The sequence below is a fragment of the Vibrio sinaloensis genome (assembly GCF_023195835.1).
GTDB classification, from domain to species: Bacteria; Pseudomonadota; Gammaproteobacteria; order Enterobacterales; family Vibrionaceae; genus Vibrio; species Vibrio sinaloensis_C.
Genome location: NZ_CP096200.1, coordinates 173,015 through 403,700, shown reverse-complemented (window position 1 = coordinate 403,700; position 230,686 = coordinate 173,015). Strand labels below are relative to the sequence as shown.

Below are 230,686 nucleotides of genomic sequence, written 5' to 3'. Positions count from 1 at the left end.
ACTAACAGTGAGACGTCGCACATCATGATTTTGCGTTTACTAAAATTCTCAGCGCTATTTTCGACACTTTCTCTCTCATTGGCAGTTAACGCTGCCCCAACCATCATTCCAGACCCACCGACTTTGGGTGCGAAGGGCTATATTCTGATCGACTATCATACCGGTGAGGTTTTAGTCGAGAAGAACGCCGATACTAAGCTTAACCCGGCCAGTTTAACTAAATTGATGACGGCCTATGTGGCAGGTCAGGAGGTTAACCGAGGTAACATTTCACTCGATGATCAGGTGCGCATTAGCCGCAACGCCTGGGCGAAAAACTTTCCTGACTCGTCCAAGATGTTTATTGAAGTCGGCACCGACGTAAAATTGATGGATCTCTACCGAGGCTTGATTGTTCAGTCGGGTAACGATGCCAGCGTCGCGATTGCAGAGCATGTCGCGGGTAGCGAAGGGGCATTTGTCGGTTTGATGAATAGTTGGGCAAAAAATTTAGGGCTCAACAATACCAACTACGCCAACCCACATGGTTTGGATAGTGATGAGCTCTACTCAACGCCGCGAGATATCGCCTTGTTAAGTCAGGCGATCATTCGAGATTTGCCTGATATCTACCCGCTCTACAGCGAAACTTCGTACACCTACAACGGGATTACTCAGTACAACCGTAACGGCCTGTTGCGCGATAGAAGCATGAATGTCGACGGGATGAAAACCGGATACACCAGTGGCGCCGGATACAGTCTAGCCACCTCGGCAACCCAGGGTGAAATGCGATTGATCTCGGTAGTCATGGGAGCGAGCAGCACCAAGAGCCGAGAGTCGGAGAGTAAGCAGTTGCTCAGCTATGGTTTTCGCTTCTTTGATACGGTTTCCCCATCTAGTGTTGATGATACCTTAGCTGAAGCTCGGGTGTGGATGGGCAAACAAGATACCTTGCCAGTGGGGGTCGCCGACCCTGTGTTGCTCACCATAGCCAAGGGCGACAGTGACAAAATCAGCGCCGAACTCGAGTATTCCAGTGAGCTGGTTGCACCGATTGGCAAAGGCGACGTAGTAGGCCGCGTGATTTATCGCTTGGAAGATAAAACCGTTGCCAGCGTCGACCTCGTTGCTCAGCAGGATGTTGAAGAAGCGGGCGTGTTTAAGAAAATCATTGACTGGTTCAAACGCCTAATTTCCGGTTGGTTGTAAATGTGAATCGCGGATGCCAAGTGCATCCGCTTTTTCTACTTAGTGATCAACGAGAATTCGTTGATTTCGTCATCACTCATTTCGTGGATGCCATCATAAGGCGCGGCGTGTAAGGTGTAGTAATAGAATTCGCGGCCTTTCTCGGCCAGCATCTGATTAAAATAAACCAATTGATCGTGGTGTGCTGGATCGTTGCGAGGTAAGTCTGCCGCAGTTACCCCCTCGATACAACACCAAGAGTGTACGCCAACTTTCGCACCCGGCTCGACGTTGCGTTTTACACCCGCAACAAACAGATCAACACCGCCCGAGTAGGCGAATCCATCGCGCGGAATGACAGTATTCAGCCCAGATTGACGCAGTAGACGACCAGTATGCATGTTGATTTCGTCATTTAGAGAACCGTATACGGATTGAATCACAATCGTATCGACTTGTGGTTGCTGCTTGACCAACTTGCTGAGCTGCAGGTAGGTGTTGGTGCCCAGTTCTCCAGCGAGCAGTGCTTGGTTCCCTTGGACCGTAAACTCACTAGTACCTGCTGAAACAAGCGACTCGTTCATGCTCAACTGAAATGGTTCGCTGGGGGAACCATTCAGGCGCATTTGACCTTGGTACAAAAAGTTGTCCCCTTGTTCGGTTACCCTCACTTGTGATGACACCCAGATATCTTCGCTGCGTCCAAATAGTTGGCGTGGGTCTTGGTCTAGTGGGGCATTTTGCAACATTAACACGCTTGCCCCAGGGCCGGTCTCAAAGTCAAAGTCTATCCATAATAGCCCTTGTTCAAAGCGCACAAACAGCGCTCCCTCGCTAATATCGACCAGTTGTAGAGGATAACGTTGACCTCGATAGTCAAACCACACCGACTGCTGTTGGTGCTTGAAAGTGTCCAAATAATCAGAGAGCTGACTGGTCGGTAGGTTGACAAAATCAGGTGTTGTTTCGGCCAATGTTTGTGATGAAAACAGGCTCAGAGCAAAAAGCAGCGCAATTCTTTTCATAATCTCATCCTCGTTGTTGATGTCAGCAGTGTAACGTGGCGAGAAAAACATCTCTGTCATCACTTGTTGGCAAGATTGTCATGATTTGTCACTGTGGCTGGCAAGTGCCCCCGTTTGTGTTTTCTCACCGCTTGATGAAGCAACATTCACCATGAGTCCCAACATTGCTATGACTTTGATTTACCGCTCTCTGACACTCTAGCAATGAAAATACCGACAATTCATCCAACAAATTAAATAGGGGGATGAACATGGAATTTACTGATAAAGACAGAGAGGCCTTATACCAAACTTGGATGTCGCAGAAATCAAAAATGCGCTTAACGCAAATGGAGTTTGCCAAAAAGCTCGGAATGAGCCAATTAGCGTTTTCTCAATTGCTGCGTGGTGAAAAACCAATAACCATGTCGTTCGCCAGCCAGTTTTGCCGTCTGTTGCGTCTTGAGCCTAAAGACGTGTTTCCTTCTTTCAAAGAGGCTGAGCAACATGGCCCTAAAGTGGTCTACCTACAAAGCCGAATGACGGTCGATGGTGAAATTCAAAATGCCTACATTGAAGGTAATCAAGTGGTGGTTGAGTATGCGCATACTGTCATTCCTTCTTAAATGCCCTCCATTAAATCGGTGCTAATGGTTACGAAACCACGACATTCGGTGCTATCCTACCGAGCTCCATTCAGGGTTAAAAGAACACCGTCATGCTTGAAAAAGAAAACCTCCTTAAACTCGCACGTATGCAGATGCCGTTTGGTAAATATGCGGGTCGAGTGCTTATCGACCTACCCGAAGAATACTTGCTTTGGTTTGATAAAAAGGGATTTCCTAACGGCGAACTTGGCGATCTGCTCAAGCTATGTTTAGCGTTAAAAATCGAAGGGCTTGATAGTGTGGTTAAGCCTTTAAAGCGAATGTAGCTATCCCAACATGTTCAATCATAAGTAAAAGGCATACGATGAAAGTAGATCTCAATACGCTTAGGCATCATCAATTGGTCGAAGATGGGCAACTTGATGGATGCTACATACATCAGCCTGCTCAGGGCAGTCAGCCCGATGATAAGGCAGTATTAGCAGAGCGCCAAGAGTTAGAAAAAATGGGTTATAAGGTCGTGCAGGTTAAACCTAAAGGCGGAAGCACAACGTTCGCCGAGGCGATGCAGCAATTGGCGAAAAAAGCGGCTCATCAAACCCAATAATCAACGACAGTAAACCATCCTATTGTCTATCAGCTTTTCAGAGCACTTTTTTACGAGTTTAAAGCATAAGTTTGGATCATTCAGGCCGCATGTCCAGCTTGATTAAACTCCATCTGGTAGGGATTGCGTTGCTCCAACCATTGGTAAAACTCCTGAGGGTCAAATGCGGACATAGATTAAATCTCCTTGAGTTTCAATGCCACGATAAACGCAGAGCCACTACTTAATAAAAATAGCACCAGTACCGCGGTGATATCCCATTGTGCAACGGCCGCGCTCACTAGGCCGTATATCAATAGGAGAAAACCAATGACCGTATTACTCACCGACACGTAGTCGGTACGCTGATTGCCGTCGGCCATGTCGACCAGGTAAGTTTTTCGCCCCAAACGAACCCCTTGATGTGTCACCGCGAGAAAAAAGTACATCAAAAGGTAAACGGCTAAGCTCCCCTTAGATGACAAGTTTGGTTCAATGATTGTTTGAAAGAGTACTGTGAACAGAAAAATAATGGCGGACAGCGCCGCGGTGAGCAACAACACATAGCGACTACTGCGATCGGCGAGTAGCCCCCAGAACAGACCACTGACCAAGTTAGCTAATCCTGTCAGTATCACAAATAGCACAGCACCGCTTACATCAATATGAGGCGTAGCAAGTAACACAATAAAGGGAGCGGCGAGACCAGAACTCATCAATAGCGCACGTATCACGACAAAGCGTTGGAATTGAGTATCGCTGCGCAAAAGACTGAGATTGCTTATTGCGATTCTAAATCCGTTGCCAGCACCTTCAGTGGCGCCGCCATATTCAACAATCAGCGCAAAACAGATGGCAGCGATCAGCCAGCAAAGGCTAGCAATGACCAACATGGCAACCATAAAGTTAATCGACTCATACTCCGACACCAGTATGCCGCCACTGATCAGTATTGTAATGACGCCCGACAGACTGGCGCTTAGACCATTTAGGCGACCGCGCCGAGCTTTAGGAATGGTTTTTCCGAGTACATCTTTGTTCGCAATAGAGCAGAGCCCTCGGCTAAGAGAGAAAACAATCAGCAACGCGACAATCGTCCAACCCAGTGTCGCGCCATCTAGTTGAATAGCGGAAACCGCCATTAAAGCAACAGCCGCCCCCTGCAAGAGTGACCCGATGACATAAAACTGCTTGCGCTGCTGAAGTTGGCGGACGATTCCACCTAATAGCAGTTGCGGGATCAGAGAGCCAGATTCACGAATAGGAACCAAGAGCGCGGTGAAAAAAGCGGGAGCGCCAGCGGAGGTAAGTAGCCAAGGGAGCACGACTTTGCTACTGGTGAATGAGTCTGCTAGCTTGGTGCTTAACTGAGCGATGAGGATTTTAAAGAAATTGCCCGGAACTTCTCGACAAGCAGAGTCGGAGATTCCAGTACATGCCCGCGCATCTTCCTCGTTTGAGAGCCTTTGGTAGAGTGTCGTACTGTTGAGTTTCATTGGTATCCTCCAACTTCATGTGTACGAGTGTTGGTCGAAATAAGTTCATTAACGCTATCAATCATCAACTTAAGATCTTGTTTAAGTTGCCACCCAGCGCAGCGTTGTTGAATCGACGGGAGTATTCCTATTCCGAAGATTTAGTAACTTTAAAATGCCATTACTTTGGGCTTGGCAAATGTACATTTCCATTTCGCTGTTTTTGCTCTGGAACTCAGTCTGCTACACTGAGAGATTCATTCTCAACCTTGGTGTCTACGAATGAAATTTAATCTTCCTGCCCAGCACAAAACCGCGATAGGCGCGGATCGACGAGTGGGTTTCGAGTTAGAGTTTACGGGCTTAACTCTTGAAGCTACTGCTCAGCTCGTACAATCCACGTTTGGCGGCAACGTTGAACACAGTACCGCAGCGGAGTTCCTAGTTCACACTGATTCGTTCGGTAAATTTACCATTGAGCTCGACTGGAGCTACCTCAAGCGCAAAGCGAGCGAAGCGAAGCAGCAAGACGACGGTCATGAATGGGTCGAGTTACTTCAGCAAGGCGCTTCAAACATTGTCCCGCTAGAAATTGTCTGCCCGCCTGTATCGATAATGCAACTTTCTCAGCTCGATCAACTGATACCCTGCTTGCGTCAAGCGGGGGCGCAGGGAACCGATAGCTCAGTGCTTGCCGCCTTTGGTGTGCATATAAACCCGGAGCTACCTAACCTCGATGTTTCAACCATTGAGCGTTTCATAAAAGCCTTTGCTTTATTGCAATGGTGGTTGGTTGAAGCACATCAGGTCGATGTGACTCGAAAGTTAAGCCCCTACGTGAACTTGTATCCCGAAGACTACATTTACCAACTTGTGAGTCAGTCATACCCAGATCTTGATGCGCTCACGGATCACTATCTTGAGCACAATCCGACCCGAAATCGCGCCCTCGATTTGCTGCCGCTGCTTACTGAAATCAACCGTCAGCGGGTGCTAACGAAGGTCGATGACCAGCTTATCAACCCTCGTCCTACTTTCCATTACCGCTTGCCAGATTGCCAGATTGAAGACGAAAACTGGAGTCTTGCCAATAGCTGGAACCTTTGGTGTGTGGTTGAGCGGCTAGCTGCTGACCCTCAGGCTATAGACCAGTTGTCGAATAAGTTTATTGAGATGACGCGACCTTTGATAGGTGTAAATCGAGACGCATGGTGCAAGGAGGTATCACAATGGCTCGTCGACCGCGAGTGGGTGTAACGGGGAACGCAAGTCGATGGTCACCATCTTGGTGGTGCACAAAAATGGCCTTGCTACTGGCGGGTGCCGAACCCGTTCGTCTGAGTGTTCGGCATCCATGGTCAGGTGAGGCATTTGATGCGCTAATCATTGGAGGCGGGGATGATATTGACCCTGAGCACTACGGTGGCGATATTAACCAAAAAGTGAAACTCGACCCAGAACGCGACAAGTTGGAAATACGGTGGATAGAGTGGGCTTTAGAGCAGCGTGTTCCACTACTGGGTATTTGTCGAGGAGCACAACTGATTAATGTCGTTAAGGGAGGCACTCTCTACTCTGATATTCGCCACATGCGCAAACTCACTTATAATCGACCAGGACTATTACCCACCAAACAAGTGAAGCTACACAGCGCATCGCATTTAGCTAGCCTATGCCGTAAGAAGCATCTGCGTGTTAACAGTCTTCACCATCAGGCCATTAAGCAACTGGGAATTGGGCTGAAGGTTGTCGGCCAAGATCTTGATCTCCTAACTCAAGCTGTCGAAAGCTCAGAAGGTGAACTGATTATTGGTGTTCAATGGCACCCTGAATATTTGTTCTACTTACCTGCACAGTTCGCCATATTTCGCTGGCTAAAGCAGGCCAGTGAATGATTACGAGTTATCTACTGCTGTTTGGTTCTGCTTTTTTAGCAGCAACCATATTGCCGTTTTATTCCGAAGTCCTCTTATTCATCTTACTTCAGGAGGGCGGCGAACCCTGGAAGTTGATCGCAGTTGCGACCTTGGGCAATACCTTAGGCGCAGTCGTGAACTGGTTTTTGGGACGTGGCTTACTCCATTTTAAGAACCGACGGTGGTTCTACTTCAATGACAGCCAAATCAATAAAGCACAACGTTGGTTTCAGCGATATGGTGTTTGGAGTCTATTGCTAGCCTGGCTTCCGATCGGTGGAGATGCGTTGACCCTTATCGCTGGCATCTTCAAGGTCAGGCTATTGCCATTTCTACTCTTAGTTGGGTTCGGCAAGTGCTTGCGTTATATCGCAGTAGTATATCTAGCAGGTTGGTTGACTTAGATCTCTGCGAATCAACAACGAGGTAATTTCCTCTAGTGGTGATATTAGTTGATGACGACTAGTCCATTACCACTAACATCGTTGCACCAAATAACATAAGATACACGGCCTTTATTCAGCTTCGAGCCACTGAAAGTAATGACAGATAAATCTCAGCCAGCAACATTTGCCTACCTTGGTCTTATTCCTAACTTAATCGAACGATTAGAAGCGTTAGATTACCTGCAACCGACGCCAATTCAATCTCAAGCTATTCCTCTTTTGCTTAATGGCAAAGATATGGTGGGTGGGGCCAATACGGGCTCTGGCAAAACTGCTGCGTTTTCGCTGCCTATTCTGCAAAAGATCCTTCAGCAAGGTGGATCCAACGATCGTCGTGGCAACTATGTCTCTCACTTAATTTTAGTGCCGACTCGTGAGCTAGCCTCTCAGGTGGCATACAAGGTTAAATCCTACTCGTATCATGTTAGAGATAAGGTTAAAACAGTTGCGGTATTTGGTGGCGTATCGGCGAACCCCCAAATGCTGGCGTTGCGTGGTGGGTGTGACATCATTGTCGCTACACCGGGTCGATTGCTCGATCTCGTTTCTAACAACGCCATCAAGTTGGACCAAGTGAAAACCTTAGTTCTTGATGAGGCGGATCGTATGTTGAGCCTCGGATTTACCGACGAACTGAATAGGATTGTTGAACTTCTACCCGAGAAGAAACAGACGCTGTTATTCTCAGCAACCTTTCCCGAAAAAGTCACGACATTAGTCGATCACTTACTCCATGATCCTGTAGAAGTTCAACTACAGAGTGCTGAAGCAAGTACCTTGGTGCAGCGCGTGTTTAGCGTCAACAAAGGCGAGAAAACCGCGGTACTGGCGCACTTGATTAAAAAGCATAAGTGGCGACAGACGCTGATTTTTGTCAATGCTAAGAATGCTTGTAATCATCTTGCGCAAAAACTATCAAAACGCGGGATCACGGCAGAAGTGTTCCATGGTGATAAAGGTCAAGGTGCTCGTACTCGTGTCCTTGATGGATTTAAGTCTGGAGAAATCCAAGTTCTTATTGCTACCGATATCGCCGCCCGTGGCCTTGATATCGAAAAGCTCCCGGTCGTGATTAACTTTGATTTGCCTCGTAGCCCGGCTGACTATATGCACCGCATCGGACGCAGTGGCCGCGCAGGAGAAGTAGGGCTGGGGTTATCGCTTATTGATTACGATGATTACCATCATTTCAAAGTGATCGAAAAGAAAAATAAGTTCCAGCTTGAACGTGAGCAAGTCGCAGGGTTTGAAGTGGAAGATGACCAAAGTGAAGCTTACTTTGCGCCCATGAAGCCGCGTGCAAAGCCTGCTGGAACAGGAAAAAAGAAGAAAAAGCGTAACCAATAGGTGACGTTGGTTGTGAATCGCCTCATTTTTTGACTTTTATGGAAGGCGAAGCGAGCTTGTTATTCGCTCTCTGAATCGCAAAAAAAGAGCCGGACTGCGTGCGTTAAGTTAGGCTCTTTTTAAGAGAGAACTATCTACGCGGCGAGCGTCCACCACGAGGTGAGCGTTTGTTAAATGCAGACGCGGCTTTAGCTTGCGACTTAAGAATAGAATCCACCGTAAGCGGCATCGGCTCTTTAGGTTCAAGACCGTGAGGAAAGGTTCGTGCTCTTGGCGGTAAGTCATATTCCTCAGCACTCGCGCGAGGCATACGCTTAAATCGATACAGGTAAAAATTCTCTAGCTTTTCTCTCGCCCATTCGGTTTTCTTTAAATACTTTACGCTACTCGCAATCGACGGTTTGGTGTGAAAACAGTTAAAGCGCATCGCGGTATCGAGAATGTCCCAACCATAAAAATCCACCAACTCTTGCAACATAGTTTCTAGCTTGAGTCCATGCAGAGGGTTATTTTGTTGCAGTTCGATTCTTTCTTCGTCAGTCATCATTTTCGCGGCCTCACTCGTTGATGGGCGGAGTTTAGCAAAGTATAGAGTGTAGAGATATCTATACTCATGTTAAAGCAGTTGGAACCGTTTATGGATAGCGCTGACTATAGCAACCCCAAGCGTGATGACAAAGCTGGCCTATATCGCCCTAGAGGAGAGCCATCAGCAAGGTAGCCCAGAAGAGCGGGGGTTAAGTCTTGCGTTTTGCTTGGCGAGGTTTCCTACATTTGAAGTAAGCCATCAATTACTAGTAATCTAGCAAGCTCACTGACTGACTTCTGTCCAAAACTGAGCCAGAGAGTGAGACAAACGTTGTGCAATACGCCTCACCTCTCGCTCTTAACAGTCAGCCTCGAGAACGTGCTTTGTAACACTAGACGGCTGATCTCCTATTCATCGTTACTGTTTGGGACTAATGACCACACACGCGGTATGTCGTTGCTTACCAAAGCCGATGACCTGAGACAAGACCGCTTTGCCGACGGTTACGTGCGCCGAACCTAACGCATCCAGCTCAGATTCCGCATGGGGATCATGAATAAAAAAGAACTGCTCGCTCATGCCGCTTAACACAACCCAGTGCGGCTCTTTGCTGCCGTTAAAGCGATAGGTGCTAATAAGCAGCAGTACGCTTGCGCCTTCGTCAACCCAACGTTCTAATTGGATTAGTGATGGCGGAGAATCAATAATATCGACTTGTTGCTCCGCCAGTTGCTGGCAAAAGTCTTGATGAACAATTTCAATGACTTGCTTCTTGTTCTCATCTCGCACACTGTCAATAAACGGTGTGGATTGAGATTGGCTCCACAGCTCAACATCATAACCTCGTCTTGCAGCGGCCAGTGCCAAACCATGACCACTGCATCCCCCGTGACCAGAAGCCATGAAAATCGTCGTCGCCTCGCGCCAAAGTTGCAGCTCTGCACTGCGCGTCAGAGGTTGATCTTTATCGAAATGAGCGAACGCCATAAGTAGTGACGCGGCACCACAGGTAAAGGGGGTGGTTTGAACGTAAAGTGGCATATTTAACAACGTCTTAGGTCCATAATGACTCAAGCGTTTTTGCATCTTTAGTCCATCACATAAATCGTCGTAATAATGGATCAGCAGCTTGAGGGTTTTATAGCCCAATTTCTTGTATAAATTTATCGCGCCTATATTGTCTTCTCGCACTTCTAGTCGTATTGTTGTGAAGCCTTTTTCGACGGCAGCGCGCTCACACATTTCGATCAACGATTGTGCAATATTTCGTCCCCGGTACTGCGACATCACCGCGATAGAATAGAGTCTCGACAGTTGTGTTCCTTGGTGAAACAAAACTAATGCATAGCCAACCACCTGCTCATCGCACTGTGCTACGAACAAAGAAGAATGTTCAGATTGGATAAACCTTTTCATCTGCCGTGGTGAAATTCTATCACTGGAGAAAAGTGATTTTTCCAACTGATTTAACGCACTGAGATCTGTGATTTTCGATTGACGAAAAATCATGCGATACCTTATAAAAACGAAAACTAACAGGTACTCATCATACCTTGAATATAAAGGAACAAGATAGATGGCAAACCTACTAATTGTTGCCGATCAAACCAGTGATTGGCAGCAATACTTTCCGTCCGAACAAGTGGTGAGCGTAGCGCAATACCTCGACAGAGATTGGCAAACGAGCCAACGCAACGTTCAAGTTGTGAACCTGTGTCGTGATTACAGTTATATGAGCAGTGGCTACTACTGTTCTTTGATGGCTGAGGCCCGTCGTCACCGTGTGATCCCGACGGTTACAGCCATTAATGACATTTCTCAACCCATGTTGATGTCGTCAAATTATCTTAAACTCAGCAAGTTACCCAGTGATTTGACGACTTTGGACTGCAAGATCTTTTTTGGCCGCACGCAACAAAAGGGGCTAGAGAAGCTTGCCCGTCATCTTTTTGAGCAGTTTATGATTCCGATCATCGAACTCAAGATGACCAAACACCAAGCGCAGTGGCAAATCGAATCAGTGACTGCCTTTCCGTTCCAAGAACTCCGTGAACAAGAAGAAAACTTCTTTATCGAGTCGCTTGAGCTGTTCTCAGATAAGGTCTGGCGTAAACCAAAGCAGGTAAAAAAGTACCGCTATGATCTGGCAATGCTGGTCGATGAAGAAGAGAAAATGCCGCCGTCGGATGCCTCGGCATTGAAGCGCTTTAGGCGAGCTGCGGGTCGTTTGGGGATGAACTTAGAGACGATTGGCAAAGACGACATTTCACGTCTGGGCGAGTTTGATGGTTTGTTTATCCGTGCGACCACCAACATCAGCAACTTCACATACCGTTTTGCGAAGACTGCGGAAAAGCTCGGCTTGGTGGTGATGGATGACTCTGAGTCGATCATGAAGTGCACCAACAAGGTGTTTTTGACTGAGCTGTTGAAAAACAACAAAGTCCCTGCGCCTACGAGCGTGATTTTGAATCGCTTTGACCCAGATTGGCAAGATGACTTGCTGAGCGAGCTCAACTTCCCGATGGTGCTTAAGATTCCTGATGGCGCCTTTTCTCGTGGTGTGGTGAAAGTCAAAAATCAAGAAGAACTCGAGCGCGAAGCGGCGGGACTGTTTGAGAAAAGTGCACTGATTTTAGCTCAAGCGTTTATGCCTACCGACTTTGACTGGCGTATTGGTGTTTTGAATCACCAAGCGATTTTTGCCTGCAAATACATGATGAGTCGCGGTCACTGGCAGATCTACCAACATCATAATAGCGGTCGTGTTTCATCGGGTAGCTTTGAGACACTCGACCTTAAACAGGTGCCAAAGAATGTCGTTGATGTTGCCGTCAAAGCGGCCAATTTGATTGGTAATGGTTTATATGGTGTCGACTTGAAAGAGATCGACGGTCAAGTTTACGTGATTGAAGTTAATGACAACCCAAGTATTGACCATCATGTTGAAGATGCTTTCCTCGGCGATCTTCTCTATGACCGCCTGATGACGGAGTTTTTGCGTCGTATTCAAATGCGCGGCTTTTAACCCTCTCTTACTTCACTTCACAGGCCGTTACTCCACGTAACGGCCTGGTTTAATGACCAATCTAATCTTTTCCGGCTGGGCTATTGTTTTAAATCGGATTTAGGCCTCGCTTTTTAAGCTCGTTATCAACTAGGTTACTAAAAGCATACTGATTGTATTCAATCTCTAGGTAACTAAAATATACCGTAAGACGCTCGCCATTAGGTGCCCACTCATACACCTAAATCGCCGTGCGGATTCAATAACTCTGAGTGACGTTTTTATTGTCAGTGCTGATAAGTTACGTTACTTCTCAAAATGACGCGGAGCTGTATGAAAGCAAAAGTTGAAGTTGACCCAAAAGGGCGTAAGAGCGTTGTTGATGCGTGTACCGAGCCTTGTGCGATCGAAAAAGGCATGAGGATTTTGGGCTCCAAATGGAAGGGCTCCATCATCTACCATCTGAAAGATGGCCCTGTGAGATTCAATGATCTTTCCAGAATGTTGGGAGGTGCAAGCAAGAAGATGGTTGACCAGCGTCTAAAAGAGCTGGAAAGTGAAAACATGGTGATACGCCGTGTGCTCAATGAAAAACCGCTGGCAGTCAGTTACGAACTCACCGAGTTTGGGCGCAGTGCGTTAACGATTCTCGATGAATTGAGAAAATGGTCAGAAAGCAACAATGTGCAACTCAAATAATGAATGTTCCGCTTAAATAGCGTGAGTAACCTTCATCGCTTCCCTTTTATAACGTAGCAAGGCAACCTAAACGGTTGCCTTGTCGCATTTCGAACTGGAGGTTCAGTAGTCTAGTGTGCCACGGATAGGGTAGTGATTTTCTGGGTTACGAATCCATGCCAAACCTCGGGTCAGGGCACCGAGCTCAGGTCTGACAAACGGGTTATTGGATAGGTCAACCACGTGCAGATTGCTGTGTTCATTGACCACAAACAACCCCGGCTCTGCAAAGTTATGGTCGGTTTCAGCTTCGGAGCGTGGTAGTGATATGTAGAGCCCCAGAGTCTTCATTTGTTGCTCAGTAAGACCATAGGCGATTGGAAAACTGATATCGAGCTTTTCTAGGTGTTGCTCCAATTGTTGCTTCGAGTCACCAGAGACAGCCAGAATATCAACGCCCGCCTCACTAAAGGCCTGTTTATAGGTCTCAATTTCATTGAGGTACTTGGTGCAAAGTGGGCAATGTTTACCACGATAGACAAATACTGCTTGCCATGTTGCATCACCTTGAGGTTGACCTAGCTTGACTTTGGTTCCATCAAGCTTTGTTGCCTCTAATGTAGGAAAAGCGTCACCCGCTTTGAGTTTTTGTGAGTATGTCATCTTGGCTCCTGGGATTGAGGTCACAACGAGTTAGAAAAAGATAAGCAACTAAGAAACAAGTTGCAACCGGTATGCTTTTAGTAACCTAGCTTTAATTTGCCTGAGCCATTAATTCAGCTAAGATCTGTTTGTAGCCTTCTACGGGATGCGCGCCAGAAACGCCATGTTCTCTATTGAAAATCACCGTTGGCACACTCGATACGCCCATTTTTTGCCACTGTTTCTCTGTACTACGGATTGAGCTGCGTCGCTGCGCATCATTTAGCCAGCGCATTCCTTCTTCAGGGTCAAGGCCTACTGAGATGAGCTCTTGCTTGAGCATTTCACGGTCAGAGACGTCTTTTTGCTCACTGAAAAATGCGATAAATAAACGTATTTTTAGTTCAGTCTGCTTGCCCAAACTCTTGGCGTAATCAAGAAGGACGTGCGCATCAAACGTATTCACCATTTTCATGTCATCAAAGTAGTTAAACTTGAAGCCATGCTCCGCACCAATACTGGCGATACGAATACGCGCGTTCTTACTTTCCTCTGCGCTACTGCCGTATTTACGAGCAACGTGCTCTCGAAGGTTTTCACCTTCAGCAGGCATATCAGGGTTCAATTCAAAAGGCTGCCACTCAATATCGATGCGATCTTCAATGCCAAGCTGTTTGATAGCCTCTTTTAAATGGTTGTATCCGATGATGCACCACGGACAGACAACATCACTAATAATGTCGAGCTTAATGGTATTATTCATATAAGTTACCTACTCAAAGCACTGTGCTAACGCGGCAAACAGTGCTTCGATTTGCGTTTGCTATCTTTGACTGAGTTTAACGTTCGCTAGGATGCGTCCAAGCAAACTTCTGGAATGGCGCATCCGGCTGAGTGTGTGCCAATGCGTTAGTGAAGTTTGAGATAAGCTTAGCAGATAAGCCAGTCAGCACTTCCAGCGCTTGACGTTTAGTAAATCCAGCGTCGAAGAATGCTTGCAGTTTTTCATCACCGATATGACCACGGTTATCAAGCAGTGCCTTGGTAAAATCATGCAGTACTTGTAGCTTCGGATCAGGAATGGCGGTGCCTTCACGCAATGCTTCAATCACGTCATCTGGCATTTTGCCGGCCTTCATCATCCATGTATGACCAGGAACACAGTAGTGACAGTTATTTTCAAAGTTTGCAGTCATAAACACCACTTGTTGCTCCAATGGACTGAACGTTGTGTTCTTCATAAACAGGTCGAAAGCTGTGTTGTATGCTTCGTAGGTTGCCGGCGCTTCGGCGAGAACGGCGTGCAGGTTTGGTAACATACCGAAGCCTTTTATTGACTGAGCGACCAGTTCTTTAGACTCATCAGGGGCCGTTTCTGCATTGTAGTAAGTAAATTCAGTGCTCATGACTACCTCCTTAGAAGTGTTCGCCTAGGTGCGCTTCAAAGCGAGCAAAGTCGTTCTCAATGTCTGCGTTTTTCATTACGTCATAGCAAGCAAATGTTGGCAGTGCAGTCATGCCAAAGAAGCGGAAGTTTGCGTGCATGTGGAACATCAAATCATCCACACCGCGACCTTGGAATAAGTATTCGCTATCATCATTAAATGACTCTTCTGGCGCATTGAATGTGAAAGAAAGCATGTATTTGGTATTGGTACGAGTGCCGCCTGTCCCATAATTTTTCTTTGGTTCTTCTGGCGTTCTGCCATCAAAGGCACAGAGCGCACCACCCATCCCCGCTGTGAATACTTCATCCATGTATTTCTTGAAAGACCATGGGATGGTCATCCAGTTGACAGGTGACTGTAGGATAACTCGATCTGCCCATTCAAAGTTCGCCAGTTGCTCGTCAACGACGATGTCATCTTGCATTGTCACTACGCGAACTTCGTGGCCCTTTGATTCTAACTGGGTGCGAGCTTTTTCAACTAAAGCCGCATTGAGTTTGCCTTCAGAAAATGGAGATGGTTCGTGTGCGTTAATGATTAGAACGTTACTCATGATATTAACCCTTCAATATTTGGATGTTTACCGAGCGAATAGTGATTTCGCTGTGTTGCGGTTTATTATGGTTACCTACATTTCGAGTGCAATTAGTTAACTTTTAGTAACCACCATGAAGAACGGTTGAAATGTTCTTAAGTGTTTGTTTAATCGAGTTTTAATTTTTTAGATTGGAGTGGGAATATGAATGGGTAGGTGATGAAAGGTTACCAAAAGTATACTAATTGAAAATATTGGTGGGGTTACCATACTGAACAGAACATGCGGCTTAGCGCAGTGATTTTGTAAAGGACGTAACTTTATGGATTTAGCCAAGAAACATCCATTATGGCGCAAACCCAAGCATCATCTGGATGCGGAGAGCAGCAGTGATCATGTGCACTGGATTGAGCTTTTTTACGATTTGGCTCATGTGGTATCGATTTTCGTGCTGGGAAATTACTTAAGTCATCACCTTGGCTTTAGTGGATTCGCCGTATTTGCGATGTTATTTATCGTGATTTGGTTTGCATGGTTTGACATCAGCCTTTTTAACTCGATTTATGTCAGCACTGATGTACAACACCGTTACATTATGGCTGCGCAGATTGTCACCATTATGATTATGTCATCCGCTATCGTGCATATTGGTGGCGCAGGGTGGATGTACTTTGCGCTAGGTTATGCGCTCAATCGAGCGATAATCTCGCTGCTCTATTTTAGGGCCAAAACGGTAGAAGAAAGTGAAAGATGCCTACCAAGTCATATGTCTAGAAGCTTTGCTATTGCTTCAGTCATCTTTTTAATCAGCGCGTTCCTGTCTGCGCCATACAGTTATATGGCCTTTGCAGTAGGCATGCTGGTTTTAGCCGCGTTGTATGTCGCTCCGAGATTGGGTGCACTGAACAATAAGCGCTTCTTACCACGCTTTGGACATATGGCTGAGCGCTTTGCACTGCTTTTATTGATTGTTGCAGGTGAAGGCTTCTTTAAGCTTGTTATCACCCTTGCGGAAAAAGGCATTGATGATGTGGTTGGCGACGTATTTGTTAACTACGCGTTTGGCGGCCTATCAATTTTCGTATTGTGCTGGATATATTTTGACTTTGTAGGCAATGGTAAGCCGCGCGACAACGCGCCTAACACATTCATTAAGTGGACGGTCTCTCATCTGCTTTTGATGCTGTCTGCGGTCACGATAGGCGTCGCATTGTCAGCAGAGGTCAAAATAGGTTTTATGGATCAATACCCGTTCAAATATGCATTGATAGGCTGTTTGGGCTTAGCAACTTACCTGTATTGCTTACTTAAGATTCAAAATGTTATCGAGCTTCGTACCGCCCACCGATTTGCTACTGCGAACGTTCGCTACTTTGGCATCACGCTTTGCTTCGTGACCTTGGTTATCGTGCCATTTGTTCCTTCAATCGTGGCTAACCTTCTATGGGGAGCGGCCTTGTTCTCTCAGATCCTGATCCCGGTGAGAACCGCATTTAAGACTCTGACTCGAGAGGCGAACCAAGCACTCGATTGAGCGTTTTCGTCTTCAAGGTAGTTCGGCTAAATGTTTCAATGGATTGCTACTATGTATCGCCCCAAAGTACCGGAACACATTACCAGCTTTCAACTAGCAGTATTGGTTCTATCTGTATTTGTTGTTGCTTCCCTTGCAATTGAACTTGTCTTTAACCTGCCACCTGACGTCCTGCAAATTCTTATCTATGTTGATACATTTATTTGTGCGATTTTCTTTATTGATTTTGTTCAGCAGTACCGAGCGGCGCCGTCCAAGCTTGAGTATATGAAGTGGGGTTGGCTTGATCTGATTTCTTGCATTCCATTGATGGAGATGAATCAGTTTGCACGTTTAATTCGCGTTTTTCGTTTGGTGCGTGCGATCAAGTCTATCTCTATGATTTCTCATGCAATCAATGAAAACAAGGCTTCGACGTCACTGCATTTCATGGTGGTGACTTCGCTAATGATGATGCTGTTTGGTTCGATTTACATCCTTTATCTCGAGAAGGATATGCCGGGGGCCAACATCCATACCGCCGGTGATGCGTTTTGGTGGACGTTCGTCACTATCACTACGGTTGGCTACGGTGACTTTTTCCCGGTCACATTGGAAGGTCGCATCGTTGCCATAATATTAATTACAACCGGTGTTGGTATGTTTGGTAGTTTTACCGCGGTTTTAGCCTCATGGATTATGGACGCTTCTGACGAGCGAAAGATGGAAGTTCAGATTCTAGAAGAGGTGGATACTCTCAAAGCAGAGCTTCGGGAGATGAAAGCACTGCTAAAACAGCAAGCGGAAAGAGATGACTAGTCTGCTATGAGAGCAGAAACTCTCCCAATTTGTGTTCGGTCAGTTTCATTCCAACCACGACTGAACTATTAAGTCAGTTCACGCAGGGTGAGCTGTAGAAATTTTCGTGTCGCCTCACTTTGTGCCTTCTCAATCGCCAGTTTATAAAACGTGATGGCTTGAGAATTCTGTCCTAATTTCCTCAGAACATGCGCTCGCGCTGCGTACCAAGGTTGATAATCTTCCAGCTCGGGCTTTAGCTCGTCCAACTTGTTGAGAGCAAGATCTGGGTGACCAGCCTCTGCAACGACTGCCGCCCAGTTTAAAGCGACAACTGGAGTTGGTTCGAACTGCCACAGAGATTGATAGAGCAAACACATCTGATGCCAATCCGGGCTGGGCTTTTGCATATGACAATCCGCAATCGCAGCTTTGATCTGGAATGGGCCGGGTTGTCTTTTCTCTATGGCATTAGCAAGCAAGTCGTGAGCTTCATCGATTGTTGTTTGATCCCAAAGTGTCGTGTTTTGTGCTTCGATTGGTACCATAGCGCCATCGGCACTGATGCGAGCAGAGCTTCTGGCATTGGTCAGTAGCATCAAAGCCAGTGCCGCTTCGATTTCAGGATCATTCGGGCGAAGCTGATTGAGCAGTCTGGCCAAAAAGATGCCCTCTTGGCATAACGAACGCGGGCAGTCCGTTTCCATCAGGTAACCTGTGGTAAATATCAAATAAATCGTGGTTAATACGGTGTCCAGTCTGTCATGCCACCTCTCTTCATTGGGTACAGAGAAACTCACCCCTTTCGCTTTTAGCTTTACTCTGGCGCGATACAATCGTTGTCCCATTGTTTGTTCGTTATCCAAGAAGGCGGCGGCAATTTCCTTGGTGGTTAAATTGCAGACGGTGCGAAGGGTTAAGGCGATACGCGACTTTTCTTCCAAGGCAGGGTGACAACAGCTAAAGATAAGGCGTAAACGTTCATCTGGAATGGTGTCGTCTTGGTGATATGACTCATCAAAGGCGAGAAAATCGACCAGTTCCTCGGCTTTACGTTGCTCTCGTTTTGCTGTGCGAAAATGGTCGATGCCCTTGTTTAGACCGACTCTCAACAGCCAAGCAGTGGGATTGTGAGGTAGGCCGGATCGCGTCCAGTGCTTAAACGCTGCGATCGAGGCCTCCTGCAATGCATCCTCGGCCAATTGAAAGTCGTCAAGTCGAGAAATAAGCCCAGCCAAAAGCCGCCCTCTGTCTTTGTTTAACACATCATTAATCGCATGACTGACAGCGATGGCTTTTGAAGAGGCGTTATTCATCGGTTAACCTGCTTGGTCGTAATCCAACAATGGACGAACTTCAATGGTACCAAACTTAGCTATTGGAATGATTTCTGCGCAACGCAATGCAGCATCCAAATCGGGAACATCAACGATGTAGTATCCGCCCAAGTGTTCACGAGTTTCCGCAAAGGGGCCGTCCATCGTTTCCACCTTCCCGGATCTAACCCGAAGCGAAGTGGCCGTTTCAATGGTCTGCAACCCTTCACCGCCAACCAGTACGCCATCTTTTTCGAAAGTCTCTGTGGTCGCGGCAAAATCCTTCATCATCTGGTCGAATTCGGGGGTACCAAATGCTGGCTCTTGATCCGGTGCAGCGTAAAGCAAAAGCATGTATTTCATGGTCAGTTTCCTTCTGTTTTGTGGTTTCATAGTCAAGGACGTTTTTGCTTTGCCATTTTCGACATCAACGAAAAAAGTTTTTTGCCTTGCGAATCTACAATAGAACAGAGGATAAGCGCTTATCAATGATCAGATAGGTTTTAGGTGCTCGATAGCGGTATCGAGCACCTCAGTGATTATGATTGATATTGGTGAGTATTAAGGTCGATACATTGCTTTTCGCTACGTGTATCAAGGCGTCCACTTATTCTTGTCAGTACAAGCGCCACAATTACGATCAAGGCGCCTATCCATGGGGTATGCATCAAGCCCATTTGCGACACAATCATACCGCCGCCCCAAGATCCGAGAGCAATACCCACGTTAAACGCCGCAATATTTAGACCAGAGGCGACGTCTACCGCATCGGGGGTGAACTTTTCAGCGAGATTGACCACGTAGACTTGCAATCCAGGCACGTTGCCGAATGCAAAAGCGCCCCAAACCAAGATGGTCAACACCGCTGCGATGGGGTTAACCGCTGTAAAGTTAAACACAACCAAAATGGTAGCAAGTCCGGCAAAAATAATCGTTAGCGCTTTTATCGGCCCCATCGTATCAGCCATCTTTCCGCCCCAAATATTACCAATGGCTACAGAGACACCATATACCAGCATGATTAGGCTGATAGCATTGGCGTTAAATCCAGTCTCTTGTTGCAAAATGGGTGCGAGGAAAGTGAACGCAGTAAAGGTACCGCCGTAGCCGAGCGCAGTGATTGCATAAACTAACAGTAATCTAGGTTGAGTGAGCACTTTTAGCTGCGATGAAAGCTTAGCCGCGGCGGGTTGTTTTAGGTTGCTTGGCACTAAGAAGGCGCTGCCAATCAACGCAATGAGCCCCAACAAAGCAACAACGAGAAACGTTGATTGCCAGCCAAAGGTTTGGCCGATATAAGTGCCAAGCGGCACGCCGGTGACGAGTGCCACGGTTAATCCAGTGAACATAATCGCAATTGCGCTTGCGGCTTTCTCTTTGGTAACCAGGCCAGTGGCAATGGTCGAGCCGATAGAGAAAAACACACCATGGGCCAAACCAGTCAGAATTCGAGCAACAACAAGGGTGTTGTAACCTGGTGCTTGCCATGCCAGTAAGTTACCTACCACAAATAGCGACATAACCGTAATGAGAACGTGTTTACGGTTCCATTTTCCTGTTAGTGCGGTTAACACAGGTGCGCCGACGGCAACACCAAGGGCGTACAGGCTCACCAATAATCCAGCTGATGGTAGTGAGACGTTTAGGTCCGAAGCCATGGTCGGGATCAATCCCACGATCACAAACTCTGTGGTTCCAATAGCAAAGGCGCTGAGCGTCAATGCGAGAAGTGCTAGTGGCATATCATGTACTCTCTTTTGTTAGGTTCTAGTCCACAGCGGCGAATGTGTTGGTTAAATAGTCGCGCCGCTGTGAGTTGATGCGGGGATTTTGCGTGTAAATTCTGTTGCAAAAAATAGGTTATTTAACAAATGATATTTGTTATAAATGCAATAATTGAGGCGGGCAGTGAAGTAAGCGGTAGGTGAAAATGCGGACGAAATCGGATGATCTAGAAATTCTACTGGCTGTGGTCGATTGTGGCGGTTTTACGGCCGCGGCAGAGAACTTAGATCTACAGGTGGCGCGAGTGTCACGGGCAGTGAGCAAGGTGGAAAGCCAGCTTGGGGTGACGATATTAAACCGCACCACGCGACGAATCGAACTGACCGATGAGGGCCGACAATTTGTTGAGTCGGTTCGAATTGGCTTGATGCAGCTACAGCAAGCCGAAGATGACATTATCTCTCGCGGCGAACTACCTAAAGGGCGTTTGCGCGTAGATGCCGCTAGTCCATTTGTGTTTCATCAGCTCGTCCCGCTCGTGCAGCCGTTTAATCAAGCGTATCCGGATATTGAGTTGGAGTTAACCTCCAATGAAGGTTATGTCGATTTGCTAGAGAAGAAGACCGATATCGCAATTCGAATTGGCACATTAAATGATTCAACCTTGCATGCAAGGCCGCTCGGCAGAAGCTTGCTATACATTGTGGCTTCACCTGACTATCTCGCAAAGCGTGGCTTTCCAAATAAAAGCAGTGATCTCGCTCATCACGATACGATCGGATTTTCAATGCCAAAGACACTCAACGAGTGGCCTCTCAGGGGATTTGAACGCCTGACACCAACGCTGGTCTCAAGTAATGGCGAGACGGTGCGACAACTCGCACTGATGGGCAATGGGATAGCCTGTTTATCCGGGTTTATGGTGAAGAAAGACATAGCTGAGGGCAGATTAATTGCGTTGCTTGAAAGCGAAAAGATCAGCCCCTCCAACCGAGAGCAAATCAATGCGGTCTACTACAAGTCCTCTACTGTTGCCATGAGAATTTCGGCCTTCATCGACTTCATTCAACCGAAATTAGACCTGTAAATCATTAAAAGCGAGGCCCTACTGACCTCGCTTATAAGATTTCTACTCGATGTTTGGACAAACCGATGAATGTCATTGATAAAACGACATTCAAAGCACCTGAGAGGTTTTGTTTTTAGGTCAAGTTCTATGACTTGTTATTTATCGTCATTTCCATGCTCTACTCGAGTAACCAGTAATTGGTCCACCTTGTAGTCATCGATGTCAACCACCTCAAATTTGTAGCCAGAAAAGGTGACCGAGTCAGTGCGACGCGGGATTTTTTTCAACATAAACATCATAAAACCGGCTATGGTTTCGTAGTTTTGTGAGTGCGGTAACTCGTCTATTTGAAGCGTTCGCATCACATCGGTGATCGGTGTGACGCCATCGACCAACCAAGAGTGTTCATCACGGGCGACAATTTGCTCTTCACCTTCAGCCAACACCCAACTACCCATCACGGCGCTTTGTAAATCATTAAATGTGACAACGCCAAGCACGAGCGCATATTCGTTCATCACCACTGCGAAGTCGACTCGCTGGGTTTTAAAGTAGTCCAAGGCTTCGGATAAGCTCAAAGTGTCCGGGATGATCGGGCAAGTTTGCACCACACTGCTGCTTTTTAGATCCAGCGTCTGTTCATTGATTAACCGGATCAAGAGCTCGGTTGAATTGACATAGCCTTTTATCGCATCGAGTTGTCCATCGCACACGAGAAACTTGTGATGCGGGTTGTCGGCGATTTTACGTTTGAGCATGGTTTCATCGTCGCTAAGTGAAAGAAAGGCGATGTCTTCACGTGGCGTCATCGCGGAAGTCACAGGGATGGATTGCATTTGAAACACGCTTTCCATCATTTGCTGCTCGTTGGAATCGAGAACGCCAGCTTCTGCGCCGGCATCCATCACCGCGTAGATATCATCACTGGTAATGTCATCATTTCGCTCTGCTGGAACGCGCAATAGGCGGAAAATCAGTGTCGCCAAGCCGTTAAAGACCAGTACGATCGGCTTGAGAACCAAAATGCACACCAATAGCGGCTTAACCAGAGTTAAAGCAACGGTTTCTGGCATTGCCATCGCAATACGTTTCGGCATCAGGTCTGCAAACAGAATAAACAAGCTGGTGACTAAGGTAAAAGAGAGCACGAAGCTCGTCTGTGCAATCCACGTGGCTGGTAGCCAGTGGCTCAGTATGGCCGCAATATAAGGGGTAAATGCAGACTCCCCGACAATACCGCCCATGATAGCTACGGCGTTGAGACCGATTTGCACCACGGTAAAGAAGTTGCCTGGGTGGGTTTGTAGGCCAAGTACTAAAGTGGCTCGGTGATCGCCATCGTCTGCAAGTTGACGCAAACGAATCTTTCTCGCAGCGGCTAAAGAGATTTCTGACATCGAAAAAAAGCAACTGATTAAGATCAGCGCCATAATCACGGAAAGGTTTTCAAGTAGACTCATCGAGGCTATCCGAATAGAAAAGTTGCGCCATTCTAGCCACAACTGAGCATGAGGTTAGCAAAACTTCCACGAAATCATTTTGTCGTGACGATAAGCCCTCTAGCGCGTTGTTTGTTCGGTCTTTTTCCGATTTTCTGATCCATTAGTGGTCGATGACTCAATCCGGTGTGTTGCATTGTGTTTAATTTGGTTTGTCGCTTGTGTTTTCCCGGTTGCAAAGCTGTTATCGCCCGCGACTTTATGCAGCTATCTGGGTTTAACAAGCACGTAGTTTGAGTTGTTAGCTTCGTAATCGGCTCGTTACTGTGAGCGCATTATCAAATCTCGACAAAAGCATCTGGATTTACTGCTTGTTGCCGCGACATTAAATTCACTCGGCTTGGATGAATATGAGAGTGAACGATTTTCGGTGCGACTTGCTGCTTGGTTAAGGCAGATAATTAGTCGCTAACTGACTAAATATCCTTACTTTTATCACAAGTGGTAACGGAGCGAATTAGAGCTCTGTCACACTCGTTATCTAAGCTATCTCTTACTATCTCGCCACTCATCCAATAACCCGACCAAGACCTATCCGGCGTGTTAGCGCGTCTGGCGTCTTACAGAGAAACAAAAGGATAACTATTACAATGACTGGCGAAATCATCAAAGTATCGAGAAACACAGAGCTGGCGCCTATCTGCGCACAATCAACGCAAACAGTCGCATTTTCTCACTACAATAACTTTTCGGCGCAACTGCCCATCGACCCGAAAACCGGGGCGCTTGTGGTGGGCGACATTCAGGATCAAGCAAGACAATGTTTAACCAATATCAAAGCGATCGTCGAAAGTATTGACCATGTGATGGATGATGTGGTCAAGGTGACGATTTTTCTTAAAAACCTTGACCATTTAGCACAGGTTGACGAGGTCTATGCCAGTTTCTTTGATAACTTGTTACCCACTCGCACTGTGATTGAGGTTGCGGCGCTACCACACGGTGATGCGTTGGTGCAGATGGATGCACTGATCTCTAACGGCGAGGGCACTTACCCTCAGGCGCCCTGTGAACTTGTGAAGCTGTCACGAAACACCGAGCGAGCGCCTATTAGCGAACTGGCGACTCAAACGGTCGCGTTTTCTCACTACAATAACATTGGCGCCCAACTACCGGTTTGCCCAGAAAAAGGCGCAGTGGTAGATGGGGGCATTAAGGCGCAAACAGCGCAGTGTCTGCGTAACATCAAACAGATCATGGAAAGTATCGATGTGCCGTTTGACGATATTGTGAAAGCCAATGTCTATGTGACCGATTTGGCCCACATGGACGCGGTTAATGAGGTCTACACCACTTTCTTCCCTGACTCGTCAATTGCTCGCACTGTAGGATACATGCCTGCGCGCTCTGTGATTCAGGTGTCACGTCTGCCAATGGGTGCGCTAGTGCAAATCGATGTCTCTATCTCACACGGAGATGGCACACCGCCGCAAGAAGTGGAAGATCGCCATGGCATTGTGATTCGCGCCAACAACACCGACCAAGCGCCAGTTTGTCCACTGTCGACCCAAACCGTGGCCTTCTCTCACTACAATCACCTGACCGGTCAGCTACCGAGAGTGGCCAATAGCGATCAAGTCGTTGAGGGCGGCGTGGCAGAGCAAGCGACGCAGTGTTTGAGCAATATTAAAGCCATCATCGAAAGTATCGGCCATAAGATGGATGACATTGTTAAAGTAAATATCCAGTTGGTTGATATGGCCGATCTTGCGGCAGTGGAGCAAGTGTATCCTGAGTTCTTTAACCATGAACTTCCAGCGCGCACTGTGATTGGTGTAAGCCAAATTGCTTTGGGTGCGAAGGTGCAAATGGATGCGGTGCTTTCTAACGCCGAGGGCACGCCGCCGCAGCGTTAATCACTGTACATCTAGACGTGAAAAGGGAGCCGTGCAGGCTCCCTTGTTGTTTATTGCCGAATGGTCTCGAAACTAAAGCGCGGTTTGCTTGGCTTGTTCAACCCAAGAGTCAAACAGATCTTGGTTGGCTTTGATCCAACCGTTAACATGCGCTTCAATATCGGCTGAGCTATTTTTGCCTTCGCTCATCATCATATTTTGTGCACTGACGTCATTGATGTTGACTTTAATGATTTCAAACAGCTTGGCCGCTGCAGGGTTGTTCTCAGCAAACTCTTTGTTAGCCACAATGCGCATCGAGTTCATTTCGAAACCGTAGTTTTTGCCGTTAGACAACGTGGTATCAACGTTTTTACGTTCGCCCGGTAGCGCAGAGAATGGCACCTCTAGCCAAACCACGTCCTCACCCGGAACCAGTACGCCACTTACCCAGTACGGAGTCCAAGTGTAATACAAGATAGACTCGCCTTTGTTGTAGCGAGAAATCGTATCGGCGATGATCGCAGCGTAGTTACCTTGGTTATGGCTGACTGTGTCGCGCAGTTGGTATGCGTCGAGCTGTTCTTCAATCACTAATTCACAACCCCAGCCTGGGTTACAACCCGTCAGATCCGCTTTGCCATCATCATTGGCGTCGAACAGTTTCGCCAGTTTAGGATCTTTAAGCTGACCGATATTAGTGATGCCATACTTCTCAGCGGTTTTCTTATCGATCAAATAACCTTGTGCGGCACCTGAGATATACTGACCTTGGCGGAAAAATTTATCATCGCCGCCTGCCATGGTGTACTTATCGGCATGAAGCGGGAACCAACCAACCGCAAGGAACGTGGCATCCCCTTTGGCAATCGAAGTATAGCCGACGTTGTAGTCGACCTCTTTCGTAGGTTGAACCTCATAGCCAAGCTCTTCAAGAGCGCGATTCACGATCAGAGTCTGGAATGTCTCTTCAGCCACAGTGGACTGAACCGGTTGCACCGTAACACCTTCACCAGGAAGCTTAGATGCAGATACGCTTGCGGAAAGGGCGAGGGTTGAAAGGGCACTTAATGTCAGTGATTTCTTCCATGAGTTGTTCATTTAAGGTTCTCCTTAAGAGTTACTTGAGGTTTGTTCTGCTTAGCAAATTGTTTGGTGATAAGAGAAATAGGGCCTGTTTGATACCAACGCAGTTTGGTGTTACCTGCATTGGCTCCGAGCTCTTGGGTAATGCGATCAAGCAGTATGGCAAGGATAACGATACCCAAACCGCCGACCGCGGCGAGCCCCATATCTAGACGTCCGATACCACGCAACACCATTTGCCCTAAGCCGCCGACGGCGATCATCGAGGCAATCACTACCATAGAGAGTGACAGCATCAGGGTTTGGTTTACCCCAGCCATAATGGTTGGCAGCGCAAGTGGAAGCTGAATGCGGTACAACATCTGTTTACTGCTTGCGCCAAACGAATGGCCTGCTTCAATCAGCTCTTCTGGCACTTGCTGAATGCCCAAGATCGTCAAACGAACCACAGGCGGTAAGGCGAAGATAATGGTGACCACGACACCAGGGACGTTACCGATACCAAACAGCATCACAATGGGGACCAAATAGACAAATGCCGGTGTCGTCTGCATCGCATCTAAGATTGGCCGAACAAATTTTGCGGCGGTATTGCTGCGAGCAAGCCAGATACCAAGCGGTAGTCCAATCAGCAAGCAGAAAAATACCGATGTCATCACCAGTGCTAAGGTGGTCATTGCTTGTGACCAAGCACCAATGAGACCAATGAAGGTCAGTGACAGCACGGTAGCAACGCCAAGGCGTAAACTAGAGAACTGCCAAGCCAATAAGAATAGTAATACCAGCATCAAAGGAGCTGGAGTCGAGACTAGCGCCGTCTCGAACGAGGTGAGAATAAAATCGATTGGAACACGAATCGCCTGAAACACAGGACGCCCATGTTCGACTAACCAGTTAAGCCCTGATTCTACCCAAGTATCCAGCGGTAACACTGCATCTTGGAAAGGGTTCATGATATCGAATGGCGCTTGCTCGACAGACTCACTGGTCAGCCAATCGTTAGCCGAAGCACTGCTGTCAGTCGTTTGGCCCCAGGGATCAGTTTGTTGTGTGGTGGTCTGAGACCACGGATCGCTATTGGTTTGCTCTGATGACATAGTGCTATTCCTTATCTAAGGTTTGCAGTAATCGAGATTTGGTGACGACACCAAAGTAATTACCCTGTTGATCGACCACAGGGACCGAGTAGGGAACGTTGGCCACGGCGCCTAAAATATCGTTGATGGGCTGATCGGGCTCTAAGGTGATGCCATCTGCGAGTAAAGCACTGGTTAAGGAGCGATTTTCTTTGTGAGCGGCACGCAGAGAATCGACAGAAACGATACCGGAATAACGGCTGCTGCGATCAATGACGATGCCATATTCGCGGTCGTTATCCATAAGGATCTGCATCGCAGAGGCAGGACCGTCGTGCTCAGACTTCTTGAAGACTGCGGCAGGTTTCTTGCGTGCAATATCTTTCGCGGTCAAAACACTGGCGACGTTGACGCCTCGGAAGAAAGCGGCCACATAGTCGTTGGCGGGTTTGTGCAAGATTTCATCTGGTGTGCCAACTTGGACAACGGCGCCGTTTTGCATAATGGCAATTCGATCGCCAATGCGCATCGCCTCATCAAGATCGTGTGAGATAAACACAATGGTTCGCTTATCATCGTTTTGCAGCCGAATCAGCTCGTCTTGCATTTCAGTGCGGATCAATGGATCCAGTGCCGAAAAGGCTTCGTCCATTAGCAAAATATCTGGGTCACAAGCCAGCGCTCGAGCCAGACCAACCCGCTGTTTCATACCACCCGAAAGCTCGTCAGGAAAGGAGTCGCAATATGCCTCTAAGCCGACTCGTTCGAGCGCGTCAAAGGCAGCTTTGCGACGGGCGTCCGGGTCGATGCCTGCAAGCTCAAGCCCAAATGAGGCATTTTCAATCACTGTCATATGCGGCATCAGCGCGAAATTTTGAAACACCATAGAGATGTTGTTGCGGCGAACTTCTCGTAGCTCTTGGTCAGTGATGTGGGCGATATCTTTGCCCTTAAGAAACACGTTACCTTTGGTGGGCTCGATGAGGCGATTGAGTAGGCGAACAAGAGTGGATTTTCCTGAGCCAGAAAGGCCCATGATGACGAATATCTCACCTTCATTGATGCTTAGAGAGACATCATTAACACCTATGGTGAGTCCGGTTTTTTCAAAAACGGCGTCTTTGTCAGCGCCTTTTTCTATCATCTCAAAAGCGCGGTCAGTGTCGTCTCCAAACACCTTATACAGTCCCTTAACTTCCAGTATGGGATCCATGTTTTTTCCTTTTTTAGAGAGTGATTATCTTAAATATTGTTTAGAACTCTAATTAAATTTCAAGAATAGATCAAGGCATGGATATCTATGTGACGGCATATGCAAGGTATGACAGGAACCATGATTGTACCTTAAGGTGCTGATTTTATTTGCTTTTTGTGTTCTTAAAAAGGGGCGGCAAATGAGTTGCACCTGCAACTGAAAACTCGCTGGATGGGTTGTGAAGAGGGGGTTTTGCTTATGGTTTAAAAATTCGTATTCGAAGTATTTTCAGCGAGGTCAGAAGCCTCGCTGAGGCGGGGTTAGTACAAGGCTGATTAGTGTTTACGTTTTGGACCATGGCGAACAAGATCTTGACCGGTCTGAAACACCTCTTCGGTCACCCAGCGACCGAGTATCAGCTGATTATTGTCGTCCAGTACGGCGACAAATCGGCGCCCGTCGGAGTTGCTGGTCGCGAGTACTACCCCTGCGGCGTTATTGAGGCCTAATGCGCCGCTTTCAACCGCGACAAGAAAGGCTTCGAGTTCTTGTAAATCGGCAATGATTCTATCGTCATTAATCATAATTTCTCTCTAACAGTGGCGTTTGCTCGAATCAATATTATTCAGAGCGATAAATTTAGCGCTACTTTACCCAGCATAGTGAATAATTGCCACCAGTGTCGGAGTGAGATGGATATCCCTTAACCATTCACGCTCGAAATTGACCATTGACGCCAGATAACGACCTTTGGTCGCAAACTTCAGCGCAGGAATTTTGCTTTAAGTAATCTTTGCTTGTTCAATCAAGCAAGGGAATTACATGATGAAAAAGCCATGGTTAGCTTCACTGATTTGTCTCTCTGCACTTAGCGCAGGTCCACTCTTCGCAGCCCCTAGTGAGGCGTTGATCGCCGACTATAATCTCGCGGCACAAGGCGATGCAGACAAAGTCACCCAAGTCTATCAACAGTTAACAGCGCAAATTGAAGCGCAAGGCACAGACGCCCTCAGTCTGGTTTATCTAGGCAGCACCCAAACGTTAATGGGTCGTGATGCTTGGATGCCTTGGAACAAAATGAAATACACTGAACAAGGGTTGGCCACCATTAGCAAAGGGTTGGATCTCCTTGCCTCTCAACCGATTGCACTGGAGAAGCAAGCGAGAATTCAAGGGTTGCCAGAGTCACTGTTAGCTCGTTCGATTGCCGCCTCTACTTTTACTTCTCTGCCAGACATGTTCAATCATTTTGAGCGCGGGTATGACCTATTCCTTGATCTACTCCATGAGCCAAGTTTTACCCAGCAACCGATTGAAGCCACCTCATGGGTCTATCTCTACGCAGTTAAAGCGGCGCTTAAGGCGGGAGATAAGGCGCAAGGCGAAGCTTGGGTCGAGCATCTACAGCGCTTGTATCCACAGCATACGGTCGTTGCTCAAGCGCAAGCCTTGTTGCGCGATGCGGCTTAGGAGTCCGTTATGATCGAATTTAATCACATCAGTAAGACCTATCGCTTAGGTGAGCAAAGGGTTAATGCCCTCACTGAAGTGGGCGGCGCGATTGAGAAAGGGGAGATGGTCGCTTTGTGTGGTCCTTCTGGCTCAGGCAAGAGTACGTTGCTCAACATCTTAGGTCTGCTTGATATGGAGTATCAAGGCAGCATCAGTTTAGCCGGTCAGGCATATCCAAAACAGGCTTTGCAGGCGGCCAAAATGCGCCGTCATCAACTTGGGTTTGTTTTTCAGAGATTTAACCTGATTCCTGTGATGACAGCCTGGGAGAATGTCGCTTATCCGTTGATGTTAAACGGTTATTCGCTGGCGGATCAAAAGCGCATGGCGCTCGATATCCTTGATAATGTCGGCTTGGCTGACTTGGCGTTTCACCGACCTGACAATCTATCCGGTGGCCAACAGCAGCGAGTTGCTATTGCAAGAGCGCTAGTACACAAGCCGCAATTAGTGATTGCTGATGAGCCGACGGCGAGTCTCGACAGCCATACCGCGTCGATTGTTATCGATATGATGAAGCAGCTAGGGCATCAATTAAACACCACGTTTATTGTTGCCACCCACGATCCGCGCATGGCGCTGCAATGTGACCGCTCGGTCGAACTGTGCGATGGTCAAATCAATCAGGAGGCAGTGAAATGGGCAAGTTGATTCCGCTGACAATACGTGTCGCGTACTTAAATCTGCATCGAAATCGCCGCCGCAGTTTGCTGTCGATATTGATTATCGCCATCGCGATATTTGCGCTTACCTCCGCTGGTGGTTTCGGTCTCTATACCTACCAATCGCTCAAAGAATCAACGGCGCGTGATACTGGCCATTTAACCATTAGCCAGCCAGGCTTTTTTGAGCAAGATGAGGAGATGCCACTGGCCAATGGATTGGCAGATGCCCCAGCCATCGTTAAGCAGTTGCTCGCCAATGAGGCGGTGCGAGGGGTTCAGCCGAGAATTGATTTCACCGGGCTGGTTTCAAATGGCAATAAATCAACGATTTTCGTCGGTATTGGGGTCAATGAGCGCGAATTTGATATGAAAGGGCCGTTTCTTGATGTTCGCCAAGGAAAGACGCTATCCAGCATCCACTCTTCGCGTTACGACCCAGCGGAGCCAGAAGTGGTGTTAGGCGTTGATCTGGCGCGAAATCTCAATGTGCAGCCAGGCGATTGGGTGACCTTACTCGCAACAACAAGCGACGGCGCACTGAACGCTTATGACTACAAAGTTCGCGGCATCTATTCGACTGGCGTCCCAGAGCTCGACAAACGTCAGTTGTATCTGCATATCGATTCGGCGCAGCAACTGCTGTCGAGTAATAAAGTCAGCACCCTGTCGGTATTTCTATTTGATACCGAACAAACGGAGCGCATGCAGCGCTGGGTAGAAGCGCAGTTGAACCAACTGACATTGGCACAAGATGTTGAGGTGACGCCATGGCAGGAAAGAGCCTTTTTCTACAATAAGGTCAAAGACTTATACGATCGAATTTTTGGCATAATGGGCGCGGTGATGGCTTTGGTGGTGTTTGTTGCGCTGTTTAATACTATGACCATGTCGGTGACTGAACGAACCCGGGAAATCGGCACCTTGTCGGCGCTGGGAACCTATCCTAGTGAAATCGTTGCCAGTTTTGTGCGTGAATCTGCGTTGCTGGCGTTGATTGGGGCGGCGTTGGGCGGTCTGCTTAGCTTAGCGACCAGCTTGCTGTTAATGGTGGTTGAGATTGAAATGCCACCACCGCCTGGAAGAACCGAGGGGTACCCGCTCAATATTTACTTCTCTCCCGAACTCCTATTAGTCACCACGCTGGGCGTGATGGCGATTTGTGTCGTTGCGGCTTGGCTATCGGCATCAAAAGGAGTGAAGAAACCCATCACGGAGGCACTGATCTATGTTTAACAAACTGTTTGCGGTACTGATTTCTTATATGGCAATGACCTCAATCGTCGCGGCGCAAGATGTCACCACTATGGTCAAAAATGCCGATCAATTTCGTCTAGATAGCCAGTCTGCCAAGGTAGTCTCTTTAGTTCGTTTGTTTGAGAACGATCAACTCGACAAAACACGCCAATACAACGTTTATACCCGTGAGAATCGCGAATCTTTGGTGATCTTCAAATCGCCAGTGGAGGCCGGGCAGAAGATGCTCATGTTGGGCGACAACTATTGGTTAGTAATGCCGAAGAGTCGTCGTCCGATACGGATTACGCCGATGCAGAAATTGCTCGGCGAGGCCTCAGTGGGCGATATCTCTACGTTAACTTGGAGCGAGGATTATCAAGCAAGCTGGGTATCGAACGAGACCATTGAGTCTGACTTGCAATCGGTAAACACCAACCGACTGCGTTTGAGTGCGAATACATCGGGTGCAAGTTACGAAGCGATAGATTTATGGTTGGACGCCAAGGATGACTTTCCGATCAAAGCCGATCTCTATTTGCGCTCTGGTAAACTCGCCAAACAGGCTTGGTTTACCCGCGGCGAGCGAGACGGACAAGCCCGCGTGACCGAAATGACCTTGTTAGATCAGATCCAACCGGCGAAAAAAACCGTGATTGAGTATCAGGCGATCACGCCACAAGCCCTCGATGACAAATACTACAACCCCGCTTACTTAGTGCGAAATGCACTTTCGGAGTTATAAATGAGTTGGCGTGCTTTGGGATTATTGGCCTTGCTGGTGAGTTGCTTTTCTCATGCCGAACTGAGCTTTGATTGGGACTACACGATAAGTTCTCAAGCGCAGGCTCATCGCGATTCGCAGTTGCTTGGGCCCAAGGCTCGCTCAAGTACTGAGCAAGTTGACGCCCTCCTCGATGTTGAAGTACAAGGCTATGATCTGACGGGGTTGTTCGCCGCTAAGGGCAATCGAATCTATAGCTCTGATTCCAGTCAATCGTTCGATGCTGAACTGATTGTTCAGGAGCTGTTTTGGCAGTCGAGTCAGCAAGTCGGCGATATGCCGATTGACCTGACGCTCGGCAAGGTGAGGTTGGATTGGGGAGTCGGTTATGGTTACCGACCGTTAGACTTATTTAAACCTTATCGTCGCAATCCGGTCGGAATTCAAGTGGAAGAGGGCGTAGGCAGCGCGATGGCGTCTTACTTTGACTCGGCTGGTGAGTGGGGCCTAGTTTACACTGATTCGAGTTGGAGCCAACAAAGCGCGACCACCCTCGAGCAGGCAGCGCAGCAGCAAGGGGTCGGCTTGCGCCGATATTGGATGCAAGGCGACAATGAATGGCAAGGCATCGCTTACTATGATGATGTGCGCCATGGTTTACTTGGCGGTTCACTAGTCACGGTAGTTGACTCAGCTTGGGCGTGGCACGCTTCCGCTGTCTATCAGCGCCGATACTTAACCTTTGTCCAGTCATCAGCGGCGCCGACCGAGTTAACCAGTGCCACATCGGGCTTTCAGGCGCTACTCGGACTAAACTGGGCCAATGCGATGGGCAACAACATTATTGTCGAGTATTGGTATGACAACCGCAGTTGGAGTAAGCAACAGTGGGATTTTGCGTTTCAACAACGCACTAAATTATCTTCAAACCCGGGCACAGCGCCAATGGCAGCTAGCTATGCTAATGGCCTAACCCACGCCAACCTCGTCCAACACAATTTGATGTTTCACTGGTCGCTGGATTCGAGTAGTTGGAGTCAGTGGTCGTGGTCGCAAAATATGCTGTGGCTCAATGACTTTTCACCGACGATTGACCTACTGTACGCACCTGAGGACAACGGCGTGATAGCGACGCAGTGGCTCAAGTACACACTGCACGACAGTGGCAAAGTGTCCTTCCTAGCAGAACTTGCGGCGCGTTTTATGACGGGAAGCAAACAGTCGCTATATGCAAACTTACCTGATAAGCGTATGATTTTTCTTAATCTAAGAGGAAAGTTTTGATGAGTGAATACGCCCCAACATGGAAAACGACGACGAAAAGTTTAGCCTACACGACGCTGTTTTGTATTGTCATCGCGTTTGTTACTCAGAGTATTTGGCCGGATCCCTATCTAGAACATTTGGTCATTAGCTTAGGCTATGGCTACAGTTCCGTGCTTTGCTCGGTCGTGATCTGCTTTTTTAATCCAACAATGCCAAGGCGTTTGACCAACATCTTTTCTGTGTTGGGTGCAATGGTGTTTGGCTCGATCAATGCCTATTATTGGCTGCGCAGTTACGATCATTTTGACGATTGGAACCACATGAAGCCAGTTATTGCACTTGGTTTTGTGTTTACCGTTACCTGTTTTTACTACTTCTATACTCATGAACAGAAGTTACTTGCACAACAAGAGCTCGAGAAGTCAAAACGCATTCAATCCGAGCAGGAAAAGACGCTATTAACTAGCCAACTTCGTCAGTTGCAAAGCCAAATTGAACCCCATTTCCTATTTAACACACTGGCTAATGTCAATGCCTTGATTGGCCAAGATCCGCAAGCGGCACAGCGTATGCTTGAAAAGCTCACCGAGCTGCTTAGAGGGACGTTAAACAATAGTCGCCAAACAGAATCCACCCTGCAAGCAGAGCTAGACTTGGTTGATGCTTATCTGGCGATTCAGAAAATTCGCCTCGGCGATCGACTCAGTTACCAAATCGACAACACCGTTGAACATTCTGTCAGCTTTGCGCCCTTGTTGTTGCAACCTTTAGTGGAAAACGCCATCTTGCATGGGGTAGAGCCTAAAGTTGACGGTGCCGAGTTGACGATAAGGGTCGAACAACAACAAGACCAACTCTTAGTTGAAGTGAATGACACTGGAGTAGGGCTTAATTCAAACCAGCCCAAGAAAGGTAATGGCGTGGGCTTGAATAATGTACGACAGAGGCTAGAGGCTTTGTATGATGGCCATGCCAAGCTCTCAATCCAACAGAATAGCAGCGGCGGAGTATGTGCCTGCCTCACTATCCCGTTACAGCAACTCAACAGTTAAAAGGATATTGAATGTTGAAGCATGAGTGGAGCGCAGTGATTGCCGATGATGAGCCCCTGCTGCGTCACCATTTGAACAAACTCTTGGCCGACCATTGGCCAGAGCTTGAGATCAAAGGGCTGGCGAAAAATGGTCAAGAAGCTCTGCTCTTGATTGAGCAACATCAACCGGACGTGGTGTTTTTGGACATCAAAATGCCACTGTTGGATGGGATGTCGGTTGCTAAGGCCTTAACCAAGCAGGGCCGCAACCAGCAAATCGTGTTTGTGACCGCTTATGATGAATACGCGCTGCAAGCGTTTGAGGCCAATGCGGTGGATTATCTGCTTAAACCGATCAGTGATCATCGTTTAGCGCAGTGCATCGACAAGCTCAAAGCGCGGCTCAAGCCACAAGCTGATTCTCAGCCTGTGGATGTGGCGGCCTTGATGCAGCAGTTGCAGCAAATCCAACGTGAACCCACACCAAACTATCTAACATGGCTAAAGGCCGCCAAAGGAGAAGATATTCACCTCATCTCGGTAGATGATGTGCGCTACTTCAAAGCAGAAGATAAATACGTGTCGCTGTTTACGCTCGAACAGGGCAAAAAAGTTGAATATTTGCTGCGAACCTCGTTAAAAGAGCTGATGCAGCAACTGGATCCGAATCAGTTTTGGCAAATTCATCGTTCGACCATAGTCAACGTGGCGGCGATTGAAAAAGTGAACAAGATCATTACTGGCAAAATGGTGGTCGTGATTGGCAGTGACAAACTGCCGGTAAGCCGAGCAATGCAAAGCCAGTTTACTAACCTGTGGTAAGGTGAAATGCGTAGGTGCCAACAATATGACCAGCTATAGGGCAATTGAAACCCATCGCAACAAATGGAGTGAGTAAGCCGCATGTCTATTCATCAAACCAATACGCTTTACTATGTGTACGATCCTATGTGCTCTTGGTGCTGGGGGTATAAGCCCGTTTGGCAGCAAATACACGACGCATTAAGTGATAAAATCGAGATTCAGTATCTGCTTGGAGGTTTAGCCCCCGACTCAGATGTGCCAATGCCAGAGTCAATGCAACAGCAAATCGCCGCTTACTGGAAGAAGATAGAAGCGTATCTCGGTACTTCGTTCAATTATGATTTTTGGACACAAAACACACCGCGAAGATCAACCTATCCCGCCTGTCGCGCCATTCTTGCCGCACGTAAACAAGGCGCAGAGAAGATGATGCTCGATGCGATTCAGCAGGCATACTACCTGCAAGCGCGCAACCCGAGCGATGCCGAGGTATTGCTCGATTTGGCCAAGCAACTCGGGATCAACTTTGAGCAGTTTGCTGAGGATTTCTCATCGCCCGAGCTCAACCAAGCGTTGCTAGAAGAAATCGAATTTGCTCGACGCATTGGAGGTAACAGCTTTCCATCTCTGTTTGTGCAAACGCCGCAAGGTTTGGTCGAACTACCTATCGATTATCAGTCGGCACAACGCACGATTAATCAGGTTGAAGCCTTGATTGCCAGATGAATGCAGTGGCCGAGGCGAAACAGCATCGCTCGGCCACACTGTTAGCGTTTTAAAGAGAGGAATCGACACGCCAGCGGTGGCAAGTCGAGAGTCATGCTTCCTTGTTGCTCGTTGACCACTAGCGTGACGGTTTGCTCGCTAAGTCTATCAGTTAAAGTATAGTGACCAGAGCTAAGCGTCCAATGGCTGATAAGCGTCTCGGGAATGGTCAAAGACACCGTTTTCCCCAATTCACTACTGAAATTGGTCGCGATAAGCACAATCTCATCTTTATCTGAACGAGCAAAAGCGTACAACTTGTGCTGTAGCTCGGCGAAATTTGCATAGTTGGCCGCGTAGAGGTCGTGGTATTCACCCGTCAGGGCTGAACTGTTTAACGTCGCATTAAGCAGCTTTTTATAGAAGCGTCGAAGTTGCTGCTCTTGCTCGCTCAAAAGTCCGCCATCGTAATGGCCATGATTGACCCAGCGTTGGTGCGCAGGCACGCCAATGTAATCAAAAATAGAGGTTCGGCTCGGCTGACCAAAACCGGCCATCTCACATGCTGCCTCGCCGACCTCTTGGCCAAAATAGATCATGGTGGGCGAGCTCGACAAACACGCCGATACAAGCATAGCAGGCAACGCTTTTTCTGCGCAGCCAGCGAACTCAGGGCTGGCAATCCGTTGCTCGTCATGATTTTCTAAAAAGTGCAGCAGGTGATGTTCAATATCTCGTCGCTGATACTCAATACGACCAATGTCGCTGGTTGAGCCTTGTCCACGAATCACCGCCTTGAGATGGTCATAAAGGTCCACTTTGTCATACAGATAGTTCATCTTCCCCAACTGAATATAGTCGCGGTAAAGTTCGGGCTGATAAACCTCTGCAATCAAGATAGCCTCAGGGTTGGCGTGCTTGATTGACGAGTTTAAATAGCTCCAAAACTCCACCGGCACCATCTCGGCCATATCAAAACGAAAACCGTCGACACCAAGCTGTAACCAATACTGCGCAATATCGCGAAATTTTAGCCACGAGTTGGGCACGCGTTTATCTTGCCAAAACTGATAATGTTCAGCGGCGCTGCGCTCACGGTAGTGCTCTGGTAGTGAGTCAAAATCTTTACTGCCGTCGGGGCGAATGCCGTAATTGATCTTAACGGTTTCGTACCAATCATCGTGATTGGGTTTGGCTAATCGTGAGCCGTTGCCCGTCCATTTGGCGGGAAACTCTTGATACGGGACTGCCAAGTCAGGATGCTGTTCTCCGCCAAGTGGAGGGTTGCTGCTGAGCGCGTCTGGAAGCGCGAACTCTTGGCCTGGGATATAGTAGAAGTTGTTGTCTCTGTGATACTCAACGCTGCAATCGTCATCGCAACCAAAATCACGTACTCCCGGCGGGTTGTTCAGCCCTTTATAAACGCGAGCAACGTGGTTAGGCACAATATCAATGATGACCTTCATACCCGCTTTATGAGTGCGTTTAACAAGCGCCTCAAACTCTTGATTGCGCTTGGCGGGATCGTCAGCAAGATCGGGGTTAACCGAATAATAGTCTTTGACTGCGTAGGGCGAGCCAGCTCGTCCTTTGACCACACTGGGGTGGTCGTTATCAATCCCATATTGGCGGTAATCGCCGACCAACGCATGGTGTGGAACGCCGGTGTACCAAATACAGGTAATGCCTAACTGGCGGATTTGCGCCAAGGCTTGATCGGTAAAGTCACTAAACTTTCCGACCCCGTTTTGCTCGATGGTTCCCCAAGGTATTTGGGCTTGTTGAGTATTGCCAAATAACCGAGTAAAAACCTGATAAATATTCTCTTTCTTCATTAACTAGCACCACTAGAAACCTTGAACAATAGCCTAGACCATGCGGGGATTAAGCAACTCATCCCCTACTGATCAGAGTAGGGGCGTAGAGAGTAAATTTGTGAAACGCTGCATAAACCCAATCACACTGGTCAATCAAGCTCATTGAGTGGTTGCCAGTTAAAGGGAGAAAAATGTTCGTAGCAGTTCACAAAACTTAACTTTCTGGAGCGGCTTGCATTCGTCATCTTGAGGCTAAATCGTATGTATTTTCATAGAGTTGTCATCACGCTGTCACAATAACTCGGCTTGGCGCAAAGTTTGACAGAGAGCCTGCGTTTTCTACGCTTAGTAGTGAGTAAACGTCAGATGAAAAGGAGAACAGAATGGCGAAATTCCAACAAGACATTCCAAATCGCGTGACCGTCTATCATGACGATATTGACCAGGAGAAAGCGCTGAAAAATGCCATGTTGCCGGAGAAGCCGCGTTATTTTAATGGCTCTCCCACTTACGAGGCAAACAGCGTCGATGAGTTTAAAGATAAACTGAGTCAAATTGGCATGTCATTGGATAACTAACCAACCCTAGTCAACAGCAAAGGCAGCGAAAACGCTGCCTTTATTGTATTTGGTGACCGATAGAGTAGGGTTGCATTGAGAATGACCGAGCCTTATTTTGGCTTCTTGTCTAACGCCGCACGGCGAATTTCTTCAACCAACACTTGAACTGCGTCATTTGATGTCTGCTGTTTTGCACACATAAGTCTTAATGAACACGTCAGAGTCGGCGACACCGGTTGGCGACTCACCAGCTGTTGCCAATCGTCAGGGAAGGCCAGTCCCGGGACAAGCGAATCACCATAGCCTGAAGCTACAACAGAAAATAGCGCGGCAGAGTCCGATACCGTGGTTTTAACTACCAGTTGCTGATCGTATTGGTCAAACAGGTCACGGATAAACAGTTCGCATCCCGAGGATAGAGCAATGATTGGCTTGTTATTCAGATGAGTTAACGCCACGTGCGTATCTTTCGAGTGTCGATAGCGAGTGATGTAATAGAACTCATCATCAAATAGCAGCTCGCTGGCCGATGGTTCCATATTGTAGGCGATGCCGATGTCTGCGAGCCCGATATTGACCCAATTCTCAACTTCTTGATCTGTACCTACCAGTAGATTTATCTCTATTTTCGGGTGGGCTTTTTGTACCGAGGCCAAGACCGGAGCGAGAATCTGCTTCGAAACACAATTGATGGCGGCAATCGTCACAGTTCCGGTTAATGCCGAGGATGAAAGCTTCAAGATATTGTCTATGGCTTCCAGAGCAATTATCGCAGATTCACTGGCAGCCATACCGATGTCAGTGAGGGATATCCCCCTTGGCAGCCTGACGACAACTGGCGCCTCTAGTGTTCTCTCCAAGGCTTTAACGGTATGACTGACCGCTGATTGTGTAACGTGCAACTGCTCTGCGGTACGGCTAATACTGCCTGTCTCGCGCAGTGACTTGAGCGTTTTGAGCATCATCACATTGATATTAGCAGTATTCATGTTGCTATGAACTTATATCATTTTATTCATATCTCAATGCTAATTACTCTAATCACAAATAGAAAGCGCCAACCTCAAAAAAGGCAATATCAAAGTCGTTGCCGTTTGTATTGAGCAGAAAAGAGTATCGAATAAGGAAGAAGATAAATGTTGAAAACCATATTGATTACAGGTGCAAATGGAAGAATAGGGCAAGCGTTGGTGAAGTATCTCGACGCGAATCGTCCGGACTATCGGCTAGTACTCGCAGACCTAACCGTGACAGAAACGCGAGGCGTTAAACTTGATGTCAGCGACTTAGCTGCGACTCGTTCGTTGTTCAAACAAAAGCAGATTGATGTTGTTGTTCACTTAGCCGGACTGGCGTGCCCAGATACGCCGTTTGAGTCTTTGCTGCCGACCAACATTGTAGGCACATACAATGTTTTTCAAAGCGCGTACGAAAGTGGCGTTGAACGAGTCGTGTTCGCCAGTAGCGCCCAAACCATAGAGGGCTACGAACTTGATGTACAGGTAAAAGAGGATATGCCGACACGTCCGAAAAACCTGTATGGGGTCAGCAAAGTGTTTGGTGAAGCTCTGGGGGCATATTATGCATACCAAAAACAGCTGGAAGTGATTGCAGTAAGAATCGGTGCGTTCGAGTATCAGCAAGATTGGCAGCGTTTGAGCGCAAGGGATTTAAGTGCATGGAGTGAACCACAAGATCTATGCTCACTGCTGGTTAACGGTTTGGAGTCGGAGTTAAAAGACGACCCATTTGTTATTGCCCACGGAATTTCCAACAATCGATTTAAGAGACTTGCGCTCAATCACACCAAGAGCGTGTTAGGTTACGACCCTAAAGCCGACGCATTCGACGTTTGGCACGCTGGCTTGACCGACACCAGTGAGGCTAAGCAATGAACTTAGGCATGATTCTGTCTCATCGTTACGAAGAGCAAGCATCGACATCAGGACGGAGAAGAAATACGCAGCATTCTCACTTTTGCTACAGCAGTTGCACACAGCTAATGTGAGATTACTCAACTAGGTGATGTTAAACGTAATGCATTTTATGGTTAGTATGATGTTACAAGGAAGGTCGCGTGGTTATCTGTCCATCTTACTTAGATAAACGACGTAACCGCACATTAAACACAGGGGTTACGACTAAGAGACTATGTTAGAAAAACAGGACAACGACAGGCTGTATCGCTTTAGCGATTTGATTGAGTTGCTTTACTTAGCACCAACTCATTCTCAAGGTTTTCAACCTTTTTTGGAGCTTTTAGTTCATGAGTTCCAACTTTGTGATGCGGTACTGCATATTCAGAATACGATGAACAAGATCACCGAGGGGGCCTGGCTCGCTGGTCCTAAGAGCGATGCACTAATCCACAGTGTTGAGAACAATATAGAAAAGGGCAATTATATTTATGACTATCTTGTTCAGGCGCCTCCTCGCCGTTTTTATACCCTATTGAACGATATTGGTCGTCGCGATCCAGAGCAGCTCTCAGAGCATGAGCTAATGGTCGAGCAATGGTTTGAACAACATGGATTTTTGGACGCGTCGTCGGCCATAATTGGTCGGCTTGAGAATCGTATCGCCATGCTTACAGTACATCGTGATAAGCACCAGCGTGTGTTCTCTGCTGATGATGTGATGATTCTTAACGAGCTTGTGCCGCATGTTCAGCGAGCTTTCACTCTCTATCAACAGTTCAAAGACGTGCGTAATGAAACGTCCAACTTAAACAGTTTGGTCGCTCAACTGCCCCATGGAGCACTACTTTATGACAGTAAAGGTGAAGTCATCTGTGTCAATCAAAAGGCGATTGAACTTGGTGAGCTCCATTCTGAATTAGAGGTGTCGCCTAAGCGTTTTTCGATTAAAAACATTTCGGTCAAACGGGATTTCATTTCGAATTTGTATAAAATGATAGAACGCGACCACACAAGCAATGAAACGTGTCGGGTTACGCACTTGAACAACAAACAGTCTCAGCTGACCATTCTTCTTGCTCCAATTGGTATTAAAAGTAACGGGCCGTTTAACGAGCATCTCAAAGAGTATGAAGTAGGAGTGATCGTTTACCTCTATGATCGGCAACATCCCATCTATGTAAACCCTGACTTTCTCAAAGCGATCTTTGGTTTAACTGAGACAGAAGGAAAAATCTGTGAGTTACTGGTCGCCGGCTACAATCGAAATGAAATTGCCACGATCTTGGAGCGGTCAGAGTACACCATCAAGGACCACTTAAAGTCTATTTTTGTCAAGACAGGTTGTCACTCGCAGACAGACTTGATTGCGACCTTACTGTCGAGCCCGATTTACTGTGCTCTCTAACGTAGACAATGCAAGCCTTGCGACTTGCATTGTTTGGCGTTCTTGATGGTTGCTTAAGGAGTTGAGCTCACTACTTGTGTATCAAACTCGATATCAACGACTTCAAATCGGTTGTCGATCGTATAGCTCTTAGCGCTGTCAAATATCGAGACATCAACGAGAATGTCAACGATGTTTACATCGCGATCGCGCTCAAACTGTTCGACTTTATCGATCAAGGTTTGCGTTCTAAGTAGAGCCGTTGGCTCTCTTGATCTCTCTAAGTCGAATAGAAAGTTGTCTTGAAGTTCGTCATCTGCCCAATACCTTACATTGAACTGAAACTCATAGACAAAGGATCCATCGTCTCCGTCGGCTGAATCGATAGAGAGTTGAAGCCAGTTCTCGTTAAGCCGTTCGACAGAGAAACTCTCACTCGTAAGTGACGGAAAGTCGACCCGTTCACCACCGAAATAGTCATAGACGTAAGAGGTCTCATCATCTGTGTTCGTCACCGAATAACGATAAGTACCTATTTTCATTTCAGCGTTCGCGCTATCGCCTTGAAAAAAGGCATCAAGAAAGATGAAACCATCTTCACTGTCGAGCTGGTGGTCGAGGTTATAGCCTTGTTGAGGAGCAAGTTCAGCATCTTTGCCAAGCTCGGTAAAGATGGAGTCGTCGACCGTGACATCCAATACCGATTCATAGCTTGCTGAATCTGGATCAAAGTATTCAATCGCAACGGATTTTATCGACTGAATCAGTTCGTCGCCTTGCTTTATTGCAGCAGGTATCGCATTAAATTGAAAGGTAAAACGGCTTTTGTCCTCACCGTCACTGGCGTAGTGCGTATTGCGCAAGTAAGTGCGAACAAAATCAATATGTTCATCGGTTGCTGAAGCGCTTATGCGCGTTTTAAATAGCTCTCTAATGTAGTTGCTATCTCGATGATTGACGCCATCTGACTCTTTCACTAGCAAAGTATCGGCCGATTCGGCTCTGGCAATACTTGGGACCCAAGCGATATTTCTACCTTTCTCGATACGTCCTGTGTAGAGCAGAGTCTCTTGAATGTCGAACAACTGAGCTTGGTAATAGAGCTCATCATCCTCCACCGGGAAGGAGAGCAAAGCTTCGTCGTCCGGTTTCTCAAACCAAGTGATTCCAGCCGAGAGCAAGGCGTCTGGGTAGGGTTGCAAACCCGTCACGACTTGATAGTCATCCACAAACAGCACCACACTCTTATCACCTTTAGTGATGGAGTAAGTGTAACGACCATCAACCAAGGATCCTTGTGGTAATTCCTTGGCAAACGCTACTTGTCCATCAAAGTCGAGATCGAGTTCGGTTCGGTCTTCGGCAGTAAAGGTAAACACGTCGCCATTGCTGTGTGACACCGAGATAGTCTGCTGGCTGTCGAAGTTGGCTTGATCAACGTCAAGTTTAACGGTGAGATGCTCGGTAATATTGCCGTCGATATCCTGATACTGATAAACACCACCGCTTAATGCTTTGTTAAACGCCAGCGCTGAGCGGATTTGTTCGACCCTTTCTGAGGGAGTGATGTCCTTCACTTCGTTTTGCCATTCCGTTGACTTGGACTGCGCGATTGCGTCGGCGTCAAAACCTTCTAACTCAGCCAGACTCGCGAGCTCTGAAATCGAGTCAATAACAGAGTGTGTTGCCACGATCAGTTCTGATTGGTCGATATCGCCACTTTGGTTACCGCTATTAAATGTCGTGAGGTGTTGACCAAGTTTGCGTGCCACCAACTGGGCGGTGTTGTGGACTTTCTCATAACTGGCGGTATCTTGAGACCCACTTTGTGCAGCGATAAAATCAGCATATAAATCAACATTATCAGATACACCCAGTTGCATGCGAAGTGTTCTTGCACTCGTTGCCAATGACTCATTCGAATAGTCTTTTGCTTGCAACGCGAGTAGGGTGGTAATAGGGCTAATGAAATCGTATTTGCCCGGAGGTGACACCAAGGTGTAAGCGTCAGTTACATAGTCATTGGTATCTAAATCATAGACATCAGGTGTGACGATGGCGATGATCGGGTATTGGTTCGCGATTTCGTCAGAGACATCTAACGAGAACTCACCATCACGTGTTGATATTGTTGATGGCTCGTTGGCATCGCACACCATGTTTGCGTTGATATCCAAACAAATCGTTGCCCCAGATAGATAGCCATCCGCAACGCGCCCTGTTAACGGAGCAGATTGGTCTTGATTACTTGGTGGTGTGCTAGAAGACTGGCCACTGCCGTCGTTACAGCCCGATAGCACCAATAAAGCCAGTGTGGTTAGTGTGAGCTTGTGCATCATTCATTCCTTTGAAGGTATTGTTCTAATGTTGATTGAGCAACGCCCAGCAGTTGAGTGAGTCAGTCTGTTGGGCATAGCTCGCATATCAGCTTATCTATCAACAAAGGTTTTTCATCCCCCACATTTGGGGGATATACAGGGCATCTAAGTTTGTTTACAACGGCAGTGTATTGGAGTCGATGTGACTAGGCATTCTTCAAAGGCGACAAGCTTTTGAACAAAGAAAAGCCCGGAGAATATCCGGGCTCAATAAGACGATGTCGTTGAATCTGAGGGTGTTGCCAGCTTAATGAGCAATATTCATCGTTAGGTTAAGGTCGAGCGACAACTTAGAGAGTTTGTCTTTGAGAATTCGGCGCGTTTTCTCAAGCTCGGCCACTTTTAACTGTTGATCGATTGGGCGCACGTCGAGTTTAACGCGCAGCTCACGTCCTACTTTGGTGACCCCTGCCAGCTCAAGCTGCGGTGATACCTGCTCAGCCAGCGCTGACACTTCTTTATCCACCGCTCGGCATATATCTTCGGCTGGCTTCATCATCAATAACTCGCGTAGGGCATCGCGCAGCATCTCAAAAGGCACCTTGATAAAGTAGAACGACATGGCGATCATCATCATTGGGTCGGCGTACACCGAGTAATGTGCCAATGGAGACAGAGTCAGCAACCATGCCGCGATAAAACCGAGAGTGACCGCAACGCTTAATAGGGTGTCCATTTGCCACTGTTTGGCTTCAGCTTCGATCAGACCAGATGAAAAACGTTTAGACTTATTAGCAATATGCCACCAAGCGTAACCACAACCCAATACATTAATCACGCCGAACAGTGTCGCGATACTGGCGTCTACTTCACGGCCGCCATTGAACACAGCAATAACCGCTGAATGCAGTGAATAGCCCACAATGGCGAGGATCACAGCCCCTTTAATCACGATAACAATTGGCTCAAGAACGGATTTACCAAAAGGAAACTCACGGCGAGAAGGGCGTTCGATAAACTTTGATACCGCGAGCGACAATAATGTTAACAGCAAACTGACTAATGAGTAGACGCCATCAAACACAATCACTAGTGAGCCAACGAGCATACCTAGAATCAAACCACCGCCAGCAAAGCCAGATGCCAGCAAAGCTGAGAAGGTTAGAATACGTTTTTCGTTTAGGCTTGTCCTAGCACACATGATGAAATCTCTACAAGAAACACCCTTATAGTGTTCTCAAAATCGGCTAATTAAACAAACACTATTGGTATGGGAAACGGGTTCAATCTGACCTTATCTATTTATTTTTATTATTTATCAATGGTTTAATGATTAATTCTGGTGTCATTTATCTTGACACTGAGTGACGCGTGGTGAAAAACAAGCCGGATTTTAGTTAGAAGTCGAAAAGATATTCGTTGAGTTTATCTGCAAGCCACGACATGCCCGGGTGCTCAGACATACCCGCGGCGGTGAACATACAGTAATCTTCTTGAGTCAAACCATAGGTATGTTTGATCACTGCCAGATCTTGTTTGCGCAGTAGGTGGCGAATCAGCGGTTCGGGTAGGACGCCCCACGCATCTTCGTTGAGAATGGTATTGAGCATGTAATCAAAGCTGGAAAATCCGATATAACGCAGTGAGAAGGGTTGCAGCTCTGGGTTGTCTTTCTCGTTAAGATAGACCATCACCGCTTGCATCGAATTACGTAAGTCATCGTCGGATACGCGGCGCAATTTGGCGAGGGGATTACTGGCACGACATACCGACATCATGCGAATTTTGCCGAGCGGCTGATAGGTGATGTGTGGATCGTCGATACGCTCATAGTCGACGCCAAAAGCGAAGTCGACTTGTGCTGTTGCCACTAAGTTGGCCAAATCCCCACTGGATGCCAACACAATATTAAACGATGTGGCTGGAAAGCGATTATTGAGTCGATGTGACAAATCTTGCCACAACTCATCTGGGAGAGAGTCGTCGCGAGCAATCCAGATTTCGGCGTTAAACTCACCCGAGACTTGGGCACAAGTTTGACGAATACGCGCGGCGGTCACCAGCAAATTTTGGCAATCTTTGTAGATGGCTTTGCCCGCTTCTGAAAGCATAAGGTTATTGCCACTGCGCACGAACAGCTCAACCGCGAGGTCTTTTTCTAACGCTTTGATTGCCATACTTAATTTAGTACGGTTGCATTCTAATTGACGAGCTGCCTCTGAAACAGAGCCCAAGTCGGCGACAGTACAAAAGGCTTCAATTTGCGATAAGTTCATCTTTTAAACAATTGGCTGAGTCTTTGGCCGATATTATATCAATCTTAGGCGGTTGTCTGTTTTCCTCACTGAAATGCTATGAATTTCATGCAGTTTTGGTACTCTTGCTCAACGCCTAATGAATGTAGTTACAGGGAGATCATGATGGCTAATAGTTGGGACGATGTCGCGCAAAGCTGGGACTCGGAAGCCTCCACACATATATACGCGGACAAAGCCTTTGAATCCTTGCTAAAGTTCGTTGATGTGAAAGGAAAGCACATCTTAGATTTTGGTTGTGGAACGGGATTGCTCAGCCAGCGATTGTCACCCATGGTAAAAGATATTGTCGCCCTTGACAGCTCCGAAGCCATGATCGAACAGCTTGACATGAAAGAGCTACCCAATGTCGAGCCCGTCGTCGATATGCTCACACGAGGTTTGGTTGCGATGCATCCGGCATTTCGCGCTCAATTCGATGTGGTCGTCGCTTCATCCGTATGTAGCTTTGTCCCCAGTTATTCTGAGGTCGCCGATATCGTTTACAGTCTGCTTAATGAGGGTGGCTACTTCGTTCATTGGGACTGGTTATCCGATGTCGATGAGCCAGGCGGCATGACCATCGCTCATACCGAACAGGTACTGACCAGTGTCGGCTTTAGTCAGGTAGAGGTATTGACGCCTTTCGAGATAGACACGCCACATGGCTCGCTCACGGTACTCATGGCGCTGGCCAAAAAATAGAGAATCACACAACAGAAAGCCCGGTTTCAACACCGGGCTTTTTTTGCGATTGAGTTTAGTTGCAGCAGTAGTTAAACGCTGCTCTACGGTTAGGTAGTAGGACTGTCGATTATCTAAAACAGACGTCTGCCCAGCGGGCTAATCCCGCTGTAACCGAGCCAAAGTAGTTACCGCTAACCACATCAATGCTCGGCAGTATTTCTTGAACTGCGCCGCGCAGAATCGGTGAGCGTGCTGAACCGCCAGTCATGAAAATCGCGTCGGGTTTCACGCCGCCTTGCTCTACCGCTTCTTTGACCAATTCTGCCATTTTCTGTTTTGGTGTCTCTATCGCTTCGATCATGTCCTCAAAGCGGATATCCACTTCGAGCTGTTCAGACAGCAGTTGAATCACACCGTGATAGTGGGCGTGATCGGAAAGCGTAATCTTGGCTTGTTCTGCTTGACGTACAAGGCGGTAGCCTAGTGTCTCATGGAATACTTCCAATAGACGGGCGAGTTTTTCAGGCTCTTGCGCTTCCTTCTTGAGCTGTTTTAGCGTCGCCAAATTTGAACGAGAGTAAAAATCCGCTTGGGCATCGACACTGTTAATTGCAATCGGGTTCCAGAATTGGATGGTTGGCATAACGATATTTGCGGTGGTTTTACTGCCAAGACCAAATGGCGTCATCAGCTTTTTAAACGCGAGGGCGATATCGAGATCGTTGCCCCCAACACGCTGACCACTGTGCGCTAACAAACTTTGTGTTCTGTCTGCTTTACCACGCCAGCTTGGTCCCATTTCGATCAGTGAGCAGTCTGTGGTACCGCCGCCTATGTCGACCACCAGTACGGTTTTGTTGTCGTTTAACGAGGCTTCGTACTCAAGACCTGCAGCGACCGGTTCAAATTGAAACTCAACGTGTTTGAAGCCTGCGCGTGTTGCTGCCTTAAGCAAGATACTTTCGGCTTGTCGATTTGCGGCTTCGCTGTCGCGGCCATGGAAATTTACCGGTCGACCGATCACGGTCTCTGTGATGGTTTGCTGCGCATCCGCTTCGGCGTTTCGTTTGATGTTATCCATCATGGCGCAAACGAGATCTTCAAAGAAGCTGACTTGAACGTCACGCAGTCCAGAAGCCCCTAAGAACGACTTTGGCGACTTAACGTAGTAACTCTCGCTGGGATCTTGCAGGTAGTGATCCAGCGCAGCTTGGCCAAACGCGACCTCTTCGGCAATAAACTCTATGCCTTCTTCTCGGTTGATGTTGATCGCGCGTCGAAGCACCTGTTCACCCACATTGTCGATGGGTTTAATATTGCGGTGTTTAAATAGATACTCAGCCACCGCTTCGCGGCCGGGCGCGGAGAGGGTAGAAGGAATGTATACGCTGTCGCCCTCGAGTTTGAGCAGCTTTGGCTCTCCTTGCTCCATCATTGCAACTGAGCAATTTGCCGTCCCGTAGTCAAAGCCAATAAACATTCGTACCTCCCACCATTGAAAAAAGGTCGGCAATGCTAACTTAATGCAAAAATGAATGCTACTTTTTGGCTTGCACTATTCAAAATCAGTCGGATAGTGTCAAAAGGCAAGACCCGGCTCATATCTGTTTCCTCTCCAGTCTTCCCGCTTTTATCCCCAAAAACTGTCCGTATTTGTCGTGGGTACTCTTCGCTATACTTCGCGCAATTTTACAAAAAGCTCTGGATTTACGCTCCAGTTCGCTAAAAGGAAAAAACATGACAGATTACGTAGTATGCGCACTGTACAAGTTTGTGCGTCTTGAAGATTATGTTGAACTTCGTGAGCCGCTCAAGGCCTTGATGGAGAAGCATGAGGTCCGTGGTACGCTCTTGCTAGCCAATGAAGGGATCAACGGTACCGTCGCCGCTCGCCGCGAAGGCATTGATGCGCTTCTTGCCTGGTTTAAACAAGACCCTCGCCTTGCAGACATTGTGTACAAAGAGTCGTTCGATGCAAACCAACCCTTTAACCGCACTAAAGTTAAGCTCAAGAAAGAGATTGTAACCTTAGGTGTGGAGGGGATTGACCCGCGTCACGTGGTCGGCACATATGTAAAGCCGACTGAGTGGAACGAGCTTATTTCTGATCCTGAAGTGTTCGTGGTCGATACACGCAATGATTATGAAATCGAAATTGGGACATTCAAAAACGCCGTTAACCCAAAAACTGAGACTTTTCGTGAGTTCCCAGAGTACGTTGCGGAAAACATGGATCCTACCAAGCACAAAAAAGTGGCGATGTTCTGCACCGGCGGGATCCGCTGTGAAAAGTCTACCGCGTATATGAAGGAACAGGGCTTTGAAGAGGTGTATCACCTAGAGGGCGGCATTCTTAAATACCTTGAAGAAGTGCCTGAAGAAGAGAGTTTGTGGCAAGGCGATTGCTATGTCTTTGATGGTCGTGTGGCGGTCAACCATCAGCTAGAAAAAAGCGGCTACGAGATGTGTAATGCCTGCCGCCTGCCGATCACTGAAGAAGACATGGCGTCAGACGCGTATGAAAAAGGCGTCAGCTGCCCTAAATGTATAGACAAGCATACCGATGAACAAAAAGCTCGCTTTCGTGAGCGTGAAAAGCAAGTCCAGCTTGCGAAGCAACGAGGTGAGACCCATGTCGGTGGTGAAGCGGATCAAGTTATCGCTCAGCGCAGACAAGAAAAGCTTGCCCGAAAAGAGCAGCAAAGAAAGTCAAAATAGTTTCGCACCGTTTTGTCGTCAATAGATACAAAGAAATGCAGTTGAAGGCTAGTTTGGATTGATATATCAAACTAGCTTCAAACTGCATCTCTCACTTGCTTATAGACAGCTTAGATGTTTAGTCAGTGAGCGCATCAAATACGATAGCGTCTTCTACCACTTCACTTTCGTACTCATCTTCGATAGCGTCTACAACAATTGCGTCGCCGATCGCTTCGTCACATTCAGCATCTTGATAAGCGCCGTCAATCACAGCGGCACCAGAGCCGATTGCTGCACCTGTTTGTGCGTCACCAGCAATCGCGCCAACAACGCCACCCACAACCGCGCCTTCTACAGCATCAGTAATGGCGTTACCCGACTCACAAAGCGCATAAGCGTTGGCGGACAAGATAACTGCGGAACAGATCAGTATTTTTTTCAACATCTTCAGCTACCTTAATTAGAAGTTTAATACTACGCCGACTTTGCCGTAAGTGTTACGCTTGTCATTCTGGTGGCTACCTTCATTACCCGCTTCAAAGTAAGGAACAAAGCCGCCTGCGATGTTGTTAAATGTTAAACGTGCTTCTACGTTGTAGACTGTGTCTTTACCGCCTTTAGCTGTGTCGACACTGTTGGCATCATTTTCATGCATACCAACTAGCTTAGTGTTGAAGTATACGTTCTCAAACTGTTTGCCTGCTGCTAGGTCAAAGCGCGTGATGTCACTTTTCTTACCACCCATCTCTTTCGCCGCTAGGTCTTTACGTAGACGCAATGAAGTATCAAACATATCCATTACGTTAGTACCTGCGGTGATACCAAACTTGTTGACATCAGAACCCATGTCGCTAACGCCGTTAGCATCAACGCGAGAGCGGTTATCAACATACTCGTACTCACCTTTTACAAAGAAGTTTTCGAAGTTGTGTGTGTAGTTAAGGTTGTACTCTTTAACTTTAGTGTCATTACGCTTAGCCGATACGCCGAAGCCCTCGTAACCAGCAAATAGTTTCACGCCAGTACCTTTGTCCTCAACCTGATCTGCTGAGAACTTGTTATCGATTTCTAGGCCGCCTGTTAGCTCAGTCGCCTGAACTGAAGCAACAGCAAAGATAGAAGATAGTGCAAGTAGAGTGATTTTCTTGTTCATTTCAATATACCTATTTCAATTGTGTCAGCGGGGGTGCTTGACTGTGGTACGAACTTTAACAACTAAAAAAACAGTGTTGAAAATAGGTAGTATTTGAATTTTTAATAGGTCAGGGCGTTTTGTCAGGGGAATGACAAATATGTCTAAAAAACGCAGTGTTATGTCACCTTGAGGTAAAAACACCCAGCATCCTATATGGGAAAAAAGATTTGAATGTGGCCGAGTACCAACAATGTTTGTTGGTTTAGATAACCAAAGCGGGAAAAACAATGGAGGCAGGTGATTTAACTTTGTTTGCAGACAAAAGAGAGCCAGCCATTACGCATAGAGTATGCGGGAGAGTACAAGCGGGCTTTCAACTCCAGAAAGCCCACAAATGATGGCTATCTAACTGACAGGTAGCTGATGATACTGAGCGATCTCATTGAGTGCTTGCGGATTGGCAATCGCGCCTAAGTTTTGCACCTCCTGACCATGTAGCACTTGTTTTGCTGCGAGTTCGACTAACTTACCTGACTTAGTCTTGGGAATGTCACTGATCGCGTAGATCTCAGCCGGAACGTGGCGAGGTGAGCATTGCTGGCGAAGTGTTTGGCGAATGGTTTGCTTAAGCTCATCATCTAGAATGTGATTGGCGGCCAACTGGACAAACAGCACCACTTTTTCATCCCCTTCAACCCGACGAGCGACGGCAATCGAGTCTTGAATCGGATTCAATCGGTTCACCTGCTGATAGATTTCCGCAGTGCCGATACGAACGCCGCCCGGGTTTAGTGTCGCATCGCTACGCCCGTAGAAGACCATACCACCGCGCGAGGTTAACTCAACGTCGTCACCATGGTGCCAAGCATTTGGGTATCTATCCCAGTAGGCGTTGTGATAGCGTTCGCCGTCATCGTGCCAAAAGCCAAGCGGCTGATTGGGGAAACTGTTGCGACAAACCAGCTCACCACGCTGATTAACAACCTCCTGACCACTGGCATCAAACACCGCGACGTCCATGCCCAGTCCCGCCCCTTGGCATTCTCCGCGATACACGGGTGAGATAGGATTGCCAATCACAAAGCAGCCACAGATGTCGGTGCCACCAGAGATCGAGGCGAGATGCACGTCGACTTTGATTGATGAATAAACAAAATCGTACTGCTCAGGATAGAGCACTGAGCCGGTAGAGCAGAGGGTTCTTAGGCTGTGCAATGAGTAGCAACTGCTTGGATTAAACTCGCTCTTTTGCAGCGCTTCAAGATACTTGGCCGAGGTGCCAAACAGGGTAACATTTGCCTCCTGCGCCAACTGCCATAGCGCATTTGGATTTGGGTACATTGGGCTGCCATCAAAAATCACTAGGGTCGCGCCGCTGGCCAGTGCTGACACGTGCCAATTCCACATCATCCAGCCACAGGTGGTGTAATAGAAGACGCGGTCTTTGGGCTGAATATCGCAGTGAAGCTGATGCTCTTTAAGATGGTTTAATACCGTACCGCCAACGGAGTGAACGATACATTTTGGCTTGCCTGTGGTCCCAGAGGAATAGAGGACAAACAGAGGATCGTTAAAGCCAATACGCTCAAAGTTGATGCCTCGAGGTAAGAAACTGGCGAGAATTGACTCCCAATCCGAGAAGGCTTCACTGTGATCTTCATGCGATAAACTCGATTGTAGATAGTTGATTTGACAGGTATTGACTAGGCTTGGCAGCGCATCGGAGATCTGACGATTTTTCTCCTCCATGTGGAAGGTTTTGCCATTAAAGTCGTAACCATTACAGCAAAACAACACTTTGGGGTGAACCTGTCCAAAGCGCTCGATGACACTTTCTACGCCAAAGTCGGGTGACGTGGAGGTCCATATCGCGCCCAAGCTGGTGGCCGCGAGCATCGCGATAACGGTTTCTGGCATATGCGGTAGGTAACCCGCGACCACATCCCCTTTCTCTACCCCGTTGTGTTTTAACCACTGCTGCATAATTGACACTTGGTCACACAAGTCTTGCCAAGAGAGCTGACGATTTTGTCCGCGCTCATTCTTGAACCAGATGGCGATGTCATCCGGGGCCTGAAACGAGTATGCGAGCAGGTTTTCAGCGTAGTTGAGCTGAGATTGAGGGAACCAGATAGTGTCTCGGCTCGGATTGAACGTGCCCCACTTGGCCAAGCCCTCGCCTAAGATGCAGTCGCCTTTGTAGCCGATGACGTCACAAAATTGCCAGATTTCTAGCCAAAAATCCTTTTTATAATCGATAGACCAGCGGTGCAAGTCCGCATAGGTTTCGATTACATCACCCTGAATATTAATGTGTTTTATGAATTGGCTTAGGTTTGATGACTCAATTCTCTCACTACTTGGCACCCAAATCGGGGCGGAGGAATTTGGCTCTGGGTTGGTCATGACATCCTCGTCTTATCATTCTCCGTTATAGCAATAAGCTTTGATGAAATAGTGGTCAAAGTCAAACTTATCCAGTGACAACAGATGGCTGAAAAATAAGAGAAAAGCTGTCAAATGTAAAAAAAATGTTACACCAAGACAAGGGGGCGGAGTGCGTCGGTTAAATTGTCAGCACTATCACATGGCGATAGGCTAAATGTGAAGGAATTGTTAACGGAGCTAGGTATGGCGCAATATCATTCAAAACCCGTCAATGAACAAGGACTGGTTGACTGGAGTGTCGAGGAAGATCGAGTATGGCGCGATTTGGTCAAACGGCAGTTGAGCCTAGTTGAAAAACGCGCGTGTAAAGAGTATCTCGCAGGTTTACGAATGCTTGATTTGCCGCTTGAGCGCGCCCCGCAAATTGTCGATATCAACAAAGTGCTGGCAAGCGCGACGGGGTGGCAGGTCGAGCCTGTGCCTGCGCTGATCAACTTTGATCGATTTTTCGCTTTGTTAGCGGAGAAAAAGTTTCCCGTGGCAACGTTTTTGCGCAGTCGCGAAGAGTTCGATTATCTCCAGGAGCCGGATTTTTTCCATGAGATTTTTGGTCACTGTGCCATGCTGACTAATCCAGAGTTTGCCAAGTTTACCCAGACGTACGGTCAACTAGGACGAGAGGCCAGCGACAAAGAGCGTGTGTATTTGGCGCGTCTTTACTGGTTTACGGTCGAGTTTGGCTTAGTCAAAGAGGGCGATGAAACCAAAATTTATGGCGGTGGGATCCTCTCTTCACCAGGAGAAACGCTTTACGCACTTGACGACCCAGCAGCAAAGCGCGAGGTGTTTGATATTCACACCGTGTTAAGAACCCCGTATCGCATTGATATTATGCAGCCAGAGTATTTCGTGCTTGATGATATTCAGCAGTTGTACAAACTCAGCCAAATGGACTTAATGTTCCATGTTAAACAGGCGATGAAAGCTGGCCTGCTACCCCCATTATTTGAACCAAAGGAAGTGACTCATGCTTGATGAATTACGCTGTGAAGCTTGTACTAGCAGTGCGGTAGCGTTAGGTGCCGAAGAGAGACGATTACTGCTCACCGAACTTGATGGATGGCAGCTACTTGAACGCGATGGTATACCGCAACTGGAAAAGGTGTATACATTTAAAAACTATAAGTTGGCTTGGGCGTTTGCTAACAAAGTGTCGCAATTGGCAGAAGATGAGTTTCACCACCCATCAATCTTGCTTGAGTGGGGCAAAGTCACCGTGACTTGGTGGAGTCATTCGATTAAAGGCCTGCATCAAAATGACTTCATTTGCGCAGCCAAGTGTGACCGGCTCGATTAAGCTAAATACTCTGTTTTTTTCTAAAGCCTGTCGATGACAGGCTTTTTTACGCGCTTTGTCGATGAGGGACAGTGTTAAGTAACTGCTCGATTTGACACACGGTGACGGGCTTAGATTTAAGGTAGCCTTGAACGTAGTTGCAATGATGATGGGTGAGAAAAGCAAGCTGCTCGGGCGTTTCGACGCCTTCTGCAACCACAGCGCGGTCGATGGTATGTGCCATATTAATGATCGCTTGGCAAAGGTTATCGGCATTGCGCTGGCCAAGGGCGATACGACTGACGAAACTTCGGTCTACTTTGATCACGTCTACAGGGTAGTCATTGAGCACCGACAGTGATGAAAACCCAGTGCCGAAGTCATCCATATACAAGGTTACGCCGAGCGCTTTGATTCTGGCTAACTGCTGAGCGCTGCATTCATCGCTGAGTAGCATCGACTCTGTGATTTCTACGCCGATTAAGTGAGCAGGAAAGTCGTAATGATCGAGCAGCGACTGCAGTGTCAGATAGATGTGCTCAGATTCAAACTGCTTGGCTGACACATTGATGTTAAAACGCGGCACGCCATGACCTTGGCGTGTGTGCCAAAGTCGTTGCAGTGTTTTACAGCACTCATTCGCTACCCAGTCGCCAATCGCAATGATCAAGCCGGTCTCCTCGGCAATCGGGATGAAGTCTTGTGGTGAGATGGGCCCTAATTTGGGGTGCTTCCAACGAATCAGAGACTCAAACCCGACCACTTGATCACTTTGGCAATGATAAATGGGCTGATAGACCAAGGACAGTTGCTTGAGCGCCATGGCACTGGCGAGCTCTTGTTCTAAGGTGAAACGTCGTTTGGCCTGATGAAACATTTTCTCATGAAAAAAGGCCACTTTATCGTGGGTTGAACTTTTGGCTTGATACATGGCGGTATCGGCTTCGCGCAATATTTGAGTCAGGCTTTGATTGGCATTGGTGACTATCGTCACGCCGATACTGGCCCCAACATGGCACTGTTGATTGTTCACCAGGTACGGTTGGCTCAGCACGTGAGAATAGCGTTGGCAAATTGCCTCAAGCGCACTGTTTGAAATCAGGTTGGGCAGGCAGATCACAAATTCATCGCCGCCAAAACGAAAACTGAGGTCGTTGTCGCGGCAGTGATCGCTGATCCGCTGTGCGACTTGCTTGAGCAGCGTGTCACCATGAAGGTGGCCCATGGAATCATTGATCACTTTGAATCGGTCAAGGTCAATAAACATCACCGAAAAACCGATAGAACGCCCCAGTTTTAACTGTTGAAGCTGGTGGTCCACCGCTTGGCTTAGTGCTGTGCGATTATTGAGATCAGTCAGGTCGTCTTTGATCGCTTGCTGCGCTAAGCTACGCGTTTTCTCTTCTATTACCTGGTCGGAAACTTTCAGTCGCAACGAATAAAAATTGGCAGCCATGGTGGCAAAAATGGTGAGCAGTAGAATTAGCATCACCGACGCGCTGCCGTAGATGAGCGTACTGCCGGTGCGGTCGACAGTGGTAATGGTCACTTGCCATTGTTGATTAAACAGCGGCACGTTAAATGTTCGGCTGGCACTCAGTTGCCGTTCGGTGATGGGGGTATGGGTGAGTTGTGTATTGAGGTGAGAGCCAAAAATTAACTGGTTGTATGGCCGAGTAAACACCTCAATTCGCGTAGAGTCGGAGTTGATCTCTTGCTGCCAGATTTGGCCAAGCAAAGGTTCGAGTTTGAGTTTGGCAGCCACTACGCCATCGAACTGTCCGTCAAGATTGAACTTACTCAGCACCAACATGACTTCGCTGCTTGACTGGGCATTGAGTTTAGCAACCTCCACCTGTTGGCTGCTGAGCGCTCGAGATAGGGCATTGACGATGTGGGCGTTGCTCTCAAGTCTAAGCCCTAGCATATCGCTACCTTCAAACGGGGACGAGAGATAGAGCACCGGCAAAGTATGAGTGGGCAAAAACCATGGCCGAGCAGAGCGTTGGTCAATGGGAGGCATCACTTGATAGCCCAATAAGCCCTGCTGCTTGGCTTGATACTCAAACGCGCTTAACTGGTTGAGCTCAACCTTTGGCGCCCATAGTACCGATGGAATCGCGTGGTCATAACTGACTTGCTCACTGAAATAGGCTTCAAACTGGTTTTGGCTTGGGCGGTTTGCATTATCGAGATAAGCACGAGTCGCGTAAAGCAAGCGCTCGATACTGGTTAACGTTTGAAACAGCTTCTGTACTTGATTGTTAAGCTGGCTATGTAAATGGCCTTCAAGTTTTTGCGTCTCGTAGTGGTGGACGGTGATGTAGCTGGTCGCCGCCAGACTTAAGCCAATGAACCAAATTAAAAAAGTATGCGGAAGTGAAAGCGCGAGTTTCAATGTGTAAACAGTTAATAGTGACCAATGATGAACTCATCGTAATGATAATTGCTTTAATTGCAAATGATAATTGATATCAATTTGTTTCTATTGTCGGCGAGCGTTTTCTAGAGCGCGGACTTCATTTTGATAGCGCTGCTGTAAAGTGGTCAGCTTTTCGTCCAGTTGGTGAATCTGCTCAATCAGCGCCTTGTTGTTCTGAGCGTAGTTCCAACTGGTGATGGTATTACTTTGATTATCTATTTTTTTACAGTGCTGAGATATCTGCAGCCAGCGCTGCTGTAAACTTACAGCACGCCCGAGCAGCGGGTTGAGCTGCGCTCGTTCTTGCGCGATGTTTTGCACTACCGCTTGTGAGGCTGCAATTTGACCTTGCAGACTTTTCAGCAACGTCTGTTTGTTACTTTGCCAGAAACTGCGTATCTCATTTGGACTAAACTCTTGATAAAGGAAAGGCTGGGCTTGATGAAAGCTGAGCAGTTGATTAAAGCGCTCCGCATGTTGGTTGTATTGCGTATCGAGTGATTGCTGAAGTGTGAGCGCACGGTTCCACGTTTTGGCGTCGCAGTGTGCCGCGCCGGATGGAAAAGGTAAAGTGATCAGAACTGCTGCCGTTATAGTATGAAGAACTCTGTGCCATTTCATTACGGTGGTTGTCTCGCTTGTCACTGTTTAAGTATAGGAAAAGATTCAGACAAATATGAAAAAGGTCATTATGGCAGTGTTACTGTTACTCGGTATAGCCTGTGCCGGTGGCGGTTATTACATCTTTTACTACAAGCCTCAACAAGACGCCTTAGCGATGCAACAAGCCGAGGAAGAAGAGCCCGTGGTCCCTTTACCCATTGTCAAAGATGAGCCAGAGCCCGCTCCTGAGCCACCGAAAACCGACTACTACGTCAACCCAGATAAGCTGGGCGTGCGCGAGGCTCCTGATTACGATGCCTTTATTGAGAGCGTGGTTTACCGAGGCGACAAGCTGCATATTCTTGAAAAGAAAGACGGTTGGGGACGAATTTCTGCTTACTTTGTTTACGAAGAGGGCGGACCCGAAGTCGCTGAGTGGGTGCCAATGGACGCCTTGCTCGAAGTGCCGCCAACTATCACCAAAGAAGAGCGGGTGGAGACCCTGAGTGAATACATTGAAAGCTCGGATGACTTCAAGCAGCACTTTGAGATGTTTATTAAGACCACCGACCAACTGCTCAAAGACGGCACCTGTACGCCGCTGGATTTTGAAGAAACCAAAGGTTGGATTCGCTCGGTCACTTTCAGTGAGCAAGATGCGTATTTTGTCTATTGTGGTGGATTGAAGCAGGCCAATAAAATTTATCTTGATGTGCGCACCGGCCAGGTGTTTTACCGTTAAGCCGAAGCCCACCAAAGCTGCAATATAAGCTTTTAGAAGTTTTTAGTTGTTTGCCTACATGCTTAGATCTACTATCGCGAAGACTTCTCGTATTTGGCTGAACAATGTTTCAACGGCTTACTTCATCACTATGGCTTTTTTTGTTTGTGCTGGCTTTGCCAGTGCAGGCTTTTGGCTATTTGTTGCAGGCCGAAACTCAAGCCTCAGCGCGATTACAGCTTGATCTCGAAACGCTTCCTGCATACTCGCAGCACGATAGCGACCTGTTGTTTGAGCAGATCAAGCAGACAACCAAACCTAATCCCAGTACCCACTCACACAACGTTCAAGATTGGCTCGCCAACCTTCATAGTTATCGTTGGTTAAACACGACCCGTTTCGCCGATGAGGGCGAGTCGAACTCGAGTCTCGACTTACCTCAGGTTGAACCGACGGCACTGCCACTTTTTCGCCTGTATCAACCTGCGGCGCAGCCAAGTGGCGCTCACTTTTCTCAACGTTTTTCTTCTCATCGCATTGCTGGCTGGAAAGAGTCGAATGCGCTCTATGTTGCTTTAAATAGTCAGTTCCATCTTGTTTCTTAACCGAATTTACTTTGGCTAAGGCCATCTTTTGATCTCTTAAGCGAGATGACTCTCGCTGAGCACAGTTAATGAATATGATGAACAAAAAACCGATAAAACGGGCGGCATCAGCGCGCCTGATGAACCACTATTCTGCTTGGAAGTACGTGGTCTTGATTGCAACAGTGGTCATGCTGACACTCAGCGCCGTTCCAACCTGGTACGGAGAAAAACCTTCTATCCAAGTGACGTTGTCACAAGGCCAGGCAAATCCTGTCCTATCACATCCTGGGGAGCTCCATCGCTATCTGTCTCAACGTGGCATTAGCGCAACCCAGATTGACCAAGTTGGTGCGCAGACGACCTTAGTGTTTGACGATGAAACTGAGCAAACCAAGGCGAGACAAGCGCTAGATACACTGCTTGGAAAACAAGACACCATTAACTTCTCCTACGTTTCAGTCTCACCTAACTGGTTGTCTGAACTAGGATTTAGTCCAATAAAACTCGGGCTAGATTTACGTGGCGGGGTGCAGTTCTTGCTCAACGTTGATATTGACAAGGCGTTTGAAGATCAGCGCAACAGCTTAATTGAAGAGACTCGCGATTATCTAAGGCAAGAGCGAGTCAGGGGCGTTCAGGTTTCGACATCGGGTAGTGAAGCGTTTGAAGTTAAGGCCAATAACGGCGAGATACTGAATCAGGTTAATCAATATCTGGGACAAAACTATCCTGGATGGGAAGTCAAACGTCACTCAGACTTCTTAGCCGTCAAGCCTACTGCGGAGAATAAGAGTGAGTTCCAGCGCGTCACGCTGCAGCAAAACCTTAAAATCATGCGCGATCGAATCGAGGAGCTTGGGATTACCGAAGCCTTGGTGCAAAGACAAGGCGAGCACAGCATTCGCATTGAGCTGCCAGGGGTGCAAGATCCTTCGCTGGCGAAGAATGTCATCGGTGCGACAGCAAGTCTGGCATTTCATCAAGCTCGCACGGCATCTGATGCCGCCGCCTATGGCGATGTGGTACTGAAAAACAATGACGGAATGGATGTGACGCTCGCTAAGCGCCCGGTCCTTACCGGTGAGCACATTATCAATGCCCGCGCGGGCATCGATAAGATGGGCTTGTCTGAGGTCAATATCTCGCTCGACCATGCTGGTGGCAAGATCATGAGTGAGTTCTCGGCAAGCCACATTGGCAAGCCGATGGCGACGGTTTATCGCGAGTATACAACTAATTCAATGGGCGAGACCGAGCGTAGCGAACGAGTGATCAGTGTCGCCACCATTCAGTCGCAGTTAGGCAGCCAATTTCGCATTACTGGCGCAGGTTCAATGGAAGAGGCTCAGAATCTGGCGCTGCTGCTGCGAGCGGGTTCGCTAACCGCGCCAGTGACCATTGTTGAAGAGCGCACCATCGGGGCTTCCTTAGGGGCGGAGAATATCGAAAACGGCTTTGCCGCATTGGCTTTAGGCATGGCATTGACTCTAACATTTATGGCGCTCTGGTACCGCAGATTAGGATGGGTCGCCAACACGGCTCTATTGATCAACATGGCCTGTTTACTCGGCTTAATCGCATTGCTTCCTGGTGCCGTGCTCACTTTGCCTGGTATTGCAGGCTTGGTGTTAACGGTGGGGATGGCGGTCGACACCAATGTTCTCATATTTGAACGAATTAAAGACAAACTAGCGGAAGGGCGCACCTTCGCTCAGGCTATTGATTTGGGCTTTAACAGTGCGCTTAGCACCATTTTGGATGCCAACATTACCACGATGATCACCGCCGTGGTGCTCTATTCGATCGGTAATGGTCCGATTCAAGGCTTTGCTCTCACACTGGGTTTGGGTTTGTTAACCAGTATGTTCAGCGGAGTCTTCGCATCACGCGCGATGATCAACTTAATTTGGGGACGCGATGCGCGTCGCGATGTAAGGGTTTAGGTTATGGTTGAGTTCTTTAAACAACGTATTCGACGTATTCGCTATGTCACCAGTTTTGTGTCTTTGGCGCTCATGCTGATCTCTCTGTTGGCAATGAGTGTCAACGGGCTTAATCTTGGCCTCGATTTTACAGGGGGCATGGTCTCTGAGGTGGCCGTTGACCCATCGCTGACTCATTCACAACTGCTCGACACACTTGAACCACAACTGGGTGAGTTTACCAATGTGACTCACTCAGATCAGCAAGGGCGCTGGGTTATTCGTTATCCGGTGCCGCAATCAAGTGATGACATTGTCGATCTTAAGCCACTACTTTCGCCAATATCCCATCAGGTTGATGTGATCAGCAGTAGTATGGTGGGATCTCAGGTGGGACAAGACTTAGTCGACCAAGGTGGCCTGGCGCTCATGGTTTCGATGTTGTCGATTTTGGCCTATCTCTGCGTGCGCTTTGAATGGCGTTTGGCTAGCGGCTCATTGCTGGCCTTGATCCATGATGTGGTATTAGTTCTTGGCTTTTTTGCCGCGACGCAGATGGAGTTCAACCTGACTGTGTTTGCTGCCATACTTGCGATTCTTGGTTATTCGCTCAACGACTCGATCATTATTGCCGATAGAATTCGAGAGCTGCTTATCGCAAAACAATCATTAACCACTGAAGAGATTGACGATCAAGCGGTGATAGCCACATTTTCGCGCACTATGGTCACCTCTGGTACAACTTTGATGACGGTCTCTGCATTGTGGATTCTCGGAGGAAGTGCGTTGCAAGGGTTTGCGGTGGCGATGTTTATCGGCATCTTGTCCGGCACTTGGTCATCGATTTCAATTGGTACTGTGTTGCCAGAGTGGCTAAAACTCGAACCTAAACACTATTTACCCGTTGAGATAGACGACGCGCCATAACAAAAGCAAACAGTATAAATATCTGAACGCTCAATTATCGCGATGAGTATTAACAGAAAAGCCCCAAACATGTCTGTTTGGGGCTTGAATTACACTGTGAACTTACATGGTGGTTGCTTGTAGGAACTGACCAAAACTATTCCATGATTTTTTATCCGCGTCTTCACGGTAGCGGTCACTTCCGAACACGGTAAACGCGTGCGGAGCACCACTGTAAGTGATCATTTCATGGGATACGCCAGCCGCTTCAAGCTGTTCAGCCAAGGAGGCAAACTCAGACATTGGAATAGCACTATCCGCTGTGCCATGCAGTACCATAATCGGTGCTTTGGTCATACTGTAGTCCTGGCCTTCTGGGGTACCTAAGCCACCGTGGAAAGTGACAAAGCCTTTTGCCTGCATGCCTGCGCGGGCAGATTCAAGGACCGCGGCACCGCCAAAGCAGTAACCCATCACCACGGCATTGTCAGCTTTTCCGCCCAAACTGGCCGCAAAATCTAAACTTCCTTGCATCAATGCGCGCAGTTTCTCGCGGTCTTTGTAAAGCTCCCCGGTGTGTTGGCGTTTGTCCTTGACCTCGGTGGGGCGAATGCCTTTGCCGAACAAATCGGCAGCAAACACGTTGTAGCCCATGTCGTTGAGCATTTGCGCTCGCTTCATCTCATAATCGGTTAAACCGTCCCAGTCGTGAACCAATAATACCAGTGGGGCATCATCGCTCACTTTGGCCCAGTAGCCCTCGTATTCACTACCATTTACATTGTAAACTCGATTCTCGCCAGCCGTCGCCATTGACGCACATGTCAGTAAGACCAACCCAATTGTTGTTTTCATAGAACACCTCCGTTTGTTGTTGAAGTGTAGTACGGATTTTTGCTGTCAATGGGACAAAAAAGCCTCCCGAAGGAGGCTAAAACTGCAAGAAAGTTAGATAATACCAAACGGGATAAATAGGTGATCAGATAATTGCGCAGGAAAAATCGCTGAGAGCAAGGCATAGATTGCAGCTAGCTAGTTGACCTACCTACAAAATCTATAACGACGCTATCAACGATTTTAACCAGCAAGAATGACCAGATATTTATGCTGTTTGGTATAAATTACATCGCGGCTTGGAAAATCGCCGAGATTTCGTCGTGAGTCGCCTGTTTAGGATTGGTAAAACCACACGCATCTTTTAGTGCGTTGTCTGCGAGCGTTGGAATGTCTTCAAGCTTAGCACCAAGCTGCTCAATACCCGTTGGAATGCCGACATCTTTTGCCAGGGCGACAATCGCATCAATGGCGGCTTCTGCCCCTTGCTCTGCTGTCATCTCTGAGACGTCCACACCCATTGCTTTGGCAACGTCACGTAGGCGCTCAGGGCAAACCTGCGCGTTGTAGCGCTGAACGTGTGGAAGCAAAATAGCGTTACACACACCGTGTGGTAAGTCATAGAATCCGCCAAGCTGATGCGCCATGGCATGCACATAGCCAAGCGAGGCATTGTTGAATGCCATACCAGCCATAAATTGGGCGTAGGCCATTTGTTCGCGCGCTTCAATATCGTCACCATTGGCCACCGCGGTGCGAAGGTGTGCTTGAATCAATTCAATTGCTTTGATAGCAACAGCATCGGTAATTGGGGTGGCCGCAATCGATACATAAGCTTCGACTGCGTGTGTCAAAGCATCCATACCGGTTGCCGCTGTCAACGAAGCGGGTTTAGCCAGCATCAACTCAGGGTCGTTCACTGAAATCAAAGGTGTCGTGTGTTTGTCGACAATGGCCATTTTGATATGACGCTCTTCATCGGTGATGATACAAAAGCGCGTCATCTCAGAAGCGGTACCTGCGGTGGTGTTAATCGCAATCAGTGGCAGCATAGGTTTTGCAGATTGATCGACCCCTTCGTAGTCACCGATCTTACCGCCGTTGGCTGCCACCAGAGCGATGCCTTTGGCACAATCGTGTGGCGAGCCGCCGCCTAGAGAGATCACAAAGTCACATTGGTTGCTTTGCAATAGATCGAGGCCAGCATTGACGTTGCCAATCGTTGGGTTAGGTTGCGTTCCATCAAACACAACAGTCGCGACCTCACGTTCACTGAGTAGATCTTGAACTTGCTTAACCACACCGATCTGATTAAGTACCTTGTCGGTAACGATTAAGCCTTTTTTGAAGCCTTGCGCCTGAATAGCATCAGTGGCGTCTTTTAGGCAACCAGCGCCCATCAGGTTTACAGTAGGGATGAAAAATGCACTTGTCATTGGACTGCTCCGTTATTGTTATCATTCGTTTCTGCAATTAGATTCGCATAAAAATCCGTGCGACAAATTTGATCTCCGACAAGTATCATCGGCAAAAAGTGAGTAGATGAAGCGGAAGTGTGATCCTCATTCGTACGGTTAGTTTCAATAGATAAACTTGTTAATAATTAGTGGGTTACGGCAATCGTTTTTCCAACATATTTAGGTAGATAGGCGTTGATGGCGATGGTTTCGGGGCCAGAAAAAAGTAAGCCCTCTGCTCGGTTTACCAAGCAAAGGGCGTTAGGGAATGCATAAAATATCCGCTGATTTATTTCGGCTCAATCAGGCACCGGGTCACTGGCGTCTTACCATCAAGCTTCTTGTTGGCCACGGACCGGTTGGTTATCGTCACTGCCTGAGAGCTCGTGCTCATTTTGCGTCTGCACTGGTTCTGATTGATCGATGTCGGCGAGATCTTGCTGATAGTGTTTTACCAAGAATGGCGTGAGCATGACACTGGATGGGAAAAAGCGTTTCATCGTGACTGTCTCCTAGAGCGATCGATTTGAGCACTATTTTCCATGTCTATTTCGAGATGCGTTTTGTCTTAGGTCATAGAATATGAGAGCCCGCGTCATCTTGAGTCATTTATGAGCCCAGTATCACTTTAAGTGAGCTCAATAGGGAGCGTCGCTGCTCAACAAAGTCAATAAATACTGGCACATAGAGTGGCCTATGCTTGTGCGGAGGACATACCCTGTATACCGCCTGTTCAAAACACGATTAATCTGTACAATGGCGTCGTAATCTTGAGGAGAGAAAAATGAAGTACGACTGGATCTTGTTTGACGCTGACGAAACCTTATTTCACTTTGACGCTTTTAAAGGTATGCAGTTGATGTTTTCACGCAAGGGTGTGGAGTTTACTCAGCAAGATTTTGACCACTACCAAACGGTAAACAAACCGCTGTGGGTGGACTATCAAGATGGAAAAATTACTGCCGAGCAGATCAAGCATCGCCGTTTTCATGAGTGGGCGCAGCGCCTGCAAACGACAACCACTGAGCTCAACCTAGCCTTTTTAGAAGCGATGGCCGATATTTGTACCCTGTTACCCGGTGCAAAAGAGCTCATGGAGGCGTTACACGGCAAAGCAAAGCTTGGGATTATTACTAACGGCTTTACCGAGCTGCAAGCCATTCGTCTCGATCGCACCGAGATGGCGCACTACTTTGAACACGTGATTATCTCTGAGCAAGTCGGGGTCGCGAAGCCAGACCAGGCGATTTTCAACCATGCGCTGGAAAAAATGGGTTGGCCCTGTAAGAGTAAGGTTTTGATGGTGGGCGACAATCAGCACTCAGATATATTAGGTGGAATCAATTTCGGAATCGAAACTTGTTGGCTCAATCATCAGGGTAACGAGCGTGATCACAGCATAGAGCCTAACTATACAGTGAGTTCACTCCACGAACTGAGAAATATATTAATTGCTTAAAAAATGCTCAGTCGAGTGATCCAATTGGCCCAGATGTGAGTAAGCAGAGAAACAACAGCTGCAAGCGTAGGGGGCAACATGGCAGTGTTAGGAAGAATCGTCGACTGGGACGAAAAACACGGTTACGGGTTTATTGAAGAGCAAGACCATTGCCAAAAAGTTTTTTTTCATGTTCGAGACATGAGAGACACTCAAGCCGGCCCGCATCTCAATGAAATGGTTGAGTTCGATGTGATTTCCGATCTCAACGGATGCCACCTTGCGCTCAACATATCGCCGACGTTGATGAAGTAATTCAGTTACTTTTCAGGTGCTGTGATTTTGATGTAATGCTCGAGGCTCTTGCTGGAGTGAGTCTCGATTCCTCTTTTCAGTATTGTTAGGTACGCCTTTTCTACCTGCGCTGATATGACTCGTCATGTAGCTGGTGCGCATCGAACTCATCTCTACACGAGTCAGAACTTGCGTCGGCGTGATTGTCGACCAATTCCTCAGTTGTTTCCTGTCTTTCCCTTACCAACCCGCTTACCATTTCTTCTCTGTGTCCTCTCAATGTCTAGAGGTTTTCTGACGTCGCTTTAACTCGAGAGTGCGCGAGTTCAAAAAAATGGCCATTTTATGAGCGTAGTGGAATATGTGTGCTATGAATTACTAATAATTAATAAATAGCTTGAAAAAAGCACTTGGCTAGGAAAGGAAACCAGTATGTCGATTCAAGGAACGATTGCGCAGTGGGATCAAAGTAAAGGGCATGGTTACATCGCAGTAGATAACCAAGAGACCAAAGTGTTTTTCCATATCAGCGCTCTTGAAAATGCTTCCCAAGAGCCTTTTGTTAGCGAGCCGGTGGTATTTCGCCTAGGCTGCGATGATGAGGGAGCAATGCAGGCCATTCATGTTGAACGGCCGCTAGTATTTAATTTCTCCTTGGCCATTGCGGTTTGGTTTTGCAGCGCGCTATTGGGCAGTGTGGTTCTGTTAGACTTTCCTCTTATAGCTTGTTTGTTCTATTTCGCTATCAGTATTGTTACCTATACGGTGTATGCCTTTGATAAACAAGCGATGCTCACTCAAGGCGCAAGGGTACCGGAAATCGTGTTTCACTTGCTGAACATCTTGGGTGGCTGGATTGGCGCTCTGTTTGCTCAAACGTTTATGCATCATAAATATCATGATCTCGGGTTTAAGTTTCTTTTTTGGACTACGTTAGCGTTTAACATCATGTTGTATTGCTGGCTTTTGACCGACCATGGCGCTGAATATCTCACCAGTCTGATCGCTTCGATTACTGTCTAATCCTTTACCATTCGTTTGAGCGGGCCCACTGGGCCCGTTTCGCTTTATTGCACTGACAAATCTCAATACTCTCAATGACATTGATGGCGTTTCAGTTTAAGGTAGTGGCAGTTTCTGAAGCGGTTCGATGTGATGCCTGTCGGGATAAATAGGTGTTCAGATATTTATTCTAATAGGTCGTCAATGCGCGAAAAAAATAGAGCAAATTGGGAGTGGGAACGCAGTGCAATATGTCATGATTAAACAGGCTATTGAGGAGCAGATCGAGTCGGGATTATTGGCCCCAAGACAAAAGCTCCCAGCGGAACGAAAGCTCGCTGAGTCGTTTAATACCACACGCGTGACTTTGCGTGAGGCGCTGTCGCTGCTTGAAGCGGATGGTTGTATCTATCGTGAAGACCGCCGTGGTTGGTTCATATCGCCACCTGCACTGAAGTATGATTTGTCGCAAACACGTAGCTTCAATGAGTGGGTAAGCATGCAATATCGTACTGCTCAGACTGAGCTGTTATCAGCACGAAGCATCGTCGCCAACAAACAAGCCTCTCATTTGCTCAAGCTTCAACCTTTCTCCGATGTCTATCAGCTAAACAGGGTGCGTTATTTAGAGCAACGGCCAGTGGCTTATGTGACCAATTATGCGTGCCCACAACCATTTGTTGGCTTGTTAGAACACGAGCTAAATCAATCTTTAACCGAACTATACCGTCAGCACTATGGGATCGATTTTGAGCGAGTGGATTGCCGAGTGAGCACACGTGCACTCATGGGCGATGTTGCGCTGGCGTTGAGAGCGACGGTGGGAACCCCAGCGATTGTGGTTGAAAAGGTTCACTTCAATGCTCAAGGAGAACCCATCGAGGGCAGCGTCGAGTTTTGGCGCCATGACGCAATTCAGATTGTTTCTCAGGTGACGTTGTAATCTTACGTTCAGCATCAACAAATTAGTGCTGAAGGTTGCCCTTGTCGGTCGATGTCATAGCGCTCTGCTTTATGTTAGCCTCTTGCCTGTCAGTCTAAAAATATATAAGGAATAAATCGACATGAAGATATTCAGTAACTTTGATAGCGGTAATATTGAAGTTGTTAGTATTGCGGATAAAGACAACATTCAGTTGAAAATTCCTAATGATAATCAATCGGAATTCTATCAATGGTTTCACTTTCGGTTAGAAACCCAAACCGAACAAGCGCATACTCTGAACATTCTCGATTTGAAAGGATCGGCCTACCCTGAAGGGTGGAAAGGCTACGACGTCGTGGCCTCCTATGATCGTGAGGAATGGTTCCGCATTCCTGCTGAATTTGATGGTGACACACTGACCTTTACGGTTATTCCGGAGCGCCCGTCAATCTACTTCGCTTACTTTGCTCCTTACAGCTATGATCGCCACTTAGACCTGCTGCATTTGGCGCAAAGCGCTCACCACTGTCAGTTAGAGACATTGGGCCAAACTCTAGATGGCAACGATATGTCGTTACTCACCTTTGGTGAGGCTGAAGAGGGGAAAAAGAAAATCTGGTTGATTGCTCGTCAGCACCCAGGAGAAACCATGGCAGAGTGGTTTATGGAAGGTTTTATTCAACGCCTGTTAGACGAAGACGATACCAGTGCTCGAGCGCTGCTCGAAAAAGCGGTGCTTTATATCGTGCCAAACATGAACCCTGATGGGGCGATTCGAGGGCATCTGCGCTGCAATGCCAAAGGGGTCAATCTCAATCGAGAATGGCAGTCACCATCAATGGAAAACAGCCCCGAGGTGTTTTTAGTACGTGAGCGGATGCTTGAAACTGGCGTCGATATGTTTCTGGATATTCACGGCGATGAAGCTATTCCATACAACTTTGTCGCGGGCTCCGAAGGCATTCCTTCCTACGACGAGCGCCTGGCGGGTTTAGAAGCCGCGTTCAAGCAAGCCTTGTTCGTTGCAACACCTGAGTTCCAAGATCAACACGGTTACGATAAAGATGAGCCTGGTAAAGCGAATTTAACCGTTGGTTCGAACTGGGTGGGTGAGCAGTTTAAATGTTTGTCGTACACCATAGAGATGCCGTTTAAAGATAACAATGAGTATCCTGATCCCTTGTACGGTTGGTCTCCTGAGCGCAGTGTTAAGTTTGGCCAAGATGTACTTACCGCAACCTTAGCCGTGACAGATAAGGTGTAGTTAATTAAAAAATGGCGCAGTGAAAACTGCGCCTTTTTTTTATTCACACGGTGGAGCCATATGGATAACGGCCAGACCACCCAACGACGTCTCGCGATACTTCTTATTCATATCCTTGCCAGTTTGATACATGGTCGCAATAACCTTATCTAAAGAGATCAAACATTTACTGGTGCGTTTTAACGCCATTCTTGACGCATTGATCGCTTTCATCGCTCCCATGGCATTGCGTTCGATACATGGCACTTGCACTAAGCCGCCAATCGGGTCGCAGGTCATTCCGAGTGAATGCTCCATAGCGATTTCTGCGGCGATGCAGATTTGCTCGTTACTGCCCCCGCGCAGGGCGGTAAGCCCAGCCGCTGCCATTGAGGAGGAGACGCCAACTTCACCCTGACAGCCCACCTCGGCACCTGAGATAGAGGCATTGGTCTTGTACAAAATGCCAATCGCACCTGCCACTGCGAGAAAGTCTTTCAACTGCTTGGTGTCGAGCTCTTTGATAAAACGGTGGTAGTACATTAATACGGCTGGAATGACACCCGCCGCTCCATTGGTTGGAGAAGTCACGACCTGACCACCAGCAGCGTTTTCTTCACTTACCGCGAAAGCGAAAAGGTTGATCCAATCCATAATCTCCATTGGATCGTTTTCAATAGCAGCGTTCGCTTCTAACTTTTTCAACAGGTTAGGAGCGCGGCGTGTGACGTTCAAACCGCCTTCCAGAATGCCTTCCGTATCGAATCCACGCTGCATACACAGCGACATCACTTTCCAGATTTGCTCGGCCTTTCGGGTGATTTCGTCTTCACTGTGGAACTGATTTTCATTGCGTAAAATCATTCCACCTAAGCTCAGCCCATTTTCTTCGGCCATAGCGAGCATTTCATCGGCGCTAGTAAATGGATATGGCACAGCGATTTCTTCATCATCGCTACCATGCTCGAGTTGTTTGGCTGTGGCAATAAAGCCGCCTCCGATGGAATAGTAAGTCTCAAACGCCAATTGCGTTCCGTTAGCATCGAACGCTGAAATAGTCATGCCATTTTCGTGCAGCGGCAGATTATCTTGATGAAACAGAATGTCTCTGTCGTAATCAAAGTGAAGCGTGTTAGCGCCAGCAAGTTGTAAGGTCTTGTCATCAATGGCTTGCGTTAGGGCTTGTTTGGCACTCGACATCTTGATGGTATCGGGCTTATTGCCCAGCAAACCAAGAATGACAGCTCTGTCGGTATGGTGACCTTTTCCGGTGAGAGAAAGTGAGCCGTACAGATCGACTTTCACCCGATCGACTTTGTCGAGGTTGCTAGTCAGCAATTGAGTAAAGTGATAGCCTGCCAGCATTGGGCCGTTGGTGTGTGAGCTGGATGGGCCAACACCCACTTTGAAGATATCAAATATAGACAGCATAAACTTACTTCCTATGGTAACGGCCAATGACGTTGGCTCTTATCAATGGGGTGGTAACAGTGCATGAGTTAGCACTGTCATTAACAAAATTTTAACCTCGCTTACGCTATCGGTAAAGTCGATACTTGTACAGTTTCTGCTTATCTTAGTAGGAATAATTGAGACATGAGTAATTAATGAACATAAATAGTGTGGTTTTACTGCTAGGGAAACGCTTGGTCAATGGGCAGCTTACTGCAGAGGGACGGTCGCGTGTTGAGTTGCTGGCGCGTCATTTACCCAACATCGATGCTAAACAAACCTTGATTGTGATGTGCGGCGGTATAACTGATAGCCAGTCAGTCTCAGAAGCTCAAGCGATGATGGACTACTTAACTCTGTTGTTGCCTGACCACGAGTTGGCGCGCTACTCAATCCTGCTTGAGCAAGAGTCGCAAAACACGATTGAAAACCTTGGCAACGCAGCAATGAAGCTGACACAACTCCCTGACCAATGTGTATCTGTTACCTTACTGTCAAACGATTACCACCTGATGCGTATCGTAGAAATTGAACAACTAATGCCTGAGCAGGGGCTGATAAGCAAAATGATCAACAAGTGTAAGCAGTGGGGAATGGATATTTGCATCGATGCCCAGTTGCAGCATCATCTTATCGCCCCTTACCCACATCAAGGTGAGCGCGCGCGAGCGTTTCTGCTCTGTGACCAGTTGACCACCTACCGAGTCTACCTTGAAGGCAGAACAGCACGGGTTTTCGAGCGCCCTTTGAGTGAGGTCAGAACAACCCCATTTCAGCTGGCTAGACAGGCAATAGAGGAATTGAAGCGTTTGCCACTTAACTCGCAACAGCATGCTTGGGTCATGGATATTGAGTCTTCAGTGGAAGCTACTCATGAGCAGGCCAGTGACCAGGTTTGTATCGATTCGCTACAGCGGTTGAATAGTTGTTTGACAAAGCTCAATCGACAACTCGATCCAGAGGCCAAGACGTGAGGGTACGAATGTTTGGTTGCTGCGGTTCCATCGGCCAGATCAAGAAAATGGAGCGATTTTTCCGGCTAGGGTTTGTGAAAATATTAGTGCTGTCTAAACTTAAAAAGAGTTATAGGACAAAGTGATACCGAGAGTGTTACTTTGATTAAATGATAGCCCCCAATAGTTATCAATAAATTCAATAATAAGCCGAAGCATAGGAAGTGCCAATGTCGAACCAAAAACATCGACTCGTCACCCGCAGTGACTTTGACGGCCTAGTTTGCGCAGTATTGCTCAAGCAACTAGAGCTAATTGACGATATAAAGTTTGTTCACCCAAAAGATATGCAAGATGGCGTGGTCGAGATTACCTCCAACGATATCGTGACCAACTTGCCGTATGTCGAGCAAGCCCATCTTGTTTTTGACCATCACCTATCTGAAGTCATACGTAATCAAGGCGAACGACCTAATCATATTATCGACCCCAATGCGCCTTCTGCTGCTAGAGTCGTTTGGGAGCACTATGGCGGGGAGAGCACTTTTCCGTCGCAGTGGTTAGATATGATGGAAGCGGTCGATAAAGGAGACTCGGCTCAATTTACCCGAGATGAAGTCTTGGACTCGACCGGCTGGAACCTGCTTAACTTTTTGATGGACGCACGTACTGGCTTAGGCCGCTTTAGAGAGTTTCGTATTTCCAATTACAGCTTGATGATGGACTTAATTGAATACTGCAAAAATCATACGATTGATCAAATATTGGCTTTGCCTGATGTACGTGAACGTATCGAGTTGTATCGAGAGCATGAAAACCTATTTAAACAGCAGATCCAACGCTGTGCCACGGTGCACAATAACCTAGTTTTTCTCGATCTAACTGGGGAGGAGGTGATTTATGCAGGTAACCGCTTTGTGATTTATGCGCTCTACCCACAGTGTAATATCTCGATTCACAAAATGTGGGGCTTTAAGAAACAGAACACTGTCTTTGCGACCGGGAAGTCGATTTTTGATCGCAGTTCAAAAACCAATGTCGGCGAGCTGATGCTTAAGTATGGGGGCGGTGGACATAAAGCCGCAGGAACCTGCCAAATCGACAACGATAAAGCCGATCAAGTTCAACAAGAGTTGATCGCCGCCATTACCAGAGATGGTTAAACAGCAAAAAGCCCCAAGTTTGGGGCTTTTCTAATTTCGTAACAGTTGAATGCTTTATATCGGCATGACGCGATTTCGCCCGAGCTGCTTCGCTTCATAAAGCAGTTTATCGGCGCGTTCAATTAACGACTCGGCCGACTCACCCGGTTCAAGCTCTGCCACGCCAAGAGAGATGGTAATGTTACCCACTTGCTCTGAGGTACGTCTGTCTTTCACGGTTAGTTTTTCAATCGAACGGCGTAAGGTTTCGCCAAACTGTCGCGCAATGCGCAACGACTTGTTGGGAACGATCAATGCAAACTCTTCACCACCAAAGCGATAAGCGTGAATGCCTTCTCGACAACTCAGTTGCAAACGTCTGGCGATACCCTTAATGACGGTATCCCCGAACAGGTGTCCGTATGAGTCGTTAAACGTTTTAAAGTGGTCGATATCCGCGAGAATAAGGCTCATTTTCTGCTCAGCTCGACAAAGTGTGCTGATATCGCTATCAAAAGCTCGGCGGTTGTACAGGCTGGTCAAAGAATCAAACAGGGCGTCTTGTTGCACCTCGGCTAACTGGGTTTTGAGCTGATTGATCTCTTTAGCGGCGTTCTCAAGCTGGTTGTTTAGAAAACGGGTTGAGTGGCGAATTTCGGTCGACTCAGACACCAGTTGGCGCACGACAGTCATCACCTCTTCCATAGACATGGTTTCGTTTTCGACGCGCTTAAGGTTGTCAAAGCTCTTGTCAATCATGTCGGAAAACTGTGATGTGTCTGAAAGGGTATCGGCCATTGAGCTCGATACTTCACTGACCAAAATTTCGATGTTAGCACGCAAATCGCGCATGTCAGTTTCAGTGCGGCTAGCCACGTAGTTTTGATAGAGGTGCTCGCCTGCCGCTGGAGGGCAGATACCATAGCTGTCTAGTACGCTATCCAGCTCACGATTGAGTTGCGGGATCGCATTATCCACATAGGTGTACCAAAGCGCATAGTTGGCAGGAGTTGCAGCTACGTGGTTCTTCATCATTAGTGGGACAGCTTTTCTTAGATTCGCTGTCGACTTTTTAAAATCGTCGGTCATTTCCTATGAACATTTCTGCAAAAGACACTCTATTGCTAAGGTTAACTGATTTAGCGGGCGAATGTTTGATTTAAATTCATTTTGCACATACTAACTGCTCGACATTTTGCGCTTGTGCACAACTAAAGGTTAGAACTTGTCGATTAGATGAGCAAACTTATCTAGGGCTTTCGTTTAGGTTTCGTCGACGATGATCTCTTGTCGCACGTTGCCTTGTTCTAATTTGCTCGCACCGCGCAACATAGCTTGGATGAGGTCGGCGGCATTAAATTTTTCTAACGCTTCATGGGCGCCAACTTGCTGAGCGCGCTCGACACAGATTTCACTCGAGAGCGAGGTGTGCAGAATCACATAACTGTTGCTGAGCTCTCGTTCGTTTTGCGTCTCGAAAGCAAGCTCATACCCATCAAGGCCGGGCATCTCAATATCACTCACCAATAAATCGATAGGCTCGCCTTTGGCCGCACACCCGCGCATCAGTGCCAACGCATCAAGGCCGTTATTGCAAATCTGATAAGGTATATTGATGCTGTCTAGCGCATCTGCCAGTTGCTTACGTGCGATCGATGAGTCGTCGACCAGTAAGATACGCAGCGCTTTGAGACGCTCTCTCTCGATGTCAGTCAGCATTGGAATGTTGGTTGACTCGTACTGTGGATAGATTTTCGAAAGCAATAACTCCACATCCAGCATTTGTACAATTTTGTCGTCAAAGCGCGTGATACCGGTGACGAACACGTTGCTCCCTGCCGTTTTGGGGGCTGATTCAATCGACTTCCAGTCACACTCAATAATCTTTTCTATAGAGCGGACCATAAACGCTACGACCGTTCTCAGGCAATCCGTGACGATAAGGTAGCATGACTTATACTCTTCAGGCTGAATCGGACGAAAGCCAATCGCCGCAGGCATATTAATGACAGGGATAGTTTTGTTGCGGATGGTTACCGTACCAATCACATGGTGGTGTGAGTACGGGATCTGGGTCGTTGGCTGGAAAGGCACGATTTCACGCACTTTTAGCGTACCGATAGCAAAGAGCTGCTTGCTACCGGTTAAGGTAAACATGAGCATGCCTTGAGATTGGTTTGCTTTACTGACTGTTTTCGCCATGGAAGTACTCGTTATTCCGCTTCGTTAGTTAAATGGTAACGGATTTAGGTCGATGATCAATCGACTGACATCAAATTTGTCCCTGACTATAACCTAGATAATGAAATCTGTGCAATTGGCGTACGGTTTAAGTGAACAAAGCGTTCAGAATCGGGTACAATCCGCGCCACGAGTGACTTTATCAAGAGAGAGTTATGGCAAACACCGCAGCAGCCCTGCATATTCTGGTTAAACACAAAGAGCAGGCCGAAGACATCATCAAGCAGCTTAAAAAGGGCGCAAAGTTCCAAACCCTGGCAAAAAAGTACTCCACTTGCCCATCTGGCAAGCGCGGCGGTGACTTAGGTGAGTTTCGCCGTGGCCAAATGGTCCCTCAGTTCGACAAAGTCTGTTTCTCGGGTGAAACCTTAGTTCCCCACCTAGTGAAAACCAAGTTTGGTTGGCATGTGGTCAAGGTTCTGTATCGGACGTAGCTATCATCGTTCACTCTCGTAGCTAGAATCAAAGAACATAACAAAACGGGCAGCTATCTTTTGATACCTGCCCGTTTTTATCGAGTCATTGATTGCCACTATGAGTAAGCTCTACTGCTGAGCGAAATAAGCAGCCACGTCTTTTAAGTCTTGGTCATCCAATCGCGACAGCTGTGCCGTCATCATTTCTGCCAGTGGCCCAACGCGCTCGCCATTTTGATAAGCCTTCATCGACTGATAGAGATACTGCACATCTTGGCCATTGAGGTTAGGATAAGTTGGATTGGTGGCAACGCCGTCGGCGCCGTGACAGAACACACAGCTAGGCGCTTTGATTTTGCCAAGTTGAGGGTCACCAAAGTTTGAATTTGCTTGGCTAAGCATAGGTAAACAAAGCAGTAAGATGGTAAGGCTTCGAGTCATTGTCTGTTCTCATTCAACCGTCATAGCCCAAGCATAAAGCTTCCCCTAAGGGGAAGCTCAATAAGTGGATAGCGCCATTATTTGCTGTAGTCCGCAAGTTTGGCTAAAAGCCGATCAATATCGTCGCGTGTGATGTCTTTATGGGTCACAAAGCGTATTGGGTTGCCTGGTGATATGCGAATCTCATCTTGCTTAAGACGTTCAGCAATTTGGTCAATATCAATATGGCTATCGAGTTTGGCAAACACTATGTTGGTTTGCACCAGATCTGGATTGACCTTAAACCCGTCAATCTTTTGCAAGCCGATTGCTAGGTGTTTGGCATTATCATGATCGAGCTTGAGCTGTTCCACTTGTTCAGTTAACGCCAGTTTCCCGGCGGCAGCAAGAATACCCGCTTGGCGCATGCCTCCACCCACCATTTTGCGTAAGCGACGTGCTTTAGCGATAAATGCTTTGCTGCCGAGCAGCAGTGAGCCGATAGGGGCAGCAAGGCCTTTCGATAGACATACCGTCATTGAGTCAAAGTATTGCGCAATTTCTTTTACATCGACATTGAGAGCGACAGCCGCGTTATAGACCCTAGCGCCATCAAGATGCAGCGATAGTTGATGTTGGTCGACGAACTGACGTGCCTCAGCCAGGTAGTTGAGTGGGAGAACTTTGCCGTTGATGGTGTTTTCCAAGCTTAGTAATTTAGTGCGGGCGAAGTGGCAATCGTCGGGTTTTATCGCTGCCTTTAACTTGGCAAAATCTAGGGTGCCATCGGGGTTGTTTTCAATCGGCTGGGGTTGAATCGAGCCCAAAACCGCAGCGCCGCCTGCTTCATATTTGTAGTTGTGTGCTTGCTGGCCACACAAGTATTCATCACCACGCTCACAATGTGCCATTAGCCCTAGTAGATTGGCTTGAGTGCCAGAGGTAGTGAACAGTGCAGCTTCAAAGCCGTGGCGCTGCGCTGCCCATTGCTCTAATTCATTGACGGTCGGGTCATCGCCGTACACATCATCGCCGACACTGGCATTGGCCATGGCTTCACGCATGGCTTGGGTAGGTTGGGTGACTGTGTCTGAACGAAAATCCATATCTCTTCTTCTCCTAAAGGTAACCACACAATTTGGCTTTACTTAAACAGGCGATGGTTTTGGCATCTGTGATGTCACCGCTAATAATCATGCTCTCGAGCTCAGAAATGGCAAAGGCCTTCACCTCGATCACTTCATCTTCGTCACAGCTGTAGCGCTGGGTTCGAGTCAACTGCTTAGCGACAAACAGGTGTTGTATTTCGTCACAAAAGCCTGCCATGGGTGTCACTTGACCAAGAGGTAACAGTTGCTGTGCGCTGTAGCCTGTCTCTTCTTCGAGCTCTCTTAACGCGCACGCTTCAATCGGCTCATCTTTTTCTAACGTGCCTGCGGGTAACTCTATCAGCCATTTTTTTAAAGAAGGACGAAATTGATTGACCATGATAATCCGACCATCGTCGTCAATCGGCAAGATGACAGCCGCTCCGGGGTGAGAAATCGTGGTGTGCATAATGATATGACCATTAGGCAGAGCGACTTGCTCTTCGATAAGGGCGATACGTTTCCACTGATGGAGGGTGTGTTTGCAGGTTTCCATGGGATCTAATTTGTGTCCTTGCTCTAGCCGAGCTTAACCATAGCGCTTCAATGCTTGGAGATAAAGTCCAATTATGACTTCAGCTTACTTTGCCTTGCAGTCATTAGTGATAAGGATCTCAAAAGTGGAAACAAAGGTTTCAATAAGTTATCGAAAAACCGCTTCTGCTATAAAGACTGACCAGTCTGCTAAAATTGCACTTGTAACAAAGTGATAACAAATGTATAAAATCATAAGTTCAACCCAGTTTTATGATGTTAGGAGAGCACAGTTATGATGAGCACTAGTCGAGTCTCCCACTCGCAAAAAGCCTTGCTCTCTGAACGTATTAATAAGCTTGCAAAAGCCTTGTCAGATGGGGTTTATGAGCGCGAAGAGACAATCAAGCTTTGTCTGCTGGCTGCGCTTGCAGGCGAAAGTGTATTTCTACTCGGTCCTCCTGGTATCGCCAAAAGCTTAATCGCGAAACGATTGATTCAAGCATTTGATAACTCTTCCTACTTTGAATATTTAATGACGCGTTTCTCTACCCCAGAGGAAGTGTTTGGTCCGTTGAGTATTCAAGAGCTAAAAGACAACGGGCGCTATGTGCGTTTGACTGACGGCTATCTTCCTAATGCGCAAGTTGTTTTCCTTGACGAAATCTGGAAGGCCGGTCCTGCGATTCTTAATACGCTATTGACTGTGGTCAACGAAAAGACATTTAAAAACGGCAGCGAAATTCAACGCGTACCAATGCGTTTGTTGGTTTCGGCCTCGAATGAGCTACCAGATGAAGACAGTGGCCTTGAAGCACTATATGACCGAATGCTAGTGCGTGTGTTTGTCAACCGCATTCAAAATAAACAAAACTTTAAATCAATGCTGACCGTCGGTACTCCGCAAGAAGCGGAGATTCCTCAGGGCTTAGCCATCACCGACCAAGAATATCATCAGTGGCAGTCTGAACTTGAGCAACTTGCGCTTACTGACGACGTGTTTGAAAAGCTGTTTGAGCTTAAGAGTCTGTTAGAGAGCGCAGCAAGCAAAGCGACAGGCGTCGACATCGCAGAAACCGACATGTATGTGTCGGATCGCCGCTGGAAAAAAGCCGTCAAACTGCTGAAAGCCAGCGCCTATTTTAACGGGCGTGATGCGATCAATCCGCTCGATTTATTGCTACTTCAAGATTGCTTGTGGAACAGCCCAGAATCGCGCGATGTCGTGCGCAGTGTGATTCGTGAATTTGCGTTGCACCACGCCTTCGACCAACAAGAAGTAGAGCAACAAATCTCTTTATGCCGTGAAGAGTTGGCCGATGTTCAAGAAGAACTTGAGTCAGAATTTGGCATTATGGTGTCGATGGAGTCAACCACCGGTCTGCTTAAAAAACAGGTACACAGCTATGACATCTCGGACGCAAAACGTTGTCAGGTCGGTAGCACCTTCGATTTAGTTAAGCTGGTTTTGCTCCAGAGTAATATGTCTGTTTCTGAGTCTGAAAAGGGTGATAGCCGCTGGGTTTACATCCCCAAGACGGATCTGGAACGAGTGATTAAGGAAGGCCAAGGTGACGTGTATGGCTACGTTAACCAAAACACCAACCTTTGCCGCTTACGCTTTGAACTCGATGGCGCCAGTAACCTAGTGATTAAGGACATTGCCAATCGCGCGGTATTGGTCGCTCTAGTGACCAATAGTGGGTTGGACGAATCGCTTTACCAGCAATGGCTGACCAAGAGCGAACAGGCGCTCGCACAACTTGAACATGCAGAGCATCATCTGCGTAAAGTCCGTTCTCAGTTCCATGGTGCTTTGCCACATAACTTCGTTGACCAAGAGCTACCACGAATGATGGAAGCGAGCTTGCAACAACTACAACAAGTGCTTGAAGCCACCAAGGTCGAGTGTGAACGCACAGTCTTCCGCTTCAAGAACTTAAACGAGTTCTTCTCATAAGGATCGCACCATGTTAGGAGCCGATGCACTCAACCTTGCCCTTGCGATAGCCGATTCAGGAATGATCGATAGTGCTGTCAATGAGTTAATGGCCCGCTCTCAGGTGATGGTGGTGGCCGAAAACCGTGGCGTGAAGTCATCGGTTAAAAACCACCTATTGAAGTGGCGAGGCAACGTGAAGAAGCGCATCACCAAGGTGTGTGAGACTGACCGTTTCCAGCAGGAGTTGGCGCTGTATCAAGAGGTGATTTACTGGAATGAGGCTCAGTTCTTTGAGCGCATCCCTGAAGTGCTTAAGAAGCTTGAGTGGCATTCTGCCTTTTATCTTAAAGCGAGAAAAATGCTCGAGAAGAACAAAGGGGTGAACAACCCTATGTTCCCGCATTACTTCTGCGATCAGTGGTATCAAAGCCTATCTGATGCCCTTCGCCAGGCCCAGTTGACAGAGCTTGAAGCAAACAAAGAGAAAGTGCTCAAAGATCTGTATCAGCGCATGGAAACCATGAAAAATATGGATAAAGTCGCGGAAGAGGGCGATGAGCATAGCGTCGGTAAACTGTGGGATATGGCTTCAGCCAAGCTGAGCAAAAATGATCTTACTGTGATGAAACGCCACGCTGAGTTTTTGAAAAAGAACAAAGGGCTGCAAGAGATCGCTGAACAATTGGGTCGAATGGCTGGGCAAGTCGACGACCCAGATCTGAATCGAGCTCCAACTGAAGAACTGCAGATGGTAGAAGAGAAGTCGGATGAAGCGACAGACGATATTGTCGGTGTTCATGAGAGCGACGATCTTAACAAACTGCTCCCTAACGAAACTATGTTTCTCGCTTATCCTGAGCTCGAGGTGCTGTTTTACAAACACCTTGTCGACAAACGTTTGATGAACTATCGCGTGCAAGGTAAGTCTCGAACCTTACGTAAAATCCGCGCTCAGCAACCAGAAAATCAGCAGGTCGATGTGGAGAAGGGGCCGTTTATCGTCTGTGTCGACGCCTCGGGCTCTATGAGCGGCTTCCCTGAACAGAGTGCTAAGGCGATGGCGTTCGCCTTAATGCAGGTCGCACTGGCAGAAGATAGGGATTGCTACGTGATTCTGTTCTCTACCGAGCAAATCACTTATGAGCTGACCAAGCAAGATGGCCTGCGTGAAGCCAGTGATTTTTTGAGTTACAGCTTCCACGGTGGCACGGATTTGGAGCCTGTATTATTAAAATCTATCGACCTCATGAGTAGCGGGAAGTACAAAAACGCGGACATGGTGGTGATTTCAGATTTCATCGCGCCAAAGCAGTCGCCTGAACTCGCTGAGAAAGTGGTGGAACTTAAGAAAGCGAAAAACCGTTTCCATGCCATTAGCCTATCTAGATTTGGTAATCCAGAGTTAATGACTATGTTTGACCACAATTGGGCCTACCATCCTAACTTGGTCGGACGATTGATGAAGAAATGGTAATGCAAAAAGGAGCTCAGTGAGCTCCTTTTTCATACTTATCCGGTCAAGTTAATTCTGTAAAAGGTTATTAAGCCATATTTAGGCCAAAGGCGTTTCAGATAAGCACTGACGGCAGAGACAGGCTTGTCCTTGCTTGAGGTGGCTAATGTCTCTTTTTTCTAAGTCGAAGCACCAACACGTCTGTTTGCCTTGGCTAAGATCGCATTGCGCAGGCGCATTGCATGATGGGCACTGATGAGTGGTTTGCATTCCCTGTATGTTCGCGATGATGGTATCGCGCTGCTGGTCGCTAAAATGACGCCATTGGATGATTTCATCCATCGTACGATGGCATCCGCTACAGATCCCATCGTTATTTTTACATGCCGCTATGCAGGGAGTATTCAATGTGAGTGCCCAACCAAGAAAGATTGCCCAGAACTATACCCATATTAGCCAGCAACATCAAAACGATTAACGTTTGAATGATGGCGGTTGATATTGCAGCGAGCGGTCACGTTTAAGAAAAATGTTGCTGGCAATCAAACTGCCACAGCAGACTAAACCAAGCGCAACCCAACCTGTGCTTGAAGGGTATTCAGAGAAGACAGCGATTGCTAGTAGTGTCGCAATGGCAGGGGTCGCAGCGCCAAAAGCAGCAGTGCGCTCTGCGCCCAGTATTGAAATGGCATGCAGGTAGGTAAATGCCGCAATTAGGCCAGCGCCCACCCCTTGCAACATGACATGCCCAAATAGCTCTTGCCACGGCCACTGCGCAATAGGGTGCTGAACGAGAAAGCTGTCAATGTGCCCTGTCGCAATGAACACCGCCAAACAGAGCGCAGATAGCAGAGAAACCAATCCCGATGCGACCAAAGGGTTTAGATTGGAGACACGTGCACATATAGTGAACATGGCCCACATTGCGCTGCCGAGCAGAAACAACACATGGCCTTGCAGCAACTCATTTTGCACACTGACCAAGCTTTGGGAGAGAAAGGTGGTGATCCCCAGTACCACAAGTCCCAGTCCAAAGACCCGATGAGCACTTAGCGGCTGTTTAAAGAGCAAGACCGCAATGGCTGACACAAACAGAGGAAGCGTACCAGGTATCAAGGCACTGCCGTCAGAGACTGGGGCGCTCTGCATGCCTGTACCGGCGATAAGCAGGTAAGGCAGGCCACTACCGATAAACATTCCCAAAAGATAGCGCTTTGGCACGGACCAAATTTGCTGGCGCGCTTTATAGACGATGGGCAGTAACACCAGACAAGGCACAATAAATCTCGCCAATGCAATGTCTCCGGTTAATAGCTCGGAGTGTGCGCCGCTGCGCAATGAGAGAAAAAAGCCTGACCAGAGCAAAAGTGTTGCCACCATTGCTAAATAACCTGAAGCCATAATATTCATCCGTGATCGCAATTAAGTTGTTAACATTATGCGGCGAAATCAATGCGCGTATCTGGCAATATTGGGCAAGAATGATAAATAGATTGCTGGTATATCGCGTATTATTGTTAATTGTTGATGGAAAAGAGCGTGACGATGGATAGGATTGATAAACATATCTTAAGGTTGCTGCAGCAAGATGCTCGTCAGGCAACCGCTGATATAGCGGATAAAGTCGGACTTTCTCCCTCGCCATGTGCAAGGCGGATAAAGCGTCTTGAGGAGACGGGCATTATTGCTAGCTACCGAGCATTTTTAAGCAAGGACAAGGTGGGGATTGGGATGACGGTCTTTGTTGAAGTGAGTTTAAGTAACCACCAGGCGTCGAGTATTGATGAGTTCGAACAGGCTATTCAGGATATGGACGAAGTTATCAGCTGCCACGTGGTGTCGGGTGCATACGATTATTTACTAGAGGTCGTGAGCCACGACTTGGCTGGGTATGAAGCCTTTACTCGCAAATTGCAGCGCTTAGATAACGTTAAAGACATTCACACCCATTTGGCCATTCGCCAAGTCAAAGGGGGAAGTGAACTGCCGATATTTAATCGGCCTTAACTTACTCGATGTTAGTGAGCACCATCGAACAATGGCGCTCAAAACTTCAGCCAGTGATATAGCTAAGATTGGGTTATTCGGTTTTAGTGATACTGCCTATTTCCAGAACGGGGGCGACGTCATAATCTTCGGCATTCATCATTGATGAAAGACGTTGCACTGACGAGAGCAGCAGCGATTGCTCCCATTCCTCCAAGCGCTGAAACTTGGTAATAAAGCTTTGCTGAAGAGGGGTTGGGGCTTGATTGAGCAAATCGTCCCCTTTCTCCGTTAGGTGGGCGTGGACTTTTCGCTTGTCTTTGCTGCTCCGAACCCGCTGAACTAAACCGTTGCGCTCCAAGCGGTCGAGAATGGTCGTCGCAGTGGCCTGACTCATATTGGTATGGTCAGATAGCTGACGAATGGTCACTTCACCCAACTCGCGAATTGAGCGCATTAATATCAACTGTGGTCCGGTTAGGCCAGACTCTTTACTCAGTTTTTTTGAGTGCAAATCGATCGCTCGAATGATTTGGCGAATCGATATCAGGACTTCTTCGTGTTTTTCCAATGCAAGACCTTAATTACTATCTTATTTGTAGTGCTAATAACCACGCAAAATACAGGAATCGGACGCTGAAAAAAAGTCTCATTTATCACAAATAGCCTTTGTTGATTCAAGCGCCATTCATATTTTGTTGTTCATGTTTAGTGTACTAAAATTTCTAACTCATTAAATACTACTATTATGGTTGAATATTGTACGTGCGGTACCCTTTTTAGTGCAATACTGGTTAAAAAATAGGGCATTACTGGAATTTTGTAGTCAGTTGAGTAAAATAATGAGAGGTGTGTCAGATTGTAGTTTCAAAATCATCATTTTAACTCTAATGATTTCTTCATTGGCAATCTGTTGTGCATTTGAAACGAGAAGTAGTGAGGAATAATGACTAAAGGCATAGATAAGTACAGTATCGACAGCACCGACTATACAGTTGGCCAAGATAATGTACAGAAATGGGGTTTCGATGTGCACAATCCAGTCTTCGGCTGGAGTGCAGGTCTTATCGCAGCGTTTTTAATCGCTGTATTAGTAATGGATGCCGAGTCTGCGAAAGCAACGTTGGATGGCATCAAGTGGCAAATCATCGGCAGTTTTGATTGGCTGTTCATCTGGTCTGGCAACATCTTTGTGATTTTCTGCTTGGCACTTGTCGTCTCACCGTTTGGTAAAATTCGTTTAGGCGGCTCTGATGCGACCGCTGACTTTTCATACCTCTCTTGGCTTTCAATGCTGTTTGCTGCGGGTATGGGTATCGGTCTGATGTTCTGGAGTGTCGCAGAGCCAGTGGCTTATTTTACTGGCTGGTATGAAACACCGCTCGGTGTCGAGGCGAATACGCCAGAAGCTGCTCGATTGGCGCTCGGTGCGACTATGTTCCACTGGGGTTTGCACCCGTGGGCAATTTACGGTGTGGTCGCTTTATCATTGGCGTTTTTTGCCTACAACAAAGGCTTACCGCTTTCGATCCGTTCTATCTTCTACCCAATTCTAGGCGACCGAGCTTGGGGCTGGGCAGGTCATATCGTTGATATCTTAGCTGTACTCGCTACGTTGTTCGGTTTGGCTACTTCACTGGGTCTTGGGGCTCAGCAAGCGGCCAGTGGTATCCACCATGTATTTGGCATCGAATCTGGCCTGACACTGCAAGTTATTGTGATTACTGTGGTCACTTTATTGGCGGTAGTGTCGGTTGTGCGTGGTATCGATGGTGGCGTGAAAGTGATCAGTAACATCAACATGGTTATTGCTTTCCTACTGTTGATTCTGGTTGCTCTGATCGGCTACGCAATTGTGCTAGGTAACATAGGCACCACCGTTATGGCGTATGTGGAAAACTTGATTCCACTAAGTAATCCGCATGGTCGTGAAGACGAAGCTTGGTTCCAAGGCTGGACAGTATTCTACTGGGCTTGGTGGATTTCATGGTCACCATTTGTGGGTATGTTTATCGCACGAGTATCGAAAGGTCGTACCGTACGTGAATTTATCACAGCGGTTCTTTTGGTCCCAACTGCGGTAACTGTGATCTGGATGTCTACGTTTGGTGGTCTGGCGATTGACCAAGTGGTCAACAACATCGGTGAGCTAGGTGGTCAGGGCCTCACGGACGTGTCACTGGCGATGTTCCAGATGTTTGACGTGTTGCCTTATGGGTCTGTTCTGTCTGTGATCGCGGTAGTCCTTGTGCTGGTGTTCTTTATCACCTCATCGGACTCAGGCTCACTGGTTATCGACAGCATCACTGCGGGTGGTAAAGTCGACGCGCCAGTTGTTCAGCGTGTGTTCTGGGCATTTATGGAAGGTGCGATTGCGGTTGCGCTACTTTGGATTGGTGGCTCTCAAGCGGTGCAAGCGCTGCAAGCGGGGGCTATCTCAACAGCGCTACCATTTACCTTTGTGCTACTGCTGATGTGTGTCAGTCTCATCATGGGTATGAGAACTGAACGCCAATAAACGTTTAGGTATTGAAAAGGGGCGCTGAGCGCCCCTTTCTTTTATCCAAAGTTACACCCAAAGCTTATTAATTGGGGTTTTACGGTCATAGTGATAGGCGATTTGCGCCTGCAAAAGCTCCGCTGTAGCTACTGCATCGGTGAGCGCGTGGTGAGGCGTGTATTGAGGTAACCCATAGCGAGTTCGGCTTGCTCCAAGTCGAACCGACTCGGGTTTACGTCCACGTATTTTGCTTAGAATCCCACCATTGCGTTTTTGCTGAACCTGGGTTTCGATTTGCATTGTATCGACGACGGGAAATTCAATCCCCTCATTGATTCGTGCCAGCAGGGCATTGGCAAAAAACTCGCGCTCAATGCGTTGATAATGCACCACAATAATACGCCCTGCCATTTGCGATAGAACATCTTGATAAACCCCCGCTAAGTCTGGCGCATCCAGAACATCGGTATGTGTAATACCATGTATAATCACCGACTCTTCTGCCAGTTGTTTGCGCGGTTTTACCGTCCAGTGCTTTGCTTGATTAACCAAAATACGATTAAGAGTAAAAGGGACAGTGCCAATGGTGATGATATCGTCCTGCATAGAGTCAAGACCCGTGGTTTCAAAATCCATGGCGAGGAAGGTCACTTCATCCAGCGGTGTATTGGGCTCTGGCATGCCTGCCGCGTAATAGTTGCGCAGTGATGGATCGATGACGACTTCAAGCTTGCGAGCAAATTTACTGGGCCAGTCTATCGAGGGAGGAGACATGAGTTTACTAATCATCATTGCCTCACTTCATCTTGTTACTGGCGGAGTAGCGAAACTTAAGGAAGTTCTGCGCGTTACTGAGGATTTGAAATGCATCTTTGAGATTACGTCGCTCGAAATCCGATAAGTGTTCTGGCTCGATATTGTTATCTGGTTCTATTTGATTTTGCACGTCGTAGGCTTGGTGACGGATTCGCACCATTGAAATAAACTCAAGGGCATCACTGAGATCGCGCGCTTTACCTTTGGGCAAAATACCCGCTTCATGAATATCATCAAGACGTTCGAACGAGTTCTTGGAGCGCGAACCCACCGCCAACGCATGAACGCGGATCAGGTCTGCCAGTGGCGCAGTACCACGACGCTTGAGGTTAATCGAATTTTTGTGCTGACCATCTTTTTCCATCACAAAGTCTTTAAAAAAGCCCAGCGGTGGGGTGCGATTCATCGCGTTTCGCGCCAAGCAGGCTAAGAAACGGTTGTTCTTGCGAGCGCGGCGCACAATGAAACCATTAAGTTGCTCTGCCCATTTCAAACGTCCGTAGACACCATCAAGATCAAAGAAAATCGATGCATTTAATAAGGCTTTAGGATTTGGGTCGTCAATCCAATCGGCGAAGCACTCTTCCCATTCGGTGCGTGTCATACGCCAATCGGGGTTGGTCGCCATGATATCACCGGTGCAGTAGCTATAGCCGCACTTATCTAAACCATCACAAACCCGTTTGGCGAGTTCAGCAAAATAGTGGTCGTGCTGCTCTTTGACAAAAGTGTTGTCCAAGATAATGGCATTATCTTGATCCGTCACCAACAGCTGTTCATCACGCCCCATTGAACCGAGGGCAACAAAACAATAGGGGATGGGAGGTTCTCCGAGTTCTTCTTCCGCCAGTTCAATGATTCGCTGTTTGAAACTGCGGCCGATGACCGACATCGCGCTGCCTACCATGTGTGAATTTGCATCTTCGTTGACCAAGCGAACGAAGCTGTCTTTCACTTGCTCGGATAGCGCGGCGAGTTCATCAACCGACTGCTGCTGGAAGATACTGCTAACCAAGAGTAGCGAGTTCTGCGACTCGTAACGGACGATGTCTGTCGCTTCAATGATACCAATTGGCTTTTTGTCTTTAAGCACGGGGAGGTGATGGACGTTGTAGCGCAGCATAGTCAACATCGCCTCGTAGACATAGGCGTTATGATCGAGCGAGATCACTTCTGTTGTCATGACACTGGCAACCTCGTCGTGCGGATCAAGCCCTTGAGCCAGCACTCGCGTGCAGAGATCTCGGTCGGTGATGATGCCGACAAGCGGGTTGATGTCCTCTTCGTTGTCCTGAGCGATATCTGGGTCGATGATCAACAAAGAGGAGACATTTTCATCCGCCATCTTGATCGCTGCGTTCTGAATCGACTCAGTTTTGTGCACAAATGGCGCTTCACCGCTCAACAATGTACGCAGTTTGGACGTGGTTAAATCGTTTTGTTCGCTGGTGTTGGAAACGGTGTTGCGTAAACGCGTGGTGTCTTCAACTTCGACGAAGTCAGCGAATGCCTCGTGGTTCTCATACAGTTCTTGGAACACACTCTCAGGAATACAGTACAGCAAGCTGTCTTTGATGGCTTTGGCGGGAAAACGCACTTTGTTGTGGGTTAACAGCCCCATTTGGCCAAACAGGGAACCTTCGTCTAAACGGTTGTACAGCTCACCTTTGCGGCGATAAATTTCGATAACGCCACTTCGCACAACATAGAGGTCATGAATCTCGTCACCAAAGTGAATGATGGGCGTGTCTTCGCGATAATAAGAGATCTCGACATTTTGAGTAATGTAATTGAGTACATCATCTTCAAGCTCATCAAAAGGGGGGTGTTGCGAGAGGAAGTTTTTGATTTCCAGCAGCTCTGCTTCCATAGAACGTCCGATATATTTTGGGGAGACTATGGACTAATGGTACAACATCTAACTACTCACTGCATGTTTGCTGGAGTATTTGTAGCAGGACTGGCGATCAATTAGATCGCCAGTTTTCAAGACGTTAGTTTAGCTCAGACCGATGATGTCACCGTTATCATCGATATCCAAATGCATAAAGGCGGGCTTTTCAGGTAAGCCAGGCATGGTCATCACATTGCCACACAGAGCGTAAACAAAGCCTGCTCCTGCGCAGAGCCTAAGCTCACGTACAGGTACATCAAAGCCGCTTGGCGCCCCTTTAAGCTCACCCATGGTGGAGATCGACATTGGAGTTTTAGCCAAACAGACCGCTAAATGATCAAAGCCGTGCTGTTTAAGTTCAGCTAACTGCTGCTTGGCCTTATCGCTCAGAGAAAGACTCGCCGCGCCATAGCCATGCTCAGCAACGGCCATCAGTTTTTCTTCCGTTGTTTGGTTAAAATGATAGAGCGGAGTAAAAGTACCAGATTGAGCACACTGCTGACGTACTTTGTTGGCTAACTCAAGCGTTCCTGACCCGCCAAGCGCGAAGCCTTCACTAATGGCCACCTCGACGTTGCCATCGAGCTGTTCAACCCACTGCTTGAGCAAGTTGAGCTCATGAGCACTATCCTGAGGGAATCGATTAATCGCTACTACCGCAGGAACCCCGTATTTGTTGACATTGTTGATATGCCATTTGAGGTTTTCAAATCCTGCCAGCAGTGCGTCGTAGTCGTTTTGATAGATAGTATTAGGTATGGCTTGCCCCGCAGCGAGAGCGTAGCGGCCCGAGTTGGCCTTGAGGCCACGTAAAGTCGCCACAATCACTGCGCAGTCTGGCGCTTTACCCGAGACTTGCGCTTTGATGTTACACGCTTTTTCAAACCCCATATCTGAGCCAAAGCCGCCTTCAGTCACGGTGTATTCGCACAGCTTAGTGGCGATGTTGTCGGCGATGATTGAAGAGTTGCCGTGGGCTATGTTGGCAAAAGGTCCAGCATGGATAAGCGTAGGCACGCCCTCTAATGTTTGCATCAGCGTCGGCTCAATCGCCTCTTTCATACTGACGGTCATGGCTCCAGCGACCTGTAAATCCTCGGTGGTCACGGGTTGTCCATCGAGATCATAGGCCAGAACTATCTGCCCGATGCGGGCGCGTAAATCTTTTAAATCATGGGCGAGAGCCAAAATTGCCATTAGTTCAGATGCGGCGGAGATGTCAAAGCCGTCTTGTCGCTCAATTCCATTTATGGTTTTGCCCGGTTCATTTTGTCCGACAGTGACCATACGTAGCGCACGGTCGTTGTGGTCCATCACCCGCTTCCATACCACGCGGTTTGGGTCGATGCGCAGCGCCTTCATGCCACTGCGCTGCGCAAAATCTTGATAGCCCAAGCGCTGTTCGTGATATATACGGGCATCAATCGCTGCTGCGGCAAGGTTGTGCGCGGCGGTTACCGCATGAATATCACCAGTGAGATGGAGGTTAAGCTCCTCCATCGGCGCCACTTGCGAGTAACCACCACCGGCTGCGCCACCTTTGACGCCGAAAATCGGTCCCATAGAGGGCTGACGAATACAAGCCATAACCGAACAATCTTGTTTGGCGAGCCCTTGCGCTAGTCCAATGGTGGTGACGGTTTTTCCTTCACCCAGCGGAGTAGGGGTAATGGCAGTGACCAGCACTAACTTACCGCTGGGCTTAGCGTGCAATCGCTTTAACGTGTTAAGGGCGACTTTTGCTTTGTATTTTCCTTGGCTGTGATATTCGCTTTCAAGTAATCCGGCGTGTGCCGCGATATCAGCAATGGGACGGAGATTGGTGTGACGACAAATTTGGATATCAGACAGCATAAAACCCTCAAAATAAACACACAAAAAGTGAGGCAATCGTTTGCGTGTAAATAATAGCGCCTAAACGTGCTTTGTAAAGCGACATTTATAGTATGGGTATGACTTTAACCTAAGTCTAACAGAGGGGGATTGATCACCGTCATTGGTCGTGGGACTGAAGCACACTAAAAGCGCAAGCATCTCTGGCCCCAATTGTGTATTGGATTGATAGTTGGGTTGACGAAAAGCATAACCCCCCATGTTAACGGGGGGCTATGATTTAATACCAGTCATCTTCCGGGAAGAGCTTACCCTCAGGTGCGTATGGATCATCATCAAAAGGGTGCTCAGATTTGTTGCGTAAGCTTTCCAGTTGATGCTCTAGCATGGTGACGGTGTCGTAATCACCTTCGGAACAGGCGACATAAATCTGTTGCTCCAGTGCTCTAATGCTATCGTTAATACCCATAGTGACCTCCATTTGCGTTGCTAGCGCAGTTGAACGGTTTTACCTATTCTCAAATCTATTGTAGTCAAGCAAACCAAATTCGATAGGTTGATTGTCTTGGTACCACTGATGCACCTTGTCGCTAAACGGCCAGAACTTGTCTGAGCTTCGACGAATCGCGAACGTATCCAGTAACTTAATGTAATCGTCTTCGCTTTCCATGGTGCGCAACATATTGACCAGTTGAGGAATCTGTTGCTCTTTGAGTGATAAATACGCAGCGGGATAGCTACCGATCACTCCACGAACAAGGGTTAAGTCATCACTATCAGGATCGCGGTTGCTCTCTTCGTCAAACAGACTCGAGATATTGGTGTGAGCATTATTGTGCAGTAGGGTAAACAACTGTTCGTCACCTCGTTGCGATTCAATCATCAACATCATGATCTGTGGCACAGGTGTAAGACCTCGTCCTTTAATGTCATCGATGGAGCGCAGCAATGCCTCGTTTTCTGGGCTAAAACCTGTTTGTTCAATCGCGTAGCGCTGGTTCAACACTGGAGCAAGCTGGGTTTTGAGAATGTCATACAGCTCTGCTTTGGGGTCGTCGGTTTGATAAGGCACTTGTGTCGGTTGATCGAAAGGCTCAACGTTGCGCAGCAAGAAGTCACTCAACTGAGGGCTCTGATCTTGATACCAGCTAGAGTGTTCTTGATGGCGCATCTCTCTTGGCAGCAACGCGATAAAGTTACTTTCTCCTTCTAAGCGCAAGAAATCCATAAACATTCTAGTCATTAGCTGGTGGCCGAAGTTGCCGTAGACATCAAAACCTGCCACCAACAAGTAATGAATTCGCTCAATCAGCGCATAATCAAGAATCCAAGCGGTTTTTGGCGCATCACCGACAAGGCCTTGCACCACCGATGCACTGTCGAAATGCCTAAACACAGTCAGTGCGGCATTCGGGTTAGTACCGTCGCCGGTCCAAATAATGTCGGTGGTGAGGTACTTGCCGTTTTCAAACCAGCCATTAATAAACTCAGATTTGGCCTCTAGATAACGAGCTTGCTGACGCGAGTAGGAGACCCAATTGGTGACCGGTAAGGTGTTACTCTCTAGTTCACCTGGGAGTTTCAAGTTTTCAGCTTGCGAGCGGTAAAACTCGTTAACTTCAGGGATGTCGGCTTTTTCAGGATCGAGAAAGAATACCCAGAATCTATCGTTGATTACATTAAGAGCCAGTTGACCGCGACAGACCGGACCTTTGATATAGGCATTAATGGTATTTTGAGCGTTATCGAGCATAAATTTGAAACGCGCTTTCACCGGCAAATCGATGAAAGCGGTCATCGGATTGGCGGCGATATCTGGCTGGTAACTCGGTAGCGTTTCGACCGTGTAGTCGGCGTCGATAAACCAGTTTTTCCAGTTAGTGATTCGCTCTTGATTGAGGGCGAACGGCATATGAGTCTTATCCACGATGGTGGATTGGATTGGAATCAATCGATAGTAGACGCGCTCTACACCCGGGTCATCATAGGGGCGACGCGTAGCAATACGTTGCACAGGTTGGCCTGGCGGGGTGGCTGAGCGCACCAAACGGAAGAATCGCGGTGTGACTTCGTTGAGGTCTGAAAAGTACAGATGGGACAAAAATAGGTGCTCATAGATATAGCGCGCGGTTAACTGCACTTTGCGCGGGCTTTTATTGAGCAAGGTTTCGTATTGATAAACCAGCTCTGCTTGTTCAGCCGTAAGCGCGATAGGCTGGTTCATCTTAGCACCGTTTTTAAGCCAAGTTATTAACGTTGAATACTCGTTGCTTGAGAGGTTTGGCATACCATAAGGCATGCCCCAGGTGGGGTAATCTTTTAGGTACTGATCGTACTCTTCAATTGTTGGACACACTTGGCTGCGGTCGATGGCAAAGTCGAAGCCCTCTAATTGTGTTTGCTCGGGTAGCGGGTGTGCTTCTTTTTGCTGCAACATACGAGCGATTAAGCCAGCTTCTAGGTTGGCGGTTGGATTTTGTGCACGCTCATTGAGGACGGGATGAAAGTTAAAGTCACGCCACTGCTGAGTGGTTTGCGCATCCTCGAAAAGACGGTGAGGTGTAGCAGCAATCAGGCGTGTTCCCTCGTAAACCAGTTCTTTGCTGGCGCCTCGGTCGATGCCTTGGGTTGATGAAAGCTTAAGCTGACAAGGCGCGTCGTAACAGGCGTGACAAACCACACAGCGGTTATCAATAATCGGCTTTACTTGGTCGAGGAAAAAGTCGCTGTCATAGCTTGCAGGCTCACTGTCACGCTGCTGGACCGCAGCGACGCCAAACAACTGGTCGTAGTTCAATCCTGCATAAGTCGCACAACCGGCGAAAGTCGTGACTAAAGCCAACATCAAAAAGGTTCTAAAATTCATACGCCTAGTTTCATTCTGCACACAATGGGCTAATTGCAGCAGAAGGTGCGAAGATGATCAAATAAAACCTTGTTAAAAAGAAGAAAGCCTTGTCCATTGGCTGTCGTTTACTCTGATGCTAATGATTGACGTAGGCGACAGAAAAAGGGATGTTGAGCTGTTTGAACTGCGCAAACCAGCGCCACTGGTTATCCTGAACCTTATCGCCAGGGCCTTTTACTTCCAGCCAGCGATAGTGGCCATCTTGGAACAATATCAGGTCTGGCATTCCGCTACGAAACAGTTTGATGTCGCTTAGTAATACTTTAAATAGGGCGAGGAGGTCGCTTATCGGTATGTGTTGCTCACATTGTTCGAGTAGATCAAGTTCAATCAATCCCCAATGGATGAAAGGATTGTTGATGCCTTGCTTTTCGCTATAGGTTTGTTTGAGTTGTGCATAGCCATGTCGAGCAAGGTGGGTTTCGATTTGCTCCAGCAGTGGTTGGCGCTTAGAGCAAAAGTCCGCATGATAGAGGTCGAGCGGGCGATATTGATATCGATTAAGGAAAGCGCCTTCGACAGGGGCGAAAATTGCCTGCCAATAGGCAAGGCCAAACAGCCCATTGAGTAATAGATTTTCTAGATAGTAGACCTGATAACCGAGTGATTCAAAGTGGCTTTTCACCGCCATTTCAACCCGCTGTTGAGTTAAATCCAGCTCCAGGTGCTGTGTCACAACTTGTGGTTTCTGCACTCTGGGTACGCGAATACCTTGCTTACGCCGCAGACGCTGATCAAGCTTGGCAGCGACTTCTTGCTCGGCGAGGTCATGTGGCTGAGTTGTCATGTTGGTGACAACGTCACTCATTAGCTCCAACTGATCAAGTGCATCGTAAATGCGCGCCTGGCGTTCACGCGAAGGCGGAAGCCTTGTCTGTTTAAACCAATGCAAACTTTGTTCATAGCACTTCAATCGCTCGAGATCGCGGGCCATATCGTTGATCAAGTGTTGTCGCTTTCGCTCGACATACGGGTGCTCAACCGCAGCAGGCATTTGGGCGAGCAGAGTATAGAGCGACTGAGCATCTTTACGGTCACTCTCTAGGTACAAGCTTTGCAGTTCAGACAGCTGTAACAGCTGATTGACCTGCTCTCGATCAGCAAAGAAGCGCCGAGCCTGACTGAGTTGGTATCGCTCAAATTGATGCAATCCAAGTTCGTCTAACACAAACTGGCTGAGGTCTTGATGAGTATTGGCGAAAAACAGTGCCAGCAGCAGCTTGATGACATGCGGGTGGAGCAGCTCTATCACATCAAACGGCAGTCGGTCGAAGTCAGCAAAAGCGGTGTCTGGTAACTGTTCGATGAGTTGATCTTTGCGCCACGACTTATGGCTAAGTTCAAACAGTGTCAGCAACTCTGGTTTGGTCAAAAGCTGCTGTGCCAGCAGGAGCGTGCTGATCGTCGGGTTAAGGGTGACCATCCCCTCCTGCTCTAGCTGTTCCAGCGCCGCTGCTAGTTGAGGGATTTCTTTATACTCAAGTTTGTCGGAGCGAAACCAGTGACCTTTGCGCGAAAGCAAACGTACCAACAAGCATTGGGCGGCGTGATTGAGTCCATTAAAACGCTCTAGCCAATCTTGCTCGTCGCTAGAGAGCAGATCGGAGTACCATTCTTCGGCGTGGTTGGTGAGCTTTTTAAAGTTGTTTAGATAGTAGTCGGCGGCGAGTTCGATTGGCTCAGACATAGTCACTAGATACAAAAAAGGCCTAACCTTAAGGTTAAGCCTTTATAGCATTAAATCAACAGATTAAGCATGCTTTAGCTGAGCAATCTTCGCTTCTGTCATCGGTTTGGTGATGAAAGCAAGAACAATACAAACCGCCATCATCGCCGCAGAGATAGTGTAAGCCAGCGTGTAGCCTTCGCCGTTAGTCATTGAGTAGCCAACAACCGCCGCACCAATTGCACCACCGATACCCCATGCTGTGTACAGCACGCCGTAGTTGGTGCCGTAGTTTTTCAAACCGTAGAACTCAGCGGTTAAGGTTGGGAATACCGCGAGCAATGTGCCGTAACCTACCGCTGCGATTGCTGTACCAATAATCAGCGTGAATTCAGTCTTAAACGTTGCGAACAGCACCATGTTGATGCCCTGTAGAACGAACGCCAGAAGAAGAGTACGTACGCCACCGATCTTGTCTGCAAGCATACCCGCAGCAACACGGCCACCAGAGTTAAATACCGCGAGGATAGACGCTAGATAAACCGCGTTTGGTAGGTTCGCTTGAACGCTGGCGATAGTGGTGATGTTACCGATGATCATAAGACCAACAGAAGCGGCGAACGCGTACATGATCCATAGAGAGTAGAACTGTGGCGTTTTAAGCATCGCTTTCCAAGTGAGGTCGTCAGACTTCTTTACAACCTTCGGTGCTTGACCTTGTTTTACTTTAGGTTCAGCTGGCGTGTAACCCGCAGGCGGGTTGCTGATGGTTGCTGCCAGAGGAACAGCGATAGCAAGAATAGCAACACCAAGCACTAGGAAGCTGGTTTGGATGCCCATGCTGTCGATCAGTGCAGAAGTCACAGGAGCTAAGTAAATCGCGGCTAGACCAAAACCTGCTGCGATAATGCCGTTAACCATGCCTTTTTTCGAGGCGTGGAACCATTTCATCGCCGAAGGCGAAAGACAGGCGTATCCAAAACCAATACCTGCACCAGTGATCACACCAAAGGTAATGTTTAGCATTAGTGGCGAGTTGACAAAACCAGAAGCAATCATCCCTAGGCCAGTTAGCACTGTACCCAAGATAAGGATTAGGCGTGGGCCCATGCGGTCTTGGAGGATACCGGCAACCAGAAGACAGATAGAGAAAGTAATAGTTGCAGTCGCATATGGCGCAGACGCTTCAGCAGCGCTCCAGCCAGACTCGGTGACTAATGCTTTGTTAAACACACTCCAAGCATACAGGATGCCAAGACAAAGGTTGATACAAAATCCTGCTAGCAGGATGCGCATTGCTTTATCAATCTTGCTCATTGTTCTTCTCGTTTTTCCCCGCTGGCGAGGATAGGTTAACTGGCGATTTCATCAAATTTAGTTTGCGTTTATCAACATTAAGCGCAATGGGCGCGAATTATAACCGAATAAAATGTGATTGGAATCTCTTTTTCAACTTAATTGAAACTAATTGAATCGATGTTAATAGCTTGTTGCTGGAATAGGTGTGGGTTATCGATTAGCTGGGAGAGCAGGTGAAGAAAATGGATGAGACAAATAGGGTGGTTTCGAACGAAAAATAAACAATAAAGAGGGGGAAGGGCACAGCCTTGCGCTGCGCCCAAATAGAGATTAGTGGCCGATCAGTGCGGGAATGCCCGGCAATTGACCCACCAATGCGAGTGAGCCTACACAAATGACGAATGCCAAACCTGGGATCAGGTATTTGTCTTTCGCTGAGAGCTCTTTAGCGCGTTCGTGGTCGCCAATTAGGCCCATGTTATCGAGCAGCATAGTGGTCGCCCAGCCGAATACTGGGTTGACAAACGCACAGGCGAAGATACAGATGCCCGCACTGAGAGAGTCCTTATGCTTGTGGATCATCTGCATACCGGCTTCAAGTAGCGGCAAGAACACACCGACAATCAACGCCACGCGCAGTACCGGTTCCCACATCGCTAAGTCCATCGGATAACCAATGACCGCAGCGGCAATACACATAATACCAGTGAGCAACGCGCCACCCGGAATAGGGCGTTTTGCAATCGCCGCAGGGATCATATAGGTCCCCCAAGAAGAAGCAAGGTTACCACCGCCAAGGAATGAGCCGATACCCTGACGAATCGAGGCCACCATCATGGTGTCATCCACGTCCATCAGAACGCCTTTGGCTTCTTTCGGGTAGTTCAACTCTTGGAACACACGGTGACCAAGGTAGTCTGGCGACCACATGGCGACCGCAAGTAACGCGAACGGTGTCACTGCGATAAAGTGCTCTAGATTTGGCCAGCCAAGTTGCCAACCTGTGTCTTCTCCCCACCAGTAGAATGGGCTGAAATGAGGTAGGCCGGGCTCAGTGGTAAAGGCGAACTCAGCACCCATGACATACGCGACAACACCTGCAATCAGTGAGCAAAGTGGAATCGCCAGCCAACGTTTATTGATTTTAGCCAGGTAGGCATACACAGCGACGGTGACACCAATGACCGCAAATGAGATATAGCCTTGATCGGTACTGGCAGCCCAAGCTTCGGTTTTGTTGATTTGGCTAATCAAACCAACCGCACCAAGGTAGATCAGCAAACCTCCGCGCACGCCAACACCGGTGAGCGTCATCAGTTTGGAGCCCCCTTTAGTGTACGCGAGCAGAAAACCGAACATACACACCATGATGCCGAGTGCCAGTGGGTGTCCACCTGCGGCGGCAATCAGCGGGATAAGCGGGATCATCGGGCCATGCGTACCGGCCAAGTTGGAGTTTGGATTTAAAATCGCAGAAAAAAGGATAACAAACAGCGCACCTGCGATCAGCAGTTCATAGCGAACGTTCTCTGCAACAAACTCTGGCGACAAGCCAAACTGCGCCGCAAACACCGCGACCATGGCGGTTACCATCACCACTTTACCTATGGTTGCGGCCAATGCAGGCACTAAGTCTTCAAGTTCGACACTGTAGTCGCGCGAAGGTAAATGAATCCCCCAGCGGCGAAAACTCATGATCTTTAAGTCGTGGTTAAGAAACTCTTCTCGGCTCTCAAATTCATGCGCTTTACGGCGCATGTCCCTGTAAAAGGTTTTACTTTTATTAGACATCTAATCGTCCTATGTTGTGTAGCGAAGTTGAACCATGTCAATGAGTGTTCCAATTACGCTTGGTATACTGACCTTCAGCCAATACGAGACGACATCCCAGACGTTACCAAACCACTTTATCGTACTGATAAAGAAGGAAAACATGGGTTTACTCCGTTGATGAAAACACAGGTGCATTGCAGCACATGTGTTGAAATTCAAAGCAATAACATTGGCGACATACTAGAAAAGCACTCGTGAGCAAATATTGACTTGAATTAATGAACGCGCCGATGCGATAGCCAAGCTGATTGCGTTTTAGCAAAATTGCAACGCACTGCACATTTTTGAGTGAAGTATCAATATGAGACTGGATTGACTAAAACTGAATGAAAATATCAGAGCACGCACAACGCACTCAGCAGCTGTATGGGATTCGCGCCGAAGAGATCCATCGTTGGATTGACGGCTTTTTTGACTATCAAGGCCAAGATCACGCGCAGACCATGAAGAGCAGTGTGGAGTATGACCCATACGACCATCGCCGATTTCGTCATTGCAAAGAAGCACTCGCCGAGGCGATCAAAGAGTTCGGCGACAAATACACCAGTCAGCAAATCAAAAATGTGTTTGAAACGCATGTGCGTGATGATTACCACGGCTACCTCCCAACGCGAGCCGATTTCGAAAACGGCAGTTTTACCGCCAAATATCACGATGCCAATCATCAACAAGACTTAAGCGAGGTTCTCGATGCCAATGAGTTGCACGACTACTTTGCTGGTTTACGTTCCGCTCCCGATGAGTCAAGTTCCTCTTTCAGTCAGTTTAGCTGGCGCTTAGTTGTGCCTACGGTGATGGCCATCATTCTATTTGTCACCACCATTATTTATCTGATATTGCCGCTGGTTGAGCAGTCGATGTTGGGGCAAAAAAGACAGATGCTCAAAGAGCTCACCTCGACCGCGGTCAGTATTGTCGACAGCTATGTTGCCTTAGAGCAGCGCGGTGTGATGAGTCTCGAAGCGGCGCAGCAAAAAGCGGCGATGGAAGTGAAAGCAATGCGCTATGGTGCGGAGAATAAAGACTATTTCTTTATCACCGACATGCAGCCGAAAATGATCATGCACCCTTATCGTCAAGATCTAACCAACCAAGACTTAACCGATTTCGTCGACAGTGAAAACAGTACTGGGTTTCCGATGTTTGTCGAAATCGTCAATTTGGTTAAAGCATCGCAGCAAGGTTACCTTGAGTATCAATGGCAGTGGAAAGACGATACCAACATTACCGCGCCCAAGCTAACCTATGTGGAAGGGGTCGATGAATGGCAGTGGATTGTCGGGACCGGCGTCTATATCGATGATGTGCAAAGGGAAGTGGATAAGCTCGAAGCGGTGCTATTTCGTGTTTTTGTCGGGATTACCTTAGGTTTAACCGCTGTCATGCTGTACGTGTTGGTGCAATCGAGAGCGATAGATCAGCGCAAAAAGCGCGCGGAAATGGCGCTGCATGAAGCGAAAAACCGCTATCGTGCCTTGGTTGAGTCGTCCAATGAAGGCTACATTCTCGAGGCAGATGGAAAAGTGGTGTTTTCCAACAGCCGCTTACACCAGTTGCTCGGATATACCGACACCGAACTCAAATCTGGCTCGATTTGGCAGCAGCTCTTTTCGGACTTACCGAGCAATAATCCAGTTTTGCAGCACTTGTTGCAGCTGTTTATGCATCAAACAGAGCCGGCTGAATTTGAAGCACAAATCGTCACCAAAAGTGGCCGCCCGATAGATATTATCCTGAGCACCTCGAGAATTTTCTTGTCGGAAAAACTTGGTCATGTGATCTCATTTCGCCCGATTGTGCGCAAGATATACAGTGGGGGTGGCGGCTCGGTCAACCCGACATTTGATTACCAAAAAAGTGGTACCAGTATCGTCGCCGATATTCAGCAAGGGGAGAGCCTAAGCCATGTGGTCGAGTCACTGAATCGCTTGACCGACTTGATTCGCGAGATGATCAGTGCCGGAACCAAACCCGATTATTTGCGCCGATTAATCGGCAGTACGTACGATGCGGCAATTTGTCGTTTCATTGAACTGACGATAGAAGAAATTGGTCCACCGCCAGTACCCTTCTCATTTGTGTCGTTTGGTAGCAATGCGCGTCACGATATGACTCTGTTTTCTGATCAAGACAATGCGATTGTATTTGAAACCCCGGATGAGCAAGATCTAAAGTCGATTCGTCGTTACTTTTTGCACCTCGCCGAGCGAGTATGTAAGCAGCTCAACCAAGCCGGTTACAGCTATTGTGAAGGCTTAATCATGGCCTCCAACCATCAGTGGTGCTTGAGTGAGAAAGAGTGGTGCGACAATTTTAGCCACTGGATTCAACAGGCGACGCCAGATTCGATCTTGGAGCTGAATGTGTTTTTCGATATCCGCTCGACCTATGGCGCGGCTAACCTAGTCGACAATATCCAGGCCCACATTCAACAGGTTTTACAAGCCAACCCGGAGTTTTTGACCACCTATGCCGAGCACTGTTTGACGTATTCGGTGCCGCTTACCGATGAAAAGCAGCTCGATACCGACCGTATCGACGGCCGGGCCTCACTGAATCTTAAAGAGTGCTTGCGGCCGATGGAGATTTTCTGTCGACTGTATGCGCTCAAACTCGACGTTCGTCACAGCAACACCATGGCCCGATTGCAGGCGATGCGAGAGCACAATGAACTCGATTCTCGTCAATACCGAGAGCTGGTGTATATTTTCGATCACATTTGGCATTTGCGCTTTATGAATCAAGTTATTGAGTATACCGATCTACGTAAAGTGAACGATCTGCTCGCGATTGCCGACCTCACCTTGTTAGAGCAGCAAAACTTGACCAATGTGTTAAAGCGGATGACCCTTTGTCAACGCAAGGTCGCGCAAGATTTTTTATCACGGCCGGTTCGGATCAGCGAAGATTACATTGATGAATAATTTGGGCCGCCGCCCTCTGGTGGCAACCAAGTTATGTTTTGCGAAGGGTCTTTGATATCGCACGCTTTGCAATGTAAACAGTTGGGTGCATTGATTTGCAGTTTGCGCTGACCGTCCACCTCGATAACTTCATACACCCCAGCAGGGCAGTATCGCTGGCTAGGTTCATTGAACATAGTCATATGGTGGGTGAGTGCAATGCGCTGGTTGGCAACTTGCAAGTGGCAGGGCTGGTTCTCTTCATGAAAGGTGCCTGAAAGATAGAGCGATGACGCTTTGTCGAAGCTCAACACCCCATCGGGCTTAGGGTAGTCAATCGGCGTGCAGCGAGACAACTCATGGAGTGCTGCATAGTCCGGTTGTGAGTTGATGATGTTCCAACGTGACTGGGTTCGGGTTAAGCGTTGCCACACATTTTGTTCAAATAGACTGATAGCACCGCCTAACACTGAGCCATATTGATGAATCGCGCCGGAGAAATTTCGGTGCTGGGCCAGCTCTTGATATAGCCAAGAGTTTATGAACAGTGGATGGTAGTTCGCTTCCGGCTTGCTGTTTAATAGTGCGTTAAACGTTGCCTCGGCAGCGAGTAACCCTGATTTCATAGCGCAGTGGCAGCCTTTGATTTTGGCCGCATTCAGCGTGCCAGCATCGCAGCCGATAAGCAGCCCACCGGGGAACTGCTGCTTGGGCAGTGAAAACAGCCCGCCTTTCGCCAGTGCCCTTGCCCCATATTCAATGCGTTCGGCGCCTTGTAAATAACGGCTAAATTGAGGGTGATGTTTGAGGCGTTGAAACTCGTCGAATGGGCTTAAATATGGGTTGCTGTAATTAAGATCAGTGATCAGGCCAACCGCGACCAGATGATCGTCAAAATGATAGAGAAAGCTTCCGCCTGTGGTCGCTGATTCTGTCAATGGCCAGCCGGTCGCATGCAGCACCAATCCGGGTTCAAATCGAGCATCCCCTTTTGGCAGTTGCCAGATTTCTTTGATTCCGAGTGCGTAATGCTGGGCATGGCAATCGGCGTCGAGATTGTACTTAGCGATGAGCTGCTTACCCAAGTGACCCCGAGCCCCCTCAGCGAACAGCGTTTGCTTGGCGTTAAGTTGCACACCAGGTTGAAAGTTGCCTTTTTTATCGCCGTGTTTATCCAGCCCCATATCCGCAGTGATAATCCCACACACCGAGCCGTTGCTGTCAAAATAAATCTCCCGCGCAGGAAAGCCCGCAAATACCTCCACACCCAGCGCTTCGGCTTGTTTTGCCAACCAGCGGCACAGCTGGCTTAGGCTAACGATGTATTGCTCATGGTTATTGCGTAGTGCAAGTGGGGTAAGAAACTCCGGTACCTTAATGTGCCGCTCTGCACTGGTCAGGTAGAGCAGTTTGTCTTGGCTGACTTGAGTGGTGACTGGCGCTCCCTGTTGTCGCCAACTGGGGAAGAGTTCATCCAGGGCTCTTGTCTCAAATACCGCACCAGACAGCGAGTGCGCACCGATTTCGGGGGCCTTCTCGACCACGCAAATCGACACCTCTTGTTCACGCTCTTGGCTGAGTTGCGCTAAGCGGCAAGCGGCGCTTAAGCCTGCTGGTCCAGCTCCGACGATGACGACATCGAAATCCATGCTTTCTCGTTCCATTCCGGTCACCTTTGAATGATCTCAGCACCATTTTGATAACTATAGTTACAGTTGACGTAAACGTAAACTTTACTAAGCTGAAAATATCAACGACTGGCGAGGAACAGGCAATGAAGATTTTGGTTGCGATCAAACGAGTGATTGACCCTTACAGCAAAGTTCGGGTCAAGTCTGATGGCAGCGGCGTCGAACAAGACAACGCGAAAATGGTCATTAACCCGTTTTGTGAAATTGCAGTAGAAGAGGCCGTACGGCTTAAAGAGGCAGGCCGTTGTCAAGAAGTGGTGGTGGTGTCGATTGGCGCTGCCAATTGTCAGGAGCAACTGCGCAATGCCCTCGCACTCGGCGCGGATCGCGCAATTCATGTTGACCACTGTCAACCGAGAACGCCTCTGGGCACGGCTAAACTGCTCGCGGCGATCATTAAACAAGAGCAGCCACAACTGGTGCTACTGGGGAAGCAGTCAATCGATAACGATAACAACCAAGTACCACAAATGTTGGCCGGTTTGATGAGTTGGCCACAAGCGACCTTTGCCTCCAGCCTAGTCGTAGAAGAGGACTCAGTGACTGTCACTCGAGAAATCGACGCTGGACTTGAAACCCTAGAGCTAAGATTGCCTGCTGTCGTCAGTACCGACCTGCGTCTTAACGAGCCGCGTTACGCCTCGCTACCCAATATTATGAAAGCAAAACGCAAGCCTTTAGAAGTGGTCGCCGCCGACACGCTGGTGGCAGACGTCGAGTCACGCCAGCAGGTGTTGAGTGTGTTCGCTCCAGAGCCGAGAAGTCGCGGTGTGCGAGTCGCGAGTGTCGCCGAGCTGATTGATAAGCTCAAAAACGAAGCCAAAGTGATTGAGTGAGGTGCGTAAGATGACCCAGTTGAACATACTGCTGCTGGCGCAGCACGATGGCGAGCAGATCCTTGCTCAGACCTATAGCGCTTTAACCGCGGCTTTTGAGCTTAAGCAGCAAAAAGGGGCAAATATCGACCTGTTATTGATCGGAGAAGAATGCGATTCAATGGCCCAAACCCTGCGCGGCTGCCCAGATATCGAGCGAGTGCTGGTGGTCAGTCATCCACTCTACCGAGATGGACTAGCGGAAAACCATGCGGAAGTGTTAATGGCGCTGTCCGGTCAGTATAGTCACGTTTTGACTGCCGCGACCAGTTACGGCAAAGATGTCATGCCAAGGTTTGCCGCCATGGCCGATGTCGACATGTTATCGGATGTGGTGGCGATTGAAACGCCCGATACCGTGATTCGTCCTATCTACGCGGGTAATGCACTTGCACGTGTACAAACCCATGATTCGCTGGTGGTGATGACCATACGTGCGACCGCGTTTGACAAAAGTATGCCTACATCAGACGGTTCAGCGCCTTGTGTATCGCTTGATTTAGAGCACTCAGCGCGTAGCACCAAGTGGATGAGTCGTGAGCAGCAACAGTTAGAGCGCCCAGATCTCACTCAAGCAGAGGTGGTGATCTCAGGTGGTCGTGGGCTAGGCAGTAAAGAGAACTTTGCTATGGTGACTGCGTTGGCAGATAAATTGGGCGGCGCAATAGGCGCTTCACGAGCAGCGGTCGATGCAGGTTTTGTCAGCAATGATATGCAAGTCGGGCAAACAGGCAAAATCGTGGCCCCGCGTCTTTACATTGCCATTGGTATTTCAGGGGCAATCCAACATGTTGCCGGTATGAAAGATTCACAGGTGATCGTGGCCATTAACAGCGACCCTGATGCCCCTATCTTTGATGTCGCGGATTATGGCTTGGTGGGCGATCTGTTTGAGCTACTCCCGGAGCTAATCGAAAAGATTTAAGTCTCGAGAAAAGTAAAAACGCACCCATCACGGTGCGTTTTTACTGCGTTCAGTATTCTAGCTATAAGCTTGTTGCAAATGCTGCACGAGTAACTTGGTGAAGCGTGCTGCTTCGCCACCAGTACAAGCGCGGTGGTCAAAGGTTATCGACAGCGGCATCACTTTGACTGCTGTCGCTTGCCCTTGTTGCATTTGTACACGTTCAATGATTCGCCCAGCGCCAACAATCGCGACTTGAGGTGGAGAGACCACTGGCGTTGCAAAAATGCCGGCAATCGCACCAAAATTCGATAGAGTAATCGTGGCGTTTTGTAAGCTGTCGCGACCAATACGTCGACTCCGAATGCCATCGACAGTCTCGTCCAACCAAGCGCGTATCTGCTCGCCCTGATATTGGTCAGCGTTTTTGAGCACCGGGACGTACAACCCATGGCGACTGTCGACCGCAATACCAATATTCACCTTGCTGTGTACGCATCGGGTCATGGTTTCTGCATCAAACCAGGCATTCATCGCTGGCTCTTGCTTACAGGCATGCACCACCGCTTGAATTAATCGTGCGGAGATGTCTTCATTGTCACCCCAAGCACCTAAACTCGCCTCTTCGGTAATGGTCACCGCAGCGACATGTTGGTGAGATTCAGACATGGTCGAAACCATGGTGCGGCGTGCGCCTTTTAATACCTCGGTTCCTGGGCTTTGTTTTCGCGCTTGCGCGTAGATATCTTCGTCTATGACCATGCCATTGGCGCCGCTGCCGTGCACTTGGTCGATGTCGACGCCGAGCTTTTTCGCCAGCAGTCGCGCTGAGGGCAGGGCGGTGACTCTTTGTTCACAAGAGGAACTGTGTGTACTGCCAATCCAAAAATCATCGACATTGACCTGATGGGTACTCTGAGAGACATTACCTACGACAGTGGCGGCATCGGTCTTTTCAGCTTGCTGTTTTGGCGCGGTCCCGACAAGTTCGGGGTGCTCTTCAATCTCGAGTAACAAGGCGCCAATATTGATCACATCGCCCTCTTCACCGTGGCGGCTAACCACCACGCCAGGATAAGGTGCTGGGACTTCGACCACCGCTTTGGCTGTCTCGACTGTCAGTACTACTTGGTCAACTTCCACGTGATCGCCGACATTAATATGCCATTCGACGATTTCTGACTCGGCTAAACCTTCACCGAGGTCGGGTAACAGAAAGGTTTTCATTTCCAGCCCTCCACGAGCTCACGTGCGGCTTGCACTATGTCTTGCTCATCAATCATGAAGTAATCTTCGTTACGGTAGTACGGCATGATGGTATCCATCCCCGTCACCCGTTTGGGCGGCGCTTTTAACAAGCACATCGCGGTCTCGGCGACGCGAGCCAGCAGCTCTGCACCCACACCACAAGTGCGACTGGCTTCGTGCACCACCAGGAGTCGCCCGGTACGCTCAAGTGAGCGCAGTATGGTGTCCATATCAATCGGTTTGATGGAGGCCAGATCGATCACTTCCACCTCAATTCCCTGGGTAGATAAGCTCTGCGCGGCTTGCAGTGATTCCACCACGCACGCCCCCCATGTTACTAACGTGATGTCGCGCCCTTTGCGTAGGGTAAAACAGCTATCAAGTGGTAGAGCTTCTCCACTGTCGACCACCTCAGATTTGACGGTGCGATAGATGCGCTTGGGTTCAAAAAACATCACAGGATCGTTGCTGCGAATCGAGGCCAACAACAGCCCATAGGCGCGTTGTGGGGAAGAGGGAATCACCACCTTGAAACCGGGCGTGTGGGCAAACAGTGCCTCAACGCTTTCAGAATGGTGCTCTGGGGCGTGAATACCGCCACCAAATGGCGCGCGAAATACCGCCGGGCAAGTTAAGCGGCCTCGGGTGCGGTTGCGCATTCGCGCCGCATGGCAGATCAAATGCTCCATTGCCGGAAAAACAAAACCCTGAAACTGAAACTCAGCCACCGGGCGCAACCCTTGGCTGGCCATACCAACGGCCACGCCGCCAATCAGAGCTTCGGCCAAGGGAGAGTCAATGACTCGGCGCAGACCAAATTTCTGCTTTAACCCCACGGTAGCGCGAAATACCCCGCCGTTGTCACCGACATCCTCACCAAGAACGATGACATTCTCATCACGCTGCATCTCGTGGTGCAGAGCAAGATTCACTGCTTCGACTAAGGTCAATTCAGCCATGTTTACCTCCCTGCATACGCATCGCTTTGTGAATGAGTTGGTCTCTTTGCGGATTCAGTTCAGCAGGCGCTCGTTCATAGAGGTAATCGAACGCGGACTCAGGGGCTTGCGGTGTCAGATTCATATAGCGCTCTACCGCACGTTCAACCCGCTGTTTACATTCGCCAAGCCAAGCTTGTTCCGCTGCATCATCCCACGCGTTTTGCGCTTGTAAGTACAGTTTAAGACGCTGAATCGGCTCATATTGCCAAGCTTGGTTGAGTTCATCGTCGCTGCGGTAACGGCTCGCGTCATCGGCTGTGGTGTGATCGCTGAGTCTGTAACTGATGGCTTCAATCAAAGTCGGACCTTTACCTTTTCGGGCTCTATCAAGCGCAGCGAGCACACAATCGTGCATCGCCACGACATCATTGCCATCCACCGTGACTCCTTTGATTCCTGCACCTTGTGCTTTTTCGGATAAGAAATCCGCCGCACATTGCAGAGCTCTCGGTACAGAGATCGCCCATTGGTTATTGTTGACTGCAAACACCAAGGGGAGATTCCAAGCGCCGGCGCAATTAATGCTTTCTAAAAAATCGCCTTTAGAGGTAGCGCCATCTCCACACGTGACAAGTGCTGCATGGTGGTGGCCCTCAATTTTCAGCGCAGCAGCAACACCAACTGCGTGGGTACACTGAGTGGCGATCGGTACACAAAAAGGGAGATCGCGGCAATGCTCTGCTTGGCCGCCATCAGTGGGCTTGATATGGAAGTCACTGCCTCGTTCATCGCCTCCCCAGTACTGAAGATTTTTCTCCATCTCTATCCCACGAACCCACATTGCCGGCATATCGCGATAGTAAGGGACAAACACATCTCTTGGATGCATCGCATGGCCAATAGCAATGCCAAACGCTTCGGCACCTAAGTGGGAGGGGTAGGTACCGAGTTTCCCTGTGCGCTGCAAAGCGACGGCTTTGTGGTCGTAGGTTCGGGTCAGCACCATATCTTTGTAGAAGGTGATAAGGGTTGGGATGTCTGCCCAAGCAGGAAGCTGATTTACCGACACGCCGTTGTGGTCGATAAATCGAAGCATGGGAAGCGTCTGAACATTCATTGCTCTCTCCTCATCGCCAGCCTATGTGGATCGCACATCTGGCCAGCCAACAATGACTCGTAGATCATGTTACGATCGCCTGAGTCAGGATAGATATTGTTATTCATACCTAGGTTGAGTGAAACAAACACAAGCCGCTATCAAATCATCACAACTCATACCATTTTGCTGCAAAATAGCCAAACCACAGAGTAGTGTGTGGTTGTTCACCCATAACCTAAAGTGTAATCAAATTGTTAAATTATGCCTAAAGTGAGGCAGAGTGATGGAGTAAAGTGAGGTATACAGGTTGTCGAATGGCCGATGAATGTGCCAGAAAGTTGAGTGCGAGGTGTTGTAAAGAAGAATGAAATACTTTATCAGCTAGAAAAACTAAAACGAACGACCGAAAGTAGCGGGTTCAACTAAGTACAAATTGTTACCTTTTAACCAAAAAAAACAGCAGGCCTGAACCTGCTGTCTTCAATCATCTAACCGAGTGTTTAGGTTTACTCTGGTTGTTCAGCCAGTTTTGGCTCTTTTTGTTGTTGTACCTTGTACACTTTACCTGCGTTGAAACGCTCTAGGTAATCAGCTAGGTCGCGTTTCACTTCTGGAACTAGGATGTAGAGACCAACAATGTTCACTAGCGCCATTGCGAAGATCATCGCATCAGAGAAGTCGATAACCGGACCAAGGTTCATTGCTGCACCGATGACTACGAAGATACAGAACTTAACTTTGAAGATAATTTCCGCTGTCTTGCTCTCACCGAATAGGTAAGTCCAAGCTTTTAGACCGTAGTATGACCAAGAGATCATCGTCGAGAACGCGAACAGTACCACAGCGACAGCTAGGACATATGGGAACCAGCTAATTGCGCTACCAAATGCTGCTGACGTCAGTTCAACACCGGCAAGGCCTGTATCTGTGTCTAAGTAGCCTGTAATGATGATGACTAGCGCTGTCATCGTACAGATAACAACAGTATCGATGAACGGTTCTAGTAGTGAAACGAAACCTTCAGACATTGGCTCTTTGGTTTTAACCGCTGAGTGTGCAATTGCTGCAGAACCCACACCCGCTTCGTTCGAGAACGCCGCACGTTTGAAGCCTTGGATAAGCACGCCGATCACACCACCAGCAATACCTTCGCCAGTGAATGCACCGTGGAAGATAGCGTAGAATGCGTCGTCGATTCTATCGAAGTTGATAGCCAGAATAACCAGCGCTGCACCAACGTAGATGGTTGCCATGAATGGTACGACTTTTTCAGTCACTTTGGCGATTGACTTAATACCACCAATGATAACGATACCGACGATCACCGCTAGGATAAGTCCAAATAGCCAACCTTTATCAGCGAAGAATGAAGCGTCACCACCGGTAACACCAACAACCTGTTTGAACGCTTGGTTCGCTTGGAACATGTTACCGCCACCTAGTGAACCACCGATAGCAAACACTGAGAATAGAACCGCTAGAGTACGACCCAATGCCGCGTTGCCGCGTTTTTCTAAACCTTTGCTCAAGTAGTACATTGGACCGCCCGAGACTGTACCGTCTGGGTTAGTGTTACGGTATTTAACACCAAGCGCACACTCGACGAACTTGCTAGACATACCGAGTAAGCCAGCAAGGATCATCCAGAAGGTTGCACCCGCACCACCGATAGAGACGGCGACAGCAACACCTGCAATATTACCAAGGCCAACCGTGCCCGAGAGCGCAGTCGTCAATGCTTGGAAGTGAGAAACCTCACCATCTTCTTTCGCTTTTGGATCAGAGAACTTACCCGCAACGAGCTGAATCGCGTGTTTAAAACCGCGGAAGTTGATAAAGCCTAGGTAGACTGTAAAGAAAGAGGCGGCAACCACTAACCAAAGAACAATCCACGGCACCTGTACGTCTGTAAAAGGGAACGGAATAGTCGAGAAGATCATTCCTACAAAAGGGTTAACGATAGGTGCAACGACTTCGTTGATTTTTTCATCCAAGTTGGATGCTGCAGCGCTACCTGCAAATAAACTCGCCAAAAGGGCAAGCGATATACGCTTTGTCATGCTTTTCCTGCCTGTGAATAGGTGTTTATATGAATATTATTTATATGATGTTGTGTTTTGTTACATTCTTGTAACGTTTGCTATTATTCATTTTATTAATATATGCGCAACATCTTTGACCGAAATTTTGATCCAGCAAACAATTCTAATTTTTACTAACTTTTTACTGCATATTTGAACTTATTGACTGGTTACTGGCGTTATATCGGAATATGTGTCAGGCCAATCTTGACTAATTTGGTCGGATATATTGGGGTTTGGCGCTGTAGATAAAACTATCTGATTAGATAATGAGCAGTGTGACGCGTTGGATTTGCCGCGTTTTTTAGCGATTAATGAAATGCTATGCACTTGTAGTGGGTATATATCTTGTTGTTTCAAAAAAATCGACTACGGCCCAATGCAAAGGGCCAGTTCGAATTAGATAGGATTCTCGTTTAGCGAAGAGTTTTTTGTTTGTTAACTCTAAGACTAAAGTTTAGTTAATTGACATACATATATTTAACAATGCGTTACAAGCGGCTATAGTATCGACAGATAACATTACAGGAGTTAAAGGATGAAACTCACGATATCAGGGAAGTTACAGTTGAGTTTTCTGTCGCTTGCAGTACTTTTTATCGCATCCGCATTTTTTATTTACCGCAGTGTGAGCAGCGTTGAAACCCATACCCAGTCGCTGCTCAGTCAAGACTTACCGACAGTAGACGCTTCGCGCACTATTCAACAATCGGTTCACGCCACAGTCTCTTCACTTCGAGCCTACATGCTGCTCGGCGGGGATGAACAAAGTGCGGCGGTACACACCGCCCATCTGCAACAAGCCATTGAGCGGGTAGAAGCATCACTACCGCCTTTAGAAGCATTAATTGACGCCGAGCAATATCAGCAAGTATTGAGTGAGTGGGCGAGGGTAACTTCTTCTATTAGTGAGATCGCTGAACTCAGTCATAGTGACGAGAACTTGCCAGCGCATTCGCTATTTATCAATGAAGCGGCGCCAATTGCCGAAGTCGCGCTCGATCAACTGCAAGGTCTGATTAATGACGAAGCGAGTAATAAACAGGGGGGCGAACGTAAGCGACTGTTTCGCCTATACGCTGATAGTTATACCTCTCTCGCCAATGCGCTCTCTTCAATGCGCGACTTCCTTTTATATGGAAAACAAGACTACCTCGATAAGTACCAAGACTTTTTGCAGTCACACAATAAATCGGTCAAGGAAATCGAGTCAAAAGTGGATTTAATGTCGGACAGTGACCAAGGATTGTGGTCGCTATTTAAAGAGATGCAGCAGCTCTATTTCCCTTTGGCGCAGCAAGTGGTGACGCTGCGCTTTTCTAGCGATTGGAACATTGCCAACCAAAAAATGGCCAATCAGTTGATCCCTGCGGTTGACTCGTTAAATGCTCAACTTGAAGCGGTGATTAACCAACAGCAACAGCGTGCAGACCAAAGTGGTCAGGGCATTTTTAGTGCCGTCACTTCCGTGTTAACTGTGCTGATTGTTTCGATCGCGGTAGTGGTGGCGGTTTCGTTCACTGTTGCGCATTTTATGGGCAAAAATATTGGTTCTCGAGTGGCGATCATCTCAAAGCGCGCTGAATCCATTGCCAACGGCGATATTTCGCAACCGAGTTTAGAACTAGGCGGGAAAGATGAGTTGGCGAGCTTGACTCGTTCAATCAACAAAATGAACGATGCACTGGCGAACATAGTGAAAGGGGTAAGTGAAAAAGCACACAATGTTGGTGCCAGTATGGCCTCGTTGCAACAAGCAAGTGACAAAACGGTGTCTCAGGTTGAAACCCAAAAAGCGACCATTGGTTTAGTTGGTCAGCAGGTTGCAGAGGTCAGTCACGCCGCGAGCGAAAACGCGCTTCAAGCGGAGCAGTCAGTCGCGACTCTTGCGGAGTCTAAAGCGCAAATCGAGCGAGGGTCTCAAGCGCTCGACCTAAACAAAACCACCGTAGATTCACTCCATGCCACAATCGAAAAAGCCAGCGAACAAGTGACCGAGCTAAGTAAAGAGAGCGAAGCCATCGGCAGAGTGACCGAAGTGATTGAAAATCTCGCCGAGCAGACAAATCTGCTGGCGCTCAATGCCGCAATCGAGGCTGCGCGAGCTGGTGAGTATGGTCGCGGTTTTGCTGTGGTCGCTGACGAGGTGCGACTACTGGCAACCCGAACTACAGAATCCACCACTGAAATCAATCATATCGTTAACGCTATTCAGTCATCGACCCAAGCCGTGGTTAACGAAATCGATAAGAGCCAAGCACTGGCGAAAGAGGGCGCGGACCACACCCTGCAAGCGCATGGCACATTGAGTGCAACCACCAGTCAAATCGAACACCTCAACCGACAAATGCAAGATTTGCTTAACTCAGCAAGGCAGCAATCTAACGCAACCGACGAAATTCAGGTTTTGATGGAGCAGGTGATCAATTCGGTTGAAGATGTGGCGAATATGTCAGCGTCGTCGGCGCAGATTTCGAGCCAGGTTCAATCCCAAGTTGGTGAATTAAATGGAGATATGAAACAGTTTAAGACGCAGTGATGGTCTTTAACACAATGGTTATTGACCTGAGTCTCACAATTGGATACCTGTTTCATATAGCGAAGAAAGTATCATCTATAACTATTGTAGATGATTGAAAAATTGGTTCGGGAGCATCGCACCTGAAGCAAAGGTTGGGTGATTGTGTGTTTCGGTTATTGCTGATTATGGTTTGTTTGTTAGCGTTTAGCGTGCAGTCTCACGAGACGGGTACGTTGACGGTCGCAAACTCGAAAGCGTGGAAGCCATTTTCATTCATCAATAGTCAAGGTGAGCCTGACGGCATACTTATCGACTATTGGAAAGCATACGGCAAAAAGCATCACATTAAAGTCGAGTTTCTCCTCACCGATTGGCAAGCCTCACTCGACGCGGTGAAGGAAGGCAAAGCGGATATCCACGCTGGTCTATTGTGGTCAGAGCAGCGTGATACTTATCTCGACTACGGCCCTGCGTTTATGAACATTGATACGCAGCTGTATATTAGCCAAGATCTCATCGGCACTAATCTTGACCGATTTTTGTTGGGCGAGCACGACTACCAAGTCGGTGTTGTTGCAGGAGGGTATGAGGAGTCATTCACCCGTCTGCATTTCCCCAACTTATCCTTAGTTAGCTTCCCCAATAACCAAAGTATGATTGAAGCCGCCTATGACGGCGAGCTCGAAGCCTTTGTTGCCGATCTGCAAGTCGCTAACTTTTACCTCATCAGTGAGCGCGATGATATTCAGCGTTTCGTCGGCGTGCGTCATCTCTATTCTGGTGAGCTTCGTCCAGCGGTAGCCGAAGGCAACAAACAACTTCAGCAGGATATTATTCAAGGCATGGAGGCATTAGGGCTAGAAGAAAAACAACAGATCCTAAATCGCTGGATGTACGTCAACACTGTGTATCCAGTCTACTTAGTACCTTTGTCTGCATTGGCAATTGCTATTGTTGTGGTTGGCTACATCGTAATGCTGAACTTAACTGTAAAAGCAAGAACGAGAGAGCTACAGCGTGCTAACCAAGAACTCAAAACTCTATCAGAGACCGATCAGCTAACCGGACTGAGCAACCGAAGGCATTTTGTCGAACAGTTAGAACGTCGTCTAAAGAGCAAAGGCTCAATCGCCGTGATGATTTTTGATATCGACGACTTCAAATCTATCAACGACACTCACGGACACCAAGCAGGGGACCGAGTCATTCGCGATGTTGCACGAGCCGCAAAGAGTGTATTATCCGAACCGCATCTTATTGGTCGAATTGGCGGTGAAGAGTTTGCGGTGATAGTGAACAATGAGAATTATCATGATGTGGCAGAACTGGCAGAGATGATATGTGCTCAGGTTCGCACCGTAGGTTTGCGCGAAGACCACACTCGAGAAGTCACCGTCAGCCTAGGCTGTGCCTACTATTCCAACGTAGAGACCTCCATCTCCCTTTCCGATGCAGACAAGCTGATGTATCAATCGAAATTGGCAGGAAAAGACTGCGTTACCGCGAAACAAATTCTCTAAGTGTCATGGCTTTGAACACAATTTCAGCGCTCCAACAGCAAAAGTGGCGATAACTTCAGCAGTCGAACCAAAATCACCATAAAAGACTTTTTTTTTCAGTCAGATGTGGCATATTAATCATGTCTTCGACGCAAAGCGTACTTCGTATAATGGCTATTACCTCAGCCTTCCAAGCTGATGATGCGGGTTCGATTCCCGCAGTACGCTCCAATTCTTACCCAACAAATCATTCCCTTATTTGATAAATATCGAACGCTTGAGTGCGTTTATTGTTGTGTCTAGCACTTGGTAAAAAGCTTGGATGTTAGCTCAAACACGACGACTCTCAATAGTGATGATACAAGTCGCTGGTGAGAACACTGATCAAACATTTTCTAAATGTTGAATGTAGATTCACCGCGCAATCAATTTTGGTTTCGGATCGAGATCAATTCTCTATGCTGAGGGAACCTCGCGTTATTACGGAGAGCACACTCAGTAAGGTGTTATAAGCAGTGCATGGATGCCGCGGTTGGTACTACTCGCTGTGATTTTGCCGGTTATTTCGAGCTGGGGTTCATTATCCAAAGCAATCAAGGGAAAGGTAAGCTGACAAGGTAATGGCTAGTATGTCAGCTCGTTGCGGTGTTCATCCGATGTTCCTTTTCGGTGGGTTTTAGTTAGTTCTCCTTAACAGAAATTGAGTCGGCATTTGATGCTCGGTCAAAGTGAACATTAACTAAAGTACCAGATTTCTCAAACACCATTTCATCAAAATCCGTTCTGGCGATTTTGTACCCGTTGCGGGCAAACAAGCTGGTGACTTTTGTCCGTTGCTGTATTTTTAGCGCGGATGAAAATAGTTTTTTCATGCGATATGGGCCTCATTTTTGTCTCAATAACTTGAGTCTAGTACCACATGAGTGGATAAGCTATGAATAAGTTTTCACCAATGTGGTGCAAAAATGCACTTTTATGCTGTTTGGTGATGGTTGCGTGAATAGAGTGAAATTAACCTGATTAATTATATGGTTTTATGTGATCTGAATCACGAATACGCCGGCGACCTGTAAGGCTATGTACAACCAAAAAGCAATAACTGGTTACAAATTACTAGCACGTCTATTTGCTGGTGGAGTTTTTTTGCCCACGGTTAAGGCTAAAGCCAGTAGTTACTACACCAATAGTTGGGTAGTCGTTAGTCTCTAGCATTATCAAACTCGCCTAAAAAGGGCCACGGTGAGCCCTTTGTTTGAGAGTAGAGAAATGACAACCCTTTAGCTTTCGAATGAAAGTTTGTCGCCAAACGTCTCTTTCCAATCTAAATCGAACTGTGCCACTGCAGGTGCCACAGCAGGGTGAGCAAACATCGCTGCGGCAACGTCGGTCGGTAGGGTGATGGCTTTGATCCCAAGCTTCATTACCTCCATAGCTTGCTGAGTGTTCTTAAAGCTCGCCGCTAGAATCTTTGATGGTAGTTGGTTTTGGTCTAGCAGTAGCTGCAGATCTGCGACGACCTCAATACCGTTGCCGTTCATTGCGTCAATCCGGTTTACATAAGGCGCTAAGTAATCAGCGCCACATAAAGCGGCCAGAAAACCTTGCTGGGCTGAGTAAATAGCTGTCGCTAAAACTTGAATACCTTCTGCTTTCATTAACTTAATAGCGGCCAGACCTGTTTCAGTCGCGGGTACCTTTACCACCATATCGTATGGCAGCTCGTTGAGTTGACGAGCTTCTTGGACCATTCCTTCAACCGTTGCACTAACGACTTGCGCATGAAAGCGAGGCGTACCACCCAAAGCTTGCTGCATCTCTTTAAGTGTTTCGTTTAAGCCCTGTTTCGATTTCGCAAGAATAGTTGGGTTGGTTGTAACCCCTTTCAGTGGAAGGCATTGCGCGAAGCGCTTTGTTTCTGTTACGTCTGCGGTGTCTAGGTAAAGTTCAATCATTTGATTCTCTCTCACTCGTGCTAATCACGAGACCTCAGTTAGATTTTGTGAGTTAAGTAATGTTGAGAACACTATAGATCTCGCTACCTGAATAGTTGTTGATTTAGATCAATTGAAATTTCAATTGAAACTAACATAATTTCATTTAACGAAAGTTAATCTGGTTTTAAATGAAAGTTTAAATCACCGGCGGCTGTTAAAAGGCGGACATAGGTAAGCGGTATGTATTTCAACATTCAACGATTCTCAACCCATGATGGCGACGGCATTCGCTCTATCCTTTTTCTTAAGGGTTGCAGCTTGGCCTGTCCTTGGTGTCAAAATCCTGAGAGTCGCAGCGAAAAGCATTCTCTTTTATTTGATCAGCGGAGCTGCCTTGAACAGTGCCAACTATGTAGCGACGCCTGTGCAGGCATCACTCGTGACGGAACTAGTAACAAGATTATCGTAAACCGCAAAGTGATCTCAGATGCTCAGATCGTTGCGCTCAAGGAGGTATGCCCCACTCAAGCATTGAGTGTGGTGGGTGAGGATGCACAAGTCGAAGCGTTGTTCGATACGCTGATGAAGGACAAGCCTTACTACGACCAAAGTCAGGGCGGGGTGACCTTCTCTGGTGGGGAACCACTAATGCAGCCAAAGCTTGTCGCCGATATCGCTAAAAAGCTGCAACAAAATGGTGTTTCAACCGCGATTGAAAGTTGCATGCATGTGCCATGGAAAAATGTCGAGGAAGTCGCGCCGTACATTGACTGTTGGTTAGCAGACTTAAAACATATCGATGAAGAGAAATTTTTACAGTGGGCGAAGGGTTCACTCAAGCGCATCAAGCAGAACTTTCTCAAGCTTGCCCCTATCGCTAAACGTATCGTCATCCGTGTGCCCGTTGTGCCTGGCTTCAACGATACCGATAACGAACTGGAACAGATCATCGACTTTGCCGCTTCACTTGATAGCTGTAGAGAGCTCCACCTACTGCCTTATCACACATTAGGCATCAACAAATATCGTTTACTTGATATGCCGTACCTATGCTCGGACCAACCCCTAAACAACCCTGAGCTATTAGAACGCGCGCAACAGTATGCAAGCAAACACACCGAACTCAACGTGACTGTACGAGGTTAATCATGGACTTAAATTTCCTACCCGAGCGTATTAAAGCGCACAAAAACCAGCTAGTTAACATTGTTACGCCGCCGATTTGTACTGAGCGTGCACAGGCATACACTAAGGCTTACCAACTAAACGAAGACAAGCCAGTGATCATTCAACGTGCGCTAGCTCTGAAAGAGCACCTTGAAACTCGTACCATCTGGATTAAAAATGACGAACTGATCGTTGGCAACCAAGCGAGCAAACTTCGCGCTGCTCCAATCTTTCCTGAATATACGGTGCGTTGGATTGAGGCAGAGATCGATGATCTAGCCGACCGTCCGGGCGCAGGCTTTGATGTAACGGCACAAGATAAAGAGAACATTCACAAGTTAACGCCGTACTGGCGTGGTAAAACCGTACAAGATCGCTGCTACGGTCTATTTACTGACGAACAAACCGAAATCCTGTCGAGTACTATCATCAAAGCAGAGGGCAATATGACCTCGGGCGATGCCCATCTTGCGGTGGACAACGAAAAGATCCTAGCGCTGGGTATGAACGGTCTGCTTGCGGAAGTCCGAGAGTTTCGCGCCGCCAATGATGTTGCGACTTATGAAGGCCTCAAGAAAGAGCAGTTCTACAAAGCGACTGAGATTGTTCTGCTGGCGATTCAAGCCCACATGGCAAGCTTTGCAACCCTGGCCGACGAGATGGCAGCGACAGAAACTCGCGCCGAGCGCCAAGCCGAACTCAAAATAATTGCACAAAACTGTCGTCACGTTGCTTATCACGCCCCAGAGAATTTCTGGCAAGCACTGCAGTTAAGCTACTTTGTTCAATTGATGCTGCAAATTGAATCCAACGGTCACTCAGTCTCCTTTGGGCGTATGGATCAGTTCTTAAATGATTTCTATGTGGCCGATGTTGAAAGTGGTGTGCTCGAAAAAGAGTTCGCACTTGAGCTACTACAAAGCTGTTGGCTAAAGCTACTCGAAGTTAACAAGATCCGCTCCGGCGCGCACTCAAAAGCGTCTGCAGGTTCACCGCTTTATCAAAACGTCTGTATTGGTGGACAAAAGCTAAACGCAAAAGGCGAGCCAGAGGATGCGGTTAACCCTCTGTCTTGGGCAATCCTAGAGTCATGTGGGCAGTTACGTTCAACTCAACCAAACTTAAGTGTTCGCTACCATGAAGGCTTGAACCAAGAGTTCCTTATGGGTTGTATTGATGTTATCAAGTGTGGCTTTGGCATGCCTGCATTTAACAACGATGAAATCGTTATTCCAGAATTTATCAAGTTAGGTGTGGAGAAAGAGGACGCCTACAATTACGCATCAATCGGCTGTATCGAAACGGCGGTTCCGGGGAAATGGGGTTACCGCTGCACCGGTATGAGCTTTATTAACTTCGCTCGTATTCTTCTGGCTGCACTGAACAAAGGACAAGATGCAACGTCGGGTAAGACGTTCCTCGCGCATGAAAAGTCACTGGCGGAGGCGAGCTTCAATAGCTTCGAAGAAGTGATGGAGTCTTGGGCCGATCAAATTCGCTTTTACACGCGCAAATCTATCGAAATTGATACTGTGGTTGATACGGTACTAGAGCAGCAAGCTCAGGATATCTTTTGTTCTTCATTGGTTGATAGCTGCTTAGAACGGGGTAAAACAGTCAAAGAGGGCGGCGCTAAGTATGACTGGGTTTCTGGCCTTCAGGTAGGTATCGCAAACCTTGGTAACAGTCTTGCAGCGATCAAGCACATGGTATTTGATGATGCGCAAATCTCTCAGCCAGCACTCGCTAAGGCGTTGGCTGATAACTTTGAATCAGCCCAGCAAGAGCAGCTTCGCCAGCGTATTTTAAACTTTGCCCCTAAGTATGGTAACGATGATGATGCCGTTGATTCGCTGTTGGCCGAAGCTTACCAAGTGTACATTGAAGAGCTAGACCACTACGTCAACACGCGCCATGGCCGTGGTCCAATTGGTGGTGGCTATTACGCAGGAACATCATCGATCTCAGCCAACGTACCATTTGGCGCATCCACAATGGCAACCCCAGATGGTCGTAAGGCAACCACACCGCTAGCAGAAGGCGCTAGCCCATCATCAGGCTCTGACCGTTTGGGCCCAACAGCGGTTTACAACTCGGTGGGTAAGATTCAGGCCAACAAAATTTTAGGTGGCGTGCTACTCAACCAAAAATTGAGCCCGGCTGCGGTCGCGTCTGAGGGAGATATGCTTAAGCTGTCGATGTTGATTCGTACCTTCTTTAACTACCACAAAGGTTGGCACGTACAGTACAACATTGTGTCTCGAGACACCCTCTTAGCGGCGAAAGAGAATCCAGAGCAATACCGTGATCTTGTCGTGCGGGTTGCGGGTTACTCAGCGTTCTTTACTGCGTTATCTCCCGATGCTCAGGACGACATCATTGCACGTACCGAGCATGAGTTATAAATTCGATTTCATTTAAGTTTCAAATGAAAATAAGAGGCACTATAATGGTGCCTCTTTGTTTTCCGTTTCATAACGCTGGAATTAACACAATGAACCCAAGACAGAACGAAATATTGCAACTGGTAAACGATCGAAAGCGTATTCAGGTGACTGAATTGGTCGACATCATTGGTGTTTCTGGCGTCACTATTCGTCAAGATCTCAATTACTTAGAAAAACAAGGTTATCTAAAAAGAGTCCATGGCGCAGCGGCGGCGCTACAAAGTGATGATTTAGATACCCGCTTAGAAGTTCGCTTTGACATTAAGCAGTCGCTAGCCAATAAAGCTGCTGACCTAGTGGCGGCTAATGAAACGGTTTTGATTGAAGGTGGAAGTGCCAATGCACTGTTGGCGCGAGTGTTAGCTGAACGAGGAGATGTCACCATCATTACGCCTTCTGCCTATATTGCGCATTTAATTCGTAACACTTCAGCCAATATCATCTTGCTTGGAGGGGTTTATCAGCACCAGGGGGAGAGCTTAGTTGGCCCCTTAACCAAACTTTGTATTGAAAATATCCATTTCAGCACCGCATTCTTGGGCGTGGATGGCTTTCACCAAGATACCGGTTTCACCAGCCGTGATATGATGCGCGCGGAAATTGCCTCCACCATCCTCGCCAAAAACCGCCGCAACATTGTGCTGACCGATTCAAGTAAGTTTGGCCAGATTTTCCCCTCGACAATTGGCAGCACTCAACAAATTTCGCTAGTGCTCACCGATAATAAAGCTGACAGCAAGGCCCTAGACTTCCTACGCCAACAAGGTGTAGAGGTGGTGGTTGGTTAGCCGCGAGGCATGGTTGAGGGGGAGCTGTTGATTCAGGTTGTTGCACCTGATACACCAAACGTACAACCACGCTAAGGCAGTGCAGATATTACCTTTTGAATAAAGGCCTGACGAGCTGGGTCGGAAAATTCCGAGTTCCAGAGTAATCCCACTGACCATTCTGCATCTTCTCCAGGTAATGGGATAAAGCGGATTTGTGGCTGGCTAATACGGGAAACACTGGCAGGAATGATGGTGTAGCCTAAACGCGCAGACACAAGCGCGAGTACCGTGATAAGGTCATCCGCTTCTTCCACGATCACAGGTCGTTGCTGAGCTTCCCACAAATACGCACTAATATGCTTATTCATAGTCGGGTTTCTGCCTCGACTTAATGCTAAGTAGTTGTGATGACTGAGTGAGGCCCACAAATTCGCTTCATCGATAATTTCACTCTCATGTATCGCAATGGCGAGTCGATCGGTGAACAGTGGGATGGCGGTCAAAGGCGGTTTGGCTGGAAGCCGATCAAACCCCAATTGCAAGTTACCCACCAACAGCTCCTCAACCAACATATGAGACGGGTAGTCGTGCAGGCTGACATGCACATTGGGGTGCTCTTGCTTGAACTGAGCAATGTAATTTGGTGCCTCATGAAACGAAGAGATGCCAAATCCAATGTTTAAGTGTCCGGATGTGCCTTCAGCGACAAATGTGGATAGAGTCTTAAACGAATCAAATGCTTTTAACAAGCGTTTGGCTTCAGGCAACAAAATCTTGCCCATTTGGGTTAACTCTGCGCCATGTCGACCTCGGTCAAATAATTCAACATTCAGTTGCTCTTCCAGGCGTTTAATCTTCTTTGTTAGCGCAGACTGAGTAATGTAAAGGTGTTCAGAGGCGACACGGTAGTTTTTGTCTTCTGCTAGCTGGCAAAAAGTGCGAAGTAAATTTGTATCCATTCCAGTTTGGAATTAAAAGTTGAATTTGTTTCATTATAACTAATCAAAAGGCTCTTTTATAGTCAGTTGCGTGAAAGGGAACAGCTAAAAAAGTAGATTCAAACATGTTAATCCGCCGAGGATTATCTGAACTTAACGACCAACTCTTCCCCTTTAATAAAACATCTATAAGAAGAGTTTGGACCAATAATGTGGAAGGAAATACCATGAAAAAAACACTTATGAGCCTAGCTGCCGCGTCTATTCTTGCCGCTGGAGCGGTAAACGCTGCGGATTATAAGCTAACTGTCCCACACGTAACGTCTACTGATGGTTATAACCATCAGTCGTTGCTTGTGTTCAAGAACTTTGTCGAATCACGTTCAAATGGTCAAATTGAGGTAGATATTTATCCATCAGGACAGCTGTGCTCGAACGCAAAAGAATGTATTGCTGGCGTTCAAGCGGGCATGTTTGATTACTTCCAAACGACCATTCCTGAGCTAGGTAACTTCTGGCAGCCAGTAGGCGCGTTTGACCTTCCATACATGCTACCAAATGACCGTGTTGCAGAGTGTGTCTACGACAACGAACAGTTCCTTGGTGATGTACGTTCTGAGCTGCTTAAGAGAGCACCAAACGTGCGTTTGATGGCGGTATCTAACTCAGGTGGTTGGCGTAATATCGCAACAACCAAAAAGCAAGTTAAGAGCCCTGACGATGTGAAAGGTCTTAAGCTGCGTACGGTTCCTGCGAAAGTTCAACAAGAGCTAGTGAAAGAGCTTGGTGGTGCACCAACCCCAATCGCGTGGCCTGAAGTTTATACTGCGTTATCGACCGGCATGGTTGACGGCACTAAGAATGGTATTGTTGATATCATCATGAACAAGTTCCATGAAAGCCTTGGTTATATGATCCTTGATGGTCACGGTTACATGGGCGGCGCATGGGTATTCAACGACAAGAAGTTTAAATCATTCCCAGATGATTTGAAGAGAGTCGTGATCGACGGTATCGCTGCACAGAATCAATATCTACGTTCATATCCAAAACACAAAGAATACACAGCGTATGAAGAGTTTAAGAAAGCAGCTGGTGTGATCTACAACCCAAGCGCAGCAGAGAAAGAGGCCTTCAAGGTGGCATCTGCACCAGTGAAAGCGTCATTCTTGCAATCTGCGGGAGCAGAAGGTCAAAAATGGCTAGAGCGTTTTGAAAGTGAAATCAAAACATGTGAAGCCAAGATTCAAGCTGACTACAACATTCAGTTTAACTAATTGAGTATTAGCACTCAGTAAACACGTAAAATACGGCGCATTTCCCTAACGTGCGCCACACCAATTACCTTACCGCTCCATCGCGGAGCGGTAAGGCCTAAAAGCAAATAAAACCAAACCGTTATCGGTAATTTAACTCGCATTTTGACCTCTAGCATCAATGTGATTGGTACCCTTTTACCCAAATTTTGGAAGCCGCCTCAATGAAACTGATTCAAACCCCAAATGGCTTTACGATCAGCCACAAAAATAACGTTGTTTTCGAACACTCCGAATTAAGCCCTGCATTCTATCTTGGTATTGGCGAAGGAACATTCGATATGTACCGGGGTAACTTTGACATCTCTGATTATGTTTCAGAGCGCTTACCGTTGAGAAAATTCTCGATTGCTGAAAACTCAGATGGCATCGCTGTAACCTTTTTATTGGATGCGACTCCCGCGCTAGAAGTGCGTATTTTTGAAACAGCTGAGACGCGCCTAAAAGCAGAATTTACTGCCCTAGAGCAGAGATACAATCGCTTCTGGGTACGTGTATCCGCGACGGAAGAGGAGTCGGTCTACGGCTGCGGTGAGCAATTAAGTTACCTAAATCTGCGCGGTAAAAACTTCCCGCTCTGGAGCTCGGAGCCAGGCGTCGGTCGTAACAAAAACACTTACACCACTTGGCAAGCAGACGTTAAAGACAAGGCGGGTGGCGACTACTACACAACCAACTATCCACAACCAACGTTTGTTTCTGACAAAAAGTATTTCTGTCACCTAGAAACCACGGCCTATGCGGACTTTGACTTTAGTCACCCTCAATACCATGAGCTTCAGTGCTGGAATATTCCACAATACTTGTTGCTAGATGCTGAAGAGTCGTTCCCAGAGCTGATGACCAACATTACCGACGTTTTTGGTCGTCAACCTGCACTCCCTGAATGGGTTTACAACGGAGTGATCTTAGGTATTCAAGGTGGCACGCAGATTACCTTAGATAAGCTTGCTGCTGCCCGTGAAGCTGGCGTAGAGGTCGCTGGGGCTTGGTGCCAAGATTGGCAGGGTATCAAGATGACTTCGTTTGGTAAGCGTCTGCAATGGGACTGGCATTGGAACGAAGAACTCTATCCAGAGCTAGACAGCAAAATCCATCAGTTGAAGGAAGATGGCATCCGTTTCTTGGGCTACATCAACCCGTACGTTCTAGAAAACTTCCCATTGTATGATGAAGCATTGGAAAAAGGTTACCTAGCGACGAAAGAAGATGGCTCAAAATATGTGGTCGACTTTGGTGAGTTCTTCTGCGGTGTGGTTGACTTTACCAACCCAGCAGCCTGTGAATGGTACAAAGGCGTTATTCAGAAAAACATGATTGATTTAGGTCTTGATGGTTGGATGGGAGACTTCGGTGAATACCTACCAACAGATTGCTCACTGCACAATGGTGTGAGCGCCGAAATTGAGCACAACAAATGGCCGTACCGCTGGGCTAAAGTGCAACATGAAGCGATTGAAGAAGCAGGAAAAATCGACGATATTCTGTTCTTCATGCGTGCAGGTGCAACGGGCATGCAAGGCTATTGCCATGCACTCTGGGCTGGTGACCAATCGGTTATTTGGGAGAAAGATGATGGTCTGGCCTCGGTGATCCCAGCGGCGCTTTCTGCTGGCTTAATGGGTAATGGTATTAGCCACAGCGATATTGGTGGATACACTACTTTACACGGCAATACGCGCTCGAAAGAGCTCTTCCAGCGCTGGGCTGAAATGGCGGCGTTTACCCCGATTATGCGCAGCCATGAAGGTAACCGACCTGGTGACAACCACCAGTTCGATACTGACGCAGAGACGCTAGCGCACCTGGCCCGCATGACCAAGATTTACAAGCACCTTAAGCCGTACCTAAAAGCTGCGGTTGAAGAGAACGCAAGCAAAGGTATGCCAGTACAACGTCCATTGTTCATGCACTATGAGCAAGATTCAGAGGCGTACCAGATTCAGTATCAGTATCTATTTGGTCGTGATGTGCTGGTGGCTCCGGTCTACAACCAAGGCGAGACGGTTAAGGAGTTGTACCTACCGGAAGATGAGTGGGTGCACGTATGGAGTGGTGAAACCTTTACTGGTGGTTGGGTTAAAGTCGATGCACCCATCGGTCAACCGCCGGTGTTCTACCGCAAGCAATCTCAAGATGCGCAGTTGTTTGATGCCATCAAAAATATCTAGCTAAACCACTTAGCCAACAAAACAAATTCATTATTAAAACCATAGCTTAGTGCCTCCAGAAATGGAGGTACTGACCCAATTCGTTTGAACAATATCTGGAACAACTATGTCTGATCTAATCTTAAACAACAAAGAGTCGTTCGTGATGGACTCTATCGAAGGCACTCTCTACACCAGTGCCCGCGAAAACCTTACTTTCTTGGACTTTGATAACGATATCAAAGTAGTGGCGCGCAGCGACTGGAACAAAGACAAAGTCGCGGTGATTTGTGGGGGTGGCTCTGGTCACGAACCTGCGCATGCGGGCTTTGTCGGTAAAGGCATGCTCACAGCGGCGGTCTGTGGCAATTTGTTCGCCGCGCCAAGCGTTGATGCTGTGTTGAATGCGATTCTACACGTGACAGGGGAAGCGGGCTGTTTGGTCATCATTAAGAACTACACGGGCGATCGTTTGAATTTTGGCTTGGCTGTCGAAAAGGCCAAAGAAATGGGACGCAATGTCGACTTGATAGTGGTTGGTGACGACATCTCAATTCCAGATAACCCTCAACCGCGTGGTATTGCTGGTACCTTGTTCGTGCAAAAAGTCGCGGGTTACGTGGCAGAATGTGGCGCTTCACTAGAGGAAGTGAAACAGGCAGCCATAGACGCGCATGAGAAAACAGCCTCTATCGGCGTAGCGCTAACCAGCTGTTCACTGCCAGGTGAAAGCAACGATCGCATTGCTCAAGGAAAAGCCGAGCTAGGATTAGGCATTCATGGTGAGCCAGGCATCGAAACCATCGATCTGCCACAAGCGAAACAGCTGGTGACCACCATGGTAAGTAAGCTGCTCGCGGCCAAACCAACCACCGAGAACGCCTTGTTGCTTAATAATTTAGGCGGCTTATCTCCAATTGAAATGAACATCGTTGCTAAAGAGTTGATGGAGTCTGAACTGGGTCAACAAGCGAAGTTTATTGTCAGTGGCGCGCTGATGACCGCGATTGATATGAAAGGCTTCTCAATCTCGACTATTCAGCTCACTGAGGAAATCAGTGACGCACTAAGCGCTGACGTTGAAACCGCGGCTTGGCCAGGTGTGGTGGCTTGCCGTGAAGTGCCGGTAACCAAGTGTACCAACTACATCACCAAGCAGGCATTTATGCCGTCTCACGATGAAGAAACTGCGCTCGTTGTGTCTAAAGTTTGTCAGTCGATCATTGATATAGAAGCAGAGCTCAACCGCTTAGATTCGATTGTCGGTGATGGGGATACAGGCTCTACCTTCGCAGCAGGTGCCCGTAAAGTCCTCGCGCAACTGGAAGCTAAACAGCTACCTCTGCAAGATAAAGCTAAGCTGCTGACCATAGTAGCGGATTGCCTAACCTCAGTGATGGGAGGCTCTTCTGGTGTGCTGCTTTCTATTATGTTTACCGCTGCTGGTCGAGACTACGAACACAACCAATCTTTGCCGAGAGCGCTACAAGAGGGGTTAGCTCAAATGATGGCTTACGGCGGCGCAAAACCGGGTGACCGAACTATGGTTGATGCACTTCATCCTGCGCTAGAGGCATGGGTCGCAAATGGGTTTGTAGGAGCAATTGAAGCGGCAAAATCAGGCGCAGAAGCCACTGTGGCTATGACCAATGCCAAAGCTGGCCGTTCTTCATACCTTAATAGCGACAGCCTTTCGGGCACCAAAGATCCCGGTGCATTTGCTGTTGAAACTGTCTTTAGTCAGTTCTAACCAGTTTAAACGGGTCGCCTAGCTAGGCGACTCAATCTATTACGTGAAACAGAATTAATAAAAGGATTCCATCATGGACAACATTATCATATCTCCAAGTAAATACATCCAAGGTGAAGGCGCACTGGATAACATCGGTAAATACGTCTCGGTGTTTGGCAAGAAGCCACTGGCGATTGCGGATGATTTCGTTATGGGTTTGGTTCGTGACCGCGCTGAAACCAGCATTGTTGGTGAAGGTCTTCAAGCATACTTCGATACATTTGCCGGAGAGTGCTCGCGCGTCGAGATTGATCGCTTAATCGAAGTGAGCATGCAACAAGGTAACGACGTGATCATTGGTATCGGTGGCGGCAAAACACTTGATACGGCAAAAGCGGTGGCGTACTACTCTAAAGTTCCGGTTGTTATTGTACCGACCATTGCATCGACGGATGCGCCAACGTCTGCACTAGCGGTAATCTACACTCCTGAAGGTGAGTTTAGTGAGTATCTACTGTTCCCTTCTAACCCTAACATGGTGATCATGGACACTGGCATTATTGCAGCAGCGCCAGTTCGTACACTGGTTGCAGGTATGGGTGATGCGCTATCCACTTACTTTGAAGCGCGTGCCAATGGTTTGTCTGGCAAGGCGACCATGGCGGGTGGAGCGCCGACCCGCTCTGCGCAAGCTTTGGCAAAATTGTGTTATGAAACGCTAATTGCCGATGGGGTAAAAGCCAAAGCGGCGGTAGAAAATGGTGTGTCGACCAAAGCGGTGGAAAACATCATTGAAGCGAACACATACCTATCGGGTATTGGATTTGAAAGCTCGGGTCTTGCAGCTGCGCACGCTATTCACAATGGCCTGACTAAACTCGAAGAGTGTCACCACCTGTTGCACGGCGAGAAAGTGGCATTTGGTACACTTACCCAGCTTGTTCTAGAGAATGCACCACAAGCTGAGATCGAAGAAGTACTCAACTTCTGTCGTGCGGTTGGCCTGCCAACAAACTTGCACCAAATGGGAGTAAAAGAGCTAAATAACGACAAGCTGATGGAAGTGGCCGAAGCATCTTGTGCAGAAGGTGAGACCATTCATAACATGCCGTTCCCGGTGACGGCTAAGTCGGTTTATGCCGCGCTCCTGACTGCGCATAAGCTTGGTTTAGAATAGTGGAAGTCGCCTAGTCCAAGATAGAAACAAGCCCTACCACCGTGTAGGGCTTTGTGTATTATGCTATTTAGTCTCAACGTTGACTGTGTCTGAATCAGCAGTGATTTTGATTTCGCTCCCATCGCTTTTTGTCAACGACCCTGAGGTCTCTGATTCACTCGTCGAAATATTAACACTCCTGTCGCTACCTTTTAATTGAATTGTAGATCTGTCTTGATCTCTGGATGCTTCAACAGAGTAATCCCCTAGAACGAGAGAAAAGGTTATCTCATCGAAAAAAAAGAGATACAAGGTTGCGAGTAGGTTGAGTACAAGTGACAGTGAAAAACACTCTCGGATGGCAGCGTTCGGGTCTGTATTAATTAGGACATCGAACAACAAGAAGAAAGTCGCTCCCAGTGCCGAAGTTAACCAAATAGCACCGACGAACCGCTTGTATTTTGAGTGCTTTTTAGCCGCCAGGTTGGTCGTTGATTGCTGTTCTTTGGGAAGCTGTTGAATAGCGTAATCAATGATGAGCTTTTTAATCTTACCCTTGAAGGTTGATCGTTTTAGGATAAATCCTGTGACCTTTTTTAATTTCAAAGCGACTAGTAAAGATATAAACGATAGAGACCAGGTGATAACCATGGCTTCATTGCCTACGACCAATCGCTTTATATTGATGCCAAGTAGTCCTAGAAAACAAAGAATAGGTATAAAACCAATAAACTTCCCTACGCTTGAGTTCCAAAACTTGACGGTTTTCATGTTCCAGTAGCGGTCAATTATCGCCGCTTTTTTCTTATAGCGATTGAATAGCATCGATATTTCTTTGGGGTCAACCTGATCGATTTTCATACCTTAATTGTCCAATTTATCAATAGTTTATGTGAAATGGATTAATGGTAGAAATGTACAGATAAGAACTTATTGAGGCAAGATGATTGATAAGTAGGAAAAGAGGTTTTGCGAAAACCAAAAAAGCAGTACCACGAGACGCGTACTGCCAAATTAGGGAGTTATAAAATGTCTAAAAACTGACATTCTTGAATACCAGCATACAGCCAATCACCAACAAGAAACCATGAACAATTTTGTGGTAGTCAATGTTGTATTTTTGCAAGTAGTGGTAGCCAATCATGCCGCCAGTTAAGCCTACCGCGAATGCAGGCAGAGCTGAAATGACATGTGATACCACCGCTTCGGTAATCAACCCCTCATTCCAGAAACTGATGTTGGCCCCAATCATCTGCAACATAAAAAAGAACGCAAGCGTGGATTTAGTTTGGTCGGCAGTCCATGGCTGCATTGATGTGTAGGCAATAACCGGAGGACCAGACTCACCCACACTTGCGCCAAGGACTCCAGAGGTAAAACCCGCGCCAACGGTAATTGGCACAGAGGTCTTTTTAAACAATGGCTTAGTGGAGATCATGGAATGAACGCTAGAAACAACCAGAACAATACCCATGGTCAGCAGGATGTAGTGAGAGGGCATGGTTGCCAGTAGCTTTGCACCAACGAAGGACGCTGGAACCGAGCCAGCAAATAAGATCAATCCGGTTTGGCGTTGTATAGAGTGTCGCATTTTCCACACGACAGGCAAGGTCACTAACCAACCAAAAATACCTGCGATGGGTACGGCTGTTTGGGCACCGACAATGAGTGAAAGGAGTGGGACGGAGACGAGCGCAGAGCCAAATCCCGTCAGGCCTTGGGTAAATCCCGCTAAAGCGATGATTAATGAAATAAATATGATGGTGGTGTCCATATGAGCAAAGTTTGAGGTGAATGAATGTCGTACAACTATAAAATCATTGAGATTAATTACCACTAATTTTGTCACATTTTGTTGTTTTGTGTCCATTTAGTTTCGCTTTGTGACCCTCATCTCAGATGCGTCTGTTGGCGCTCGTATAATGAAACTTCACTCATTCCATCGGCTTTTTTGGTCAAAATGCCAATGTTTGAACACCTGATCGAGCATTGGCATTTTGATTATTTATTTTTTGATGAGGTTAGCTATGGAGAACTTCCAAGCAGAGACACAGAACTTGTTTGATTTATCTGCGAGTTCCCACACCAATGCCAGGGGCGTAGAGGCCTTCGATAAGGTGTATGGCCTTGGATACGAAGTCGGGCATGCAGATTGGTCCCCATTTCCGCGCGTCAACAAATTGCGTCAAGTGTTTCTTGATAGGTCGTATGACATTGACGTGGAAAGACTAAGACTGGTCACAGAGGCGTATCAAAACAACGAAGCGGCGCCGCGAATACTTCAGTGTGCTTATGCATTTGAAAACATCCTCCTCAACAGTACGTTGCACATCTATCCAGATGACTTAATCCTTGGCGAAATCGCCGCGCCCGCTAAGGCATCTCCCATCTATCCGGAGTTTTCTGTCGATTGGATCATTGATGAGATCTTACATTCTCCTTTTGAAGAGCGCGAGAACGACCAATTCTATATTCGTAACGAGCAAGACCGCGCCTTGATTTTGCAACTGTGTCAGTACTGGAAAGGCAAAACTGCTAACGAGTTTATTAGCGCCCATCTAGATGAAGACCAAAAGAAAGGGTCACACATGGGCGAGAAAGTGTTCCAAACCAACAATTATCATTTTGCCGGCATTGGCCACTTTGCGATGGACTTTAAAAAGCTGATGACGCTGGGTTACAACGGTGTGTTGGAACAAGTTTTTGAGGCGCAGTCGCAACTGTCCAAACAAGACCCCGACTACAGCGAGAAGCGCGATTACTATAAAGCGACCATCATTACCCTAGAGGCGGCAATCAAATACATCACTCGCTATGCGTTGCTTGCTGAAGAGATGGCATTGAGTGAAACCGATGTTACGCGCAAACAAGAGCTGCAACAGATGTCGGTGAACTGCTTTCAGATTGCAGGCGGTGTGCCGCAAACTTTCTGGCAAGCGGCGCAACTGTTTAACTTTGCGGTCACTCTGACGCAAATAGAGGGCAATGGCCACTCTATCTCCTATGGGCGCATGGACCAGTGGTTGCTGCCTTTCTATACCAAAGATGTTAGTGACAACGGCGTATCTAAAGAGTTTGTGCTGGAAGTGCTTGAAGTCCTCTACGTTAAGATGAACAACCCAACCAAACTCAAAGACAAAGGCACGGTGAAGGTGCGCAATGGTCGCGGGTTTGGTGGTGAAAGTCTCACCATTGGCGGCGTGGACCAACACGGCAATGACGCGACCAATGACCTGACCATGCTGATGCTCGAAGCATCGGTGCATACGCGAATGATGAATCCGTGGGTCTGTTTGCGAATGCATGAAAAGACCCCTTACGAACTAAAAATTAAGAGCATAGAGTGTGTCCGAGCAGGTTATGGTCACCCGAAGCTGTTCAATGATGGTCCGGCAATCAAAGCGATGCTGAGTAAAGGCGTTACGTTAGAAGAGGCACGCGACTATGCTGTAGTAGGTTGTGTCGAACCGACGATCCCAGGTAAAGAACATGGTTGGCTTGATGCCGGTTACGTAAACACGGCCAAAATGATGGAGATGGTGATTAACGGCGGCCGTCTCCTTTCTGGACCAAATGCAGGTATGCAGCTCGGGCCTGATACTGGCAGTTTAGAAACATATCAATCGTTCGAGGAGGTATTGGAGAGCGTGGACAAGCAGTTTGCTTATTGGTGTGGCCAATTGTGCAGTTGCCTGAACGTGACCGATAAAATGCATCGATTGGTTAAGCCCACCCCTTATATTTCAGCTTTCTTTGAAGGGTGTATTGAGTCGGGCAAAGACATGACTTACGGCGGCGCTAAGTATAATGGCACTGCCCCTCAAGCCGCAGGCATTGCCACTTGCGCAGACTCGTTAGCGACGATTAAGAAATTGGTATTTGATGACAAGAAGTACACTGGCAAACAGTTGCTGGACGCGGTGAAAGACAACTGGGAAGGGCATCAAATGCTCTACGCCTTAGTCAACAGTTCCAAAATTCCGCATTATGGTAACGACATCGACGAGGCTGATGAACTGTTCACGTTTATGTTTGAGTGTTACTGCCGTCATATTAAAGGGCGTGAAAATCCGCGTGGTGGTAAGTTTAGCCCGGGTGTTTATACGGTGAATGCCAATGTGGGCATGGGTTTATATACCAACGCCTCACTCGATGGCCGTAAGAACGGGGAGCCGATCTCAGACAATATGGGCCCGGTGCATACCGCTGGTGGCTCACATGATATTCATGGTCCAACGGCGATCATCAACTCGGTAACCAAAGTTGATCACAGCTTAGCAACCAACGGAACCCTACTTAACCTTCGCTTTCCTGAAGACGCCGTTTCGGGCGTGGAGGGGCGCGACATCTTGGTGAGCTTTGTCGAAGAATACATCAACAAGCAGGGTATGCATGTTCAATTTAATATTATGAGTTCCGAGAAGATGCGAGCTGCGCAAAAGAACCCAGAGCTATACAGAGATATGCTGGTCCGTGTGGCAGGTTATAGCGCTTACTTCGTCGAGCTAGGTAAACCGCTGCAAGACGATTTGATTCAACGCACCGAACTTAGGTTCTAACACACTCACACAATACCCAAGGCTGACCGAGCATATCGGTTACGTGCTTGGGTATCAGTGCATCCATAAGGAGCGAGGTTTAATGTGTCTGACCTAGCAACGGTGTTAAATATCCAACGATTCACGCTTCATGATGGGCCGGGAATTCGCACCGAGATTTTTCTCAAAGGGTGCCCACTTCGCTGTGATTGGTGTGGGAACCCAGAGAGCTTCAAGCGTCGGGTTGAGGTGGGGGTGTATCACAATAAATGTATTTCGACAGAGCATTGTGGTTCGTGCCAAGAGACCTGCCCCGACAACAAGATGCTGATTTACTCCGATTCAAAGCTGGCAAAAATCGACAGCCATCAGTGCACAAGTTGCCTAAGCTGCGTGGAAGAGTGTCCCTCGGAAGCGATCAAGCAGTGGGGGCAAACGATGTCCGTGTATCAGTGCATGGAGCAAATTGTCAAAGACAAGGGATTCTATGATCGTTCCGGTGGCGGAGTGACGATTTCCGGTGGGGAACCATTACTGCAAAGTGGCTTTGTGCTAGAGCTTCTTAAGGCGTGTAAAAATGAAGGTATTCACACTTGCTTAGAGTCGAGTTTTTATGCCAACTGGAATCGTATTGAGAAGCTGATTCCCTATACCGATCTGTTTATCTCGGATATCAAGTTGATGGACAGCTACGCGCATAAAATCCATACCGGTGTTGATAACCGTAAGATATTGCGCAATTTAGTCTCACTTGCTGAATCCGGTCACGAGCTCATTTTAAGAATCCCGGTAATCCCAACGGTGAACGACAGTGATGAGAATATTCGAGCGACCGCTGACTTTATTGAATCAGAGTTAAAAGGACGAGTGAAGACGCTTCAACTGCTTAGTTTTATGCGTCTAGGAGAGGAGAAATACCGATCTTTAGGACTTAAGTACAAGATGAATGATCTGAGCTTTGATAGACACATGTTTCAGCAGCGGGTCCAAAAATTTGCCGAGTACTTCAATCGAAGAGGGATTGAATGCACGGTAGGAACCAAACAACAAGATGCGAAGTAAAAAAGCACTCAAATAGAAAAGGAAAAATAAGAGGCAATAACGTGAAATTTAACCAAGAAAACTGGGGCATGGTCGAAGGCCATGCAATACCCGTGAAGTTGTTTACCCTAGAGAACGGTCACGGAATGAAGCTTAAAGTGACCAACTATGGTTGTATTGTAACTTCTATTGAAGCACCGGATCGCAACGGTGCACTCGCCGATGTGGTGCTCGGTTATGAAAATCTAGAAAAGTACTTGGGGGGACATCCCTTTTTTGGCGCTGTAGCGGGGCGCTATGCCAACCGTATAGAAAATGGTCGTTATTCATTAGATGGTGAGCAGTTTGTTTTGGAGAATAATGAATTGCCTACTGGCCAACACTTACATGGCGGTAGCAAAGGTTTCGATAAATACGTGTGGGATTTTGCGATTGAAGCTCAACAAGACGCTATTTTCGTTCACTTTAGCCGAATGTCGCCTGATGGCGAATCTGGATATGGGGGAAATTTGCAGGTCACACACAGTGTTGGTCTGGATGAGAGCAATCAAGTTCACTATAACTTTAAAGCCACAACGGACAGGCCCACAGTGGTGAACTTGTGCAACCACAGTTACTACAATCTCGCAGGTCATGACTCTGGCAGCGTGAACGGCCATGAACTTAAACTACATGCTCAGTTTTATACTCCCGTATCCGACACTTCGATTCCAACTGGAGAGATTCGCTCGGTAACAGGGACGGGTTTAGATTTCAGCGAAAGAACGCGCATCGCTGAAAACGCTGAGATGCTCAGTGGTGACGGGTTCGACCATAACTTTGTCCTTGATGGAGCAAAGAGCGAAGGGGAATATAAGCGTGCGGCTGAGCTATATGAACCAATCAGTGGCCGTATGATGACGGTGCTCACCACCCAACCAGGGGTGCAGTTCTATAATGGTTTTAAGTTATCGAATAAACATTGGGTGGGTCGACATGGTAAACGTTATGAAGCTTGCCATGGCTTGTGTTTAGAAACGCAGCACTTCCCCGACAGCCCCAATAAAGCGCATTTTCCATCAACGCGACTCAACCCAGGGCAAGTGTTTGAAGAAAAAACCATTCACCGTTTCTCGCTAGGGTAATCAAGAGAATGACTACGCACTTTGGGCATCGAAAGTGCGCATTTGCTTGAGATAGAAATAACAAAACGGCTTCTGAGGAAGCCGTTTTGTTTTAGCATTAACCAGGGGTAGCGCTTAGCAAATCACTAATTCGGTGTCACCTTGCTTTGCGGCTGCCTCAATAGATGGACTTGGTTGTTTGTCAGTAAAGAAGCAACTCACGTCTTTGATATTGGCAAGAGTAATCGAGCCTTTAGGGATGAACTTGCTTGAGTCCATCGCGACCATTACGTGTCGCGCTGATTTCATCACGGTCTGAGTAATCATGGTCTCGTTGAGATCATACTCAAGTAAAGTGCCATCCACGTCGATCGACGCAGCACTGGTGACCAAATAGTCAAATCGGAAGTTCGAAATAAAATCCATCGCTTCGGTTCCGACAATGCCGCCGTTAAATGCTTTCACTTTCCCACTGGGGATCAACACATCAATCGATTTGTTGGTATGCAAAACATTGGCGACGCGAAGGCTATTGGTGATCACTTGCAAGTTGTTTTTGCTGGCTAGGTGACTTGCGATGACTTCTGCGGTGGTTCCAATGGTAATGAATACGGTTGAGTTGTCAGGAATCAAGTCAGCAATGGCTTTACCTATCGCGTGCTTTTGTTCGGTATCAGAAACCTTACGGACTTCGTAATCTAGGTTATTCTTGGTCGCAGGTGAGCTAGCCCCACCATGGTGACGAATCACCAAGCGCTCATTGCTGAGCTTCTTAATGTCACGACGAATTGTCTGGGTGGAAACGTCCAACATTTCCGCCAGCTCTTCCACGCTGTAATAACCTTTATCATTTACGAGCTGAATTAACTTATCTTGTCTGGGATTAGTCACATCAATCCTTCGCTTTGTCTATTTTTGTAATTTTTGGTCCACTTCGGTTCTAGTCGGGATTCCTTCTCGACCACCTCTCTTGGTGCATTTTAGCGCTGCAACGGTATTAGAGAAAACAATACTTTCACGACTTTGTTTAGATTCTGCGACGGCAACCGCCAAAGCGCCATGAAAAACATCGCCCGCGCCGGTTGTATCGACAACGTCTACCTTAATGACAGGCTCATGGCACACTTGACCATTCTCTAGCCAGTAACAACCTTTGGAGCCTACAGTAACATAAACTTTGCCATCTGTTTGTTTCTGAGCAAGTTTCAGACCTTCAATAGGGTCGTTGCAGCCAGTAAATTTCTCTAGACCCGGCTCAGAAAATGCCACATGGTCAGCCAGTTTAACCAGATCTTCGATCGGATCTGGGGCGACGTCAGCATCGAGTACTGAGGGGATACTATATCTTTTGGCTTGTTCTAGAGCGAACTTAGCGCCCTCGGGCCAACGAACATCGGTCAGTACGGTTTGGTACTGAGAGAAATCAACACTCTCTAACGCTTTCGGGTCACGACTCAATGATGGATCTTGGTAATTAATGATCATTCTTTCACCTTCATCATCAACTAAGACCGCTGAGAATGCAGAAGAGGCGCCATTGATGTGTACGGCTTTGTCTATACCAACGCCGTAACTGGCAAGTTCAGTCAACATAGTATCGGCTACACCATCTTGGCCAACACGGCCAATAAAGTCGACAGGGTGACCGAGCTTAGCTACCGCAACAGCTGCAGTGGCTGCAGGGCCTCCACCAACTTCAAAATAATCTTTAGCGACATACTTGCCACCAGTGGTTGGCAAATTAGCGACACGCTGAATTCGGTCTAATACGGTAATACCTACACATGCAATTGTCATAGTTGTTCTCTTTGCTCTCTAAGTTATTGGGCTATTTAGCTGTCATCTCAGTATATCGAAATCTGAGAATTTCACTGGGAGTATAATCACAAAACAACCAAAATGGACATTAACGGACAAAATGTGACATTCATTGCGGTCAAAGAGCGGATTAACGTTTATATTGAATGCAACTTATCCGCTAATGTGAAGGAATTTAAACATGTCGACGATTGGATTTATTGGGCTGGGCCAGATGGGCTCCCCAATGGCACTCAACTTAATCAAAGGTGGCCACACACTAAAAGTATTTGATATCAATGAAGAAGCGGTTCAACACTTAGTTGCGCAAGGAGCGGCTGCCGCTTCATCTCCTGCCGACGCAGCGATAGATTCTGAGTTTGTGGTAACCATGCTCCCCAATGGCACGTTGGTGAAGAACGTTATCTTTGGTGAAAACGGGGTGGCTTCTACGTTGGATAAAAATGCTCTTCTGATTGATATGTCGACTATTCACCCGCTAGAAACAGACTCGCTAGCGAAAGAAATGACCGCCAAAGGTTTCTCTATGATGGAAGCGCCAGTGGGTCGTACTTCTGAGCATGCCGTTAAAGGTGAGCTTCTGATCATGGCAGGTGGGACAAAAGAGCAGATTGAACGTGCTCAACCACTGTTTGATTGTATGGGGAGTGAGACGGTAGATTGTGGCGGCGTCGGTAAAGGTATTCGAGTCAAAATCATCAACAACTACATGAGTATTGCGCTCAACGCCCTTTCTGCAGAAGCGGCGACGCTCACTGAAGCCATTGGCCTAGAGTGGGAAACGGCAATGAAAGTGATGAGTGGTACCCCAGCAGGTAAAGGGCACTTTACCACCACATGGCCGGGTAAGGTATTGGCTGGGGATCTCTCGCCAGTATTTATGGTTGACCTTGCGCATAAAGATTTGGGTATTGCCCTTGATCTAGCAAACCAAGTAAACGTGCCGATGCCATGTGGAGCGGCCTCTCGTGAACTATATAGTATGACGCGTGCGGCAGGACGTGGTCGCCAAGATTGGACCGCAGTGTTAGAGCATCTACGTGTCACTTCTGGGTTAGAGCCAAAAATTCAATAGCCTGCTTGAGACAAATTGTATTTTAAAGACAGAAATCAACAATAACGGACAACTTTTCTCAACAGGCAGTGATTGCCTGAGTTATTTGCAGGCAGCCTGAGTCACCAATGTTTGTTTGGCCTTGTATCGACGTTTGTCGTTCAAGGCCTTTTTTATGCGAGATTTATTCAGCACGAGTTAGGCTGGCTTCATCATTTTTTATCGCTAAATCAGCTTGATAGATTCACTTGTTTCCCTTATGGGTAAAGCGCTGCTGATATTCTCTCTTCTTCATTACTGAACAAATCTTGTTTTGGGTCAACGCGTTTTTTTGCGCATAAGTAACAATCCAAACTTGGCATGTCCCAGAGGCCATGCATAAAAGCCAATTATTCATGTGTTTTGTGACTAGGTGTACATTTGTGGTAATTATTGTCACTTAATGGACATTAAATGTTATCTAGATAACAGAAATGGACAATCAAGACTGCTACTTTATTGCTAACGAAACAACGCTCTTCAAAACAAATTCAATATAAGGGAATAAACACAATGCCTTACGTATCTGGTAAAACGATGATTCAAGAAGCGTGGAATAACGGTTACGCAATCGGTGCTTTCACGGCTCACAACCTAGAAACAATTAAAGCAGTACTTTTAGCAGCAGAAGAAGAAAAATCGCCGATCATGATTCAGATTGGTCAAAAAGCCATTAACGAAATGGGCATGAAGCCACTACGCGATGCTGTTGACTCATTAATTCAGCACCATCAAACTACGGTTCCAATCTGTATACACCTCGACCACAGCCGCAAGTTTGAACAGTGTATGGAAGCGGCAACTCGTGATTTCCAATCGCTGATGTTTGATGGTTCGGCACTGCCGTTCGAAGACAATATCCGTATTACTAAAGCGGTAGTTGATGTAGCCAACGCGCTCGGTTTAGGTGCTGAAGGTGAAATTGGTAAAATTGGCGGCACAGAAGATGACATCACTGTGGATGAAAAAGATGCCATGATCACGACAGTCGAAGAAGCATTGGACTTCTCAGAACGTACTGGCGTTGACTATCTCGCAGTGTCTATCGGTACGGCGCACGGCGTTTACAAAACTACCCCAGAGCTAAAATTTGATCGGTTGTCAGAAATTAAAGAAGCAGTGAAGAAGCCGATCGTTCTGCACGGTGGTTCGGGTGTTCCTGATGATCAAGTTATGGAAGCGGTTAAACGCGGCGTGGCGAAAATCAACGTCGATACTGAGCTTCGTCAAGGCTTCATTCATGGAGTACAAGCTCATTGGCGCGAGAATGAAACCGACTACATTCTGGCCGATGTGATGAACAGCGGTATTGCTTCAATGAAAGAAGTGGTTCAACACAAAATTCGTCTATTTGGTTCTAACGGCAAAGCAAAATAATAATCACCAAATAGCTCATAGCTAGGGTGCTGAATGAAAGGCGCCCGTTAATTTTCTAATCCAATAATGGTGATTCAATGTTACGAGCCATCGAAAAAGCACTGAACACGGTAACGACGCCTCTGTCTCGGGTGTTGCGTCATATTGCGGGCATTTTACTGCTAGTGATGACACTGATCGTCGTTGCACAAGTTTTGTTCCGTTATATCCTCAATATTCCACTTAGTTGGACAGACGAATCTTCAAGATTCTTAATGATTTACATGACTTATCTATGTTTGCCGTTTGTTTACCTGACAGACAAGAATATAGCGATGACCTTTGTTACAGAAATTCTTGAAAAGAAAACGCCTAGACTCTTTGCATTTCTCACTTTATTAGCGCACATCGCTGCGATCATTGTATTCGCTGTCTGGATTAAGTTTGGCTGGAATTTCTTTGAAACAGGTTCGGTTATGGCGGATAGCCTGCCAATCCCAATGTTCGTGGTGTACATCATCCCACCTGTAATGATGGCAATCACCATCCTCTATGCTGTGCAAAAGAGCATCGCTGCAATGCGCGCTATGTTGGGTGATTTTGAAGATGTATCACAGACAGCTAAGACAGCTGGACTTTTTGAAGCTCCTGCCGCCACGGAAGAGGCGCCAGAACAAGAGCCAAAGCAAACGCAGTCACTGGCATCAGAAACTGCGGCTTAAGAGGGTGTTATAATGGTTTCTCCGATTTTCTTACTCTACTTTATGATTCTGTTAATCATTGGTGTACCAGTCCTATTCACACTGGGCCTATCACCTATGATTACTTTGTTCCAAAACGATCAAATGCTGTTCGCAAACATGTTGTATCAGCGTCTGTATTCGGGTTTAGATAGTTTCTTACTACTGGCATTGCCGTTCTTTATGTTAGCGGGCGAGTGTATGACTGCTGGCGGCATCACGCCACGTATCATCGCGTTTGCGCAAACCATGGTACAGCACTTACGTGGTGGTTTAGGTCATGTTGTCATTCTGGCCGCAACCATTTTCGGTGCGCTAACGGGGTCGGCTGTCGCCGCAACTTCAGCGATTGGTGGCATGCTGATCCCTGAAATGAAGAAATATAAATATGACACAGGCTATTCAGCGGCACTAACTGCAGCCGCAACGGTGCTAGGTAATATTATTCCACCATCGGGTATCATGTTGTTGTACGCGTTCGTTATGAATACGTCTGTAGCGGCGATGTTCTTAGCGGGTGTCACTCCAGGGATCATCTTCTGTATTGGCTTGATGATCATGAACAAATTCCAGATTCGCAAATATCCGAGTGTTCAGCCAATGGAGCGAGCGCCCGCGATGGAGCGTAAGCAAGCCTTCCGTCTGGCACTGCTTCCTTTGATGACTCCAGTGATCATCCTCGGGGGTATCTACGGTGGTATCTTTACACCGACTGAAGCTGCGGCAGTGGCCGTTGCTTACGCGATTGCAGTGTCGCTGTTTATCATCAAAGTAACCAACACCAAAGCGACTTATGCACTGTTTGCCAAAGTAGCAGTTAACGCAGCCTCGATCCTTATCATTGTCGCGGCGGCTAGTGGTTTTGCTTCATTGATTAGTCTGTCTGGCGTATCGAATATGGTCGCTGACTTCATGAACGGTATAACCGATAACCCATACTTACTGTTTGCGATTATCAACGTTCTACTGTTCATCATCGGTATGTTCCTCGATGCCGGCCCTGCGATTCTTATCTTCGCTCCAATCTTTGCACCGATCATGATCAGTGCAGGCATCGACCCAGTCCACTTCGGCGTGGTGATGTGTGCCAACCTATCGATTGGCTTGGCGACACCTCCCATGGGATTGGTTCTGTTTGTGGCGTCTGGGGTGTCTAAAGTGCCGGTGTCAGAAATCTCTCGCAAGATTGTGCCTTTCTTGATGGTTGAGATTGCACTGATTTTCCTCGTGTCATGCTTCCCTCAACTGGTTATCGGATTACCTCAATTGGTCGGCATCATGTAGTAATAACCACCAAGTACCTATGTGTTAAATAACACAACGACCAAGCAATCAATATCAATGAGATGAGCATAGCGCCAAGCCGCTCATCTCTGGAGAAAACAGCAGATGATTAATGACAAAGGCAACTTACAAGCAAAAGCGCATAAGATCCTAGATGCGTTAGGCGGTATTAAAAATATCCAAGATGGCAAGATCGACAATTGCGCGACCCGTTTAAGAATTCAAGTGAAAGATATGGGGGCGGTTGATGAGCAGCTCCTGCGCCGTCAAGGGGCTCTGGGATTTATCCGATTACCCGAGAACCAGATTCAGGTGGTGTTCTTTGATGTGCACAATCTGGCAGATGAGCTTAGAAAGCAAGCGTCATGCTAAACAAAATTCGAATAAGACTATAAATAAGTATTTTAAGGTAACGTTGAAATGAAATGGATTAATACTCGCTCTCACACTACATGGTTAGACGCCGAAACTGATCGTATCTTCGAATTTGGCCGCAACGCTGTGGTCGAAAACGGCTTTGGCTGGATTGGCAATAATGGCAATGTTCGAGAAGAAATGGGCACGCGCCTGTGGATTACTGCGCGCATGCTTCACTGTTACGCTTTAGCCGCACACATGGGCCGTCCAGGGGCTTACGATCTGGTTGAGCACGGCATTAAGGCGCTTGAAGGTCCGTTAAAAGATAAAGAGCATGGTGGTTGGTTCGCGACTATCGACAACCAAGGCGAAGGGATTATGGATTCATCCAAGCAAGGCTACCAACATGCGTTTGTGTTGCTTGGTGCTGCGAGCGCGGTAACCACGGGTCACCCGCGTGCACAGGCCTTATTAGATGAAGCCATTAACGTCTATGAAAATCACTTCTGGATAGAAGAAAAGCAGATGTGTTTTGAGTCTTGGGATCAAGCTTGGACCGAAACGGAGGACTATCGTGGTGGTAACATGGCGATGCACTCAGTCGAAGCCTTCTTGATTGTTTACGATGTAACCAAAGATCAAAAGTGGCTCGATCGCGCTCTCAACATCACAGAGTTTATGATCAATAAAACGGCGAAAGGTCTGAACTACCGTGTTAACGAGCACTTTGATTCTGACTTTAACCCGCTGCCAGACTACAACAAAGAGACGCCAGCGAGTCACTTCCGTGCCTACGGTGGTACACCCGGTCACTGGATCGAGTGGGGGCGTCTGATTTGTCACCTCCGTGCGACGCTGCAAGAGATTGGTGCACACTGTCCTGATTGGCTGCTTGAAGATGCGATTGGTCTGTTTGATGCGACGGTTCGTGACGCTTGGCATGTTGATGGTGCGCCGGGCTTTGTTTACTCAGTCGATTGGGAAGGCCAACCGGTAGTGCGTGAACGTATTCGTTGGGCGCCTGTAGAAGCTATCGGTACTGCTTACGCTTTGTACACGGTGACTGGGGACAAAAAGTACGAAGATTGGTACCGCACATGGTGGGATTACTGTCGCACTTATCTGATTGATTACGAAGGTTGTTCATGGTGGCAAGAGCTCGATGTTAACAACCAAGCGGGCACCAGCGTTGTTTGGGATGGCAAACAAGACATCTACCACCTAATGCACTGTTTGGTGATCCCACGTTTGCCGTTGACTCCGGGTCTGGCCCCAGCGTTGGCCCAAGGTAAACTGGATATCAGTTTAGCCTCATAGACTAAGAAGAAATTTGACCACATTTTAAGACTAAAGCCCGAGTCTCATGAGCTCGGGCATTTTAATGGCGTCTAGGGTTTAAAGAAAGTCCTTCTCTTTGTTGAAAGCCAATCTAAATCATTTACCCATAAGCCACACTTGGGAACCACAGCACCAATTGAGGCCATACCACCAAGCAGACAAGCGCGACTAACTGAATGGCGATAAACGGGATTACGCCTCGATAGATGTCTTTCAGCGCCACCCCCTCTGGGCATACGCCTTTCAGATAAAATAAAGCAAAGCCAACCGGAGGAGTCAAAAAGCTGGTTTGTAGTGCCATCGCGACTAACATCACGAACCAAACTAGGCTTGGGTTGTCGACCACACCGTGACCATCTAGCTCTATTCCTAGGCTCGCAATGACGGGCGCAAGTAGCGGTAAAGCGATCAAGGTGATCTCAATCCAGTCAAGGAAGAAGCCGAGCAGGAACACAATCATCAAGATAAACGCAATGATGCCGTAAGGGCCAAAGGGTAAACCACTGAGGAAAGATTCAATCAGCTCATCGCCGCCAAGCTCGCGCAATACCAAGGCGAAACATGAGGCTCCTAGGAATATCATAAAGATGTAGGCTGTGGTTCCATAGGAAGCGAGCAGCACTTCTTTCAGCACTTTGAGATTGAGTCTTTTGTTGTAGGCAGCCAGCAAAGTCGCCCCTAATGCGCCAATCCCTGACGCTTCAGTCGGCGTTGCCACCCCAGCGAAAATAGAACCAAGTACACAAAAAATCAGCATTACTGTCGGGGTAATGTCTTTGAATACTTGCAGGATTAAGCTCCAGTCAACCGGTTCGACGTTCTCAGGCACTGGCGCTTTGTGAGGATTCATTTTCCCCACCATCAGAATATAGAGAATGTACAAACAGCCCAAAAGCAGACCAGGTATGATAGCGCCCATAAACAGGTCGCCCACGGAGAGACCAAGCTGATCAGCCATGATCACTAGCATGATAGATGGCGGGAGCAAGATGCCAAGCGTCCCCGCTGATGCCACCGTGCCGAGGGCGAGAGGTAGGTGGTAGCCTTGACGCATCATACTCGGCAGGGACATTACCGTCAGCAGTACCACCGAGGCACCAATAATCCCCGTAGAGGCGGCCAAGATAATGCCGATAGCCATCACGGTAATGGCCAGTCCGCCGTGCACTTTCCCAAACAGCGCTTGCATCGAAGCCATCAGTTTTTCAGCAATTCCCGATTTATCCAACATGTTACCCATAAAGATAAACATCGGCAGTGCGACCAAGATCCAGTTATCCATGATCTTGTAGATACGGTTGACCACCAAACCTAGGCTGGTGTAATCCAATCCGGTGAAAGTGTCTAAATAGAGATCGGCCAAATAGCCAACTCCTGCAAAGAACACCCCAATCCCGCCGAGAACATAGGCGACGGGGATGCCCGTAAACAGCAGCAAAATGAATGAGCCGAACATGGCGATGACAATCCACTCGTTAGCTTCCATGTCGGTCTCCTTGTAGTGTATCGGTGGCAAACAATGTCTCTATATTGCGCAGAATTCTGGCCAGCATGGACAGCAGCAGCAAACTGAAACTGAGTGGGATTACGCTTTTAATCAACCATCGATAAGGCAAGCCAGAAGGCGAGGCCGAGCTTTCGTTGACGCGCCAAGACTCGTAGGCGAAGTCATAGGAGTGTAAGATCACAATTATCACGAAAGGGATCGCCAGCAAGGTTAAGCCGAACAGGTCAACCAGTGCTTTTCTTCGCTCTGAAAATTTGTGGTAGAACAGATCGACTCGTACATGCAAGTTAGAGATTTGCGCGTAAGCGGTGCCAAACATCACAGCTGTCGCGTATAGGTGCCATTGCAGCTCTTCTAGATAAATTTGACCATTGGCGAATACCTTGCGCAGTATCACTTGAACAATGATAACGGCCACCAAAGCGAGATTGGTCCAGGCCAGTGCTTTGCTCGCCATGGTAATAAATCGTTCGATATGGGAATACAAAGGGATCGCCGGATTGGAATACAGCACTTTGTTCATTGGTTACTCCTTAAAACCATGGCCGACGTGTTTAATGTCGGCCGCTTACCGAGCACGTTTGAAGTACTTACTCCGAACGTGCAAGGTATAGCTCCAAATCACATAGGGTTGTTATTGGCTTTGGGTTTCACGCGGTAAGAAGCCATTCGCAGCCCATAATGCATATCCCTTACGGAAGGTGCTGAGATCGGCCCATACTTTGTCAAAGAACGGATCGGCTGCTTTTTTCTCTTCAACCACTTCCAACCAAGTGTTCTTAAACAGACTCAACATCTCTTGATTCCAGTAGCGAATCTCGACGCCGTTCTGTTTGGCTTTTTCCATCGCTGCGAACTGCAGCGCTTCACCTTCGGCGATGGAGTAGGTCATGGTTGCCATACAGGTGGTCTCAACGGCCGCTTGTTGAGTTTCACTCATACCGTTCCATGTGTCTTTGTTGATCAGCAGCTCAAATACCGTGGATTGTTGGTGCCAACCAGGGAAGTAGTTGTATTTTGCCACTTTATGAAAACCTAGGCGCTGGTCGATAGCTGGCTGAGAAAACTCTGATGCGTCAATCGCGCCTTTTTCCAGTGCGCCGAAGATCTCACCGCCCGGCAGTTGAACGGTACCCACGCCTAGTTTTTCCATAACAGATGCGCCCAAACCAAAGAAGCGCATGTTGAGACCTTTCAGATCTTCGGGCTTTTCAATTGGTTTGCGGAACCAACCAGAGGTTTCAGGAGAGATGATGGCGCAAGGCATAACTTTGACGTTAAAGCCACCTTGGTCGTACATCTCTTGGTACAGTTTCATCCCGTTACCAAAGAACAGCCATGCCATGTACTCACCCGCCTCAGGACCAAAAGGAACCGCAGAAAACAGCGCTGAAGCCGGTAACTTACCTTGCCAGTAACCTGCTGTAGAGTAACCAGAGTTGACTTTGCCTGTTGATACAGCGTCTAAAATTTCGGCCGGATTGACCAGCTTGCCCGGCTCGTAGATTTTCATTTTGATGCTGCCACCCGAAGTTTTAGTAATGTGGTCGGCGTACCACTGGATCGGGGTACCTAAAGCGGGCAAATGGCTGCCAAATGCGATAGGGGTTTTGAGCAACACTTTCTTATCGGCGGCCGTCGCGCTAACAGAAAGACCAGATGCGGCAATAGCTAAAGCCGTGGCGAAGGCAACTTTCTTAAGATTCATAGGGGGTATCTCCTTGTAGAGCAGGTTCCTTGTTAATGTCGAGAAATGTGAACATCGCGTAGTAATTTGTGTTAATGCAATGTTACATTTGAGCTCTAGTGTAGTGAGGGTATTTCTTGCTCTCCATTGGCAAAATTGCGCAAATTTAGTCGGTATAAAGTGCAATTTTCCGAATAAAGTTTCAGTAAAACTACGTACATGCATGGACGACAAAATGGGCTTTGTTAGCAACAGAAGACTTACGCTGAACATCATTCTGCTCTCAATAGTGCCTCTGATCTTGGTGGTGGCAATTGTGGCTAGCATCTTATTTAGTCAGGCAAAACAATTAGTTGAAGAACAAGTAACGTTGACGCGTAGCAATGTATTGGCGGTTAAGAAGCAAGAATTGAAGCAGTACGTAGAAATGGCAGTCAAAAGCATTGAACCTTACTACCTCGACGATGCGCTTAGTGAAGAGTTAGCCAAGCAAATAGTTGCCGAAAAGTTGAGCAGTCTCACATATGGCAGCGATGGATACTTTTTTGCCTACACCTGGGATGGCGATGCGCTGGTCTTACCGTACCAAAGTGATCGCATCGGTAAAAACTGGTGGGATGTCGAAGATGTGCAGGGTAAAAAACTACTGCAAGCGTTGATTCTCGCCGGAAAAAATGGCGGCGGATTTGTCGACTATCTTTGGCACAAACCTTCGCGTAAAGAGCCACTACCCAAATTGAGTTATGCGGTATCTCTGGATAAATGGCAGTGGATGGTAGGAACAGGGGTATATCTCGACGATATCGACAGGCAAGTGGCGCATATGCAAAACGGATTTGACCAAAATGTCGGCAAAACCAGCTCGGCATTGTTTGGGGTGGTGTTTGTCGCTGTCTCGGTGATAGCGGCGCTGGGTGCTTCTCTTAATCTCAATATGCGCCGCTTGGCCAATCAACAATTGAGTGTGCTAAATCAACAAATCATTGACTCGCAAGAGAACGAACGCAGTCGCGTTTCGCGCGAGTTACATGATGGTGTAAACCAGCTACTGGTTGCCGCTAAGTATCGGTTAGAGAATGTGTCGCAAGAGCAAGATGAGCAGCAGAAAGAGCTAGAACTTGATGCCAGCAAAAATGCCATGGAGCAGGCGATTGTTGAGTTGAGGCGAATTTCACGTGATTTGCGGCCTCCTCAACTCGACGACTTGGGGCTGGTCGCTGGGATTGAAGCGTACATTAACGAACTGCGTGAACGTACTCAGCTTGAACTGGTGTTCGAGCATGACATCGACGGTGAAGAGTTTTTACCTGAAGTTGAAACGACTTTGTATCGGGTTGTACAAGAAGCCCTGCATAACGTGGAAAAACACGCCAACGCGCAAGGTGTTGATGTAATCATGCAGCGCGAAGGCAGAACACTCGTACTGACCGTAAGCGATGATGGGATTGGGATAGCGGATAAAGAACTCAAATCGGGTAAACGTCAACCCCCTCTACTTGAGCATATGGGATTGCAAAATATGAAAGAACGGATTCAGGCGATTGGTGGCAGATTTGCTGTGACTAGTGAGCAAGGACAAGGAACCGAAGTTAGGGTAAGCCTAAACATGGAGTTGATATGATCAGACTGGTATTGGCCGACGACCACCGTTTAATGCAAGACGGACTAAAGTCGCGGCTTGAGCGCGAAGACAATTTGGATATTCTCGCCTGTGTTGGCACTGGACTGGATGCACTGGAAACCACCACCACGCTCAAACCAGACGTGCTACTACTCGACATCAATATGCCAGGGCTTAACGGCATTGAAGTGCTCGAAAAACTCGACAAAAGTAAAGCCGATACCGCAGTGATCATGTTGTCGATGCACGATAGCCGTGATTATGTGGTTCGCTCGGTCAAAGCAGGAGCCAAAGGATATGTGCTCAAAGATGTCGGCTCAGAAGAGCTGGTGATGGCGATCAATCAAGTGGCTCAAGGACGCTCCTACATGTGTCCACAAGCTTCGGATCGTTTGCTCGAACAGATTAACGATAAGCCACAACCTAAAGACGATACGTTAACCAGTCGCGAATCGGACGTGCTCAAGGCGATTGTGAATGGCGCGTGCAACAAAGATATCGCTGATTCACTGCATATTAGCGTGCGTACGGTAGAAACCCACCGCTTGAGAATCAAAAAGAAATTGGGTGCAACCTCAACCGCGGCATTGGTTAAGTTGGCGCTACAGAGAGGGCTAGTTAGCGAATGAGTAGTCATTTACTGTCAAGCCGCCAACCTATACTGGATAAAATCGTCTTTTTTTGTGCAGTACTGCGCTGTGGCTCGTTTCGCGAAGCTTCTATCGAGCAGGGCATCTCGCCGGCAGCGGGAAGTCGCTGGGTGAAAGAGCTTGAGGAAACACTGTCGGTGGAACTCATTAAACGTAGCACGCGGCAGTTGGTCGCGACCCAAGCTGGTGACTTACTGTATCAACGTTTTTCTCCACTGTTACCGGATATTCATAGCTTGTGTGAAGAGGTGCAAAACCTAGCAGATCAGCAGCGAGGCGAAATCAAAATTTCGTCAACCCCTCTATTTGCTCGCCAATACTTAACCAAAATTGTCGCTGAATACATTGAAATGCATCCGCAGGTGAACTTTCGTATCTTTATTGAAGCAGGCGAGTTTGATCCACTCTCGATTGATTTTGCCTTTCGAGCCAGTGCCAGTTATCAAGGTGAGCCCGAGCAAGACTCGCTGCTAATCCGTCGCCGCTTGTTGCGTGAGCCACTGTACCTTTGTGCCTCTCCTGATTATCTTGCCAAGCATGGAGTGCCTACGTCACCGCAGGCGTTAGGCCAACATCGCTGTCTGTACGCCCGAACCTTAGTGGGGGGTAACAAGTGGTGTTTTGAACGCGATGGCAAAACCGACATCGCCACAATTCAAGATACATTGGAGTGTGACAATAGCGAAATGCTACTCGACTTGGCGTTGGAACACGCGGGTATCGCCTATTTGCCTCACTCATTGGTCGGCCCGCAATTAGCTCGAGGTGAACTGCAGCACATCATGCAAGATTTCAAGTGCGCAAGCTTCGACATCGATCTGTTTTATCGCCCGAGAACGCCGATGCCTGAGCGTTGTGCAGGGTTCAAACATTACCTCTACCAACGTTTAGAGCAACTAGCGTCGACCACGTCTCATTGTTCCTAATCTGCAATTCACAATTTCTATTTGTGCAATTAACAAACAGCCGCATAGCCCCTAAGCTGAGTAAGCACTTCAAGAAACGAAATAGACAAGGAAGGTGGATGTGGTTACTCAGCTCACTCCGGAACAGGCGGCGCAATGGATCAATAACCATGACTCAGTGCTCCTAGGGGGCTTTATTGGTAGCGTAGTACCAGAGGCTATTGAACGTGCCATTGGTGAACGCTTTGCCTCGACCGGACAACCCAGAGATCTCACTTTGCTATTTGCGGCGGGACAGGGTGATGGACAAGGACGTGCAGTTAACCACCTAGCTCAGCAAGGTTTGGTCGAGCGTGCTATCGGTGGACACTGGGGCTTGGTGCCTAAATTGCAACAGTTGGCGGTCGACAATCTCATTCAAGGCTACAACTTACCTCAGGGCATTATCTCCCATCTGCTGCGTGACAGCGCCGCGGGTAAACCTGGCACCATCAGTAAAGTTGGGCTCGGAACCTTCGTTGACCCGCGCATTGAGGGTGGAAAGATCAATACGGTCACCAAAAAAGATTGGGTGGAGCTGATTGAGCTGGATGGCGAAGAGTGGCTGTTCTATCGCAAACTCTCAGTGGATGTTGCCATCCTAAGAGGCACCACGGCTGACGAAAACGGCAATATCACTATGGAAGATGAATGTCTGATTGTAGAAAGCTTAGCCGCAGCGCAAGCGGCGAAAAATAACGGCGGTAAGGTTATTGTACAAGTAAAGCGAATAGTCAAAGCCGGAACGCTTGACCCACATCGCGTGAAGATACCCGGCATTTTCGTCGATGCGGTCGTGGTGTGTGACAATCCTGCGGAGCACATGCAAACCTTCGCGACCATGATGAACCCCGAGTTTGTGGGAATTAAAGATCCACAGCAAGGGGGAGAAGATTCGGTAGCCAATCAACCAAGCTGTCTCGATGCCAAAACCATTATTGCTCGCCGCGCGGCGATGGAACTCGAACCCAACTCAATTCTTAACCTCGGGATTGGCGCACCAGAATACATTGCGCAGGTGGCCAAGCAAGCGGGAGTCATGGACCATTTCACTTTGACTGTCGAACCCGGCGCTGTGGGTGGCGTGCCGCAAAGTGGCTTGGACTTCGGTGCATCTCGTTTACCGCAGGCAATTATCTCGCAAGACCAGATGTTTGACTTCTACGATGGGGGCGGGGTGGATCAAGCCTTTCTCGGCCTTGCCCAATGTGACCAGTGTGGCGACATCAACGTCTCTCGCTTTGGCAGCAAAATCGCGGGCTGTGGCGGTTTTATCAATATTACCCAGAATGCGAAGAAGGTCTATTTTTGCGGTACGTTTACCGCGCAGGGTCTGAAAGTTGAAGTCAACGACGGCAGGTTAACCATCCTTAATGAAGGTCGACAGAAAAAGCTGATCAATCAAGTTGAACAGATTACGTTTAGCGCCGAGCAGGCAATCAGGCGTGGTACACAAGTCATGTACATCACCGAGCGGGCGGTATTTCGCTTAACCCAGAATGGGTTAGAGCTGGTGGAAGTTGCGCCGGGTATTGATTTGCAGCGCGATATTATTCAGCAAATGGAGTTTGCCCCCTTGGTCAGCCCGTCATTAACAATGATGGATTCTGGAATTTTTGACCAACAGTTTCAGCTAACACTTCGAAAAAATGAGTAGCGCTACAAAGCGCTCAGCCATTTGTCCGTTTAAGGCACTCCCGCTCAGATGCAGTAGGGTTCGTATGCTTTGAACGGGTTTCAATCGTCAGTTTTTAACTCGCCCATAAGGATCAATATATGTTTGACAACAAAATTTGTCTGGTAACAGGTGCAGCGCAGGGAATAGGCCGAGCAATCACCGAGAGATTTGCACAAAACGGAGCCGAAATGGTTTACGCCCTAGATATGAATGCGGATGGGCTAGCCGAGGCGTTTTCCGCGATTGATAACGTTGAGGCGGTGGCGGTGAATATCTGTGATCGCCAAGCCATTGCCGAGCTCGTTGAGTCGATTGCCAAGAAGTATTCCAGAATCGATATCCTAGTCAATAACGCCGGGGTAACCCGCGATGCGCTGATCGACAAGATGACCGAACAAGAGTGGGACTTTGTGGTGGACGTGAATCTTAAAGGGGTCTTTAACCTCACCCAAGCTGTCGCCCCCTTGATGATGGAAAACAACTACGGTTCTATCGTGACCATGTCGTCGGTGGTTGGCACCGATGGCAACATTGGCCAAACCAACTACGCAGCCACTAAGGGTGGGGTGATAGCAATGACCAAAAGCTGGGCAAAAGAGTTTGCGCGTAAAGGTGCTCAAGTGAGAGCGAATTGCGTGGCGCCAGGGTTTATTGAAACGCCAATGACTGCTGATTTGCCGGATAAAGTACTGGATTTGATGAAAGCAAAAACGCCTTTAGGTCGCATGGGGACCACCGCAGACATCACCAACGGGGTAGAGTTCTTAGCCAGTGATAAAGCGAGTTTCATTACCGGGCAAGTGTTAAAAATTGATGGTGGATTGGTACTGTAAGATGCAAAACAAAGTTTATATCGTTGCAGCAAAACGCACGCCGATCGGGGCGTTTCTAGGTGGTTTACGTTCACAAACCGCGGTGGAGTTAGCCACGCTGGCTATCAAAAGTGCGCTTGAACAAGCTCAGTTAGTACCCAATGCGATTGATGAAGTGATTGTTGGCAACGTGCTAGGTGCTGGGGCAGGTCAGGGTGTTGGTCGGCAGGCTGCGATTCATGCAGGTATTCCGGTGACAACCCCGGCTTATACCCTGAACATGATTTGCGGAAGTGGCATGAAGTCGCTGCTTAATGCGGTCAACGCGGTACGCAGTGGTGATGCGAACCTGGTTGTAGCCGCCGGAACGGAGAGTATGAGCAATGCGCCATTCGTTGTTGATGGTCGCTGTCGTCAAGGCAACAAAATGGGTGACTTGACCATGATTGATACCATGCTCAAAGATGGTTTGACCGACGCATTTGCGGGCTACCACATGGGCATCACCGCGGAAAACATTGCCAAACGCTATGACATCAGCCGTGAGGAGCAAGACGCGTTTGCACTGCGCAGCCAGGCTAGAGCGGAGCAGGCGATTAAGTCTGGGCGTTTTATCGATGAAATAGTACCGGTGGCGATTAAATCACGCTCAGATGAAAACGAAATCTCAACCGATGAGCACCCTCGATTTGGTACCACCATCGAAGCGTTATCGGGGCTACGCGCGGCCTTTGATCGCAGCGGCACCGTCACTGCGGGTAACGCTTCGGGGATAAATGATGGTGCGGTGGCCATCATAGTGGCGAGTGAGCAAGCGATTGAACAGTACGGACTCGTTCCTTTGGTGGAAGTCGTATCCACGGGTCAAGGTGGTGTCGAGCCAGAGGTCATGGGCTTAGGACCGATCCCTGCGGTAAAGCAGGCTTTGCAGCGTGCAGATTTATCCCTGAGCGACATCCAACGTTTAGAGCTCAACGAAGCGTTTGCTGCGCAAGCGATAGGTGTCATGAAAGGCTTATCTGAGCAACACCAATTGCCGGTGAGTTGGTTTGACGATAAAACCAACGTCAATGGCGGTGCGATTGCGCTGGGCCACCCAATCGGCGCATCGGGAGGGAGAATAGTCACCACATTAATTTACGAGATGATCCGTTCACAATCACAACTGGGCTTGGCATCCTTGTGTATCGGCGGCGGAATGGGCACCGCGCTAGTGCTCAAGCTCACTCTGTAGCGCGAACGATTCCTCGTTTTTCGGCTTAGTTGGTTATCAGCAGCACACGTTTACACTGCCCGTGTTTGTTATATTTGACAGTGTGCTGTTTAGTTTCAACACGATTCCCTCAATTGTGATCCGTCTCTTAGATGTTACCCAATGTTACCGATAACATTGTCATTGTTCCCGGTAACATTTGACTAAAAAATAAAAGAGAGCAAAGGATCTACTCATGAACAATACCCTCAAAACCCTATCTATCGCTGTCGCTACCACACTACTATCCACGTCTGCACTTGCGGCTGATTTCAACTTCAAGTTTCAGTCGAGTGACCCATCTGGAGACAAAAACTACCAAGTACAAAAAGAGTGGGCGGAGACTGTAGAAAAAATGTCTGCCGGTCGTATTGAAATCGATTTACTTCCAGTGGGCGCGGTGGTTAAACACACTGAAACACTCGATGCCATCAAAATGGGCGTTCTCGACGGCCACATTACTGCGACTGGCTATTTCTCAGGTAAAGATCCAGCGTTCGGTCTAATCGGTAACATGGTTGGTGCCTGGTCTGATACACGACAACTGCTTGAGTACATCAACTACGGCGGCGGCTATGAGCTGATGACTGAGTTGTATGCCCCTTACGGCGTCAAGTATATCGGTGGCTCGACCACAGGTGTTGAGTCGTTCGTTTCTAAGGTGCCGCTAAATGGTGTAGATGACCTTAAAGGCCTAAAACTTCGTGCTCCAGAAGGTCTAGTACAGCAAGTGTTTGCTGCCGCTGGTGCAACACCGGTTAACTTACCGGGCTCTGAGGTTTTCACTGGCCTGAGCAAAGGTGTGATTGATGCGGCTGACTACACGGTTTTCTCGACTAACCACAGTGCTGGCATGAATGACATTGCGATGCACCCGGTTCAGCCAGGTTTCCACTCGTTACCGACGATTGATATCTCAATGAGTCAGAAAAAATGGGACAAACTGCCCGCCGATCTGCAAGAGATCATGACAGTCTCAGTGCGTGATTTTGCGCAAGACATCACCACACAATTGCGCATTGCTGACCAAGCAGCAGTGAAAGAGGCGCAGGCAAACCCAGACATTACGATTCACGACTGGTCGCAAGAAGAGCGTAAGAAGTTCCGTCAAATCGCGATGGGTGAGTGGGAAAAATACGCTCAGCGTTCGCCAAACGCGCAAAAAGTGTATGACTCGATTACGACCTATCTAAAAGGTGCAGGTCTGCTATAAGCCACACCGTATAGGGAGGTGATTCTCGCCTCCCTTCATTCTGGAACAGCACTATGAAAAACTCAGACACAAAAGTGGCTGAAATGCCCAACAACATCTTAGACAAAGCCATTGCTAAGGTGAGCGAGATACTTAGCTTACTGTTTGCTTTTACGGTCATTATCTCATTTTACGAAGTTGTGAGCCGCTACGTTTTTGATGCACCAACCATCTGGGTTCACGAAACGGCTTCGTTTATCGGCGGCTCATTATTTGTGATTGGTGGTGCGTACGCGCTTGCGACCGATAAGCATGTACGAGTGGTACTTATCTATGATTCGGTTTCGCAGCGAACCAAACATTACCTCAATATTTTTCATCACTTAGCGGGATTGCTATTTAGTGGCTTACTCATCTATGCGGCGTGGCAAATGGTCAACAGCTCATGGTTTGCGCCGTGGGGAGAACTCAGGTTAGAGACTTCAGGAACCGCTTGGGATCCGGCTTTTCCTGCGCTGCTTAAAGGATTAATCCTTCTAACCGTTAGCGTGATGTTTATTCAGTTTGTTCTGCATCTGATTAGTGAAGTCAAACAACTAAAGGAAGAGAATAATGCTTAATTTATCTTCTGCTAAAGCCGAATCAGATAACCGTCTACGTATTGTCTTTTTTGCTGGTGGGGCCGTTGTCTTAGCCGCTTTAGCTTGGTTAGCCACCTATGTGATCGCCGGTGAGCTCTCTTCGATTGGCATCGCTTCCGGAAGCTTACTGATGCTGGCGTTGATGATTGGCTTGTTGCTAACCGGTATGCAGCTCGCTTTCGTAACCGGCCTTGTGGCGCTTGTATTCACTCTGGGTTGGTTCGGGGTTGATGCGCTGCCATTGATCACCAGCCGAATCTATAGCTTCGTTAACGGCTATGTGTTCCTTGCCGTGCCTATGTTTGTGTTAATGGCAGCATTGCTTGATCGTTCTGGTATCGCAAGAGATCTCTTCGATGCGATGAAGAGTGTTGGGCGTAAAGTCCGTGGTGGTGTCGCGGTGCAAACTCTGATTGTTGCCGTCATCCTCGCTTCAATGTCGGGAGTGATTGGTGGAGAAACAGTACTGCTGGGCATTCTGGCGCTACCGCAAATGCTTCGTCTCGGCTATGACCGCAAATTGGCGATTGGGACCACTTGTGCGGGGGGCGCGCTCGGTACCATGTTACCGCCGAGTATCGTACTGATCATTTACGGCCTTTCTGCATCGGTTTCCATCGGTGATCTATTCAAAGCTTCGTTTTTACCTGCGTTCATTCTGGCTCTGTTTTACATCGCTTACGTGTTGATTCGTTGTAAGTTAAATCCGAGCTTGGCACCGTTGCCGTCTGCTGAAGAGCTAGAGGAAGATGCCAAAGAGCACCCAAGCTATTTCAAAGCGCTGTTCTTTCCGTTGCTGTCGGTTGCAACTGTCCTTGGCAGTATTTACACCGGCGTCGCATCGGTCACTGAAGCTTCAGCACTTGGCGTTGTGGGTATCGCAGTGAGCGCAGCTATCCGCGGTGAGCTCAACTGGAATATGGTTAAAGAGTCTGCCATCGCCACCATGCGCACTTGCGGCATGATCATGTGGATTGGTATCGGCGCGTCGGCACTGGTGGGCGTTTACAACCTCATGGGCGGTATCAATTTTGTTGAGCAGACTATCCTGGCACTCAGTGGCGGTAATGCGATGACAACCCTGCTGATCATGATGGTGATCCTATTTGTACTCGGCATGTTCCTTGATTGGGTTGGCGTCGCATTGCTGACAATGCCTATCTTCGTTCCGATTATTACCAGTTTAGGTATGGACCCAATTTGGTTCGGCGTGGTGTTCTGCTTGAACATGCAAGTGGCTTTCTTGTCACCACCTTTTGGCCCTGCTGCCTTCTATTTGAAGTCGGTTGCGCCAAAAGATATCAGCTTAGGTGAGATCTTTAGCTCGCTACTTCCATTCATTGGTTTACAAATTTCGGTTTTGGCCTTGGTGATTATTTTCCCAGAGCTTGCTCTGTGGTGGAAATAAGTGTGTCCGACAGCGTTGATAGAGATAAATAAGTATGAAGAAGAAGTACATCGTTATGGGCGTTTCCGGGTGCGGGAAGTCATCAATCGGTGAGTCACTTGCTAAGGCGCTAAACATTCCGTTTTTTGATGGCGATGATTACCACTCACCAACCAGTGTGCAGAAAATGCAAAGTGGCATCCCGTTAACGGACGAGGATCGTGAGTCTTGGTTGTTGCGGCTTAATGAGCTGTTAAAGACAGAAGACGAGCTGGTGGTGGCGTGCTCTGCGCTGAAACCCGAATATCGAGACATTTTACGCTCTGGCTGTGAAGAACTGCGTTTTTTGTATTTGAAAGGCGACTTCGAGACCATTTGGTCAAGACACAAAGCGCGGCAAGGGCACTATTTCAAAGGTGTTGCTATGCTAGAGAGCCAGTTTGAAACCTTGGTCGAGCCTTCAGAAAGCGAAGCCATGCACGTCGATATAAAACAGACACCAGCAGAAATAACTCAAGACATCCTGTCTAGGATTTGACAGAAAATGGGCGGCGCAAGCTGCCCATCGGTAACCTATCATGACGATTAACCGCGTAATTGCCGAAGTGGCACACAACATCGCTCAGCGCAGCAAAACCAGTCGCAAAATCTACTTGGACAAGCTTGAGCGTGCAGCCAGACAAGGGAAAACTCGTGCCGGGCTAGCTTGTGGAAATCTCGCTCATACGGTTGCGGCTGCAACCGAGCAAGAAAAGCAGTCTATTCTCGATTTCACCAAAAGCAATCTCGCCATCGTGACGGCATACAATGATATGGTGAGCGCTCATCAGCCATACCGCGACTATCCTGAGCGAATAAAGCGAGCGCTGGCTGAATTGGGTAACACGGCTCAAGTGGCCGGGGGCGTGCCTGCAATGTGTGATGGTATTACCCAAGGCTATCCAGGGATGGAGCTGTCACTGTTCTCTCGGGACTTGATTGCGCAGTCAACCGCACTCTCGCTGAGCCACAATACCTTTGATGGCACTCTGCTGCTCGGAGTGTGTGACAAAATTGCCCCGGGACAACTGATGGGCGCGCTAGCGTTTGGTCATTTGCCGACCGCATTTATTCCATCAGGCCCGATGGCTACCGGTATCAGCAATGATGAAAAGGTGGCGACACGGCAAAATTACGTCGCAGGGAAAGCCGACAAAGCGGCGCTGCTTGCTGTCGAGTGCAAAGCGTACCACTCGGCGGGGACGTGCACCTTTTTTGGCACCGCCAACACCAATCAACTGGTATTCGAGGCGATGGGATTGATGCTTCCCGGCTCGGCTTTCATATCGCCCACTGATCCCCTTCGCGATAAGCTCACAGAAAAAGCCGCCCAATACATTGCTGCTGTTAGCGCACATTCGCGCAGCCATAAAGCGCTCGGAGTGGTGCTCGATGAGAAATCGGTGATCAACGGTTTGGTGGCGTTACTTGCGTCAGGGGGGAGCACCAACCACACCATTCATTTAGTTGCGGTGGCGAAAGCGGCGGGCTGGCTAGTGACATGGGATGACCTGGATAGGCTCTCTCAGGTCGTGCCACTGCTGGTGAAAATGTATCCCAATGGCGATGCCGATATCAACGCATTTCAAAAGGCTGGTGGTGTGCCGACACTACTGGCAAGCTTGAACCAGCGCCGCCTAATTTTTATGGATGCGAACCCTGTTTATGGGTGCATGGACGATTATCTCACCAAGCCTTACTTAGATACTCAAGGCGAACTTCAGTTTGCCTCTGCCAAGCCGAGTATCGATAGCCGAGTGCTCGCTTTGCCAGGGCAGAGTTTTAGTGACGTCGGGGGGCTTAAAGTGCTCAGTGGGAACTTGGGACGCGGGGTAATGAAAGTCAGCGCCGTTGCTAAGGCGCATCAAAGAGTCGTCGCTCCGGCTTTAGTATTTGATTCTCAGCACGATGTTGAAGCCGCCTACAAGCAAGGTATGTTGACTCAAGATAGCGTAATCGTGGTGCGCTTTAATGGGCCGGCCGCAAACGGTATGCCCGAGCTACATAAGCTGATGCCCATCATGGGCAATCTAATGAAGCAAGGATTAAATGTCGCGCTGCTCACCGATGGTCGATTGTCTGGAGCATCGGGCAAAGTGCCAGCGGTCATCCATATCACACCAGAAGCCGCTCGCGGTGGCTTGCTTGCCAAAGTGAAAGATGGCGACATGATTGAAGTGGATGGGCTAAACGGAAAAGTCAATGTGCTGGAAGCTATCGAGCACAGAGCACCTGCCGAGCCTCAACTCGAGCAGAGTCATATTGGCTGTGGCAGAGAGCTGTTTAGTGTTTTTCGTCACGCAATTTCTAGCGCAGAGCAGGGCGCCACTGTATTTTAGTGCGCTTTGCCTTTATAACTAATTGAAACAATTGTTGAATCAGGATTTAAAATGAATTGGTCACACTCTCCAAAGCAAGTATTTGCGACTTCGCCTATCGTACCCGTGATGGTTATCGAGCATGTCGAGGATGCGATTCCACTCGCCAAAGCACTGGCCGAAGGTGGAATTAATGTTTTTGAAATTACCTTGCGCACCGCAGCGGCAATCGAGTCGATTCGCGCTATTGCCCAAGCGATGCCTGACTCCATGGTGGGGGCAGGCACGGTTTTGACCCCAGAGCAGTACGATGCGGTTGTCGAAGCTGGCGCTAAGTTTGTTATCTCGCCAGGAGCGCCTGCGCGCCTGCTCAAACATGCGGCCAGCCACTCTGTGGCCTTGATTCCAGGTGTTTCAACGCCAACTGAGATCATGGAAGCAATGGATTTGGGTTATGACCACCTCAAATTCTTCCCTGCAGAGGCCAATGGCGGTGCCAAAGCGTTAAAAGCGATTTCAGCGCCGTTGCCGCAAGTCAGCTTCTGCCCGACAGGGGGTGTGAATGCGGAAAACATGGCGCAATACCAAGCGCTTTCTTGTGTCAAAACTGTCGGCGGGACTTGGATGATCCCAGCAGATGCCATTGCAAACAAAGACTGGGCACGTATTACTCAGTTGACCAAAGAAGCCATTGCAGCAGCGTCGAAGTAATCCAAAGCATGCTTTTTTGCGGCTTTTCTTCGCCGTAAATGGCTGCAGTAACGGGCTGCAGCCTGGCCCTAATCTCATTTTGATGCCCTATGATTCAGAAAAAACAGAGACCGACCCTTCAAGACATCGCTGATCGCGTTGGTGTCACTAAGATGACAGTCAGCCGCTTTCTTAGAGACCCAAGCAAGGTTTCAGAAGCGGTAGGCGTAAAAATTGACGAGGTAGTCAAAGAGCTTGGCTACGTGCCAAATCGCGCTCCAGACATCCTCTCTAAAGCGAAAAGCTACTCCATAGGTGTGCTGCTTCCGTCCTTGACCAACCAAGTGTTTGATGAGGTGCTACGTGGCATTGAGGGTGTGATCGAGCCGAACGGCTATCAGGCAATGATTGCTCACTATGGTTACGGTAAACATGTAGAAGAAAAACGCATTGAGACGCTACTTGGTTACAATGTCGATGGCATCATTTTGTCAGAGAGTTATCACACCGAGCGCTCGAAGAAGATTCTCAATGCATCTGGTATTCCGATTGTCGAGATCATGGACTCGGTTTCTCCGCCACTTCAGCAAGCGGTCGGCTTTGACAATATCAAAGCCAGCGAAAACGCCACCAAAGCGCTTATCAACCGAGGGCGCAAGCGGATTGCGTATTTGGCGGCACGCATGGATGAGCGTACCAAACAAAAAATTCAAGGCTACGAACAGGCCATGGCAGGAGAAGGCCTAAAACCGCTGGTGATCACCACCATGGAATCGTCGTCATACACCCTTGGCGCCACGCTGATGAAAAACATGTTAGCCGAGCACCCTGAGGTGGACGGCATTATTTGTACCAACGACGACATCGCGATTGGTGCGCTTTATGAGTGTCAACGGCAGAATGTCGATGTGCCAAAGCACATCTCCATCGTCGGGTTTCACGGTCACAATATATCAACAGTGATCAAACCGACACTCGCTACCGTGATCACGCCACGAGAAGAGATAGGCAAAATTGCGGCTGAGCATCTTATGCAGCGAATCACCAATCCTTTAGCCAAAATCGAGCAACGATGTATTGATCTCGACACTCAGTTTTATTTTGGCGAGACCCTTTAGTTTGCGACCTTGGCTAACCCGCCTGTGCGATACATCGAAGCGATCATCGTAAGCTAGAGATAATAGCTAGCTTAGAATATCTTTAGCAATTTTATTGCTCGGCGTTATGGACTGCGTTTAGGTGTCGATGTTGCGTTCAGCGATCAAGAAAGTGCCGTTTACTTTAATCTTGGTAGTGGCTTGTAGCGACAATCACTGTTGCAGTTCTAGCCAAAGTTAAAAGTTGACTAGACTCATATTTATATTTTAAATCAGCCTGTTACCTTGCTTTAGCCCACAGCTTGTACCAATCTTATTTCATAACGTGTTTTAAGGATTAGGTATGCGTTCAAATAGTGCTAAAAGCCATCATGTGATTAGGAAAGTGTTGCTTCCCTCATTACTTATCAACTCGCTGTCGCTGGCAATTCCTTTGACAGTATTACAAATTTACGATCGAATTTTGCCAAACCAAAGTTATGGTACGGCAACACTGTTGTTAGCGGGGGCTTTGGTCGCGCTGAGCCTAGAAGCCTTAATTCGCTTTGTGAGAACTTGGATATTGAGCGCGGCTGCCAGCAACACTGAAACGAGCACCTATCAAACCTTGGTCGAAAGTGTCGGTGGGGCAAGCTCGGTTGAATTGCGTCGAATCGGTGTTGGTGCCGTTGAAGATGGCTTGAGCTCAGTCGGAAAGGTCAAAGACTGGTATTCGGGAGGAACGGTCGCGGGGTTTGTAGACCTCCCTTTTGCCCTGATATTTTTAGCCTTGGTGGCGTATATTGGGGGTGAGTTAGTCTTGGTTCCCGTTGTTGTCTGGACAGTGACATTGTTACTCGTTTGGCTAACCTCTCTTAAAACCAAGCAACTGAGTGAGCAGGCGTCACAGTTAGAGCAAGATCGCAAAGGCTTTATTCTATTGGTCAGCCAAACGTTGCAAGGCATTAAACGTCAAGCAGTAGAATCCCGTATCTTCAGCCATTTCAAGCGGCTCAATGCAGATCGCTCGTTGGCGAAAGCAGAAGAAGAGCAGCAGAATGCCTTTGCTCAGGAGTGTATCCAACTTGCCGCACTAGCGACTTCCGTGGTCTTAGTTATCGTTGGGAGTTTGTGGGTGCTTGATGGTCAGCTAACAACGGGTGGTCTTGCCGCGTGTTCGATTTTATCTGGGCGAGCTGTTGCCCCGCTAAGTGCGTTGATCGGAGTAAGGATAAAGCTCAACTCCATTCATAGTGCCGATAAGGCCATCGAGAAGCTACGCCACTTAGCGCCAGCTTCAAAGGTGAGCCAAGACGATTCTGACGTGAGTGACCTGAAGGTGTCGGGGTTGTCTGCGACGCGATACGGGACTCGTTATCACCTCTCCTTACAAGCCCGTCGTGGCAGCATCACCTTACTATCGAGTGAAGAACGGCATATCGACAGCTTTATTTTAGCAGTGTTGGCGAGCATCGATGAGAGTCAAAATGGCGACATTTCTATTGACGATAGTCGAGTTGCAAGCCTGGCACCCTATGCTGCTTATTGTGGCGTTAAAGGTCAGTTGGTCGCAGGGACTTTGCTCGATAACCTATGTGGTTTCAATCCACATCGGGTTGAACATATTCAGAGATACTGTGATGCGCTGGGGCTGTCTCAGGTCATCACTCGATTACCTGATGGCCTAGAAACTAAAATCGGCCATACTCCCTCTTCTCCATTAAGTATGGGCAACATTAAATTGCTCAATCTGGCCACTCAGTTTGCGAGCGCCAAGCCAATATTGTTGCTGGACAAGCCGGATGCTTCGCTCAGTTTAGAAAGCCTGCAAAAACTGGCAGATTTACTGGTGGCCGAAAAGAACGCTGGACGAATCATTGTGTTGGTTAGCCATCATCCCGCTTTACAACAATTAGCAGACCAACGATTGCAAGTGACTCAGCTAGTCAGCGACAAGGAGGCGGAATGAACACGCTAGGCCAAAAAAGTTTACAACTACTCCGCGCTCTAGAAGTCAACGCGAACGTACAACTGTTTGCTCGACAATGGATTGAGGAGCATAGCTTAACTACATTAGATGACCTTTTCGCCCTGTTTGATCGGCTCAATTTACCGTACACACTGGCGTCTTCACTCCAGCAGATCCCCTCCGACAACAAAGCTCTCGCGGTAGTCGATGATAAAGAGCTGCTGGTCGGCGAAATTATTGATGGTCGGTTTATCAGTGAAGAGGCGCCAACAGCGAACGATAAACCATCGTTATATATCGTTATATTAGGGCTACCTGCCGAACGATACTCGCAAAATTGGATTGGGGAGCGCTTATTTGCATTTCGCGCCGTTATCCCAAAACTGGTTTTGGTCAGTTTAGTAACGAACATTTTCGCTTTGGCGATCCCTTTTATCACCATGTCGATTTATGACCATGTTATCGGGGGTGATGCTGGCCATGAGCTAGAAGGAATCGCGATTGGCGCTGCCTTGCTATTTATTATGATGGGGTGGTTGAGAACATTAAGAAGTCGAGTTTTTACCAGTTTATCCAACCGAGTCAGTCGCGAAATTTCACAGAGTTTAGTGCAGAAACTGCTGCGAGGCAGTTATGCGGTCAATCAACAATCCACTCGTTCTAGTCAGCAAAATCAGTTGCTGTTGTCTGAACGAGTCTCCGGGATCTTAGCCGGTCCGCTGGGCAATGCTTTATTTGATTTACCCTTTGTTATTCTCTTTATCGTCGCCATTGGGGTTCTCGGTGGCTGGCTAGTGTTGGTGCCACTGGCGGCGCTGCTATGCTACTACCTGTTGGCGAGGCATTCAGTTAAGTCGGTAGCTAAAGGCAATATACAATCGACCATAGCTGGCACCAATCGACAAAATATGCTCAACGAGTTTTCTGCCAAAGTTTCTTTTTTGCGCAGTGCTGGAATTCTTGAATATTGGTTAAAACGCTTTGAAAAAGTTAACGTGATGGCATCCAAGATAGGTTTTTCTCAAGCGGTGAGCCAAGGTCGCTATACCTCTCTCTACTATCTGATCACCATGGGCTCAACGTTGGCAATCATGGGATTAGGGATTGGTTTGATCTTCGAGCAAGTGTTAACCCCCGGTGGACTCATTGCATCAATGATGTTGATTTCAAAAATCACCTCACCTGCGCAAGTGCTAGCCAGTAGTGCCAGTCGTTTTTATAGTTTTAATCAGTCAAAGCAGCAGGTTAACCGTCTGCTTTCTCAGCCATCCGAACGCGATTTTAGTTATCAACATCAGGCACTGCCGCAGACAGCGCCAACCATCGCACTAGAGCAAGTGACACTTAGGTACCCAAAACAACACCATCCGGCGTTAAGTGGTGTGAGTGTGGAAATTGCTGCAGGAGAAATAGTGGCGGTGACGGGCCCATCAGGTAGCGGTAAGTCGACTTTGCTAGAAGTTTTGGCGGGATTACAACCGATACAAAACGGATTAGTTGAAGTCGAGGGCGTGAACATTAGCCAATATGATCCACAAATGTACCGGCATTGGTGCTTTATGCGCGCTGCTTATCCAGACCTACTGACATTGACTATCCGCGAGTGGTTAGACGATGGTCATGAGATTGAGCAGCAGAAAATGTTGCAGTCCATTGCACAAGTGGGCGGAGAGCAGTGGCTAGCGACACTGCCGCAAGGGCTCGACACCCGTATTGATACCATCATTCCAGAGAGTATGTACGATATCCTCTCCGGGACGGTTGCGCAGATTTTGATTGATGCCAAAGCACTCGTATACGATTACAAGCTCTATCTGTTAGATAACCCAGTGCCAGACTATCATCCAAGAGCGAAAAAGGTTTTCGCCAATTTTGTCAGTAGTAAGCGCGGCCAAGCAACCCTAGTGTTCACTTCTCACGATCCTGAACTCATTAAGTTGGCCGATAAGGTCGTGGTGTTAAATCAAGGTGCGGTCGCTTATGCAGGGCCAATGGAAGCAAACCTTTCAGCCAAGGAGACAGAAAATGAAAGCTAGAGAGTATAGTGAATTGGTTGAATCGCAGACCACCGCAAGAACTTTGTCCCTGGCGACATGGTCCGTTGCCTTGTGTGTTGCGGTGTTTGTGGTGTGGTCTTTAGTGACACAAGTTGATGAAATTGCGAAAGCCAAGGGCTCAGTGATACCAGAAGGTGAACGCCAAATTCTGCAAAGTGATATTGGTGGCAAGCTCAAACGCATTTTGGTCAGAGAAGGGCAGTTGGTAGAAGAAGGGCAAGTTCTGGTGGAATTTGACTCGACGTTTCAACAAACCGCGCTTGAAGAGCTCAAATCACAGCAGGTTAGCCTTACCGCGAGTATCGAGCGAATGAGTGCTTTGCTTGAAGACCGACCGCCCAACTTCGCTGACTACGAGCAGGACTACCCCGAAATTGTCAGTCAGCAAAGGGCGCAACTGAGCGCACAGAAAGCGCTGTACTTGCAAAAGCGCATCGTCTTAGAAAAAGAGAGCGAGCAAATAGCCGAGCAGTTAAGCAGTGTTGAAAAGGCGCTACCTTCCTATCGCAAGCAACTTTTGGCAACGGAACAAGAATTGGCGATTTTAGAGAAGGGCTATCAAGCGGGTAATATTTCACGTCTGCGAGTGCTGGAAATGAGGCAAAAGCTCGCCAACATTGAACAGCAAATTGAAGAGGCGAGAGGGAAGAGGGCGGTGTTGATCAAACAAGCCGACAGCAACGAAGAAAAGATTGAGCAACTATTGGCCGAGGAGCAATTGGAAGTCAATGATCTCCGTTCGAAAGCGGTGTCAGAGTTATCTGCGCTCAACGCACAAGTACGTTCAGGGCAAGCCAAGCTCATCAATACGCAAGTGACAGCGCCGCTTCAAGGACTAGTACAAAGTATACCAAGTACCAAAGTGGGGGCGGTCATTCAGCCTGGCGGTACCATTGCTGAAATAGTACCAGTGGGCGGAAAGGCGAGTTTTAAAGCTCGTTTATCACCCCGAGACATCGGCTTCGTCAAGGTCGGTCAAACGGCGCGAGTGAAAGTGGATGCTTTTGACTACAGCCGATTTGGAGCATTGTCTGGCATAGTGGCTAAAATCTCCCCGACCACAAGTCAAAATGAACGGGGTGAAATCTTCTATGAAGTTGAAGTTAGCATCGACAAACCTTTTTTTCGTGACAATCCAGAGCAGTTTGCGATCTTACCGGGTATGACCGGAGAGGTGGATATAACGACCGGAGAAAAATCGGTGTTCCAATACCTGTGGAAACCCATCTACACCAATGTCAGTGTCGCTTTCGGTGAGCGATAGAAGACACAGTAAAAGACCGTCACAATAAAGGGCAACCCAGGTTGCCCTTTATTATTTTTACCTCAACTCGGATCGATAAAGTTCGCAGGGTCGTTGTGGTTATGATGATCATCGGGATTGATGTCATCAAGGGATTGGTCCAGTTGCTCTGACATATCGACCTGATGCCCACTATCGTCAGGGTTTAACGAATTCGGATCGTGCGCAGGGTCAGATAGTACGATGTCGAGATCTTGAGGTGAATATTGCTGGCTGTCATGGGCATCGTGATCTGTGAGCGATGTGATACCTAGAGCATGTAAATACACATCCACGCCAACCACCTCCACGTTGTCATTCTCAGGAGTGATTGGGCTAACTTCGTCACTTGCCACCGGTGGGGGCGGTGGCGGGGTATTAAGTGGTGACACATCAATCCCCGTGAGCGTCGTTTGATCGATATGATGACCACTCGCCCCATGGACTGATTGAGAATGTAGGTGTAGATGAACCGAAACTTGAGAGTTTTGGGTCCCAGCTAAGGTTAATATAAACGAGTCGGTTTCATCGGTGCCAGAACCATAGCTACCGCCAGTGTGGGTTTTAATAACCCCGGATGAGCTTTGATAGTCATAGGTCAGTTCACCGGTTTGAGCGTTAACGTGTAAGGTACCAAATTGCCCTTGTAAGCTGGATACAACGTGTCCTCCGCCTGTCAAAATCCCCCAGCCAGTTTGCATGTGTGGCACAGCTTGGTGAATGAGGGGAGGAATCCCCAACGATGCATGAAGATCCTGATGACCGGCGCTGCCAGTGATTCGTGCTGGGGCAACCAGTGTCGGCGTTGGAGGCGTATCTGAATGACCGTGGATCGTCATCTCAATCTCTTTTGTTACGCTGCCACCATGCCCATCATCGACAATCAGTGAAAACTTATCGGTTAAATCGTCTCCTGAGTTGAGGGCATTGACGGTCGGGTTGGTATTATCGAGCACATAAGTCCATGTATTGGTCTGGCTATCGTAACTGACATGGCCGAATTGAGGTTGATTATGTGCATCGACCACCACTGAATGTTGATCGCTATGGTCAACATCGGTGATGAGGATTTGACCTTGTACAGAAGCGGGGCCATCTTCGTCTATGCTGTAGCTGCCAAGTGGCGCTGTGCCCTGATTGACTTCCGTAACTTGTGGGGCATCATTTGTTCCTTGGACATACAGCTCAATGTGTTGTGTTAGTTGCGATCCATCGCTAGAGGTCGCCGTTATATCAAAACCTTCTGCTTTCATGTCCCCCGCAGCAAGATGATCGGCTCTGCTGTGGTCAAGATCGTAATGCCAAGCGCCGTTGCTATCGAGATGGAACGTTCCATATTTTCCAACCAGGCTAGTTTGGACATAGCTTACGCTGTCGTGAATGTCGACATCATGAGCTTGCAATTGCCCAACGATACGCGTGGTAGTGTCTTCAATGGCGGTGCCGAGTGACGCCAAAGTGGCGACCGGAGTGTCTATCACGACATGGTCTTCAGCTCCGTTAATGGTGGCGGTAATGGGAATCCGTGTTCCATCCGCAGTTATGAGAGTCATGCTTTCGTGAAGCTGCTCCCCGGCCTTAAGCCCTTGAATCTCTGGGTTGGCATTGTCTGCACTGTAAGACCATTTGTTGTGGCCGTCAGTGCTGTGGGTGGTACTAAAGTAGCCGAGGTGAGTGTGTAGGGTAAGGGCAAAGTTTGCAGGCACTTGATGGACAACCCCATTGACTTCTATACCAACAATTTTGCCATCGGATGGTCCATCCGGGTCTTGAGTATCAAGTTGCAGCCATCCTGACCACAAGGTATTGCTTGAACCATCGGTGTGATCTTCTGTGAGCGTCGCTTGGTTAGTTCCCACCAACACACTTGGGTCGTTTTCCGGTGTCAACGTCATGTTTGCGCCAGTGTGAGTAACGCCGCCGTGTCGATCGGCTATATCGTAGCTAAAGTGAACCGCGCCATGGTAATTAGGGTCGGGCTTAAAGGTGAAACTACCATCCGAATTGGAGATGATACTTCCGTGGTCTGCCGTTAGGTTTTGAGCGTGCAGCCAACCTCGATCGTTCAAATCGGCATCAGTCGCATTGGCGATCAGTTGGGCTTGAGTAATAGGTATTGAAGTATCTTCTTTACCCGAAGGCAATGTAACTTCTCCACTCACTGTCGGTGCATCATTGCTGCCATGCACCACTACAGAAACACTTTTAGATACACGGCTACCATCAGTCGAGATGGCTTCAATAGTGAAGTGTTCCCAATATTCGTCCCCTTCTCCCAATTGTTCGGCTTTGCTCTGATTAAGGTCATAGTGCCATTGACCGTCGGAACTGAGATGGAAAGTGCCATAATGGCCTGGAACACCGCCAGTGGGTGTCTGAGCCCAACTTACTGAATCGTGAAGGTCAGTATCATGAGCCGTTACGCTCCCAGAAACCGCTGTTTGGGTATCTTCAATAACATGCCCCAGCTCGGATTTTGAGTCGATCACGACGCCATCTTCTGTACCATTTACGGTGACGCTAATTGGAAACTCAGTACCATCAGTTGCAATCAGCTTGATCGATTCTGTCAGTGACTCGCCGTGCTTTAACTCCTGGACGTGAATATTATTGTTATCACCAATATAGCTCCAAGCATGTTCTCCTGCATGCGGTCCGCTGGTTATGGTGTGAAACTGAAACTTTCCATAGGGAGTCATAATATCTAGGTTACGCCCCAAGTCCCATGTGTATCGCTGGCCTGCAAACTCAACGGTCACTTGTGTGTTTGCGCTATCTACATCAGTGATTTGTAGTGCTTGCCAATCAACCGCGTCAATTAAGGTTACATGGGTCGCCATAGGCGTGCCGACATCCTCAGTCGCGGCACCCTGACTAACGCCAGAAATCACCGTTTTATCATCGACAGCAGCAAGATCAAGTGTTGCACCCGTGTGCGTTACTCCTGCGTGGGCATCTTTCACATCGTAGGTAAACTGAACCTGACCGTTGTAGTCTTTATCGGGTGTGAAGGTAAAGGTGCCGTCTTGGTTATCTTTTATAGAACCATGGTCAGCAATAAGGTTGGCGACAGTCAATTGGCCTTGGTCGTTGTGATCGATATCAGTTGCATGCGCCAACAAATCAGACGCAGTAATGGTTTGAACAGTGTCTTCCTTGCCTGAGTTTAACTGCACCTCACTTGATACCGTCGGGGCATCATTAGTGCCGTGGATGGTAATGACGATATCGTGAGTGGTGCCATCTTTGGAGTGAACGGTAACGGTGTCCGTTAAGGTTTCACCTTGTCCTAACTGCTGAACTTCAGGTTTGCGATTATCGATATAGTAAGACCAACTACCATCAGGAGTAATTTCAAGTTTGCCACCTAGTGATGAGGTATACGGCGCCCACTCAGGGTGTAATGACGAAGACACTAACGTTTTAAACTCAAAACCTGATTCGTTTATGTCCGGATCAGTCGCTGTTAACTTGCCTTGAGCTTGAATTGTGAATGCATAATTACCGTTGACCGCTGCGTATGGTTTATAGTCCTCGGTCACGTCCCCGGTGTCTTGCCCACTAAACACCGCAGCATCACTTGTGGGGGCTAATGTCATGCTTGCGCCTGTGTGAGCTAATCCTCCGTGAGCATCCTTCACATCGTAGGTAAAGTGAACTTGGCCGTTGTAATCTTTATCAGGAGTGAAGGTAAAGGTGCCGTCTTGGTTATCTTTTATAGAACCATGGTCAGCAATAAGGTTGGCGACAGTCAATTGGCCTTGGTCGTTGTGATCGATATCAGTTGCATGCGCCAACAAATCAGACGCAGTAATGGTTTGAACAGTGTCTTCCTTGCCTGAGTTTAACTGCACCTCACTTGATACCGTCGGGGCATCATTAGTGCCGTGGATGGTAATGACGATATCGTGGGTGGTGCCATCTTTGGAGTGAACGGTAATGGTGTCAGTGAGGGTTTCATTTTGCCCTAGTTGCTGGATGATGGGTTTACTGTTGTCAATGGAGTAACCCCAATTGCCTCTGTCATTGATATACAGACGTCCACCAAGCTGGGTATGATAAGCGTTAGCTAAAAGCTTGGCATCAAACTGCGATTGGCCCGTATCTGGATCGGTTACCGTCAGTGTGCCATACGCATCCAGTTGACCGGCTAATCCTGAAACGCTCGAAGCCAAATTATGGTCTTCGGTGACATCTCCTGTATCTTTTCCTCCAATAACCGCAGCATCGTCTTGCGGTGCCAAGATCATGTTTGCACCAGTATGCGTCACACCTGAATGAGCATCTTTCACATCGTAGGTAAAGTGAACCTGACCGTTGTAGTCTTTATCGGGTGTGAAGGTATACGTGCCGTCTTGGTTATCTCTAATTGAGCCATGGTCTGCAATCAGGTTGGCGATGCTCAGTTGACCTTGGTCGTTATGATCAACATCGACTACATTTGCTAATAAATCCGCAGCGGTTATGGTTTGAGCGATGTCCTCTTTGCCCGAGTTGAGTTGCACTTCACTCGAAACATAAGGCGCATCGTTGTCGCCATGAATGGTGATGACAATGTCGTGGGTGGTGCCATCTTTGGAGTGAACGGTAATGGTGTCAGTGAGGGTTTCATTTTGCCCTAGTTGCTGGATGATGGGTTTACTGTTGTCAATGGAGTAACCCCAATTGCCTCTGTCATTGATATACAGACGTCCACCAAGCTGGGTATGATAAGCGTTAGCTAAAAGCTTGGCATCAAACTGCGACTGGCCCGTATCTGGATCGGTTACCGTCAGTGTGCCATACGCATCCAGTTGACCGGCTAATCCTGAAACGCTCGAAGCCAAATTATGGTCTTCGGTGACATCTCCTGTATCTTTTCCTCCAATAACCGCAGCATCGTCTTGCGGTGCCAAGATCATGGTTGCACCAGTATGCGTCACACCTGAATGAGCATCTTTCACATCGTAGGTAAAGTGAACCTGACCGTTGTAGTCTTTATCGGGTGTGAAGGTAAAGGTGCCGTCTTGGTTATCTTTTATAGAACCATGGTCAGCAATAAGGTTGGCGACAGTCAATTGGCCTTGGTCGTTGTGATCGATATCAGTTGCATGCGCCAACAAATCAGACGCAGTAATGGTTTGAACAGTGTCTTCCTTGCCTGAGTTTAACTGCACCTCACTTGATACCGTCGGGGCATCATTAGTGCCGTGGATGGTAATGACGATATCGTGAGTGGTGCCATCTTTGGAGTGAACGGTAACGGTGTCCGTTAAGGTTTCACCTTGTCCTAACTGCTGAACTTCAGGTTTGCGATTATCGATATAGTAAGACCAACTACCATCAGGAGTAATTTCAAGTTTGCCACCTAGTGATGAGGTATACGGCGCCCACTCAGGGTGTAATGACGAAGACACTAACGTTTTAAACTCAAAACCTGATTCGTTTATGTCCGGATCAGCCGCTGTTAACTTGCCTTGAGCTTGAATTGTGAATGCATAATTACCGTTGACCGCTGCGTATGGTTTATAGTCTTCGGTCACGTCCCCGGTGTCTTGCCCACTAAACACCGCAGCATCACTTGTGGGGGCTAATGTCATGCTTGCGCCTGTGTGAGCTAATCCTCCGTGAGCATCTGTCACATCATAGGTAAAGTGAACCTGACCGTTGTAGTCTTTATCTGGAGTGAAGGTGAACGTGCCGTCATGGTTATCTCTAATTGAGCCATGGTCTGCAATCAGGTTGGCGATGCTCAGTTGACCTTGGTCGTTATGATCAACATCGACTGCATTTGCTAATAAATCCGCAGCGGTTATGGTTTGAGCGATGTCCTCTTTGCCCGAGTTGAGTTGCACTTCACTCGAAACATAAGGCGCATCGTTGTCGCCATGAATGGTGATGACAATGTCGTGACTGGTGCCGTCTGCTGTCTGCACCGTGAAATGCTCCTGTTGGTGCTCGCCGCTGGCCAACTGCTGAACCTTTTGGTTGTCCAACTGATAATGCCAAGCGCCATCTCTATTAAGCACCAACTCTCCATATTGTCCTTGAATGTGCTGGGGTTGAAAATGGTCTTGGCCTGCATCCGGGTCGGACACTATTAAGGTGCCACTCACTGATAACTTGGTATCTTCAACAACTTGTCCGCTATCCACACCGGATACGACGGCGTTATCATTATCACCACCAATGGTCATTTGAACGCTTTGCGCCGTCCCGTCAGTGGTATGAATCGTGAACTGCTCTTGCAGTGAGCTGGTTGAGGTTAATGCTTGAATCGTCGCTTGGGAGTTGTCTACGCTGTAGCTCCACTGGCCGTGTTCATCAATGGCAAATACGCCATATTTGCCTTGGATAGTTTGTGCTTGTACGCCACTTTCCCCCGAGTCTGGGTCGAGGACATCAATCTTGCCTTGAGTCGTGAGTAGACCAAGGCCGTTGACGTTGTGATCTTCTATCACAGTGCCAGAAAGGTCGCCGCTAATCGTTGGCGTGTCTTGTTTACCCTCAACAGGAATTTGCACCACGATTTCAGCTCCATTTGAAAGATGCAAAGTGAACGTGTCGGTGCCGGGCTGGTGACTCTTTAGCTGGATATAGTTTTGGGAATTTGGAGCTAAGACAAACTGGTAATGACCATTGGCATCAACATGCAGTTCACCGTATTTTCCCTTGATTGTTTCTGCAATGTACGTTGGTTGCTCAAACTTAGGTGGATGAGCACCATTTGGAGTCGCCGATATCGGCTGATTAAGATGTGGGAACTGAGCAGAGGTCGGTTCCGGGTTGTGCGTGAACTGAATAATAGGGTGAGCGCGTGATGATAAATGATGACTTGACGTTACGTGCGACACAGTTTGTGATAACCCCGGCTCTATGTCTGGCGTTTGCTCTGTAGGTGCGTCTTTTTGCAGCGTTTGCGAGTTGGAGTCTTGAACAGCCTGTTCGTTCTGAGGGCGCGTTTGCTCGGCCTCTATAGTGTGGGCAGTATCAGCCGTGTTCTCTGGCTCTTGACTCTCAGGCTCCGCTGGTTTGTCGCTTAGTGAGGGGAGAATCATCATCAAGGCGCTCGGAATCGGGATCTGAACATGGAGTTTAGAAAACAGTTTAACAGGCTTACTTCTTTTTACTGGGGGGCGCCGTTTGTTCTCGGTATTGATATTTTTAGCGACAGAGGCTTTGTTTATTGGTTGTGGTTTTTGTTTCATCTACCCAGTCTCATTTGAACGTTGTTCCTAAGAGTAAAGTATAAAAAGATGAAACTTTCCAATAAGTTAATTGTTGATTTGATCGATGCAGCATTCCGGCGTTTGATTGGCTTATAACAAGGTCAACAACCAAGCTGAAGTTAAGTGCCCAGCTCTAGCTGACTTTGTGATTTACCGAAGGAAATCATAATGTCGAAAACCTTCAATACCTCATCTTGAGGTTCGATTATCTTAAACCTCGACAACTTCAAAAGGAGATAATCTATGACCCAACGAGCTAACTACTTTGGGCTAGCCCCAAACGCGATTCAAATTTTAATGGAACAAGAGAGCTACTTGCATGGCCAATTTGCTGATTCAGAAGTGATGAATGTTGCCTTGTGGGAGCTGGTCAAGCTGAGAGTTTCGCAGATCAATCAATGCGCGTTTTGCATTGATATGCACAGCAAGGACGCCCTAGCTAAAGGCGAGAACTTGGAGCGACTCATCGGGCTAAGCGCCTGGCGTGACATGCCACTCTATACCGATATTGAAAGAGTCGCACTTTCTTGGGCGGAGCGCTTAACGTATGGGAAACCCGTCGATGATGATACCTATCAGCACGTCGTTGAAGCGCTCGGGGAGAAAACATTGGTTGACTTGACCATTGCCATAAACGCGATCAATAGTTGGAACCGTGTTGCTAAAACATTCAAACCTGAGGTAGGCAGCTATAAGCCCCAATAATCTCATCAATTCAACGTTTGACTTTCAGTTGTCCCAGCCAAAGGGACAACTGAGCGCTTATGTGCAAGGAATATGGTCGGCCTGTGTAGATTCCTTGCAGCAAGAGCCTATTTGCAAGTCGCTCTATTCTGACGCGGGAAGTGGCATTGTCTTCCATCTAGATGGCGAAGTCACCATTGCTGGCAATCACCTTCCCCAAGGCGTCATTCTCCTCCCTGTAGAAAAGTCGTCTCAGTTGATATCGCTCTCTGCGGGTACTCAGATCGCCGGCATTCGTTTTCACCCTGCAATTGGTTACGGCGTGCTCGGTCGCTTGTATGACGAACCCACCGTACTATCGGTTGAAAGCGATACCCTCTACCGTTTTTATGACCTGTATAGCGAACTGAAAAGTGCGGATAACAACAATCAACGTGTGACGATATTAAGCCAATGGATTGGCGAGAATTTTGACTTTTCCAATGTGATTCCCAAATCACTGCAGCTAGCGCTTGACTGTATTCGACAAGAAATCGCTCCCGGAGAGTTAGAGACGCAGGTTGCACTGAGTCAACGACAAATCGAGCGTCAGTTTAAGCAGTGGATAGAGATGACGCCAAAACAATATCAACGCATTCTAAGGGTAAGAGAAGCACTCGACTACCTGCGCACTCATCATAATGTGGAATTGGTTGAGGTAGCCCAACGCTTTGGCTTTAGCGACCAAGCGCATATGACGCGCGAGTTTAAAGCGATAGCAGCGATAACGCCGGGAAGACTGGTGCGTTAAGTGTTATTCACGCCATCAGGCAGCCACATCGGCTGCCTGATGGCGTTTTGCTAGCGAATAAAAGCCGGGTCAAACACCGTGGAACGATTTCGACCGGATTGCTTGGAGAAGTAGAGAGACTTATCGGCATGCTCTAGCCACGTCAGGTGACAGGTTTGATGATCAGAGATTTCACACACGCCGAGACTGATGGTGTACTTCACTTGGTGCGGCTCACACGCTACTACTGATTGCTCAATCCTTTTACGCAGCCGCTCGGTAAAGTAAAGCGCTTGCGCCGCGCAGGTGCCAGGTAAAATCACAGTGAACTCTTCACCGCCATAACGACCACAAATGTCGGAGGTGCGAGAGGCTTTCTTCAGCGCGGCGGCGGTATGGCGGATGACTTCGTCGCCGACTGTATGACCAAAGGTATCATTGACGCGTTTAAAGTGGTCGATGTCAAAAATGACCAACGAGGAAGTATGTCCTTGCAAACGGCATTGTTCATATTCTTGCTTCAAACAACTCTCCCAATGACTGCGGTTAAACAGCTTGGTAAGGCCATCGGTGCGACTTAAATCAGACAGTTTCTGATTGGAGTCGAGCAGATGGATTTTGTTTTTGGCGATGTCACTGACATCATTAATAATAATGCTGACGTGAGAAACCTCGCCATTGACTGAGGTCAGCGGTGAGAAATTGATGTTTTGCCGCATTTCACTCAAACTGTTTGAGATTGGGCTGAAGTTTTTAAATTTGAATAGGTAAGGGCGGTCTTCCCAGCAAGAAAAACCGCGGCTATTGAGATTAAACGCCGTATCCACTTTGCGTCTGAGCCAAGCTTCGGGTAAGTCGTTGACCATTGCAAACAAGTTCTTACCGAGGATCTGCTCGGCGGGAATACCGCTGTAGGATTGCATAAATGCATTCCACACACAGACGTTGTAGTCGCGATCCAACACGATTAAGCCCGCATCGAGATCGCCCAAAATCTGCATTACCCAGTGGAGGTCACCGATATCGGTTGAGTTCATAATACGCTCTCCAATATTGCTTTAATCGCGCCAAGTGAATCATTGTCCATAAGAAAGACGATATCGCAGGCCACATCTAAGTTTTCTGCTTTATAAACAAACTCAATGGTGAAAATATCTTGTTCGTAATCGGCAAGGAAACTGTTCGAATTGAGTGCCGAGGTCATGGCTTCTTTTTCTAGTACGAATGGCTGGCGCAATGAAATATTGATATCGAGCTGCTTACTAAATGAGCCCAAGAATGACGAAACCAGCAAGTTTGCCAGGTCGAGAATAACCTCGTTGGTTGAACTTTGATATTGCTCGCCATCTTGGCTGGTTAGCTGACCAAAATCGCTACCATGTAAGCAGACAAGCGCCTCACCGTTAATCCCATGACCGACAAAGCGCTGAGCCACGGCACGCGACTCAGAATTGTTGACGATATCTTGCAGCGTCATTTTTAATTCGGATTGGTGCAAAGAAGCAACGTTGGGTAGCGGCATTTCGATAAATCGACCAACTTGCTGTGAAATAAGCGCTGCACTGGAGCCAAGTGCGATGTTACTCATTTCTCGTATCGCGGCGACCAAATCGACTTGCTTCGCGCGCTGTTGCGACGTGGAAATGTCGTTACTTCTCAGAGGGATGTGGTATTTATGAAATAGGTTGATGAGATCAGAGGTGGCAAAAGGTTTTTCGATAAAATCGGCGGCGCCCATATCCGAGCAGCGTGTTTTTGCTTCAGCTTGGATATCCCCCGACACCACAATGACTTCAGTAGGGTAGTGATTGACAGGCATCGCGGCGAGCACCTCAAACCCATCCATCACTGGCATGGTCAAGTCGAGAAACAACACATCAATATCACAGGTCGTCATGATGTCGAGTGCTTGTTGGCCGTCTTCTGCTTGATGAATCACGAGATTCTCTGACGGCTCAATTCTGCCGATGATGGATTTGCGAGCGATAATGGAGTCATCGCAAACTAATATGTTCATGGTGTGTGGTAAGCCTTGCAACTGAGTATTGTTAATATTGTTCTGGTCTGAGTTGTGACCTTGATTCAAACCTACAGCGTTGCAAGTAAACACTGATTAAACAATGAACTCACGGTGTTTTTACTTTGGGGGTCGAAAAATTGGAGTTTCGACACATATTTAATCACTTGCACTGTTTTTTAATGCGTTTGAAACTTTTGAAGTGGGTGATTTGTGCAATCGACCACAGATGTACCAAGCGGCGTCGACGACCTTGTGGATATCGACGCCAGTTTCGATACCTAAACCTTGGCAAAGATAGAGCACATCTTCGGTGGCAACATTGCCAGCGGCGCCCTTGGCATAAGGGCAGCCACCTAGTCCGCCAGTGCTGGAGTCAATCACATGAATGCCCATCTGCAATGCCTGGTATAGGTTGGCCAGCGCTTGGCCATAAGTGTCATGAAAATGAGCAGCAAGCTTATGGGCGGGCAAATGGTTGAGTGTTGCGTCGAGCATGCGGGCAATTCGAACCGGAGTCCCTGTTCCTACCGTATCACCAAGCGAAATCTGATCGCAGCCCATTTGCGCCATGGTGTGGGCCAGTGACGCCACTTTTTGCGGGTGGGTGGCGCCATCATAAGGGCAATCAACCACACAGGAAAGATAACCACGCACCGGGATGTGGTGCTTGGAGGCTAACGCGAGCAAGGCCTCAAAGCGTTTAAGGCTCTCGGCGACTGAGCAGTGGATGTTGCGCTGATTAAAACCTTCTGAAACCGAGGTAAACACCGCCACCCGATTGGCTCCGGCATCAATCGCCGCTTCAAGGCCACGCAGGTTTGGGGTAAGGGCAGAGTAACAAACATCACTACGGCGCTGTATTGCAGCAAACACTTGAGTCGAGTCGGCCATTTGTGGGACCCGCTCGGCAGAAACAAAAGCGCCACATTCAATGTGGTTCAACCCAGAGAGAGACAAACGATCAATGAACTCAATTTTGCTTTGGGTAGATACAGCGGCTTCATTTTGTAAACCATCACGAGGGCCGACTTCAACAATCGAGACTTGTGACGGCAGTGAAGAATTGGCCAATGAGGCGTGCATAAGTGATTCCCTTAGTCAGATGGCCATATTGGGCGGCGTTTTTGCAAAAAGGCGCGCAGTCCCTCTTGCCCTTGGTTCGACACTCGAATTCGAGCAATCAAATCGCTGGTGTGCTGAATCAATGCTTGATCAATCGGGTGTTGATAACAGGCGTGACACAAGGCTTTGGTCTCGCGCAGCGCCTGTGGACCATGCGTTGCCACATTTGCGAGCCAACGCGTTGCTGCGTCTGTTGCTGATTCTAAATCAGAGCTGTGATGGATAAGCCCAAGGGATAGTGCAGTTTGAGCTTCGATCAGCTCGGCTGATAACATATAGCGCCGCGCTTGTCTCACGCCAATAGCACGGATGACATAAGGGGCTATCGTGGCCGCCACCAAACCAAGCTTGACTTCACTGAGACAAAAGCGGGTGTCGTTGCTGGCGAACACGACATCACAGCAGCAAATTAAGCCCAGCGCACCGCCAAACGCGCTGCCGTGAACCAGAGCTAACGTCGGGAACGGCAAGGTGTCGAGCCTATTCATCAATGTCGCCAACTGCAACGCGTCGGTATGGTTTTCAGTTTGATCTTTATCCACCATTGCTTGCATCCAATGGACATCGGCACCCGCACAAAAATGCTTGCCTTCGCCACTCAGCATGAGGGCGCGCACATTTGATTGTTGCGCCAAGTCGTCCATCGCATCGACAAGCTCAGCGATCATCTCTGCGTTAAACGCATTGGCCTGTTTGGGGCGATTGAGCATAAGATGGGCAACGCCATTAGCCTGCTGTGTGTAACGAATATATCGAAATGGAGGAGTGCGCATGATTACATCCTAAATATACCGAATTGAGTGGATTCAAGCGGCGCGCTCGAGGTGGCGTTAAGCGCTTTGGCCAGGACATCGCGAGTCTGTTTTGGGTCAATGATTCCATCGTCCCAAAGCCGCGCACTGGCGTAGTAGGGATGGCCCTGCTGCTCGTACAAATCGAGAATACTTTGTTTAAACTCTTGCTGCTGATCCTCAGGCCAATCACTGTTTTGACGCGCCATGACTTGGCTTTTTACCTGAGTGAGCACCCCCGCTGCTTGTTCGCCGCCCATCACCGAGATACGCGCATTTGGCCACATCCACATCATGGTCGGGTCGTAAGCTCGACCGCACATGGCGTAATTTCCAGCACCATAAGAGCCGCCAATCACTACGGTAAACTTGGGCACTTCGGCACACGCGACCGCCATCACCAACTTGGCGCCATTTTTGGCAATGCCGCCTTCTTCGACTCTTTTACCGACCATAAAGCCGGTGATGTTCTGCAAAAACAGCAGTGGTATTTGCCGCTTGGTGCAGAGCTCAATAAAGTGCGCCCCTTTTTGCGCGGATTCAGAAAACAAGATGCCATTGTTGGCCAATATACCGATCAACTTGCCCTCAATACGCGAGAAACCGCAGACTAATGTGGTGCCGAACAGGGCTTTGAACTCGTCGAAATCTGAGTCGTCAACCAGGCGGGCAATCACTTCGCGAACATCAAACGATAACTTGAGGTTAGCATTAACGATGCCGTACAACTGCTCAGCAGGGTAACGGGGCGATTTCGGGGCAGTTGAAGGTGTCGCAGGTGCGCATAATCCTGTGCTGACTAAGGCTTGACGGGCCAGCTCAAGCGCATGTGCTTCGCTCTCTGCATAGTAGTCGGCCACGCCAGACTTGCGACAATGAACGTCTGCGCCGCCGAGTTCTTCTTCACTGACCACTTCCCCGGTGGCGGCTTTAACAAGAGGCGGGCCGGCCAGAAATATGCTGGCTTGCTGCTTGACCATGATCGCGACATCCGACATCGCGGGGATATAAGCGCCACCTGCGGTGCATAGCCCAAGCACAACGGCAATTTGCGCGATGCCTTGAGCTGACATCCGCGCCTGATTGTAAAATATGCGCCCGAAGTGCTCTTTATCAGCAAAGACCTCCGCCTGATGGGGTAAATTGGCCCCACCAGAGTCGACTAAATAAACACAAGGCAGGTGGCAGCGCTGAGCTATTTCTTGCGCGCGAAGGTGCTTTTTTACCGTCAACGGGTAATAGGTACCCCCTTTTACGCTCGGGTCGTTGGCGATGACCATGCAAGCTATGCCATGAATTAAGCCAATGCCGGCCACGACACCGGCACAGGGTACTGACTCAGGGTAGACCTCCCACGCAGCAAATTGGCTGATTTCGAGCAGTTCAGTGTTTTGGTCGAGCAGCAGCGCGATACGCTCTCGAACGGGCATCTTACCTTTGCTGCGTTGGTGTTGCTGCGCCTTGTCGCCACCCCCTTGTTTGATGGTCGCAATATCTTGATGCAAACGCTCAACCAGCGACGACATCGCTTGGTAATTGTTGCGATACAGCTCTGAGTCAGGTTTGATTTTGCTTGTGATTACAGGCATGAATAGCTCCCTTTCAACACTCGTTAAATAGCTCTCGTCCAATTAACATGCGACGAATTTCTGAGGTGCCTGCGCCAATTTCATACAGCTTGGCGTCACGTAGTAGTCGACCTGCTGGAAACTCATTGATGTATCCGTTGCCACCGAGTAATTGAATCGTATCGAGGGCAATTTGAGTGGCAGACTCCGCGCAGAACAAGATGACCCCAGCCGCATCTTTACGGCTTGATTGGCCGCGATCGCAAGCCGCCGCCACCGCATAGAGATAGGCGCGCGCGGCATTGGTTTTGGTGTACATATCAGCCAGTTTTGCCTGAACCAATTGAAACTCACCAATAGAGCGGCCAAATTGTTTACGTTCGCGAGTGTAGGGCACTACCAAATCGAGACAAGCTTGCATAATGCCGAGGGGGCCGGCAGCCAGCACCACGCGCTCGTAATCAAGCCCGCTCATTAATACTTTGACGCCTTGGTTGATGTCGCCAAGCACATTTTCAACGGGCACTGGGCAGTTGTTAAATACCAATTCACAGGTATTTGAGCCTCGCATGCCCAACTTATCGAGCTTTTGAGCGTGGCTAAAATGACTGACGCTACGCTCGACAATAAAAGCGCTAATGCCATGCGCGCCTTGGTCTGGCTCAGTTTTGGCGTACACCACAACCACATCGGCGTCTGGGCCGTTGGTAATCCACATTTTGTTGCCCGTTAACAAGTAATGATCGCCATTTAACGTTGCTTTAAGCTGCATACTGACCACGTCGGAACCGGCATTAGGTTCGCTCATTGCCAACGCGCCCACTTGGCTTCCATCGATAAGTTTAGGGAGGAATTTTTGCTGTTGTTCTGGGGTGCCATTTCGATAAATTTGATTGACGCACAAGTTAGAGTGAGCGCCATAGCTAAGGCCAATCGAGGCTGACGCTCGGCTGATCTCCTCGAGTGCGATAACGTGTGCCAAGTAGCCCATACCTGAGCCGCCATACTGCTCGCTTACGGTCACGCCGAGTAAGCCCATTTCGCCGAATAGTGGCCATAATTGGTTGGGGAAGGTGTTGCTCTCATCAACTTGCTGAGCGAGGGGGGCGACTTGCTGCTGCGCAAACGCATAAACGTGATCGCGCAGCATGGTCAGCGAGTCATCGAGGCCGAAATTTAAAGGGGAATAAGGAGCAAACATAACGCCTCCACATCGCCGCGGATGCAGGCAACTTGAAGAGGTGATCGCTTTGTTTAGCTGACTTCTTTAACCTCAAGTGCCTGCTCACAACGTTCGCGGGCGACATTTAAGTCTTCTAACATGCTGCGGATATCTTCGAGCTGACGCATCAGCAACGCTTCTTTTTCATCAATGATTTTCAGCATCTCTTTTAGCTGAGTATCACCCTGGTGAGTATCATACAACTCAAAAAGTTCGCGTATTTCGGCCAATGAAAAGCCCAATCGCTTGCCACGTAAAATCAGCTTTAAGCGGGTTTTATCGCGGCGGTTGTAAATACGCATACTGCCTTTTCGCTCAGGTTGAATTAACCCTTCATCCTCGTAAAAGCGGATGCTCCGGGTGGTAATATCAAACTCTTTAGCCAAGTCACTAATCTTATATTTTTCCACTGAGCGTCTATTCCTCATCACTGCTTACTTGGGCGAAATGACTCAGACATTATGGTGTCTTTAGAGTCAAAAAATGTTTTGTTGCTTTGTTTACGTTTACGTAAATGTTAGTGCTATGCTTACGTAAACGTCAAGAAATTATCTGAGTGTCATCATGAAGCAAAATGAGATATGGATAGTCGCGGCGAAGCGTACCCCGATCGGGCGATTTCAAGGTCAACTCGCTCACTTTTCTGCGCCAGAGTTGGGCACTATCGCGGTTCGCGCGGCCTTAGAGCAACTTGGAACGCGGGCTTTAATTGACGAAGTTTTGATGGGCTGCGTGCTGCCCGCTGGGTGTGGTCAAGCCCCAGCGAGGCAAGTTGCCCTCAATGCCGAACTGCCGCATTCGGTGCCATGCACCACCATCAACAAGGTGTGCGGCTCTGGAATGAAAAGCGTGATGCTGGCGTATGATCTTATCTCTGCTGGTGCAATTCGTTGCGCTGTGGCGGGTGGGATGGAAAGCATGACCAATGCACCGTATTTACTCACAGAGTCTCGCAGTGGCATGCGAATGGGCCATAAAACGACGTTTGATCATATGTTTCTCGATGGCCTGCAAGATTCTTATGAAGGTGAATTGATGGGTGTTTACGGCCAGCAGATAGCGGACAAACTAAACTTTAGCCGTCAAGAAATGGATGCTTGGGCGGAGCTATCACTACAGCGAGCGTTAGCGGCGCAGTCTCAAGGGATGTTTGAGGCTGAGCTAGTGCCGGTGGAAACCGACGCGAAACAATCGACTTGGCTCCGCTTTGATGAGCTTCCGCCAACTATTGATCCCACTAAAATTGGCAAACTTCGTCCTGCGTTTGCCGACAAGGGTTCCATCACCGCGGCCAACTCAAGTGCGATTTCAGACGGCGCTTCCGCGCTTATCGTGATTGACCAATCCAGTGCCGAGCAGCAGCAAATAGAGCCGCTTGCGGTTATCAAAGGTCATGCGACTCACGCGCGATTACCGGCAGAATTTACTGTCGCACCTGTCTACGCGATTGAAGCTTTGCTGTCGCAACTTGATTGGGAAGTGGGAGACGTAGACTTGTGGGAAATAAACGAAGCTTTTGCCGTTGTGGCGCAAATCGCAACCAAAGAGTTGGGGTTAGACCCGAGCAAAGTCAACATCAAAGGAGGCGCATGCGCATTGGGCCACCCCATTGGTGCCAGTGGCGCGCGTATATTGACCACTTTGATCTACAGCTTACGTCAGTTGCAAGCCTACGGGGTGGATGGTGATGCAACCAAACGCAAAACGATGAAAGGCATTGCGGCAATCTGTATTGGCGGGGGCGAGGCCTGCGCTGTCGCGGTTGAAATTCCGTTGTGAACAATCAAAACAAAGGATACGAGCATGACACAACCAGTCTCATTATTTATCGGTGGAGATTTTTGTCAGTCTGACAGCAGTGAATGGATAGAAGTGACTAATCCAGCCAACAACCAAATCATTGCTCAGCTTCCCTGTGCTACTGCCGAGGAAATGGAGCGGGCAATCGACAGTGCACATGATGCTTTTGCCAGTTGGAAAGAGGTCGCCGTTTCAGAGCGGGCACGTTTGATGCTGCGTTATCAGCAGCTGTTAAAAGAACATCACGATGAGCTTGCTTGGTTGGTCTCGAAGGAGACAGGGAAGACGACCGTCGATGCAAAAGGGGATGTTTGGCGTGGGATTGAGGTGGTGGAGCAGGCGGCGAATATCGCCAGTAACATGATGGGGGAAACCGTTGAGAATGTCGCCACTGATATCGACAGTTACTCTCTCATCCAACCGCTTGGTGTGTGCTGTGGTATTACTCCGTTTAACTTTCCTGCCATGATCCCGTTATGGATGTTTCCTTTGGCTATCGCGGCGGGCAATACCTTTGTTCTCAAGCCGTCTGAGCAAGTTCCTTTAACCGCGATGAGGTTGGCTGAGTTGTTTGAACAAGCGGGGGCACCAAAAGGCGTGTTGCAAGTGGTGCATGGCAGCAAAGCGCAAGTGGATTACTTACTGGCACATCCTATTATAAAAGCGGTTTCATTTGTTGGCTCGGTGCCCGTGGCCAAGCATATTTATCACACAGGCACGGCATACAATAAGCGAGTCCAAGCGTTCGCTGGGGCAAAAAACCATATGGTGGTAATGCCCGATGCGAATAAAGCTCAGGTGATTAATAACTTAGTCGGCGCATCGGTTGGAGCGGCAGGGCAGCGCTGCATGGCGATTTCAGTGGCTGTGTTTGTCGGCGAGTCGAATACCTGGCTTGGGGATCTAGCGCAAGAGCTCGCCAAAGTGAAGCCCGGTGCTTGGGACGATCAATCCGCAGGTTATGGGCCGCTCATTAGTAAAGAAGCCAAAGCGCGAGTGCTCGCCTTGATTGAGCAAGGTAAAGCTCAAGGAGCCAAATGTGAACTCGATGGTAGTCACTGCGAGGTAGCAGATCATCCAGATGGCAATTGGGTAGGCCCGACCCTGTTTAGTGGGGTGACGCCGCAGATGTCTATCTATCAACAAGAGATATTTGGACCAGTGCTGGTCTGTCTTGAGGTGGACACCTTGGATCAGGCGATTGAGTTAATCAACAATAATCCATACGGCAACGGAACCTCACTCTTCACCTCAAGTGGCGGCGCCGCGAGAAAATTCCAGCACCAAATCCAAGTCGGTCAAGTGGGTATTAATGTGCCCATTCCCGTGCCGCTGCCTTTCTTTTCGTTTACCGGGTGGCGCGGCAGTTTCTATGGTGATTTGCATGCTTATGGCAAGCAAGCGGTACGCTTCTACACTGAAACGAAAACCGTCACCGCACGTTGGTTTGATGATGACATTCCAACCGGCCCGAACATGTCAATTCAACTGCGATAGGGGGCGATATGGACTTTGAACTCAATGCGGATCAAAAAGCCTTTGCCGACACCGCCGCGCAGTTTGCCCGAGATAGCCTAGCGCCAAACGCCGCGCAGTGGGATGAACAACAACAGTTTCCCAAGCAGGTGCTTCGTGAAGCGGGCGAGCTCGGCTTTCTCAGCTTATATACCCCCGAGAGTCGCGGAGGATTGGGTTTAAGTCGCCTCGATGCTTCGATCATTTTTGAACAGCTGGCCATGGGGTGCACGTCGACCACAGCGTTTATGACCATTCACAACATGGTGACTTGGATGGTGGCAAGTTTTGCAACCGAAAGCGCCGCCGCGCACTTTTGCCCTAAGTTAATCAGTGGCGAATGGCTCGGCTCATACTGTTTAACTGAGCCAAATGCTGGGTCCGACGCCGCGGCCTTAACCACCACCGCGACTAAAAATGACATGGGCTACTTGGTAAATGGCAACAAGGTGTTTATTTCTGGCGCTGGTGAAACCGATGTGCTGGTGGTGATGGCACGCACTGGTGGTGAAGGTGCTAAAGGGGTGTCGGCATTTGTGATACCTGCAGACACTCCAGGTATTCGTTATGGGCGCAAAGAGCCGAAAATGGGCTGGAACTCGCAGCCCACTCGTAGCATTAGCTTTGACAACGTGCAGGTGAGCCACGACAACTTACTCGGCGAAGAGGGGCAAGGGTTTGTCTTTGCGATGAAAGGGCTTGATGGCGGACGCATTAATATTGCGACTTGCTCGGTCGGGACTGCGCAACAAGCGCTAAATGAAGCGCTCGCCTATGTTCAGCAGCGCAGCCAATTTGGTCAATCGCTCAGTACGTTTCAAGCCATTCAGTTCAAGCTTGCCGATTTAGCGACAGAGCTGGTCGCCGCGCGCGGATTGGTGCGAATGGCGGCGAGCAAACTCGATAATCAAGATCGCGATGCCACAACGTATTGCGCGATGGCGAAACGCTTTGCTACCGATGTTGGGTTTCGTGTCTGCGATCAGTCGCTGCAACTGTTCGGCGGATACGGTTACATCAAAGAGTACCCGATGGAGCGCTATTTCAGAGATGTTCGCGTTCATCAAATCCTTGAAGGGACCAATGAAATCATGCGCTTGATTATTGCGAGACGCCTGCTTGAAGAAGGCGGAAAACAGTTATAAAGGGGCAAACAATGACACAATCCAGCGACCAACCAATAGCGTGCACCATCGAGAATCATGTGGCGCGACTGACCATGTGTAACCCGCCAGCCAACACATGGACCCGAGAAAGTCTGATTGAGCTCAAACAGCTCATTAGTCAACTCAACGCTAATCGAGAGGTGTATGCGTTGGTGTTGACTGGGCAGGGCGACAAGTTTTTTTCGGCCGGAGCGGATTTGAATCTGTTTGCCTCTGGAGATAAAGCGCTCGCCGCTGACATGGCGCGAGTGTTTGGTGAGGCGTTTGAAGCCCTATCAGCGTTTCGTGGTGTCTCTATAGCTGCGATCAACGGCTTTGCAATGGGCGGCGGTTTGGAAGTGGCATTAGCCTGCGATATTCGTATTGCTGAGCAGCAAGCTAAGTTGGCCCTACCTGAAGCGAAAGTTGGTCTGCTGCCTTGTGCCGGTGGCACGCAAAATTTAACCGCATTGGTCGGGGAGGGCTGGGCCAAACGCATCATTTTGTGTGGCGAACAGCTCACCGCCGAACAAGCACTGCGAATTGGCTTGGTCGAAGAGGTGGTGGCAAGCGGCGAGGCTCAAGCGAGCGCCATTGCTCTTGCGGAAAAAGTCGCTCATCAGTCGCCTTCATCGGTCAGCGCTTGTAAGACTCTGATTCAAAATAACCGCTCAGCGCCCATTGCGCATGGATTGGTCAAAGAGCGCGAACTGTTTATCCAACTTTTTGATACCGAAGATCAACAAGAGGGCGTTAACGCCTTTCTTGAAAAACGCCCACCGCAGTGGAAAAACCGCTAAGGTGAAGGAGGTGTATTATGAGTGACCATGTTCACTTTACTGAGCTCCCTTGTAGTGATGGAGTAAACAAAATCGCCGTGGCGACACTCGATAATCCGTCGTCACTGAACGCGTTGACGCTCGATATGCTCACGAAACTAAAACAGCAATTGACGTTGTGGCATGACGACGACAACATTGTTTGTGTCGTGCTGGAAGGGGCGGGTGACAAAGCGTTTTGCGCTGGGGGCGATGTTCGTACCATGCACCAATGGATGCGCGACCAATCTGCGCAGCAAACCCAAGAGTATTGCACACAGTTCTTTACCATTGAGTATCAATGTGACTACCTGATCCACACCTACTGTAAGCCAATTATTGGTTGGGGACAGGGCATAGTGATGGGAGGCGGCATGGGTCTCTATATGGGCGCCAGCCATAAAGTGGTGACCCCCGACTCACGCCTTGCGATGCCAGAAGTGAGCATTGGTCTCTATCCGGATGTGGGCGGTACCTGGTTTCTTAATCGACTCGAAAGTGGGGTCGGAATGTTCTTAGGTCTAACCGGAACTATGGTCAATGCAAGTGATGCGCTGGCGATACATCTCGCCGACCACTTGGTGATGCCACACCATAAGCAACAACTGATCGAGCAGTTACAAATAGCGGATTGGCAGTGTGATGATGATGTCTATGAAGTGGTGACCGAGCTACTAGAGGGCTTGGCTTTACAAGTGAGTAGTGCGCCAGCGGCGCAAATTACCCCTTATTTAGGCCAGGTTCGATTAGCGTGTAGTGCAGACAATATCATTCAGGTGCTAGATAATTTTCAAGCCATCCAAGGTGAAGACAAATGGCTCGAAACGGCGAAAGCCAATTCAAAAATGGGAAGCCCAATTACCGCGCACTTGTGCTTTCGTCAGATGACCCAATACAGCGATTTATCACTGGCTGATTGCTTTCGTTTGGAGTTAAACATTTCAGTGCGCAGTGCGTTGTTGGGTGAGTTTCAAGAGGGGGTTCGAGCGCGTTTGGTCGATAAAGATGGTGAGCCGAAATGGCTCTACCCCAATGTGGCCGCGGTAGACACTGAAGTGATTGACGAGCTATGCCGCTCATTGTGGCCGTCGGAGGCCCACCCTTTGGCAGAGTTAGGGCACTATTAAGGAGAGCGAGTCATGGAAACCATCGCATTTATCGGATTGGGCAATATGGGTGCCCCAATGGCAAGTAACTTACTTGCCGCCGGTCTAAACGTACAAGTCTTCGATTTATTGGACTCACTAACCAAGCCTTTGGGCCAAGCCGGAGCCAAAGTGTGTCACTCTATTGAGGATGTGGTTGCGGGAGCTGACAGCGTGGTCACTATGCTGCCAGCTGGTGAACATGTGAAGCGGGTTTATTTGGGCGAGGGTGACTCGAAAGGCGTGATTCACTCTGTGGGTAAGTCGACCCTGTTGATTGATTCGTCCACCATTGATCCTGAGTCTGCACGTTTGGTCGCTGATGAGGCGGCGCAGCGTGGGCTCGATTTTGCTGACGCACCGGTATCGGGAGGCGTTGCGGGTGCGGCGGCAGGGACGCTGACGTTTATCGTTGGCGGCAGTGAGCGAGCGTTTAAGCGCGCAGAGCAGGTCTTGGGCCACATGGGCAAAAACATCTTTCATGCTGGCGACAGTGGCTGTGGCCAAATGGGTAAAATCTGCAACAATCTCATGTTAGGCATTTTGATGTCCGGGACATGTGAAGCGCTCAATTTGGGTATCGCGAATGGCCTCGACCCTAACGTTCTGTCCAACATTATGTTGCAAAGTTCAGGACGCAATTGGGCGTTGGAACTCTATAATCCATGTCCAGGAGTGATGCCCAATGCGCCAGCATCAAATCAATATCAACCGGGATTTATGACCAAGTTGATGCTCAAAGATTTAGGTTTAGGGCTTGAAGCTGCAGCGCAGAGCCAGTCGCCAGTGCCTATGGGGGCGTTGGCGCGCAACCTGTATGCGTTTCATTCGATGCATGGCAATCAAGAGGTTGATTTTTCGAGCCTATTTGAATTTTATCGTGCTCAACAAGGCTAAAGGAGAGCGAAATGGATTTAAAACAGAGTGTCATCGCCATCACCGGCGCGGGGCAAGGATTGGGACAAATGATGGCCGTGACTCTGGCGCATGCAGGGGCGGAATTGGCGCTATTGGATGTCAACCAACAAGCGTTAGATGAGACCAAGCAGCAATGCTTAATGCTCGGAACGAAAACCTTAACCTATCAGGTTGATGTTACCAATGAGGCTGACGTTGAGCAGACATTTAGTGACATTGTCACAGATTTTGGTCGACTCAACGGCTTAGTCAATAATGCCGGTATATTGCGCGATGGTTTGTTGGTAAAAGTAAAAGATGGCCAGGTGAGCAAACTCTCTCTAGAGCAGTTTAACTCTGTCATACAGGTGAATCTGAATGGCACCTTTTTGTGTGGTCGGGAGGCGGCGGTCAAAATGATCGAAACGGATTCGAAAGGGGTCATCATCAATATCTCCAGCGTCGCTCGTGCTGGCAATATCGGCCAAAGCAATTATGCTGCATCAAAAGCCGCGGTTGCCACACTGGCCACTACCTGGGCAAAAGAGTTGGCGCGCTATGGCATTCGCGTCGCGGCGATTGCCCCTGGTGTGATTAAAACGCCTATGGCGGCGCAGATGAAACCCGAGGCGATAGAGCGGTTAGAATCCATGATTCCAGTAGGGCGCATGGGCGACACCAGTGAAATCGCCCAAACCGTGAAGTTTATCTTCGAAAATGACTACATCACTGGGCGCGTGCTCGAAATCGATGGAGGGATAAGAATGTGATACCCGTTGGGGGATATGTTTGCATTGAGAAAATAGCGGCGTAAAAACGGTTTGCAACGTTGGCTTCTTGTGGAGTCTGCTATACAGTGTTAGCAGCAAATAAGGAGCAAGGATTAACATGGAACTCACGTCTTTTTTTGACCAACTGTCGCACTCGCCACAAAGTATCGAATTTAGCCAAACCATGGCTGCAATTGATGCCAACTATGAGTTTACTCCCACGGAATTTCATAACGGCAATGTGATTAATCAAGCGGGACAAAACAATGGCTCGTGTAAGATCTTCGCATTTGCCAAGCAACACCAGCTAACACCTGAAGCGACCTTAGCCTGTTTTGGTCAGTACTATCGTCAAGATGTGCTAGGTAACCCTGATGGCGACGATCATGCCAACATTCGCAATTTCATGCAGTTTGGTTGGGGTGGCGTCAGATTCGAAACATCACCACTGGCGAAAAAATAAAATAACGCTTACAAGGAGCCTCGCGCTCCTTTTTTGATGAACACTGCGGAGAATAAGCGATGAACAATAAACAGTTGGCAGACTTTCTCGATGGCTTTACTTGCGCAGAAGCTGACTATCCATTTGGTCCTGAAGCTTTGGTGTACAAGGTGAAAGGAAAAATGTTCGCCATCTTAGCTGAACGTGAGGGGCGCGAATATGTCACGGTGAAAGTGGTGCCCGAAGACGGAGAAGTACTCACTGCTCAGTTTTCTGATATTACCCCCGGCTACCACACCAATAAGCGCCACTGGGTGACGATTTACTATCCAGGCGACGTAGAAGATGGCTTAGTCGAAGACTTATGTGAACGATCATACCAGTTAGTAGTTAGCAAGTTGCCCAAAGCACAGCGCGCACTGTTGGCCTAGTTACCTTACAAAATCGCCGGATTAGATCAAACAATCAGCATATTGGTTCAAAACTCAGCAAACAAAATAAAAACCGCTATTTTTATTTGACTCTGTTCGCTCAATGGGTAAAGTATGCAGCGAACGCAGCGGTGGGTAACCTAAAGCGTTGAAAGAAAAGGGCGCGTTGGCAGAGTGGCTATGCAGCGGATTGCAAATCCGTGGACCTCGGTTCGACTCCGGGACGCGCCTCCATTTTCTTTTATCAAGCGAGTTTCGCTGAAAGATTTAAGATGGTGTTTATCGTACTAAACGGCATCACAAAGAAATTTGTGTGCCCTGGTGGTGGAATTGGTAGACACAAGGGATTTAAAATCCCTCGGCGTTCGCGCTGTGCCGGTTCAAGTCCGGCCCGGGGCACCATCTCTTATCGAGACAACTTGGTTTGGCGCGTTGGCAGAGTGGCTATGCAGCGGATTGCAAATCCGTGGACCTCGGTTCGACTCCGGGACGCGCCTCCATTCATTCGAAAAGCCAGTCTTCGTGACTGGCTTTTTTGCGTCTGCTTTTTACCACGTGTCATCATTATCTACTGCAATCATGACCTTGCTCCTATCGGTACGCATTTTATTGTGATGCGTAAGCACCTATTTGGTGCAATGCGCATAAGTTGTCTAACTCTATATAATTGAATTTAAACAGTTATTCTTATTGGCACCTTAATTGCTATTAAACTCTTGTCGACGGTGGTCGAGCGCACAATCTATAACAAGGTCACAGGCAATGAAGCCTCCTTCACTCAGAAAGTGGAGGAGGCTTTTTGTATTAAGGAGTGAGTGATGACAAGGGAATGTATCAAAACAGCGTGTCCTTATTGCGGGGTGGGGTGTGGGGTAGAAGTAAACGCGACCGGTATCCAAGGTGACAAACACCACCCAGCTAACAGTGGTGCGTTGTGTGTAAAAGGTTCGGCATTGGCACAAAGTCTGGATATGCCGTCGAGATTACTCTATCCGAAGCTCAATGGCCGCGAGATCACTTGGCAGCAGGCCACTGATATGATCGCGAACGCCTATCATGACGCGATTGTGCATCATGGTGCCGATTCAACGGCAATGTACGTGTCGGGCCAACTCCTGACAGAAGACTACTATGTCGCCAATAAATTTATGAAAGGGGTGGTTGGTAGCGCCAACATCGATACGAACTCTCGTCTGTGTATGTCGTCTGCGGTTGTGGCACACAATAGGGCATTTGGCGAAGACGTGGTGCCAGTCAATTATGATGATATTGATGATGCGGATCTGATCATTATCTGTGGCGCGAATACAGCCTGGACCCATCCGGTGCTGTTTCGCCGTATTCAACAAGCGCGTGAGTGCAATCCAGAACTTCGAATGGTGGTGATAGATCCAAGAGAGACGGTGACAGCGCAGCAAGCCGATCTTCATCTCGCGATCCCCGATGATGGCGATATCGCGCTGTTCAATGGATTATTAAGATACTGCCAAGACCAAGGACTGGTCGACCAAGAATACGTAGCGCAGCATACCAGTGGTCTTGCTGCACTGTGTGAAGCCTTGGCAGGCAGTGAGTATAAGGTCAGCGCCTTAAGTAACCATCTAAAGCTCAGCCAGGAGCAGCTTACCACTTTCTATCGTTGGTTCGCCAATACCCGCAAAACCATCACTCTGTTTTGTCAGGGGGTGAATCAATCTCAGTATGGCGCAGACAAAGGCAACGTGATCATCAATGCTCACTTGGCCACCGGAAAAATCGGTTATGGCGGTGCGGGTCCATTCTCTATCACTGGTCAGCCAAATGCGATGGGCGGACGCGAAGTCGGTGGGCTTGCCAATCAACTCGCTGTGCACCGAGGTTTTGACCAAGAGTCGATAGAATTGGTTGGTGAGTTTTGGCAGACCGACAATTTAGCGACAACACCAGGCCTTAAAGCGGTCGAAATGTTCGAAGCGGTAGAACGTGGCGATATCCAGGTAATCTGGATTATGGCAACCAATCCTGTCGTGTCTATGCCAGATAACAACTTTGTTAAACGAGCACTCAAAAAGTGTCCTTTAGTGATTGTTTCTGACGTGACCTCCGATTCAGATATCGCTCAGTACGCCGACTTGCTATTGCCTGCTGCTGGTTGGGGGGAAAAGCAAGGAATGGTTACTAACTCCGAACGTATGCTAACTCGCCAACGCCAATTTATTGAGACTAAAGGACAGGCCAAATCAGATTGGCGCGCGGTCAGTGAGGTGGGCGCTAAACTGTGTACATTGATAGAAAAGCCCAACGCATTTGAATTTGCCACGGAAGCCGATGTTTTCCGCGAGTACGCCGCCATGACAGGTATCAATAGCAGCAGTGATTTGTTGCTTGATTTGTCGACGTTTGCCGACATTACGGATGAAGAATACCTCAACTGGCAGCCCGTTCAGTGGGGTGGAACACGTCCTTTTGCAAACGGCCAATTTTGTTTTCCAGATCGAAAAGCGCGGTTTGTCGTCCCGGCTATTCCGACAGCACACAACCAATCTGCTTGGTGGCTAAACTCTGGGCGTCAAAGGGATCAATGGCACACCATGACGCGCACTGGCTATATACCGCATCTCGCCGCCACTGAGCCAGAACCGACGGTTTACATGAATCAACGTTCTGCAGCTTATCTGGACGTTAATGAAGGGCAGTTAGTGTCACTGCAGGGTGAAGTGACAGAGCATTGCATTGTGGCAAAAGCCGCGATTGACAATGGGTTAGGTGCGCGTCAACTGTTTATGTCTATGCACTGGGCGGGAGAATATGGCGGTGGAAGCGAAGTTAATGCAGTTGTAAGCCGTGAGGTTGACCCGCATTCTGGCCAACCCGCATTTAAATCGCAGCGCGTTGCAATTCAAACGGTCGATGCTAAAACCTATGGCCTTTACCTAGGCGAAAAGTTCGTTGAGCGCCGCTTTGCCTACCAATCCTTTCAAAGTGAAGAGAACATCGGTGTGTGGCGATTTGCCGACACAGACAACCTAGACAGAGATATCTCAGAGGACCTTGGCCAAACGCCGCATAAACGTAAAGTGGTGTTAGAGCTTGCTTCAGGCTGGCTCACTGTTGGTTACGATGAAGTTGGTCAAGAGCGAGTCACTCGCTCAATTCTAATTGTTTCTGGTCAACCGATTGTCACTGATGCGTCCCAGCTGGCGATTTTGGTCGGCAAACCGTTGAGCTTTTCTACTCTGTTGGCAATTGCTGCGCAGCAAGAGTCGAGTGAACTTATTTGTAGCTGCTTTCGCGTCAATGACAAACAGATCGCTCGCGAGCTTGAAAGTGGCAACTGCAATAATCTCAGTCAACTGCAGAGCAAACTAAAATGCGGCACCAACTGTGGATCGTGCTTACCGCAAATTGAGCGGCTGATTAGCCACCATCAACACACCATTTTGGTAGCGAAGTAGGAGCGAGTGATGAAATCAGACATTATCAACAAAGAAGGCTCACAATTGGGTTTACGTGGCGCTGGTTTTATTTCCCACCGCTATATTGAACATTCTATCGAGAGTAACGATGAGGCTCATTCTAGCGCGAATCGCTATGGCAAAGTGCAACTGGTTGGGGCTGGTCCCAATGATCCAGAACTATTGACCATCAAAGCGCTGAAAGCGATTCAACAGGCAGACGTTGTAGTGTTTGATCGCTTGGTGAATCAAGAAATCTTGCAGTTCACTAAGCCTGGCTGTCAACAGATCTATGTCGGTAAACGCTGCGGAAAGCCGAGCCTAAAGCAAGAAGAAATCAGCCAGATGTTAGTTGAGTACGCCAAACTTGGCAAGCAGGTGGTCCGCTTAAAAGGTGGCGATCCATTTATCTTTGGACGCGGCGGTGAAGAGGGCTTGTTGCTGGCCAAGCACCAAATTGAGTTTGAAGTGATTCCCGGAATAACGGCGGCCATTGGCTGCGCTGCGTCTTCCTACATTCCTTTAACGCACAGGCAAGTAGCGAGAAGTGTTACCTTTGTCACTGGACAAGTCGTGACAGGGGCACTACCAGCGTGGTCACAGTTGGTTAGCGCTGGCCAGACGTTAGTTTTTTATATGGGCTTAGAAAAAGCAGTAGAGATACAGCGAGGCTTGATTGCACAAGGGTTGGATGATGACTTTCCTTTAGCGATCATTACCCATGGCTGTAGCCGCCAGCAAAAAGTGCATGTTTCCACCTTAGGATCATTGGCGTCGAAGGCGATTGAGCTTAAAGGTGTCAGTCCGGCATTGATTATTTTGGGTGAAGTGGTCAAACTGCGGCAACAACTAATCAGCACCATAGAGTCGGTCGTTTCTCAAGAGGTAGTATGAGTACAATTTTGCAATGTATCCGCACGGTGGGCCGCGGCGAGCGTGGACGCAAGCCGCTGACGTTTGAGCAAGCATACCAAGTCATGGACGAATATCTTGATGGTCAGTGCGGTGACGATCAAATGGCTATGCTGTTGATGCTGATTCGGGTGCAAAATGAAACCAAACAAGAGATCGCTGGCTTTGTTAAAGCGTTTCAATCACGTGTTCCCAACTTAGGCGCTGATATCGATTGGCCATGTTATGCAGGTAAACGTATTAGTGCTGGCCAGCCTTGGCACTTGCTGGCGGCCAAGATCCTTAGCGACAATGGCTACAAGGTTTTGCTGCACGGCTATCACGACAGACCTGCGGGTCGATTGCATGCTGAAGATTATCTCGTCAAGCTGGGTATCCCGCTTGCCCACTCGCCCGAGGATGCCAAGAGATTGCTTGATAGCCAAGGCATTGCCTATCTGCCGCTAAAACATTTTGCGCCTCAAGCAGAAGCGATGATAGGTTGGAAGAATCGCTATGGTTTACGTACACCGATCAACACTGTGGTTCGAGCGCTCAATCCAGGGGGAGCGAAACTAGCCGTACGCGGTAGTTTTCACCCAGGCTTTCAACAGTTGCACGCCGAAGTAGAAAGTGAGATAGGGTTAACCAGCCACGCTGTTGTATCATTTAAAGGTCAATCAGGGGAATCAGAGTATAACCCTAAGGTGAGTCAAACGGTGTGGGTGAGCACTGCGCAAGGGGTTCAATCCCACTATTGGGCGGAAAGAATGCTCACGGATATTCCACTTCCTAAGCGCTGCCCGTTTGGTACTGAGCAGGGCGAGTTTAATTTTATGGCCAACACTATCGTGTCGACCATAGCGGCGACACTGTTTGCTGAGTTAGATGACTATGAACGCGCTTTTGAGAAAGCCTATCTATTTTGGTCTAACTACTGCTCAAAATCATTGCTTATCTAAATCAAACCTCAGTTGGCACATTCCTTGTTATGTCTCTAGTTAATAGCGAGCACAACAAGGAATGTTCATGCACCAAAACCTGTCCAAAATCCCACTCATTATCTGTAGCGACCGCGTCGAAGAATTAGCGCGGTTAACCAATCTGCTTGCGGTTGAATTTGACAATATCGTTAGCTGTCAGCTCAACCAGTTTGAAAGCCTCTTAGACAAAGAGCGTGAGGCTCACGTGGTTGTCGGCTGGCAGCAACCGAGCGCTGAGTTGCGCTTGATCATTGAAGAATGCCGGGCGAGAAATCTTCCATTACTGGTAGTGCTCAAGCAACTTAATCAACGTGATATCAATCGTTTACCTGAAAGAATGGACTATGTCCTCGTTCCTGCTGATACGCAGTTTTCCCTGTCGCCATGGATAGCGAATGCGCATCAAGTTCGCAAATCTGTTGCGGCGTTTGAAAGCGAAATTGAACAACTTGAATCGCGGTTAGAAGATCGCAAGTTGATCGAAAGGGCGAAAGGTTTGTTGATGAAGCTGCATCAAGTCGATGAGGACGCCGCCTATCAAGCGATGCGCAAGTCTGCGATGCAGTCGAGTCAATCTTTGGCGCAGGTGGCGCGAAATCTGTTGCAAACCATGGAGGCACTGAAGTAACGGGGCTACCACTTTGGGGTTAGATAAAAATTTCCGCAATGGTGCGACATGCACTAAAGCTAAGCAAGGCGAAAGCAAGATTGAGGGCGGTATGATCTAACCTATTGATAATAAACTATAAAATAAGTTGGCATGTTACTTGGAAAGATAACCAACAGCAAAACAGACAATTTGTATTAACGTAACCTTTGATTATCAACGGCGGTAATGAACAAGGATGCAATGGCGCTACGACTCTTCGGAGGCGTAGCGCCTTTTTATTGGAGAAAACTTATGAAATGGACCTCAACCATCAAACGTACTTTAGTTGGCGCAGCGCTCACGACCACCTTTTATGTACCGACGACCTTCGCCCAATTGGGTGAACCAGAGTTAGAAGATCTTAAGTTCGGCTTTATTAAGTTAACTGACATGGCACCACTGGCCGTTGCCTATGAGAAAGGTTTCTTTGAAGACGAAGGTCTCTACGTCACATTAGAAGCTCAAGCAAACTGGAAAGTACTGCTAGACCGAGTGATCGACGGCGAACTCGATGGTGCGCATATGCTTTCTGGTCAACCGCTTGGTGCAACCATCGGAATTGGTACCCAAGCCGAAGTCATAACCGCATTCAGCATGGATCTTAACGGTAATGCGATTACGGTGTCGAACAAGACTTGGCAACAGATGAAACCCAATATTCCCACTGAAGCGGACGGAAAACTGATCCATCCGATTAAAGCCGACGCGCTAAAACCCGTGGTCGAAAGCTACCTTGATGAGGGCAAGCCGTTCAATATGGGCATGGTGTTTCCTGTCTCTACCCACAACTATGAGTTGCGTTACTGGCTCGCGGCGGGAGGGATCCATCCCGGCTATTACGCGCCAGAGTCTGGTGATAACAGTGGTCAGTTAAATGCAGATGTGCTGCTGAGCGTTACGCCGCCACCACAAATGCCAGCGACCATGGAAGCGGGAACCATAGAAGGTTACTGCGTGGGTGAACCGTGGAACCAACAAGCAGTATTTAAGGGGATTGGTGCACCAGTGGTCACGGACTATGAGATCTGGAAAAACAACCCTGAGAAGGTGTTTGGTGTGTCAAAGACGTGGGCAGAAAAATACCCCAATACCCATATTCGCGTAGTCAAAGCGTTGATTCGCGCAGCCCACTGGCTGGATGAAAACAACAATGCCAATCGAGTTGAAGCGGTCAAACTACTGGCGAAAAGTGAGTATGTCGGCGCGGATTATGAAGTTATCGCCAACTCTATGACCGGGACCTTTGAATACGAAAAGGGCAACGTTCGCGAAGTGCCAGACTTTAACGTCTTCTTTCGCTACAACGCGACCTATCCGTACTACAGCGATGCAATCTGGTATCTGACACAAATGCGTCGCTGGGGACAGATCTCTCAAGAGCAATCGGATGATTGGTACATGGAGATCGCTAAGAAAGTATATCGTCCAGATATCTATCAACAAGCCGCTGAAGCTTTGATTGACGATGGAGTGCTAACCAGCAAAGACTTTCCTAACTTCGCGCAAGAAGACGGATTCCGCGCACCGCAAAAACACTTCATCGATAACATCGTTTACGACGGGCGTTCACCTAACGCGTATCTAGAGAAATTTTCGATTGGTTTAAAAGGCAAAGACAAAGTTTAGAACTGACGCGGAGGGGCGTGAGCCTCTCCTTGCCAATCATCACAGGGACGTTTAGGAGTCGTTATGTCGAGTAATGTTATCTCGTTAATTCCAAGTAAGGCGCTGGTGGCGAACAAAAGCAAAGCCGTCGTGTTACCTGTTATTGGAATCTTATTGTTTTTAATTATGTGGCACTTAAGTGCACGACAGGTCGAAACATCGCTGGGCACATTACCCGGACCAGCACAAACCTATCAACAATTCAGCAATTTAGTGACTGAACATTGGGACGAAAGAGCAAAAGAAGTCGCGTTTATTGAAAGACAGGAGAAGCGTAACGCGGCAAAACTGGCCAAAAATCCGCAAGCGGAAGTCAAAATCCGACCATACACAGGTAAACCGACTTTTTTTGACCAAATCGGAACCAGCTTAATCACGGTAGCGAGTGGGTTTCTCTTAGCGACTATTATCGCGGTTCCGTTAGGGATTGTGCTAGGGCTCAATCAAGGGCTCTATCAAGCTTTTAATCCGTTAATTCAGTTGCTAAAACCGGTATCACCATTAGCTTGGTTACCTATAGTAACCATGGTGGTTAGCGCAACCTACGTCAGTGACGATCCGATGTTTGCCAAATCATTTGTCAACTCACTGCTGACCGTCGCCCTGTGTAGTTTGTGGCCAACGCTGATTAATACCGCTGTTGGCGTGACCAGCGTGGATAAAGACCTAATCAATGTCAGCAAAGTACTACAGCTCTCATGGTGGCAGCATATCCGTGTGATCGTACTTCCTTCAGCCATTCCGATGATTTTTACTGGTCTGCGCCTCTCTTTAGGTATTGCATGGATGGTATTGATTGCCGCTGAGATGCTGGCGCAAAACCCCGGACTTGGGAAGTTCGTTTGGGATGAATTTCAAAACGGTAGCTCCCAATCTTTAGGGCGGATTATGGTGGCGGTGATCACCATTGGATTCATTGGTTTGCTACTCGACCGTGGCATGTTGCAACTACAGAAATGGTTGTCTTGGAATAAACAGCAGGCATTGCGATAAAAGGAGTTTCCTATGTCTAAACCATTACTTGATTTAACTCAGTTGGGGATGAGATTTCCAACCCCCAACGGCGAATTTATCGCTTTGAAAAACGTCAATTTTCAAATTGAAAAAGGCGAGTTTGTCTCCTTGATTGGACACTCTGGATGCGGCAAATCGACAGTACTTAACTTAGTTTCGGGTTTACATCTTCCGACCGATGGCGGGGTGATTGTTGATGGCCGCGAAGTGAGTGGCCCTGGGCCAGAGCGCGCCGTGGTATTTCAAAATCATTCTTTGCTGCCTTGGTTAACGGTTTACCAAAATGTTGAACTGGCCGTTAAGCAAATTTCCGCTCATCGTTCAAAAGGGGCAAACACCAAACAGTGGGTTAAGCAGCAAGTAGAGCACTATCTCGACTTGATTCAAATGTCCCATGCCGCAGATAAAAAGCCAGATGAAATCTCAGGGGGGATGAAGCAACGAGTTGGTATCGCGCGTGCTTTGGCGCTGCAACCCAAAGTACTGTTAATGGACGAGCCGTTTGGCGCACTTGACGCGCTGACACGTGCACACTTGCAAGATTCATTGATGCAAATTCAAGCTGAACTGAACAACACAGTGATCATGATTACTCACGACGTCGATGAAGCGGTGTTGTTGTCGGATAAAATTGTGATGATGACCAATGGACCGGCGGCAACGATTGGAGAAGTGCTATCCATTGATTTGCCCAGGCCAAGGGAGCGCGTCGCGCTTGCCGATGATCCAAGCTATCAAAAATATCGTCAATCGGTGCTGCGTTTCTTGTATGAAAAGCAAAGCAAAACCAGTGTTCAACCAAACGTCACTGAGCCTGAAAATCGCCCGGTGCCAGCGCAGTCTGCATAAGGAATCTACTGATGAAACATATAGTTATTGTGGGCAATGGTATGGTTGGTCATCACCTAGTTGCTCAGTTAGTTGAGCGTGGAGCACATCTGGAAACACGCATTACCGTGATTGGAGAAGAGCGCTTCATTGCCTATGACCGAGTTCAGCTATCGTCACTGTTTTCGGGTAATAGCCATCAAGATTTAATGCTTAGTAGCGAGGAATGGTATAGCAAGCATGGCATCGAATTACTGCTGGGTAGTCAAGTGACCAAAATCGAACGTGATAAAAAACGCTTGGTTGTTGATGGCGACAGTGTCATCGGTTACGACCAGTTAGTGCTTGCCACAGGGTCCTACCCATTTGTGCCACCCATTGAAGGTAAAGATCGTGACAATATCTATGTTTATCGCACTTTGGATGATCTGTCCGAAATCAAAACCGCTTGTCAGGGAGCGAAAAAAGGGGCAGTGATTGGTGGCGGTCTACTTGGGTTAGAAGCGGCCAATGCGCTCAAACTTTTGGGTGTGGAAACTCACGTGGTTGAATTTGCGCCACGGCTGATGCCAGTTCAACTCGATGACGCCGCAGGAGCGGTATTGAAAGAGAAGATAGAGCAACTAGGTTTGACTGTTCATACCTCGACAGCAACAGAGCTAATCTGTGATGGCGAAGGCGCGACACATCGAATGGTGTTTAAAGATGCTGAGCCGCTTGAGGTTGATGTGATCATTTTTTCGGCAGGTATTCGACCACAAGACACGCTCGCCAAAGAAGCAGGGCTGCAAACTGGTGAGCGTGGTGGGGTGGTGATTGATAACCAATGTCGCACTAGCGATGAGAGTATTTTTGCCATCGGCGAATGCGCTTTGTGGCAAGAGAGAATATTCGGTTTGGTCGCGCCTGGATACACAATGGCTCGGGTGACGGCTGACGCACTGCTCGGCCGTGACAATGCCGGTTTTACCGGAGCAGATATGAGCACCAAGCTCAAGTTGCTGGGGGTTGATGTTGCCTCAATTGGCGACGCCCATAAAGCAACTCCAGGGGCGCAAGAAATGGTGTTGCAAGATGCGGTCGCGGGCATTTATAAAAAGCTGGTGGTCGATGAGTCAGGTACTCAGCTGCTAGGCGCAATCTTAGTTGGGGACAACTCTGATTACGACACCCTGCTTCAAGCTTATCTCAATAAGACAACCTTGCCTGACCATGCGGCAAATCTATTGTTCGACACTGGAATGCTAAAGGGCGATTTAGCAGATAGCGCGATGATTTGTTCTTGTCACAATGTCACTAAGGGCGATCTAGTCAGTGCTATTCAAGCGGGAGCCCATGATCTAGATACTCTCAAGTCAACGACTAAGGCAGGCACGGGATGTGGTGGTTGTAGCAATATGGTGAAAAGCGTGTTGGACGCTGAGCTCATGGCAATGGGCGTTGAGGTCAATAACCATATTTGTGAACACTTCGAACTATCTCGTCAAGAGATGTTCCACATTTGTCAGGTAGAAGAGATCAAAGACTTTGATACCTTAATTGAACAGCATGGACGCGGTCACGGCTGCGATCTTTGCAAACCTACCGCAGCCTCAATTTTTTCTTCACTGTGGAATGAACACATCATGGAGCCTCAGCATAGTATGTTGCAAGACTCGAATGATGCGTTTATGGCCAACTTACAGAAAGATGGCTCGTATTCGGTCGTGCCCCGTGTCGCGGGCGGGGAAATCACCCCTGATAAATTGATTGCCTTGGGTGAAGTGGCGAAAAAGTATGATTTGTACACCAAGATAACCGGTGGCCAACGGGTGGATCTGTTTGGCGCTCAAGTTGAACAACTTCCGGCAATCTGGCAAGCGTTAATTGATGCCGGGTTTGAAACGGGTCATGCCTATGGAAAATCACTGCGCACGGTTAAGTCTTGTGTTGGCTCGACTTGGTGTCGCTACGGGGTAGATGATTCGGTTGGTCTAGCTATCGAGTTAGAAAATCGCTACAAGGGCTTACGTGCGCCACACAAAATTAAATTTGCGGTGTCTGGTTGTACACGCGAATGCGCAGAAGCTCAAAGCAAGGATATTGGCGTTATCGCAACAGAGAACGGCTGGAATCTTTATGTATGTGGAAATGGGGGGATGAGACCAAGACACGCGGATTTACTCGCCGCAGATCTGTCGAAACAGGAGCTAGTGGCTTTGATTGACCGCGTACTCATGTTCTACGTACGAACCGCCGATCGCTTGCAACGCACATCGGTTTGGATGGAAAACCTCGAAGGTGGGCTGGATTATCTCAAAGACGTTGTGGTCGAAGACTCATTAAACATCACTTCGTCACTTGAAGCGCAAATGCAGCATGTGGTGGATACCTATCAATGTGAATGGAAGAGCACGTTGGACAATCCAGATAAGTTGGTCAAGTTCAAGCCATTTATCAACGCGGATGATGAGAGCCAAGCATTGCCGTATCAAAGGATTCGCGGCCAAAGAATTCCAGTCAGGGAGGAAGTCTAATGGATGTAATCGATAAGATAAAAATCGGCCGTTTGGATCAGCTAACACCTTACCAAGGTCGAGCTGCGTTGATTGATGGCGAACAAATCGCACTGTTTTATGTGCCTAACCAAGGCGTATTTGCTATCCAAAACTGGGACCCAATTGGCGAAGCGTATGTATTGTGCCGGGGTATAGTCGGTGACATCGGTGGTGAGCTTTGTGTTGCCTCTCCCTTGTACAAGCAGCATTTTAGCTTGCACTCGGGGCAGTGTCTGGAGGAGAAGGATGTTCGAGTGAGTGTTTATTCTGTCGAGATTGAGCAAGGCAATATCTGTATCGGGCGCTAGTGTCTGAGCGCGACATCTCAATGAGCTAAGCCAGTCTTCGTGACTGGCTTTTTCCGTTTCGTTGTGTTGCGCATTCTCAAAGTCAGTCTATGGCTCTCAGGCAGAGCAAGGGCTAGTTTTGCGCGCCATTTCCTGTTTGCGCATCGGCATTCGGTCGATTACCCGTTTAACTTTGTCCCAATCGGTGGACTTCTCCCAGCGCAGTTTTTCGCTGCCATCCTTACCTATCAATACCGCGGTATGTGAGCCAGGTATGACGTCATACACAGCGAACAACTCAGCGAGATTGAACTCAAATTTTACCCATTTCGGTTGAGTAAACCCGTCTTCGGTCACTACCATGGTAACCAAGTCTCTGTCTTGCAGTTCACACTCATTGATTAAGGTTTCAAGCAAAAACTGTTTCACATACTCATCGTTGGTCGGCGCAAAGTAGATCACACTGCGATGCGACCATTGAGACGAGTAGGCTGGATAGGCCATCGACGCGGCGCTGAACAATGTCGATAGCAACATCAGGATCAAAACTCGCATAACCTGACTCCTTGGGTATCCGTTGCTGTTTGTTTTGTATTACGTTAAGTGTAGGTGTTAAGCTCACTTTTTAACCCAGCTAAAGAGAAGCTTGATGCAAACTCTAACCACAGCAAGGCTTGTGCTGCGTTTAGCCAGCGACGATGATGCGTCATTTATTCAAACCCTTTACAACACACCTGATTTCTTGCGCTACATTGGTGACAAGCAGATTCGCAGCGTAGAGGATGCGAGGCGTTACATTGCCGATAAGATATTGGCAATGCGCGAAGAGTATGGGGTTTGCTTATTAGTGGTGGAAGATCGGCAGAGCAAAGCGCCGCTCGGTGTGTGTGGCTTGATCAAACGGCCAGATTTGCCTGCCTATGACATCGGTTACGGCTATTTACCCAGTACCCATCGACAAGGTATTGGCTATGAAGCAGGGCAAGCGATGATGGAGTACGCCCGTAGGCGAGCGGATATTGAGCAGGTCGTGGCCATCACTAGCTCAGATAATCTTGCCAGTCAGGCGCTGTTAGTTAAGCTCGGCTTTACCTATATCAAAGTTCAAAGTCAGTTAAGTGATACGCTAGATCTACTTTTGTATCAACAGGATACCTATGTATGACCATGACACAATCTGAGATCCTGCGTGGTTCGTTATTGACCGAATTTAAAACAGTTGCGGCGATGATGAAAATCTATTGCCAAGCCCATCATGGCGAACACTCTCCTCTTTGTGATGAGTGCAAAAGCCTGCTGGAGTATGCGCAAACCAAGCTCGACCGTTGTCCATATGGAGAATTAAAACCAACTTGCAATCGATGCCCGATTCATTGCTACAAAGCCGAACAAAAAGAGAAAATGCGTTTAGTGATGCGTTACGCAGGCCCGCGGATGTTATTTTCTCACCCATGGCTTGCAGTTCGTCATTTGCTGCACGAGCGACGAGCGGTACCAGGTAAACCTGTGTCCAATGCGTCCAATCGTCATCGTCGTAAACAGCTAGAAGCAAAAAGGGATGCCTGATGCATCCCTTAGCGGTTACTCGCCTGCCACGGCTTGGCGTTTAGTTTTAATGCTGGCGATCAGCATGTATAAACACGTAGCCAGGAGCGTTGCAAATAGGTAGCCCATCAGGCCTTGGCTTCCCGCTAGAAACCAATCGGCAGCAACGGGACCTGCAACCGATCCAACGCTGTAGCTAAACAGCATCACCTGAGTGGCGGACACAATAAAGCTGGCATCGAGTTTGTCACAGCCGAGGTTAATCGCTACAGGATACAAGGCAAACGTCGCCATTCCGAGCAAGAACAAGCCGATCGCCAGCGCGTGTAATCCGCTCATCATCGTCGTTAGGGTAATCGCCGCCACTCCGAGCAAGCAGAACATCGCCATCAATAGCGTGCGGCCCAAAAACTTTGATAACCAAGGGACTAATGGCTGTACCGCCATACCACCCAAAATCACGACTGCCATTAAGCTGCCAATGTCGGAGTTATTGATGCCGCGATTTTGTAGCTCTACCGGCATTAACCCATACATAGCACCGAGTGTGAGACCAGACACTATACAGCCGATGATAGCCGCGTGGTTAAGCTTGCTGATCTGTTTTAGTGTCAGCGGCGTACTGTGCTGGCTTTCTGGTTGGTCACTTTGACCAAACAAAAGCACTACTACCGCTAAAATCAACAGGCTGACAATCGCAATGAAAGGTACGCCACCTGAAACGCCCAACATGCCAATGCCCAATTGACCTAATGCGCTGCCCCCGTATAGAGAACCCATGTAAAGGCCAAGGCGTTTGGCGCGCGCTGCTTCGTCACCGTGTAAAAGCCAAGACTCGACAATAACAAACACACCAGCCACAGCAATTCCCGCCACTAAACGTGCGAACACCCAAAGGCCAGCGACTGGCATCAGCGGCAACACGACGATCGTCGCCATAAAGGCGATTAAGCAGCATACAAATGCGTTGCGATGCCCGACCTTGGTCACTAAAGGTTCGATACCCATCGCACCAATCAGCAGACCAGCATAAAACACGCTTGCCAACCAACTGGCTAACGAAGACTCAAGACCACAGTGTGGCAACATGAGCGGGATTAGGCTCATGAGATAACCGGATGCAACTGCGTATAGCGCTAGCGCGATAACTGGAACAGAAATGCGCGCTTGTGGTGTTGAAACAACCGAATTTTCCAACGTCTTTGCCTCATTAGTACGGAGTAGAAACAGTAAAAATCGGCGCGACTATGGAATGAAATGGGAGGGAGGTAAAACGAAAGTTTTTTACCATGACGACAAAAAGCATCTATCGTCTTGGGGCGGAGAAAATTGATAGATAAAGTGACCTATTTGCTAGTAAATAAGCCACTTTTAATCAGAATTATCGATGAGCTTTACTTGGTGATAGCTTGATTAAGCCATTGATCAAATTGACTCTTTGGCATCGCGCCATTAATAACATCGACTCTTTTGCCATTTTTGAACACCATGACAGTTGGGATGCTTCGAATTTGATATTTAGCAGCAAGGTTTTGCTGACTTTCTGTATCCACTTTTACAAATCGAACAGAGTTTGCTCGCTCGTTGGCAACGTCGGAAAAAACCGGCGCAAAGCCAACACACGGGTTACACCAAGGGGCCCAGAAATCGACGACGACAGGGTGGTCGCTGTTTAAGATCGCGTCAAAATTTACCTCTGTGCCCTCAATGGGCGCACCATCTAACAGTGGAGACTGGCATTTGCCGCAAGTAGGGCTTTCAGAGATACGCTCGTTTGGCACACGGTTAACGGCCGAGCATGACGGACAGCGTGTATTAAAGGTAGACATGACTTTTCTCTCGTTGTTCTTTTCAATTAGGTGACAGTAATTGCCATAGCTAGTTATACTCTGAAACCAACGAGTGATTCAAATAACAAAATCATAGGCTCAGAATGAAAAATTTCTATGCAGAAATTGTCGGTTGGGGGAAATGCCTACCTCCAGCTACGCTCTCTAATCAAGATTTAAGTACCTTTCTTGATACTTCGGACGAATGGATCCGAACTCGAACCGGGATTGAAAATCGCCGCATTAGCCACGTTAACACTTCTGATATGGCAACGGTTGCCGCCAAACAAGCGCTTGCTTGTGCCGGAGTGAACGCTGATGAGATTGATCTGATCATTATCGCGACCTGTTCACCGGACTCGCTAATCCCCAACATTGCGTCAAAAGTGTCGCAAAACCTTGGTATTAAAGCGGCCACAGCATTTGACCTTAATGCAGCGTGCACTGGTTTTGTCTACGGCCTAGAAACGGCGACTCGCCTGGTGCAGGCAGGTAACTATCAAAACGCGATTGTCGTTGGTGCCGAGCGTCTCTCTTTCTTTATTGACTGGACGATGCGTGATACCGCTGTGTTGTTTGGTGATGGCGCAGGTGCTGTGGTCTTGAGCCGCACTGAGCAAGCTGTCGGCCTTCAGCAAGCGCAACTGGGGTGTGACTCGAAAGGTCGAGACATTTTATCGGTACCCGCTTTTGGTACCTCAATGGATCGCTTTGCTGCCGATAACGGCTACTGGGATTTCAACTTTGTCGGTAAAGAGATCTTCAAGCGTGCAGTTAAGGGAATGGGCGCCGCAGCGCAAAGTGTTTTGACTCGTAGCCAGCTTTCTACCGATGACATTGACGTTGTGATTCCACATCAGGCCAACATCCGAATTATCCAGACCCTCTGTGATCTATCAGGAATTAGCCAAGACAAAGCGTTTGTTAATATTCAAAACTACGGCAATACCTCTGCAGCGACCGTGCCAATCGCCTTGTGTGAAGCGCTTGAGCAGGGTTTTGTTAAACCAGGAGACAACCTACTGCTCGCCGCTTTTGGTGCTGGGTTAACTTGGGGGGCGGGCCACATCAAATGGGGTGAACGCGTGACGCCTCTCTCCACCACCGATGCTGCGCTCCCAGAGTGTGACAAGTCAGCATTAGAGCTGCTGGGCGAAGCGATCGAGTATTGTCAGCGCAAAGGCCAGTAAAATCGTCAAATGGCATTATCAAACCGCGCCTAGGCGCGGTTTTTGATTTGTAAGTACAGTTCGCACAACGCTTGGCGAATGTGCGCACAACAATAACAAAAGGGCTTGCATGAAGTTTCTTCATACCTCGGATTGGCACTTAGGCCGCCAATTTCACAACGTTTCATTGCTTGACGATCAGAAAGTCGTCCTACAGCAAATTATCGACTATTTACATAGCAATCCAGTGGATGCGCTGGTGATTGCTGGCGATATCTACGACCGCTCAGTGCCGCCGACCTCAGCGATCGAAGTGATGAACGACTTTGTTGACCGAGTGTGTGGCGAACTTAAGTTGCCGATTATTCTCATCCCAGGCAACCATGATGGCGCGCAACGCTTGGGATTCGGTTCTGGCAGAATGCGAACGTCAGGCCTGCACATTATTGGTAATTTCGAGCAAATGCTAACCCCAGTCGTTATCGAGTCGCCGCAAGGGCCTGTCGCATTCTATGGGATGCCTTATAACGATCCAGAGCTAGTCCGTCACCATTACAAGCAAAGTGTCGCTAGCCACGATGAGGCGCACCAATTTCTAGCGGACAAGATTTGTCAGCAGTGGTCTGAGGAACACAAAAATGTGTTGGTTAGCCATTGTTTTGTCGATGGGGCGATAGAGTCAGATTCTGAAAGGCCGCTGTCGATCGGCGGCTCGGACCGAGTGAGCCATGAGCACTTCATCGACTTCGATTATGTGGCGCTTGGACACTTGCATCAACCTCAAAAGAAAGGCGAGGAGTATATCCGTTATTCGGGCTCGTTAATGAAGTACAGCTTTTCAGAGCAGCATCAGAAAAAAGGCATGACGTTAGTAGAGCTCGACCAACAAGGTTTTAAATCAGCGACTCATATTGATTTGGTCGCCCCTCATCAGATGCGCATCATTGAAGGTGAGTTAGAGGCGATCATCGAGCAAGGCAAAACCGACCCCAACAGCCATGACTACCTATTAGTGAGACTGATGGACAAGCACGCGATTTTAAATCCGATGGAGAAGCTAAGAGCGGTTTATCCCAATGTACTCCATTTAGAAAAACCGGGCATGTTGGTCGGGGTTGAGCAGCAGATGACAACAGCCAAACTGGCACGTAGTGAGATGGATATGTTTCGTGATTTCTTCCTCGAGGCTCAAGATAGTGAGCTAACTCAAGAGCAGGACGCTGCCATCAGCAACATCATCAAACAGCTCCATAAGCAATAAGAGGTCAAGATGAAACCGATAAAGCTCACCATCCAAGCGTTTGGCCCTTTTGCGACCAAAGAAATGATTGATTTCACTCGTTTTGGTAGTCATCCCCTGTTTTTAATTAACGGGCCCACCGGCTCCGGTAAAACGTCTATTCTTGACGCGATTTGTTTTGCACTTTACGGCGAAACGACCAGCAATGAACGCCAAGGCAATCAAATGCGCTGCGATCAAGCGTCGCTCGACTTACCCACTGAAGTTGAATTGGAGTTCGAGTTCAACAACAAACATTATCGCGTGACTCGATCGCCAGAGCAGCAAGCGCCCAAAGCTCGGGGTGAGGGCACGACCACGCGCAAACACAGTGCGGCGCTGTACCAAATCGATGGTGAAGAGAAGCTGCTAACGAATCGAACTGCCCAAGTCAAAACTGAAGTCTCATCGCTACTCGGGCTAAATGACACACAGTTTCGTCAAGTGATGGTACTACCACAAGGTAAGTTTCGCGAGTTACTGCTGGCAAGCTCAAAAGAGCGCGAAGAGATATTTGGTCAATTGTTTCAGACCGATGTTTACAAAAAAATTGAGTATGCACTTAAAGACAAAGCCAGCGCCATTAGTAAAGCTAAAGATGAGTTTGACAACCAAATTCGCGGTGCTTTGCAGGTTGCAGAGGCCAATAGTGAACAAGAGCTAAGTTCGCGTTATCAGCTGCAGTCGCAGCAGTTAGCGGAAGCGAAAGTGACCGAACAGGCACAACGTCAACGATTGGATGCGGCTCAAAGTGAGTGGCAAAAAGCGCAAGCGCTTAACCAGCAATTTGCCAAATGGGAAGAGACTAAAGCGGCGCTGGCGAATCACCAACAAAACAAAGCCAACGTAGATTCCTTGAGTGCACAGATTGGCTTGGCACAACGGGCAGCCAAGCTGGAAGTGATTTATGCCAGCTTACAATCCGTTAATCAGCAAGTCGTTAGCTTCAATACCAAGCTTGCTCAGTTACAGCAACAGCTTGAGGCGGCCAAGCAAGCGCATCAACAGAGCCAGCAAGCGCTAGAACAAGCAGAAAAACAGGCTGAGCAGGTGACTGAGCTGAACCAGCAGCAGTTTAACCTCGAACAGCTCAAACAGAAATTTGGTGAGAAATCTCAGCTTGAGCAGCAACTGACGCAATTAATTGCGCAGCAGGCTGAGTTTGAACAAAAGCTAACTCAGTACCAAGCGCATAAGTTAAAACTGTTACGTGAAGCCGAACTCGGCGCTGAGCAATTAGAAACCGCGCGCAAAGCGGTGAACGAAAAAGCAGCGCTCGAGACAGAGGTGGTACGTAATGAACGCTTGGTGTCGGATTTAAACAAACGTGATCAACTGACCAATGAACTTTTGCGATTGCAATCGCACACTGAGGCTCTGCAGCAGCAAGAGCGTCAAGCGCAGCAAAATGCCAAACACAAACAAAAGCGTGCAGATGAGCTCGAAATGCGTTGGCACAGCGCTCAAGCGTCGATCCTCGCACAAAAACTCAAGCAGGGTGAGCCCTGTCCAGTCTGTGGAAGCCTAGAGCACCCTTCGCCAGCGATGGCGGGCGAAGAAGAAGTGACCAAACAAGCGGTACAGTCTGCGAGGGAACAAGAACGTTCGGCACTCGATGAGCTAAGCCGCGTCAGTGGTCTATTAGCTCAACACTTACATCATATCGAGCAGCAGCAACAGAGTTTAGCGACAGCTCGCACCGACCTCGCACAGCATGCGGAGCGCGCGCATGCGGAAGTCGAACAGTTGTTGCACCAGCAGCAGCAGCGGCTTCGTGAATTGGCTAGCATTGATATTGAGGCGCAGGAAAAGCAGGTGGCGGAACTGAACCAGCGCTGTATCAATGGCGATGAAAAAATAAACCAGTTGAAGCAGCAACAGTCAGCGAACGATTCTGCGCTTGCTGTGCAGCGACAGCAACTTGAAAAACTGAGCCAGTCTATAGATGGGCGATACCAGTCTTTAACCGATGTCGAGAAAAGTTATCAAACCAATCAAGCAAAAATTGAACAGCTTAAGCAGGCGTTAGAGTTCGCTCAAAAAGGGGCGCAACAGTCGCATTTAGCCCTTACCAACTTGCAAAGCCAACATAAAACCAATAGCGAGCTATCAGCGCAAGCGTTGCAGCAGCGCGACGAGATTGAGCAAAAATGGCAAGCACAGCTCAAACAGTCAGAATTTAACGATGAACAGCACTTTATTCAAAATCGAGCGACCGATGAGCAATTGCAGCAGTGGCAGCGCACTGTAGAAGAGTATAATCAGCGCCTGCTCAAGCTGGAGCAAACCCTGAGTGATCTATCCGAGCAGCTACAGCAAGTCGAGAAGCCGGATCTCGCCGCACTAGAGCAAGCGCACCAGCAAGCACAGCAAAGTTATCAGCATGCGCGAGAGGCACTGGATAAGGTCTACTCCGATCATCAACGCCTAGAAAAAGTGCGCGCAGATATCGCTCAATTACATCAAAAGAACAGCCAACTGGAAGCCGAATACAAGGTGTACGGCACACTTTATGATGTCGCCAGCGGCAAAACGGGCAGTCGGGTGAGTTTGCATCGTTTTGTACTTGGGGTGTTGCTTGATGATGTATTGATTCAAGCCTCTCAGCGATTGGCCTTGATGAGTAAAGGGCGCTACCAGTTGGTGCGTAAGACTGAAGGGTTTAAAGGGGCGGCGGGTCGAGGCCTCGATTTAAGTGTAGAAGATGGCTACACGGGTAAGGTGCGTGATGTGGCGACACTCTCCGGTGGCGAATCATTTATGGCAGCGTTGGCGCTGGCACTGGGCCTATCCGATGTGGTGCAGTCATACAGTGGGGGCATCCGTCTTGATACGCTGTTTATTGATGAAGGCTTTGGCAGCTTAGATCCAGAATCATTAGACTTGGCAATACAAACATTAATCGATCTGCAACAGTCGGGGCGAATGATCGGTATCATCTCTCATGTCAGTGAACTTAAGGAGCAGATGGCGCAAAGGATAGATGTGATAGCAAGTCGAGTCGGCAGTACAATTCAGTTAGTGGTCACATAAACGCCCTCTGGCTGGTGTATAGAGACTTGGCTTTGGTCAAAGTGTGCTAAAACTTAAGTAAGGTTATGAATTCTATAAAAACCACTGATGAAGTCGTTGTTCGATAAGGGACTGAATGGACGCAATTCTCGACTCGATTCGTAAGGTTTATCAATACGCAGAGCCTAACCTAACTTTAGTTGGGTGGATGGGATTGATTGGCTTTCCGATGTACTACTACATTTGGAGTGAACTGTTCCCGCAACCGTATGAAAGCCTAACCCTTAGGTTAGCGTGCTCACTATTGTTTGCGGGAATCGCTCTGCGCCATTATTTACCCAAATATTTGCAACAATACCTAGCCGAGTATTATTTTGTCTCGATAGGGATATGCTTGCCGTTCTTCTTCAGTTTCATGATGTTCAAGAACGAGTGGTCGACAATTTGGGCGATGTCATTTATGGCTTCGATCTTTTTGCATGTACTACTGGTGCATCAGACGCGCTTAATGTTGTCGCAAACTGCGGTAGCGGTCGGGGTCGCTTATTTAGCCGTCTATGGCTTTGATATCACACAGGTACAGCAGCAAGTTGTCTGGCCTTACATCCCGATCTTCTTGTTTACTTATGTGTTCGGCAATCTGTTCTACTTTCGCAATCAGGCCGAACATGAAAGTAAAATCTCGTTGGCCAAATCGTTTGGCGCTGGGATAGCCCACGAAATGCGCAATCCACTGAGTGCGCTTAAGTCGTCGCTGGATGTATTGGAATCTATTTTGCCGAAAGCAGGAGTCGGTGGCGGTCGTCATTATCGTCTTACTGAGCAAGAAGTCGCGATAGCGCGGGAAATTCTTTCAGACGCAGATGAAGTGATTCGTACCGGTAATGAAACGATTGACTTGTTACTGACCTCAATCGATGAAAACCGAGTGTCAAGGAACACCTTTAAAAAGCACTCCATTCGTCAAGTTGTTGAAGATTCCTTGCAGAGCTTTGCGTACAAAAGCGACAAAGATAAACAGGCTGTTACCTTGCTCCCCGGTGATAATTTCGAGTTTTTTGGTAGTGATGCGCTGATAAAATACGCCTTATACAACCTGCTCAAGAACGCTTTTTATTATCAGAATACCAACCAAATTGAGATTACCGTAGAGCTCAGGAGTTTTGAGTATCATAACGAGCTGGTATTCACTGACAATGGTGTCGGAATTGAACCCGATGTGATTGAAGATGTGTTTAAAGACTTCTATACCTTCGGTAAAACCGGCAGTTACGGACTGGGGTTACCGTTTTGTCGCAAAGTGATGGTGGCATTGGGGGGGCAGATACACTGTCGCTCGACTCTGGGTGAATGGACCGAGTTTACCCTTAGTTTTCCTAAATATCGCTCTGAAGAAGTCGCGGTCATTAAGTCCGATATTATGAAGTCTAAATCGGTGCTATACGTAGGGGGGCAGAGTAAGCCATTTCGCCTGGTTAACGAAGAGGCTTTTTATCGAGGTTTCAATTTGCGTCAGTTGTCATTAGAGGCGGCGCGCAATAAGCAAGAGTACGAATTTGAGTATGACCTAATCATCATCGACCTTGATGAGGCGTTATCCAATCCCGATGCACTGCATGAACTAGAAAGTAAACTTCATTTTACCGAAGGGCGCATTGTGTTCCTGTTCAATGAACAAAACCGTTATCACAATGATGTTGAACGTCACCTGACAATTTATCCGGTTGAAGTGCACAACTTCTTGCTTAAGTCGGGGGAAATTTTGGATGAACTGCTGTTTGAAGCGCCGAGTACCAACCGAAATTTGCTACCGAGAAAACCGGTGGTCCAAGGTAAAACCATCTTGTTAGCGGATGATAATCACTCGCTGAGAACCTACACCTCGATACTGCTTGAGCAGCAAGGTTTTGAGGTGTTGCAAGCCAAAAACGGTCAGGAAGCCGTTGACCAAGTAGAGCAACATAGTGTCGATTTGATCATCATGGACTTAGAGATGCCCCAAGTTGACGGTTTAGCCGCGACGCTGAAAATTCGCCAATCCTTGTCAGCGAACAATCAGGTACCGATTTTGGCCCATACTGGCGATTCGAGTGACACGGTGTTGGAAAAGATTCAACAAGTCGGGATGAACGACTACATAGTAAAGCCAGCAGACACGGATTTGCTGCTCGATAAGATAGCCAACTGGATATAGTCTTAAGCCGAGTAAGTATCTGACCAATTGGTTATCCAAATGAAATAAAAGCCCACCATGTGGGCTTTTAAAATTATAGAATATATAAGTCTGGTTGATGTTGCGCGCTGCGGCACACCGAAATTAATTTCTCAATTTCACTATCTTGCATAGCGCTATTAATTGAAAACCGGATGATGTTCTTATTACGAGTGGTTGCAGGGCGACAAAATACCGCACCAAATATACCGCTTGCTTCTAAATAGTCCCTAACATTTTCGGTATTTCGCTCATCACCTGTTTCTAAAGCGATTATTTGTGAATCACTACGTACGGTAATTCCACTGCTGACTAATTCAGATTTAATATAACGACTGATATCGGCTAAGCGTTGTCTTTTATCATCCGACTGTTTTATGACCTCCAATGTTTTATCGAGCCTGTCGAGTTCATGGGGCAGCATGGCTGAGCTGAATATGGCAGGATACGCGACAAAAGGGATACATTGGTCCGCTTGGTTATTGCACCATATGGCGCCAGCGCGATAAGCAAACGTTTTGGCTAAACTCGCGGTCATAAAGTCGACAAGATGGCTCAGATTAAGCTCGTGCAGCAAGCCACGACCCTTTTGACCGTGCGTGCCAAGTGAGTGTGATTCATCGACCACGATCGCACAGCCGTTCTCTTTGGCGACGGCAATGATCTCAGCAATTGGAGCAACGGTGCCAATCGTGCTATATATCGAGTCAATCAATACCACCCCAGGTCCATGACGTTTAATCAACTTTTCCAGATGCTTAACATTGTTGTGCATAAACGGGTGTACGTCTGAACCTGCTACTGTTGCTCCTTGCCATAAAGACATATGAGCGAAAAAGTCAACGTAGACCTGAGTACTAGTGTCGCAAATGGTTTGCAACAAAGCCATATTGGCTGCCCAACCCGATTGAGATAATAAACAAGACTTGAACCCTGTGTAGTGAGCGAGTTTCTGCTCAACCTTAGGTTTGGATTGTTCGTTCTGCAAAAAAATGCCCGACATAAATGGGCTATTTTTTCTCGAACGAATTGCATTGATGTGGTGATTTATAATGGTTTGGTTATTGGCTAAATCTAAGTAGTCGTTACTTTGCAGTATAAGATCATGTTCACCTGGCAGGGCGCCCATCACTAAATGATGCTTATTATTATTGGAATAAATTAAATCATTTAGATAGCCGTTTAACTTTTCGTTAATAAAGCCGGGTAGGGTTGAATAATTATTGAGTTTATTCATCTTCATATATCCTTATGTTCAAAACAGTTGCCAGCTGACACCGAATATATGAATGAGATTTGATAGTATTACGAGTCGATAATCTAATGTTTGTGTGTATAGTTACAAATAAAAATATCACCAGTCGCAACGGCGGTGATAGGTAGATAGCGTCGGCCCGTCTGCTTAGGCGTTACGTTATAGCGATTAGTTGTATTAGCCTAGTTGCTTATTCGATTTTCTTGAGTGAAGATTTCAGGCCAATACATCTTGAAATAGCCGAAGGTCACCCAGCAGACCAATCCTGTCGCGACCGAAAGCTCAAACAATCCGAAGCTGTGCAGCCAATACCACTGTGGATATTGTTCGCCGAAAAAACTGGTTAATCGATGCATTGCGATGGCACTGATCACGGAAGGAAAGGTCACTGCGGCGATTGAGGGTTGAAACTTGATACGAACTAAACGTATATAGCACAGGTATATCAACATGGTCATGGTGATGGCGATCCCTGCCAGCGCACCAGTAAGAATTGGGTCTGGGTTGGCAAAGTTGACCAAGTAAGTCGCGAGAGTAAGATTGATTGGCGCTGCCATAATCGCCAAGGTTGGCTTAGCCCTTTTGGGAAGCATTCCTTCAAACACCAATCGATATAGCACCAAAGGCAACATAAAGAAGTAGATAGTGATACAAATCGCGACGATGGTTTCTGAAAAAACAGTGTGACCAAACTGGGTGCCGGCCAATGAGCTACTGATGACGCCCACGGGATAGAGAAACCAGCTTGGCACAATGTTAGACATCTTGAAGTTACGTATTTGAAAGGCGAAAAACATCGTCATCATGGTAATGTGCAGAAGCAATGCCGCAAACCAAAGAGGGTAGGCGATGATGGGAGAAATGATCGCAAGGTAGTCGCATAGAATCAGTAACGCCATACTCATTGGAGCCATTAAGCTGCCGCTAAGTGGATGGCGAATGTCGTTGATGAATGTGCGATAACTGCTGAGATATTTAACTAAAACAGGAAACAGCAACAGCGCCCCAAATGCAGCCAAGTAAGGGCGGATGATTTCACCGATCTGAGGAATATACAGTGCCCACGCATGACCTAGGCCGATTACACCGAGCGCCAGCGCGGCTTGAGAAGGAGGCACACTCTGAAATTGAGTAAAACGTCGCCAATTGAACAAGTCGAGTCCTTAGATAGTCGTTTGGCTGCTCAGTCTGTTTGATAGCACATACTTAGGAGCAAGCCCATTCCATTGCAAAGCTGTGTGTGGCGGCGATAATACCAAGCCAAACGGTTGCGTGGCAAACCTCATTGCGGGTCGCTGGGAAGATCTTTCTGTCTTAACTTCTCATTTTTTAAAGTTCTGTGCAGCAATTGGCTGTAAATGGGCTGGCCACCGAGCATTTGAGCGAATATCACTGCGCCTAAACTGGTGATGATCAAAGGCAGAATAAGGTAGTAGTTATTGGTCATCTCGATAACCAACAAAATGCCGGTAATAGGGGCTCGAACCGTTGCGGCAAATAAGGCTCCCATTCCAGCGATGGCAAACATTCCCGGGGTGATGTCTAGCTCGGGTAGCAATCCTTTTGCAATCAGAGCAAACGCATAACCAAATAGCGTACCAAGGGCGAGCATCGGCGCAAAAATTCCCCCTGGTGCTCCAGAGCCAAAACAGATCATGGTGGTCGCTATGCGAGCAACGAACAGCATCAACAATAGTGTTGCGCTATAACCGCCATTGGTGATGGTTGGAATCAACGAGATACCGCCACCCGTAACCTCAGGAAAATAGATCAGCATGAGGCCAAAACAACCACCTAGAATCGAACCGATGAACAGATAACGTTTTCGGTCATGGCGGTGCAACTTGACGAACAGGTCTTGCGCCAGAGTGACGAGTTGATTGAACACTACCCCAAAGATGCCAAATAGCGCCCCGAGTAGTAGAAACAGCCACAAGGTTGGAAGTTCAGGCGCTGGGTATTGTGGCATAGTAATGACGGCGTCTTGACCATTGATAGAGCGAAACACAATATTGGCCGAGACCGCTGAGATGATAACTGCGCGAATTGAGATCAATGAGTAGCGAAACTGGGGACGCATCTCTTCTACCACAAACATAATGCCTGCAAGCGGGGCGTTAAACGCTGCGGCTAATCCGCCAGCTGCGCCAGACGCAAGCAGTGAGTGGCGTGTATCATCACTTTTGATACGAAAAATGTCAGTAACCATACGTCCGATGGCCCCGCCCATTTGTACCGTTGGGCCTTCACGTCCTAAAACCATGCCAGAGCCGAGAGCGCCCATACCACCAATGAATTTGACCGGTAAAACTCGCCACCAACGGACTGGACGAATGCCATCCATCGCGCCTTCAATTTCGGGAATGCCCGAACCTGCGGCTTCAGGGGCAAAGCGATGGACTAGAAAATAGCCGACAAACGCGAGAGCGGCACTGATCAAAAATGCGGCCAGCCACAAGGGCAATATTGCGCCGATTTCACTTTTTAGCCATTCTGTTCGGGTTTCAGAAACAAAATGGACTGCGATATCAAAGTAGGTGCCGACCAAGCCTGCAAGCACGCCGACAATCAAAGCAAGGATCAATACCGAAATAGGTGTTTTGTCTTTAGAGAGAAACTGGTTGATCGCATCCTTAGGTACATTAGCAAGCAAGGACTGTTTAAACTTCTCTCTCTTGGTCATTGATGTAAAGGCTCCGTTCTCTGCGCTTATTCTTAGGGGCTGTAGCGCAAATTATACGCCTGTCTAAGGTGATCAATAGCGATAAGAATGGAATATTGATTTGCAATTATGCATGGAAGAATGGCTATGGCTGCCTAGCAGGGATTTATCGAGCTACATCACAAAAATACCTGTTACATGCTGGATATTGCCTTGCATATTGTCAGTTTTGAACCATAGTTAAAGGGTAAGGCAATCTGAACCGACCCGCATGGAGGAAATATCGCCTTACCTACAATTTGGATGGATTCAAACAACAGTTGAAAGCCTCGTTTTAATATCAGGTCGCTTCTCAATGACATCCTGATTCGCAGACTCACGATTGAGTAACGAGGGATAGGGCGCACTCACCGTGCGCCTTTTGTCGTTTAAGACAGGTGTTATTCGATGTTGCCAATTTTTTTCAAAATGGTTTCGAGTTGATCCCATGGCAGCGGTTGACTATCTATCACCTCGAGGCGGCTTTCAAACCCTTCCAGCGACATCTCATTCACCGATACGACACCGTTACTCACGTTAAAAGCAAAACAACCGTTGCTGGTGTTGAGCACCCCTTTGACACGCTCGGCGCTGAGATCAGAGAGCATCGAAAACAAGTCATCGAAATCAAACGTTACTTCTGAACCGAATATCCAACCGCAGCTAAAGTAACCTTGTCCGCGGTTCTCTTTTCTCACGTATACCTGATCGGGTGGTAACTGAAATTGTGGCTCTAGCTCTGCATGTTGGTGATGGTGGCTCATTTCACCCTCGGGTAGGGGAAGCCGGCGATGGCTATCAAGTAACTCGATTGGGAACTTACCTTGCTTGACCAATTGGCTGAAGATCTTCGGTGGCGTTTGGTCTGTGACCCAATCATTGAAGTTATCGATGTCGCTGACATGACACTGGTCAACCTTGTTACCAATGATGATGTCAGATATCGCAAGCTGATCGAGAAAGTTTTGGTTTTCCATATGCTTAGCGCTCGACAAATTACGCGGGTCGAGTAAGCCGATGGTCGCTTTAAGCTCGATGTACGGTTCAAACTGAGCCGATGATAAGGTCGCCAACACCTTATGGGCATGGCCAAGTCCAGTGGGCTCAACTATCAGCCGGTCTGGGTTAGTGCGTAACAGCGCAGTCACAGCAACCGACATGGGAACGCCAGCCGCGCAGCACATGCAACCACCAGGTACCTCTTTAATCAACGCGCCTTGGTCGGTCATCATTGCACCATCAATGCCAACTTCGCCAAATTCATTGACCAGAACCGCCCAATGTTGATCTGCCGGTTTTTCTTTTAACAAGTTTAAAATCGCTGTGGTTTTACCGCTGCCAAGAAAGCCTGTGATGATGTTGGTCGGTGTTTTCATTCAGAAGGACCTCAAAGTTTTTGTTATATTATAACAAAATGCGTAATTATGGCGATAAAAAAGGCAGCTTAGCTGCCTTATCAATATTAACGTTTATTTTTAAGATAACGCTTGCGGCGTTCTTCTTTCTTCTTCGCTTTCTCTTCGGCTTTGCGTGCGGCTTCAATTTCCACTTCGATGAGCTCTTGAGTGATCATTTCAGGCAGTTCCAGCGTGATTTGACCCAGAGTACCATTGCGCAACTCGTGCAGAAGAATTTCGGAACATTTGTGTAGATCGACGCGGCCACCAGAGCGCAAAGCGCCACGGCGGCGACCAATTTCTTCCATCAGCTCGATGTCGCTGGTTGGCAACTCTTCAATTTCATAGCGCTCTTTTAGTCGCTCAGGGTAAGCCTTAGCCAAATATTCAACGGTATAAAATGCCACTTCATCATATTCCATGGCCGTATCTTTCACCGCGCCAGTAGCGGCGAGTCGGAAACCACTGTGAGGGTTTTCTACCTTTGGCCACAAAATTCCAGGCGTGTCATTGAGAACAATACCATTTTGTAGATTTATACGTTGCTGACGGCGAGTCACGGCGGGCTGGTTACCAGTCACAGCGATAGTGCGCCCAGCCAGTGTATTGATGATGGTGGACTTGCCAACATTTGGGATGCCCATGATCATGGTGCGAATGTTTTTGCCTATCTCTTCACGATGCGGTGCAAGTTTACGGCATAAGTCGAGGATTTTATTGACCTCTTGAACATTGGATGTGGTGATCGCCATCGCTTTAACGTGGTTCTCTTTTTCAAAATGATCAATCCACAACTGGGTCAACTCTGGGTCGGCAAGATCGCGTTTGTTCAACACCTTTACCACCGGCTTATCGCCACGAAGTTCGGAGATCATTGGGTTCTCACTGCTAAACGGGATGCGGGCGTCGAGAACTTCGATAATCACATCCACTTGTGGAATGGCTTCTTCGATCTCTTTCCGAGCTTTGTGCATGTGTCCCGGGAACCATTGGATAGACATAACTTAACCTTGCTATAGAAATATGGGCTAATTGTAAGGGGAAATCCCCTTTAGTAAAGACCTAAACCGCCTTGACCTCAGGTTTAGTATAGATTTCAGCCCGATTACGTCCGTTATCTTTAGCCATGTACAAAGCATCATCTGCTTGTTGAATTAGGCGTGTAATTTCTGAATAAGAGTCCACCTTGGCCAGAGTTGCACCAGCACTTATTGTGACCTGTTGACTGGTTGGGGAGTGGTGGTGCGTTATGCTCATCTCTCTTACCGCGGTGATGAGTTTTGCTAGATAAGGTTTGAGCGGAATGGGCTTATCTGCGGCTAAAATGATGCAAAACTCCTCGCCGCCGTATCGAGCGACCACTTGCTCATAGCCACTTTTTACTGCTTGCAGTGTTTCGGCGACCTGCTTAAGCGTGTCATCACCCAGCACATGTCCGTAGTTGTCGTTGTAGAGCTTAAAATGATCGATATCGACTAAAATAACCGCGGCGTATCTATACTCTAACTCATCAAAGTACTGCTTTGCTTGTTGATATAAATAGCGACGATTGGCAATCCCAGTCAGAGCATCGATATTCGACTGTTGCTTGAGCAATGCGCGGTTATGCTCTAGCTCTGAAATGATACTGTTCATTTGCTTAACTAAACTTCGTATCTCTTTAGAGACAAATGCGTCTGCACTCGGAAGTTTGTCACCGCTTCGGCCAAACTTGTTGAGATAACGTTCAGCATCACGCAGTGGGGTAATAAAGAAACTGACCGTATACAAGTTAACCGCGAACATGACCACGGCAAACAAGCCGAGTGCTGTCATTTCTGGCCATGAGATGAAAGGTGGCAGCTTTTCACTATGCGTAACATTGATTTTGACCAACCTGTCCGACAACTTATCTCGTTTAAACCAGAAGCTGACGTTGTCTTTGATGGTCGAGTTAGCCCAGTCCATATCGTTGGCAACTGATACAGTAATATCGACGCCGGTTGCGAGCTCGATTTGATGAACGAATTGTGGACGAATCTTGCGAATAAAGACTAAATACCCAAAGCGACAATCAATAGCGTCGCTGCTACATATACGTGAAGACGCAATCATGAAGGCGCTATTTTGGTAGGTGGCATAGTCAACGTACGAGCTAATCTCAGCAGGATCAGATTGTTGTGCGTTGGCTAAGAGTCGATTAATGGTGGTGCGGTTTTCAAGCGTAATAAAAGACTGATCGACGACCTCTTGACCATTAAAGTAACCACTCCAAACGGGGTCGCCATTTGGGTCAAAAATAATGATGCCATCGATTATCTTGGAGATAAACGCATGGGCGCCGATACTTTCTTCAATGAAAACAGCTGAAGGAGATTGGACATAATCGGCCATACTGTTCCAAGCGGCGTAGTCTTCAACCGAAGCGCGAAGTTCGAGCTCTTCCATCGACAACACCGTTTTTACTCGCTCGACTTCAAATTGTTGTCGCGCAACAGAGTCTTGCAAAGCACGCTCGTGACTCCACAAAAGCTTAAACGTCATGTAGCACACCAGAAACAGCACGACCGTAAGAGTCGAGCCAATAAAGGCGAGCTGTTTCAATGTGAAGTGTTTAAACTTTAGTGCCAAAAACTCATTACCTCGTGCTCTTTAGTTGCTCGACGTTTTATACGCGATCACGCTATTTGATCCAGTGAGCGCGACTCTTTCAATCAGCTTGGTTTATCAATATATTATAACTGATTACGTTAGAACTGTTGTTGATAATTTGCACTGTAATGGATTGCAATGGTGGTTAATTAAAGGCTGAATTTTGTAAGGCCGTTGCTGCAACTTTTGAGTGAGCAGGCTCTGTAAGTAATGAGCATTGGCAATATGGCTTGCGTTTGTGGGAACATCGAGGCGCTGGCTGCGTAACATTGGAGTGCTTGAATAATGGCGATGTTACTGAGAAGGTGCCAACAGTCTCTAGGTATGGATAACCAATATTTTTGGTAAAAAAGCCCCGCTCTGTCTGAGCGGGGCTTTGTTCTTTAGGCTTTAACAGTGATTAAGCGAGAAGCTCTTTCGCTGTGTTGACTACGTTTTCGGTGGTGAAACCGAACATCTTGAACAGTTCGCCTGCTGGCGCTGACTCACCGAATGTGGTCATACCGATGATCTTGCCGCCAAAGCCAACATACTTGTACCAGAAGTCAGCAATACCCGCTTCGATAGCGATACGAGCTGTTACGTCTGATGGCAGTACTGCTTCACGGTATGCTGCGTCTTGCTTGTCGAATGCATCTGTAGATGGCATTGAAACAACGCGTACTTGCTTACCTTCAGCGGTTAGCTGAGCTGCTGCTTCTACCGCTAGCTCAACTTCAGAACCGGTTGCGATAAGGATAAGCTCTGGTTTACCTGCACAATCTTTCAGGATGTAAGCACCTTTAGCGATGTTAGCAAGCTGCTCGGCATCACGCTCTTGCTGGGCAAGGTTCTGACGAGAGAAGATCAGCGACGTCGGGCCGTCTTTACGTTCGATAGCCAGTTTCCAAGCTACTGCTGATTCCACTTGGTCACATGGACGCCATGTGCTCATGTTTGGCGTTAGACGTAGCGATGCCATTTGCTCAACCGGTTGGTGAGTTGGACCATCTTCGCCTAGACCGATAGAGTCGTGCGTATACACCTGGATGTTTTGCACTTTCATTAGAGCTGCCATACGCATTGCGTTACGTGCATATTCCATGAACATTAGGAACGTCGCGCCGTATGGTACGAAACCACCGTGTAGAGCGATACCGTTCATGATAGCCGTCATGCCGAATTCACGTACGCCGTAGTGGATGTAGTTACCCGATGCATCTTCCGCAGAAACAGACTTAGAGCCAGACCACATGGTGAGGTTAGAAGGCGCTAGGTCAGCAGAGCCGCCTAGGAACTCTGGTAGCATTGCACCAAACGCTTCTAGCGCGTTTTGAGACGCTTTGCGTGATGCGATGTTGGCTGGGTTTGCTTGAAGATCAGCAATGATTGCATTGGCTTTCTCTTCCCACTCGGCAGGAAGTTCACCGTTTACGCGGCGTTTGAATTCTGCTGCAAGCTCTGGATATGCTGCTTCATAAGCTGCAAGTTTCTCGTTCCACGCTGCTTCCTTAGCTGCGCCTGCTTCTTTCGCATCCCATTGCGCGTAGACATCTTGCGGAATTTCAAAAGGACCGTACTCCCAACCTAATTCTTTACGTGTCGCTGCAATTTCTTCAGCGCCTAGTGGTGCACCGTGACAGTCGTGAGAACCCGACTTGTTCGGCGAACCAAAACCAATGATGGTTTTAGTACAGATTAGAGTAGGGCGAGGGTCTGCTTTTGCTGCAATGATAGCGGCGTTGATCGCTTCTGGATCGTGGCCGTCTACCGCAGGGATTACGTGCCAGCCGTACGCTTCAAAACGCTTAGGTGTATCGTCAGAGAACCAACCTTCAACATGACCATCGATAGAGATGCCGTTGTCATCCCAAAACGCAATCAGTTTGCCAAGACCTAGCGTACCCGCTAGAGAACAAGCTTCGTGAGAGATACCTTCCATCAGACAGCCATCACCCATGAATGCATAAGTGAAGTGGTCAACGATGTCGTGGCCTGGTTTGTTGAATTGTGCTGCAAGAGTTTTCTCGGCTAGCGCCATACCGACAGCGTTAGTGATACCTTGACCTAGTGGGCCAGTTGTTGTCTCGATACCCGGTGCGTAACCGTACTCTGGGTGACCTGGAGTCTTAGAATGCAGCTGACGGAAGTTTTTCAGATCGTCGATTGATAGCTCGTAACCAGCAAGGTGCAGCAAAGAGTAAATCAGCATAGAGCCGTGGCCGTTAGATAGAACGAAACGGTCGCGGTCAGCCCACTCAGGGTTAGCTGGGTTATGGTTTAGGTGTGAACGCCAAAGAACTTCAGCGATGTCAGCCATACCCATAGGCGCACCAGGGTGACCAGAGTTAGCTTGTTGAACACCGTCCATGCTTAGAGCACGAATTGCATTGGCTAGATGTTTGCGATCCATAATAAATTACCGATTATTAGATTGTTTCTTAGAAGGGATGTGAAGAGGGGAACGCAAACGTTCCCCTCTAGAGATTTTATCGATTAAAGCTTGGCTTCAATCATGGCTTCAAGTTTGCCTTGGTCAACTGCGAAGTTGCGGATACCTTCTGCAAGCTTCTCAACCGCCATTGGGTCTTGGTTGTGTTCCCATAGGAACTCAGCGTGAGTCATTGGTGCTGGACGCTCTGCTGCGCCTTTAGAGTCAACCAGTTTCTCAACCACTTCACCTTCAGCTGCTTCAAGCTCGGCAAGAAGAGCAGGCGCGATAGTTAGGCGGTCACAACCAGCAAGCTCTAGGATCTCGCCGATGTTACGGAAGCTTGCGCCCATTACTACAGTGTTGTAGCCGTACTCTTTGTAGTAGTTGTAAATCTTAGTGACTGAAAGAACACCTGGGTCTTCTGCAGCTTCGAAGTCACGGCCTTCTTTCGCTTTGTACCAGTCCATAATACGACCAACGAATGGAGAGATCAGGAATACACCAGCTTCAGCACAAGCACGAGCCTGAGCCAAAGAGAAGAGTAGAGTAAGGTTACAGTTGATGCCTTCTTTCTCTAGGATTTCTGCTGCGCGGATACCTTCCCAAGTAGAAGCCAGTTTGATCAGGATGCGGTCGTTTGTGATACCTGCATCGTTGTACATTTTTACGAGTTGACGCGCTTTCGCTACGCTGCCTTCGGTGTCGTAAGATAGGCGAGCATCGACTTCAGTAGAGATACGGCCAGGAATTGTTTTTAGGATCTCTTTACCGATGTTTACCGCTAGCATGTCACAAGTGTCTTGAACTTGTTGTGCTTTATCAGAGCTTTGCGCTTTAGCGTATTCGATAGAAGCGTCGATTAGAGGAGCATACTCAGCGATTTGAGCCGCTTTAAGAATCAGAGAAGGGTTAGTGGTCGCATCCTCTGGTTGGTATTTTTTGATTGCGTCAATTTCACCAGTATCTGCTACTACCGTCGTTAGTTTACGAAGTTGCTCTAACTTGTTGCTCATTTCGATCATCCTATTTAATGGGCTGCACGTGAAAACTGTAGACGTGCATAGTGCATTTGCAAGCGAGGTTACTGAAAGCGATGAACTCAGTAGCCCCGAATTTTTCAGCGTGTGAGCATTTGTTATGAACATTTGCTCTGTTGCTGAGTAAATGATGGGTTCATAATTATCTGAATGAGCGAGAAAGTCAATTGTCGAAATGGGGTTATGGTGATGTTCATCAACAATTTTCGCTAGCCATAATCTGGGCTGTTGCGATTAAACGATTGCTTGATGCAGTAAGGGCTGACGGTACCAGACAAGATGATGCGCCAGAGCGTGAGAAAATGTAATTGTGATGAGCAAATGTTGGCAAATCTATCACGATGACATATGCTTGCCCGATGAGCAGATGTCACTGCTAAGATGCAACATCGAGTTGAAGAGCTATGAGTAAGAACCAAACTGACATCTCGGACGACAGTGCCGACTTATTAACAGAGATCGCCGTTGCCTACTATCAAGACGGTGCAACCCAAGAAGAGATATCCAAAAAATTTTCAGTCTCACGCGCTAAAGTGGGGCGTATGCTTAAGCAAGCCCGCGACGAGGGAATTGTTGAGATTACCGTCAAATACCACCCGGTGTTTAGTGCCAAAATAGAGCAGCGATTGATTGAACGATTTGGTGTTAAGCGCGCTCTCGTTGCGCTCGACCAACCGAATGAGGAGCAACAGCGCCAGCAAGTGGCAGGTCTAGTCTCTAAGTACATGGCCAACACGTTGCAAAACGGTACAGTGGTAACCGTGGGGCAAGGACGGAACGTATCGGCTGTTGCCCATCATACTGGTGTCATTCCGCAACGAGATGTTAAGTTTGTTTGCGGGATTGGAGGCATTCATCCCCGTGGCGGCATGTACAACGCTGACCATATCTGTCGCCAGTTTGCAAAGAGCTATGGCGGCACGTCTGAAACGCTCTATGCACCTGCTTATGCAGAGAATCGAGCGCAAAAGCTCGCCTTCATGCAAAACGAAACTGTCAAACAGACACTGGATCTCGCTCGAAAGGCCGATGTGGCATTAGTCGGCATTGGTGATATGAGCGAAAACAGCTACATGGTAGATCTGGGCTGGTTTACCGCAGGTGAAGTCGTTCAGGCGCGCATGCTTCAAGGTGTGGTTGGGGACTTTGCAGGTTACGACTTTTTTGATATTCACGGAAAAGCCGCCATTACTGTGATGAGTGACCGCGTGATTGGCTTGGGGCTCGAAGAGTTTAGGCCGATCTCGCAGGTCATTGCTATCGCTGCAGAAAATAGCAAACCTCTGGCCCTGCTGGGTGCGCTGCGAACCGGCGTGATTGATGTGATTGCGACCAGTGTGAGTAACGCGCTGACCGTACTTAACCTTGATGAGCAGCTCGCTGACAAACAGACGCAGTGATGTAAACGGGGGAGCTACTGTTCGCTCTTAAGTGATCAAGGATTGCGAACTAAAATAATGAAAAAGCCGGTGATATCACCGGCTTTCTTATAACTGATCGCACTGCACATCATAGACTAAGTCACTAACGCGTTCAGGCTTAAGTATATACTCATCGTCCACTTGGAATCGGCATGACATCATAGTGTTGAACATCTGCCAATGGTTTAATAAACACGCTTCAATATTGTCGGTTTCATCGCACCAAGTCTCTTTCATAAACGGCGTCAAACTAGCAGCGCCGTGAGCAAACATGATCATTTGCCATTTCACTTCCCAGATTTTAACAGGCGTGGTGGGATGTTCTTGATTGTACTGTTCAGCGAGTTGAGTGACCAACGCCTCAATTTCCCCTGAATTATCAATAAAGTAATCAAAAAGAACATCTTCTTGTCGCACAGCATCGGCAATTAACTGAATCGGCTGTTTAAATTGCAACATGTGAGCCAATAGGCGAACCGAAAACAGGTACAGTTTGACGTTAGATCCGACGTTTTGTGGCATGTGCTTGATGATGGTTCGCATATACGACTCCATATAGCGGTGCAACCCGTCGCTAATCGCATACCAAATCTGCTCTTTGCTACCAAAGTGGTGTCGAATCAAGCTATGTGAAACGCCCGCCTTGTCACTGATGTTACGTAGTGATACCCGTTCGTAACCAAGTTCACAAAAGAGCTCTGTGGCGACACACATGATCTCTCGCTTGGTTTTCTCTGCGTCTTGGGCGCTGCGTCTGCCTTGTTTTCTTTCCGTCATAATTTCAATCAATTTTTGTCGACTTGCTATTTCTACCAGAAAAATGGCGTGATTTCATTAATTGGCGCGCCAAATCTGCACCTTAGTATGAATTTATTATACAGGTGGAAAATATATTGATCTTGTCGCGATGATCGATATACTGCACGAATGTATAGTAAAAAGTAATGGTTAGTTATGAATACATCAACAAAAGGATTAAGCAGCTTATTGCGCATTGCAGGTTTGCTTGCGTTCGGGCTTACATTGGTGGGGTGTAACAAAGCGAACTCGGAGGTCACTCAACCGCTAGTTACACCAGTAAAACTGATCGCGGTACCCGATCGAACGCAGCCCGATTACGATTCGTTTATCGCAAGCATTGATGCGACTGAAAGAGCGCAACTCTCGTTCAAAGTACCCGGCCAAATTCAGCAGATGCGAGTAAAAATGGGTAGTGTGGTCAAAAAGGGAGAGTTATTAGCAATGCTTGACCCAACGGATTATAAACTCGCGCACGATGCCAAACTGGCGCAGTACGATCTGGCCAAAACCGCATACCGACGTTCTCAAGAGTTGTTTGCGAAAAAGTTAATCAGTGCTGATACTTTTGACCAGCAAGAAACACAGTATAAAGCCGCAAAAGCGGCACTTGAAAAAGCGAAAACCGACCTCGATGACACGAAAATCATTGCGCCTTTCGATGGTGTGGTGTCACTCACTTTAACCAAGCCGCATCAAGTAATCAGCGCTAACCACACGGTACTTAACCTAATTGGCAACAGCCAAATGGATGTCACTTTTACCGTTCCGGTGAGTTACGTTAGCCAACATGGCTTAAGTCAGATAGAGCAAGCAAATTACGCACTGGTTATGGACAGTCATAGCCAAATGATGATCAACGCCAAATTCAAAGAGATCTCGACTCAACCCAATGCCGATACCAATAGCTACAGTGCAAGCCTGACCTTTGAGCGTCCGGCAGAAATCAACTTGCTACCGGGAATGACTGGGCAAGTACGAATCGTCGAGCAAGACCAGGCACTAGGGTTTGAAATAGCCGACACCGCATGGGTATCGAAGAATAGCGCCGAAGGGCAAGTCTATCGCCTGATCCCTGACACACAGACACTTGAAGCAGTTGATGTTGAGATTGACGAGCGAGGTCGGGTGATCGCAGGTTTAAACAGTGGGGATTTGATTGTTGAAGCCGGTGTGGACCAACTTGTTGCGGGCCAACAGGTTAAAGTGTGGAGTAAAGAAAGTGGCATTTAATCTCTCTAAGCAACGACTCGTACTTTTGCTCGCTTCGCTGTGGCTGTTAGCGGGCTGTATGCCGGAAACGACCCATCGCCCTGCGCCAGCAAAGGTATTTGAAACTTACTCTGTTTCAGCAGCAAAGCAGAGCCAATACCGTAGCTTTAATGGTCAAGTGATGCCTGCTGAACTCACACCGCTCGCATTCCGCATCAGCGGAGAGTTGATGTCGGTTCTGGTCAAAGAGGGCGACAGAGTCACGCAAGGTCAAACTCTAGCAATGTTGACTGACCGCAAGGCAAAGCAGGATCTATCCGATGCTCAGGCGCGTTATGAACTGGCGGTAAAGCAAGTCAATAGAGCCAAAGAGCTGGTTACCAACGAGATGATTTCGAGTGCCGAATATGATCAGCTAACGGCAAATTATCAATTGGCAAAAGCTAACCTGTCTGCTGCCAAGGCGCAAATGACCTATACCCGTTTACAGGCACCGTTTGCTGGGGTTGTCTCTTCGGTCTACAAAGAGAACTTTGAGAACATCGCCGCAGGGGAACCGGTAATCTCAATTTATCAGGCCGACACCGTTCAGATTAAAATTGACGTTTCCGATACGGTACTCGCAACGTTGAACCCTCAAGTTCGAGCTAAGAACTATCAACCAATCGCTGGTTTTTCTGGTTATCCAGGAGAGTATCCCGTTTCGTATTTAGAGCACACCAGCGAACGCCATCCAAACTCACAAACCTATCAACTTTGGCTGACCATGCCGCAAACCTCGCCGGCGATCTTACCTGGTACCAGTGCCAAGGTAACTGTTGATCTGCGCGAAGCGGGTATGGAGCCATATCAGGCATATCGAGTCCCGCTCACTGCGATTGAGGCCGGTAGTGCAGCACAACAATTCTATGTTTGGAAGGTTGAGCAAGGACAGGTAACCAAACAGCGAGTTGACGTTGAGCAAGTGACAACGGATGGCGCCATCGTGGTGACGGGTGTTAAGCAGGGCGATGTGTTAGTTAATTCGAATCTAAGGAAGCTACGCGAAGGTATGGAAATTAAGGGAGCGCAAGGGTGAACATTGCAGAATATTCGATAAAAAACAAAGTCATTAGTTGGCTGTTCCTTGTCATACTGGCGATTGGTGGGGTGACGTCCTTTATGGATTTGGGCCGCTTAGAAGACCCGGCGTTCACCATCAAAGATGCGATGATCATTTCGACCTATCCGGGCGCGACCTCGCAAGAAGTAGAAGAAGAGCTCACGTATCCGTTAGAAAAAGAGATCAGACAGCTTCCCTATATCGACCGTATTACATCTACTTCATCCAATGGACTGTCGCAGATAATGGTCAGCATGGACATGCAATACGGCCCTGATGAGCTACCACAAATATGGGATGAGATGCGACGCAAAATCAATGATCTCAGACCGACACTGCCAAGCGGCGTGAACTCGCTACAGATCATCGATGACTTTGGCGATGTGTACGGCATCATGCTGATGCTGACGGGAGAAGGCTATGACTACGTTGAGTTAAAACGTTACGCAGATTACCTACGCCGAGAGCTTGAGTTAGTGGATGGAGTGGGTAAGGTAGCTGTAGCTGGCGATCAGCAAGAGCAGGTATTTGTCGAGATATCCCTAGAGCGGTTAGCGTCATTGGATCTAGACATGAATCAGGTCGTCGGTTTGCTCACCGAGCAAAACAGCGTGCTACCTGCCGGTGAGGTGATGGTCAATGGGCAAAGCTTAACCATTCGACCGAGCGGCACCTTGAACAGTGAGCAGGCGCTTGAAGACTTAGTCATACATGGGCGCGATAGCGGCAACCTGATACGCCTTAAGGATGTCGCAACCATCAGTCGTGGTGTGCGAGAAAAACCAGACAATGTCATTACTTTTAACGGCCAACCTGCGATCAACTTAGCGATCTCTTTTAGCGCAGGGGTCAACGTGGTTGAAGTGGGCAAACAGATAGAACAAGAGCTTGCCGCCTTGGAGAGCATCCGTCCAGCTGGTTTGAACATCAACTACTTCTATAACCAATCGGCTGAAGTAGAGCGGTCGGTAAATGACTTTATCGTTAGCCTTGGTCAAGCGGTAGCCATCGTCATTATTGTGCTGTTGTTCGCGATGGGATTGCGTAGCGGTCTAATTATTGGCGTAGTACTACTACTTACCGTGTTCGGTACCTTTATCTTGATGAAGCAGAACGACGTTGAGCTACACCGAATCTCGTTGGGGGCGTTGATCATTGCATTGGGTATGCTGGTGGATAATGCAATCGTGGTGGTAGAAGGCATTCTGGTCGGATTGAAACGAGGCCGGACCAAGCTGCAAGCCGCGACAGACATTGTTAAGCAAACCCAGTGGCCACTGCTAGGCGCGACCATCATTGCGATTACTGCTTTTGCCCCGATCGGCTTATCAGAAGATGCCACGGGCGAGTTCATGGGTTCGCTGTTCTGGGTGCTATGCTACTCACTATTTTTAAGCTGGATCACCGCGCTGACCCTTACCCCGTTTTTGGCTGATTTGCTGCTGAAGGAGCAAGATAAAGAGCAAACTGATCAAGCCGATCCCTATAAGGGTATTCTGTTTACCGTGTTTGGTGCGTGTTTAAAGTTTGCTTTGCGCTTTCGCTGGTTAACATTGGCAAGCATGGTCGGATTGCTGGTTGTGGCGGTGGCTGGGTTTGGGCTAGTGAAACAGCAGTTTTTCCCACCTTCAAACACACCGATGTTTTATGTCGATATGTGGATGCCAGAAGGCACGGATATTCGCGAAACGATTGAACAAGCGAAGAAAGTAGAGCGTTTCTTGGGAGAGCAAGAAAATGTTGAGTTTGTGTCTAGTACCACAGGCCAGGGTTTACAACGTTTCGCATTGACCTACCAACCGGAGAAGAGTTACGAGGCGTACACTCAGTTTCAAGTTCGTACCCAAGATAGAGAAAGTATGTTCGTCTTGTTGGAGCAGTTGGATCAAACGCTTACTGTCAATTTCAGCCAGCCGACATTTCAGTTTAAGTTGATGGAATTTGGTCCTTCTCCCGCGTCTAAAATTGAAGCGCGTATCACTGGGCCCGATCCACAAGTGCTGCGTGATATCGCTGTCCAAGTCGAAGACATACTAAGACTCGATCCCGGTGCTCGAAATGTTCGTCATGATTGGCGCGAGCGCACTAAGCAGTTGGTGCCCGTGTTTAACGAGTCGAAAGCAAGGCGTTTAGGTATCTCGAAGCAAGAACTGACTAACAGCTTGCAAATGGCTTTCGGCGGTACGCCTATTGGACTATTACGCGATGGCACTCACAGCTTACCGATCATTGCAAGACTGCCTGAAAATGAGCGGGTCGATTTTGAATCGTTAACCAATGTGAAGTTGTGGAGTCCAAGTTTGCAAAGTTATATCCCTGTTGAGCAGGTGATTGACGGAGTAGAACTGGATTGGCAAGAGGCTTTGATTCAAAGACGCGATCGCAAACGTACACTGACTGTACTCGCCGATCACGATGTACTTGGACAAGAGACGCCAGCAAGCTTGTTCAATCGCGTGCGTCCTCAAATTGAAGCGTTAGCA

194 protein-coding genes and 4 tRNA genes (1 of these 198 only partly in view) are annotated in these 230,686 nt (G+C 48.0%); 116 read left to right on the top strand and 82 right to left on the bottom strand.

Annotation, left to right across the window (positions count from 1 at the left end):
* Nucleotides 1-24 precede the first annotated feature (24 nt).
* Entirely contained in the window at nt 25-1,191 is a 1,167-nt protein-coding gene (locus MTO69_RS15405) for a D-alanyl-D-alanine carboxypeptidase family protein (protein ID WP_248335648.1), read from the top strand.
* Nucleotides 1,192-1,226: 35 nt separating this feature from the next.
* Here the strand turns inward: MTO69_RS15405 and MTO69_RS15400 are convergent, their stop codons facing one another.
* Nucleotides 1,227-2,195 carry a hypothetical protein gene (locus MTO69_RS15400; protein WP_248335287.1) on the bottom strand — a complete coding sequence of 323 codons (969 nt, stop codon included), beginning with the start codon at nt 2,193-2,195 and terminating at the stop codon, nt 1,227-1,229.
* 251 nt (nt 2,196-2,446) lie between these two features.
* On the opposite strand from MTO69_RS15400, the gene MTO69_RS15395 reads away from it, so the two are divergent.
* The 3 genes from MTO69_RS15395 to MTO69_RS15385 all read left to right on the top strand — a co-directional run bounded on the left by MTO69_RS15395 (nt 2,447) and on the right by MTO69_RS15385 (nt 3,389).
* A complete protein-coding gene (locus MTO69_RS15395) occupies nt 2,447-2,800 on the top strand; it encodes a helix-turn-helix domain-containing protein (protein WP_248335285.1) in 354 nt (117 codons plus the stop codon).
* A gap of 92 nt (nt 2,801-2,892) precedes the next feature.
* On the top strand, nt 2,893-3,108 hold the full coding sequence (locus tag MTO69_RS15390) for a DUF3820 family protein (RefSeq protein ID WP_248335283.1): 216 nt from the start codon (nt 2,893-2,895) through the stop codon (nt 3,106-3,108).
* Nucleotides 3,109-3,146: 38 nt separating this feature from the next.
* Nucleotides 3,147-3,389 carry a hypothetical protein gene (locus MTO69_RS15385; protein WP_248335282.1) on the top strand — a complete coding sequence of 81 codons (243 nt, stop codon included), beginning with the start codon at nt 3,147-3,149 and terminating at the stop codon, nt 3,387-3,389.
* Nucleotides 3,390-3,565: 176 nt separating this feature from the next.
* Here the strand turns inward: MTO69_RS15385 and MTO69_RS15380 are convergent, their stop codons facing one another.
* Nucleotides 3,566-4,864 (bottom strand): MFS transporter, encoded by a 1,299-nt coding sequence (locus tag MTO69_RS15380; RefSeq protein ID WP_248335280.1) that lies wholly within the window; start codon nt 4,862-4,864, stop codon nt 3,566-3,568.
* A gap of 261 nt (nt 4,865-5,125) precedes the next feature.
* On the opposite strand from MTO69_RS15380, the gene MTO69_RS15375 reads away from it, so the two are divergent.
* The 4 genes from MTO69_RS15375 to MTO69_RS15360 all read left to right on the top strand — a co-directional run bounded on the left by MTO69_RS15375 (nt 5,126) and on the right by MTO69_RS15360 (nt 8,552).
* Entirely contained in the window at nt 5,126-6,100 is a 975-nt protein-coding gene (locus tag MTO69_RS15375) for an amidoligase family protein (RefSeq protein WP_248335278.1), read from the top strand.
* Nucleotides 6,073-6,738: a gamma-glutamyl-gamma-aminobutyrate hydrolase family protein gene (locus MTO69_RS15370; RefSeq protein ID WP_248335276.1), complete on the top strand. Its 666-nt coding sequence runs from the start codon at nt 6,073-6,075 to the stop codon at nt 6,736-6,738. Before MTO69_RS15375 ends, MTO69_RS15370 begins: the two co-directional genes overlap by 28 nt.
* A complete protein-coding gene (locus MTO69_RS15365; RefSeq protein ID WP_248335274.1) occupies nt 6,735-7,163 on the top strand; it encodes a YqaA family protein in 429 nt (142 codons plus the stop codon). The genes MTO69_RS15370 and MTO69_RS15365 overlap by 4 nt, the downstream gene beginning before the upstream one ends.
* A gap of 138 nt (nt 7,164-7,301) precedes the next feature.
* Nucleotides 7,302-8,552, top strand: a complete 1,251-nt coding sequence (locus MTO69_RS15360; protein ID WP_248335272.1) for a DEAD/DEAH box helicase — start codon at nt 7,302-7,304, stop codon at nt 8,550-8,552.
* 130 nt (nt 8,553-8,682) lie between these two features.
* On the opposite strand, the gene MTO69_RS15355 is transcribed toward MTO69_RS15360, so the two are convergent.
* Both MTO69_RS15355 and MTO69_RS15350 read right to left on the bottom strand, forming a co-directional pair.
* Nucleotides 8,683-9,099 carry a VF530 family DNA-binding protein gene (locus MTO69_RS15355; RefSeq protein ID WP_248335270.1) on the bottom strand — a complete coding sequence of 139 codons (417 nt, stop codon included), beginning with the start codon at nt 9,097-9,099 and terminating at the stop codon, nt 8,683-8,685.
* Nucleotides 9,100-9,498: 399 nt separating this feature from the next.
* Nucleotides 9,499-10,590, bottom strand: coding sequence for a GNAT family N-acetyltransferase/peptidase C39 family protein (locus MTO69_RS15350; RefSeq protein ID WP_248335269.1), 1,092 nt, complete (start codon nt 10,588-10,590; stop codon nt 9,499-9,501).
* A 67-nt stretch (nt 10,591-10,657) separates the two neighbouring features.
* Between MTO69_RS15350 and MTO69_RS15345 the strand changes: the two genes are divergently transcribed.
* On the top strand, nt 10,658-12,109 hold the full coding sequence (locus MTO69_RS15345) for a RimK family protein (protein WP_248335268.1): 1,452 nt from the start codon (nt 10,658-10,660) through the stop codon (nt 12,107-12,109).
* A 312-nt stretch (nt 12,110-12,421) separates the two neighbouring features.
* The gene (locus MTO69_RS15340; protein ID WP_048624863.1) at nt 12,422-12,787 is read left to right on the top strand and encodes a winged helix-turn-helix transcriptional regulator; all 366 of its coding nucleotides are present in this window, start codon (nt 12,422-12,424) and stop codon (nt 12,785-12,787) included.
* A gap of 102 nt (nt 12,788-12,889) precedes the next feature.
* Here MTO69_RS15340 and MTO69_RS15335 read toward each other — a convergent pair whose 3' ends face one another.
* From MTO69_RS15335 to MTO69_RS15320, 4 genes are all read right to left on the bottom strand, one after another.
* Nucleotides 12,890-13,429 carry a redoxin domain-containing protein gene (locus MTO69_RS15335; RefSeq protein WP_248335267.1) on the bottom strand — a complete coding sequence of 180 codons (540 nt, stop codon included), beginning with the start codon at nt 13,427-13,429 and terminating at the stop codon, nt 12,890-12,892.
* 91 nt (nt 13,430-13,520) lie between these two features.
* Nucleotides 13,521-14,171, bottom strand: a complete 651-nt coding sequence (locus tag MTO69_RS15330; protein ID WP_248335266.1) for a DsbA family oxidoreductase — start codon at nt 14,169-14,171, stop codon at nt 13,521-13,523.
* Between the two features lie 76 nt (nt 14,172-14,247).
* Nucleotides 14,248-14,814 carry a carboxymuconolactone decarboxylase family protein gene (locus MTO69_RS15325; RefSeq protein ID WP_248335265.1) on the bottom strand — a complete coding sequence of 189 codons (567 nt, stop codon included), beginning with the start codon at nt 14,812-14,814 and terminating at the stop codon, nt 14,248-14,250.
* Between the two features lie 10 nt (nt 14,815-14,824).
* Nucleotides 14,825-15,409, bottom strand: coding sequence for an NAD(P)H-dependent oxidoreductase (locus MTO69_RS15320; RefSeq protein WP_248335264.1), 585 nt, complete (start codon nt 15,407-15,409; stop codon nt 14,825-14,827).
* 304 nt (nt 15,410-15,713) lie between these two features.
* Between MTO69_RS15320 and MTO69_RS15315 the strand changes: the two genes are divergently transcribed.
* Both MTO69_RS15315 and MTO69_RS15310 read left to right on the top strand, forming a co-directional pair.
* The gene (locus tag MTO69_RS15315; RefSeq protein WP_248335263.1) at nt 15,714-16,925 is read left to right on the top strand and encodes a low temperature requirement protein A; all 1,212 of its coding nucleotides are present in this window, start codon (nt 15,714-15,716) and stop codon (nt 16,923-16,925) included.
* A gap of 30 nt (nt 16,926-16,955) precedes the next feature.
* Entirely contained in the window at nt 16,956-17,723 is a 768-nt protein-coding gene (locus tag MTO69_RS15310) for an ion transporter (RefSeq protein ID WP_248335262.1), read from the top strand.
* A 68-nt stretch (nt 17,724-17,791) separates the two neighbouring features.
* On the opposite strand, the gene MTO69_RS15305 is transcribed toward MTO69_RS15310, so the two are convergent.
* From MTO69_RS15305 to MTO69_RS15295, 3 genes are all read right to left on the bottom strand, one after another.
* Nucleotides 17,792-19,018, bottom strand: a complete 1,227-nt coding sequence (locus MTO69_RS15305; protein WP_248335261.1) for an RNA polymerase sigma factor — start codon at nt 19,016-19,018, stop codon at nt 17,792-17,794.
* Between the two features lie 3 nt (nt 19,019-19,021).
* Nucleotides 19,022-19,381, bottom strand: coding sequence for a YciI family protein (locus tag MTO69_RS15300; protein WP_248335260.1), 360 nt, complete (start codon nt 19,379-19,381; stop codon nt 19,022-19,024).
* Between the two features lie 176 nt (nt 19,382-19,557).
* Nucleotides 19,558-20,760, bottom strand: a complete 1,203-nt coding sequence (locus tag MTO69_RS15295) for an MFS transporter (RefSeq protein WP_248335259.1) — start codon at nt 20,758-20,760, stop codon at nt 19,558-19,560.
* Nucleotides 20,761-20,948: 188 nt separating this feature from the next.
* Here MTO69_RS15295 and MTO69_RS15290 point away from each other — a divergent pair, with 188 nt between their 5' ends.
* On the top strand, nt 20,949-21,830 hold the full coding sequence (locus tag MTO69_RS15290; RefSeq protein WP_248335258.1) for a LysR family transcriptional regulator: 882 nt from the start codon (nt 20,949-20,951) through the stop codon (nt 21,828-21,830).
* A gap of 137 nt (nt 21,831-21,967) precedes the next feature.
* Here the strand turns inward: MTO69_RS15290 and MTO69_RS15285 are convergent, their stop codons facing one another.
* Nucleotides 21,968-23,272, bottom strand: a complete 1,305-nt coding sequence (locus MTO69_RS15285) for a hemolysin family protein (RefSeq protein WP_248335257.1) — start codon at nt 23,270-23,272, stop codon at nt 21,968-21,970.
* Between the two features lie 629 nt (nt 23,273-23,901).
* Between MTO69_RS15285 and MTO69_RS15280 the strand changes: the two genes are divergently transcribed.
* The gene (locus MTO69_RS15280; RefSeq protein WP_248335256.1) at nt 23,902-25,167 is read left to right on the top strand and encodes a RidA family protein; all 1,266 of its coding nucleotides are present in this window, start codon (nt 23,902-23,904) and stop codon (nt 25,165-25,167) included.
* Nucleotides 25,168-25,239: 72 nt separating this feature from the next.
* On the opposite strand, the gene proX is transcribed toward MTO69_RS15280, so the two are convergent.
* The 4 genes from proX to MTO69_RS15260 form a co-directional block, all read right to left on the bottom strand.
* Nucleotides 25,240-26,247 (bottom strand): glycine betaine/L-proline ABC transporter substrate-binding protein ProX, encoded by a 1,008-nt coding sequence (gene proX / locus MTO69_RS15275; RefSeq protein ID WP_248335255.1) that lies wholly within the window; start codon nt 26,245-26,247, stop codon nt 25,240-25,242.
* Nucleotides 26,244-27,329, bottom strand: a complete 1,086-nt coding sequence (proW, locus tag MTO69_RS15270) for a glycine betaine/L-proline ABC transporter permease ProW (RefSeq protein WP_248335254.1) — start codon at nt 27,327-27,329, stop codon at nt 26,244-26,246. The genes proX and proW overlap by 4 nt, the downstream gene beginning before the upstream one ends.
* A gap of 4 nt (nt 27,330-27,333) precedes the next feature.
* A complete protein-coding gene (proV, locus tag MTO69_RS15265) occupies nt 27,334-28,521 on the bottom strand; it encodes a glycine betaine/L-proline ABC transporter ATP-binding protein ProV (RefSeq protein ID WP_248335253.1) in 1,188 nt (395 codons plus the stop codon).
* A 317-nt stretch (nt 28,522-28,838) separates the two neighbouring features.
* A complete protein-coding gene (locus tag MTO69_RS15260) occupies nt 28,839-29,087 on the bottom strand; it encodes a hypothetical protein (protein ID WP_248335252.1) in 249 nt (82 codons plus the stop codon).
* A gap of 241 nt (nt 29,088-29,328) precedes the next feature.
* On the opposite strand from MTO69_RS15260, the gene MTO69_RS15255 reads away from it, so the two are divergent.
* The 8 genes from MTO69_RS15255 to MTO69_RS15220 all read left to right on the top strand — a co-directional run bounded on the left by MTO69_RS15255 (nt 29,329) and on the right by MTO69_RS15220 (nt 36,466).
* Entirely contained in the window at nt 29,329-29,973 is a 645-nt protein-coding gene (locus MTO69_RS15255) for a hypothetical protein (RefSeq protein ID WP_248335646.1), read from the top strand.
* A gap of 9 nt (nt 29,974-29,982) precedes the next feature.
* The gene (locus MTO69_RS15250; RefSeq protein WP_248335251.1) at nt 29,983-30,666 is read left to right on the top strand and encodes an ABC transporter ATP-binding protein; all 684 of its coding nucleotides are present in this window, start codon (nt 29,983-29,985) and stop codon (nt 30,664-30,666) included.
* A complete protein-coding gene (locus MTO69_RS15245) occupies nt 30,654-31,913 on the top strand; it encodes an ABC transporter permease (protein ID WP_248335250.1) in 1,260 nt (419 codons plus the stop codon). Before MTO69_RS15250 ends, MTO69_RS15245 begins: the two co-directional genes overlap by 13 nt.
* The gene (locus MTO69_RS15240) at nt 31,906-32,658 is read left to right on the top strand and encodes an outer membrane lipoprotein-sorting protein (protein ID WP_248335249.1); all 753 of its coding nucleotides are present in this window, start codon (nt 31,906-31,908) and stop codon (nt 32,656-32,658) included. Before MTO69_RS15245 ends, MTO69_RS15240 begins: the two co-directional genes overlap by 8 nt.
* Entirely contained in the window at nt 32,659-33,921 is a 1,263-nt protein-coding gene (locus MTO69_RS15235) for a hypothetical protein (protein WP_248335248.1), read from the top strand.
* The gene (locus MTO69_RS15230; protein ID WP_248335247.1) at nt 33,921-34,955 is read left to right on the top strand and encodes a sensor histidine kinase; all 1,035 of its coding nucleotides are present in this window, start codon (nt 33,921-33,923) and stop codon (nt 34,953-34,955) included. Before MTO69_RS15235 ends, MTO69_RS15230 begins: the two co-directional genes overlap by 1 nt.
* A gap of 11 nt (nt 34,956-34,966) precedes the next feature.
* Nucleotides 34,967-35,758, top strand: a complete 792-nt coding sequence (locus tag MTO69_RS15225) for a LytR/AlgR family response regulator transcription factor (protein ID WP_248335246.1) — start codon at nt 34,967-34,969, stop codon at nt 35,756-35,758.
* 81 nt (nt 35,759-35,839) lie between these two features.
* Nucleotides 35,840-36,466 carry a DsbA family protein gene (locus tag MTO69_RS15220; protein ID WP_248335245.1) on the top strand — a complete coding sequence of 209 codons (627 nt, stop codon included), beginning with the start codon at nt 35,840-35,842 and terminating at the stop codon, nt 36,464-36,466.
* A 41-nt stretch (nt 36,467-36,507) separates the two neighbouring features.
* Here the strand turns inward: MTO69_RS15220 and MTO69_RS15215 are convergent, their stop codons facing one another.
* Complete coding sequence (locus MTO69_RS15215; RefSeq protein WP_248335244.1) at nt 36,508-38,280, bottom strand: alpha-amylase family glycosyl hydrolase; 1,773 nt, start codon at nt 38,278-38,280, stop codon at nt 36,508-36,510.
* A 365-nt stretch (nt 38,281-38,645) separates the two neighbouring features.
* Here MTO69_RS15215 and MTO69_RS15210 point away from each other — a divergent pair, with 365 nt between their 5' ends.
* On the top strand, nt 38,646-38,840 hold the full coding sequence (locus MTO69_RS15210; RefSeq protein ID WP_248335243.1) for a hypothetical protein: 195 nt from the start codon (nt 38,646-38,648) through the stop codon (nt 38,838-38,840).
* Between the two features lie 92 nt (nt 38,841-38,932).
* On the opposite strand, the gene MTO69_RS15205 is transcribed toward MTO69_RS15210, so the two are convergent.
* Nucleotides 38,933-39,811: a LysR family transcriptional regulator gene (locus MTO69_RS15205; RefSeq protein ID WP_248335242.1), complete on the bottom strand. Its 879-nt coding sequence runs from the start codon at nt 39,809-39,811 to the stop codon at nt 38,933-38,935.
* A gap of 147 nt (nt 39,812-39,958) precedes the next feature.
* Between MTO69_RS15205 and MTO69_RS15200 the strand changes: the two genes are divergently transcribed.
* On the top strand, nt 39,959-40,717 hold the full coding sequence (locus MTO69_RS15200) for an NAD-dependent epimerase/dehydratase family protein (protein ID WP_248335241.1): 759 nt from the start codon (nt 39,959-39,961) through the stop codon (nt 40,715-40,717).
* Between the two features lie 256 nt (nt 40,718-40,973).
* Nucleotides 40,974-42,146: a helix-turn-helix transcriptional regulator gene (locus MTO69_RS15195; RefSeq protein WP_248335240.1), complete on the top strand. Its 1,173-nt coding sequence runs from the start codon at nt 40,974-40,976 to the stop codon at nt 42,144-42,146.
* 53 nt (nt 42,147-42,199) lie between these two features.
* Here MTO69_RS15195 and MTO69_RS15190 read toward each other — a convergent pair whose 3' ends face one another.
* From MTO69_RS15190 to MTO69_RS15180, 3 genes are all read right to left on the bottom strand, one after another.
* Nucleotides 42,200-44,464: a hypothetical protein gene (locus tag MTO69_RS15190; RefSeq protein ID WP_248335239.1), complete on the bottom strand. Its 2,265-nt coding sequence runs from the start codon at nt 44,462-44,464 to the stop codon at nt 42,200-42,202.
* A gap of 286 nt (nt 44,465-44,750) precedes the next feature.
* Complete coding sequence (locus MTO69_RS15185) at nt 44,751-45,644, bottom strand: cation diffusion facilitator family transporter (RefSeq protein ID WP_248335238.1); 894 nt, start codon at nt 45,642-45,644, stop codon at nt 44,751-44,753.
* A gap of 196 nt (nt 45,645-45,840) precedes the next feature.
* Entirely contained in the window at nt 45,841-46,719 is an 879-nt protein-coding gene (locus MTO69_RS15180; protein WP_248335237.1) for a LysR family transcriptional regulator, read from the bottom strand.
* 144 nt (nt 46,720-46,863) lie between these two features.
* Here MTO69_RS15180 and MTO69_RS15175 point away from each other — a divergent pair, with 144 nt between their 5' ends.
* Nucleotides 46,864-47,442 carry a class I SAM-dependent DNA methyltransferase gene (locus tag MTO69_RS15175; RefSeq protein ID WP_248335644.1) on the top strand — a complete coding sequence of 193 codons (579 nt, stop codon included), beginning with the start codon at nt 46,864-46,866 and terminating at the stop codon, nt 47,440-47,442.
* A 109-nt stretch (nt 47,443-47,551) separates the two neighbouring features.
* On the opposite strand, the gene yegD is transcribed toward MTO69_RS15175, so the two are convergent.
* The gene (gene yegD / locus MTO69_RS15170; protein WP_248335236.1) at nt 47,552-48,904 is read right to left on the bottom strand and encodes a molecular chaperone; all 1,353 of its coding nucleotides are present in this window, start codon (nt 48,902-48,904) and stop codon (nt 47,552-47,554) included.
* A 257-nt stretch (nt 48,905-49,161) separates the two neighbouring features.
* Between yegD and MTO69_RS15165 the strand changes: the two genes are divergently transcribed.
* The gene (locus MTO69_RS15165; protein WP_248335235.1) at nt 49,162-50,142 is read left to right on the top strand and encodes a rhodanese-related sulfurtransferase; all 981 of its coding nucleotides are present in this window, start codon (nt 49,162-49,164) and stop codon (nt 50,140-50,142) included.
* 118 nt (nt 50,143-50,260) lie between these two features.
* Here MTO69_RS15165 and MTO69_RS15160 read toward each other — a convergent pair whose 3' ends face one another.
* The 3 genes from MTO69_RS15160 to MTO69_RS15150 all read right to left on the bottom strand — a co-directional run bounded on the left by MTO69_RS15160 (nt 50,261) and on the right by MTO69_RS15150 (nt 53,665).
* Nucleotides 50,261-50,569, bottom strand: a complete 309-nt coding sequence (locus MTO69_RS15160; RefSeq protein ID WP_248335234.1) for a hypothetical protein — start codon at nt 50,567-50,569, stop codon at nt 50,261-50,263.
* A 15-nt stretch (nt 50,570-50,584) separates the two neighbouring features.
* Nucleotides 50,585-51,277 carry a hypothetical protein gene (locus MTO69_RS15155; protein ID WP_248335233.1) on the bottom strand — a complete coding sequence of 231 codons (693 nt, stop codon included), beginning with the start codon at nt 51,275-51,277 and terminating at the stop codon, nt 50,585-50,587.
* Between the two features lie 387 nt (nt 51,278-51,664).
* Nucleotides 51,665-53,665 (bottom strand): acetoacetate--CoA ligase, encoded by a 2,001-nt coding sequence (locus MTO69_RS15150; RefSeq protein ID WP_248335232.1) that lies wholly within the window; start codon nt 53,663-53,665, stop codon nt 51,665-51,667.
* Between the two features lie 225 nt (nt 53,666-53,890).
* Between MTO69_RS15150 and phhA the strand changes: the two genes are divergently transcribed.
* Complete coding sequence (gene phhA / locus MTO69_RS15145; RefSeq protein ID WP_248335231.1) at nt 53,891-54,682, top strand: phenylalanine 4-monooxygenase; 792 nt, start codon at nt 53,891-53,893, stop codon at nt 54,680-54,682.
* On the top strand, nt 54,675-55,004 hold the full coding sequence (locus MTO69_RS15140) for a 4a-hydroxytetrahydrobiopterin dehydratase (RefSeq protein WP_248335230.1): 330 nt from the start codon (nt 54,675-54,677) through the stop codon (nt 55,002-55,004). Before phhA ends, MTO69_RS15140 begins: the two co-directional genes overlap by 8 nt.
* A gap of 46 nt (nt 55,005-55,050) precedes the next feature.
* On the opposite strand, the gene MTO69_RS15135 is transcribed toward MTO69_RS15140, so the two are convergent.
* Together MTO69_RS15135 and MTO69_RS15130 are read right to left on the bottom strand one after the other, a co-directional pair.
* Complete coding sequence (locus MTO69_RS15135; protein ID WP_248335229.1) at nt 55,051-57,381, bottom strand: putative bifunctional diguanylate cyclase/phosphodiesterase; 2,331 nt, start codon at nt 57,379-57,381, stop codon at nt 55,051-55,053.
* Nucleotides 57,382-57,468: 87 nt separating this feature from the next.
* A complete protein-coding gene (locus MTO69_RS15130) occupies nt 57,469-58,026 on the bottom strand; it encodes a hypothetical protein (RefSeq protein ID WP_248335228.1) in 558 nt (185 codons plus the stop codon).
* 55 nt (nt 58,027-58,081) lie between these two features.
* Here MTO69_RS15130 and MTO69_RS15125 point away from each other — a divergent pair, with 55 nt between their 5' ends.
* The 4 genes from MTO69_RS15125 to secF all read left to right on the top strand — a co-directional run bounded on the left by MTO69_RS15125 (nt 58,082) and on the right by secF (nt 62,165).
* Nucleotides 58,082-58,750, top strand: coding sequence for a hypothetical protein (locus MTO69_RS15125; protein ID WP_248335227.1), 669 nt, complete (start codon nt 58,082-58,084; stop codon nt 58,748-58,750).
* A gap of 104 nt (nt 58,751-58,854) precedes the next feature.
* Complete coding sequence (locus MTO69_RS15120) at nt 58,855-59,334, top strand: hypothetical protein (protein WP_248335670.1); 480 nt, start codon at nt 58,855-58,857, stop codon at nt 59,332-59,334.
* Between the two features lie 77 nt (nt 59,335-59,411).
* Nucleotides 59,412-61,259 carry a protein translocase subunit SecD gene (secD, locus tag MTO69_RS15115; RefSeq protein WP_248335642.1) on the top strand — a complete coding sequence of 616 codons (1,848 nt, stop codon included), beginning with the start codon at nt 59,412-59,414 and terminating at the stop codon, nt 61,257-61,259.
* A gap of 3 nt (nt 61,260-61,262) precedes the next feature.
* Nucleotides 61,263-62,165: a protein translocase subunit SecF gene (gene secF, locus MTO69_RS15110; protein WP_248335226.1), complete on the top strand. Its 903-nt coding sequence runs from the start codon at nt 61,263-61,265 to the stop codon at nt 62,163-62,165.
* A gap of 102 nt (nt 62,166-62,267) precedes the next feature.
* On the opposite strand, the gene MTO69_RS15105 is transcribed toward secF, so the two are convergent.
* The 3 genes from MTO69_RS15105 to MTO69_RS15095 all read right to left on the bottom strand — a co-directional run bounded on the left by MTO69_RS15105 (nt 62,268) and on the right by MTO69_RS15095 (nt 64,935).
* Nucleotides 62,268-62,999 carry a dienelactone hydrolase family protein gene (locus tag MTO69_RS15105; RefSeq protein ID WP_248335225.1) on the bottom strand — a complete coding sequence of 244 codons (732 nt, stop codon included), beginning with the start codon at nt 62,997-62,999 and terminating at the stop codon, nt 62,268-62,270.
* Nucleotides 63,000-63,265: 266 nt separating this feature from the next.
* The gene (gene yiaY / locus MTO69_RS15100; RefSeq protein WP_248335224.1) at nt 63,266-64,414 is read right to left on the bottom strand and encodes an L-threonine dehydrogenase; all 1,149 of its coding nucleotides are present in this window, start codon (nt 64,412-64,414) and stop codon (nt 63,266-63,268) included.
* Nucleotides 64,415-64,767: 353 nt separating this feature from the next.
* The gene (locus MTO69_RS15095) at nt 64,768-64,935 is read right to left on the bottom strand and encodes a hypothetical protein (protein WP_248335223.1); all 168 of its coding nucleotides are present in this window, start codon (nt 64,933-64,935) and stop codon (nt 64,768-64,770) included.
* A gap of 284 nt (nt 64,936-65,219) precedes the next feature.
* Here MTO69_RS15095 and yjjG point away from each other — a divergent pair, with 284 nt between their 5' ends.
* From yjjG to MTO69_RS15070, 5 genes are all read left to right on the top strand, one after another.
* Entirely contained in the window at nt 65,220-65,894 is a 675-nt protein-coding gene (yjjG, locus tag MTO69_RS15090) for a pyrimidine 5'-nucleotidase (protein ID WP_248335222.1), read from the top strand.
* Between the two features lie 78 nt (nt 65,895-65,972).
* The gene (locus MTO69_RS15085) at nt 65,973-66,188 is read left to right on the top strand and encodes a cold shock domain-containing protein (RefSeq protein WP_248335221.1); all 216 of its coding nucleotides are present in this window, start codon (nt 65,973-65,975) and stop codon (nt 66,186-66,188) included.
* Between the two features lie 411 nt (nt 66,189-66,599).
* A complete protein-coding gene (locus tag MTO69_RS15080; protein WP_248335220.1) occupies nt 66,600-67,190 on the top strand; it encodes a DUF1294 domain-containing protein in 591 nt (196 codons plus the stop codon).
* A gap of 223 nt (nt 67,191-67,413) precedes the next feature.
* A complete protein-coding gene (locus tag MTO69_RS15075; RefSeq protein ID WP_248335219.1) occupies nt 67,414-68,112 on the top strand; it encodes a UTRA domain-containing protein in 699 nt (232 codons plus the stop codon).
* Nucleotides 68,113-68,233: 121 nt separating this feature from the next.
* The gene (locus MTO69_RS15070; protein ID WP_248335218.1) at nt 68,234-69,358 is read left to right on the top strand and encodes a M14 family metallopeptidase; all 1,125 of its coding nucleotides are present in this window, start codon (nt 68,234-68,236) and stop codon (nt 69,356-69,358) included.
* Nucleotides 69,359-69,397: 39 nt separating this feature from the next.
* Here the strand turns inward: MTO69_RS15070 and MTO69_RS15065 are convergent, their stop codons facing one another.
* Nucleotides 69,398-70,768: an L-serine ammonia-lyase gene (locus MTO69_RS15065; protein WP_248335217.1), complete on the bottom strand. Its 1,371-nt coding sequence runs from the start codon at nt 70,766-70,768 to the stop codon at nt 69,398-69,400.
* 176 nt (nt 70,769-70,944) lie between these two features.
* Here MTO69_RS15065 and MTO69_RS15060 point away from each other — a divergent pair, with 176 nt between their 5' ends.
* Both MTO69_RS15060 and MTO69_RS15055 read left to right on the top strand, forming a co-directional pair.
* Nucleotides 70,945-71,763, top strand: coding sequence for a YdcF family protein (locus tag MTO69_RS15060; protein ID WP_248335216.1), 819 nt, complete (start codon nt 70,945-70,947; stop codon nt 71,761-71,763).
* A gap of 209 nt (nt 71,764-71,972) precedes the next feature.
* The gene (locus tag MTO69_RS15055) at nt 71,973-72,905 is read left to right on the top strand and encodes an exopolyphosphatase (RefSeq protein WP_248335215.1); all 933 of its coding nucleotides are present in this window, start codon (nt 71,973-71,975) and stop codon (nt 72,903-72,905) included.
* Between the two features lie 54 nt (nt 72,906-72,959).
* Here the strand turns inward: MTO69_RS15055 and MTO69_RS15050 are convergent, their stop codons facing one another.
* Together MTO69_RS15050 and MTO69_RS15045 are read right to left on the bottom strand one after the other, a co-directional pair.
* A complete protein-coding gene (locus MTO69_RS15050) occupies nt 72,960-73,973 on the bottom strand; it encodes a GGDEF domain-containing protein (protein WP_248335214.1) in 1,014 nt (337 codons plus the stop codon).
* Between the two features lie 174 nt (nt 73,974-74,147).
* Entirely contained in the window at nt 74,148-75,086 is a 939-nt protein-coding gene (locus MTO69_RS15045) for a chemotaxis protein (RefSeq protein WP_248335213.1), read from the bottom strand.
* A 194-nt stretch (nt 75,087-75,280) separates the two neighbouring features.
* On the opposite strand from MTO69_RS15045, the gene ppiC reads away from it, so the two are divergent.
* Nucleotides 75,281-75,559: a peptidylprolyl isomerase PpiC gene (gene ppiC, locus MTO69_RS15040; RefSeq protein ID WP_038177557.1), complete on the top strand. Its 279-nt coding sequence runs from the start codon at nt 75,281-75,283 to the stop codon at nt 75,557-75,559.
* Between the two features lie 111 nt (nt 75,560-75,670).
* On the opposite strand, the gene MTO69_RS15035 is transcribed toward ppiC, so the two are convergent.
* From MTO69_RS15035 to MTO69_RS15025, 3 genes are all read right to left on the bottom strand, one after another.
* A complete protein-coding gene (locus tag MTO69_RS15035) occupies nt 75,671-75,982 on the bottom strand; it encodes a c-type cytochrome (RefSeq protein WP_248335212.1) in 312 nt (103 codons plus the stop codon).
* 77 nt (nt 75,983-76,059) lie between these two features.
* Nucleotides 76,060-77,067 (bottom strand): low-specificity L-threonine aldolase, encoded by a 1,008-nt coding sequence (gene ltaE / locus MTO69_RS15030; RefSeq protein WP_248335211.1) that lies wholly within the window; start codon nt 77,065-77,067, stop codon nt 76,060-76,062.
* Nucleotides 77,068-77,080: 13 nt separating this feature from the next.
* Nucleotides 77,081-77,605, bottom strand: a complete 525-nt coding sequence (locus MTO69_RS15025; RefSeq protein WP_248335210.1) for an NUDIX hydrolase — start codon at nt 77,603-77,605, stop codon at nt 77,081-77,083.
* Between the two features lie 273 nt (nt 77,606-77,878).
* Between MTO69_RS15025 and MTO69_RS15020 the strand changes: the two genes are divergently transcribed.
* A complete protein-coding gene (locus MTO69_RS15020) occupies nt 77,879-79,543 on the top strand; it encodes an ATPase RavA domain-containing protein (protein ID WP_248335209.1) in 1,665 nt (554 codons plus the stop codon).
* A 10-nt stretch (nt 79,544-79,553) separates the two neighbouring features.
* Nucleotides 79,554-80,999 (top strand): ATPase RavA stimulator ViaA, encoded by a 1,446-nt coding sequence (viaA, locus tag MTO69_RS15015; RefSeq protein ID WP_248335208.1) that lies wholly within the window; start codon nt 79,554-79,556, stop codon nt 80,997-80,999.
* 78 nt (nt 81,000-81,077) lie between these two features.
* Here the strand turns inward: viaA and MTO69_RS15010 are convergent, their stop codons facing one another.
* Both MTO69_RS15010 and MTO69_RS15005 read right to left on the bottom strand, forming a co-directional pair.
* Nucleotides 81,078-81,386 (bottom strand): cysteine-rich CWC family protein, encoded by a 309-nt coding sequence (locus MTO69_RS15010; protein ID WP_248335207.1) that lies wholly within the window; start codon nt 81,384-81,386, stop codon nt 81,078-81,080.
* Between the two features lie 66 nt (nt 81,387-81,452).
* Nucleotides 81,453-82,379 (bottom strand): DMT family transporter, encoded by a 927-nt coding sequence (locus tag MTO69_RS15005; protein WP_248335206.1) that lies wholly within the window; start codon nt 82,377-82,379, stop codon nt 81,453-81,455.
* A gap of 144 nt (nt 82,380-82,523) precedes the next feature.
* On the opposite strand from MTO69_RS15005, the gene MTO69_RS15000 reads away from it, so the two are divergent.
* Nucleotides 82,524-82,985: an Lrp/AsnC family transcriptional regulator gene (locus tag MTO69_RS15000; RefSeq protein ID WP_248335205.1), complete on the top strand. Its 462-nt coding sequence runs from the start codon at nt 82,524-82,526 to the stop codon at nt 82,983-82,985.
* A gap of 73 nt (nt 82,986-83,058) precedes the next feature.
* Here MTO69_RS15000 and MTO69_RS14995 read toward each other — a convergent pair whose 3' ends face one another.
* Nucleotides 83,059-83,535, bottom strand: coding sequence for a MarR family winged helix-turn-helix transcriptional regulator (locus tag MTO69_RS14995; protein WP_248335204.1), 477 nt, complete (start codon nt 83,533-83,535; stop codon nt 83,059-83,061).
* Nucleotides 83,536-83,910: 375 nt separating this feature from the next.
* Here MTO69_RS14995 and MTO69_RS14990 point away from each other — a divergent pair, with 375 nt between their 5' ends.
* The gene (locus MTO69_RS14990) at nt 83,911-85,482 is read left to right on the top strand and encodes a BCCT family transporter (protein WP_248335203.1); all 1,572 of its coding nucleotides are present in this window, start codon (nt 83,911-83,913) and stop codon (nt 85,480-85,482) included.
* 51 nt (nt 85,483-85,533) lie between these two features.
* On the opposite strand, the gene MTO69_RS14985 is transcribed toward MTO69_RS14990, so the two are convergent.
* The 8 genes from MTO69_RS14985 to MTO69_RS14950 form a co-directional block, all read right to left on the bottom strand.
* Complete coding sequence (locus MTO69_RS14985) at nt 85,534-86,253, bottom strand: 3'-5' exonuclease (protein ID WP_248335640.1); 720 nt, start codon at nt 86,251-86,253, stop codon at nt 85,534-85,536.
* Nucleotides 86,254-86,260: 7 nt separating this feature from the next.
* Complete coding sequence (locus tag MTO69_RS14980) at nt 86,261-88,150, bottom strand: putative nucleotidyltransferase substrate binding domain-containing protein (protein ID WP_248335202.1); 1,890 nt, start codon at nt 88,148-88,150, stop codon at nt 86,261-86,263.
* Nucleotides 88,151-88,279: 129 nt separating this feature from the next.
* A complete protein-coding gene (locus MTO69_RS14975) occupies nt 88,280-90,028 on the bottom strand; it encodes a formate--tetrahydrofolate ligase (RefSeq protein WP_248335201.1) in 1,749 nt (582 codons plus the stop codon).
* A gap of 259 nt (nt 90,029-90,287) precedes the next feature.
* Nucleotides 90,288-90,476 carry a hypothetical protein gene (locus MTO69_RS14970; RefSeq protein ID WP_248335200.1) on the bottom strand — a complete coding sequence of 63 codons (189 nt, stop codon included), beginning with the start codon at nt 90,474-90,476 and terminating at the stop codon, nt 90,288-90,290.
* Nucleotides 90,477-90,515: 39 nt separating this feature from the next.
* Nucleotides 90,516-92,873 (bottom strand): fatty acid cis/trans isomerase, encoded by a 2,358-nt coding sequence (locus MTO69_RS14965; RefSeq protein WP_248335199.1) that lies wholly within the window; start codon nt 92,871-92,873, stop codon nt 90,516-90,518.
* A gap of 118 nt (nt 92,874-92,991) precedes the next feature.
* Nucleotides 92,992-94,602 (bottom strand): VRR-NUC domain-containing protein, encoded by a 1,611-nt coding sequence (locus tag MTO69_RS14960; protein ID WP_248335198.1) that lies wholly within the window; start codon nt 94,600-94,602, stop codon nt 92,992-92,994.
* A gap of 63 nt (nt 94,603-94,665) precedes the next feature.
* Complete coding sequence (locus tag MTO69_RS14955; RefSeq protein ID WP_248335197.1) at nt 94,666-95,898, bottom strand: L-lactate MFS transporter; 1,233 nt, start codon at nt 95,896-95,898, stop codon at nt 94,666-94,668.
* A 312-nt stretch (nt 95,899-96,210) separates the two neighbouring features.
* Nucleotides 96,211-97,671, bottom strand: a complete 1,461-nt coding sequence (locus MTO69_RS14950) for a DUF3360 family protein (protein ID WP_248335196.1) — start codon at nt 97,669-97,671, stop codon at nt 96,211-96,213.
* A 368-nt stretch (nt 97,672-98,039) separates the two neighbouring features.
* Between MTO69_RS14950 and MTO69_RS14945 the strand changes: the two genes are divergently transcribed.
* The gene (locus MTO69_RS14945; RefSeq protein WP_248335195.1) at nt 98,040-100,637 is read left to right on the top strand and encodes a DUF294 nucleotidyltransferase-like domain-containing protein; all 2,598 of its coding nucleotides are present in this window, start codon (nt 98,040-98,042) and stop codon (nt 100,635-100,637) included.
* Here the strand turns inward: MTO69_RS14945 and MTO69_RS14940 are convergent.
* Entirely contained in the window at nt 100,622-102,280 is a 1,659-nt protein-coding gene (locus MTO69_RS14940) for an electron transfer flavoprotein-ubiquinone oxidoreductase (protein ID WP_248335194.1), read from the bottom strand. The two genes, MTO69_RS14945 and MTO69_RS14940, sit on opposite strands and share 16 nt — an antisense overlap.
* A 110-nt stretch (nt 102,281-102,390) precedes the next feature.
* Between MTO69_RS14940 and MTO69_RS14935 the strand changes: the two genes are divergently transcribed.
* Both MTO69_RS14935 and MTO69_RS14930 read left to right on the top strand, forming a co-directional pair.
* Nucleotides 102,391-103,143 (top strand): electron transfer flavoprotein subunit beta/FixA family protein, encoded by a 753-nt coding sequence (locus MTO69_RS14935; protein ID WP_248335193.1) that lies wholly within the window; start codon nt 102,391-102,393, stop codon nt 103,141-103,143.
* Nucleotides 103,144-103,153: 10 nt separating this feature from the next.
* Nucleotides 103,154-104,107: an electron transfer flavoprotein subunit alpha/FixB family protein gene (locus MTO69_RS14930; RefSeq protein ID WP_248335192.1), complete on the top strand. Its 954-nt coding sequence runs from the start codon at nt 103,154-103,156 to the stop codon at nt 104,105-104,107.
* Between the two features lie 57 nt (nt 104,108-104,164).
* Here the strand turns inward: MTO69_RS14930 and MTO69_RS14925 are convergent, their stop codons facing one another.
* The 4 genes from MTO69_RS14925 to MTO69_RS14910 form a co-directional block, all read right to left on the bottom strand.
* Nucleotides 104,165-105,313 carry a dihydrolipoamide acetyltransferase family protein gene (locus MTO69_RS14925; RefSeq protein WP_248335191.1) on the bottom strand — a complete coding sequence of 383 codons (1,149 nt, stop codon included), beginning with the start codon at nt 105,311-105,313 and terminating at the stop codon, nt 104,165-104,167.
* Nucleotides 105,310-106,293, bottom strand: a complete 984-nt coding sequence (locus tag MTO69_RS14920; protein ID WP_248335190.1) for an alpha-ketoacid dehydrogenase subunit beta — start codon at nt 106,291-106,293, stop codon at nt 105,310-105,312. The genes MTO69_RS14925 and MTO69_RS14920 overlap by 4 nt, the downstream gene beginning before the upstream one ends.
* Nucleotides 106,286-107,392 carry a pyruvate dehydrogenase (acetyl-transferring) E1 component subunit alpha gene (gene pdhA / locus MTO69_RS14915; protein ID WP_248335189.1) on the bottom strand — a complete coding sequence of 369 codons (1,107 nt, stop codon included), beginning with the start codon at nt 107,390-107,392 and terminating at the stop codon, nt 106,286-106,288. Before pdhA ends, MTO69_RS14920 begins: the two co-directional genes overlap by 8 nt.
* A gap of 488 nt (nt 107,393-107,880) precedes the next feature.
* Nucleotides 107,881-109,434, bottom strand: a complete 1,554-nt coding sequence (locus MTO69_RS14910) for an alanine/glycine:cation symporter family protein (RefSeq protein WP_248335188.1) — start codon at nt 109,432-109,434, stop codon at nt 107,881-107,883.
* Nucleotides 109,435-109,993: 559 nt separating this feature from the next.
* Between MTO69_RS14910 and MTO69_RS14905 the strand changes: the two genes are divergently transcribed.
* From MTO69_RS14905 to MTO69_RS14895, 3 genes are all read left to right on the top strand, one after another.
* On the top strand, nt 109,994-111,994 hold the full coding sequence (locus MTO69_RS14905) for a HAMP domain-containing methyl-accepting chemotaxis protein (protein ID WP_248335187.1): 2,001 nt from the start codon (nt 109,994-109,996) through the stop codon (nt 111,992-111,994).
* A 146-nt stretch (nt 111,995-112,140) separates the two neighbouring features.
* On the top strand, nt 112,141-113,496 hold the full coding sequence (locus tag MTO69_RS14900) for a transporter substrate-binding domain-containing diguanylate cyclase (protein WP_248335186.1): 1,356 nt from the start codon (nt 112,141-112,143) through the stop codon (nt 113,494-113,496).
* A 135-nt stretch (nt 113,497-113,631) separates the two neighbouring features.
* A tRNA-Gly gene (locus MTO69_RS14895) sits at nt 113,632-113,706 on the top strand.
* Nucleotides 113,707-114,155: 449 nt separating this feature from the next.
* Here the strand turns inward: MTO69_RS14895 and MTO69_RS14890 are convergent.
* The gene (locus tag MTO69_RS14890) at nt 114,156-114,347 is read right to left on the bottom strand and encodes a hypothetical protein (protein ID WP_248335185.1); all 192 of its coding nucleotides are present in this window, start codon (nt 114,345-114,347) and stop codon (nt 114,156-114,158) included.
* A 405-nt stretch (nt 114,348-114,752) separates the two neighbouring features.
* Nucleotides 114,753-115,427, bottom strand: a complete 675-nt coding sequence (locus MTO69_RS14885) for a fructose-6-phosphate aldolase (protein ID WP_248335184.1) — start codon at nt 115,425-115,427, stop codon at nt 114,753-114,755.
* A gap of 222 nt (nt 115,428-115,649) precedes the next feature.
* On the opposite strand from MTO69_RS14885, the gene MTO69_RS14880 reads away from it, so the two are divergent.
* The 3 genes from MTO69_RS14880 to MTO69_RS14870 all read left to right on the top strand — a co-directional run bounded on the left by MTO69_RS14880 (nt 115,650) and on the right by MTO69_RS14870 (nt 119,811).
* Entirely contained in the window at nt 115,650-116,555 is a 906-nt protein-coding gene (locus tag MTO69_RS14880) for a glycyl-radical enzyme activating protein (protein WP_248335183.1), read from the top strand.
* Between the two features lie 2 nt (nt 116,556-116,557).
* Nucleotides 116,558-118,981, top strand: a complete 2,424-nt coding sequence (locus tag MTO69_RS14875) for a formate C-acetyltransferase/glycerol dehydratase family glycyl radical enzyme (RefSeq protein WP_248335182.1) — start codon at nt 116,558-116,560, stop codon at nt 118,979-118,981.
* Nucleotides 118,982-119,070: 89 nt separating this feature from the next.
* Nucleotides 119,071-119,811, top strand: coding sequence for a DNA-binding transcriptional regulator YciT (locus MTO69_RS14870; RefSeq protein ID WP_248335181.1), 741 nt, complete (start codon nt 119,071-119,073; stop codon nt 119,809-119,811).
* A gap of 71 nt (nt 119,812-119,882) precedes the next feature.
* On the opposite strand, the gene MTO69_RS14865 is transcribed toward MTO69_RS14870, so the two are convergent.
* Nucleotides 119,883-120,752 carry a LysR family transcriptional regulator gene (locus MTO69_RS14865; protein WP_248335180.1) on the bottom strand — a complete coding sequence of 290 codons (870 nt, stop codon included), beginning with the start codon at nt 120,750-120,752 and terminating at the stop codon, nt 119,883-119,885.
* 206 nt (nt 120,753-120,958) lie between these two features.
* On the opposite strand from MTO69_RS14865, the gene dctP reads away from it, so the two are divergent.
* The 4 genes from dctP (at nt 120,959) to MTO69_RS14845 (ending at nt 127,106) form a co-directional block, all read left to right on the top strand.
* Nucleotides 120,959-122,008: a TRAP transporter substrate-binding protein DctP gene (gene dctP / locus MTO69_RS14860; protein ID WP_248335179.1), complete on the top strand. Its 1,050-nt coding sequence runs from the start codon at nt 120,959-120,961 to the stop codon at nt 122,006-122,008.
* A 203-nt stretch (nt 122,009-122,211) separates the two neighbouring features.
* Nucleotides 122,212-124,218, top strand: coding sequence for an alpha-glucosidase (locus MTO69_RS14855; protein ID WP_248335178.1), 2,007 nt, complete (start codon nt 122,212-122,214; stop codon nt 124,216-124,218).
* A 106-nt stretch (nt 124,219-124,324) separates the two neighbouring features.
* A complete protein-coding gene (locus MTO69_RS14850; RefSeq protein WP_248335177.1) occupies nt 124,325-125,947 on the top strand; it encodes a dihydroxyacetone kinase subunit DhaK in 1,623 nt (540 codons plus the stop codon).
* Between the two features lie 73 nt (nt 125,948-126,020).
* Nucleotides 126,021-127,106 carry a glycerol dehydrogenase gene (locus MTO69_RS14845; RefSeq protein ID WP_248335176.1) on the top strand — a complete coding sequence of 362 codons (1,086 nt, stop codon included), beginning with the start codon at nt 126,021-126,023 and terminating at the stop codon, nt 127,104-127,106.
* Nucleotides 127,107-127,169: 63 nt separating this feature from the next.
* Here MTO69_RS14845 and MTO69_RS14840 read toward each other — a convergent pair whose 3' ends face one another.
* Both MTO69_RS14840 and MTO69_RS14835 read right to left on the bottom strand, forming a co-directional pair.
* Nucleotides 127,170-127,946: a hypothetical protein gene (locus MTO69_RS14840; RefSeq protein ID WP_248335175.1), complete on the bottom strand. Its 777-nt coding sequence runs from the start codon at nt 127,944-127,946 to the stop codon at nt 127,170-127,172.
* Between the two features lie 172 nt (nt 127,947-128,118).
* Entirely contained in the window at nt 128,119-128,859 is a 741-nt protein-coding gene (locus MTO69_RS14835; protein ID WP_248335174.1) for a sulfite exporter TauE/SafE family protein, read from the bottom strand.
* 253 nt (nt 128,860-129,112) lie between these two features.
* Between MTO69_RS14835 and hpfG the strand changes: the two genes are divergently transcribed.
* From hpfG to MTO69_RS14820, 3 genes are all read left to right on the top strand, one after another.
* Nucleotides 129,113-131,644, top strand: coding sequence for a (2S)-3-sulfopropanediol dehydratase (gene hpfG, locus MTO69_RS14830; protein WP_248335173.1), 2,532 nt, complete (start codon nt 129,113-129,115; stop codon nt 131,642-131,644).
* An 84-nt stretch (nt 131,645-131,728) separates the two neighbouring features.
* The gene (gene hpfH, locus MTO69_RS14825) at nt 131,729-132,685 is read left to right on the top strand and encodes a (2S)-3-sulfopropanediol dehydratase activating enzyme (protein WP_248335172.1); all 957 of its coding nucleotides are present in this window, start codon (nt 131,729-131,731) and stop codon (nt 132,683-132,685) included.
* 41 nt (nt 132,686-132,726) lie between these two features.
* Complete coding sequence (locus MTO69_RS14820; RefSeq protein WP_248335171.1) at nt 132,727-133,788, top strand: aldose epimerase family protein; 1,062 nt, start codon at nt 132,727-132,729, stop codon at nt 133,786-133,788.
* Nucleotides 133,789-133,902: 114 nt separating this feature from the next.
* Here the strand turns inward: MTO69_RS14820 and MTO69_RS14815 are convergent, their stop codons facing one another.
* Nucleotides 133,903-134,658 carry a DeoR/GlpR family DNA-binding transcription regulator gene (locus MTO69_RS14815; protein ID WP_248335170.1) on the bottom strand — a complete coding sequence of 252 codons (756 nt, stop codon included), beginning with the start codon at nt 134,656-134,658 and terminating at the stop codon, nt 133,903-133,905.
* 18 nt (nt 134,659-134,676) lie between these two features.
* A complete protein-coding gene (locus MTO69_RS14810; protein WP_248335169.1) occupies nt 134,677-135,564 on the bottom strand; it encodes a PfkB family carbohydrate kinase in 888 nt (295 codons plus the stop codon).
* A 202-nt stretch (nt 135,565-135,766) separates the two neighbouring features.
* On the opposite strand from MTO69_RS14810, the gene yihU reads away from it, so the two are divergent.
* The 6 genes from yihU (at nt 135,767) to MTO69_RS14780 (ending at nt 141,732) form a co-directional block, all read left to right on the top strand.
* A complete protein-coding gene (gene yihU, locus MTO69_RS14805; RefSeq protein WP_248335168.1) occupies nt 135,767-136,660 on the top strand; it encodes a sulfolactaldehyde 3-reductase in 894 nt (297 codons plus the stop codon).
* 531 nt (nt 136,661-137,191) lie between these two features.
* Nucleotides 137,192-138,055, top strand: coding sequence for a class II fructose-bisphosphate aldolase (locus MTO69_RS14800; RefSeq protein WP_248335167.1), 864 nt, complete (start codon nt 137,192-137,194; stop codon nt 138,053-138,055).
* Between the two features lie 77 nt (nt 138,056-138,132).
* Nucleotides 138,133-138,756: a TRAP transporter small permease gene (locus tag MTO69_RS14795; protein WP_248335166.1), complete on the top strand. Its 624-nt coding sequence runs from the start codon at nt 138,133-138,135 to the stop codon at nt 138,754-138,756.
* Nucleotides 138,757-138,768: 12 nt separating this feature from the next.
* A complete protein-coding gene (locus MTO69_RS14790) occupies nt 138,769-140,058 on the top strand; it encodes a TRAP transporter large permease (RefSeq protein ID WP_248335165.1) in 1,290 nt (429 codons plus the stop codon).
* A 105-nt stretch (nt 140,059-140,163) separates the two neighbouring features.
* The gene (locus MTO69_RS14785) at nt 140,164-140,430 is read left to right on the top strand and encodes a PTS transporter subunit EIIB (protein ID WP_248335164.1); all 267 of its coding nucleotides are present in this window, start codon (nt 140,164-140,166) and stop codon (nt 140,428-140,430) included.
* 48 nt (nt 140,431-140,478) lie between these two features.
* Nucleotides 140,479-141,732: an AGE family epimerase/isomerase gene (locus tag MTO69_RS14780; RefSeq protein WP_248335163.1), complete on the top strand. Its 1,254-nt coding sequence runs from the start codon at nt 140,479-140,481 to the stop codon at nt 141,730-141,732.
* 121 nt (nt 141,733-141,853) lie between these two features.
* On the opposite strand, the gene MTO69_RS14775 is transcribed toward MTO69_RS14780, so the two are convergent.
* The 3 genes from MTO69_RS14775 to MTO69_RS14765 all read right to left on the bottom strand — a co-directional run bounded on the left by MTO69_RS14775 (nt 141,854) and on the right by MTO69_RS14765 (nt 144,968).
* On the bottom strand, nt 141,854-143,239 hold the full coding sequence (locus tag MTO69_RS14775; RefSeq protein WP_248335162.1) for a TRAP transporter large permease: 1,386 nt from the start codon (nt 143,237-143,239) through the stop codon (nt 141,854-141,856).
* A complete protein-coding gene (locus MTO69_RS14770) occupies nt 143,229-143,783 on the bottom strand; it encodes a TRAP transporter small permease subunit (protein ID WP_248335161.1) in 555 nt (184 codons plus the stop codon). The genes MTO69_RS14775 and MTO69_RS14770 overlap by 11 nt, the downstream gene beginning before the upstream one ends.
* A gap of 111 nt (nt 143,784-143,894) precedes the next feature.
* A complete protein-coding gene (locus tag MTO69_RS14765; protein ID WP_248335160.1) occupies nt 143,895-144,968 on the bottom strand; it encodes a TRAP transporter substrate-binding protein in 1,074 nt (357 codons plus the stop codon).
* 214 nt (nt 144,969-145,182) lie between these two features.
* Here MTO69_RS14765 and MTO69_RS14760 point away from each other — a divergent pair, with 214 nt between their 5' ends.
* The 16 genes from MTO69_RS14760 to MTO69_RS14685 all read left to right on the top strand — a co-directional run bounded on the left by MTO69_RS14760 (nt 145,183) and on the right by MTO69_RS14685 (nt 164,537).
* Entirely contained in the window at nt 145,183-146,568 is a 1,386-nt protein-coding gene (locus tag MTO69_RS14760) for a cache domain-containing protein (RefSeq protein ID WP_248335638.1), read from the top strand.
* On the top strand, nt 146,565-147,197 hold the full coding sequence (locus tag MTO69_RS14755) for a response regulator (RefSeq protein ID WP_248335159.1): 633 nt from the start codon (nt 146,565-146,567) through the stop codon (nt 147,195-147,197). Before MTO69_RS14760 ends, MTO69_RS14755 begins: the two co-directional genes overlap by 4 nt.
* Nucleotides 147,194-148,144 carry a LysR family transcriptional regulator gene (locus MTO69_RS14750; protein ID WP_248335158.1) on the top strand — a complete coding sequence of 317 codons (951 nt, stop codon included), beginning with the start codon at nt 147,194-147,196 and terminating at the stop codon, nt 148,142-148,144. Before MTO69_RS14755 ends, MTO69_RS14750 begins: the two co-directional genes overlap by 4 nt.
* A gap of 100 nt (nt 148,145-148,244) precedes the next feature.
* Nucleotides 148,245-149,819: an acyl CoA:acetate/3-ketoacid CoA transferase gene (locus MTO69_RS14745; RefSeq protein WP_248335157.1), complete on the top strand. Its 1,575-nt coding sequence runs from the start codon at nt 148,245-148,247 to the stop codon at nt 149,817-149,819.
* Nucleotides 149,820-149,938: 119 nt separating this feature from the next.
* Nucleotides 149,939-150,673, top strand: a complete 735-nt coding sequence (locus tag MTO69_RS14740) for a beta-ketoacyl-ACP reductase (protein WP_248335156.1) — start codon at nt 149,939-149,941, stop codon at nt 150,671-150,673.
* A 1-nt stretch (nt 150,674) separates the two neighbouring features.
* Nucleotides 150,675-151,886: an acetyl-CoA C-acetyltransferase gene (locus MTO69_RS14735; RefSeq protein ID WP_248335155.1), complete on the top strand. Its 1,212-nt coding sequence runs from the start codon at nt 150,675-150,677 to the stop codon at nt 151,884-151,886.
* A gap of 214 nt (nt 151,887-152,100) precedes the next feature.
* Entirely contained in the window at nt 152,101-153,117 is a 1,017-nt protein-coding gene (locus MTO69_RS14730; protein WP_038203955.1) for a TRAP transporter substrate-binding protein, read from the top strand.
* 53 nt (nt 153,118-153,170) lie between these two features.
* On the top strand, nt 153,171-153,716 hold the full coding sequence (locus MTO69_RS14725) for a TRAP transporter small permease subunit (RefSeq protein WP_248335154.1): 546 nt from the start codon (nt 153,171-153,173) through the stop codon (nt 153,714-153,716).
* Nucleotides 153,717-153,867: 151 nt separating this feature from the next.
* Nucleotides 153,868-155,145 (top strand): TRAP transporter large permease, encoded by a 1,278-nt coding sequence (locus MTO69_RS14720; protein ID WP_248335636.1) that lies wholly within the window; start codon nt 153,868-153,870, stop codon nt 155,143-155,145.
* 34 nt (nt 155,146-155,179) lie between these two features.
* On the top strand, nt 155,180-155,662 hold the full coding sequence (locus MTO69_RS14715) for a gluconokinase (protein WP_248335153.1): 483 nt from the start codon (nt 155,180-155,182) through the stop codon (nt 155,660-155,662).
* A gap of 40 nt (nt 155,663-155,702) precedes the next feature.
* Nucleotides 155,703-157,502, top strand: coding sequence for a phosphogluconate dehydratase (edd, locus tag MTO69_RS14710; protein ID WP_248335152.1), 1,800 nt, complete (start codon nt 155,703-155,705; stop codon nt 157,500-157,502).
* A gap of 51 nt (nt 157,503-157,553) precedes the next feature.
* Nucleotides 157,554-158,192 (top strand): bifunctional 4-hydroxy-2-oxoglutarate aldolase/2-dehydro-3-deoxy-phosphogluconate aldolase, encoded by a 639-nt coding sequence (locus MTO69_RS14705; protein WP_248335151.1) that lies wholly within the window; start codon nt 157,554-157,556, stop codon nt 158,190-158,192.
* 89 nt (nt 158,193-158,281) lie between these two features.
* Complete coding sequence (locus MTO69_RS14700) at nt 158,282-159,289, top strand: substrate-binding domain-containing protein (protein ID WP_248335150.1); 1,008 nt, start codon at nt 158,282-158,284, stop codon at nt 159,287-159,289.
* 322 nt (nt 159,290-159,611) lie between these two features.
* Entirely contained in the window at nt 159,612-161,216 is a 1,605-nt protein-coding gene (locus MTO69_RS14695) for an ABC transporter transmembrane domain-containing protein (RefSeq protein ID WP_248335149.1), read from the top strand.
* Complete coding sequence (locus MTO69_RS14690) at nt 161,213-163,252, top strand: ABC transporter transmembrane domain-containing protein (protein WP_248335148.1); 2,040 nt, start codon at nt 161,213-161,215, stop codon at nt 163,250-163,252. Before MTO69_RS14695 ends, MTO69_RS14690 begins: the two co-directional genes overlap by 4 nt.
* Nucleotides 163,242-164,537 (top strand): HlyD family type I secretion periplasmic adaptor subunit, encoded by a 1,296-nt coding sequence (locus tag MTO69_RS14685; protein ID WP_248335147.1) that lies wholly within the window; start codon nt 163,242-163,244, stop codon nt 164,535-164,537. The genes MTO69_RS14690 and MTO69_RS14685 overlap by 11 nt, the downstream gene beginning before the upstream one ends.
* Nucleotides 164,538-164,599: 62 nt before the next feature.
* Here MTO69_RS14685 and MTO69_RS14680 read toward each other — a convergent pair whose 3' ends face one another.
* Nucleotides 164,600-171,595 (bottom strand): VCBS domain-containing protein, encoded by a 6,996-nt coding sequence (locus MTO69_RS14680; protein WP_248335146.1) that lies wholly within the window; start codon nt 171,593-171,595, stop codon nt 164,600-164,602.
* Between the two features lie 411 nt (nt 171,596-172,006).
* Here MTO69_RS14680 and MTO69_RS14675 point away from each other — a divergent pair, with 411 nt between their 5' ends.
* Complete coding sequence (locus tag MTO69_RS14675; protein ID WP_248335145.1) at nt 172,007-172,468, top strand: carboxymuconolactone decarboxylase family protein; 462 nt, start codon at nt 172,007-172,009, stop codon at nt 172,466-172,468.
* 61 nt (nt 172,469-172,529) lie between these two features.
* Nucleotides 172,530-173,237: a helix-turn-helix domain-containing protein gene (locus MTO69_RS14670; RefSeq protein ID WP_248335144.1), complete on the top strand. Its 708-nt coding sequence runs from the start codon at nt 172,530-172,532 to the stop codon at nt 173,235-173,237.
* Between the two features lie 50 nt (nt 173,238-173,287).
* On the opposite strand, the gene MTO69_RS14665 is transcribed toward MTO69_RS14670, so the two are convergent.
* The 7 genes from MTO69_RS14665 to MTO69_RS14635 form a co-directional block, all read right to left on the bottom strand.
* Entirely contained in the window at nt 173,288-174,253 is a 966-nt protein-coding gene (locus MTO69_RS14665) for a sensor domain-containing diguanylate cyclase (RefSeq protein WP_248335143.1), read from the bottom strand.
* Nucleotides 174,250-175,233 (bottom strand): response regulator, encoded by a 984-nt coding sequence (locus MTO69_RS14660; RefSeq protein WP_248335142.1) that lies wholly within the window; start codon nt 175,231-175,233, stop codon nt 174,250-174,252. Before MTO69_RS14660 ends, MTO69_RS14665 begins: the two co-directional genes overlap by 4 nt.
* A gap of 159 nt (nt 175,234-175,392) precedes the next feature.
* On the bottom strand, nt 175,393-176,319 hold the full coding sequence (locus tag MTO69_RS14655; protein WP_248335141.1) for a hydroxymethylglutaryl-CoA lyase: 927 nt from the start codon (nt 176,317-176,319) through the stop codon (nt 175,393-175,395).
* An 11-nt stretch (nt 176,320-176,330) separates the two neighbouring features.
* Entirely contained in the window at nt 176,331-177,131 is an 801-nt protein-coding gene (locus MTO69_RS14650) for an enoyl-CoA hydratase-related protein (protein ID WP_248335140.1), read from the bottom strand.
* Between the two features lie 2 nt (nt 177,132-177,133).
* Nucleotides 177,134-178,738: a carboxyl transferase domain-containing protein gene (locus MTO69_RS14645; protein ID WP_248335139.1), complete on the bottom strand. Its 1,605-nt coding sequence runs from the start codon at nt 178,736-178,738 to the stop codon at nt 177,134-177,136.
* A gap of 13 nt (nt 178,739-178,751) precedes the next feature.
* Nucleotides 178,752-179,918 (bottom strand): isovaleryl-CoA dehydrogenase, encoded by a 1,167-nt coding sequence (locus MTO69_RS14640; protein WP_248335138.1) that lies wholly within the window; start codon nt 179,916-179,918, stop codon nt 178,752-178,754.
* Between the two features lie 53 nt (nt 179,919-179,971).
* Nucleotides 179,972-180,349, bottom strand: a complete 378-nt coding sequence (locus tag MTO69_RS14635) for a MerR family transcriptional regulator (RefSeq protein WP_282567529.1) — start codon at nt 180,347-180,349, stop codon at nt 179,972-179,974.
* 154 nt (nt 180,350-180,503) lie between these two features.
* Here MTO69_RS14635 and MTO69_RS14630 point away from each other — a divergent pair, with 154 nt between their 5' ends.
* The 21 genes from MTO69_RS14630 to nirD all read left to right on the top strand — a co-directional run bounded on the left by MTO69_RS14630 (nt 180,504) and on the right by nirD (nt 201,211).
* The gene (locus MTO69_RS14630; RefSeq protein ID WP_248335136.1) at nt 180,504-181,718 is read left to right on the top strand and encodes a thiolase family protein; all 1,215 of its coding nucleotides are present in this window, start codon (nt 180,504-180,506) and stop codon (nt 181,716-181,718) included.
* 24 nt (nt 181,719-181,742) lie between these two features.
* Nucleotides 181,743-183,236: a CoA-acylating methylmalonate-semialdehyde dehydrogenase gene (locus MTO69_RS14625; protein WP_248335135.1), complete on the top strand. Its 1,494-nt coding sequence runs from the start codon at nt 181,743-181,745 to the stop codon at nt 183,234-183,236.
* A gap of 8 nt (nt 183,237-183,244) precedes the next feature.
* A complete protein-coding gene (locus tag MTO69_RS14620; protein WP_248335134.1) occupies nt 183,245-184,399 on the top strand; it encodes an acyl-CoA dehydrogenase family protein in 1,155 nt (384 codons plus the stop codon).
* Between the two features lie 11 nt (nt 184,400-184,410).
* A complete protein-coding gene (locus MTO69_RS14615; protein WP_248335133.1) occupies nt 184,411-185,199 on the top strand; it encodes an enoyl-CoA hydratase in 789 nt (262 codons plus the stop codon).
* A 17-nt stretch (nt 185,200-185,216) separates the two neighbouring features.
* Nucleotides 185,217-186,344, top strand: a complete 1,128-nt coding sequence (locus tag MTO69_RS14610) for an enoyl-CoA hydratase/isomerase family protein (protein ID WP_248335132.1) — start codon at nt 185,217-185,219, stop codon at nt 186,342-186,344.
* A gap of 12 nt (nt 186,345-186,356) precedes the next feature.
* On the top strand, nt 186,357-187,259 hold the full coding sequence (gene mmsB / locus MTO69_RS14605; protein WP_248335131.1) for a 3-hydroxyisobutyrate dehydrogenase: 903 nt from the start codon (nt 186,357-186,359) through the stop codon (nt 187,257-187,259).
* Nucleotides 187,260-187,270: 11 nt separating this feature from the next.
* A complete protein-coding gene (locus MTO69_RS14600) occupies nt 187,271-188,029 on the top strand; it encodes an SDR family oxidoreductase (RefSeq protein ID WP_248335130.1) in 759 nt (252 codons plus the stop codon).
* Between the two features lie 118 nt (nt 188,030-188,147).
* The gene (locus tag MTO69_RS14595; RefSeq protein WP_248335129.1) at nt 188,148-188,492 is read left to right on the top strand and encodes a HopJ type III effector protein; all 345 of its coding nucleotides are present in this window, start codon (nt 188,148-188,150) and stop codon (nt 188,490-188,492) included.
* A 59-nt stretch (nt 188,493-188,551) separates the two neighbouring features.
* Nucleotides 188,552-188,902 (top strand): MmcQ/YjbR family DNA-binding protein, encoded by a 351-nt coding sequence (locus tag MTO69_RS14590; RefSeq protein WP_248335128.1) that lies wholly within the window; start codon nt 188,552-188,554, stop codon nt 188,900-188,902.
* Between the two features lie 160 nt (nt 188,903-189,062).
* Nucleotides 189,063-189,136: transfer RNA gene (locus MTO69_RS14585), tRNA-Cys, on the top strand.
* An 81-nt stretch (nt 189,137-189,217) separates the two neighbouring features.
* A tRNA-Leu gene (locus tag MTO69_RS14580) sits at nt 189,218-189,304 on the top strand.
* 24 nt (nt 189,305-189,328) lie between these two features.
* Nucleotides 189,329-189,402: transfer RNA gene (locus MTO69_RS14575), tRNA-Cys, on the top strand.
* A 318-nt stretch (nt 189,403-189,720) separates the two neighbouring features.
* Nucleotides 189,721-192,336, top strand: a complete 2,616-nt coding sequence (locus MTO69_RS14570; RefSeq protein ID WP_248335127.1) for a nitrate reductase — start codon at nt 189,721-189,723, stop codon at nt 192,334-192,336.
* Between the two features lie 9 nt (nt 192,337-192,345).
* Nucleotides 192,346-193,230 (top strand): uroporphyrinogen-III C-methyltransferase, encoded by an 885-nt coding sequence (gene cobA, locus MTO69_RS14565; protein ID WP_248335126.1) that lies wholly within the window; start codon nt 192,346-192,348, stop codon nt 193,228-193,230.
* Nucleotides 193,227-194,189, top strand: a complete 963-nt coding sequence (locus MTO69_RS14560; RefSeq protein WP_248335125.1) for a glycosyl transferase family protein — start codon at nt 193,227-193,229, stop codon at nt 194,187-194,189. The genes cobA and MTO69_RS14560 overlap by 4 nt, the downstream gene beginning before the upstream one ends.
* A 67-nt stretch (nt 194,190-194,256) precedes the next feature.
* Entirely contained in the window at nt 194,257-194,838 is a 582-nt protein-coding gene (locus tag MTO69_RS14555) for an ANTAR domain-containing response regulator (protein ID WP_248335124.1), read from the top strand.
* Nucleotides 194,839-195,111: 273 nt separating this feature from the next.
* Nucleotides 195,112-196,485: a CmpA/NrtA family ABC transporter substrate-binding protein gene (locus tag MTO69_RS14550; RefSeq protein WP_248335123.1), complete on the top strand. Its 1,374-nt coding sequence runs from the start codon at nt 195,112-195,114 to the stop codon at nt 196,483-196,485.
* 63 nt (nt 196,486-196,548) lie between these two features.
* Entirely contained in the window at nt 196,549-197,517 is a 969-nt protein-coding gene (locus MTO69_RS14545) for an ABC transporter permease (RefSeq protein WP_248335122.1), read from the top strand.
* A 12-nt stretch (nt 197,518-197,529) separates the two neighbouring features.
* Nucleotides 197,530-198,387 carry an ABC transporter ATP-binding protein gene (locus MTO69_RS14540; RefSeq protein WP_248335121.1) on the top strand — a complete coding sequence of 286 codons (858 nt, stop codon included), beginning with the start codon at nt 197,530-197,532 and terminating at the stop codon, nt 198,385-198,387.
* 11 nt (nt 198,388-198,398) lie between these two features.
* Nucleotides 198,399-200,882, top strand: a complete 2,484-nt coding sequence (gene nirB / locus MTO69_RS14535; RefSeq protein WP_248335120.1) for a nitrite reductase large subunit NirB — start codon at nt 198,399-198,401, stop codon at nt 200,880-200,882.
* Nucleotides 200,882-201,211, top strand: coding sequence for a nitrite reductase small subunit NirD (nirD, locus tag MTO69_RS14530; RefSeq protein WP_248335119.1), 330 nt, complete (start codon nt 200,882-200,884; stop codon nt 201,209-201,211). The genes nirB and nirD overlap by 1 nt, the downstream gene beginning before the upstream one ends.
* A 96-nt stretch (nt 201,212-201,307) precedes the next feature.
* Here the strand turns inward: nirD and MTO69_RS14525 are convergent, their stop codons facing one another.
* Nucleotides 201,308-201,745 (bottom strand): DUF4174 domain-containing protein, encoded by a 438-nt coding sequence (locus MTO69_RS14525; RefSeq protein ID WP_248335118.1) that lies wholly within the window; start codon nt 201,743-201,745, stop codon nt 201,308-201,310.
* Nucleotides 201,746-201,839: 94 nt separating this feature from the next.
* Between MTO69_RS14525 and MTO69_RS14520 the strand changes: the two genes are divergently transcribed.
* The gene (locus MTO69_RS14520; protein WP_248335117.1) at nt 201,840-202,355 is read left to right on the top strand and encodes a GNAT family N-acetyltransferase; all 516 of its coding nucleotides are present in this window, start codon (nt 201,840-201,842) and stop codon (nt 202,353-202,355) included.
* A gap of 2 nt (nt 202,356-202,357) precedes the next feature.
* The gene (locus tag MTO69_RS14515) at nt 202,358-202,756 is read left to right on the top strand and encodes a nitrous oxide-stimulated promoter family protein (protein ID WP_248335635.1); all 399 of its coding nucleotides are present in this window, start codon (nt 202,358-202,360) and stop codon (nt 202,754-202,756) included.
* Between the two features lie 15 nt (nt 202,757-202,771).
* Here MTO69_RS14515 and MTO69_RS14510 read toward each other — a convergent pair whose 3' ends face one another.
* Together MTO69_RS14510 and trxC are read right to left on the bottom strand one after the other, a co-directional pair.
* Nucleotides 202,772-203,932, bottom strand: coding sequence for an MFS transporter (locus tag MTO69_RS14510; RefSeq protein ID WP_248335116.1), 1,161 nt, complete (start codon nt 203,930-203,932; stop codon nt 202,772-202,774).
* 197 nt (nt 203,933-204,129) lie between these two features.
* On the bottom strand, nt 204,130-204,564 hold the full coding sequence (gene trxC / locus MTO69_RS14505; protein ID WP_248335115.1) for a thioredoxin TrxC: 435 nt from the start codon (nt 204,562-204,564) through the stop codon (nt 204,130-204,132).
* A 104-nt stretch (nt 204,565-204,668) separates the two neighbouring features.
* On the opposite strand from trxC, the gene MTO69_RS14500 reads away from it, so the two are divergent.
* The 4 genes from MTO69_RS14500 (at nt 204,669) to MTO69_RS14485 (ending at nt 212,218) form a co-directional block, all read left to right on the top strand.
* Nucleotides 204,669-205,754, top strand: coding sequence for a ketoacyl-ACP synthase III (locus tag MTO69_RS14500; RefSeq protein ID WP_248335114.1), 1,086 nt, complete (start codon nt 204,669-204,671; stop codon nt 205,752-205,754).
* A 109-nt stretch (nt 205,755-205,863) separates the two neighbouring features.
* Nucleotides 205,864-206,994 carry an exonuclease SbcCD subunit D gene (locus MTO69_RS14495; protein ID WP_248335113.1) on the top strand — a complete coding sequence of 377 codons (1,131 nt, stop codon included), beginning with the start codon at nt 205,864-205,866 and terminating at the stop codon, nt 206,992-206,994.
* A gap of 9 nt (nt 206,995-207,003) precedes the next feature.
* Nucleotides 207,004-210,045, top strand: a complete 3,042-nt coding sequence (locus tag MTO69_RS14490; RefSeq protein ID WP_248335112.1) for an AAA family ATPase — start codon at nt 207,004-207,006, stop codon at nt 210,043-210,045.
* Nucleotides 210,046-210,160: 115 nt separating this feature from the next.
* Entirely contained in the window at nt 210,161-212,218 is a 2,058-nt protein-coding gene (locus tag MTO69_RS14485; protein WP_248335111.1) for a hybrid sensor histidine kinase/response regulator, read from the top strand.
* 73 nt (nt 212,219-212,291) lie between these two features.
* Here MTO69_RS14485 and cqsA read toward each other — a convergent pair whose 3' ends face one another.
* The 8 genes from cqsA to tal form a co-directional block, all read right to left on the bottom strand.
* The gene (gene cqsA / locus MTO69_RS14480; RefSeq protein WP_248335110.1) at nt 212,292-213,473 is read right to left on the bottom strand and encodes an alpha-hydroxyketone-type quorum-sensing autoinducer synthase; all 1,182 of its coding nucleotides are present in this window, start codon (nt 213,471-213,473) and stop codon (nt 212,292-212,294) included.
* Between the two features lie 200 nt (nt 213,474-213,673).
* Entirely contained in the window at nt 213,674-214,645 is a 972-nt protein-coding gene (locus MTO69_RS14475; RefSeq protein ID WP_248335109.1) for a TDT family transporter, read from the bottom strand.
* A gap of 128 nt (nt 214,646-214,773) precedes the next feature.
* Complete coding sequence (clcA, locus tag MTO69_RS14470) at nt 214,774-216,174, bottom strand: H(+)/Cl(-) exchange transporter ClcA (RefSeq protein ID WP_248335108.1); 1,401 nt, start codon at nt 216,172-216,174, stop codon at nt 214,774-214,776.
* A gap of 419 nt (nt 216,175-216,593) precedes the next feature.
* Nucleotides 216,594-217,568, bottom strand: coding sequence for a CobW family GTP-binding protein (locus tag MTO69_RS14465; RefSeq protein WP_248335107.1), 975 nt, complete (start codon nt 217,566-217,568; stop codon nt 216,594-216,596).
* Nucleotides 217,569-217,654: 86 nt separating this feature from the next.
* Nucleotides 217,655-218,590: a ribosome biogenesis GTPase YlqF gene (gene ylqF / locus MTO69_RS14460; protein ID WP_248335106.1), complete on the bottom strand. Its 936-nt coding sequence runs from the start codon at nt 218,588-218,590 to the stop codon at nt 217,655-217,657.
* 61 nt (nt 218,591-218,651) lie between these two features.
* Nucleotides 218,652-220,112, bottom strand: coding sequence for a sensor domain-containing diguanylate cyclase (locus MTO69_RS14455; RefSeq protein ID WP_248335105.1), 1,461 nt, complete (start codon nt 220,110-220,112; stop codon nt 218,652-218,654).
* A gap of 508 nt (nt 220,113-220,620) precedes the next feature.
* Nucleotides 220,621-222,612 carry a transketolase gene (tkt, locus tag MTO69_RS14450; protein WP_248335104.1) on the bottom strand — a complete coding sequence of 664 codons (1,992 nt, stop codon included), beginning with the start codon at nt 222,610-222,612 and terminating at the stop codon, nt 220,621-220,623.
* An 83-nt stretch (nt 222,613-222,695) separates the two neighbouring features.
* Entirely contained in the window at nt 222,696-223,646 is a 951-nt protein-coding gene (tal, locus tag MTO69_RS14445; RefSeq protein WP_248335103.1) for a transaldolase, read from the bottom strand.
* A gap of 428 nt (nt 223,647-224,074) precedes the next feature.
* Here tal and MTO69_RS14440 point away from each other — a divergent pair, with 428 nt between their 5' ends.
* Entirely contained in the window at nt 224,075-225,070 is a 996-nt protein-coding gene (locus tag MTO69_RS14440; protein WP_248335102.1) for a sugar-binding transcriptional regulator, read from the top strand.
* 87 nt (nt 225,071-225,157) lie between these two features.
* Here MTO69_RS14440 and MTO69_RS14435 read toward each other — a convergent pair whose 3' ends face one another.
* Nucleotides 225,158-225,868 (bottom strand): TetR/AcrR family transcriptional regulator, encoded by a 711-nt coding sequence (locus MTO69_RS14435; protein ID WP_248335101.1) that lies wholly within the window; start codon nt 225,866-225,868, stop codon nt 225,158-225,160.
* Nucleotides 225,869-226,045: 177 nt separating this feature from the next.
* On the opposite strand from MTO69_RS14435, the gene MTO69_RS14430 reads away from it, so the two are divergent.
* The 3 genes in view from MTO69_RS14430 to MTO69_RS14420 are tightly spaced (at most 58 nt apart) and all read left to right on the top strand, a layout consistent with a single transcriptional unit that may run on beyond the window.
* Nucleotides 226,046-227,122 (top strand): efflux RND transporter periplasmic adaptor subunit, encoded by a 1,077-nt coding sequence (locus MTO69_RS14430; RefSeq protein ID WP_248335100.1) that lies wholly within the window; start codon nt 226,046-226,048, stop codon nt 227,120-227,122.
* A gap of 58 nt (nt 227,123-227,180) precedes the next feature.
* The gene (locus MTO69_RS14425; protein WP_248335633.1) at nt 227,181-228,179 is read left to right on the top strand and encodes an efflux RND transporter periplasmic adaptor subunit; all 999 of its coding nucleotides are present in this window, start codon (nt 227,181-227,183) and stop codon (nt 228,177-228,179) included.
* A protein-coding gene (locus MTO69_RS14420) for an efflux RND transporter permease subunit (protein ID WP_248335099.1) crosses the window boundary here: on the top strand, nt 228,176-230,686 show its 5' portion. Its footprint extends 549 nt past the window's final position; the window shows 2,511 of its 3,060 coding nt (coding positions 1-2,511); its start codon is at nt 228,176-228,178; its stop codon lies beyond the right edge, outside the window. The genes MTO69_RS14425 and MTO69_RS14420 overlap by 4 nt, the downstream gene beginning before the upstream one ends.

Coding starts and splice junctions, on each gene's coding strand:
- yiaY (WP_248335224.1), bottom strand. CDS start 64,414: ATGACAAGTGCATTTTTCATCCCTACTGTAAACCTGATGGGCGCTGGT.
- MTO69_RS15035 (WP_248335212.1), bottom strand. CDS start 75,982: ATGACTCGAAGCCTTACCATCTTACTGCTTTGTTTACCTATGCTTAGC.
- MTO69_RS14775 (WP_248335162.1), bottom strand. CDS start 143,239: ATGGAAGCTAACGAGTGGATTGTCATCGCCATGTTCGGCTCATTCATT.
- MTO69_RS14980 (WP_248335202.1), bottom strand. CDS start 88,150: ATGGAAGCAGAGCTGCTGGAAATCAAAAACTTCCTCTCGCAACACCCC.
- MTO69_RS14540 (WP_248335121.1), top strand. CDS start 197,530: ATGTCTAAACCATTACTTGATTTAACTCAGTTGGGGATGAGATTTCCA.
- hpfG (WP_248335173.1), top strand. CDS start 129,113: ATGGAGAACTTCCAAGCAGAGACACAGAACTTGTTTGATTTATCTGCG.
- MTO69_RS14790 (WP_248335165.1), top strand. CDS start 138,769: ATGGTTTCTCCGATTTTCTTACTCTACTTTATGATTCTGTTAATCATT.
- MTO69_RS15060 (WP_248335216.1), top strand. CDS start 70,945: ATGAACATAAATAGTGTGGTTTTACTGCTAGGGAAACGCTTGGTCAAT.
- MTO69_RS15125 (WP_248335227.1), top strand. CDS start 58,082: ATGAAAAAGGTCATTATGGCAGTGTTACTGTTACTCGGTATAGCCTGT.
- MTO69_RS15080 (WP_248335220.1), top strand. CDS start 66,600: ATGTCGATTCAAGGAACGATTGCGCAGTGGGATCAAAGTAAAGGGCAT.
- MTO69_RS14715 (WP_248335153.1), top strand. CDS start 155,180: ATGAAGAAGAAGTACATCGTTATGGGCGTTTCCGGGTGCGGGAAGTCA.
- MTO69_RS14845 (WP_248335176.1), top strand. CDS start 126,021: ATGGACAACATTATCATATCTCCAAGTAAATACATCCAAGGTGAAGGC.
- MTO69_RS14490 (WP_248335112.1), top strand. CDS start 207,004: ATGAAACCGATAAAGCTCACCATCCAAGCGTTTGGCCCTTTTGCGACC.
- MTO69_RS15070 (WP_248335218.1), top strand. CDS start 68,234: ATGAAGATATTCAGTAACTTTGATAGCGGTAATATTGAAGTTGTTAGT.
- MTO69_RS14855 (WP_248335178.1), top strand. CDS start 122,212: ATGAAACTGATTCAAACCCCAAATGGCTTTACGATCAGCCACAAAAAT.
- MTO69_RS14810 (WP_248335169.1), bottom strand. CDS start 135,564: ATGACAATTGCATGTGTAGGTATTACCGTATTAGACCGAATTCAGCGT.
- mmsB (WP_248335131.1), top strand. CDS start 186,357: ATGGAAACCATCGCATTTATCGGATTGGGCAATATGGGTGCCCCAATG.
- MTO69_RS14960 (WP_248335198.1), bottom strand. CDS start 94,602: ATGTCTGAGCCAATCGAACTCGCCGCCGACTACTATCTAAACAACTTT.
- MTO69_RS14750 (WP_248335158.1), top strand. CDS start 147,194: ATGAGTAGTCATTTACTGTCAAGCCGCCAACCTATACTGGATAAAATC.
- MTO69_RS15045 (WP_248335213.1), bottom strand. CDS start 75,086: ATGGCGAAAACAGTCAGTAAAGCAAACCAATCTCAAGGCATGCTCATG.
- MTO69_RS14680 (WP_248335146.1), bottom strand. CDS start 171,595: ATGATGATTCTCCCCTCACTAAGCGACAAACCAGCGGAGCCTGAGAGT.
- MTO69_RS15305 (WP_248335261.1), bottom strand. CDS start 19,018: ATGAATAACGCCTCTTCAAAAGCCATCGCTGTCAGTCATGCGATTAAT.
- MTO69_RS14545 (WP_248335122.1), top strand. CDS start 196,549: ATGTCGAGTAATGTTATCTCGTTAATTCCAAGTAAGGCGCTGGTGGCG.
- MTO69_RS15205 (WP_248335242.1), bottom strand. CDS start 39,811: ATGAATACTGCTAATATCAATGTGATGATGCTCAAAACGCTCAAGTCA.
- trxC (WP_248335115.1), bottom strand. CDS start 204,564: ATGTCTACCTTTAATACACGCTGTCCGTCATGCTCGGCCGTTAACCGT.
- MTO69_RS15400 (WP_248335287.1), bottom strand. CDS start 2,195: ATGAAAAGAATTGCGCTGCTTTTTGCTCTGAGCCTGTTTTCATCACAA.
- MTO69_RS14485 (WP_248335111.1), top strand. CDS start 210,161: ATGGACGCAATTCTCGACTCGATTCGTAAGGTTTATCAATACGCAGAG.
- MTO69_RS15185 (WP_248335238.1), bottom strand. CDS start 45,644: ATGTGTGCTAGGACAAGCCTAAACGAAAAACGTATTCTAACCTTCTCA.
- MTO69_RS14905 (WP_248335187.1), top strand. CDS start 109,994: ATGAAACTCACGATATCAGGGAAGTTACAGTTGAGTTTTCTGTCGCTT.
- MTO69_RS14660 (WP_248335142.1), bottom strand. CDS start 175,233: ATGAACATATTAGTTTGCGATGACTCCATTATCGCTCGCAAATCCATC.
- MTO69_RS14640 (WP_248335138.1), bottom strand. CDS start 179,918: ATGTTTGCTCCTTATTCCCCTTTAAATTTCGGCCTCGATGACTCGCTG.
- MTO69_RS15225 (WP_248335246.1), top strand. CDS start 34,967: ATGTTGAAGCATGAGTGGAGCGCAGTGATTGCCGATGATGAGCCCCTG.
- yihU (WP_248335168.1), top strand. CDS start 135,767: ATGTCGACGATTGGATTTATTGGGCTGGGCCAGATGGGCTCCCCAATG.
- MTO69_RS15310 (WP_248335262.1), top strand. CDS start 16,956: ATGTTTCAATGGATTGCTACTATGTATCGCCCCAAAGTACCGGAACAC.
- MTO69_RS15120 (WP_248335670.1), top strand. CDS start 58,855: ATGTTTCAACGGCTTACTTCATCACTATGGCTTTTTTTGTTTGTGCTG.
- MTO69_RS15230 (WP_248335247.1), top strand. CDS start 33,921: ATGAGTGAATACGCCCCAACATGGAAAACGACGACGAAAAGTTTAGCC.
- MTO69_RS14940 (WP_248335194.1), bottom strand. CDS start 102,280: ATGGAACGAGAAAGCATGGATTTCGATGTCGTCATCGTCGGAGCTGGA.
- MTO69_RS15315 (WP_248335263.1), top strand. CDS start 15,714: ATGGATTTAGCCAAGAAACATCCATTATGGCGCAAACCCAAGCATCAT.
- MTO69_RS15405 (WP_248335648.1), top strand. CDS start 25: ATGATTTTGCGTTTACTAAAATTCTCAGCGCTATTTTCGACACTTTCT.
- cobA (WP_248335126.1), top strand. CDS start 192,346: ATGAAATCAGACATTATCAACAAAGAAGGCTCACAATTGGGTTTACGT.
- MTO69_RS14645 (WP_248335139.1), bottom strand. CDS start 178,738: ATGCCTGTAATCACAAGCAAAATCAAACCTGACTCAGAGCTGTATCGC.
- MTO69_RS15375 (WP_248335278.1), top strand. CDS start 5,126: ATGAAATTTAATCTTCCTGCCCAGCACAAAACCGCGATAGGCGCGGAT.
- MTO69_RS15195 (WP_248335240.1), top strand. CDS start 40,974: ATGTTAGAAAAACAGGACAACGACAGGCTGTATCGCTTTAGCGATTTG.
- MTO69_RS15175 (WP_248335644.1), top strand. CDS start 46,864: ATGGCTAATAGTTGGGACGATGTCGCGCAAAGCTGGGACTCGGAAGCC.
- ylqF (WP_248335106.1), bottom strand. CDS start 218,590: ATGTCTATCCAATGGTTCCCGGGACACATGCACAAAGCTCGGAAAGAG.
- MTO69_RS15000 (WP_248335205.1), top strand. CDS start 82,524: ATGGATAGGATTGATAAACATATCTTAAGGTTGCTGCAGCAAGATGCT.
- MTO69_RS14495 (WP_248335113.1), top strand. CDS start 205,864: ATGAAGTTTCTTCATACCTCGGATTGGCACTTAGGCCGCCAATTTCAC.
- MTO69_RS15055 (WP_248335215.1), top strand. CDS start 71,973: ATGTCGAACCAAAAACATCGACTCGTCACCCGCAGTGACTTTGACGGC.
- MTO69_RS15365 (WP_248335274.1), top strand. CDS start 6,735: ATGATTACGAGTTATCTACTGCTGTTTGGTTCTGCTTTTTTAGCAGCA.
- MTO69_RS15160 (WP_248335234.1), bottom strand. CDS start 50,569: ATGTTGAAAAAAATACTGATCTGTTCCGCAGTTATCTTGTCCGCCAAC.
- MTO69_RS14465 (WP_248335107.1), bottom strand. CDS start 217,568: ATGAAAACACCGACCAACATCATCACAGGCTTTCTTGGCAGCGGTAAA.
- proX (WP_248335255.1), bottom strand. CDS start 26,247: ATGAACAACTCATGGAAGAAATCACTGACATTAAGTGCCCTTTCAACC.
- cqsA (WP_248335110.1), bottom strand. CDS start 213,473: ATGAATAAACTCAATAATTATTCAACCCTACCCGGCTTTATTAACGAA.
- MTO69_RS15300 (WP_248335260.1), bottom strand. CDS start 19,381: ATGAAATACATGCTTTTGCTTTACGCTGCACCGGATCAAGAGCCAGCA.
- proW (WP_248335254.1), bottom strand. CDS start 27,329: ATGTCATCAGAGCAAACCAATAGCGATCCGTGGTCTCAGACCACCACA.
- MTO69_RS15130 (WP_248335228.1), bottom strand. CDS start 58,026: ATGAAATGGCACAGAGTTCTTCATACTATAACGGCAGCAGTTCTGATC.
- MTO69_RS14795 (WP_248335166.1), top strand. CDS start 138,133: ATGTTACGAGCCATCGAAAAAGCACTGAACACGGTAACGACGCCTCTG.
- ltaE (WP_248335211.1), bottom strand. CDS start 77,067: ATGGATTTTCGTTCAGACACAGTCACCCAACCTACCCAAGCCATGCGT.
- pdhA (WP_248335189.1), bottom strand. CDS start 107,392: ATGAATGTTCAGACGCTTCCCATGCTTCGATTTATCGACCACAACGGC.
- MTO69_RS14840 (WP_248335175.1), bottom strand. CDS start 127,946: ATGAAAATCGATCAGGTTGACCCCAAAGAAATATCGATGCTATTCAAT.
- MTO69_RS15165 (WP_248335235.1), top strand. CDS start 49,162: ATGACAGATTACGTAGTATGCGCACTGTACAAGTTTGTGCGTCTTGAA.
- MTO69_RS14600 (WP_248335130.1), top strand. CDS start 187,271: ATGGATTTAAAACAGAGTGTCATCGCCATCACCGGCGCGGGGCAAGGA.
- MTO69_RS14930 (WP_248335192.1), top strand. CDS start 103,154: ATGACCCAGTTGAACATACTGCTGCTGGCGCAGCACGATGGCGAGCAG.
- MTO69_RS15290 (WP_248335258.1), top strand. CDS start 20,949: ATGCGGACGAAATCGGATGATCTAGAAATTCTACTGGCTGTGGTCGAT.
- MTO69_RS14725 (WP_248335154.1), top strand. CDS start 153,171: ATGAAAAACTCAGACACAAAAGTGGCTGAAATGCCCAACAACATCTTA.
- MTO69_RS14765 (WP_248335160.1), bottom strand. CDS start 144,968: ATGAATCTTAAGAAAGTTGCCTTCGCCACGGCTTTAGCTATTGCCGCA.
- phhA (WP_248335231.1), top strand. CDS start 53,891: ATGGCGCAATATCATTCAAAACCCGTCAATGAACAAGGACTGGTTGAC.
- MTO69_RS15220 (WP_248335245.1), top strand. CDS start 35,840: ATGTCTATTCATCAAACCAATACGCTTTACTATGTGTACGATCCTATG.
- MTO69_RS14935 (WP_248335193.1), top strand. CDS start 102,391: ATGAAGATTTTGGTTGCGATCAAACGAGTGATTGACCCTTACAGCAAA.
- MTO69_RS14425 (WP_248335633.1), top strand. CDS start 227,181: ATGCCGGAAACGACCCATCGCCCTGCGCCAGCAAAGGTATTTGAAACT.
- MTO69_RS15005 (WP_248335206.1), bottom strand. CDS start 82,379: ATGGCTTCAGGTTATTTAGCAATGGTGGCAACACTTTTGCTCTGGTCA.
- MTO69_RS14695 (WP_248335149.1), top strand. CDS start 159,612: ATGCGTTCAAATAGTGCTAAAAGCCATCATGTGATTAGGAAAGTGTTG.
- MTO69_RS14625 (WP_248335135.1), top strand. CDS start 181,743: ATGACACAACCAGTCTCATTATTTATCGGTGGAGATTTTTGTCAGTCT.
- MTO69_RS14890 (WP_248335185.1), bottom strand. CDS start 114,347: ATGAAAAAACTATTTTCATCCGCGCTAAAAATACAGCAACGGACAAAA.
- MTO69_RS15235 (WP_248335248.1), top strand. CDS start 32,659: ATGAGTTGGCGTGCTTTGGGATTATTGGCCTTGCTGGTGAGTTGCTTT.
- MTO69_RS15360 (WP_248335272.1), top strand. CDS start 7,302: ATGACAGATAAATCTCAGCCAGCAACATTTGCCTACCTTGGTCTTATT.
- MTO69_RS14780 (WP_248335163.1), top strand. CDS start 140,479: ATGAAATGGATTAATACTCGCTCTCACACTACATGGTTAGACGCCGAA.
- ppiC (WP_038177557.1), top strand. CDS start 75,281: ATGGCAAACACCGCAGCAGCCCTGCATATTCTGGTTAAACACAAAGAG.
- MTO69_RS14435 (WP_248335101.1), bottom strand. CDS start 225,868: ATGACGGAAAGAAAACAAGGCAGACGCAGCGCCCAAGACGCAGAGAAA.
- MTO69_RS15065 (WP_248335217.1), bottom strand. CDS start 70,768: ATGCTGTCTATATTTGATATCTTCAAAGTGGGTGTTGGCCCATCCAGC.
- MTO69_RS14590 (WP_248335128.1), top strand. CDS start 188,552: ATGAACAATAAACAGTTGGCAGACTTTCTCGATGGCTTTACTTGCGCA.
- MTO69_RS15050 (WP_248335214.1), bottom strand. CDS start 73,973: ATGACCGACGATTTTAAAAAGTCGACAGCGAATCTAAGAAAAGCTGTC.
- MTO69_RS14920 (WP_248335190.1), bottom strand. CDS start 106,293: ATGGCTGAATTGACCTTAGTCGAAGCAGTGAATCTTGCTCTGCACCAC.
- MTO69_RS14760 (WP_248335638.1), top strand. CDS start 145,183: ATGGGCTTTGTTAGCAACAGAAGACTTACGCTGAACATCATTCTGCTC.
- MTO69_RS14430 (WP_248335100.1), top strand. CDS start 226,046: ATGAATACATCAACAAAAGGATTAAGCAGCTTATTGCGCATTGCAGGT.
- MTO69_RS14965 (WP_248335199.1), bottom strand. CDS start 92,873: ATGAATTTTAGAACCTTTTTGATGTTGGCTTTAGTCACGACTTTCGCC.
- MTO69_RS14945 (WP_248335195.1), top strand. CDS start 98,040: ATGAAAATATCAGAGCACGCACAACGCACTCAGCAGCTGTATGGGATT.
- MTO69_RS15350 (WP_248335269.1), bottom strand. CDS start 10,590: ATGATTTTTCGTCAATCGAAAATCACAGATCTCAGTGCGTTAAATCAG.
- MTO69_RS15240 (WP_248335249.1), top strand. CDS start 31,906: ATGTTTAACAAACTGTTTGCGGTACTGATTTCTTATATGGCAATGACC.
- MTO69_RS15210 (WP_248335243.1), top strand. CDS start 38,646: ATGGCGAAATTCCAACAAGACATTCCAAATCGCGTGACCGTCTATCAT.
- MTO69_RS15335 (WP_248335267.1), bottom strand. CDS start 13,429: ATGACATACTCACAAAAACTCAAAGCGGGTGACGCTTTTCCTACATTA.
- MTO69_RS15025 (WP_248335210.1), bottom strand. CDS start 77,605: ATGGAAACCTGCAAACACACCCTCCATCAGTGGAAACGTATCGCCCTT.
- MTO69_RS14975 (WP_248335201.1), bottom strand. CDS start 90,028: ATGCTGTCTGATATCCAAATTTGTCGTCACACCAATCTCCGTCCCATT.
- MTO69_RS15150 (WP_248335232.1), bottom strand. CDS start 53,665: ATGACCAACCCAGAGCCAAATTCCTCCGCCCCGATTTGGGTGCCAAGT.
- nirD (WP_248335119.1), top strand. CDS start 200,882: ATGGATGTAATCGATAAGATAAAAATCGGCCGTTTGGATCAGCTAACA.
- MTO69_RS14655 (WP_248335141.1), bottom strand. CDS start 176,319: ATGCACGCCTCATTGGCCAATTCTTCACTGCCGTCACAAGTCTCGATT.
- MTO69_RS15085 (WP_248335221.1), top strand. CDS start 65,973: ATGGCAGTGTTAGGAAGAATCGTCGACTGGGACGAAAAACACGGTTAC.
- clcA (WP_248335108.1), bottom strand. CDS start 216,174: ATGACCAAGAGAGAGAAGTTTAAACAGTCCTTGCTTGCTAATGTACCT.
- MTO69_RS15200 (WP_248335241.1), top strand. CDS start 39,959: ATGTTGAAAACCATATTGATTACAGGTGCAAATGGAAGAATAGGGCAA.
- MTO69_RS15155 (WP_248335233.1), bottom strand. CDS start 51,277: ATGAACAAGAAAATCACTCTACTTGCACTATCTTCTATCTTTGCTGTT.
- MTO69_RS14685 (WP_248335147.1), top strand. CDS start 163,242: ATGAAAGCTAGAGAGTATAGTGAATTGGTTGAATCGCAGACCACCGCA.
- edd (WP_248335152.1), top strand. CDS start 155,703: ATGACGATTAACCGCGTAATTGCCGAAGTGGCACACAACATCGCTCAG.
- MTO69_RS14990 (WP_248335203.1), top strand. CDS start 83,911: ATGACTAAAGGCATAGATAAGTACAGTATCGACAGCACCGACTATACA.
- MTO69_RS14560 (WP_248335125.1), top strand. CDS start 193,227: ATGAGTACAATTTTGCAATGTATCCGCACGGTGGGCCGCGGCGAGCGT.
- MTO69_RS14850 (WP_248335177.1), top strand. CDS start 124,325: ATGTCTGATCTAATCTTAAACAACAAAGAGTCGTTCGTGATGGACTCT.
- MTO69_RS14880 (WP_248335183.1), top strand. CDS start 115,650: ATGTATTTCAACATTCAACGATTCTCAACCCATGATGGCGACGGCATT.
- tal (WP_248335103.1), bottom strand. CDS start 223,646: ATGAGCAACAAGTTAGAGCAACTTCGTAAACTAACGACGGTAGTAGCA.
- MTO69_RS14520 (WP_248335117.1), top strand. CDS start 201,840: ATGCAAACTCTAACCACAGCAAGGCTTGTGCTGCGTTTAGCCAGCGAC.
- MTO69_RS15380 (WP_248335280.1), bottom strand. CDS start 4,864: ATGAAACTCAACAGTACGACACTCTACCAAAGGCTCTCAAACGAGGAA.
- MTO69_RS14620 (WP_248335134.1), top strand. CDS start 183,245: ATGGACTTTGAACTCAATGCGGATCAAAAAGCCTTTGCCGACACCGCC.
- MTO69_RS15215 (WP_248335244.1), bottom strand. CDS start 38,280: ATGAAGAAAGAGAATATTTATCAGGTTTTTACTCGGTTATTTGGCAAT.
- MTO69_RS15325 (WP_248335265.1), bottom strand. CDS start 14,814: ATGAGCACTGAATTTACTTACTACAATGCAGAAACGGCCCCTGATGAG.
- MTO69_RS14610 (WP_248335132.1), top strand. CDS start 185,217: ATGAGTGACCATGTTCACTTTACTGAGCTCCCTTGTAGTGATGGAGTA.
- MTO69_RS14955 (WP_248335197.1), bottom strand. CDS start 95,898: ATGAGCAAGATTGATAAAGCAATGCGCATCCTGCTAGCAGGATTTTGT.
- MTO69_RS15250 (WP_248335251.1), top strand. CDS start 29,983: ATGATCGAATTTAATCACATCAGTAAGACCTATCGCTTAGGTGAGCAA.
- MTO69_RS15260 (WP_248335252.1), bottom strand. CDS start 29,087: ATGATTAATGACGATAGAATCATTGCCGATTTACAAGAACTCGAAGCC.
- proV (WP_248335253.1), bottom strand. CDS start 28,521: ATGGATCCCATACTGGAAGTTAAGGGACTGTATAAGGTGTTTGGAGAC.
- MTO69_RS14770 (WP_248335161.1), bottom strand. CDS start 143,783: ATGAACAAAGTGCTGTATTCCAATCCGGCGATCCCTTTGTATTCCCAT.
- MTO69_RS14570 (WP_248335127.1), top strand. CDS start 189,721: ATGACAAGGGAATGTATCAAAACAGCGTGTCCTTATTGCGGGGTGGGG.
- secF (WP_248335226.1), top strand. CDS start 61,263: ATGGTTGAGTTCTTTAAACAACGTATTCGACGTATTCGCTATGTCACC.
- yjjG (WP_248335222.1), top strand. CDS start 65,220: ATGAAGTACGACTGGATCTTGTTTGACGCTGACGAAACCTTATTTCAC.
- MTO69_RS14455 (WP_248335105.1), bottom strand. CDS start 220,112: ATGACGTTTAAGCTTTTGTGGAGTCACGAGCGTGCTTTGCAAGACTCT.
- MTO69_RS14970 (WP_248335200.1), bottom strand. CDS start 90,476: ATGGGTATTAACGATAGCATTAGAGCACTGGAGCAACAGATTTATGTC.
- MTO69_RS14525 (WP_248335118.1), bottom strand. CDS start 201,745: ATGCGAGTTTTGATCCTGATGTTGCTATCGACATTGTTCAGCGCCGCG.
- MTO69_RS14785 (WP_248335164.1), top strand. CDS start 140,164: ATGATTAATGACAAAGGCAACTTACAAGCAAAAGCGCATAAGATCCTA.
- yegD (WP_248335236.1), bottom strand. CDS start 48,904: ATGTTTATTGGCTTTGACTACGGGACGGCAAATTGCTCAGTTGCAATG.
- MTO69_RS14675 (WP_248335145.1), top strand. CDS start 172,007: ATGACCCAACGAGCTAACTACTTTGGGCTAGCCCCAAACGCGATTCAA.
- MTO69_RS14705 (WP_248335151.1), top strand. CDS start 157,554: ATGAATTGGTCACACTCTCCAAAGCAAGTATTTGCGACTTCGCCTATC.
- MTO69_RS14700 (WP_248335150.1), top strand. CDS start 158,282: ATGATTCAGAAAAAACAGAGACCGACCCTTCAAGACATCGCTGATCGC.
- MTO69_RS15105 (WP_248335225.1), bottom strand. CDS start 62,999: ATGAAAACAACAATTGGGTTGGTCTTACTGACATGTGCGTCAATGGCG.
- nirB (WP_248335120.1), top strand. CDS start 198,399: ATGAAACATATAGTTATTGTGGGCAATGGTATGGTTGGTCATCACCTA.
- MTO69_RS15355 (WP_248335270.1), bottom strand. CDS start 9,099: ATGATGACTGACGAAGAAAGAATCGAACTGCAACAAAATAACCCTCTG.
- MTO69_RS15295 (WP_248335259.1), bottom strand. CDS start 20,760: ATGCCACTAGCACTTCTCGCATTGACGCTCAGCGCCTTTGCTATTGGA.
- MTO69_RS14835 (WP_248335174.1), bottom strand. CDS start 128,859: ATGGACACCACCATCATATTTATTTCATTAATCATCGCTTTAGCGGGA.
- MTO69_RS15020 (WP_248335209.1), top strand. CDS start 77,879: ATGATGAGCACTAGTCGAGTCTCCCACTCGCAAAAAGCCTTGCTCTCT.
- MTO69_RS15345 (WP_248335268.1), top strand. CDS start 10,658: ATGGCAAACCTACTAATTGTTGCCGATCAAACCAGTGATTGGCAGCAA.
- MTO69_RS15190 (WP_248335239.1), bottom strand. CDS start 44,464: ATGATGCACAAGCTCACACTAACCACACTGGCTTTATTGGTGCTATCG.
- MTO69_RS14595 (WP_248335129.1), top strand. CDS start 188,148: ATGGAACTCACGTCTTTTTTTGACCAACTGTCGCACTCGCCACAAAGT.
- MTO69_RS15370 (WP_248335276.1), top strand. CDS start 6,073: ATGGCTCGTCGACCGCGAGTGGGTGTAACGGGGAACGCAAGTCGATGG.
- MTO69_RS15095 (WP_248335223.1), bottom strand. CDS start 64,935: ATGAAACGCTTTTTCCCATCCAGTGTCATGCTCACGCCATTCTTGGTA.
- MTO69_RS15140 (WP_248335230.1), top strand. CDS start 54,675: ATGCTTGATGAATTACGCTGTGAAGCTTGTACTAGCAGTGCGGTAGCG.
- tkt (WP_248335104.1), bottom strand. CDS start 222,612: ATGGATCGCAAACATCTAGCCAATGCAATTCGTGCTCTAAGCATGGAC.
- MTO69_RS15395 (WP_248335285.1), top strand. CDS start 2,447: ATGGAATTTACTGATAAAGACAGAGAGGCCTTATACCAAACTTGGATG.
- MTO69_RS14875 (WP_248335182.1), top strand. CDS start 116,558: ATGGACTTAAATTTCCTACCCGAGCGTATTAAAGCGCACAAAAACCAG.
- MTO69_RS15285 (WP_248335257.1), bottom strand. CDS start 23,272: ATGAGTCTACTTGAAAACCTTTCCGTGATTATGGCGCTGATCTTAATC.
- MTO69_RS14515 (WP_248335635.1), top strand. CDS start 202,358: ATGACACAATCTGAGATCCTGCGTGGTTCGTTATTGACCGAATTTAAA.
- MTO69_RS15280 (WP_248335256.1), top strand. CDS start 23,902: ATGACTGGCGAAATCATCAAAGTATCGAGAAACACAGAGCTGGCGCCT.
- MTO69_RS15340 (WP_048624863.1), top strand. CDS start 12,422: ATGAAAGCAAAAGTTGAAGTTGACCCAAAAGGGCGTAAGAGCGTTGTT.
- MTO69_RS14925 (WP_248335191.1), bottom strand. CDS start 105,313: ATGAAAACCTTTCTGTTACCCGACCTCGGTGAAGGTTTAGCCGAGTCA.
- MTO69_RS15330 (WP_248335266.1), bottom strand. CDS start 14,171: ATGAATAATACCATTAAGCTCGACATTATTAGTGATGTTGTCTGTCCG.
- secD (WP_248335642.1), top strand. CDS start 59,412: ATGAACAAAAAACCGATAAAACGGGCGGCATCAGCGCGCCTGATGAAC.
- MTO69_RS14500 (WP_248335114.1), top strand. CDS start 204,669: ATGAAAAATTTCTATGCAGAAATTGTCGGTTGGGGGAAATGCCTACCT.
- MTO69_RS14650 (WP_248335140.1), bottom strand. CDS start 177,131: ATGCGCACTCCTCCATTTCGATATATTCGTTACACACAGCAGGCTAAT.
- MTO69_RS14910 (WP_248335188.1), bottom strand. CDS start 109,434: ATGACAAAGCGTATATCGCTTGCCCTTTTGGCGAGTTTATTTGCAGGT.
- MTO69_RS14555 (WP_248335124.1), top strand. CDS start 194,257: ATGCACCAAAACCTGTCCAAAATCCCACTCATTATCTGTAGCGACCGC.
- MTO69_RS14630 (WP_248335136.1), top strand. CDS start 180,504: ATGAAGCAAAATGAGATATGGATAGTCGCGGCGAAGCGTACCCCGATC.
- MTO69_RS14985 (WP_248335640.1), bottom strand. CDS start 86,253: ATGATTAGTAAACTCATGTCTCCTCCCTCGATAGACTGGCCCAGTAAA.
- MTO69_RS14865 (WP_248335180.1), bottom strand. CDS start 120,752: ATGGATACAAATTTACTTCGCACTTTTTGCCAGCTAGCAGAAGACAAA.
- MTO69_RS14740 (WP_248335156.1), top strand. CDS start 149,939: ATGTTTGACAACAAAATTTGTCTGGTAACAGGTGCAGCGCAGGGAATA.
- MTO69_RS14615 (WP_248335133.1), top strand. CDS start 184,411: ATGACACAATCCAGCGACCAACCAATAGCGTGCACCATCGAGAATCAT.
- MTO69_RS14800 (WP_248335167.1), top strand. CDS start 137,192: ATGCCTTACGTATCTGGTAAAACGATGATTCAAGAAGCGTGGAATAAC.
- MTO69_RS14720 (WP_248335636.1), top strand. CDS start 153,868: ATGCTGGCGTTGATGATTGGCTTGTTGCTAACCGGTATGCAGCTCGCT.
- MTO69_RS15320 (WP_248335264.1), bottom strand. CDS start 15,409: ATGAGTAACGTTCTAATCATTAACGCACACGAACCATCTCCATTTTCT.
- MTO69_RS15255 (WP_248335646.1), top strand. CDS start 29,329: ATGAAAAAGCCATGGTTAGCTTCACTGATTTGTCTCTCTGCACTTAGC.
- MTO69_RS14440 (WP_248335102.1), top strand. CDS start 224,075: ATGAGTAAGAACCAAACTGACATCTCGGACGACAGTGCCGACTTATTA.
- MTO69_RS15390 (WP_248335283.1), top strand. CDS start 2,893: ATGCTTGAAAAAGAAAACCTCCTTAAACTCGCACGTATGCAGATGCCG.
- MTO69_RS14550 (WP_248335123.1), top strand. CDS start 195,112: ATGAAATGGACCTCAACCATCAAACGTACTTTAGTTGGCGCAGCGCTC.
- MTO69_RS14950 (WP_248335196.1), bottom strand. CDS start 97,671: ATGTCTAATAAAAGTAAAACCTTTTACAGGGACATGCGCCGTAAAGCG.
- MTO69_RS14870 (WP_248335181.1), top strand. CDS start 119,071: ATGAACCCAAGACAGAACGAAATATTGCAACTGGTAAACGATCGAAAG.
- MTO69_RS14730 (WP_038203955.1), top strand. CDS start 152,101: ATGAACAATACCCTCAAAACCCTATCTATCGCTGTCGCTACCACACTA.
- MTO69_RS14755 (WP_248335159.1), top strand. CDS start 146,565: ATGATCAGACTGGTATTGGCCGACGACCACCGTTTAATGCAAGACGGA.
- dctP (WP_248335179.1), top strand. CDS start 120,959: ATGAAAAAAACACTTATGAGCCTAGCTGCCGCGTCTATTCTTGCCGCT.
- MTO69_RS14665 (WP_248335143.1), bottom strand. CDS start 174,253: ATGAACTCAACCGATATCGGTGACCTCCACTGGGTAATGCAGATTTTG.
- MTO69_RS15245 (WP_248335250.1), top strand. CDS start 30,654: ATGGGCAAGTTGATTCCGCTGACAATACGTGTCGCGTACTTAAATCTG.
- MTO69_RS14690 (WP_248335148.1), top strand. CDS start 161,213: ATGAACACGCTAGGCCAAAAAAGTTTACAACTACTCCGCGCTCTAGAA.
- viaA (WP_248335208.1), top strand. CDS start 79,554: ATGTTAGGAGCCGATGCACTCAACCTTGCCCTTGCGATAGCCGATTCA.
- MTO69_RS14885 (WP_248335184.1), bottom strand. CDS start 115,427: ATGATTGAACTTTACCTAGACACCGCAGACGTAACAGAAACAAAGCGC.
- MTO69_RS15385 (WP_248335282.1), top strand. CDS start 3,147: ATGAAAGTAGATCTCAATACGCTTAGGCATCATCAATTGGTCGAAGAT.
- MTO69_RS15180 (WP_248335237.1), bottom strand. CDS start 46,719: ATGAACTTATCGCAAATTGAAGCCTTTTGTACTGTCGCCGACTTGGGC.
- MTO69_RS14735 (WP_248335155.1), top strand. CDS start 150,675: ATGCAAAACAAAGTTTATATCGTTGCAGCAAAACGCACGCCGATCGGG.